Source organism: Flavobacterium sp. UBA2787, assembly GCA_002352205.1.
In the GTDB taxonomy this organism is placed as follows: Bacteria; Bacteroidota; Bacteroidia; order Flavobacteriales; family Flavobacteriaceae; genus Flavobacterium.
On sequence record DEHZ01000015.1, the window covers coordinates 115,344 to 346,029 of the forward strand.

General features: G+C 33.5%; 191 protein-coding genes, 1 tRNA gene and 2 pseudogenes (2 of these 194 only partly in view). 99 read left to right on the forward strand and 95 right to left on the reverse strand.

From position 1 onward, the window contains the following. From B4N66_RS13670 to B4N66_RS13695, 6 genes are all read left to right on the forward strand, one after another. On the forward strand, window positions 1–1,036 hold the 3' portion of the coding sequence (locus tag B4N66_RS13670; RefSeq protein WP_291095417.1) for a glycoside hydrolase family 16 protein. Its footprint begins 20 nt before the window's first position; only the last 1,036 of its 1,056 coding nucleotides appear in the window; the start codon falls outside the window, past its left edge; it ends in the stop codon at window positions 1,034–1,036. A gap of 141 nt (window positions 1,037–1,177) precedes the next feature. Next, the gene (locus tag B4N66_RS13675; RefSeq protein ID WP_291095419.1) at window positions 1,178–2,632 is read left to right on the forward strand and encodes a glycoside hydrolase family 30 protein; all 1,455 of its coding nucleotides are present in this window, start codon (window positions 1,178–1,180) and stop codon (window positions 2,630–2,632) included. 26 nt (window positions 2,633–2,658) lie between these two features. Then, window positions 2,659–4,101 carry a glycoside hydrolase family 30 protein gene (locus tag B4N66_RS13680; protein WP_291095421.1) on the forward strand — a complete coding sequence of 481 codons (1,443 nt, stop codon included), beginning with the start codon at window positions 2,659–2,661 and terminating at the stop codon, window positions 4,099–4,101. Between the two features lie 108 nt (window positions 4,102–4,209). Beyond that, complete coding sequence (bglX, locus tag B4N66_RS13685; RefSeq protein WP_291095423.1) at window positions 4,210–6,438, forward strand: beta-glucosidase BglX; 2,229 nt, start codon at window positions 4,210–4,212, stop codon at window positions 6,436–6,438. Window positions 6,439–6,442: 4 nt separating this feature from the next. After that, window positions 6,443–8,380, forward strand: a complete 1,938-nt coding sequence (locus tag B4N66_RS13690; protein ID WP_291095425.1) for a sialate O-acetylesterase — start codon at window positions 6,443–6,445, stop codon at window positions 8,378–8,380. A 199-nt stretch (window positions 8,381–8,579) separates the two neighbouring features. Next, window positions 8,580–11,393, forward strand: a complete 2,814-nt coding sequence (locus tag B4N66_RS13695; protein ID WP_291095427.1) for a GH92 family glycosyl hydrolase — start codon at window positions 8,580–8,582, stop codon at window positions 11,391–11,393. A gap of 395 nt (window positions 11,394–11,788) precedes the next feature. Here B4N66_RS13695 and B4N66_RS13700 read toward each other — a convergent pair whose 3' ends face one another. Further along, window positions 11,789–12,352 carry a hypothetical protein gene (locus B4N66_RS13700; RefSeq protein ID WP_291095429.1) on the reverse strand — a complete coding sequence of 188 codons (564 nt, stop codon included), beginning with the start codon at window positions 12,350–12,352 and terminating at the stop codon, window positions 11,789–11,791. A gap of 71 nt (window positions 12,353–12,423) precedes the next feature. On the opposite strand from B4N66_RS13700, the gene B4N66_RS13705 reads away from it, so the two are divergent. Next, a complete protein-coding gene (locus B4N66_RS13705; protein ID WP_291095431.1) occupies window positions 12,424–13,191 on the forward strand; it encodes an amidohydrolase in 768 nt (255 codons plus the stop codon). Between the two features lie 74 nt (window positions 13,192–13,265). Here the strand turns inward: B4N66_RS13705 and B4N66_RS13710 are convergent, their stop codons facing one another. Both B4N66_RS13710 and B4N66_RS13715 read right to left on the reverse strand, forming a co-directional pair. Further along, window positions 13,266–14,855, reverse strand: coding sequence for an Ig-like domain-containing protein (locus B4N66_RS13710; RefSeq protein WP_291095433.1), 1,590 nt, complete (start codon window positions 14,853–14,855; stop codon window positions 13,266–13,268). An 85-nt stretch (window positions 14,856–14,940) separates the two neighbouring features. Continuing rightward, the gene (locus tag B4N66_RS13715; protein WP_291095435.1) at window positions 14,941–15,621 is read right to left on the reverse strand and encodes a ComF family protein; all 681 of its coding nucleotides are present in this window, start codon (window positions 15,619–15,621) and stop codon (window positions 14,941–14,943) included. A gap of 115 nt (window positions 15,622–15,736) precedes the next feature. Here B4N66_RS13715 and B4N66_RS13720 point away from each other — a divergent pair, with 115 nt between their 5' ends. The 4 genes from B4N66_RS13720 (at window position 15,737) to B4N66_RS13735 (ending at window position 21,186) form a co-directional block, all read left to right on the forward strand. Beyond that, entirely contained in the window at window positions 15,737–17,278 is a 1,542-nt protein-coding gene (locus B4N66_RS13720) for a glycine--tRNA ligase (protein WP_291095437.1), read from the forward strand. 78 nt (window positions 17,279–17,356) lie between these two features. Further along, on the forward strand, window positions 17,357–18,124 hold the full coding sequence (locus B4N66_RS13725) for a sensor histidine kinase (protein ID WP_248436101.1): 768 nt from the start codon (window positions 17,357–17,359) through the stop codon (window positions 18,122–18,124). Continuing rightward, window positions 18,087–18,803 (forward strand): LytR/AlgR family response regulator transcription factor, encoded by a 717-nt coding sequence (locus tag B4N66_RS13730; RefSeq protein WP_291095441.1) that lies wholly within the window; start codon window positions 18,087–18,089, stop codon window positions 18,801–18,803. Before B4N66_RS13725 ends, B4N66_RS13730 begins: the two co-directional genes overlap by 38 nt. 109 nt (window positions 18,804–18,912) lie before the next feature. Further along, complete coding sequence (locus tag B4N66_RS13735; protein WP_291095443.1) at window positions 18,913–21,186, forward strand: cation:proton antiporter; 2,274 nt, start codon at window positions 18,913–18,915, stop codon at window positions 21,184–21,186. A gap of 54 nt (window positions 21,187–21,240) precedes the next feature. Here the strand turns inward: B4N66_RS13735 and B4N66_RS13740 are convergent, their stop codons facing one another. The 4 genes from B4N66_RS13740 to B4N66_RS13755 are packed head-to-tail and all read right to left on the reverse strand — an operon-like array spanning window position 21,241 to window position 23,542. Continuing rightward, on the reverse strand, window positions 21,241–21,654 hold the full coding sequence (locus B4N66_RS13740; protein WP_291095445.1) for an arsenate reductase ArsC: 414 nt from the start codon (window positions 21,652–21,654) through the stop codon (window positions 21,241–21,243). Window position 21,655: 1 nt separating this feature from the next. Continuing rightward, entirely contained in the window at window positions 21,656–22,684 is a 1,029-nt protein-coding gene (gene arsB / locus B4N66_RS13745) for an ACR3 family arsenite efflux transporter (protein ID WP_291095447.1), read from the reverse strand. Between the two features lie 10 nt (window positions 22,685–22,694). Continuing rightward, complete coding sequence (locus B4N66_RS13750; protein WP_291095448.1) at window positions 22,695–23,198, reverse strand: DUF6428 family protein; 504 nt, start codon at window positions 23,196–23,198, stop codon at window positions 22,695–22,697. A gap of 14 nt (window positions 23,199–23,212) precedes the next feature. Further along, window positions 23,213–23,542 (reverse strand): ArsR/SmtB family transcription factor, encoded by a 330-nt coding sequence (locus B4N66_RS13755; RefSeq protein WP_291095450.1) that lies wholly within the window; start codon window positions 23,540–23,542, stop codon window positions 23,213–23,215. A 283-nt stretch (window positions 23,543–23,825) separates the two neighbouring features. Here B4N66_RS13755 and B4N66_RS13760 point away from each other — a divergent pair, with 283 nt between their 5' ends. From B4N66_RS13760 to B4N66_RS13775, 4 genes are all read left to right on the forward strand, one after another. Then, on the forward strand, window positions 23,826–24,938 hold the full coding sequence (locus tag B4N66_RS13760; RefSeq protein ID WP_291095452.1) for a LytR/AlgR family response regulator transcription factor: 1,113 nt from the start codon (window positions 23,826–23,828) through the stop codon (window positions 24,936–24,938). 216 nt (window positions 24,939–25,154) lie between these two features. Beyond that, window positions 25,155–25,352, forward strand: coding sequence for a hypothetical protein (locus B4N66_RS13765; protein ID WP_291095453.1), 198 nt, complete (start codon window positions 25,155–25,157; stop codon window positions 25,350–25,352). 91 nt (window positions 25,353–25,443) lie between these two features. Continuing rightward, the gene (locus B4N66_RS13770) at window positions 25,444–27,477 is read left to right on the forward strand and encodes a tetratricopeptide repeat-containing sensor histidine kinase (protein WP_291095455.1); all 2,034 of its coding nucleotides are present in this window, start codon (window positions 25,444–25,446) and stop codon (window positions 27,475–27,477) included. Window positions 27,478–27,574: 97 nt separating this feature from the next. Then, window positions 27,575–28,240 carry a response regulator transcription factor gene (locus B4N66_RS13775; RefSeq protein ID WP_291095457.1) on the forward strand — a complete coding sequence of 222 codons (666 nt, stop codon included), beginning with the start codon at window positions 27,575–27,577 and terminating at the stop codon, window positions 28,238–28,240. Window positions 28,241–29,360: 1,120 nt separating this feature from the next. Here the strand turns inward: B4N66_RS13775 and thiL are convergent. Then, the gene (gene thiL / locus B4N66_RS13780) at window positions 29,361–30,407 is read right to left on the reverse strand and encodes a thiamine-phosphate kinase (protein WP_291095459.1); all 1,047 of its coding nucleotides are present in this window, start codon (window positions 30,405–30,407) and stop codon (window positions 29,361–29,363) included. A gap of 219 nt (window positions 30,408–30,626) precedes the next feature. Here thiL and B4N66_RS13785 point away from each other — a divergent pair, with 219 nt between their 5' ends. Further along, window positions 30,627–31,103 carry a DinB family protein gene (locus tag B4N66_RS13785; RefSeq protein WP_291095461.1) on the forward strand — a complete coding sequence of 159 codons (477 nt, stop codon included), beginning with the start codon at window positions 30,627–30,629 and terminating at the stop codon, window positions 31,101–31,103. A gap of 87 nt (window positions 31,104–31,190) precedes the next feature. Here the strand turns inward: B4N66_RS13785 and B4N66_RS13790 are convergent, their stop codons facing one another. Beyond that, window positions 31,191–32,156 carry a helix-turn-helix transcriptional regulator gene (locus B4N66_RS13790; RefSeq protein ID WP_291095463.1) on the reverse strand — a complete coding sequence of 322 codons (966 nt, stop codon included), beginning with the start codon at window positions 32,154–32,156 and terminating at the stop codon, window positions 31,191–31,193. Between the two features lie 174 nt (window positions 32,157–32,330). Then, a complete protein-coding gene (gene lepA, locus B4N66_RS13795; protein ID WP_188361368.1) occupies window positions 32,331–34,127 on the reverse strand; it encodes a translation elongation factor 4 in 1,797 nt (598 codons plus the stop codon). Window positions 34,128–34,386: 259 nt separating this feature from the next. Here lepA and dusB point away from each other — a divergent pair, with 259 nt between their 5' ends. Next, on the forward strand, window positions 34,387–35,379 hold the full coding sequence (dusB, locus tag B4N66_RS13800; protein ID WP_291095465.1) for a tRNA dihydrouridine synthase DusB: 993 nt from the start codon (window positions 34,387–34,389) through the stop codon (window positions 35,377–35,379). A 60-nt stretch (window positions 35,380–35,439) separates the two neighbouring features. On the opposite strand, the gene B4N66_RS13805 is transcribed toward dusB, so the two are convergent. The 3 genes from B4N66_RS13805 to rbfA form a co-directional block, all read right to left on the reverse strand. Further along, entirely contained in the window at window positions 35,440–36,867 is a 1,428-nt protein-coding gene (locus B4N66_RS13805) for an MATE family efflux transporter (RefSeq protein ID WP_291095467.1), read from the reverse strand. A gap of 159 nt (window positions 36,868–37,026) precedes the next feature. Next, window positions 37,027–38,226 (reverse strand): ABC transporter permease, encoded by a 1,200-nt coding sequence (locus B4N66_RS13810; RefSeq protein WP_291095468.1) that lies wholly within the window; start codon window positions 38,224–38,226, stop codon window positions 37,027–37,029. A 1-nt stretch (window position 38,227) separates the two neighbouring features. Further along, window positions 38,228–38,620, reverse strand: a complete 393-nt coding sequence (gene rbfA / locus B4N66_RS13815) for a 30S ribosome-binding factor RbfA (protein WP_248436057.1) — start codon at window positions 38,618–38,620, stop codon at window positions 38,228–38,230. 134 nt (window positions 38,621–38,754) lie between these two features. Between rbfA and B4N66_RS13820 the strand changes: the two genes are divergently transcribed. Beyond that, window positions 38,755–39,900, forward strand: a complete 1,146-nt coding sequence (locus B4N66_RS13820) for a cystathionine gamma-synthase (protein ID WP_291095470.1) — start codon at window positions 38,755–38,757, stop codon at window positions 39,898–39,900. 358 nt (window positions 39,901–40,258) lie between these two features. Here B4N66_RS13820 and B4N66_RS13825 read toward each other — a convergent pair whose 3' ends face one another. Then, window positions 40,259–41,047, reverse strand: coding sequence for a THC0290_0291 family protein (locus B4N66_RS13825; RefSeq protein ID WP_291095472.1), 789 nt, complete (start codon window positions 41,045–41,047; stop codon window positions 40,259–40,261). A gap of 265 nt (window positions 41,048–41,312) precedes the next feature. Here B4N66_RS13825 and gdhA point away from each other — a divergent pair, with 265 nt between their 5' ends. The 3 genes from gdhA to dcm all read left to right on the forward strand — a co-directional run bounded on the left by gdhA (window position 41,313) and on the right by dcm (window position 47,097). Further along, a complete protein-coding gene (gene gdhA, locus B4N66_RS13830; protein ID WP_291095474.1) occupies window positions 41,313–42,656 on the forward strand; it encodes an NADP-specific glutamate dehydrogenase in 1,344 nt (447 codons plus the stop codon). Window positions 42,657–42,777: 121 nt separating this feature from the next. Further along, window positions 42,778–45,069, forward strand: a complete 2,292-nt coding sequence (locus B4N66_RS13835) for a two-component regulator propeller domain-containing protein (RefSeq protein WP_291095476.1) — start codon at window positions 42,778–42,780, stop codon at window positions 45,067–45,069. 789 nt (window positions 45,070–45,858) lie between these two features. After that, the gene (gene dcm / locus B4N66_RS13840; RefSeq protein WP_291095478.1) at window positions 45,859–47,097 is read left to right on the forward strand and encodes a DNA (cytosine-5-)-methyltransferase; all 1,239 of its coding nucleotides are present in this window, start codon (window positions 45,859–45,861) and stop codon (window positions 47,095–47,097) included. On the opposite strand, the gene B4N66_RS13845 is transcribed toward dcm, so the two are convergent. The 3 genes from B4N66_RS13845 to B4N66_RS13855 are packed head-to-tail and all read right to left on the reverse strand — an operon-like array spanning window position 47,094 to window position 48,578. Next, window positions 47,094–47,717 carry a hypothetical protein gene (locus B4N66_RS13845; protein ID WP_291095480.1) on the reverse strand — a complete coding sequence of 208 codons (624 nt, stop codon included), beginning with the start codon at window positions 47,715–47,717 and terminating at the stop codon, window positions 47,094–47,096. The genes dcm and B4N66_RS13845 overlap by 4 nt on opposite strands. Continuing rightward, window positions 47,698–48,366, reverse strand: a complete 669-nt coding sequence (locus B4N66_RS13850) for a BglII/BstYI family type II restriction endonuclease (protein WP_291095482.1) — start codon at window positions 48,364–48,366, stop codon at window positions 47,698–47,700. Before B4N66_RS13850 ends, B4N66_RS13845 begins: the two co-directional genes overlap by 20 nt. Further along, on the reverse strand, window positions 48,366–48,578 hold the full coding sequence (locus tag B4N66_RS13855) for a helix-turn-helix domain-containing protein (protein WP_291095484.1): 213 nt from the start codon (window positions 48,576–48,578) through the stop codon (window positions 48,366–48,368). The genes B4N66_RS13850 and B4N66_RS13855 overlap by 1 nt, the downstream gene beginning before the upstream one ends. Before the next feature lie 175 nt (window positions 48,579–48,753). On the opposite strand from B4N66_RS13855, the gene B4N66_RS13860 reads away from it, so the two are divergent. The 3 genes from B4N66_RS13860 to B4N66_RS13870 are packed head-to-tail and all read left to right on the forward strand — an operon-like array spanning window position 48,754 to window position 51,923. After that, window positions 48,754–49,947 (forward strand): SIR2 family protein, encoded by a 1,194-nt coding sequence (locus tag B4N66_RS13860; protein WP_291095486.1) that lies wholly within the window; start codon window positions 48,754–48,756, stop codon window positions 49,945–49,947. After that, a complete protein-coding gene (locus tag B4N66_RS13865) occupies window positions 49,944–51,704 on the forward strand; it encodes an ATP-binding protein (protein WP_291095488.1) in 1,761 nt (586 codons plus the stop codon). The genes B4N66_RS13860 and B4N66_RS13865 overlap by 4 nt, the downstream gene beginning before the upstream one ends. Before the next feature lie 3 nt (window positions 51,705–51,707). Next, a complete protein-coding gene (locus B4N66_RS13870; protein WP_291095490.1) occupies window positions 51,708–51,923 on the forward strand; it encodes a KTSC domain-containing protein in 216 nt (71 codons plus the stop codon). A gap of 57 nt (window positions 51,924–51,980) precedes the next feature. Here the strand turns inward: B4N66_RS13870 and B4N66_RS13875 are convergent, their stop codons facing one another. Further along, on the reverse strand, window positions 51,981–53,594 hold the full coding sequence (locus B4N66_RS13875; RefSeq protein WP_291095492.1) for a hypothetical protein: 1,614 nt from the start codon (window positions 53,592–53,594) through the stop codon (window positions 51,981–51,983). 337 nt (window positions 53,595–53,931) lie between these two features. Continuing rightward, window positions 53,932–54,180 carry a hypothetical protein gene (locus B4N66_RS13880; RefSeq protein WP_291095493.1) on the reverse strand — a complete coding sequence of 83 codons (249 nt, stop codon included), beginning with the start codon at window positions 54,178–54,180 and terminating at the stop codon, window positions 53,932–53,934. 380 nt (window positions 54,181–54,560) lie between these two features. Here B4N66_RS13880 and B4N66_RS13885 point away from each other — a divergent pair, with 380 nt between their 5' ends. After that, window positions 54,561–54,713 carry a hypothetical protein gene (locus tag B4N66_RS13885; protein WP_291095494.1) on the forward strand — a complete coding sequence of 51 codons (153 nt, stop codon included), beginning with the start codon at window positions 54,561–54,563 and terminating at the stop codon, window positions 54,711–54,713. On the opposite strand, the gene B4N66_RS13890 is transcribed toward B4N66_RS13885, so the two are convergent. Continuing rightward, on the reverse strand, window positions 54,706–54,945 hold the full coding sequence (locus B4N66_RS13890; RefSeq protein WP_291095495.1) for a helix-turn-helix domain-containing protein: 240 nt from the start codon (window positions 54,943–54,945) through the stop codon (window positions 54,706–54,708). The genes B4N66_RS13885 and B4N66_RS13890 overlap by 8 nt on opposite strands. A 102-nt stretch (window positions 54,946–55,047) precedes the next feature. On the opposite strand from B4N66_RS13890, the gene B4N66_RS13895 reads away from it, so the two are divergent. Next, the gene (locus B4N66_RS13895) at window positions 55,048–55,641 is read left to right on the forward strand and encodes a hypothetical protein (RefSeq protein ID WP_291095497.1); all 594 of its coding nucleotides are present in this window, start codon (window positions 55,048–55,050) and stop codon (window positions 55,639–55,641) included. Between the two features lie 3 nt (window positions 55,642–55,644). Next, complete coding sequence (locus B4N66_RS13900; RefSeq protein ID WP_291095498.1) at window positions 55,645–56,145, forward strand: hypothetical protein; 501 nt, start codon at window positions 55,645–55,647, stop codon at window positions 56,143–56,145. 32 nt (window positions 56,146–56,177) lie between these two features. On the opposite strand, the gene B4N66_RS13905 is transcribed toward B4N66_RS13900, so the two are convergent. After that, on the reverse strand, window positions 56,178–57,170 hold the full coding sequence (locus B4N66_RS13905; protein ID WP_291095500.1) for a DNA cytosine methyltransferase: 993 nt from the start codon (window positions 57,168–57,170) through the stop codon (window positions 56,178–56,180). Between the two features lie 185 nt (window positions 57,171–57,355). Here B4N66_RS13905 and B4N66_RS13910 point away from each other — a divergent pair, with 185 nt between their 5' ends. After that, on the forward strand, window positions 57,356–57,667 hold the full coding sequence (locus tag B4N66_RS13910; RefSeq protein WP_291095502.1) for a hypothetical protein: 312 nt from the start codon (window positions 57,356–57,358) through the stop codon (window positions 57,665–57,667). 156 nt (window positions 57,668–57,823) lie between these two features. On the opposite strand, the gene B4N66_RS13915 is transcribed toward B4N66_RS13910, so the two are convergent. Then, the gene (locus B4N66_RS13915) at window positions 57,824–58,777 is read right to left on the reverse strand and encodes a hypothetical protein (protein WP_291095504.1); all 954 of its coding nucleotides are present in this window, start codon (window positions 58,775–58,777) and stop codon (window positions 57,824–57,826) included. A 343-nt stretch (window positions 58,778–59,120) separates the two neighbouring features. Between B4N66_RS13915 and B4N66_RS13920 the strand changes: the two genes are divergently transcribed. From B4N66_RS13920 to B4N66_RS13935, 4 genes are all read left to right on the forward strand, one after another. Beyond that, window positions 59,121–59,798 carry a recombinase family protein gene (locus B4N66_RS13920; RefSeq protein ID WP_291095506.1) on the forward strand — a complete coding sequence of 226 codons (678 nt, stop codon included), beginning with the start codon at window positions 59,121–59,123 and terminating at the stop codon, window positions 59,796–59,798. A gap of 460 nt (window positions 59,799–60,258) precedes the next feature. Continuing rightward, entirely contained in the window at window positions 60,259–60,591 is a 333-nt protein-coding gene (locus B4N66_RS13925; protein WP_291095508.1) for a hypothetical protein, read from the forward strand. Window positions 60,592–60,617: 26 nt separating this feature from the next. Next, window positions 60,618–60,974 (forward strand): hypothetical protein, encoded by a 357-nt coding sequence (locus B4N66_RS13930; RefSeq protein WP_291095510.1) that lies wholly within the window; start codon window positions 60,618–60,620, stop codon window positions 60,972–60,974. 28 nt (window positions 60,975–61,002) lie between these two features. Continuing rightward, window positions 61,003–62,280, forward strand: coding sequence for a tyrosine-type recombinase/integrase (locus tag B4N66_RS13935; protein ID WP_291095512.1), 1,278 nt, complete (start codon window positions 61,003–61,005; stop codon window positions 62,278–62,280). 61 nt (window positions 62,281–62,341) lie between these two features. Here B4N66_RS13935 and B4N66_RS13940 read toward each other — a convergent pair whose 3' ends face one another. The 4 genes from B4N66_RS13940 to B4N66_RS13955 form a co-directional block, all read right to left on the reverse strand. Beyond that, a complete protein-coding gene (locus B4N66_RS13940; protein WP_291095514.1) occupies window positions 62,342–63,196 on the reverse strand; it encodes a DUF3883 domain-containing protein in 855 nt (284 codons plus the stop codon). 33 nt (window positions 63,197–63,229) lie between these two features. After that, complete coding sequence (locus B4N66_RS13945; protein WP_291095516.1) at window positions 63,230–65,092, reverse strand: DUF262 domain-containing protein; 1,863 nt, start codon at window positions 65,090–65,092, stop codon at window positions 63,230–63,232. A 54-nt stretch (window positions 65,093–65,146) separates the two neighbouring features. Then, window positions 65,147–66,166: a hypothetical protein gene (locus B4N66_RS13950; protein ID WP_291095518.1), complete on the reverse strand. Its 1,020-nt coding sequence runs from the start codon at window positions 66,164–66,166 to the stop codon at window positions 65,147–65,149. Between the two features lie 335 nt (window positions 66,167–66,501). After that, window positions 66,502–69,945, reverse strand: coding sequence for a T9SS type B sorting domain-containing protein (locus tag B4N66_RS13955; RefSeq protein ID WP_291095520.1), 3,444 nt, complete (start codon window positions 69,943–69,945; stop codon window positions 66,502–66,504). A gap of 87 nt (window positions 69,946–70,032) precedes the next feature. On the opposite strand from B4N66_RS13955, the gene B4N66_RS13960 reads away from it, so the two are divergent. Beyond that, on the forward strand, window positions 70,033–70,449 hold the full coding sequence (locus B4N66_RS13960; RefSeq protein ID WP_291095522.1) for a DUF2059 domain-containing protein: 417 nt from the start codon (window positions 70,033–70,035) through the stop codon (window positions 70,447–70,449). A 379-nt stretch (window positions 70,450–70,828) separates the two neighbouring features. Here B4N66_RS13960 and B4N66_RS13965 read toward each other — a convergent pair whose 3' ends face one another. From B4N66_RS13965 to B4N66_RS13990, 6 genes are all read right to left on the reverse strand, one after another. Then, a complete protein-coding gene (locus B4N66_RS13965; RefSeq protein WP_291095524.1) occupies window positions 70,829–71,392 on the reverse strand; it encodes a hypothetical protein in 564 nt (187 codons plus the stop codon). Window positions 71,393–71,399: 7 nt separating this feature from the next. Then, window positions 71,400–76,061, reverse strand: a complete 4,662-nt coding sequence (locus B4N66_RS13970; RefSeq protein ID WP_291095526.1) for an RHS repeat-associated core domain-containing protein — start codon at window positions 76,059–76,061, stop codon at window positions 71,400–71,402. A 6-nt stretch (window positions 76,062–76,067) separates the two neighbouring features. Then, entirely contained in the window at window positions 76,068–77,585 is a 1,518-nt protein-coding gene (locus B4N66_RS13975; protein ID WP_291095528.1) for a hypothetical protein, read from the reverse strand. A 155-nt stretch (window positions 77,586–77,740) separates the two neighbouring features. Continuing rightward, window positions 77,741–82,819 (reverse strand): hypothetical protein, encoded by a 5,079-nt coding sequence (locus B4N66_RS13980; protein WP_291095529.1) that lies wholly within the window; start codon window positions 82,817–82,819, stop codon window positions 77,741–77,743. A 37-nt stretch (window positions 82,820–82,856) separates the two neighbouring features. After that, a complete protein-coding gene (locus B4N66_RS13985; protein ID WP_291095531.1) occupies window positions 82,857–83,459 on the reverse strand; it encodes a hypothetical protein in 603 nt (200 codons plus the stop codon). Then, the gene (locus B4N66_RS13990; RefSeq protein WP_291095533.1) at window positions 83,446–83,979 is read right to left on the reverse strand and encodes an OmpH family outer membrane protein; all 534 of its coding nucleotides are present in this window, start codon (window positions 83,977–83,979) and stop codon (window positions 83,446–83,448) included. The genes B4N66_RS13985 and B4N66_RS13990 overlap by 14 nt, the downstream gene beginning before the upstream one ends. A 119-nt stretch (window positions 83,980–84,098) precedes the next feature. On the opposite strand from B4N66_RS13990, the gene B4N66_RS13995 reads away from it, so the two are divergent. The 6 genes from B4N66_RS13995 to B4N66_RS14020 are packed head-to-tail and all read left to right on the forward strand — an operon-like array spanning window position 84,099 to window position 90,283. Beyond that, window positions 84,099–84,500: a prepilin-type N-terminal cleavage/methylation domain-containing protein gene (locus B4N66_RS13995; protein WP_291095534.1), complete on the forward strand. Its 402-nt coding sequence runs from the start codon at window positions 84,099–84,101 to the stop codon at window positions 84,498–84,500. Continuing rightward, complete coding sequence (locus B4N66_RS14000) at window positions 84,493–84,996, forward strand: general secretion pathway protein (protein ID WP_291095536.1); 504 nt, start codon at window positions 84,493–84,495, stop codon at window positions 84,994–84,996. Before B4N66_RS13995 ends, B4N66_RS14000 begins: the two co-directional genes overlap by 8 nt. 2 nt (window positions 84,997–84,998) lie before the next feature. After that, a complete protein-coding gene (locus B4N66_RS14005; RefSeq protein WP_291095538.1) occupies window positions 84,999–86,402 on the forward strand; it encodes a GspE/PulE family protein in 1,404 nt (467 codons plus the stop codon). 38 nt (window positions 86,403–86,440) lie between these two features. Continuing rightward, entirely contained in the window at window positions 86,441–88,582 is a 2,142-nt protein-coding gene (locus B4N66_RS14010; protein ID WP_291095540.1) for a type II secretion system protein GspD, read from the forward strand. Then, window positions 88,582–89,775, forward strand: coding sequence for a general secretion pathway protein (locus B4N66_RS14015; protein WP_291095542.1), 1,194 nt, complete (start codon window positions 88,582–88,584; stop codon window positions 89,773–89,775). Before B4N66_RS14010 ends, B4N66_RS14015 begins: the two co-directional genes overlap by 1 nt. Next, window positions 89,762–90,283, forward strand: coding sequence for a general secretion pathway protein (locus B4N66_RS14020; RefSeq protein WP_291095544.1), 522 nt, complete (start codon window positions 89,762–89,764; stop codon window positions 90,281–90,283). The genes B4N66_RS14015 and B4N66_RS14020 overlap by 14 nt, the downstream gene beginning before the upstream one ends. A gap of 28 nt (window positions 90,284–90,311) precedes the next feature. Here the strand turns inward: B4N66_RS14020 and B4N66_RS14025 are convergent, their stop codons facing one another. Genes B4N66_RS14025 through B4N66_RS14055 form a run of 7 tightly spaced genes read right to left on the reverse strand, consistent with a single transcriptional unit; the run spans window position 90,312 to window position 95,674 of the window. Further along, complete coding sequence (locus B4N66_RS14025; protein ID WP_291095546.1) at window positions 90,312–91,451, reverse strand: type II secretion system F family protein; 1,140 nt, start codon at window positions 91,449–91,451, stop codon at window positions 90,312–90,314. Further along, window positions 91,441–91,911: a prepilin-type N-terminal cleavage/methylation domain-containing protein gene (locus B4N66_RS14030; RefSeq protein WP_291095548.1), complete on the reverse strand. Its 471-nt coding sequence runs from the start codon at window positions 91,909–91,911 to the stop codon at window positions 91,441–91,443. The genes B4N66_RS14025 and B4N66_RS14030 overlap by 11 nt, the downstream gene beginning before the upstream one ends. Continuing rightward, a complete protein-coding gene (locus B4N66_RS14035; protein ID WP_291095550.1) occupies window positions 91,904–92,239 on the reverse strand; it encodes a hypothetical protein in 336 nt (111 codons plus the stop codon). Before B4N66_RS14035 ends, B4N66_RS14030 begins: the two co-directional genes overlap by 8 nt. Further along, the gene (locus B4N66_RS14040) at window positions 92,227–93,522 is read right to left on the reverse strand and encodes a hypothetical protein (protein ID WP_291095552.1); all 1,296 of its coding nucleotides are present in this window, start codon (window positions 93,520–93,522) and stop codon (window positions 92,227–92,229) included. The genes B4N66_RS14035 and B4N66_RS14040 overlap by 13 nt, the downstream gene beginning before the upstream one ends. After that, window positions 93,515–93,991: a hypothetical protein gene (locus B4N66_RS14045; RefSeq protein WP_291095554.1), complete on the reverse strand. Its 477-nt coding sequence runs from the start codon at window positions 93,989–93,991 to the stop codon at window positions 93,515–93,517. The genes B4N66_RS14040 and B4N66_RS14045 overlap by 8 nt, the downstream gene beginning before the upstream one ends. Window positions 93,992–93,993: 2 nt before the next feature. After that, window positions 93,994–94,923, reverse strand: a complete 930-nt coding sequence (locus B4N66_RS14050; protein WP_291095556.1) for an Ig-like domain-containing protein — start codon at window positions 94,921–94,923, stop codon at window positions 93,994–93,996. A gap of 22 nt (window positions 94,924–94,945) precedes the next feature. Beyond that, entirely contained in the window at window positions 94,946–95,674 is a 729-nt protein-coding gene (locus B4N66_RS14055) for a hypothetical protein (RefSeq protein ID WP_291095558.1), read from the reverse strand. A 486-nt stretch (window positions 95,675–96,160) separates the two neighbouring features. Between B4N66_RS14055 and B4N66_RS14060 the strand changes: the two genes are divergently transcribed. Then, entirely contained in the window at window positions 96,161–96,625 is a 465-nt protein-coding gene (locus B4N66_RS14060) for a hypothetical protein (protein ID WP_291095560.1), read from the forward strand. Window positions 96,626–96,734: 109 nt separating this feature from the next. Here B4N66_RS14060 and B4N66_RS14065 read toward each other — a convergent pair whose 3' ends face one another. The 3 genes from B4N66_RS14065 to B4N66_RS14075 form a co-directional block, all read right to left on the reverse strand. Next, window positions 96,735–97,157, reverse strand: coding sequence for a hypothetical protein (locus tag B4N66_RS14065; protein WP_291095562.1), 423 nt, complete (start codon window positions 97,155–97,157; stop codon window positions 96,735–96,737). A gap of 547 nt (window positions 97,158–97,704) precedes the next feature. Then, window positions 97,705–100,428 carry a T9SS type A sorting domain-containing protein gene (locus B4N66_RS14070; protein WP_291095564.1) on the reverse strand — a complete coding sequence of 908 codons (2,724 nt, stop codon included), beginning with the start codon at window positions 100,426–100,428 and terminating at the stop codon, window positions 97,705–97,707. A 125-nt stretch (window positions 100,429–100,553) separates the two neighbouring features. After that, window positions 100,554–101,330 (reverse strand): LytR/AlgR family response regulator transcription factor, encoded by a 777-nt coding sequence (locus B4N66_RS14075; RefSeq protein ID WP_291095565.1) that lies wholly within the window; start codon window positions 101,328–101,330, stop codon window positions 100,554–100,556. 288 nt (window positions 101,331–101,618) lie between these two features. On the opposite strand from B4N66_RS14075, the gene B4N66_RS14080 reads away from it, so the two are divergent. From B4N66_RS14080 to B4N66_RS14125, 10 genes are all read left to right on the forward strand, one after another. Then, a complete protein-coding gene (locus B4N66_RS14080) occupies window positions 101,619–102,236 on the forward strand; it encodes a hypothetical protein (protein WP_291095566.1) in 618 nt (205 codons plus the stop codon). A gap of 4 nt (window positions 102,237–102,240) precedes the next feature. Then, window positions 102,241–103,917, forward strand: coding sequence for a DUF262 domain-containing protein (locus B4N66_RS14085; protein ID WP_291095568.1), 1,677 nt, complete (start codon window positions 102,241–102,243; stop codon window positions 103,915–103,917). Between the two features lie 47 nt (window positions 103,918–103,964). Beyond that, the gene (locus tag B4N66_RS14090) at window positions 103,965–105,074 is read left to right on the forward strand and encodes a hypothetical protein (protein WP_291095570.1); all 1,110 of its coding nucleotides are present in this window, start codon (window positions 103,965–103,967) and stop codon (window positions 105,072–105,074) included. Between the two features lie 53 nt (window positions 105,075–105,127). Beyond that, on the forward strand, window positions 105,128–106,327 hold the full coding sequence (locus B4N66_RS14095) for a hypothetical protein (protein ID WP_291095571.1): 1,200 nt from the start codon (window positions 105,128–105,130) through the stop codon (window positions 106,325–106,327). Window positions 106,328–106,365: 38 nt separating this feature from the next. Then, window positions 106,366–107,010 carry a hypothetical protein gene (locus B4N66_RS14100; RefSeq protein ID WP_291095573.1) on the forward strand — a complete coding sequence of 215 codons (645 nt, stop codon included), beginning with the start codon at window positions 106,366–106,368 and terminating at the stop codon, window positions 107,008–107,010. 133 nt (window positions 107,011–107,143) lie between these two features. Continuing rightward, window positions 107,144–107,662, forward strand: a complete 519-nt coding sequence (locus B4N66_RS14105) for a hypothetical protein (protein ID WP_291095574.1) — start codon at window positions 107,144–107,146, stop codon at window positions 107,660–107,662. A gap of 19 nt (window positions 107,663–107,681) precedes the next feature. Continuing rightward, window positions 107,682–109,013 carry a hypothetical protein gene (locus B4N66_RS14110; protein WP_291095576.1) on the forward strand — a complete coding sequence of 444 codons (1,332 nt, stop codon included), beginning with the start codon at window positions 107,682–107,684 and terminating at the stop codon, window positions 109,011–109,013. A 67-nt stretch (window positions 109,014–109,080) separates the two neighbouring features. Beyond that, window positions 109,081–109,680, forward strand: a complete 600-nt coding sequence (locus B4N66_RS14115) for a hypothetical protein (protein ID WP_291095578.1) — start codon at window positions 109,081–109,083, stop codon at window positions 109,678–109,680. 175 nt (window positions 109,681–109,855) lie between these two features. Beyond that, a complete protein-coding gene (locus tag B4N66_RS14120; RefSeq protein WP_291095580.1) occupies window positions 109,856–110,314 on the forward strand; it encodes a hypothetical protein in 459 nt (152 codons plus the stop codon). 160 nt (window positions 110,315–110,474) lie between these two features. Next, window positions 110,475–110,804, forward strand: coding sequence for a hypothetical protein (locus B4N66_RS14125; RefSeq protein WP_291095581.1), 330 nt, complete (start codon window positions 110,475–110,477; stop codon window positions 110,802–110,804). A gap of 715 nt (window positions 110,805–111,519) precedes the next feature. Here B4N66_RS14125 and B4N66_RS14130 read toward each other — a convergent pair. The 10 genes from B4N66_RS14130 to B4N66_RS14175 all read right to left on the reverse strand — a co-directional run bounded on the left by B4N66_RS14130 (window position 111,520) and on the right by B4N66_RS14175 (window position 116,715). Continuing rightward, window positions 111,520–111,927: a hypothetical protein gene (locus tag B4N66_RS14130; protein WP_291095583.1), complete on the reverse strand. Its 408-nt coding sequence runs from the start codon at window positions 111,925–111,927 to the stop codon at window positions 111,520–111,522. 453 nt (window positions 111,928–112,380) lie between these two features. Then, window positions 112,381–112,713, reverse strand: a complete 333-nt coding sequence (locus B4N66_RS14135) for a hypothetical protein (protein ID WP_291095585.1) — start codon at window positions 112,711–112,713, stop codon at window positions 112,381–112,383. Between the two features lie 631 nt (window positions 112,714–113,344). Continuing rightward, window positions 113,345–113,470: a hypothetical protein gene (locus tag B4N66_RS14140; protein WP_291095587.1), complete on the reverse strand. Its 126-nt coding sequence runs from the start codon at window positions 113,468–113,470 to the stop codon at window positions 113,345–113,347. A gap of 549 nt (window positions 113,471–114,019) precedes the next feature. Continuing rightward, window positions 114,020–114,415 carry a hypothetical protein gene (locus B4N66_RS14145; RefSeq protein ID WP_291095589.1) on the reverse strand — a complete coding sequence of 132 codons (396 nt, stop codon included), beginning with the start codon at window positions 114,413–114,415 and terminating at the stop codon, window positions 114,020–114,022. A gap of 38 nt (window positions 114,416–114,453) precedes the next feature. Beyond that, a complete protein-coding gene (locus B4N66_RS14150) occupies window positions 114,454–114,654 on the reverse strand; it encodes a hypothetical protein (RefSeq protein ID WP_291095592.1) in 201 nt (66 codons plus the stop codon). A gap of 11 nt (window positions 114,655–114,665) precedes the next feature. Continuing rightward, a complete protein-coding gene (locus tag B4N66_RS14155) occupies window positions 114,666–114,920 on the reverse strand; it encodes a hypothetical protein (protein WP_291095594.1) in 255 nt (84 codons plus the stop codon). 1 nt (window position 114,921) lies between these two features. Next, window positions 114,922–115,347: a hypothetical protein gene (locus tag B4N66_RS14160; protein ID WP_291095596.1), complete on the reverse strand. Its 426-nt coding sequence runs from the start codon at window positions 115,345–115,347 to the stop codon at window positions 114,922–114,924. Between the two features lie 34 nt (window positions 115,348–115,381). Then, window positions 115,382–115,987, reverse strand: coding sequence for a hypothetical protein (locus B4N66_RS14165; RefSeq protein WP_291095598.1), 606 nt, complete (start codon window positions 115,985–115,987; stop codon window positions 115,382–115,384). 24 nt (window positions 115,988–116,011) lie between these two features. After that, window positions 116,012–116,464 (reverse strand): hypothetical protein, encoded by a 453-nt coding sequence (locus B4N66_RS14170; protein WP_291095600.1) that lies wholly within the window; start codon window positions 116,462–116,464, stop codon window positions 116,012–116,014. A gap of 26 nt (window positions 116,465–116,490) precedes the next feature. Further along, on the reverse strand, window positions 116,491–116,715 hold the full coding sequence (locus tag B4N66_RS14175; protein WP_291095602.1) for a hypothetical protein: 225 nt from the start codon (window positions 116,713–116,715) through the stop codon (window positions 116,491–116,493). Window positions 116,716–117,249: 534 nt separating this feature from the next. Here B4N66_RS14175 and B4N66_RS16400 point away from each other — a divergent pair. The 5 genes and pseudogenes from B4N66_RS16400 to B4N66_RS14195 all read left to right on the forward strand — a co-directional run. After that, window positions 117,250–117,384 (forward strand): annotated as a pseudogene (locus tag B4N66_RS16400) (hypothetical protein); the annotation flags it as partial. An 18-nt stretch (window positions 117,385–117,402) separates the two neighbouring features. Continuing rightward, entirely contained in the window at window positions 117,403–117,672 is a 270-nt protein-coding gene (locus B4N66_RS14180) for a hypothetical protein (protein ID WP_291095604.1), read from the forward strand. Window positions 117,673–118,788: 1,116 nt separating this feature from the next. Then, on the forward strand, window positions 118,789–119,019 hold the full coding sequence (locus B4N66_RS14185; RefSeq protein ID WP_291095606.1) for a hypothetical protein: 231 nt from the start codon (window positions 118,789–118,791) through the stop codon (window positions 119,017–119,019). Between the two features lie 505 nt (window positions 119,020–119,524). Then, window positions 119,525–125,983, forward strand: a complete 6,459-nt coding sequence (locus tag B4N66_RS14190) for an ATP-binding protein (protein WP_291095608.1) — start codon at window positions 119,525–119,527, stop codon at window positions 125,981–125,983. Next, window positions 125,937–126,626, forward strand: coding sequence for a hypothetical protein (locus tag B4N66_RS14195; RefSeq protein WP_291095610.1), 690 nt, complete (start codon window positions 125,937–125,939; stop codon window positions 126,624–126,626). Before B4N66_RS14190 ends, B4N66_RS14195 begins: the two co-directional genes overlap by 47 nt. A 259-nt stretch (window positions 126,627–126,885) precedes the next feature. Here B4N66_RS14195 and B4N66_RS14200 read toward each other — a convergent pair whose 3' ends face one another. From B4N66_RS14200 to B4N66_RS14215, 4 genes are all read right to left on the reverse strand, one after another. Further along, window positions 126,886–127,065 carry a hypothetical protein gene (locus B4N66_RS14200; protein WP_291095612.1) on the reverse strand — a complete coding sequence of 60 codons (180 nt, stop codon included), beginning with the start codon at window positions 127,063–127,065 and terminating at the stop codon, window positions 126,886–126,888. A gap of 450 nt (window positions 127,066–127,515) precedes the next feature. Continuing rightward, entirely contained in the window at window positions 127,516–130,674 is a 3,159-nt protein-coding gene (locus tag B4N66_RS14205; RefSeq protein WP_291095614.1) for a hypothetical protein, read from the reverse strand. A gap of 224 nt (window positions 130,675–130,898) precedes the next feature. Then, complete coding sequence (locus B4N66_RS14210; RefSeq protein ID WP_291095616.1) at window positions 130,899–131,261, reverse strand: hypothetical protein; 363 nt, start codon at window positions 131,259–131,261, stop codon at window positions 130,899–130,901. Window positions 131,262–131,552: 291 nt separating this feature from the next. Further along, window positions 131,553–131,831: a hypothetical protein gene (locus tag B4N66_RS14215; protein WP_291095618.1), complete on the reverse strand. Its 279-nt coding sequence runs from the start codon at window positions 131,829–131,831 to the stop codon at window positions 131,553–131,555. Window positions 131,832–132,247: 416 nt separating this feature from the next. Between B4N66_RS14215 and B4N66_RS14220 the strand changes: the two genes are divergently transcribed. The 11 genes from B4N66_RS14220 (at window position 132,248) to B4N66_RS14270 (ending at window position 141,885) form a co-directional block, all read left to right on the forward strand. Continuing rightward, a complete protein-coding gene (locus B4N66_RS14220) occupies window positions 132,248–132,802 on the forward strand; it encodes an HD domain-containing protein (RefSeq protein ID WP_291095620.1) in 555 nt (184 codons plus the stop codon). A 239-nt stretch (window positions 132,803–133,041) separates the two neighbouring features. Next, entirely contained in the window at window positions 133,042–133,395 is a 354-nt protein-coding gene (locus B4N66_RS14225; protein ID WP_291095622.1) for a hypothetical protein, read from the forward strand. A 29-nt stretch (window positions 133,396–133,424) separates the two neighbouring features. Continuing rightward, complete coding sequence (locus B4N66_RS14230) at window positions 133,425–134,093, forward strand: hypothetical protein (RefSeq protein ID WP_291095624.1); 669 nt, start codon at window positions 133,425–133,427, stop codon at window positions 134,091–134,093. 2 nt (window positions 134,094–134,095) lie between these two features. Continuing rightward, complete coding sequence (locus B4N66_RS14235) at window positions 134,096–135,004, forward strand: ThiF family adenylyltransferase (protein ID WP_291095625.1); 909 nt, start codon at window positions 134,096–134,098, stop codon at window positions 135,002–135,004. 165 nt (window positions 135,005–135,169) lie between these two features. Continuing rightward, window positions 135,170–136,579: a type IV secretory system conjugative DNA transfer family protein gene (locus B4N66_RS14240; RefSeq protein WP_291095627.1), complete on the forward strand. Its 1,410-nt coding sequence runs from the start codon at window positions 135,170–135,172 to the stop codon at window positions 136,577–136,579. 14 nt (window positions 136,580–136,593) lie between these two features. Then, on the forward strand, window positions 136,594–136,992 hold the full coding sequence (locus B4N66_RS14245; protein WP_291095629.1) for a hypothetical protein: 399 nt from the start codon (window positions 136,594–136,596) through the stop codon (window positions 136,990–136,992). A gap of 18 nt (window positions 136,993–137,010) precedes the next feature. Next, window positions 137,011–137,325 carry a DUF2958 domain-containing protein gene (locus B4N66_RS14250; RefSeq protein WP_291095630.1) on the forward strand — a complete coding sequence of 105 codons (315 nt, stop codon included), beginning with the start codon at window positions 137,011–137,013 and terminating at the stop codon, window positions 137,323–137,325. Further along, a complete protein-coding gene (locus tag B4N66_RS14255) occupies window positions 137,325–137,774 on the forward strand; it encodes a hypothetical protein (protein ID WP_291095632.1) in 450 nt (149 codons plus the stop codon). The genes B4N66_RS14250 and B4N66_RS14255 overlap by 1 nt, the downstream gene beginning before the upstream one ends. A gap of 3 nt (window positions 137,775–137,777) precedes the next feature. Continuing rightward, window positions 137,778–138,635 carry a relaxase/mobilization nuclease domain-containing protein gene (locus B4N66_RS14260; RefSeq protein ID WP_291095633.1) on the forward strand — a complete coding sequence of 286 codons (858 nt, stop codon included), beginning with the start codon at window positions 137,778–137,780 and terminating at the stop codon, window positions 138,633–138,635. Window positions 138,636–138,975: 340 nt separating this feature from the next. Further along, window positions 138,976–140,481 carry a recombinase family protein gene (locus B4N66_RS14265; RefSeq protein WP_291095635.1) on the forward strand — a complete coding sequence of 502 codons (1,506 nt, stop codon included), beginning with the start codon at window positions 138,976–138,978 and terminating at the stop codon, window positions 140,479–140,481. 273 nt (window positions 140,482–140,754) lie between these two features. Continuing rightward, complete coding sequence (locus B4N66_RS14270) at window positions 140,755–141,885, forward strand: hypothetical protein (RefSeq protein WP_291095637.1); 1,131 nt, start codon at window positions 140,755–140,757, stop codon at window positions 141,883–141,885. A gap of 373 nt (window positions 141,886–142,258) precedes the next feature. Here the strand turns inward: B4N66_RS14270 and B4N66_RS14275 are convergent. The 3 genes from B4N66_RS14275 to B4N66_RS14285 all read right to left on the reverse strand — a co-directional run bounded on the left by B4N66_RS14275 (window position 142,259) and on the right by B4N66_RS14285 (window position 145,847). After that, window positions 142,259–142,332, reverse strand: a tRNA-Asn gene (locus tag B4N66_RS14275). An 89-nt stretch (window positions 142,333–142,421) separates the two neighbouring features. Beyond that, window positions 142,422–143,744, reverse strand: a complete 1,323-nt coding sequence (gene rseP, locus B4N66_RS14280; protein WP_291095639.1) for an RIP metalloprotease RseP — start codon at window positions 143,742–143,744, stop codon at window positions 142,422–142,424. Between the two features lie 78 nt (window positions 143,745–143,822). Continuing rightward, a complete protein-coding gene (locus tag B4N66_RS14285) occupies window positions 143,823–145,847 on the reverse strand; it encodes a M1 family aminopeptidase (RefSeq protein ID WP_291095640.1) in 2,025 nt (674 codons plus the stop codon). An 86-nt stretch (window positions 145,848–145,933) separates the two neighbouring features. On the opposite strand from B4N66_RS14285, the gene serS reads away from it, so the two are divergent. The 9 genes and pseudogenes from serS to B4N66_RS14325 all read left to right on the forward strand — a co-directional run bounded on the left by serS (window position 145,934) and on the right by B4N66_RS14325 (window position 154,349). Next, a complete protein-coding gene (gene serS / locus B4N66_RS14290; protein WP_291095642.1) occupies window positions 145,934–147,205 on the forward strand; it encodes a serine--tRNA ligase in 1,272 nt (423 codons plus the stop codon). A gap of 75 nt (window positions 147,206–147,280) precedes the next feature. After that, complete coding sequence (locus B4N66_RS14295) at window positions 147,281–149,059, forward strand: tetratricopeptide repeat protein (RefSeq protein WP_291095644.1); 1,779 nt, start codon at window positions 147,281–147,283, stop codon at window positions 149,057–149,059. Window positions 149,060–149,124: 65 nt separating this feature from the next. After that, window positions 149,125–149,454, forward strand: coding sequence for a DUF4286 family protein (locus tag B4N66_RS14300; protein WP_291095646.1), 330 nt, complete (start codon window positions 149,125–149,127; stop codon window positions 149,452–149,454). Window positions 149,455–149,500: 46 nt separating this feature from the next. Beyond that, complete coding sequence (gene rsmA, locus B4N66_RS14305) at window positions 149,501–150,280, forward strand: 16S rRNA (adenine(1518)-N(6)/adenine(1519)-N(6))-dimethyltransferase RsmA (protein ID WP_291095648.1); 780 nt, start codon at window positions 149,501–149,503, stop codon at window positions 150,278–150,280. After that, entirely contained in the window at window positions 150,270–151,622 is a 1,353-nt protein-coding gene (gene mgtE, locus B4N66_RS14310; protein WP_291095650.1) for a magnesium transporter, read from the forward strand. The genes rsmA and mgtE overlap by 11 nt, the downstream gene beginning before the upstream one ends. A 205-nt stretch (window positions 151,623–151,827) precedes the next feature. Continuing rightward, window positions 151,828–152,604, forward strand: coding sequence for a pyrroline-5-carboxylate reductase (gene proC, locus B4N66_RS14315; protein ID WP_291095652.1), 777 nt, complete (start codon window positions 151,828–151,830; stop codon window positions 152,602–152,604). Window positions 152,605–152,626: 22 nt separating this feature from the next. Further along, window positions 152,627–153,571, forward strand: a pseudogene (locus tag B4N66_RS14320) (2-hydroxyacid dehydrogenase); the annotation flags it as partial. 42 nt (window positions 153,572–153,613) lie between these two features. After that, window positions 153,614–153,979, forward strand: coding sequence for a VOC family protein (locus B4N66_RS16375; protein WP_349676914.1), 366 nt, complete (start codon window positions 153,614–153,616; stop codon window positions 153,977–153,979). Window positions 153,980–154,025: 46 nt separating this feature from the next. Further along, complete coding sequence (locus tag B4N66_RS14325; RefSeq protein ID WP_291095654.1) at window positions 154,026–154,349, forward strand: TM2 domain-containing protein; 324 nt, start codon at window positions 154,026–154,028, stop codon at window positions 154,347–154,349. 37 nt (window positions 154,350–154,386) lie between these two features. On the opposite strand, the gene B4N66_RS14330 is transcribed toward B4N66_RS14325, so the two are convergent. Next, entirely contained in the window at window positions 154,387–156,183 is a 1,797-nt protein-coding gene (locus tag B4N66_RS14330; RefSeq protein WP_291095656.1) for a lysophospholipid acyltransferase family protein, read from the reverse strand. A gap of 178 nt (window positions 156,184–156,361) precedes the next feature. On the opposite strand from B4N66_RS14330, the gene B4N66_RS14335 reads away from it, so the two are divergent. Then, entirely contained in the window at window positions 156,362–157,123 is a 762-nt protein-coding gene (locus B4N66_RS14335; RefSeq protein ID WP_291095658.1) for an exodeoxyribonuclease III, read from the forward strand. A 24-nt stretch (window positions 157,124–157,147) separates the two neighbouring features. Then, entirely contained in the window at window positions 157,148–158,113 is a 966-nt protein-coding gene (locus B4N66_RS14340; protein ID WP_291095659.1) for an OmpA/MotB family protein, read from the forward strand. 141 nt (window positions 158,114–158,254) lie between these two features. Here B4N66_RS14340 and B4N66_RS14345 read toward each other — a convergent pair whose 3' ends face one another. Continuing rightward, the gene (locus B4N66_RS14345) at window positions 158,255–158,815 is read right to left on the reverse strand and encodes a hypothetical protein (protein WP_291095661.1); all 561 of its coding nucleotides are present in this window, start codon (window positions 158,813–158,815) and stop codon (window positions 158,255–158,257) included. Next, on the reverse strand, window positions 158,815–159,396 hold the full coding sequence (locus tag B4N66_RS14350) for a hypothetical protein (protein WP_291095663.1): 582 nt from the start codon (window positions 159,394–159,396) through the stop codon (window positions 158,815–158,817). The genes B4N66_RS14345 and B4N66_RS14350 overlap by 1 nt, the downstream gene beginning before the upstream one ends. A gap of 122 nt (window positions 159,397–159,518) precedes the next feature. On the opposite strand from B4N66_RS14350, the gene B4N66_RS14355 reads away from it, so the two are divergent. Both B4N66_RS14355 and B4N66_RS14360 read left to right on the forward strand, forming a co-directional pair. Continuing rightward, window positions 159,519–159,878: a helix-turn-helix domain-containing protein gene (locus tag B4N66_RS14355; RefSeq protein WP_291095665.1), complete on the forward strand. Its 360-nt coding sequence runs from the start codon at window positions 159,519–159,521 to the stop codon at window positions 159,876–159,878. Between the two features lie 124 nt (window positions 159,879–160,002). Beyond that, on the forward strand, window positions 160,003–161,037 hold the full coding sequence (locus B4N66_RS14360) for an NADP(H)-dependent aldo-keto reductase (protein ID WP_291095667.1): 1,035 nt from the start codon (window positions 160,003–160,005) through the stop codon (window positions 161,035–161,037). Window positions 161,038–161,129: 92 nt separating this feature from the next. Here the strand turns inward: B4N66_RS14360 and B4N66_RS14365 are convergent, their stop codons facing one another. Together B4N66_RS14365 and B4N66_RS14370 are read right to left on the reverse strand one after the other, a co-directional pair. Beyond that, complete coding sequence (locus B4N66_RS14365) at window positions 161,130–166,631, reverse strand: alpha-2-macroglobulin family protein (protein WP_291095669.1); 5,502 nt, start codon at window positions 166,629–166,631, stop codon at window positions 161,130–161,132. A gap of 264 nt (window positions 166,632–166,895) precedes the next feature. Continuing rightward, window positions 166,896–167,339 carry a nucleoside deaminase gene (locus B4N66_RS14370; RefSeq protein WP_291095671.1) on the reverse strand — a complete coding sequence of 148 codons (444 nt, stop codon included), beginning with the start codon at window positions 167,337–167,339 and terminating at the stop codon, window positions 166,896–166,898. Between the two features lie 38 nt (window positions 167,340–167,377). On the opposite strand from B4N66_RS14370, the gene B4N66_RS14375 reads away from it, so the two are divergent. Together B4N66_RS14375 and B4N66_RS14380 are read left to right on the forward strand one after the other, a co-directional pair. Beyond that, window positions 167,378–169,144, forward strand: a complete 1,767-nt coding sequence (locus B4N66_RS14375) for a 1-deoxy-D-xylulose-5-phosphate synthase (RefSeq protein WP_291095672.1) — start codon at window positions 167,378–167,380, stop codon at window positions 169,142–169,144. Between the two features lie 41 nt (window positions 169,145–169,185). Then, a complete protein-coding gene (locus B4N66_RS14380) occupies window positions 169,186–170,133 on the forward strand; it encodes a DUF3078 domain-containing protein (protein WP_291095673.1) in 948 nt (315 codons plus the stop codon). On the opposite strand, the gene B4N66_RS14385 is transcribed toward B4N66_RS14380, so the two are convergent. From B4N66_RS14385 to B4N66_RS14395, 3 genes are read right to left on the reverse strand one after another with little or no spacing between them, the layout of a single operon-like run. Continuing rightward, a complete protein-coding gene (locus tag B4N66_RS14385; protein WP_291095674.1) occupies window positions 170,130–171,473 on the reverse strand; it encodes a deoxyguanosinetriphosphate triphosphohydrolase in 1,344 nt (447 codons plus the stop codon). The genes B4N66_RS14380 and B4N66_RS14385 overlap by 4 nt on opposite strands. A gap of 28 nt (window positions 171,474–171,501) precedes the next feature. Continuing rightward, window positions 171,502–171,951 carry a GNAT family N-acetyltransferase gene (locus B4N66_RS14390; RefSeq protein WP_291095675.1) on the reverse strand — a complete coding sequence of 150 codons (450 nt, stop codon included), beginning with the start codon at window positions 171,949–171,951 and terminating at the stop codon, window positions 171,502–171,504. A 5-nt stretch (window positions 171,952–171,956) separates the two neighbouring features. Next, window positions 171,957–172,181 carry a hypothetical protein gene (locus B4N66_RS14395; RefSeq protein ID WP_291095676.1) on the reverse strand — a complete coding sequence of 75 codons (225 nt, stop codon included), beginning with the start codon at window positions 172,179–172,181 and terminating at the stop codon, window positions 171,957–171,959. Between the two features lie 206 nt (window positions 172,182–172,387). On the opposite strand from B4N66_RS14395, the gene B4N66_RS14400 reads away from it, so the two are divergent. Continuing rightward, entirely contained in the window at window positions 172,388–172,891 is a 504-nt protein-coding gene (locus tag B4N66_RS14400; RefSeq protein ID WP_291095677.1) for a DUF2975 domain-containing protein, read from the forward strand. Window positions 172,892–172,893: 2 nt separating this feature from the next. Next, complete coding sequence (locus tag B4N66_RS14405; RefSeq protein ID WP_112085875.1) at window positions 172,894–173,100, forward strand: helix-turn-helix domain-containing protein; 207 nt, start codon at window positions 172,894–172,896, stop codon at window positions 173,098–173,100. A gap of 220 nt (window positions 173,101–173,320) precedes the next feature. Here the strand turns inward: B4N66_RS14405 and B4N66_RS14410 are convergent, their stop codons facing one another. The 7 genes from B4N66_RS14410 to B4N66_RS14440 all read right to left on the reverse strand — a co-directional run bounded on the left by B4N66_RS14410 (window position 173,321) and on the right by B4N66_RS14440 (window position 184,447). Beyond that, a complete protein-coding gene (locus tag B4N66_RS14410) occupies window positions 173,321–173,602 on the reverse strand; it encodes a F0F1 ATP synthase subunit epsilon (protein WP_291095678.1) in 282 nt (93 codons plus the stop codon). 75 nt (window positions 173,603–173,677) lie between these two features. After that, window positions 173,678–175,189 carry a F0F1 ATP synthase subunit beta gene (gene atpD / locus B4N66_RS14415; RefSeq protein ID WP_248435992.1) on the reverse strand — a complete coding sequence of 504 codons (1,512 nt, stop codon included), beginning with the start codon at window positions 175,187–175,189 and terminating at the stop codon, window positions 173,678–173,680. A gap of 221 nt (window positions 175,190–175,410) precedes the next feature. After that, entirely contained in the window at window positions 175,411–176,940 is a 1,530-nt protein-coding gene (locus tag B4N66_RS14420) for an SGNH/GDSL hydrolase family protein (RefSeq protein WP_291095679.1), read from the reverse strand. Window positions 176,941–176,965: 25 nt separating this feature from the next. Beyond that, a complete protein-coding gene (locus B4N66_RS14425) occupies window positions 176,966–179,845 on the reverse strand; it encodes a TonB-dependent receptor domain-containing protein (protein WP_291095681.1) in 2,880 nt (959 codons plus the stop codon). A gap of 294 nt (window positions 179,846–180,139) precedes the next feature. Beyond that, window positions 180,140–181,987, reverse strand: coding sequence for a glutamine--fructose-6-phosphate transaminase (isomerizing) (gene glmS / locus B4N66_RS14430; RefSeq protein WP_291095683.1), 1,848 nt, complete (start codon window positions 181,985–181,987; stop codon window positions 180,140–180,142). Window positions 181,988–181,998: 11 nt separating this feature from the next. Continuing rightward, window positions 181,999–183,624 (reverse strand): DUF4270 domain-containing protein, encoded by a 1,626-nt coding sequence (locus tag B4N66_RS14435; protein ID WP_291095685.1) that lies wholly within the window; start codon window positions 183,622–183,624, stop codon window positions 181,999–182,001. A gap of 16 nt (window positions 183,625–183,640) precedes the next feature. Next, entirely contained in the window at window positions 183,641–184,447 is an 807-nt protein-coding gene (locus tag B4N66_RS14440; RefSeq protein WP_291095686.1) for a glycogen/starch synthase, read from the reverse strand. Window positions 184,448–184,554: 107 nt separating this feature from the next. On the opposite strand from B4N66_RS14440, the gene panC reads away from it, so the two are divergent. The 5 genes from panC (at window position 184,555) to radA (ending at window position 189,308) form a co-directional block, all read left to right on the forward strand. Beyond that, window positions 184,555–185,403: a pantoate--beta-alanine ligase gene (gene panC / locus B4N66_RS14445; RefSeq protein ID WP_291095688.1), complete on the forward strand. Its 849-nt coding sequence runs from the start codon at window positions 184,555–184,557 to the stop codon at window positions 185,401–185,403. Between the two features lie 13 nt (window positions 185,404–185,416). Next, a complete protein-coding gene (gene panD / locus B4N66_RS14450; protein ID WP_248436006.1) occupies window positions 185,417–185,767 on the forward strand; it encodes an aspartate 1-decarboxylase in 351 nt (116 codons plus the stop codon). Between the two features lie 6 nt (window positions 185,768–185,773). Beyond that, window positions 185,774–186,736 carry a lysylphosphatidylglycerol synthase transmembrane domain-containing protein gene (locus B4N66_RS14455; RefSeq protein ID WP_291095690.1) on the forward strand — a complete coding sequence of 321 codons (963 nt, stop codon included), beginning with the start codon at window positions 185,774–185,776 and terminating at the stop codon, window positions 186,734–186,736. A gap of 61 nt (window positions 186,737–186,797) precedes the next feature. Beyond that, window positions 186,798–187,946, forward strand: coding sequence for an alpha/beta hydrolase (locus tag B4N66_RS14460; RefSeq protein WP_291095692.1), 1,149 nt, complete (start codon window positions 186,798–186,800; stop codon window positions 187,944–187,946). Continuing rightward, window positions 187,947–189,308: a DNA repair protein RadA gene (gene radA, locus B4N66_RS14465; RefSeq protein ID WP_291095693.1), complete on the forward strand. Its 1,362-nt coding sequence runs from the start codon at window positions 187,947–187,949 to the stop codon at window positions 189,306–189,308. A 2-nt stretch (window positions 189,309–189,310) separates the two neighbouring features. On the opposite strand, the gene B4N66_RS14470 is transcribed toward radA, so the two are convergent. The 5 genes from B4N66_RS14470 to B4N66_RS14490 all read right to left on the reverse strand — a co-directional run bounded on the left by B4N66_RS14470 (window position 189,311) and on the right by B4N66_RS14490 (window position 199,352). Next, entirely contained in the window at window positions 189,311–193,180 is a 3,870-nt protein-coding gene (locus B4N66_RS14470; RefSeq protein WP_291095694.1) for a WG repeat-containing protein, read from the reverse strand. Beyond that, window positions 193,170–195,365: an OmpA family protein gene (locus tag B4N66_RS14475; protein ID WP_291095695.1), complete on the reverse strand. Its 2,196-nt coding sequence runs from the start codon at window positions 195,363–195,365 to the stop codon at window positions 193,170–193,172. The genes B4N66_RS14470 and B4N66_RS14475 overlap by 11 nt, the downstream gene beginning before the upstream one ends. Next, a complete protein-coding gene (locus B4N66_RS14480; RefSeq protein ID WP_291095696.1) occupies window positions 195,365–196,732 on the reverse strand; it encodes a hypothetical protein in 1,368 nt (455 codons plus the stop codon). The genes B4N66_RS14475 and B4N66_RS14480 overlap by 1 nt, the downstream gene beginning before the upstream one ends. Window positions 196,733–196,800: 68 nt before the next feature. Beyond that, window positions 196,801–197,556: a LytR/AlgR family response regulator transcription factor gene (locus tag B4N66_RS14485; protein WP_291095697.1), complete on the reverse strand. Its 756-nt coding sequence runs from the start codon at window positions 197,554–197,556 to the stop codon at window positions 196,801–196,803. Continuing rightward, a complete protein-coding gene (locus tag B4N66_RS14490) occupies window positions 197,553–199,352 on the reverse strand; it encodes a tetratricopeptide repeat-containing sensor histidine kinase (protein WP_291095699.1) in 1,800 nt (599 codons plus the stop codon). Before B4N66_RS14490 ends, B4N66_RS14485 begins: the two co-directional genes overlap by 4 nt. A 350-nt stretch (window positions 199,353–199,702) precedes the next feature. Between B4N66_RS14490 and B4N66_RS14495 the strand changes: the two genes are divergently transcribed. Both B4N66_RS14495 and B4N66_RS14500 read left to right on the forward strand, forming a co-directional pair. Next, window positions 199,703–201,025: a hypothetical protein gene (locus B4N66_RS14495; protein ID WP_291095700.1), complete on the forward strand. Its 1,323-nt coding sequence runs from the start codon at window positions 199,703–199,705 to the stop codon at window positions 201,023–201,025. Window positions 201,026–201,053: 28 nt separating this feature from the next. Continuing rightward, window positions 201,054–202,217, forward strand: coding sequence for a vWA domain-containing protein (locus tag B4N66_RS14500; protein ID WP_291095702.1), 1,164 nt, complete (start codon window positions 201,054–201,056; stop codon window positions 202,215–202,217). 75 nt (window positions 202,218–202,292) lie between these two features. Here the strand turns inward: B4N66_RS14500 and B4N66_RS14505 are convergent, their stop codons facing one another. Next, the gene (locus B4N66_RS14505) at window positions 202,293–202,913 is read right to left on the reverse strand and encodes a DUF6705 family protein (protein WP_291095703.1); all 621 of its coding nucleotides are present in this window, start codon (window positions 202,911–202,913) and stop codon (window positions 202,293–202,295) included. A gap of 304 nt (window positions 202,914–203,217) precedes the next feature. Here B4N66_RS14505 and B4N66_RS14510 point away from each other — a divergent pair, with 304 nt between their 5' ends. From B4N66_RS14510 to pbpC, 3 genes are all read left to right on the forward strand, one after another. After that, window positions 203,218–204,594, forward strand: a complete 1,377-nt coding sequence (locus B4N66_RS14510; protein WP_291095705.1) for a PQQ-dependent sugar dehydrogenase — start codon at window positions 203,218–203,220, stop codon at window positions 204,592–204,594. 387 nt (window positions 204,595–204,981) lie between these two features. Further along, entirely contained in the window at window positions 204,982–205,884 is a 903-nt protein-coding gene (locus B4N66_RS14515) for a hypothetical protein (RefSeq protein ID WP_291095707.1), read from the forward strand. Window positions 205,885–205,948: 64 nt separating this feature from the next. Then, complete coding sequence (gene pbpC / locus B4N66_RS14520) at window positions 205,949–208,315, forward strand: penicillin-binding protein 1C (protein ID WP_291095709.1); 2,367 nt, start codon at window positions 205,949–205,951, stop codon at window positions 208,313–208,315. 42 nt (window positions 208,316–208,357) lie between these two features. Here the strand turns inward: pbpC and B4N66_RS14525 are convergent, their stop codons facing one another. From B4N66_RS14525 to B4N66_RS14540, 4 genes are all read right to left on the reverse strand, one after another. Beyond that, on the reverse strand, window positions 208,358–211,459 hold the full coding sequence (locus tag B4N66_RS14525) for a hypothetical protein (protein ID WP_291095710.1): 3,102 nt from the start codon (window positions 211,457–211,459) through the stop codon (window positions 208,358–208,360). A gap of 256 nt (window positions 211,460–211,715) precedes the next feature. Then, window positions 211,716–212,666: a T9SS C-terminal target domain-containing protein gene (locus tag B4N66_RS14530; RefSeq protein ID WP_291095712.1), complete on the reverse strand. Its 951-nt coding sequence runs from the start codon at window positions 212,664–212,666 to the stop codon at window positions 211,716–211,718. Window positions 212,667–212,785: 119 nt separating this feature from the next. Beyond that, on the reverse strand, window positions 212,786–214,330 hold the full coding sequence (locus B4N66_RS14535; RefSeq protein WP_291095714.1) for a ribonuclease E/G: 1,545 nt from the start codon (window positions 214,328–214,330) through the stop codon (window positions 212,786–212,788). Between the two features lie 333 nt (window positions 214,331–214,663). After that, on the reverse strand, window positions 214,664–214,957 hold the full coding sequence (locus B4N66_RS14540) for an HU family DNA-binding protein (protein ID WP_112085891.1): 294 nt from the start codon (window positions 214,955–214,957) through the stop codon (window positions 214,664–214,666). A gap of 132 nt (window positions 214,958–215,089) precedes the next feature. Here B4N66_RS14540 and mutY point away from each other — a divergent pair, with 132 nt between their 5' ends. The 4 genes from mutY to gldD are packed head-to-tail and all read left to right on the forward strand — an operon-like array spanning window position 215,090 to window position 218,494. Beyond that, window positions 215,090–216,127 carry an A/G-specific adenine glycosylase gene (gene mutY / locus B4N66_RS14545; RefSeq protein ID WP_291095716.1) on the forward strand — a complete coding sequence of 346 codons (1,038 nt, stop codon included), beginning with the start codon at window positions 215,090–215,092 and terminating at the stop codon, window positions 216,125–216,127. A gap of 55 nt (window positions 216,128–216,182) precedes the next feature. After that, window positions 216,183–216,620: a single-stranded DNA-binding protein gene (locus B4N66_RS14550; RefSeq protein WP_291095718.1), complete on the forward strand. Its 438-nt coding sequence runs from the start codon at window positions 216,183–216,185 to the stop codon at window positions 216,618–216,620. 22 nt (window positions 216,621–216,642) lie between these two features. Then, a complete protein-coding gene (locus B4N66_RS14555; protein WP_291095720.1) occupies window positions 216,643–217,938 on the forward strand; it encodes a gliding motility-associated protein GldE in 1,296 nt (431 codons plus the stop codon). Next, window positions 217,931–218,494, forward strand: a complete 564-nt coding sequence (gene gldD / locus B4N66_RS14560; RefSeq protein ID WP_291095722.1) for a gliding motility lipoprotein GldD — start codon at window positions 217,931–217,933, stop codon at window positions 218,492–218,494. The genes B4N66_RS14555 and gldD overlap by 8 nt, the downstream gene beginning before the upstream one ends. A gap of 169 nt (window positions 218,495–218,663) precedes the next feature. Here the strand turns inward: gldD and B4N66_RS14565 are convergent, their stop codons facing one another. From B4N66_RS14565 to B4N66_RS14615, 11 genes are all read right to left on the reverse strand, one after another. Beyond that, entirely contained in the window at window positions 218,664–220,064 is a 1,401-nt protein-coding gene (locus B4N66_RS14565; RefSeq protein ID WP_291095723.1) for a T9SS type A sorting domain-containing protein, read from the reverse strand. A gap of 390 nt (window positions 220,065–220,454) precedes the next feature. Next, window positions 220,455–220,787 (reverse strand): hypothetical protein, encoded by a 333-nt coding sequence (locus tag B4N66_RS14570; RefSeq protein ID WP_291095725.1) that lies wholly within the window; start codon window positions 220,785–220,787, stop codon window positions 220,455–220,457. 210 nt (window positions 220,788–220,997) lie between these two features. Beyond that, window positions 220,998–221,483, reverse strand: coding sequence for a hypothetical protein (locus tag B4N66_RS14575; RefSeq protein ID WP_291095727.1), 486 nt, complete (start codon window positions 221,481–221,483; stop codon window positions 220,998–221,000). A gap of 4 nt (window positions 221,484–221,487) precedes the next feature. Then, entirely contained in the window at window positions 221,488–221,631 is a 144-nt protein-coding gene (locus B4N66_RS14580; protein WP_291095729.1) for a hypothetical protein, read from the reverse strand. Beyond that, window positions 221,625–222,542, reverse strand: coding sequence for a hypothetical protein (locus B4N66_RS14585; RefSeq protein WP_291095731.1), 918 nt, complete (start codon window positions 222,540–222,542; stop codon window positions 221,625–221,627). Before B4N66_RS14585 ends, B4N66_RS14580 begins: the two co-directional genes overlap by 7 nt. An 83-nt stretch (window positions 222,543–222,625) precedes the next feature. After that, complete coding sequence (locus tag B4N66_RS14590) at window positions 222,626–223,054, reverse strand: hypothetical protein (protein ID WP_291095733.1); 429 nt, start codon at window positions 223,052–223,054, stop codon at window positions 222,626–222,628. A gap of 610 nt (window positions 223,055–223,664) precedes the next feature. Continuing rightward, a complete protein-coding gene (locus B4N66_RS14595) occupies window positions 223,665–225,026 on the reverse strand; it encodes a tetratricopeptide repeat protein (RefSeq protein WP_291095735.1) in 1,362 nt (453 codons plus the stop codon). 201 nt (window positions 225,027–225,227) lie between these two features. Further along, complete coding sequence (locus B4N66_RS14600) at window positions 225,228–225,710, reverse strand: hypothetical protein (protein ID WP_291095736.1); 483 nt, start codon at window positions 225,708–225,710, stop codon at window positions 225,228–225,230. A 373-nt stretch (window positions 225,711–226,083) separates the two neighbouring features. Beyond that, window positions 226,084–226,725 carry a class I SAM-dependent methyltransferase gene (locus tag B4N66_RS14605; protein ID WP_291095738.1) on the reverse strand — a complete coding sequence of 214 codons (642 nt, stop codon included), beginning with the start codon at window positions 226,723–226,725 and terminating at the stop codon, window positions 226,084–226,086. Continuing rightward, window positions 226,722–226,982, reverse strand: a complete 261-nt coding sequence (locus tag B4N66_RS14610) for a hypothetical protein (RefSeq protein ID WP_291095740.1) — start codon at window positions 226,980–226,982, stop codon at window positions 226,722–226,724. The genes B4N66_RS14605 and B4N66_RS14610 overlap by 4 nt, the downstream gene beginning before the upstream one ends. A gap of 4 nt (window positions 226,983–226,986) precedes the next feature. After that, complete coding sequence (locus B4N66_RS14615) at window positions 226,987–227,895, reverse strand: NAD(P)/FAD-dependent oxidoreductase (protein ID WP_291095927.1); 909 nt, start codon at window positions 227,893–227,895, stop codon at window positions 226,987–226,989. 206 nt (window positions 227,896–228,101) lie between these two features. Here B4N66_RS14615 and B4N66_RS14620 point away from each other — a divergent pair, with 206 nt between their 5' ends. Beyond that, the gene (locus B4N66_RS14620) at window positions 228,102–228,482 is read left to right on the forward strand and encodes a Fur family transcriptional regulator (RefSeq protein WP_324522712.1); all 381 of its coding nucleotides are present in this window, start codon (window positions 228,102–228,104) and stop codon (window positions 228,480–228,482) included. Window positions 228,483–229,174: 692 nt separating this feature from the next. Continuing rightward, window positions 229,175–230,686, forward strand: partial view of a DUF4365 domain-containing protein gene (locus tag B4N66_RS14625; protein ID WP_291095742.1) — the 5' portion only. The gene runs 1,188 nt beyond the window's last position; the window shows 1,512 of its 2,700 coding nt (coding positions 1–1,512); its start codon is at window positions 229,175–229,177; its stop codon lies off the right edge, out of view.

Consider the following 230,686-nt stretch of genomic DNA (forward strand, 5'->3'; position numbering starts at 1 on the left):
TATCCTCATTATAACAAGTGCATTTTTTGCTTGTAGCAGCGACAGTAGTTCGTCTGAGAATAGTAACATGCCTCAAAATTTGCAACTTACCGCCAATGTTGTTGGTGCAGATGTGAGCAATCCCAACGGAAGCGGTTCCGGAATGGTAGAGTTTAGCTTTTCTGCCGATAACGCAACAAATTATAAATTAAATGTGGGTAATGGTCAAGTTGTTGAAACGCAATCAAATACCCATACGCATACGTATACAGGTAGTGGAATTTCTACCTACGAAGTTTTTGTTTCCGCCTATAACGGAACAAATTTTATATCAAAATCAATAACAGTAACCGTTTTTGTAGCTTCTTCTATGATTTGGTCAGAAGAATTTAATGTAAATGGAGCACCAAATAGTGCTTATTGGGGCTATGATTTAGGAACAGGTGGCGATGGTTGGGGAAACAATGAATCGCAATATTACACCAACAGACCGGAAAATGTAATTGTGGAAGACGGTCATCTAAAAATTAAATTAATCAAAGAAAACTATAGCGGAAGCCAATATACTTCTGCCAGAATTAAAACACAGAATAAATTTTCGTTTCGATACGGGAAAGTAGAAATAAGAGCAAAACTTCCAACCGGTGGCGGAACTTGGCCGGCTTTATGGATGCTTGGAGACAACATTTCATCTGCGGGATGGCCTGGTTGTGGTGAAATTGACATCATGGAGCACGTTGGAAACAGTCAAAACCTTATTCACGGAACGCTTCACCATCCTGGTCATTCCGGTGGAAATGGCGATGGCGGAAGTGTAACTGTTCCAAATGTTTCTTCCGAATTTCATCTTTACACAGTAGATTGGAGAGCATCATCTATAAAGTTTTATGTTGATAATCAATTGTTTTATACTTTTTCTAACAATAGTAATTTACCATTTAATCAAAACTTCTTTCTGATTATAAATTGTGCCATGGGCGGAAATTTTGGAGGAGCAATCGATTCAAATTTTACACAATCCGTTTTTGAAGTCGATTATATCAGAATTTATCAATAATACAGTTTGTTTTGAGTTAGTTATTTTTCCTTGAAAAAAATGCTTCTGTAGCAATACGGAAGCATTTTAAGGAGAAATTTTATCCTCAAAAATAAAATCATAACTATCCTTCTTCTAAAAAGAGAAAGAAAAAAATCCAATATGAAAAAAATAATTTTTACCTCAATGAAAGCAATCGCAATTTTGGCATTCGTATTGTCGCTGTCTCAATGTAGTCAGTCTTCAGAAGATTCTCAACCAACGGATGATGATACTCCGGTTGGAACCAACGAAGTTGATTTTTGGCTTACCAAAGGAAACCAATCCGTTAAACTACAAAAGCAAAATGGATTATTAATTTTCGGAACACAACCAAATATAAATCCTGTAATTGAAGTAAAACCCAACATTACTTACCAAGAAATAGAAGGGTTTGGCTATTCATTAACCGGAGGAAGTGCCGAAGTGATCAATCAATTAAACGCAACTAAAAAACAAGAGTTGCTTCAAGAACTTTTTGGATCTGGCGAAAATGATATTGCAGTAAGCTATTTACGAATCAGTATCGGAGCTTCTGATTTAAACAGCACTGTTTTTTCATATAACGATTTGCCAGCCGGACAAACTGATTTGAATCTAGATCAATTTAGTTTGGCACCGGATATGACGCATTTAATTCCGGTTTTAAAAGATATTTTACTTATCAATCCAAACATTAAAATCATGGGAAGTCCATGGTCACCACCGGTTTGGATGAAAGATAACGGCAGTACAATCGGAGGAAGCCTTCAACCGCAATATTATGGTGTTTATGCACAGTATTTTGTAAAATTTATTCAAAAAATGCAAGAAGAAGGTATCAGAATCGATGCCATTACACCACAAAACGAACCATTACATCCCGGAAATAATCCCAGTATGTATATGACGGCAAATCAACAAGCAGATTTCATTAAAAATCACCTCGGACCTGCTTTTGCTGCAGCAAATATTAACACAAAAATTATTATTTATGACCACAATTGTGATCAGCCGGGTTATCCGATTGCTGTTTTAAATGATCCTGCAGCAAAAAGTTATATTACCGGTTCTGCTTTTCATCTTTATGGAGGTGATGTCAATGCAATGTCGCAAGTAAAAACGGCTCATCCTGACAAAGATTTATATTTTACAGAACAATATACTTCCAACACAGGTTCATTTGATGGCGATTTAAAATGGCATATTAAAAATGTAATCATCGGAACCATGAAAAATTGGAGTAAAAATGCATTAGAATGGAATTTGGCAAACAATGCTTCATTCGGTCCACACACCCCCGGAGGATGCACAACTTGCAAAGGAGCAATTACTATCAACAGTTCAAGCAGTTTTACAAGAAATGTTGCTTATTATATTATTGCTCATGCTTCCAAATTTGTTCCGGATGGTTCCGTTAGAATTGACAGTAATTCAATTGGAGATATTCATAGTGTAGCTTTCAGAACTCCACAAGGAAAAAAAGTATTAATTGTTTTAAATGAAGGAAATATAGCCCAGTCATTTAACATTAAATTCAACCAAAAATGGGTAACTTCTTCACTCGATGCGGGTGCAGTTGGAACGTATGTTTGGTAAAATAATAATCAGTAAAAAAACACAAAATGAAATTTTCTATCGCCTTATTATTGGTTTCCGCAGTTGTTCTCGGGCAAACAAAGAATAAACCCAATTCAGATAATCTACTGCCAAAACCGGTTACAATTTATACATCGGCTCCTGATTCCGACTTAAAAATGACCAAAACCGGACAGGAAACTTTTAAGCCCTACAGTCAACCTTTCGAAACACAATTGTGCGTTTTTGTTCATCCAAACAAAAAAAATCAAACTTTCTTAGGAATTGGAGGAGCAATAACTGATGCCAGTGCCGAAGTTTTTGCTAAATTATCCAAAGAAAAACAAGAAGAATTTTTGAATGCTTATTTTGATAAGGAAAAAGGTATCGGCTATACCATCATTAGAACTAACATCCACAGCTGCGATTTTAGTTCCGGAAGCTATACGTATGTAGAAGAAGGTGATAAAGAATTAAAAACTTTTTCTATCGAACACGACCGAGCTTTTAAAATTCCATTAATCAAAAAAGCAATGGCAAAAGCAGGTAAAACCACGTTTTATGCTAGTCCGTGGAGTCCGCCGGCTTTTATGAAAGATTCTAAAAATATGCTTAAAGGCGGCAAGTTATTACCAGAATTCTATCAGTCGTGGGCAAATTACTATGTAAAGTTTGTACAAGCTTATGAAAAAGAAGGCATTCCGGTTTGGGGTTTAACCATTCAAAATGAACCAATGGCAACTCAAATTTGGGAATCCTGCATTTATACTGCCGAAGAAGAACGCGATTTCTTAAAAAAATATTTAGGCCCAACATTGCATAAAAATGGATTAAAAGACCTAAAAATCACCGTGTGGGATCATAACAGAGATTTGCTTACGCAAAGAGCCAGCACCGTGTTAGATGATCCTGAAGCGGCCAAATATGTGTGGGGAATTGGTTTCCATTGGTATGAAAACTGGAGCGGCGGAAATCCGATGTTTGAAAATGTTGGAAAAGTACACCAAATGTATCCGGATAAAAATTTATTGTTCACCGAAGGTTGTGTAGAAAAATTCTCTGCCGAAAAATACCAATTTTGGGCAAACGGTCAACGTTACGGTCGTTCAATGATACACGATTTTAATAACGGAACCGTAGGTTGGACCGATTGGAATATTTTATTAGACCAAAACGGTGGACCAAATCACGTAGGAAACTTTTGTTTTTCACCAATTCATGGCGATACATCAACCGGAGAACTGATTTATACTCCATCGTATTATTTCATTGGACATTTTTCAAAATTTATCAAACCGGGAGCAAAAAACATTAGTAATTCGGTTAGCCGAAGTCAATTAATTGCCACTACTTTTCAAAATCCAAATGGAGAATTAGTAACCGTTGTTATGAATGAATCCGACAAAGAATTAACCTATTTATTAAGCAATAATAGTCAAGTGAGTGAATTGAAAATTCCGGCAAAAGCGATACAGACATTGGTTTATTAAATTTTTATGTTGTAATCATGTAAAATAAATAGTTAAAAGTAAAGACTATATTTCCCTAAACCTGACAGGTTTTAAAATCTGTCAGGTTTAAATTTTAAAAAAACAAATATGAATAAAAAGACAATTTTAGTATTGATTATTTTACTTTCAATTAGTTCTTTTTCACAAGATAAATTGATTGAACAAAAGGTGGAAAATCTTTTGAAACAAATGACGTTGGAAGAAAAAATTGGTCAACTTAATCAATATACAGGTGATGGTGGTGCCACTGGGCCAATTACCATAAACCCAAACAAACAAGCAGAAATCAAACAAGGTTTAATCGGTTCCATGCTCAATGTGATGGGAGTTCAACACACGCGTCAATACCAAGAATTAGCCATGCAATCCCGATTAAAAATTCCTTTACTTTTTGGTTTAGATGTGGTGCACGGTTATAAAACCACTTTTCCACTTCCTTTGGCCGAAGCAGCCAGTTGGGATTTAGAAGCTATCGAAAAATCAGCCAGAATTGCAGCAATTGAAGCTTCTGCAAACGGAATTCACTGGACGTTTGCTCCCATGGTCGATATCGGCCGTGATCCACGTTGGGGAAGAGTCATGGAAGGTGCAGGAGAAGATACCTACTTAGGTTCCAAAATAGCATTTGCTCGTGTAAAAGGCTTTCAAGGAAAAAAATTAGGTGATTTAGATGCCGTAATGGCTTGTTCCAAACATTTTGCAGCTTACGGAGCTGCTTTGGGAGGAAGAGATTATAATTCCGTCGACATGAGCGAACGAATGCTTTGGGAAACTTATTTGCCACCTTTCAAAGCCACTGTTGATGCCGGTGTTGCCACGTTTATGAACTCTTTTAACGACTTAAACGGAATTCCAGCCACCGGAAATGCCTATTTGCAACGTGATATTTTAAAAGGCAAATGGAATTTCAAAGGTTTTGTGGTTTCCGATTGGGGTTCAATCGGCGAAATGATTGCTCATGGCTATGCAAAAAACGGTAAAGAAGCAGCATTGTCTGCCATTACAGCCGGTAGCGATATGGATATGGAAAGTAATGCCTATCGCTATAATTTAGCCGCTTTGGTCAACGAAGGAAAAGTAGATATTGCTCTCGTAGATGATGCCGTTCGACGCATTTTATACAAAAAATTCGAATTAGGTTTATTTGATGATCCGTACCGCTTTTCCAATGCGGAAAGACAAAAAAAAGCATTGAACAATCCTGAACACACAAAATTTGCTCGTGAAATTGCGGCAAAAAGTATTGTTTTACTCAAAAACGAAAACAATTTGCTTCCGCTTTCCAAGCAAATCAAAACCATTGCTTTTATTGGTCCAGCCGTAAAGCCAGCTCGAGGAAACCACGGGTTTTGGTCGATTGATGTGAAAGAAGTCGATTCAACCTACATCATTTCACAATGGAAAGGATTAGAAAATAAAGTCGGCAAAAACACCAAACTACTTTATGCCAGAGGTTGCGGTTTCGAAGATACCAGTAAAGCCGGTTTTGACGAAGCCATTGCCGTTGCCAAACAAGCCGATGTTGTTATTCTAACAATTGGTGAACGTTGGGACATGAGCGGCGAAGCCAAAAGCCGAAGCAGTATTCAATTACTCGGCGTGCAGGAAGATTTAGTAAAAGCCATTCACGCCACCGGAAAACCAATGGTCGTGCTCATTAATGCCGGAAGACCACTTGTTTTTGATTGGACAGCCGATAACGTTCCAGCCATTCTTTATACGTGGTGGTTAGGTAGCGAAGCCGGAAATGCCATTGCCGATGTGCTTTTTGGCGATTATAATCCGTCTGCCAAGTTACCAATGACTTTCCCGAGAAGTGAAGGACAAATTCCCATTTACTACAATTATTTCAACACCGGAAGACCTTCAAAAGAAGAAAATCATACCAATTATGTTTCGGCGTATATCGATTTAAAAAACTCACCTAAATTTCCCTTCGGATATGGGTTGAGTTATACCACATTTGAGTATTCTAATCTTCAACTTTCATCTTCAAAAATAAAAGAATCAGAAAAAATCACACTTTCATTTCAACTAAAAAATACGGGAAAAGTAGCTGGTGAAGAGGTTGTTCAACTATATATTCAAGACAAATTTGCTTCAGTAGTACGTCCTGTTAAAGAGTTGAAAGACTTTCAAAAAATAAAACTTCAACCCAACGAAACAAAAACAATTACGTTTATAATCGACAAAGAAAAACTCTCATTCTACAACCAAAAATTAGATTGGATAGCCGAACCGGGCGAGTTTGAAGTCATGATCGGAACTTCTTCTGCTGATATTCGTTTAAATCAACTGTTTGAATTAATAAATTAAAAAGATGAAAATTTTCATTTTAGTAGTGTTGTTCTTTAGCAATGAAATTTATGCAGAAGTTAAACTAGCTTCAATTTTTGCAGACAATATGGTGTTGCAACGTGACATTAAAATACCAATTTGGGGTTGGGCAGCGGTTAATGAACATATTACAGTTCAATTTCACAACCAATCAAAATCCACCAAGGCAGATCATAACGGAAAATGGATTATTTATTTAGACAAAGAAAATGCCGGCGGACCATTTGTTTTAAATGTCAAAGGCAAAAACACCATCCAAATTAAAAATATCTTAGTTGGCGAAGTTTGGATTTGCTCCGGACAATCAAACATGGAATGGACAGTCGGACAAGCTGAAAATGCAACCGAAGAAATTGCATCAGCCAATTTTTCAATCATTCGACACATAAAAATTCCTAAAGAAGTTAATAGTCAGCCCAATAGCGATTTTAAAACTACGCCATGGGAAGTTTGTTCACCACAAACTGTTGAAAATTTTACCGCTATTGGCTATTTTTTTGCAAAAGAATTGACTCAAGAAGTGGCCATTCCAATTGGTCTAATTAATGCTTCTTGGGGCGGAACCAATATTGAAACGTGGATTAGCAAACAAGGTTTTGAATCGGAGGTAGAGTTTCAGGAAATGATTCAAACCATGCCAAAAATTAACTTAGATTCACTTTTAAAACTAAAAATAGAATCAGCCGAAAGACAAATCGAAAGCATACAAAATGCCAAACTAGATTCAAAAAAAGCAGCATCATTCAACTTAGTTGATGTAAACGATTCAACTTGGCCCGAAATGCAACAACCCGGCATTTGGGAAACACAACAATTAGGAAATTTTGACGGTGTTGTCTGGTTGCGAAAGCAGTTTCATTTAGAAAAGGCAACCAACGCAATTATCCTAGAAATTCCGGCAATTGATGATAACGATATTACCTACGTGAACGGAATTAAAATTGGTCAAACAAACGGCTGGGATAAAAAAAGAACCTATCAAATTCCGGCAGAAATTCTCAAAACCGGACAAAATACAATTGCTATTCGCATAGAAGATAATGGCGGCGGTGGCGGAATTCATGGCAACGAAAACGAATTGAAATTAATCTTCCAAAACAAAGAAATTCCCCTCGCAGGAAAATGGAAATTTCAAGTAGAATCAATTAAAAACAGCATCAACGAAAATGATTTTCCTTCGCTTTGCTACAATGCAATGATTCATCCGCTCATTCCGTTTGCATTCAAAGGAGTACTTTGGTATCAAGGCGAGAGCAATGCAGCCAGAGCCTATCAATATCGAAAAGCTTTTCCGTTATTAATCCACGATTGGCGACAAAAATGGCAAACAGATTTCCCATTCTATTTTGTTCAATTGGCAACCTTTACAACTGTGGGAAACAGCAACCAAGGCTGTGATTGGGCAGAATTGCGAGAAGCTCAAACTCAAACATTAGCCCTAAAAAACACCGGAATGGTTGTAACGACCGACATTGGTGATCCAACCGACATTCATCCCAAAAACAAACAAACAGTTGGTAAGCGACTGTCAACCATTGCCTTACACCATTTACACCAAAAAAATAAAATACATAACGGTCCAACGTTTCAGTCTTTTCAAAAAAATGAAAACCAATTAATCATTACTTTTCAAAACACAGGAAAAGGATTGACAACCACCAACGATTACGGATTTGTATATGGGTTTGAAATCGCCGGACAAGATCAGCATTTTCAAACCGCCAAAGCCTATATCAAAAACAATAAAATAATCGTAAGTAGCGATAAAGTGCCAAACCCTGTTGCCGTTCGTTTCGGTTGGATTGGCGATGCATCGCATTGCAATTTGTTCAATATAGAAGGATTTCCTGCCGTTCCATTTCGTTCAGACAATTGGAAAATAAGCACAGAAACCGTCAAATATACCATTTCAACCCACTAATTTTTTTCAACTTCATATTTGTTTTCTTAAAAGGCATTCAGCATTTGTTGAGTGCTTTTTTTGTGGGCGTTCCCCAAGGGTCGGGCTTTCCGCTCTATCTTTTGTTCCGCAAGCTCCACAAAAGGATGCCGCTGCAATCCCTAACGCAAATCCTGCTCAAAAAGAAAATTTAGTATATTTGAAGAACAAACAAACAACTATGCGATTTCTACTTCTCTCCGTTTTTTTATTCATATCCGGACTAAATTTTAGTCAAAATTACCAACAATACGTCAACCCATTTATCGGAACAGGCGGAACCGGACACGCATTTCCCGGAGCAACCGTACCATTCGGAATGGTTCAACTTTCTCCAGACACCCGCATCGACGGTAGTTGGGAAGGCTGTTCCGGCTATCATTATTCCGACAACCGAATTTATGGTTTCTCGCACACACATCTCAATGGAACCGGCGTTTCAGATTATGGTGATATTTTGCTCATGCCAACCATGGGCGAACCTTCCTTTGACAACAAAATCTATTCCTCTACTTTTTCTCATACCAACGAAAAAGCATCCGCCGGATTTTATTCTGTAAAATTAGATAAACACAATATTGATGTTCGTTTAACCACGTCAACCAGAATAGGTTTTCACGAATATACATTCAATGAAAGTGGTTTAGCAAATATTATCTTGGATTTAAACCATCGAGATAAGTTATTAGAAGGTAAAATCCGAGTTATTAATGACAGAACTATTGAAGTTTTACGAAGAAGTGAAGCTTGGGCAAGTAATCAATATGTTTATGCTAGGATTGAATTTAATCAAAAAATGGCAGTTTCAAGAGTCAATAAGTCAGATTCGGAAAATCTTGAAATAGTCGGAATGAGTTTCTCCAAAAAAGTCAAAAAAGGTGAAAAACTACTCCTAAAAGTAGCCCTTTCACCCACCGGGTACGAAGGAGCACAACTCAACAGCACCGAAATCCCACATTGGGACTTTGAAAAAGTAAAAAAAGCTGCCGAACAAATGTGGAACAAAGAACTCTCCAAAATTGAAGTCACTTCTTCCGATAAAAATAAACTCACTATTTTCTATACGGCTTTGTATCACACGATGATGCAACCCAACATCGCTCAGGATTTAGACGGAAAATACCGAGGTCGCGACAACAAAATTCATCAAGCCGAAGGATTTGATTATTACACCGTTTTTTCCCTTTGGGATACCTTTCGAGCCGCTCATCCGCTTTATACGTTGATTGATAAAAAGCGAACATCCGATTACATCAACACCTTTATCAAACAATTTGAACAAGGCGGCCGCTTACCCGTTTGGGAACTCGCTTCTAACGAAACCGATTGTATGATTGGTTATCATTCCGTTTCTGTGATTGCTGATGCAATGGTCAAAGGCATCAAAGGTTTTGATTATGAAAAAGCCTATGAAGCCGCCAAACATTCCGCTATGCTCGATCATTTAGGGTTGGATGCCTACAAAAAACAAGGTTTTATTTCAATTGATGATGAACATGAAAGTGTTTCCAAAACCTTAGAATATGCGTACGACGATTGGTGCATCGCTCAAATGGCTCAATTATTAGACAAAAAAGAAGATTATCAGTATTTTATGCTTCGTTCTCAAAATTGGAAAAACCTTTTCAATTGGGAAACCGGATTCATTCAACCCAAAAAAAATGGCGGTTGGGATAAACCTTTTGACCCAAAAGAAGTGAACAATAATTACACTGAAGCGAATGGCTGGCAATACACGTTTTTTGTACCGCAAGATATTGATGGAATGATAGAAGCAATGGGTGGAAATGAAAAATTTGAAGCCAAATTAGACGAAATGTTCAACAGTGTCAGCGAAACTTCCGGTCGTCATCAAGTCGACATCACCGGTTTAATCGGGCAATATGCTCACGGAAACGAACCGAGTCATCATGTAGCCTATTTGTACAATTATGTAGGTAAACCTGAAAAAACAAAAGAGAAAGTACATTTTATTTTAGACAATTTCTACAAAAATGACCCCGACGGCTTAATCGGCAACGAAGATTGCGGACAAATGAGTGCGTGGTATGTGTTGAGTTCGATGGGGATTTATAATGTAACTCCTGGTCAACCAAATTGGACGACATCAGAGCCTTATTTTGAAAAAATAAAAGTGAATTTTGAAAATGGTGAAGCTGTAGATGTAATAAAAAATAATAATAAAGAACTAGGTTTTTTTATTAAGAGACCAATTGATACATCCGACTACTATTATTCTAGAATACTTTCAGTTGTTCCAGTTATTCATGCTGAAAGTAAATCTTTTAAAGATAAAATGACGATTGAAATTACTCATTCTACTTTATCTGAAAGAAAATTTAGAGGACAAGCTGTATATTATCGTGTTATTGATGAATTAAATAAAAATTCAGAATTTAAACCCTACTTTGAACCATTTGAAATTTCTAAAACATCAACAATTGAAACTTACTTTAGAGAATCAATTGAGTCAAAAGGACCTTTGAGTGCAACTGTTTCAGCCACTTTCTTCAAAAAACCAAACAATTTCACCATCGATATCAAATCAACATACAATCCGCAATACCACGCCGGTGGTCCGGAAGGCTTGATTGATGGTATTTTTGGAACAGAAAACTGGCGAAAAGGCGATTGGCAAGGTTATCAAATCCACGATTTTGAAGCAATCATCGATATGCAATCCACCCGTGAAATCAATCAAATTACCGCCAATTTTCTACAAGATACCCGTTCGTGGATTTTAATGCCAACCAAAGTGGAGTATTATATCTCAGATGATAATGTGAATTTTACGCTTTTCGACACACAAAACAATACAATTGACCCGAAAGACTACAATTCCATCATCAAAGGATTTAAAAGCATCAAAAAACATGTAAAAGCTCGCTACGTAAAAGTAAAAGCCACCAACTTCGGTAAGTTACCCGAATGGCATCAAGGTTTTCCGTTTGATGGGGAAGCGTTTATTTTTGTGGATGAAATTACGGTGGAATGACCTCCCCCCAACCCCCTCCAAAGGAGGGGGAGACGAGACGTTTATAAAATGCGGAAATATTTTGATTAATAATCCGTTTCAATCCATTTTAAGCGAAGCGGATCAAAAAAATCAGCGGAAATCTATTAAATCATTCTAATCCGTGTTCCATTGAAAGAGTTTTCAGTCAAAGTCGCACTTTATTGCATCAAAAAATCTGTAAAAATCTGCGTTTTGCAAAGCAAATCAGTTCAATCCGCGTTCCAATAAAAGATTTCTATTACAGTCGCAGTTTATTGCATCAATAAATCCGTTTCAATCCATTTCAAGTGAATCAAATCAAAAAATAAGCGGAAATCTATTAAATCCTTACTATCCGTGTTCCATTTAAAGGTTTACTTGTTTTCTGTGAGCAACTAATCCTTCCAACCCCAAGGCGACTCAGGATTTTCAACTGTTTCACTCAAATCAAAAGACACCGAAAAAACCCGATCTGTTCCAATTCTGCGTAAATTATATGTAAAAGCTTTTTCATCAACCGTTATCCACCAAACATTCATTGAAGCATACGGAATCAATTCGCTCGTAAATTCATCAGCCGGGAAAAACTGAATGTTGTGAAGTCCTCCATTGGTTGAGGTTCCGCCATATTGCGTTACTTTATCCGGTTTGCCGTTTTCCTTACGATGGTCGTGTTTGAGTGTGATTTTACCATTTTTATAGGTCAATACCCAAGTTCTGGATTTATCATCACCCACAAAAAACGGAATTCGGATTTTATTTTTTCCACAGCTTTTTACGTGCATGACTAGCTTTTTTCCACGAAATTCATCGTTCGCAGGAGCTTCAATTATTTCGCCTTCAAACGATTTTCCGCAATGTTTTTGAAGTGTTTCCCAGAATTTTTGGGTTTCAGATTTCTGTTGGGCATTCATTGAAAAGGAAATCAATAAAGCCAATAAAAAAGTCCATTTTTTCATACAATTGTTTTTTTGTGAAGATAAGAAAAAATCTCAAATTCGTATTTTGTATCTTTATCAAAAAGAAAAAAATGATTGTTTCACTCATTCAAGCTCCCTTAGTTTGGGAAAATCCATCCGAAAACCGACTTTATTTTGAACAAAAGATAAAGGCAATTTCGCAACATACCAATTTAATTGTACTTCCAGAAATGTTTACCTCCGGATTTACAATGAATCCAAAACACGTTGCGGAAACAATGCAAGGCGAAACGATTGCGTGGTTAATTGAACTTGCAAAAGCAAATAACGCTGCTATAACTGGCAGTTTAGTCATCCAAGAAGGGGAGCTTTTTTTTAACCGTATGGTATTTGTTTTCCCATCCGGAAAAGTGGAGTATTACGACAAAAGACATCTTTTCACCTTAGCCGGCGAAGAAAAAGTCTATCAACCCGGAAAAGAAAAAAAGATAATTGAATATAATAACTGGAAAATCTGTTTGCAAGTGTGTTACGATTTGCGTTTTCCTGTTTTTGCCAGAAATACCGAAGACTATGATTTGCTGATTTATGTAGCAAATTGGCCAAAAGTAAGAACAAATGCGTGGGACATTTTACTGAAAGCCAGAGCGGTAGAAAATTTAACATACGTGATTGGTGTAAACAGAATTGGATTTGATGATAACGAGCACGAATATGTTGGCCACTCACAAGTGATTGATGAATTAGGGAATTATCTCTTGGAACCGCAATTAAATGAACATGTTTTTCATGTTGATTTAGACAAAGAAAAAATGCTTGAAACGCGAAAAAAATTGAATTTTTTGAATGATCGGGATGATTTTTCTATTTCTTCTTGAAAAATGAGACTGAAAACTCCAACTACTCATCCGTTCAAAACCTGAAACTTGAAACTTCAAACCTTAAACTTTCATCAACCACCAGTAAACTTCAACGTTTGATCAACATCCCAATTTGCTCTCACTTCAACGGGTGTCGGAAAATATTTGACTTCTTCGGTTTGGCGTTTTTCTAAATAGTTTCCGGTATCCCAAATTTTGTTTTTGTTTTCGTCATAGATGATTCTAACCGTAAACATGGCAGGTTGCACAAGGTTAAAATCTAGAACTGTTTCTCCTTCCGAATAGGCTGAGGCCAAAACTTTTCCTTTGTCATCTGTCAATTCAACAATGATTGGAAACGATTTTATTCCTTCCAATTGAAGACGGAGATTACCATAATCTGCAACATCTCTGGTTGAAACTCGATAGCCGGTAGAATCGCTTTCTCTTTCTAATAAATCAGTAAAAGCACCTTTTTCAAGGGTGAAACTATACTTTTCAACTGGTTCTCTTTTAAAATCAATTTCAACTTCTTGTTTTAATTCATCATATTTGGTAGTAAATGCAATAGCAACAGAATCCTTATTAATCAATTTAATTTTTGAGTCATCAATTTTTATCAATGGAATTGAACTACTGAGCGTAAATTTATCCCTAAAATGCAAAGTACCACTTTGTTTCGCTTTAATGCTAAGTGTATCTGCTTTTTGATTTTTCATCTTCACGTTAAATTCCTTTTCAAAATCATTCCGAATTATTTTTAACGAAAGTGAATCGGTTTTTATGGGTTTAAACCAAATTTGAACAGAATCCTTTCCTTCAAAAGGCGTAATGACTGTTGGAATAACTTCGTTACCGTTTTTCAATTCTGCTTTGAGGTTGTCGGCTTTTCCTTGATGACCAACAATTATTCGGTTTCCCGAAGCTTGTGATGGTTTCAAAGGCTTAAAAGGAAGCACTTCTTTAAACAACTCCAACTCATACGCAAAATCACTAGGAATGGTTATCGTTTCACTAAAAAATGCAATTTTGTCAGATTTAGGGTCGTATTTGTTGTTGCTACTCTCATCTTTCATGGCTACTAAAAGATAGTTTCCTTCCTTTAAATTTTCAAGTTTGAAAGTTTTACTGCTATCTAATGTGTTGGTAATGTATCGTGGAGCTTCTTTATAAATGATGGAATCGTAGAATTTTTCGTTTTTTTCATATAGCATAACCGAAACGAAATTATCAGTTTTTAAATCAAAAGCATCTTTAATTGTGCCGTTTAATTCAAGCGAATCAATGTAGGTTCCGGTAGAAAAAATATACTTGAATTGTTGATACGGATTTCCTTCGTTGTTATCCTGTATACTATTTCCAAAATTGAAACTATAGGTAGTATTTTCAAGTAATGTGTCTTTTATGGTGATCGTAATTTCTTTTGAAGCAACCGATGGCGTTATCAGCGGTTGAAGTTTCATAGGCGGCGAAATAATCAATTGCTTGTTCGCGTCTTTCAACTTTACATATTCATCAAATTGAAGTTTAATGACGTTTCCTTTAAAATTTGTTGAAAAATTCTTAGGTTCACTTAGCCTCAAAACAGGTGCAAGGGTGTCTTTCATGCCACCGGTAATAAAACCTCGCTTGGCACAGCCCGTAAACAAAACCGAAATAAGAAGCAGAAAAATAATTCGCATAATTTTACCAAACACTTAAAGTTGCCACAAAATAACAATTATATTTAGTGTAAATGAAATGTTTTAGGTTTTTCTTTGCTTATGATTAGTGAGTATAGGCCATGCAAATAATACTCAAACGTGCTCCGGGTATTTTGAGTATGGCTTTTCCGCATTGTTCTAATGTTGAACCGGTTGTAATAACATCGTCAATCAAGAGAAAATGCTTGTTGTGATGATTTTCGGCGAATTCAACTTCAAAAATGGTTTTTTTAGCCTCAGTTCTTTCTAAAAAGGACTTTTTGGTTTGAGTTACAGAATACGTATTTCGGTGTAAAATATCATCATAAAAGGGTATTTGTAATGATTTTGAAAGTGATTGACCAAATGAGGTTAACTGATTGTATCCTCGTTCTTTCATTCTCTTTTTATGTAAAGGAACCGGAATAATTGCATCAAATTTTAAATCGGAGTGAATTTTTTGAAGCTCTTCTCCATACCAATCACCTAAAAAAGTTCCCACTTGCTGACGATTTCTGTATTTTAAATGATGAATAAGTTCTTGCACCATTCCTTTTTTATGAAAATAAAGCAAGGCAGAAGCATGTTCTAACGGTAAACGACCATAAAATGTTCGTAAAACCTCGTTGTCTGGAATTTCAGTGTGTCTTGTGAGTGGTAATTGATGTCTGCACCGTGCACAAACATAAATTTCATTGGTAAACAAAGGATTTTTGCAGGCGAAGCAAACTTCTGGATAGAATAAATGGAGTATACTTTTCAGCATTTTGGCTTGTATTAGGTTCGAAATGGCGTTTAGTTGAGCAACAAAAATATGATTTTTTTTAAAACTTTAACAACTATGCGACATATCTACACACTTTTTATATTTTTGCACCATTATGGCAAAACAAGAAGATAATTTTAAGAATGTAATTTCACATGCAAAAGAGTACGGATTTATTTTTCCGTCCAGTGAAATTTATGACGGTTTAAGTGCCGTTTACGATTATGCTCAAAACGGAGCAGAATTAAAGAAAAACATCAGAGAATATTGGTGGAAATCGATGGTGCAAATGCATGAAAACATCGTGGGAATTGATGCCGCGATTTTTATGCATCCAACCACTTGGAAAGCTTCCGGACACGTGGATGCGTTCAATGACCCGTTGATTGACAACAAAGATTCGAAAAAAAGATACCGTGCTGATGTGTTAATTGAGGATTATGCCGAAAAATTAAACCAAAAAGCACAAAAAGAAATCGATAAAGCCAGAGAACGTTTTGGTGATGCTTTTGATGAGGCTCAATATGTTGCAACCAATCCTCGTGTGATGGAATACAAAGCCAAACAACGCGAAATTTTGGAAAGAATGGCTCGTTCGTTAGGCAATGAAGATTTGGCCGATGTAAAGGCTTTAATTGAAGAATTAGAAATCGCTTGTCCGGAATCTGGTTCCCGAAATTGGACCGAAGTGCGTCAGTTTAACTTGATGTTCGGAACCAAATTAGGAGCTTCTGCCGATTCTGCTATGGATTTATATTTGCGTCCGGAAACTGCTCAAGGAATTTTTGTGAATTTCTTAAACGTACAAAAATCGGGTCGTATGAAAATTCCATTTGGAATTGCTCAAACAGGAAAAGCGTTTAGAAACGAGATTGTTGCTCGTCAATTCATCTTCCGTATGCGTGAATTTGAACAAATGGAGATGCAATTTTTCGTGAAACCGGGCGAAGAAATGAAATGGTATGACTACTGGAAAGAAACCCGTTTAAAATGGCATTTATCGCTTGGTTTAGGTAGAGAAAATTACCGTTTTCACGACCATGAAAAATTAGCTCATTATGCTAATGCTGCGGCGGATATCGAATTTAATTTCCCATTCGGATTTAAGGAATTGGAAGGAATTCATTCCAGAACCGACTTCGATTTAAAAGCACACGAACAATATTCAGGAAAGAAATTACAATATTTTGATACTGAGGAAAATAAAAACTATGTTCCGTATGTAGTAGAAACTTCAGTTGGTTTAGATCGTATGTTTTTGGCTGTTTTCGCTAATTCATTAACAGAAGAAGCCTTAGAAGACGGTTCAACTAGAACAGTTTTGCGTTTACCATCGGTTTTAGCACCAACCAAAGCAGCCATTTTACCTTTGGTAAAAAAGGACGGTTTGCCTGAAATTTCACGTAAAATTGTAGAAGAATTGAAATGGGATTTCAATGTAGCCTATGATGAAAAAGATGCCGTGGGTCGTCGTTACAGAAGACAAGATGCATTAGGAACACCGTTTTGCATCACAGTGGATCATCAAACGATAGAAGACGAAACGGTTACCATTCGTCACCGAGATTCGATGCAACAAGATCGTGTGAAAATTTCTGAATTAAGAGATATCATCTCAAATGAAGTTTCAATGCGAAATTGGTTGATGAAAATGTAATAACCATTCAATAATATGTAATAAGGCTTTCCTATCGGGAAGCCTTATTTGTTTAAATTTGCAAGACATTTTTGGATTATGGAATCGAATGATTTTCAAAATTACTTTTATTTTTTAGTTGCTGCACTTGTTTTGGTTGTGGGAATAGCTCTTATTTTGGGATATAAACTGTTTAAATCCCTGAAAAGAAAAGAAGCTATCGAATCGCAATTTCAGCAATTAGAAGATAAAGTCAGCAATTTACAACTGGAAACGTTGGAGGCAAAACTCAATCCGCATTTGTTTAAAAACATCTTGAATTCTATTCAATCGCATGCTTATCAAACCTATTTTGCATTAGATAAACTAGCGAATGTGTTGGATTATATTTTATACGAAAGTCGAAAAAAATTCGTCACACCAAAAGATGAAATTGAATTTGCTTGTAACTTAATAGAAATCAATAAAATAAAAGTCAGTCCGCTTTTTGAATTAAAGGTAAAAATGAAGGTAAAGGAAGAAGAATTACTTTACAATCAAAAGTTAATTGCTCCGATGATTTCTATCGATTTAATTGAAAATGCATTCAAACACGCCGATTTACAAAGTGCGGATGCTTTTATTTCCATCGTATTTGAATTTAAAGAAAGTGTTTTTAGTTTAACCGTTTCCAACAAAATTTCTCGAAAATCAAAATTAGAGAAAGAAAAAGGAGGTTTTGGAACACAAACTCTTGAACAAAGATTAAAAATCATCTACAAAGATCATTTTAAACTGGATCGATTTGTAGAAAAAGACGTTTATATTGCTCACTTAAAAATTAATTTACTTGAACACAAAGCTGAAATGCTTGCTGCTCGACGATGAGTTGCCCGGATTAACTTATTTGAAAATGCTTTGCGAACAAATTCCTGAATTGGAAGTAGTCAAAGCATTTAACAACCCCGATGTGTTTTTAAGTGAAATCCCCGAATTAGATTTTGATTTATGCATTTTAGACATCGAAATGCCAATGATTTCGGGCATTGAAGTGGCAAATCTATTACAAGGAAAACTTATCATTTTTGCTACAGCTTACAAAGAATTTGCGTTGGATGCTTTTGAATTGGATGCAGTGGATTATCTGCAAAAACCCATCAAAAAAGAGCGATTGCAAATGGCTGTTCAAAAGGCGTTGAAAAGAATTCAGCAGGAAATTCCAACCAAGAAATTTACTCAACTACAAGCAGATAAAGGTAAAATACTATTATATTTCGACAAAATCAACTACGTCAAAACCGCCTCGATTGATAGCAGAGACAAAGAAGTTTTGCTGAATGATGGCTCAACCGTTATTTTAAAAAATATTTCTTTCGAAAAATTACTGGAATTATTGCCAACTTCAGATTTTTGCCGAATTAACAAACACGAAATCATCAAACTTAGTATTGTTCAGTTTTTTTCAGCTGATTTGATTACTACAAATTGTACTTTAAGAGAGAAAAACCTTGTGCTTACGTTAGGAAATTCATTCAAAAAGGATTTTTTGTCAAAACTAACTTTATAAGTTGTTACATTTTTTTGCCCTTTCATTACAAAAATGAAATGTCCTATTTCAGTAGCGGATTTTACTATTTTGAAATGATAGAATTTTGAGAAAATTAATTGATTTTCTCATGAAAAACTTTAAAAACTCTTTCTTTTATATTTTAATCATTGGTGGTTTTTCTGCCTTAATGTATTGGATTGCCGTTCAAGGCGAAAAACTTGAATACAATAGAAATATTGAAGTCGTTTCTACCAATTTATCACAATGGGATTCGTTTTTAGAATCAATTACACACAACATTCATCATCCGTTAGCGATATTATTGGCTCAAATTGTGACTATTATTTTAGTAGCCAGAATGTTTGGATGGATTTGTAAAAAAATCGGTCAACCTTCAGTTATTGGTGAGATTATTGCCGGAATTGTTCTAGGACCTTCGTTATTCGGCATGTATTTTCCTGAATTTTCAGCCAATCTTTTTCCTGCTGAGTCATTGGGAAATTTACAATTTCTTAGCCAAATAGGGCTTATTTTATTCATGTTTGTAATCGGAATGGAGTTAGACCTCAAAGTGCTTCAAAACAAAGCTCATGACGCAGTTGTAGTGAGTCATGCCAGTATCATTATTCCATTTGCTTCAGGGATGGGATTGGCTTATTACATTTATGAATCGTTTGCTCCCGAAGGAGTTCAATTTGCTTCTTTTGGTTTATTTTTGGGAATTGCGATGAGTATTACGGCTTTTCCGGTTTTAGCAAGAATTGTTCAAGAACGCGGCATACACAAAACCCGCTTGGGAACGATGGTCATAACTTGTGCCGCAGCAGATGATATTACTGCATGGTGTTTGTTGGCTGCGGTTATTGCCATTGTTAAAGCAGGTTCATTTGTGAGTTCGCTTTATATCATTGCTTTAGCGGCTATTTATGTGTTGTTGATGCTAAAATTGGTTCGACCCTTCTTAAAAAGAGTTGGCGAACTATATGCCACAAAAGAAAAATTGAGTAAACCAGTCGTAGCCATCTTTTTTGTAACACTAATTGTTTCTTCGTATGCTACGGAAATTATTGGTATTCACGCCTTGTTTGGTGCGTTTATGGCAGGTGCAATTATGCCGGATAATATGCGATTCAGAACTCTTTTTATCGAAAAAGTAGAAGATGTTTCCATCGTGTTGCTTTTACCCTTGTTTTTTGTTTTTACGGGTTTGCGTACCGAAATCGGACTTTTAAATGATCCTTATTTGTGGAAAGTGACGGGTTTAATCATTTTAGTGGCAGTTGTTGGAAAATTTGTTGGAAGTGCTTTAGCTGCCAAATTTGTGGGTCAGAATTGGCGTGACAGTTTAACCATTGGTGCATTAATGAACACCAGAGGTTTAATGGAATTGGTCGTTTTAAACATTGGGTTTGATTTAGGAGTGCTCACGCCCGAAGTTTTTGCGATGATGGTCATCATGGCGTTAGTAACCACATTTATGACCGGTCCGGCATTAAATTTAATTGACCTAATTTTCAAAAAACCAACTGATGAAACCATTCCGGCTGAAGTTATTGATGCCGGAAAATATAAATTATTGTTTTCGTTTGGAGATAGTCAGAGTGGTAAAGCATTGTTGCGTTTGGGACATTTTTTTACTAAAAAACAAGGTGAAAATGCGTTGATTACAGCCATGCACTTGACACCTACCAGCGAAATCAATCAAATTAATATTGAAGAGTATGAAAGGGAAAGTTTTGACCCCGTTTTGAACGAAGCAAAAAATATGAATCAACCACTTTCCACTTTTTTTAAAGCATCGAATGATATTGATTCTGACATTGCCAAAACGGCCAATCAAGGCGATTTTGATTTGCTTTTAATCGGTTTGGGACAATCAATGTTTGAAGGAAGTTTTTTAGGTAAAATTTTAGGATTTACTACCAGAATTATCACACCAGATCGTATTTTAAATACAATAGCCGGGAAGGATAATATTTTTGAAGAATCGATTTTTGATGATAGAACCCGTCAAATTTTAATGAAAAGCGAAGTTCCGGTTGGTATCTTAGTGGATAAAAAATTCACCAAAGCAGACATTATTTTTGTTCCTATTTTTGATAAAAGTGATGCTTATTTGATAAATTATGCTCAAAAACTCATTCACAACAACGAATCTCAGATTACGATTTTAGATTCTAAAGGATTAATCAAAAATAACCCGGAAATTAAAGAAATGATCCGTTCCATTGAACAAAAAGCACCTAATCACATTACGCTGCTAAATGAACAAAAAATCGAAAAAGAATTTTTGCTCAAGCAGGATTTGATGTTGATTAGTCTCAACAGCTGGAAAAAATTGGTTGAAACTAGAGGAATTTGGTTGAGCAACACACCTTCAACACTAATAATTCAGAAATAAAACATTACAAAAATGAAAAAATCCCAAACTCACTCGAATTTGGGATTTTTCTTTTTAAACATTTTCTTTAATAAATTCCTCAGAAAAAGCTTTGATTTGATCGCGAACCCTTCTGAATTCTGCAATTAGTTCCTTTGCGGTTCCTGATGCTTTTGACGGATCTTCAAAACTATGGTGAATTGTTTTTGTTTTGGTTGGGAAAAAAGGACAAGCTTCTTTGGCATTATCACAAACGGTTATCACATAATCAAATTCAATATCGGCATATTCATCCACGTGATTAGAAGTGTGTTTGGAAATATCAATACCATCTTCTGCCATTATACCTATTGCAAACGGATTTAGTCCGTGTACTTCCACACCGGCACTGTAAACCTGTGCTTTATCGTTAGCAAAATGCTTTAAATAACCATGAGCCATTTGGCTTCTGCACGAATTTCCGGTGCATAGAACGAGAATTTTTTTCATTTTATTTGTAGTATTTGTGTTTTAACCAAAAAGATACTCTTACCAGCAAAATCAATGCAGGTACTTCCACAAGAGGGCCAATGACACCCGTAAAGGCTTGTCCGCTATTCAATCCGAAAACGGCAATGGCAACTGCAATCGCTAATTCAAAATTGTTTCCGGCCGCTGTAAATGAAACCGCCGCATTTTGATCATAGGGAGCTCCAACCGACTTCGTTACAAAGAAGCCAATGATGAACATAATGGCAAAATAAATGAGCATCGGAATGGCAATCAATACAATATCAAGCGGAATTGTGACAATTAATTCGCCTTTTAAACTAAACATGACCACAATTGTGGCTAACAAAGCGATTAACGTGATGGGTGATATGGTTGGGATGAATTTCGTGTTATACCATTCTTCTCCTTTAAACTTCACTAATATGATTCGGCTTAAAAACCCTAATAAAAAAGGCAAACCTAAATAAATAGCTACACTTTCAGCAATAGTGGCAATTGAAATATCGACTATCGCTCCTTCAAAACCAAAATAGGGTGGAAGTATCGTAATGAATATCCAAGCATAAAAACTGTAGAAAAACACTTGAAAAACACTGTTTAAAGCCACTAATCCTGCTCCGTATTCTTTGCTTCCTTCGGCTAAATCATTCCAAACCAAAACCATCGCAATGCAACGAGCTAATCCTATAAGAATTAATCCAATCATATATTCCGGATGATCTTTTAGAAAAATGATTGCTAAGAAAAACATCAAAAACGGACCAATTATCCAATTTAGTAGTAAAGAAATCGATAAAATTTTGGTGTTTTTAAATACTTTCGGTAATAATTTGTAATCTACTTTGGCTAATGGCGGATACATCATCAAAATCAACCCAATGGCAATAGGAATGTTGGTTGTTCCTGAACTCATTCCGTTTATATTTTCTGCTACAGATGGAATATAATAACCTAAACTGACACCAATAAACATTGCAATAAAAATCCACAATGTTAAGTATGAATCTAAAAATGATAGTTTCTTCATCGTCTGTAAATTAACAACAGCCTGATTCCGGAGTACAACATCCTGCTGTAATTTCGGATAATTTTACTTTTTGTTTCGGAGTGCCACAGGTTTCGCCACGGTCTATTGCTTTGCATTGTGTTTTGTCAGCAATTAAATTGACAATGATTTCATCTTCAGAAAATTGAAAATCTTGTGGATGCATTTGTCTCGTGTCAAACGTATCATTTCCAAACTCAATTTTAACGGTTACATTTGGATTTAAAGGCAGTGATTTTTCAACCACATCAATAATTTGTAATGCTTTTGATGCTTTCATCGAACGAGGAGTTTCCTTTTGAGAAGGCTCCCAAAGTTGCAGAATAATTTCTGTCCAAGCATTCATTTTTCCACCACAATCAACCGAAGTGATAGCGTTTTGTTTTATTTCTGTAATATGAAAAGAAGGGTGCACAAATTGATTTTCACCAAATTGAAATTGCAAATGCAAATCCGGGTGTTGCACTAATTGATTTTTAAATTCTGACCAGTTCATAATTATTTGGTTTTTTAACAGCAGTCAAACGGACTACCATCGGGTTTACTAATTGTTTTGATAAAAGCTTTTACTTTTTTCCAAGTTTCTTGATTCAAACAGTAACATATGTTGTTTCCGCTAATGTTTCCTTTGATTAAGTTTACTTTTTTAAGTTCCGCTAAGTGTCTTGAAACAGTAGATTGAGCTAAAGGAAGCACTTCTACAATTTCTCCGCACACACAAGAAGGCATGTTGCTCAATAATTTTATGATAGCAATGCGAGCCGGATGCCCTATTGCTTTAAGGATTTCGGCCATTTCGTTGGTCTCTTGAGAGAAGCCTGTTGTTTTTGTTATTCCCATATCGCAATATTACGATAAGATTTTAAATAATACAAGTTTTTTAACGGAAATTTTTGCGTGTTATCGAAAGCCTTGTAATATGCTTTTTTAGCCGTGTTTTTTAACTTAAGTTTGTTGATAGTTATGGGTTTAGGTTGAAATGCTGAAAGCCTGTAATTTAGAAATTTAACCGTGTAAAACGCCCCAATCTTTTTGCACAGAGAACCTACAAATCAAATTATTTAAAAAAAGCAAGACCAGGAGTTGTTTCCTGATTTTTGTATTCAAAAGATTTTGTAGGTTTATGATGCACTCTTACCTCATTCTTGACGATGATAGCAAAAGCATTTTGAAAATCCAGTCCGTAATGGAAGGGTTTTCAAATTTTCAGCTTATGGCTACTGCGACAAATTATGAGGACGGTTTGAATGCCATTTTAGAGTACCAGCCGGATTTTGTTTTTTTAGAGATCAATCCGCTTTCCTCTTCTTCTAATCTTTCTTTGTTGATTATTAATGAATTGCATCGTTTTTTAAAGAAGATTCCCAAAATTATTGCTATTTCGCACGATACAAGCAAAGCGTTTGAAGCGGTTAAATATGATGTGTTAGATTTTTTAGTAAAACCTTTTGCTGAAGCAGATGTACGCAAAGCGTTATTGCGTTTTGAAAAAAATAATGACACTCCGGTTATTCGTTTAAATCCTGAACCACGAAAAATTGCGGAATTCAAAATTGTTGAGCCAAATCCTGAAGTTCAAGAAAAAGATAATTTAGCAAGAGAGTTAATTCCGATTCAGCCTGAACCTGTTCAAGTTAATGCGGTGAATGAAGAATTGATTACGCTTTTAAAAACAGAGCTGTCCGGTTTGAAAGAGGCTATTTTGGAAATGGCAAATCAACATAAGCCGGCATTTGATTCGGAATCGATTACTTCACAAATAATTTCAACAATAGAAGAATCTCTTCCAAAGGAAAATACAACAATAGATTTAGAACCTATTCTTACCGAAATTAAAAACATCACATTTGATTCTCCAAAAACGAGTGTTTCAAATGATGAAGTGCACCGCAATTTAATTTGCATAAAATCGTATGGCGATTATCGATTCTTAGAGTTAGATGAAATTGCTTTTTTGAAAGCCGATAACAATTCTACCGATATTACATTAAACAATGGAGAAGTCATTACTGCATTTAAAACCTTAAAATATTTTGAAGAAAATCTTCCTTCCTACTTCTTCAGAATACACAATAGTTATATTGTGAATAAAAACTATGTTTCTCGAATTCATACCGGAAACACGGTTTGCTACATTAAAAATTCGAAAACACAACTCCCGTTTTCCAAGAGCTACAAAGACAATGTAGAGCAAATTATAGCCCAATTAGCAGGGTTAGAATTCAAAGACATCTAAAAAAAGTTATTCTACCAAGATTTTAGGTTATTCTACAACCAAACGAACACAATCCACCATTAACACCCTGATTTTGTTGGCTGTAGCAGATAAGCACTATACTTTTACACCGTGAATGATTGTGTCCACGTGATACATTTACATGATAACAAAAATAGTATCAAGCGTTCACTCAACTAAAACGAAATTCAACTTATAACTTAATATCACAACATTATGAAAACTTTATTCGCATTATTAGGACTTTTTATGTTTGCTTCTGTATCTTCATCTGATTTATCAGTAAATTCTACATCTGAAAATGGAGATGGGTCAGCTGTAACAGGAGGAAAAAGAGCTTTGGTTATCCAAATGTCTGAGAATGGAGATGGATCTGCTGTAACAGGTGGAAAAAGAGCTTTAGTTATTCAATAATTAGGAAATAGAAAATAATTTCTTTCTTAAAGTAATTATTTTTAACATTATACAAATCTTTTTAATATTTTTGATGTAAATATCAGAAGTATTGAAAAGATTTTTTGTTTTTATTATTTTTCTAATTGTTGCGTTTGCCTGTGATAATATTTCTTCGAATAAAGAAAGTAACAGTGCGATACAAGACAGTATTCAACTTTATATTCAAAATGCACATAATTTTGAATTGCCGGAGAATGAAGTAATCCAATCACTAAATAAAGCTCAGGATTTGATTAAAACACTTCCAAGAGATTCAGTTTATTTTAAAAATAAAATTTATGTTGCTTTTATTTATGATAACATCGGAAAAAAACAAGAATTTAAAAATACAGTTTTAGAACTCATTGATGAAGCTATTCAAGCTAAAGATTCTTTTTATCTTGCAAGAGCTTACACTTATTTAGGAGAATATTATTCCGATAATGTCGTGATGGATAGTGCGGTCATAAATTTTCAACAAGCAGAAAAAATTTATTTTGGAATAAAAGACAATATTGGTATTGGTCGTATGCATGTTAAAATGGCTACTGCTAAACATAAGGTTAGAGATTACTTGGGTAGTGAAAAATCTGCCGTTTTAGCATTAACCTATATTCGCTTAGAGAACAATAAACTTTTAGAATATGAGGCCTATAATATTTTAGGAATTACTTGTTTGGATATAAAAGACTATGAAAAAGCGAAAGAATATTTCCAAAAAGCATATAGAATTGCCAGTGAAGAGCAATTAGTGAATTTTGGGTCATACCAAACAATGGCCGTTTCATTAAACAATTTAGGTTGGATTAATTTAAAAACGAGTAATTACAGAGAAGCATTATCTTATTTTAATCAAGCCATACAAGAACCAGATTTATTACAAGAGTACCCTGGTTTGTATGCGACAATTTTAGACAATAAAGCAAAAGCTAAATTAAGATTGGGTGATTTTTCTGATTTACCCAACGATTTTTATCAATCCTTAAAGATACGTGAAGAATTGCAACTTGTTCCAGAAATTGTAAATAGTAGAATAAATTTATCTGAATATTATGAAAAGAAAGGTGTTTTAGATAGTGCAAAGTATTTCGCTCAGGAAGCCTATAAAATGGCAAAACAGACTAATATAATTAATCTGCAACTTTCGGCTATTGATCAATTAAACAATGTTGAGCCTGAGAATCAAAGTTTATATTCGAAAGAGTATGTTAAATTAACAGACAGTTTATTCCAAGGAGAACGTCAAGTTTCCGAAAAATTTGCCCGTATAGAATATGAAACCGATGAGTTCAAAAGGCAAAAAGAGCAATTGGCCGTCCAAAACCGAAACATTATTCTTTTTGCATTATTGGCTGTTTTTATCGTAGTATTACTTTATATTATTCGTGACCAGCGAAGCAGAAATAAATTCTTTCGATTGCGAGAAGAACAGCAAAAAGCCAATGAGGAAATCTATAGCCTCATGTTAAGTCAGCAGAAAAAGTTAGATGAGGTCGTTATCAAAGAAAAACAACGCATTGGTCAAGAATTACACGATGGTGTTTTAGGGCGTTTATTCGGAGCAAGACTTAATCTGGACAGTTTAAACAAAAAAGGAGATGAATTGGCCATTGCCGGAAGAGATCACTACATCTCGGAACTTAAATTCATTGAACAGGATATTCGTGAAATTTCGCACGAATTGAGTCGTGAAAAATTTGCGTTAATCAATAATTTTGTAGCGATTTTAACCAATCTGTTTGAAGAGCAAAAAAATCTATCAGAAAACACCGATTTTAAATATACCATTGACCAAGCCATAAAATGGGATAAGGTGGATAACGATTTAAAAATTAATATTTATCGAATAATTCAAGAGTCATTACAAAACATTAATAAATATGCTAAGGCTAAGAATGTTTCAGTTAACTTACTAAAAGATGCTGATAATCTTCACGTTTCCATATTAGATGACGGAATTGGTTTTGAAGTTTCTAAAAAGAGCAAAGGAATTGGCTTGCAAAATATTTCTTCGAGAGTGTCAACGTGCAAAGGAACTTTTGAGATAAAATCAAAACCAGGAAATGGAACAACTATTACAATTGATTTGCCATTTAAAAAATAATTTTTTAAAACAAACACTTTTGAATTTATCAAAAGTGTTTTTTCTTTTTTATATTTGAATGTTATTTTTCAACTAAAATACAACCAACAACTAAATCATGTCAAAAAACTACCAAATCGTTATTGTTGATGATCACCCATTTATCATCGAGGCTTATAAAAACGCTCTAAAAAGCTACAGTGCAAATTCATTTGAATACACTACAACGCAAGCGAACAATTGCAAGATGGCGTATGAAACAATTACTACGGCAACACAAGCATTTGATATTGCGTTTTTAGACATCAGTATGCCACCGTATGAAGAAAAAAACATAATGTCTGGCGAAGATTTGGCTAAATTACTTCGTAAACTAATGCCGGACTGCAAAATTATTTTACTCACAATGCATACCGAATTAATCAAAATAAACACCATCATTAAAGAAATAAATCCAAACGGATTAATTATTAAAAACGATTTAACCTTTGATGAATTACTGAATGCGTTTAATAAAATTTTAAATAACGATAATTACTACAGTCAAACCGTTGTGAAGTTTGTGAGCCAATCGCAATATGAAAATTTACAAGTAGATGAGTTTGACAAACAGATTTTATATCATTTGTCTAAAGGAATTAAAACCAAAGATATTCCCAGTTATGTGCCACTCTCATTGAGTGCAATTGAGAAACGAAAGCTTAACCTTAAAGAGATTCTTGGCGTTAAAGGAAGTAGCGATATTGAACTGATTACGGAAGCAAAAAACAAAGGGTTGATTTAGTCAACCCTTTTTTATTACAATAAACCGTACTAAAATTGGTAGGAAACCGCAACAAGATTTGTGGTAAACCGTAACTAATTCTCTGAAAATCAAATTACTTTTACATCGAGTTAGTTAGCATACTGAAGTTTCTGAGCAACCTAGGAATGGAAAAAGAGTAAACCGAAAAAATACCACCCTTTTGTAAGTCCCCAAGACTTAACCTACTAATCGGACACTCAAAAAAAAAAAAATTAAAAGCGATAGGCCCCAAACTATCGCTTTTTTGTTTAAAGTGATTAGAGGCAAAATTTCATTACGGGAAACCACAACAAAAAAGGCAGAAAGCCGTAACACATTCTGAGTGAACCCGTATTTAGAATTTAAACCGACCGATATATCTTTACATCATCAATAACGAAGTAATTTTCATAATTAAAAATATTGACCCAAGAACGTTCTAAGTAGCCATCATCGAAAAAGAAATACCACCCTTTTGCCCCAACGAAAGATCTGATTCAACCAAAAACAGCTACTTAAAAAGTTAAACACTAGAAAAAGCGATGCACCCCAATGCAACGCTTTTTTTGTTTTAAGTAAGTTGCCAATGTAGTAGGAGGTGTAGGGTTAAGAGTGTAAAGCTTTGTCAAAGTTTTAAACTTTGACAAAGCTGACTGTAAAGAAGTAAATCAGCGAAAAAAAAATTACGGGAAACCACACCAAAAAAAGAAGAAACCCGTAACACATTGTGAGTGAACCCGTATTTAGATTTCAAAGTAACCGATATATCTTTACATCATCAATAAAGAGTTAGTTATTCATAATTAAAAATATTGACCCGAGAACGTTCTAAGTAGCCAACATCGAAAAAGAAATACCACCCTTTTGCCCCAACGAAAGATCTGATTCAACCAAAAACAGCTACTTAAAAAAGTTAAAACCGAAAAAAGCGATACACTTACTGTATCGCTTTTTTTGGTTTTATGAGCTTGCCATTGATTAATTTGAATCTCCTACAACTTCATTGATAGCACTAAACTGCGTGAGGGATAGCAGCGGAAAGCCCACAGAGAGGAGGCACGACGAACGAGGACTTGCAGCGAATAGCCCGACCCGGAGCTTGCGGAGGGGCACGCCCAACTTATTCTTCTAACGCATTCCAGCCTCTGGCTTTAAGTTCTATTTTTTGATTGGCTCGGGTGACTAAATGTTTGCCCTCGGTTTCTTTATTCATATGGCCAATCACGGTGAGGTTTGGATTAGCTTTGATCTTATCATAATCTTCGATTGCGATGGTGAATAACAATTCGTAATCTTCACCTCCGTTGATGGCTACTGTTGTGCTGTCGATGTTAAATTCTTCGCACACCGAAATTAGTTGCGGATCTAAGGGTAATTTTTCTTCGTAAATCGTGCAACCAACGTTGGATTGCTTGCAGAGATGCATCACTTCAGAGGATAATCCGTCGGAAATATCAATCATCGAGGTGGGTTTTACTTCGAGTTTTTCGAGTAAGTCTTTGATGTCTTTTCTAGCTTCGGGTTTTAGTTGACGTTCGATTAGGTATGTATAATTGTCTAAATCCGGTTGGTTGTTGGGATTCACTTGGAATACTTGTTTTTCGCGTTCTAAAACTTGCAAACCCATATAGGCCGCACCGATATCGCCGGTAACTACGAGCAAATCGTTCTCTTTGGCACCGTTTCTGTACACAATATCTTCTGCATTTGCTTCGCCCAAAGCAGTGATGGAAATGATTAAGCCTTTTTGAGACGAAGTGGTGTCGCCACCAATAACATCCACATTATATTCTTTGGAAGCGTGAGTGATTCCGGCAAATAGTTCTTCTAACGCTTCGAGCGGAAATCGGTTGGAAACTGCAATGGAGACTGTGATTTGTGTGGGTTTTGCATTCATCGCACAAATGTCGGAAACGTTGGCAACCACGGCTTTGTAGCCCAGATGCTTTAATGGCATATAGGCTAAATCAAAATGCACGCCTTCGACTAATAAATCGGTAGAAACGACTGCTTTTTTATCCTTGAAATCTAAGACTGCAGCATCGTCGCCAATTCCTTTAAGGGTGGAAGGTTGATTTATGTCGAAATGCTTGGTTAAGTGATCGATTAAGCCGAATTCGCCCAATTGAGCGATGGAAGTGCGTTGTGGTGATTTTTCTTCTAACATAGTGTTTTTATGAAGTGCAAAGGTAGGAAGATTTTAGGAAATCTACACAGCCCACGGTTTCAACCGTGGGATTTTGAGAATTAGCTGGGCTTAAGCTAAAGTGAAGTACAAGGTTTAAAATTTATATGTTAAAATAAAAAAATTGCAAATCCTACTGACAAACTGTTGTCACTTTCTGCCAATAACTTTGCTGTATTAATCATTAAATAATAAAAAATTATGACAACAACAGCCCAAGTAATCAGTAAAGAAGATTTGTTAAAACATTGGCAAGGTCACCGTTCATTAACCCGAAGAGTGATTGAAGCCTTCCCTGAAAAAGACTTTTTTGAATTTTCTGTTGGCGGCATGCGAACGTTTGCCGAATTGATTTCCGAATTGTTAGCCATTGGAGCTCCAGCCATGAAAGGCATCGTAAATCGCGAAGTGAAACCGTTTGACGAAAACACCAATAATGGAAAAACCAAAGCCGACTACTTAGCAAAATGGGACAAAGCCACAGAAGAAATTAATCACTATTGGAGTTTGTTACCCGTAGAAGATTTCGATAAGACTTTTAATCTTTTTGGCCAATATGAATTCCCGATTATTCATAATATCCTTTATTTTATTGATAACGAAATTCATCATCGTGGACAAGGATATGTGTATTTGAGAGCTTTAGGAATTGAACCGCCTTTTTTCTGGGAGAGATAGGTTTTCTAACATTCAAATTTTTAAACCATTAAGGTGTTAAGAATCATTAAGTTGTTTTCTTAATGTCTTAATGGTTCAAAAAAAAAGTCATTTCAAAATCTTCATTTTAATAGTTTCCATCAACTCCAATACCCTTACTTTTAATCGTTCCGGCTCAAGAATCGTAGCAAAATCGCCAAACATCATAAAAAATCTAGGGAAACCATCTTCAATGTCTTTGCATAAAAAAGTCATTTCTACCCTATTTCCAACTACTTTTTCGGAGACAAAACCGTGGTATTTCCGTTCGCCGGAAAGGTATTTTGCCATTTTCTTTTCAATTGAAATAATGACTTTGGTGGTGGGATATTCTTCTTTGTCTTTATTCAAATAAAACTCCAACGCTTCGTGTTCTTTCGTGAAAGCGATTTCCGTTTTTTGAATGTTGTGAATGCGGTCGGTTCTAAATTGGCGGTAATCTTTCCGCAAATGGCAATAACCCAGCACATACCAATTGTTGTGATCGTGAAAAACACCTACCGGTTCGATGGTTCTGGCGGTATTTTCATCGGCTTCAAATGCTTGATAATCCAAAATCAATTGTGTTTTGTCCGCAATACTTCTGAAAATAAAAGCCAATGCGTGCGGAGCTTGTTTGGGGAAAGTTTTTTCTAACGGTTGCATTACCACATTCGATTCGATGGTAGAAACCCAATCTTTGTCGGCACTTTTCAACACAGCTTTCAACTTAAACATCGCCGAAGCATATTGATTCCCGATTTCTTTGTCGGAGAATTTTTCCATTAGTTTTTCGGCAGCTATGAAACTTTCGGCTTCTTCTCGAGTAAACATAACTGGAGGCAATCGATAACCTTCTAACAAAGAATAACCCAAACCGGCTTCGCTGTAAATTGGCACTCCTGAAGCTTCCAGCGTTCGAATGTCGCGGTAAATGGTTCGCAAACTCACCTCAAAACGAGTGGCCAATTCGTGTGCTTTCACAATCTTTTTGGATTGCAATTGGATGAGAATGGCAACAATTCGATCAAAGCGTTTGGGAGATTCGTCGTGCATAAAAGGCGTTTGTCAAATATAGAAATTTTAACTTAACCCACGGTTTCATCGGTGGGGAAAAACAATTCTCATCCCACGGTTGAAACCGTGGGCTAATGAAAAACCCAACAACTCTCGTCATTGGGTTCTCAATATTTCTCAGCTACTCAGCATCTCAGCCACTCAGCGTCTCTACTAATCATTCAACTTCAACACCGCCATAAACGCCTCTTGCGGAATCTCAACATTCCCCACTTGACGCATTCTCTTCTTACCTTTTTTCTGTTTTTCCAACAGTTTTCTTTTACGGGAAATATCTCCACCGTAACATTTGGCGGTAACGTCTTTTCGTAACGCTTTTATCGTTTCACGAGCAATGATTTTTGCACCAATGGCCGCTTGAATCGGAATATCAAACTGTTGTCTCGGAATCAATTCACGCAGTTTTTCGCACATTTTCTTACCAATGTTATACGCATTATCTTCGTGAATCAAAGCCGACAAAGCATCGACCGATTGAGCATTTAACAACACATCTAATTTCACTAATTTTGACGTTCTCATCCCAATAGGCGAGTAGTCAAACGAAGCATATCCTTTGGAAACCGTTTTCAAACGATCATAAAAATCAAATACAATTTCGGCCAACGGCATATCAAAATTCAATTCAACTCTTTCCGTAGTTAAATAGGTTTGATTAGTAATCACACCACGTTTTTCAATACACAAACTCATTACATTACCCACAAACTCTGATTTGGTAATGATGGTGGCTTTAATATACGGTTCTTCTACACGATCTAATTTAGACGGTTCAGGTAAGTCAGACGGATTATTTACAATCAAAATTGTATCCGGTTCTTTTTTGGTAAAAGCATGATAGGAAACGTTCGGAACTGTTGTAATCACAGTCATATCATATTCACGTTCCAAGCGTTCCTGAATGATTTCTAAATGCAACATTCCTAAAAACCCACAACGGAAACCAAAACCTAAAGCAGCTGAACTTTCAGGAACAAAAACCAATGACGCATCGTTTAGTTGTAATTTTTCCATCGAAGCTCTCAAATCTTCATAATCTTCTGTGTCAACAGGATAAATTCCGGCAAAAACCATTGGTTTTACATCCTCAAAACCTGTAATCATATTGGTGGTAGGGTTTTTGGCATCGGTCAATGTATCACCTACTTTTACTTCTTTTGCTTCTTTAATACCCGAAATCAAATAGCCTACATCACCGGTTGAAATCACGTTTTTAGGAACTTGATTTAATTTCAACGTCCCAACTTCATCCGCAAAATATTCGTTTCCGGTTGCCATGAATTTAATCTTCTGACCTTTTTTAATTTCCCCGTTTTTCACTCGGAAAATTACTTCAATACCACGAAACGGATTGTAATGCGAGTCAAAAATCAACGCCTGCAACGGTTCATCAACATTTCCTTTTGGAGCGGGAATTTTTTCAATAATCGCAGCCAAAATATTTTCTACACCAAAACCGGTTTTACCCGAAGCGTGAATAATATCCTCTAATTTGCAACCTAATAAATCAATAATATCGTCGCTCACTTCCTCCGGATTGGCACTTGGCAAATCCACTTTATTTAACACCGGAATAATTTCCAAGTCGTTTTCTAAAGCCAAATATAAATTGGAAATCGTTTGAGCCTGAATACTTTGTGCCGCATCTACAATCAACAAAGCCCCTTCACAAGCGGCAATGGATCGCGAAACTTCATACGAAAAATCAACGTGTCCCGGCGTATCAATCAAATTCAAAATATATTTTTCGCCTTTGTACGTATATTCCATTTGAATCGCGTGACTCTTAATCGTAATCCCACGTTCACGCTCCAAATCCATATTATCCAGCAACTGAGCCTTTTCCTCACGAGCCGTCACCGTTTGCGTAGCCCCCAATAATCGGTCGGCCAGCGTACTTTTTCCGTGGTCAATGTGAGCAATAATGCAAAAATTTCGTATGTTCTTCATCTTCGTTTAATTCAAATTTTTTGGGCGTTCCCCAAGGGTCGGGCTGTCCGCTATATCTTTTGTTCCGCAAGCTCCACAAAAGGATGCCGCTCCCATCCCTAACGCAAACCCTGCTCCTTAGCGAATTGTGTGCAAATATAAAGCAAAGTTTTGGATTTTAAAGAGGTTAAACCTGACAGGTTTCGAAAACCTGTCAGGTTTAGACATAGCTTGTTTTGCAAACCCCACCCGTTTCCCTATCTTTGCAAAAAAAAAATCAATGCCAACAATCGGAAACATCATCTTGCCCGACTTTCCCTTACTTCTTGCACCTATGGAAGATGTGAGTGATCCGCCGTTTCGTCGCTTGTGCAAATTGCACGGAGCCGATTTGATGTATTCTGAATTTATTTCGTCCGAAGGATTGATTCGTGATGCGATGAAAAGCAAAATGAAACTCGATATTTTTGATTACGAACGTCCGGTGGGTATTCAAATTTTTGGTGGTGACGAAGAAGCGATGGAAATGTCCGCCAAAATTGTGGATACTGTTCAACCCGATTTAGTTGATATTAATTTCGGTTGTCCGGTTAAAAAAGTCGTGTGTAAAGGTGCCGGTGCGGGCGTTTTAAAAGATGTTGATTTAATGGTTCGATTGACTAAAGCCGTCATCAAAGGAACCAATCTTCCGGTAACAGTAAAAACCCGCTTGGGTTGGGATGAAAATTCCATCAACATTGATGAAGTGGCGGAACGTTTACAAGACATTGGCGTGCAAGCCTTAACTGTTCACGCCCGAACTCGTGCTCAAATGTATAAAGGTCATTCTGATTGGTCGCATATTGCTCGAGTAAAAAATAATCCCAGAATTACAATGCCTATCTTTGGAAACGGTGACATCGATTCACCCGAAAAAGCATTAGAATACAAAAATAAATATGGTCTTGATGGAATGATGATTGGCCGTGCTGCCATTGGTTATCCGTGGATTTTTAACGAAATCAAACATTATTTCAGAACCGGCGAACATTTACCCGAACCAACAATGAAAGACCGCATCGAAGCCGCCCGAAATCACCTAATTTGGTCAATGGATTGGAAAGGCGAACGAGTTGGAATTTTTGAAATGCGTCGCCATTACACCAATTATTTCAAAGGCATTCACGGATTTAAAGAATACAAACAAAAATTAGTCACCACCGATGGAGCAATGGCTTTAATGGATGTTTTTGAAGAGATTGCTGAAGTGTATGCTAATTATCAGACGGTTTAAATTTACCATATAAGTCATATAAGAAAAGCTTACATGACTTATATGGTTATTAAATTTTAGCTACACCACCATTTTCTTCCACTTCCCTTTTTTATACAAAATGTAACCAGCAATGGTAATACAAGTTTCCGCAATAGGAACTGCCATAAAAACGCCTGTTGGACCCATTTTTAAATACTTCGCTAAAAAATAAGCCAACGGAATTTGGAACAACCAAAACCCGAAGAAGTTAATTTTTGTTGGTGTCCACGTATCTCCTGCTCCATTAAATGCATTGATAAGCACCATCCCTATTCCATAGAAAACATAGCCTAAACTCATAATTTGAATCGCTTCCACGGCAATATCCAAAACCGCTTTGTCATTCGTAAACAAAGTAATAATTGGTCGGGCGGCAGTTAACGTGACAATCATAATGATGGCCATAAAAATAACATTGTATTTTGCGGTAACCATCACCGATTTTTCGGCACGTTCAATTTGTTTTGCTCCTAAATTCTGACCCACCAAAGTCGCAGCAGCACTGCTCAATCCCCAAGCGGGAAGAATGAAAAACATCATAATTCTAAGTGCGGTTTGATAACCGGCTGAACCAACATCTCCTCCGGTTGTTGCAACAAGGTTTGCCATAAAAATCCAACTGCACGAAGCAATTACGAATTGTAAAACTCCGGGAGCAGCAATTTTAACTAACGCTTTTATCTGATCAAAATCAGGCGTAATGTAAGCGACCATCATTTTGATAACGCCTTTTCCGTTGAAAAGATGATATAGTTGATAGATTACACCAATACTTCTTCCAATTGTAGTCGCAATAGCAGCTCCGGTTAATCCATAAGCCGGAATAGGTCCCCAACCGTTAATCAAAATTGGATCTAAAATAATATTACAACCATTCGCCAACATCAAACTTTTCATTGCAATGGCGGCATTTCCGGCACCACGAAAAATTCCGTTGATTAGGAAAAGTAACATAATGGAAACGCTTCCTCCCATCATAATTTGAACAAATGAAGTTCCGTAAATCGCTGATTCTTGTGAAGAACCCATCCAAATCAAAATATCGGTAGCATAAATGATTCCGAAAATACTTAGAATGGTGTTTACTGCAACGGCAATTAGTATTGCTTGCATACCCGCTTTTGCCGCAGCAACCGGGTCTTTTTCTCCAATTCTTCGGGCAACAACCGCTGTGGCTGCCATGCTGATTCCGATGGCTAATGAATAAATTATAGTCAGAACCGATTCGGTTAATCCAACGGTTTGAACGGCAAAACTGCTGTTTTCCAAGTGACCCACAAAGTACAAATCGACTAAAGCAAAAACCGATTCCATCATCATTTCTAATACCATCGGAATGGCGAGTAGAATGACGGCGGTTTTTATTTTTCCGGAAGTATAATCAAAATCGGCTTCGCCTTTTAAGGCCATTTTTATAGTAGAAAAGATCCGGGAAAGCATACCTTTTGAGTGTTTATTTTCAGTCATTTTTAGATAAAGATTTAGTGAATAAAATAATCCTTCGACAGAGCTGTCAAGAAGATTTTAAAAACGAAGAGAGGTGTCTTTATACGAAATAAGGACTAAAAAAAACAATCATAGTCTTATAGTTGAAGTACAAATATAAATTATTTTATAAAACGGAGACTATTCTAACAATTTTTTATTGACACGGCTGCTGGCAATCCATGAGGCAAGAAATCCTAAAACGGCAATCGTAGCAATTACAATAAATACATTTGTAAATGAAAATCGAACCGGATAGGCCATGCTTTCATTTATCATTATAAAACCAAATTGTTGCTGAAGAAGCGTAACAATAATTCCCAATACCAAACCAATCAAACATCCCAAAAAGCAAATTAGAAATCCTTGATAAAGGAAAATTTTTCTCAAATCTTCGATATCAGAACCTAAATTGAACAAGGTTTTTAAATTTGATTTTTTTTCGATAATAATCATAATCAAAGCCCCGACTAATGTAAAAAGCGTGACCGTGATTACCAACGAAAAAATAAGATATAAAACTAAATTTTCGGTATTCAACATTTTATAGAGCGATTCATTTAGTTGAGCTCTGTTTTTGATGACGACATTGTTTTCTAGAATTTTCTCCAATGAAGAAATAACATTCGATTCATCGGCATTGGGCTTGAGTTTTAATTCGATTCCTGAAATTTGATTGGGTTTGTAAGCTAACAATTCCTGTACGATGGATAAATCAGCAAAAACATATTTTTGATTCAGATCTTCATTAATAAAATAAAAACCCACCGGAACCAAAACAGAGCGGTTAAAAGCTCCATCTGGCGAATCAATCGTGCCTTTTCCGGGTTTTGGAACAAAGGTTTCAAACACATTAACCAAATCAAATAATCCCATGGAAAGTTTCTGACTTATACCGTGTCCAACGACTACTTGTTCAGAATCTTCTTCAATCCATTGTCCTTGAAAAATGGTTTTTTCAACTTGATTTACTTGATTAAAATTTTTATCAACTCCTTTAATGTTGGCCAATAAGTCTTTTCCGTTAAAGGTAAAAAGTGCTCTTTCTTCAATGATTTTGCTATAGTGAGCAACACCTTCGAGTTTACTAATTTCGGTTTCTTGTTGAGGACTGATCAAAATGGTTTTTCCGGTTTTGGCAACAGCCTTTAAATCGGGATCAAAGTCGTTTGAAAAAGACAAACTAAAATCTTTCAATCCACTAAAAACCGACATAACCACAAACAAAGCCATGGTACCTACAATTATCCCCACCGATGCGATGAGTGTAATAATGTTTATGGCAGTGTTTTTACTACCACTAAATAAGTAACGTTTGGCTATGTAAAGCGGAAATTTCACTTTAAGATTTCTTTCTTTTTTCTAAAAGATCAGGGTTTTCAATCGGATTTACATCGCCTGTTAGAGCTTTGTCTATTTTTTCGATATAATCCAATGAATCATCAATATAGAAAGTTAAGTTAGGTACTTTTCGCAATTGAAGTTTTACTCGTTGTGACAAATCATGCTTAATCAAAGGTGTATTCGATTTAATTGCTGCTAAAATTTCCGGACCCTTTTCAGTTGGAAAAACACTTAAATATACTTTTGCCACCGATAAATCGGTTGTAACAGAAACTTTTGAAACAGAAATAATCAAATTTGAAATTCCGTTTTTACGCACTTCGCCTTGCAAAATATCAACTAAATCATTTTGTAAAACGCTTCCTATTTTTTTTTGTCTATTTGTTTCCATGATGCAAAAGTACAGATTTTTGTGAGTATTTGAATTGTAATTAGTTCCACTTCTGATTAATTTATCGAATCTTTAGCAATAAGTTAGAAAATTTATAAAATCCAACTTCTTATCTTTGCATAAACAAATAAATTATGAAGTTCAACACAAAAGTTATACATGGTGGCCAACACCATGACCCAAGCACAGGAGCAGTAATGCCTCCGGTTTATAACACGTCTACTTTTGCACAAAAAAGTCCGGGTGTTCCCATTAATCATTATGAATATAGTAGAGCGGCCAATCCAACCCGTCAAGCATTGGAAGATGCATTGGCAAGTATTGAAAATGGTGTTCGTGGTTTAGCCTTTGCTTCCGGTTTGGCAGCAACAGATTCAGTTTTAAAATTGTTAAAACCCGGTGACGAAGTTATTGCAATGGATGATTTATACGGCGGAACGTACCGAATGTTCTCTCGTATTTATCAAGATTTTGGTATCAAATTCCATTTTGTTGATATGAATAATTTGGAGAAATTTCAATCTTTAATTAATGCCAATACAAAATTAGTTTGGGTTGAAACGCCGACAAATCCGTTGATGAAATTGGCTGATATTGCAGCTATCGCTAAAATTACAAACGAAAAGAAAATCCTTTTTGCAGTTGATAATACTTTTGCCACACCTTATCTTCAAAAACCATTGGATTTAGGTGCGGATATTGTTATGCATTCTGCAACCAAATATTTAGGAGGCCATTCGGATGTTATTGCTGGTGCCTTGATTGTAAAAGATGCTGCATTAGGTGAGAGATTACACTTTGCACAATTTGCAACAGGAGGAACTTTAGGGCCGCAAGACAGTTATATGGTATTGAGAGGAATCAAAACCCTGCACCTTAGAGTGCAAAGACATTGTGAAAACGGAATAAAAGTAGCCGAATTTTTAAGTAATCATCCAGAAGTAGATAAAGTTTATTATCCAGGTTTACCGGATCACCCTTTTCATGAAATTGCCAAAAAACAAATGATTGGCGGTTTTGGCGGAATGGTTTCTTTTACATTTAAATCAGGTAAAAAAGCAGATTCTATTGCTTTCTTAGAAAAACTAAAAGTATTCACTTTAGCAGAATCATTAGGTGGTGTTGAGTCGTTGGCTAATCACCCGGCTTTGATGACACACGCTTCAATTCCGGAGGAAAAACGCAAAGAAATCGGAATTTCAGACGATTTGGTTCGTTTGAGTGTTGGAGTAGAAGATATTGATGATTTATTGGCCGATATTGAACAGGCTTTCAGATAAAAACAAAAATCCCGTCAGCAAAAAGTTGACGGGATTTTTCATTACAATTTAATTAATCTAAAAATAGTATAGATAAGGAATGATATTGCAATAAAGAGAAATATGATATGAACTATAACTTTTCTATTATTTAATGGCTTTGCTCTCAATAATAAAATTATTTCTTGAAAACTATTAATAATGTAAGCAAATGTAATTAGTATAACAAAAACAAAAGCATAATAAATTGAATCGTCCATAAATCAATTTAATTTGACATACATCAGACACACTTAGTTGCAACAATTGCTATTCTTGAAATAGCATTTAAATTTGAGAAAACTAAATTATTTAAATACAGACTAAAAGTAGGTCTATATTAATCTAAATAATAAATATAACCAACATTTAACCAAACTAACCAGTCGTTAGCTTTGTTTTCTTTATAGACATCCGGATTCGGATTTAAACCATCCACCCAGTTAGAGAAATAATACTGCCAACGTAAATCAATCATTAAATCGGAAAGTACAGTTAGTTTATATCTTGTTCCAACACTTGCAACAACAGACCAAACCGTTCCAGCTTCGTTGGTAACACCGTCGATATATTTTACCGGAGTAACTTCTAATAATTCTCCAAGACCCGGACCTAATTCAGAATAGGCTTCAGGTTTGTAATAACTGAATTGAGCACCCAAACTCACAAAAGGAGCAAGTTTTCCGGGCGTAGCAGAAAATTCTCTGATACTCAATGGGAAATATTCTAACTGCATCCCAATGTTAGTCACAGCAGTACTTCCTTTCATTGCTCTTAATTGCTGAGCAAAAACTGAAGTTCTACTCTCATCAACCCATTTTCCGTAATGTTGAAGATTGGTTTTATTATAAGAAAGTTCACTTCTTACTTTAAAGTGGTCATTAAAATAAGTAGGCGTTGCATAACAATTACAGTCAGCTCGGTAAGAAAAATTCATGTAGTGAATTATTCCGATACCAAAACCTGTATTTCCAAAGTTCGTTTCGCCATCGCCCCTCACACCATAATCGGATTGAAAAGCAACCGGACCCACAATCGCACCAACTTCATGCGAAAAACCAAACTGTGCTTTAACAGTATTGTTAAAACCAAATAATAGTAATAAGGTAATTATAAGATATTTGGGCATTTGCGTATATTTTAAATGACAATTCTCGACAAATATATAAAAACATACTTCACTTGTAAAATAAAATGAAAAAATACTTGTATATATACGAAAAAAACTAAAATTTGTTTTAAATGTTGTGATTTAATGCTGATTTTATCCTGATTTCTTAACAAAAAAATAAATCTACTGAGAATATAAAAAAAATTATACCGATATTTTAATAAAATGTATATTTGTCGCAACAAACGAAAACGTTTTCATAAACGTTATTAAACTAATAATCATGACAGAAAGTATTCACTCTTTTGTTGAAGCTGTAGCTAAAAAAAATCCAAATGAACCTGAATTTTTACAGGCTGTAAAGGAAGTTGCCGAAACGGTTATTCCTTTTATTGAGCAAAATAAAAAATACCAAAACCAAATGCTTTTAGAGCGTATGGTTGAAGCGGAACGTGTAATTATTTTTCGCGTAACGTGGATTGACGATGCCGGAAGAACGCAAGTTAATCGCGGATACAGAATTCAAATGAACTCTGCAATTGGTCCATACAAAGGAGGAATTCGTTTTCATCCTTCTGTAAATTTAAGTATTTTGAAGTTTTTAGCTTTTGAGCAAACATTCAAAAATAGCTTAACTACGTTACCAATGGGTGGCGGAAAAGGTGGTTCCGACTTTGATCCAAAAGGAAAATCAGATATTGAAATCATGCGTTTTTGCCAAAGTTTCATGACTGAATTGTCAAAACACATTGGTGCAGATACCGACGTTCCTGCAGGAGACATTGGTGTTGGTGGTAGAGAAGTAGGTTATATGTTCGGTCAATATAAAAGACTAAGAAATGAATTTACCGGCGTTTTAACCGGAAAAGGAATTTCATTCGGAGGTTCGTTAATTCGTCCGGAAGCAACAGGTTACGGAAACGTTTATTTTGCTCAAAGTATGTTGAAAACTAAAGGAGATAGCTTTTCAGGAAAAATTGTAACTGTTTCAGGTTCTGGAAACGTAGCACAATATGCTACCGAAAAAGCAACTGAATTAGGCGGAAAAGTAGTTACATTATCAGATTCTTCAGGATATATTTATGATGCAGATGGAATTGATGCTGAGAAATTAGCTCACGTAATGCACATTAAAAATGAATTGAGAGCAAGAATTAGCGAGTACGTGAAAAAATATCCTAATGCAAAATTTGTTGAAGGAAAACGTCCTTGGGAAGTTAAATGTGATATCGCATTACCATGTGCCACTCAAAACGAGTTAAACGAAGAAGAGGCAAAAGCATTAATTGCTAACGGATGTATTTGTGTATCTGAAGGTGCAAATATGCCTTCTACACCAGAAGCTGTTGAAGCATTCTTAAAAGCAAAAATATTATTCGCACCAGGAAAAGCATCAAATGCAGGTGGTGTAGCAACGTCTGGTCTAGAAATGTCGCAAAACTCTTTGCGTTTAAGTTGGACATCAGAAGAAGTAGATGAAAAATTAAAATCAATCATGGCTAACATTCACGAATCATGTGTAAAATATGGTTCTGATGGTAAAGGTTATGTGGATTATGTAAAAGGGGCAAACGTTGCCGGATTCGTAAAAGTAGCCGATGCAATGTTAGGTCAAGGAGTGGTATAATTTTCACATCCATAAAATAAAATCAAAAGCTGTCTGAAAATGACAGCTTTTTTTATTCCCAAAATATTAAAAGAGGGATTCTTTCGTTTTACTTATATTTGTGTGTCAATTTGAATTGCTAATGAAGAATTTGTTTTGGATTATAGTATTGTTAATGTTTCCATTTGTAAGCATTTCACAAAATCTTTTATGGGAAGGCTACTTCTCCTACAACGAAGTACGCGATTTGTCGGAATCTGAAAACCGATTATTTGCAGCTTGCGAAACAGCTTTGTTCTCTAAAAATCGTTCAACAAGCGAAATAAAAACATTTAATACTGTTGATGGTCTTACGGGAGAAACCATTTCAACCATTTATCATAGTCAGCAGTTCAATAGAACGTTTGTTGGTCACGATAATGGATTGTTAATTATGATCAACGAAGCCACTGAAGAAATCACTTTATTAGTTGGAATTCGTGATCAAGCGGGAGGAATTCCTCCTAACAAAAAGAAAATCAATCATATCTACGAGCACAATTCAAAATTGTATATTTCCACTGATTTTGCGTTAGTTGAATTCAAACTTACCGATTTTACATTCGGAGACACATTTTATATAAGTCCAACCGGAGCCCAAGCAGAAGTATTGGAAACTACTGTTTTAAATGAAGAAATTTATGCCGTAACGTTAAATCACGGAATTCGTTACGCACCGCTATCAAATCCTAACTTGGTTAATTTTGAAGCTTGGCAAACATTTGATGCCGGGTTTTGGAAAGGAATTGTCACATTTAATGACCAACTCGTCGCTATAAATTCAAACAATATAATCTATAGATTCATCGGAACGAGTCCTTCGGCCGTTTTAAACGTAGGTCAATCCTTTCTTGATTTACGAAGTAGGGGAGATAAACTTATTGCAACCACCGCCACTCGAGTTGTGGTAATGAACGAGTCGTTTAGTCAGATTGCGGTTATTCAAAGCACATCGATACCGGATTTAACCTCAAATTTTACATCGGCAACAATCATCGGAGACTCAATTTATATTGGTACGTTTGAAAATGGTGTAATCGAAACATCAATAACTAATCCATCAACTTTTGAAGTTTTACTTCCGCAAGGGCCAAACAGAAACAATATTTTTTCAATAACCGTTACGCCTTCCGGAACATTGTGGGCAACGTATGGCGATTATTCGCAATTCAATAATCCGTATCCGTTAGATGAATATGGCATTAGCAAATTGGCACAAGAAGAATGGCTTAACATTCCGTATGAAGAATTATTAGGAGCCAAATCGATTGTTCGAATAACCGTTAGTCCAACCAATGAAAACATTGTCTATGCAAGTTCCTATTTTTCCGGTTTATTAAAGTTGGAAGATGACGTGGCTACAACACTCTATAATACAACTAACAGTGGTCTGCAGTCTTTAGTTCTTGCAGGAAACCCAAATTATGTAGATATTCGAATTGAACAAACAGCATTTGACAAAGAAGGTAATCTTTGGGTTTCAAACGGTTTAATTGCTAATATGCTCAAGGTATTAAGAGCAAATGGGCAATGGCAATCCTATGATGTCAGTGATGTTTTAGGCGGATTTACAAGTAACTCCAGAATGTCTATCGATAAAAATAACACCAAATGGCTTTGTACATTGGACGAAGGTTTAATAGCCTTCAATGAAAACTTCAGCAACCGATTAATAAAAATTACCGAAGGTCAAAACGATGGTAATTTACCCTCATCAGCTGTACAATGTGCTGTTATAGACAACAGAAATCAATTATGGATTGGCACCCGAAGAGGATTGAGAGTATTGCCTTCGGTAGATAGATTTTTAAATGAAGAAGAACTCACAACCAATTCCATTATTATTTTAGATGATGGTTTGGCTCAAGAACTTTTGTTCGGACAATTTATTACCGATATCGCCGTAGATGGTGCCAACAACAAATGGATCGGAACAGCAGATGCAGGCGTGTTTCAGTTTTCGCCAAATGGTCAGCAAACTTTACAGCGTTTTACTTCGGCCAATTCACCTTTGCCAAGCAACGTAATCAACGACATCGAAATAAACGGAACCACAGGCGAGGTTTTTATTGCCACTTCCAAAGGAATGGTGTCGTTCAAAGGAACCTCCACCAAACCTAACAATAACCTGCAAGACGTGTATGTATATCCCAATCCGGTTCGTCCCGGTTTTGACGGCACCGTAAAAATATCAGGTCTCACTAGCAAAGCCAACGTAAAAGTCACCGACATCGAAGGAAACCTCGTTTACGAAGAAATCTCCGAGGGCGGCACCATTGAGTGGGACACCACCGCCTTCGGAAAATACAAAGTAGCCTCCGGAGTCTATATGATTTTTATTTCTACCGATGATGCGTTGGATACTACGGTGAAGAAGGTGATGATTGTGAGGTAATCATAGCTTTCAAATTTGTAATTTGGGCGTGTCACGGGCTATTCGCTGCAAGTCCTCACAAAAAACACCATTTTCTTCAACCTAAAAAGAGCTTCCCTTGGTCGCTTTTTTAGTTTGAGAAAATTGGCGTTTTTTTGCTCCGGGCTTTTCGCTGCTATCCCGCACGCGATAATTGCTCACAAAGAGATTCAAATGAAATCACTTTAATTTCAGTATTTGTAAATATCTTATTTTACATATATGCCTAACTGTATGCCTTTTTAAATATAATCTTTGTTAGAAGTTTGTAAGTTTTTCTAATACACTGTAAACATTAAGAAAAGTGTATAAACAAAAAAAGAGCAATACTTTCGTATTACTCTTTCTGCTCCCCCTCTTGGGCTCGAACCAAGGACCCTCTGATTAACAGAGGGCTAAAGGATATATATTAAGTATGAATATCAAACACTTACATTTTTATATAATATACAAAATTGAGCAATATTTATCATTTTACCACTTAGAAAGTACACTTAGAAAAACTAACAGTTTTATTTAAATTAATATGCTATCACATACAAAATGTAAACAAATCCTAAATAAAGGAGGGCTTTTTTACACCGACGAAGAAATATCCATTATAAAAGAGGTTCTATACAAATTAGCAGAAATAGAATTTAACTCCCATACAAAAACTATAAATTTTAATCGTAATAAGGACCTAAAAAAACAGGAATTAATATCATTGGTGAATGGCACAATAATTCCATAATGTTTATATTTGCCAAAAATGACTACTAGAAAGTTTATATGATAAAGACAATTGAATTATTTGCAGGTGTTGGTGGATTTAGAATTGGATTAGAAAGAGCAAATAAAAAAAACAAAAATAATTTTTTTGAAATTGTTTGGAGTAATCAGTGGGAACCGTCCACTAAAACTCAGCATGCCTCACTAATTTATGAAAGGCAGTGGGGAAAAGAGAATCATAGCAACGTTGACATTGAAGACATTAATGTTAAAGATATTCCAGACCATGATTTATTAGTTGGTGGGTTTCCTTGTCAAGACTATTCAGTAGCTACAACTCTCAAAAATTCAAAAGGACTTTTAGGAAAAAAAGGTGTTCTTTGGTGGTCAATACATAGAATTCTAAGTGAAAAAAAGAAAAAGCCAAAGTATCTTATACTAGAAAATGTTGATAGACTTCTTAAGTCTCCTAGTTCACAAAGAGGACGAGACTTTTCAGTAATGTTAAAAAGTTTAGACGAACTTGGTTATGCTGTTGAGTGGAGAGTAATAAACGCCTCAGATTATGGTTTTCCACAAAGGAGAAGAAGAGTATTTTTTATTGGTTATCATAAAACAACTGAAATTTATAAAAAAATTAAAGCCGATAATCTGGATAATTGGATTTTATCAGATGGAATAATGGCAAAATCATTTCCTATTTCCAATAATGTTATTTCAGAAGACAAATTTGACATTAAAGGAGATTTGAAAAGTATAAGTGACAATTTTGGAATTGGTATGAAAACATCTTCATTTCTTAATTCTGGAGTTCTGTTTGATGGGCACATTTATACAGCAAAAACCACCCATAATTTTGATGGTACATCGACAGTTTTGAAAGATATTTTAGTCAACGAAAAGGATGTTCCAGACGAATATTATATTGATGTGAATGAGTTAGATAAATGGAAATATTTAAAAGGAGCGAAAAAAGAAATTCGTAAAAGCACTAGTGGTTTTGAGTATAATTATGCCGAAGGAGGTATGGTTTTTCCAGATTCTATTCACGAACCATCAAGAACAATTATCACTGGTGAAGGTGGTAAATCACCGTCAAGATTTAAGCATGTCATTTCGACTAAGAAAGGACTTAGGAGATTAGTTCCTATTGAATTGGAAAGGTTAAATATGTTTCCAGATAACCACACTGCAATTAATGGGATTTCAGACGCTAAAAGAGCTTTTCTAATGGGAAATGCCTTGGTGGTTGGAATCGTAGAAAGAATTGCAGAAACATTCTCTAATGAAGTTATTTAATAAATTTTCTTGGCAACTTTATTATTTATTAGAAAGTCAATTTTTAAAACTATATTTATTGGTTGCTCTGCTTTTCCCGATTTTGAAAAATTGAAGTTACCTTCTGTGAAATTATTTAATTCATCTATAGGAATTCTTCCATCAACATTTTTAGACCTAATCTCTTGATTAATGTTTATTATTCTATTGTAATCAAGACCTCTTGATTTTAATAGATTAACTAGTTTTTCTCTGTTTACAGATATGATTTTACAACTTTTAAAGCCACTTTCTGGGACATTTTCTAAATTACAACATATAGCGGTTATGCAGAAATACATATTAGTGATTTTACCTTTGTCAAAAACCCAACCTTGTTTTTGTTCACCGTCTTTGATGTATGTTATTTCAAATGCAAAAGTTGGCAATTCTATTTCTAAATAGTCTAACTGAGCCTTTTCATCAATATAATATTCTTTATTATCTTTAGAAATAATCAGGTCAACTCCTTTATGTTGCTGTTCAGAATCAAAAACTCTTTCTATTGTAAAACCATCAAAAATTTGAGGGTAAATACCATCAAGATATTCCCCCAATAAGATTTCTTTAGACAAGTCTTTATCAAAGTTGGACTCCTTCATCGTTTTCTAAAAACGTTTTTAAATCTTTAATAACAACCTTACCAATTTTTTTTCTTGGTGCATGTTGAAATTGCTCTATATGAAAGGTTTCAGGTGGTTCTAACCCAATTATTAAAAGGGGTACAGTTAAGACATTGTTTAATGGTGGTAAATATTCGATGTACTTTTCATAAGTCCCAACTGCTCCATCAAACCCTCCTGCTCTTTTAAGAGCTTCAGTAGCTGTAATAACAACACCAAGTTTTGTTTGTATAGCTTTGTTTACATGATTGAGTTCACTAGCTAGGACAGGCTTCAAAAGATTCCATGCAATAACAGATGAATGGTTAAATGCTACCTCAATTGAAATATCGTCTTTTGCGAAATCAAGTCTCCATGTTTCACCTTGATATTGATTATCTTGAAAAATAGCTGACTCTTCGTTCCATCCAGCCTCAACAAACCTATCTTTTAAGATGTTATTTATCGATTTTGAAAGACTCATTGGTGTATGTTCTATATTTAATGCCCCGAAATTATTATGCCTCTGAATTATATCCTCTTCAGTAATATTTTCTATAATTCCAATCATTTCATAAAACTGTTCTACAAATTCAGGTTCATGAAAAATAACTCCAGCATGTCTAAAAGAATAGTGTCTATATTTCATTAATCAATATTTTCAAGTATTACGGACATTTTAACTCCAAGAGCACGAGCTATTTTTAGAAGTGTGTTAAGTGAGATATTTCTCTTACCACCTTCAATACTTTGTAGGTAACGCCTATCTATTTCAGCTATACCAGCTAACTTTTCTTGAGAAAGATTTTTTTCTAATCTCAGTTGTTTTATTTTTTCTCCAATTATAGCATTTAACTCCATAGTTTGTAAATTTCACATAATGTGTTCGATAATACAACGGACAATAGTACGCCATATGTCTATAACTCTAATAACTAAGGTTTCAAGTAGTTGGAAAAAAAATATTTTTAATTAAATAAAAAACTAAATTTACATTTCAAAATTTTAACAATTTTAAAATTTACAATTGAAGTTTATGAGTAAAATTAATTTAGTTAGAGAAGTTAGAGAGCTTAAAACGCATCTATCATATTCAAAAAACATAGGTTTCTTTTTTGGAGCTGGTACATCTTGTGCGTTAAATATTCCAAATATTGAACAACTAACAGCGGGAATTGAAGCAAAATTGACAGGTGACAATAAGGTTAATTTTGGAAAAATAAAAGTTGATTTAGAATCAATAATAAAAGTTAGAAAAGTTAATATTGAAGATATTCTAAATCATATTCGCAAAATAAGAGAGCTTACAAGTGATTCTGAAAAAGAATATATTTCAGTGAGTGGAGTCAATGCGAAGCTTTTAGACATTGAAATATGTAAAAGTATTTACACTATCATTTCTGAAAAAGAAGATGTTGCTAATATTGAAAACACCAAAAGATTTTTCGCATGGTTAAGTTTACAAAATAGAGATTTTTCAAAAGAAATATTCACAACTAACTATGATTTAATTATTGAAAAGGCTTTAGAATCAAGTCATATCCCATATTTTGATGGTTTCGTTGGCTCATTTGAACCCTTTTTTTGGCAAGAGAGTATTGACCATTTTGTCAACAACCATGATTTAACTAAAAATTGGATTCGACTCTGGAAAGTCCATGGTTCATTGAGCTGGTTTTGGAAAGAAGATGCTGTAACTGGTGCTCAAAAAATTATTCGAATAGGTAAGATTCCTGATATCACAAAAACAGATAAAGAGTTGGTGATTTACCCATCAAAAGACAAGTATGATTCTTCCAAAAAGCAACCTTTTATAGCTTATTTTGACCGTCTAAAAAATTATTTATTAAAAGGTGAATTATTATTTATATTTACTGGTTATTCGTTTTCTGACCAGCATATTAATGAAATTATATTTAACTGTTTAAGACAAAATTATCGGTTAACTATACTAGTTTTTTTCTTTAAAGATGAAGAAGTTGTCGATTTATATAATTTGTCCTCATCTTATATGAATTTGAATGTATTTGGTCCCACCAAAGCTATTATAAATGGAAATCTTGGAGAATGGGAGTTTTCTAAAGCTGATTTTAAATCACCTACTGAGAAATTTGATTACTATTGGGATGATACAAAAAAGCAATTTACTCTTGGAGATTTTAATGCGTTATCAAATTTTCTAATTATTAATTCAGGTAAAGCTGAGGTAATTGATGCTACAGTAAAATGAAAAATGAAATCACTTATTTAGGTAAAATTATAAGGGTTGATTCTAGTACAGTTGAAGTTGAAGTTTCAAATGATATTCCTTCATCAGCACCGATTATTAACGGGCGATTATATAAAATTGGACAAATAGGAACTTTCGTTAAAATGCCTATCGGAAATATTACAATATACGGCATTGTATCATCAGTTAGCAACACTCCTAATAAAGTTGAAGACTATCAAAGCTATGACTTTGGTTCTCGTTTTCTAACGGTTCAATTGGTTGGTGAAAAAATAGGTGAAGATGAATTTGAACGCGGAATTGGAACATATCCCACCATTAATGATGAAGTCCATTTAGTGATTGAAAAAGACCTTTTTGATATTTATGGTAATCGTGATAAAGGTTCGGTTGAGATAGGCAAGCACTCTTCATCAGAAAACTTATCGGTTTACACAGATATTCACAAATTAGTTTTAAGGCATTGTGCAATTTTAGGTTCAACGGGTAGTGGTAAGTCAAATACAACTGTTAGTATACTAAAAGCAATTCTAAATGACTATGAAGGCTCAAGGGTTGTTTTAGTTGACCCTCATGGTGAATATGCCTCTGCATTTCCCAATGCGAAAGTTTTTCGTATTAATGACGTGCAAAGCCCTCTCTACATTCCTTTTTGGCTAATGAGTTTTGATGAATTAGCATATTTTCTGGTTGGTGCAAAACCTACAGATGACAGTAAACCTGATTACAGAGCATTTAGAGAGCTGATTACAAACTATAAAAAGAACAACTGTGAATTAAAAGCTGGTAAAGTAAACCCTAATTTTGTTACAGCTGATTCTCCAATACCTTTCAACGCAAGACAAGTATGGTATGAATTAAACTGGTGGTTAAATGCTACTTTTTCAGAATCAGCATTGTCAAATCAGACAAAACAAACTGCTTTAGAAACAGATGTTGGAAATTTTGAAGAATTAATTCCCGCTTCATTTACTCCTTATGCAATGGGGAACCAAGCACCATATAAATCGCAACATACTATGAATTTTGCCTATGAAAAAAAGATTTTATCTCGATTAAAGGATAGTCGATTTGACTTTTTATTCAACCCTGGCGATTATAAGGGTGTAGCTGGTACTAATGATTTAAGTGATTTGCTTAATAATTGGATAGGTAGTGACGAAAAACTTGCGATATTAGATTTAAGCGGAGTTCCTTATGAAGTTTTAGATATTACAGTTGGGCTAATAACAAGATTTATATATGATAGTATGTATTGGGGGAGAACAGAAACATATACAGGAAAACAACGACCTCTTTTAATGGCGTATGAGGAAGCACACACTTATTTAAATAAGAATGAAAATAATAGTTATTCGAAATTAGCTGTAGAAAAGGTTTTCAAAGAAGGGAGAAAATTTGGTTTAGGAGCATTAGTAATTTCACAACGACCATCTGAAATATCTGAAACCATTCTTGCTCAAGTTGGAACTTTTATAGCATTACGATTAACAAATTCTAGCGACCAGTCAATTGTAAAATCATCAGCCCCTGATAATCTTAACAGTTTAATAGACTTGCTGCCTTCTCTTAGAATTGGAGAAGCAATTATAGTTGGGGAAGCAATTAAAATACCATCCCGTGTAAGAATTAAATTAAATAATCCAAGACCTACAAGTGACGACCCTAAATTAGTGAAAAGTTGGCAGGAGAAACATCCTTATCATTCAGAAAATTACAAGAGTGTAGTTACAAAAATTAGAGAACAAAAATTATAAAATATGGAAAGAGAATATGTTGAATCAACATTAATGGCAAGTTATGGATATGACGAAACCACTTCAATACTAGAAGTAGAGTTTAAAAAAAATGGTGCAGTATGGCAATATTTTGATGTGCCAGAAAGTGTGTATTGGGAAATGAAATCAGCTGGTTCAGTTGGAAAATTTTTTCTCTCATCAATCAAAGGAAATTATACTGAACTACAAGTAGGTTAAATCCAAATCAACCAGAATGAGATCATAATGTATTTCCGGTGGAAATACATTATAATCTCATCCCTTCAAAATCCCTCTTAATTTATTAATTTTTTCATCTGTTATCATAACTCCTCCAAAGTCGTTATATCTCTGTTCTTTTTTCTGATTTTTGAAATAATCCAACAATTCTTTCATCAGTACTTTTGAACGATTAAAATATTGAATAATGAGCATAGATTCATTTACAGAAAATGATAATGTTGGTAAAAGATTATAGAGATTCACTTCATAGTTAGGACTAAACATTACCACTCCATTCTTTTCTGTAGATGTTGAGATTTCATTTGTCTTTACTTTTGTCTTAACACCATGCTGTAAAATGATACGATTCATTGTATCAACCACGGTAGATTTGTCTTTTTCCTCACATAATAACGCGTCATAAACATATAAAACATTTATATTTTTGGTGTTGAGGTATTTAATAACATCAGTCATAATTGCAACCTCAACGGCAAACATTTTTTTTGAAGTTATTTTATAACCGTTAGATTTTTTATCCTTGTAAATATTTTCCAACATCGTGGTTTCATTTTTGGAATAGTAGTCGAAAAGCAACGATTTCCTCATACTATGCCAATTTTTATTAAAGAAACTCAAATGTTCAATTTTAACTTCTTTTAGGTCTATATCAGTTGCTTCCGATACTGCTAAATGAGTAATATAATTTTGATTTCCACCATACAATTTGATAGCAATATTGGGGTGTAAAGCACTGTAATCACATTCAGTTAATTTCTTCCCTTCAATTGTAATTTGTGCTCTTATCCATGATGGCATTAATGTAAATGAATCGATAACACGTCCACCACTTTTTTCATTACCAGCCGATGGAATTATGAAACCTCGGTTGGTGAGGTATTCAAAAAGTTTGATATTATCCTCTACAAAACTCCTATTATTTGAATCATTCCAATAGTCGTTTTTATGTCTATTTCTAAGGGTCAATATTTTTCCTTTTTTAGTTCTGTAACCATTTTTCACCAACTGTTTGCCGATAATCAAAAGTTCTTCAGAAGTTGGTAATTCTAATTTTGGATATACTTTTATAAGGTTACTACAAATAGGATTGCCTAATGCCTCATTAAGCTGCTCATAATAGACTTTATTTCTGTTTTGAATAATTCCAGCATCATTAATAAAATATTCTTTTAAACCAGCTTTATAATAGCTTGGTGTAATTCTGTAGCTTCTGCTTTGAACATTTGTTATGTTGTCTTCAGTAACTTCAATAAAAGGTCCGTTAGCGGTTCCTTTTTTTAAAACCTCTATAATTTGTGGATAGATATAGGTATTATCTTTGTTTTTTGTTTGCTCGTGTAAAATCTTTGAATTTAAACGTTTCCATCTATTTTCTTCATTGTCTTTGTCTTCAACATAATAGGTGCTGGCAAGATTGGAAAGCACCAATAGACATTTTTCTATTGCAACCTCAACATTAGGGTCAATTTGTTTCAAAAGAATTTTAGAAACATTCTTCTTTAGATTGTATTCCGCTTTTTTCGGAATCATAATCGAATTAACATTCGGGAAAAGTAAGGCTAATTCAGATAGGTTAAAATCATCGTGGAGAATTTCTATATCTCCAGTATCACCACTTAGGGTGAAGTAATCTTTTTTAGTAAACATTAAGTTATTCTTCTATTGGCTCACCTCTATGCAGAGGTCTTATGTATTTCTTCTTTTATTTAACTTGGTAGAAGAAGCTGGAGTTAATTACTCCTCCAGCAACCAAGAATTTAAAGAGTTTTTTCTCTTTTTATAATTATACTCAAAAAAAAAATAGGAATCAAGAGCAAACTGAATATTAATAGCGAAATAAATTTAAAAATAGCGAAAACAGAGCATAAAGAATTTACATAATATTTTGTTGTTACCTTATTTTAATACTGTTTGCATTGTATTTATGCATTGTATAATAAGTAACATAGATGATATAGATATTAGATATAATAATAATTAATAATTACATTGGTTTAGTAAATAATTTAATTAAGAATCTATAAATAAGAATTACAATTAAAACGCCGAATTGTATAACAGCTCCAACTATGGTAAAAATTACGCTAATTATTGAAATATTATATTTAGCATTTTTCTTTTGATGGTTTTCAATACCAACCATAAATTTTGATGCTATTATATCATAATGTAAATTAGTTTTTGAGGAATTGTCGGTAGGATAATAATTTTGAAAATTAATTTTATCATTCATGTTTACAGGTGTTTATGATGTGAATATACAAAATAGCAATACCATTTACAACATAAATTAGTGCAAATTTTAGAAAAATAGTCGCTAAAAGTTACAATTAGTAAGTCGTCCTTAGCACGTTTTTCGAACTCTTATTTTTGATAAATGACTGATTATCAATCCCAAGTATAGAAACCCATTAGAGTAGCTACTTTATGACCCCCCTCAGAGGGGCAAAATTTTGAAGATTTCTAATAGTTTAGCTCATGTATCCCGCCTTACATTGGTAAATTTTTTGACTTTTTATTTAGTCAATCGGATTGGTTAAAAAAATTTTAGTAAAAATTTTAGTAAAAATTTTTTACTTTTTTCCCATGGTGACTATTTATAAATAAAAGAAAATGATAATCAAATTAAAATTAAGTCAGCTATTAGAAATTTTAAAAACTGAAAAGGCAAAATTTCCAATTACCGTTTCAATGAAAAACATTAGTAAAGCCGAATTGCGTGAATTAATTGAATTATTAGAACTAGAAAATGAAAGTCCTAATTAGATAATGAAAGTCCTTTTGTGAGTTCAGATAATTCAATATCTAAGGCATTTGCAATCCTCAAAAGTAGATTAAAAGTGATGGATTGTTCATTTTTGAGAATACGACGAATGGTAGATTCTCGACATTGTGCAGCACGTGCAAATTCTGACTTGTTTCCATTGAATTTTTTTAGAAACAAATCAAAAATTCTTTCTGATAATTCTTTTTCTATTTGTTCTAAATCTTTTTGCACAATACAAAGGAACTAATTGAAAAAGTTAGATTTTAATTTTGCATTCGCCTTATATGGCGAATAATTTTTTATATTCGCATTGTAACTTTTAACAATACGTATATGAAACAACTTACCAAAATCGGATTAATTACTTTAATATTTATGTTTTCTTGCTCGTCAGATGACGACACTCCTAATGGGTTACCAAGTGATGAAGATTATGTACTTGGGGGCACAGGACCAGCAGGAGGAATAATCTTTTATTTAGATGCAGAAGGACACGGATATGAAATGGCAGAAACAATTGGAACTGCTAAATGGCAAGATATTACTAATCTAGGTCAGGCGACAAATATCCCTAATTTGGGAACTATAATTGGCACTGGTGAAGCTAATACTGAAACTATTGTAACCACCCTTGGAAATGGTAATTATGCCGCTAAACTATGTGCGGATTTTGAGCAAAATGAGTATGATGATTGGTTTTTACCGAGTAAAGATGAGCTTATAGCAATGTATAATTTTTTTGATACTTGTGGATGTGTTAGTATGAATCCAATAAATAATTATTGGTCTTCCTCACAAGGTAGCAATGCGGGAATGGCTTGGAATACTGATTTTATGGTCAACGTTCATACAACTCAATTAAATAACTGGACATTTCAAATTCAAAAAGACCAAGAGTTATTTGTGAAACCAATTAGAAAATTTTAAAATATGAATAATACAGATAAAATGCCAATTGGTACGAAAATCATGTTTGCTTTTAGTATGCTATGTGTAGCGTTTGGTTTCTACAAATGTGTTGGAACTGTATTTGGTTCATCATCTGAAAAAAAAGAGACAACTAAAGAACTTCTTGCTTGTGAAGAAATTCAATCTTGGAAAAGTGACCAAGATATTATCAACTCTTTGCAAGGAACTTGGGTAATGGAAAATGATGATTATTACGGTAAAAGAAAATTTCTGTTCTCTGGAAATTCTGGTAGATGTTGGAAAATGGAAAGTGGTAGTAGCCAATGGAGAGAGGAAGGAACAATAAGTTTTGAGTCAAGTTCACGATATGACCATAATACAAGAAGAAATCAAGGAACGGAGTATGTTCTTTCCTATAAAGGACCAATAGGTTGGTTTACCTTTGATGTTGATTGCATTTCAGGAATCGCAGTACCAACAGATAGGTCAACATATGGAATATCACTTGTAAAAATAAACTAATAAAAAAAGAACCGTTTCCGGTTCTTTTTTTATCAATTATTATTTAAACCATTAAACAAATGTGCAACTACATCTACAGTAAAAGCAAGTCCAAGTGCTTTTTGTTTGTCGGTTTTTGAAACTCCTAAGACTTCATTAACATAATCATCAGGAATAGTCATCATACGGCTATATTCTTTTATACTAGGGTGGCGATAACAATTGTTAGAAAATCCTAATTCATCAGTAATTACTCTGGATTTTCCAATATAACCTGATTTCTCTAAAATTTGTGGATACCTTAATAATTTTTCTTCAACTGGTAAATCGGCAAAATCTTTATCTTTATATATAATGTTACCTATATTCATTTTGAAATGTCTAAAGATTCCATTAGTCAAGGTTACATTTCCAGAAAGCAAAACATTGGCTTTTTTTCGGTCCACATATCCATTATCCAAAATATCAGAATAGTTAAGACCTTTGGGTTCGGGAATAGTTAGATTTGGAATATTAGTCCAATAAAACCTTCTTCGATGTGCTGGTGCAAGTAAAGCCGAATCAATTTTTAGAACCTTCAAATCTTTGAAAATTACTAAAAGCTCGTTGGTTATTTTCTCTTTATCAATATTTTTCATACTTGCTACATTTTCCATCAAAAAGTAAAGTTTCTTACTTGAAGGTTGAAAAGCATAAATTTCACGTATAATTTTTAAAGCATCATAAAACAATTTAGATTCAGTTCCCTCAAGCCCTCGTCTATCTATCGGATTTATACTTGAAAGGTTAGTGCATGGACTTCCCATAACTACAAGGTCAATTTCATCACATAATTCAAGCCCATCAATATCTTTCACATCTCCTAATTGAATAAAATTTGGGTCATTTCCATAATGATGATTTTGAATCTTAAGAGCAGATTTATCAATCTCACTACTGTAATATTTGTTGATTTTTATTCCTGCTTTCTCTAAAGCTAATTTGGCACAACTAATGCCATCGAATAAGGATAAAACGTTTAATCCTTCTTTTTCATTTTGGTTCATATTTATCTTTTATGATAAATATTTCGCTATGGAGAAAAAGACCAATTTTACAGTGGGAAAACTAAACTATTTTTAAAAAACTCCTATTTTAGGGGCTTCCCGTTGATAACTTTTTTTAAAAAAGCTGGCACGGGTGAGTTTTTCCTTGTACACTCGTGGTGTACAAATGATAAATCAAAAAAAATATGGAAACCTCAACACAAACTATGGAAATCGCAAGAACAATACTTAATCAAATCCAATATGCAGACCGTTCAGCTTTGATGGCCTGGGGTGCGTCAAATTTCGCTGCAATATCTCCGTCAAGAGAATATCAAGGTGGTATTGCTTTTCAAGTACTCGGATTAAAACATAAAGGTTGGATTAAGGTTTTACTTCGTTGGGTGGATGACTATACTATAGAATTTATCAATCAAGACCGTGAATTGGTAAAAACATCAAACGGCTGTTATTGTGATATGTTAGTTCCAATTATAGATTGGATTGAAGGTAAATAATCAAAATAAAAATGATAAAAAAAATCCCTGCTGATCAGCGGGGATTTTTTAATTGTCATAAATCTCAAAAATAAGTAGTAGAGATTCTAGAAAAGAAAATTGGCATAAATTAAAAAAATAGGACACCAATACATTCTTCTGAAATTTAGAAGTAACTTAAAAATTGAATAGAGAAGTATCTACACCAAGTCCAAAGCCCCACCAATAGTGCCCACTATATTTCCAAGATTTTGCGGAATCAGAAAAGGCGGTATCAATTCCAGCTGGTATCAACATAACTGTAAATTTTCCATATTTTAAATGGATGGCAAAAGCTGTCGTTAGGTAAATTTTCTTCACCTCGGTTTCATCGGTTATTTTGGAATTGTTCTTATCCAATGTCACTACCGATGGAGCAAGATAAATCCCCGCACCGAAACTTCTTTCAGTAACAGCTCCCTTTGCATTTAAATTCGACCAGTCCTTAAACCTAATCGTCCCATATAAACCTACGTTATCAATGTCACCGCTAACTTGTGAAGGTGCAAATTTTGTCCTCGGGAAAATTTTAAATGGAACTGTTACAATATTAAAAGAATACTTTCTATATGTAGTCGTGGTAATGCTTGCTAAATTGTTTTTATCGTTTAATAAATAACGGTAACAAACCTTGAATGGATTTGAAGCATTCTTCACATTATATGCTGTTTCAATCCTTTTTTTATAATCTTCCAAAGTTTCCCCATCACTCTTCCCATCTTTTATTATTTTCTTGTAAGTTTCACGATTTACTATAAAGTCGTTTATCTCACAATCTAAGTCGATATATTTTACAACAAAGTAATTACCTTCTGTTTCGATTTTTAATTGGTGGATTTTATCTTTTTTTAATGTTGTAACTGTGTCAAATTCCGTTTTTGCTAAAACATTTGTTTCAACTGAAAAATCTTTAGAATCCTTAATCTCTTTGGTCACGATGTTAATTCGTTCTATCAATTCTTTAAGTTCGGCATCTGACAATCCTTTTGCTTTATCGGTTAAAACTTGTTTAACACCAGTGGTTATTTCATCGGTCGATTGTGCGTTACTAACTATGGAAGTTAGCATAATAAGTAGTAATAGTTTTTTCATTAATTTAAGTTTTTAGTTGTTTAACAAACAAATCTAAACAAATCTTTTAACAATTCACATAAGCCCCTAATAATGAAATAAATATAGTGATTTCAATATTCATTTTTTCTAATTCCCTAACTATAGATGTAAAGAAGATTTATATAGACTATGGAATCTGAACTTATAAACCAAATTTTGGTATTCAAATTAATACTTTCATGATTTAGTTATTATTATTCAGTATTTTGAAAAAAAAAGTAAAAAAGCTGGCATGGTAAAATAATTCGTAGTATCCTCGTGGAGTACAGCGGATTCTAAACGACTGTTTAGAATCCGCTGTATTACTTAAAATTTGTTGATTATGAAAAATTATGTTGGTTATTTTCGTGTTAGTACGGCAGAACAAGGTAAATCAGGATTAGGTCTTGAATCTCAAAAAACGATGGTTGATAATTTCGTTAATTTAAATAAAGGAACTTTAATAAACAACTTTACCGAAATTGAAACTGGTACTTCAAAACGGAAAAGAACGGAAATATATAAAGCCATAGATTTTGCAAAGCAAAACAATGCAGTATTGATTATTGCCAAAATAGACCGTTTAGCAAGAAATGTTTTTTTTGTTAGCTCATTAATGGAGGCTGGAGTAGAATTTGTTGCTTGTGATTTACCTCAAGCAACCAACTTTACTATTCATTTATATGCTGCCCTTGCCGAGATGGAGGCCAAATTAATCTCAGAAAGGACCAAAAGTGCGTTAGCTGAAAAGGTCAAGAAAGGATATAGCTTAGGGACCCCAAAAAACTTAACTGATGAAGGAAAACTGAAAGGTCTTCAAGTAATAAGAAAAAAAGCTATTGATAATAAATCCAATATACAGTCAACAGCTTTAATTGTTGAGTATAGAAAAAAAGGATGCAGTTATGATAAAATTGCAGAAACTCTAAATAAATTAAACTTTACAACTTCTCATGGTAAAAAACACAATTCAACAAGTGTTCTTAGATTATATAAAAGACATTTAAATTTATCTCAATAATTTAAAATAAATTGAATTTTACCACCCTTGTATAAAAACCAAAAATGTTAAATATGTGTTAAAAAATTAAGGTTTTATAATGTTTTTTAGTCTCAAATTTATTCCATTCAAATTGATAAAATATTGACTGACAAACATTCACAGCTTTCTACTAGTAGAAAGACTGTTTTATATTTGATTATCAGTGATTTACGGTTTTTTAGAGCTTGCAGATTGGTTAAATGCTACGTATATTTGCAGTAGATAATCTTAAAAACCTTGCAAGGTATATAACCATTTTTAAAGCTAAAGAATGGTATCAGCTAAAAAAGAATAAGTTGTATAGCTGAACAACTAATTCAAAAAATTTATATCAAAAATCAATTTGGGTTTAATACCCGAACGGCATTACCTATGCCAAAAATAAAATATTAACTGCCACCATATTAATTAATGGTGGAAATAATTAAAAATTTAAAAAATGAAAAATTATAAAGATTTAAACATTAGTAAAAAAGAATTCCATTTAATATGCGACAGCCAAAATGGAAACATATATGATTTTGGATACTTTATGTGGAAAGACAAGGTGATTAGTAGCATATATGAATGCATAGAATATTATACAATTGATAAAAAATGGGGTGTAAATAAAAAGAAATTTATAAGTAAATTGATTCTATTATCCGATGAAGAATTTCTAAAAATAATGATTGAGTTAGATTCATTTTGGAACGTTACGGAAGAAGTTTATTCATTTTTTAGGTTTATTTCACCAAATGTAAAGCTCTTAGAATTTACAAAACAACAATAACAACAAGGAAAAGATTCTTGTTAGTTATGAGCTCAGAATTTCTTCTTCCGTGCTCCAGAATTTACATTTCAAACCTTAAATCTCTACTTAATCGAAAAGATTTAAGGTCAATCCGTAACTGGTGTAAAAAAAATCATTTACACATCTATAAGGATACTTCTGGAGAATTTGTTTACCAAACGGAATTTGAGTTAGCCTATCATTCGCCTCTCATTAAAGCTTTAAGTTTAAAGCATCCAACTGATTGGAAGGAGTATTATAAGCTATATAAAAGCGGAAACGCCTATGAAATTATTCAATTCATAGGCGGAACTTCCGCAACCAAATCATATATGCCAAAAGGAAAAATTACTACCAAATTATTTGAAAAGTCACAAAAATAAATTAACCTCGCATTAAATCATCTCTAAAATGAAAATATTAAAATTTAAAAAATTTACTGGTTTGCATGTAGTATGCAAAAAATGCAATAAGAATGTTGAGGTTTCCTCAAGCCCATATAAAGGTTGTAACCACCCAATCGAGAGACAGAAATACAAAGCAATAGTTAAAATAAACGGGGCTAGAAAAACTAAAGATTTAAAAGCTACTGAATATGATGATGCAGTCAAAGAACTATTAGAGTTCAAACATGAATTGTCAAATCCAATGAATTTTAAAATTACTGAAACAAATGTTGAGGTAAAGTATGAGCTTTTAACCGATTTTATACTAATGTATAGCGATTGGTTAGAAAACGTTAATGTGCCTAAATATGAACAAAGAATTAGAACTCCAAAGTATATTAAAGAGACTATTGGTTATCTCATTAAGCTGAGTGAATTCTTGCATGGTAAAGGACATAATTTAGAAAAATTAACAATTTACCAAGTCGATAAATTTTTGCTAGGAGAGTATTATGAACATCTTAAGAGTACCATAGTTAGTCCTTCAACATTCAATCATAATTTAAGAGCAATTAAAAACTTCTTTAATTTTTTGATTAATGAAAAGGAATTGGTGATTGTTAATATTCCAAAAAAGATAAAACTTATATATGAAAATCCCAATCCAACTAGTGTTGCAGATGATGATTTTAAAACTTTACTTTCAAAAATAAATCCCGAGAATTCAATACAAGTTCTAAAAAGTGGAATTAAGAAAAACCGATACCGACCATACACAAAAGACGGAATTGAACTTTGTGCCTATACTGGTATGAGACTAGAGGAGGTGACTTCTTTAAAATATTCTGACATTGTAGTAGATGAGAATGGAGAATTAGAATGTTTGATAGGCACTGATTTAAAATTTGAACGAGCTCATAATTGGGATAGCACCAAAGCAAAAAAGGTTGTTCATATTCCTATTTCAGCAGAATTAAAGGATTTATTGATTAGACTCAACTATAAGAGCCAAATAGGAACTGATAAGTATTTGATTGCTGATGATGGTAACATCGCCAGAGCCACTCTAGCGAAGCAATTAAGCCATTCTTTTACTTTCTATAGAAGAAAGGCTAATTTGGATGATGATTTCAGTATTAAGCATCTAAGAAAGACTTTTTTAACTAAACTACATTTGCAAACTGGTTTGACTGAATCAATGGGATACCAGAGGACATCAAGTGTGTTATTGAAAAATTATATTGATAAGAGAGCTGTTGTTAAAGAGGTCAATAAAAGCGGGTTTAGTTTTTTTAATGATTGATGTTAGAATTTAAAACGTTAGTCACGATACAATCATGTGAGAAAAAAATTCATACTAAACACTATCTAATTTTTAAGTTGACTTTATATGCAATTGGTTTTAATAATTTGTCCTTTTTTAATTTTAGAATTGGGTTTTGGATTATTTCATACACATCTCCAATTATTTTCTTTAAATCCTTTATTTTGACTAGGTATAAATATGAATCTTTTCCTATTCCTTCTAACGTTTTAACTTCATTTTCAGAAAGATAAAATTCTCCTTTTTGTGAAAGACTACTCTTAACTTCAATATATCTCTCTTCATTGCTCGTAATCGTCAAAATGTCGAAACCAGCTGAAACACTAAAATGAGCTATATGCTTAATATGTTTTTCAGGGTTTTTTATTCCCTGTGACCTCAGTCTTTCAGTTTCATAATGAATCGCAATAAGTTCACCTACGTCTCCAATTCTTTTTTGTAATTCAAGTTGTTTTTGCAATTCATCTGGAGTTACATCTCTCTTTTTATTTTGGTAACTCTTGCTAATTTTAATAGAGATAAATTTGGCATTTTCCAGTCTATATTTGGGAAAGAACTCTCCCATCCACGCATCAAATGCATCTCTAATAGATTTCTTAATTTGATTTCTTGGAATCCATTCCTCATTTAATCTGTTCACAATTATTCTTTGTGAATTGTTCCCTTCGGTTATGTTACGATATTTTTCTATATAACTTTTACCAGTGACATTCTTAATTACACAAAACTTTGACATAGCAAAGTAGTGTTGACCATCCTTAATTGTGTGAACAAAGTAACGAGGAGCAGAACCTAATATTTTTCTCCATAATTCTGGGCTTTCATAAAACTCAACTACTGAATCAAATAGTTCTTGATGATTATTTATGTACAATGGTCTAGTATCTGCCTTCAAACTTTTAGTTTTGTAAATTATTAAAAGAGGTGCTTATTCCCAAATTCGCTTTGTCAATTCATAAAGTAATGTATGTCGCTCTTCTATTTCATTTTTCCCATACGTTAAATATGGTTTGAAATTCAAATTGTTATCTTTTATAAACTTCACAAAAGTTACTTTTTTATGATACATATCAGCTAAGAGTGTTCTCGCATAATATGTTCCAATAACGTTGTATGTTTTAAGTTTTTCTGAAAAAAGCTCATCTCCTGAAGATTGATTATCTTTACCTTTTAAAAGTAGTAGCCCACCAAGCCTATTTCTCTGTAGATTAAATTCTTCTTCATCAGAAAATAATTCTAGATTATCCACATGGTTTGTGATAATGTGTTCAATGTGATAAACATTACCACCTTGCGACTGGGAAACTAACTGATAGTAACTTCCATATTCACTTTCATTTAAAAAATCACTTATATAATGGTCGATTCGAGCAAAATAGTATCTCAAAAATGTTCTACCAAAATCATTATACCCTAAATTTTTGAAGAATTCATATTTGAACGCCTCATCTAATACTTCTCTATCGTATTTCTTTTTTACAGCCGTTAAAAGTTGATTGTCAAAACTGTTTTTAGCCAAATCTATTCTTGCATTTCTAACGGCTATTGATAAAGAAATAACATTGGTATTGAATTCATTAGATTTATAGCTATTTGTTAAATTCAGTAAACTAAAGAACTTATCAAAATATTTAGGAATTAATTTTAATTTTTCATTTCGCATATTGTCGTCTAATTCAATTGACGACAAAGTCAAAACAAATTGTCCATCCATATCGTTTAATTTATTGAAATAAATAAATTCGAAGTCCTTGTAGTAATCATTATAATACTTAAGCATTTCTACATAAACATCTGAAAAGTATGGTAAAGTTTTCTCAACAAAATATCTTGCCTTTTCTTCATTATTTTTTAATCCTATTTTCGATTCATATTCATCTAGAAAAATTGTTTTGTGATATCTAGTTTTATCTAGTTTACTATATTGTTCAGAGGTATCTGAAAATTTACTTCTAAAATAAAAACCAAAAAATTCATCTATTTCACTTTCACCATTTTTTTCAATTTTTTCAATTTGGTTTTCCCAGATTTCGATGTATTTTTCTCTGTCTGCAATATCAATTTGGCTTAAGATTTTCCCTTTTAATATTTCGTATGGTTTTAAAGGAACACCTCTATCATTTATTACTTCGAAAACCATTGCAACATCTTTATCTTTATCAATTTCTATTTCTATAAGATAAATTCGGTGTCTGAAATATGAAATAAATGTTTGTAATTTATGAGATGTAGAAAATTTTGAATCTAGACTATTTAGGATAACCAAATAATTCTTATAAATATTTCTTTCGGAAATTGTATTAAGAGAATTATTTTTAGTAAACTCAGTATTACTGTTCAGAATATCTTCTAATGCACTTTTCCTATCCTTAAAACCCATCCAAAAAGTCTTACCAAACTCAGTAACACCAACAATTGAATTTTTTAAAGCGTCAACTAAATGCTGTTCAAGTTGATGTTTAATAGCTAGATGATATAGTCCAATTGATATTAACGTCAAAGTAGTAAGCCTTTGTTGACCGTCAACAATATACTTTTTACCATTGATGAGGTTTGTCATAAAGGTATTCAAATAATACCATTCGAGTTTTTCAGTACTTTCTAGATTTATTTCTTGATTTGGATTGTATTTCTCTAGGTCAAATCTGTAAAAAATATCTCTAAGTAAAGATGAAACTGGTTTGTATTCCAGTTCATCATTCCATTTATACTCCCTTTGATAAAAGTCAACATCATATTGGATGTTATTAAAGATTTGTGTTATTTTTTTGTCGTAAGGTTTCAGTCCCATTTGTTTATTTTGCTTTTTGTTCTTGATAAATTTTGCTTTCCTCTCTTTTGGTATTTAATGGTTTTTCATTCTAATTTTATTCCAAATGAACTGTTCGGTGTATTGTGCTATCTGTTTCTCTGAGTATTTTAAAACAGAATCATCATCATTATCTATTAAACCTTTAAAATATTCCGCTTTGATTTGGATTGGTGGATAGCCATAAAACATTCTTAACCAAATTAAATCAAATGCTTTTTCCAGAAGACTCAAAGTTTGCTTAACCTTTTCTTTACTAACGATGTTATGCAATAGTTGTTTACGTTGTTCGTTTTTTATGATTTTTATTTTAAATATGTCCTCATCAATATTTATTGAAAGTTTAAAGTTTTCGGTACTATTTAACCCATAGAATTCATCGTATTTAATTGAATCTCTATTTTCATAAAATTGTATTACAAAATCATTCATAAAAATTATATATGGATTTTTATCACTCGTAGACCCCACATAGTTTTGTGTATATGCTAAATCACCACCGAGCGTTTCTAAATATGTAATAATTAAGGGGAAATGACTGATGTTTTCAGTTTGTTTATTTAAAATAATTAGCCTTAATTCTTCTTGAACTTGCTTATTTAAATCAAATATATGCTCGCAAATAGAATTTCTCCATATTTGGATATAGAAAAACATTCTTAATAATGAGGTTTCTTCCAAATCCAAAAATTCTATTTCTTCTAAATTTGCCTCTCTTAATTTTGGAAGTATTTTGGATGAGAAACCACCTTCGAATTCAGTAAATAAATCTTCGCAAACACTACAAAAAACATAATCTACAGAAAATGGTATTTGTCTTGCATTTTCAAGTTCCTCATCCGTAGGAGCTCTGCCAAGAGCCTTTTCTAAATTTTCTGCATCAATACGTTGAAAATTGAATTCAACAAACGGATTTCCATTAGAAATGTCAAAGTAATATCCCCGTTCACGTTCATTTGTACCACCAATATTGAGACACTTTCTAATTATTCCATCAGATAAATAATGAGTGTTTTTTTTATTTGCTTCTCTTTCAAGGCATAATGCACATTTCATATCGGTAGATTTAATATAATAGCTGAATTGGATACCACTGCAATCACATGCATTAAACAATGCCTTTTTTTCAAAGAATTGTTTCAACACAAATATAGATATTAATTGATAAAGTAAAGAGAAATTGTACACTTAGGAAGTACACTTAGCAAAAACAAAAAAGACCTCACATTTCTGTGAAGTCTTTTCTCTAGTAGCTCCCCCTCTTGACCAATTCTCGAACCGCAAGTGTTTTATATTTTGCATATTAGTCTAAAAAACAACCCCTTTTTGACATCGAACAAAATATTATTTGTTAATTTTATTTTTAATAAGACCAAATATTTAAGGTTAAATCACCTTTTCAACGAAAAATGCCCTTTATATTCCTTCCCGTTTTCTCTTTTAACCACAAACCAATAATCAGAAGAAGGTAAGTTTTGCCCATTTAAAGTTCCGTCCCAGCCGATGTCATTTCCTTTGAATCCGGTTATGATTTTACCATACCTATCAAAAATAAAGACTTGGAGATTTGGTTCTGTTTCCGAAAATTTGATTTTCCAGAAATCATTATGACCATCATTATTGGGGGTGAAAAATTTCGGATACATTAATAAAAAAACCTCTTTGGTAGTATAGCCACATTCTTTTTTATCATTCACAAAAACGGTGTAGTCACCACTTGGAAGTCCAAAGAATTGATTACTATCTTGATAGTTAATTCCGTCTAACGAATACTCATAGTCGCCATCGCCTTCTACATAAATGATCATACTATTTTGGCTATCCGTCCAATCTACGGTTTGCACTCCTAGTATCGTAGCTATATTTGAATTTTCAACTTCAATGGTTTTGGTCGTAGAACATACTATATTGCCATAATCCATGGTAACGGTTAAGTAATAAGTTCCTGCCGTATCAATTACTGTTGTTGCAACAGTTGACCCAGTTGACCAATTGTAGGTTGTAAAACCAATTGGTGCATTGATTGTAATTGGAACTCCTTCGCAGATGGTGTATGTTTCTGCTAAATCAATTTGAGGACTAGGTCTTACAATTAGCGAAAAAGCAGTGATGTCAAAACAATCATTTTCGGCATTATTTTCAATTCTGGCATAAATTGTTTGCGGATTCGTTTCGTTGGTATAGTTAGTAGTAATTGAATTGGTTCCGGTTTGAGCATCAGTTAGACTTTTGTAATAACTAATTGAAAAATTTCCTGCCGATTGACTTCCTAGAATCAGATTGTTGTTTACTTGTAAATCAAAAACTTCAAATCCATCATTGGTTTGATCGTCACACAAGATTAAATCATCAGAAGTATTTGCAATAGGGAATTCATAAAGACCAATTGTAAAATCAGTTATATCAAAACACTCAGAATTATCGACGTTTTGAATTCTTGCAAAAATAGTTTGTGGATTACTTATGTTTTGATGGGTTAACGGTAAAGAATTAATAGCATCCTCAGCGTCCGATTGAGATAAATGGTACGAAATTTGAAAATCAGCGGCATTTTGATTTCCTAAAATTTCACTGTTTCTACTTTGTAAATTAAACCATTCAACGGAGTCATTATCATTATCACAAAGAAATAAATCTGTGGCAAGGTTAGCAGTAGGAAGTTCAGAAACACGAATTAAAAAATTACCTGTTGATTTACAAGCAGTATTACTAATTGCAGCGATTGAATAATATATTGTTTGCGGATTAGTTGTGTTATCAATAGGAGTCGTTATTGGGTTTGTGTTCGTATCAGCATCTTGTTGAGTTAAAAAATAAGCCACCTGAAACACCGAAGAAGGTTGACCGTTTAAAATTTCAGTAGTTTTTTGATTTAAATCAAAGTTTGCTATGCTGTTATTTGCTATGTCATCACATTTTAAGAAATCACTAACAGGTTGAATAGTTGGTTGTTGAATCACTTGAATTTGAAATGACGTAGTAGCATAACAATTAAAGTTATTGATGTTTGTTACACGAATATAAAGTGTTTGAGTCGGACTAGTATTTTGATAATTATTTGGTAATTGAAATTGTCCAGACGTTGCGTCAGTTAGATTTAAATGATAGGTAACCGTAAAGACCGAATTAGATTGTCCGTTTAAAACTGTTTGATTAAGAGATACTAAATTAAAAATCTCGGTATTATCATACGGTAAATTTTCACAAATAATATAAGTATTGGGTTGCGTGGCTAAGGGTTGTTGAAACCACTCTATATTAAATGATGTTATGGCATAACATTGACGATTACTTAAATTGAAAACCTTAGCAAAAAAAATGTTGTTCCCTTGGTTGAGAGTAACCGGGTCTGAAACTTTATTACTGTTGTTTTCTGCATCGTTAAATGAGTTATAAAATTCGACTTCGTACACCGTGTTGGATTGTGAGCCCAGTAGAGTTGGTGCGTGCTGTGATAAGTTATAACTATTAGACAACGAACATTGCGATTGATTAGCAACCGGATTAGCAACCGGGGTTTCAACAATTGAAATTATTCTGGTTTTTGTAATGGTTTCTGTACTTCCTGTAATGGTTGCCGTAACGGTGTATGTTCCGGGTAAACTATAGGTGTGTGATGGATTTATTCCTGCTGCGGTTGAACCATCGCCAAAATCCCAGTTTACACTTGTTACGGTCTGATTTCCGGTTAAAGTGAATTGAGTAGTATCCCCAAAACAGGTGTTTTGAAAAGTAAATGAAGCATTAAAATAGGATTGAATGAATTGAGGGAGACCATGTTGACATATACCAGTCTCCAAATCAACAGCATTTAATTCAAAATCACAACCAATACCTAAAACGTCAGGATTGTTAATTCTACTGATATAAGTTCTGTTCCAAATTGGAGCATATATTTTACCATCGGGTGCAATTTGTAAAGCACCAAATTGTACAGGCATATTGTTTGTATGATGCAAAAGTATGGCTGTGCTCGGAATATCAATTTGAGTTAGATCATATTGCACCAATTCAAAAATATAATAATCACCGTTCGTAATATACGCTAATTCTCCATTAGGTGAAAATTCAGCTCCGTAATTCCCCCCTCTATTTGAGACTGTTTTAGCATTTGAAACAATACCGGTGTTAAAATCAAAATCAAAGAGTTCTACGCCATAGGGGCGAATACAACAGAGTAATTTTGTTCCATCGGGTGAAAACTTAAGCGAACCAACAGTCCCGTTAATATCTACAGCAATTGGCATTCCAACATTACTTACAACAGGTGTTGTGTTTACACCTGATGCCGTAACACTATAAGCCAAAAACGAGTCGTCTCCATATCCGTGGATAACAACCCAATAATCAGTATTATTACCATTTTTAACTGCTGTCATTTTTTCGCAGACAGGAGTATGTAAAAGTATATTTTTATTTTCGGTAACATCCCCCAAGCCACCATTAAGACTCATATCTACTTCTGAATATCGAGCACCTTCGGCTACTCCTAGATGTGTTGTGGTAAAAATATAATAAATTGTTGTTGAACCGGGTTTTGGAATTATTAAAGCTCCTTGAGTGCTTGAGGTGTGTCCCAATAAATCCGTTCCATTGGGCATGATTTGATGTAATTTATTCCACACAATATAACCACTGGTATAAAAAAGCAATTGTCCGGATGAATCAGAAATTGTTGCACAAGCTTCTGGCGTAGGCATTTGTCCATCAGTTAGTGCTACAGGAGCTCCATTATTAAAATCCAATCCAGCTTGTTGACCAAAATACCAAATATTAGCTTCGCCTTGAGCTAAGCAAAATGAGGAAAATAAGAGAAAAGATAGTACTCTTAACATGTAATGGATTTTAAATTCAAATATCGTATTTTTTTTAAAAAGTTAGATTAATTTGTTTATTTTTATAACGATTCAATTTTAATTTTTATGAGAACAGTTTTATTATTTGTTGCGGTACTATTTTGTAATTTTTGTTTTTCGCAAGAAAAGGAAGATATTGAGTTTAAAAATGATGTTTTAAAGCTTATTGAAACAACAGGTATTAAGAATCATTTACTTTTGGTTAAAAATCAATTCATAAAAAATGTTCCCCAAGATAAGAAAGCTGTTTTTGAAAAAGAGTTTGAATTATCATTAACAGAAATGCTTAATAACTATGCAAAAATTTATATGAAACTCTACACAAAAGAGGATATAAAAGCTATGATGGCTTTTTATGACAGCCCCATTGGTAAAAAAATACAAGCTAATGCGGATGAAATGACAATGAGAACTAAAGCGAATAGCCAAGAATGGACAATTAAATTACAAGCTTTAGTTTCTAAACTACAATTACCAGAATGATTTATTTAAAGTATGTATATACTATTTCTATTTAGCTTTCAGTTAAATTTAAGAGACATTTTTAGTAAAGATCTATTATTTAGTTTGGAACGCTTATCATAATACCAAATATTAGGCACTCATTTGGCAGTAATTATTATGTTTATCAAAAATATGGATGTGGAGATATGCATTATTTTAGATTTGGATGAATAAATTTATAATATTTAAAAAAACTTTTAATTTTTATAAAATATACTAAAAATGTGATTTACTATCTTTTCTTCAAAGTCAGGGTCATTCGCAGAAAAATATGTTAGTTATTTTATAGGACAAATTTAGAGCATCTGATAATATACAATAATTAATAGTAATTTTAAAATTTACGAGACTAATATATTTATTTATTATTTGTAATTTCATTTAAAAAAATATTTAATCTTTCTGCCAAATTCACTGAATAAAAGTCAAATAGAATAATGTTTTTATTTTTAAAATGCAAAAACAAACGAACACCTTGATTTAGCTTATCTAATTTTATAAGTTTACAGTTAAAATTATCAATTTCATTGAATTTTCCATGTATATCTTCAACTTTTAAAATTATTTTCATATAATTTGACCTTTTTAAATAAAATATTTTTGATTTTAAATCTAAAATTATAACATTATTTGTGAGAAGTTTGTTGTAATTTTTTTTTATAATAAAACCTACCCAGATTATAATAAAAATAATCAACAAGAAAAAACCATCTTTAATGTTAAAATAAAAATATAGAAAAATAAATATTGAGGGTATTAGAAATAAGAAAAAGAAATTTAAAATAAGACTTATAAATTTGTATTCCTTTATTTTACTAATTATAACTTTATTATCCTCAAATTCAATTTTTGGATCCCTAAATAAATTATATGTGTTTTTATATTCCCGAAAAAAGGTATCAAATTTAAAATTGTTATCCATCACTAAATTAAAATTTATAACTGTAATTTTTACTAGGAGAAGTTGGATTATTGACATAAATTGCGTCCTCTCTAAAGTGAACCATTATAGTTGAGTGCCGCACACCACCTTTAACATTAACAGCAGTAAAAGGACTAGCTTCAGCTCCTCCAGATAATCCTCCATAAACACTAACCCAAGTAACTTTTCCATTTGGATTAACTGCAACATCTACGCCAACCTGTCCACCTATTCCGGGTGTTAATCCCGCTTCAACATAACCAGAGTATCCTAAAAAATCCATAGCACTAATCTCACTGACTGTACCATTATATTGCTTTATCGAACCATAAATTGAAGCTGTCACCTCAGCACCATCTCCTATTGAAACTGAAGGGCCAATTGTTAAATAAGGCACAAAGCTTCTATCTTTACCTCTAATTATCCAATTAAACTCTAAATCTATATCACCTCCCAAAAATACATTAAAAGCATAACCTCCTCCGATTGAAAATCCATCTCCAGTTTTATTTCTTATAAATTCACTATTCCATAAGTGTTTACTATCTGTTTTAGTTGAATAGATTGAATTTAAAACAATTTCATCTAAAACACTACCATTTCCATTTTTTATAACATATGAATCCTTGATACCGTATCGATAATTAGTGTTAATTGCTTCAGGGTTTTCAAATCTATCACCTTGAAAACCTCTAAACGCCCACGCTACATCCCTCCAAAATTTTGATGACCATCCTCCATCAGAATCAATACTGCTAATAGGGTTATTATCCATCCCTAAATATGGCGAATGATATTGTCCATAAGGGTCGGGCGTAAGCCATCTTCCTAATCTTCCATCCCAAAGTCTGAGTTGAAAAGCTTCCATTCCAGTTTCACCGTCTTTTTCTTGGCCTTGATAAGCATATCGGTAACTACCGTCTAACGAGTTTCTTTCTGGTAACTGTTCTCCAAAAGGGTAATAATCGGCATAGGAAAGTAATGCAACTAGATTCGGGTTTGAGCTGTCTTTTTGCACTACTGCTCGGACATTGCCTAAGTGATCCGTTATTTGATAACTTCTAGTTTCAGAATTAAACACTGTTTTGTAACATACTCCTAATCGTGTTGCACCATATATTGGCATTTCTATTTGTCTTATTATGTCAATTACAGGTTTATTATAAACAGACATTATATTTCCGGATAGGTCAAGTAGATAATACGTTGTGCTTTGTAATGTGTTAGGTTGTATGGTGCTATAACTTTCTTTTCTTATACGTTGGCCGCGTTCATTATAATAAAATTTAACTATAGGGTAAGCAATGCTTGGGTCTAAATTCCCTCCTTTAATTTCAGTAACTAGTCCACTGGTATTGTAAAAGTAATGGGTTTGTTCTTGTTTGTTTAGCGTTAGCTGACCAATTGCATTATATACATAATTACCTGCTTGTTGTCCTGAGTCAATATCATTATTGAATTGTGGTGATGCAGGTACAGCATCAGTAACTTGTGTTAGTTGGTTTTTGCCTGTAGTGGCATAATTATAGGTTAAGTTGTCTATAGTTGTTCCTGTTTCATTGGTTCTTTGTAATTTGGTTATGTTTCCGTTAGCATCATACTCAAGCCCTTTTTCTTGGTATTTATTAGCAAGAGGCGTTATACTTCCTGAGGTATTCGCATTACCAAAAGTAGCATCGGTTAACCAGTTGTTTCGATCATAATTATACAAGTAGCCTTTTTGGTTAATGTTACCATTTTGGTCTAAATCCATATGTGAGCTTTCTTTGGTAGCCCATCGAGTTGCTTTGATGTTTCCATTGTAATCAGGAGTAATACTTGGTGAGGTTATGATGTTTGTATTTATACGATTGTAATCACCACTATAATAGTCTAACGTAATGCCAAAAACATCATTAGGGTCATTTCCTGGGTCTTTTGCTTGTTCTAAACTTGGGTGGTTTATACTCTTTAACATACCACCAAGCGTATAGACATAGTCTAGTCCTTGTGCACCTTCTGCTATATTAAGCCTTTTTAATTCTCCAGATATATAATAAGTATATTCTGCGTCGGTTGAAAATGAAATGTCATTTATTGATGTTTCTACCTTTTCAAGTGTATTATTAATATCATAAGTGTATTTGTGAACAAAAAGCTCATTTGGAGTATATTTTTGATAATATACCTTACTTACATTGCCTTTATCGTTGTATTCATAATGAATCGTTTTAGTCCCCAAGTCAACATTGTATTGTGCAACCCATTCTAATCTGCCATAAATATCATAACTGTACCACGAAATTGCATCCAATGTACCCACGTTAGTTAGTGATTCTTTATAAGTTATAGCTACATTACCTGCTAAATTGTGTTGTTGATAACCCGGTAATTGATTTTGTAAGGAAAGTATATTTGGAATAAAAATGGAAAGATTTCCATCATTGCCAACATAATCATAAATAGTGAATGTTCTTTCACTTGATGTTGTATTTAGTATTAATATATTACTGTCAACATTATTATTTGCTTCATCCCAAATAGTTGCGTCCCCTGTTAATATACCACCTTCAATCGGCCTGCCGTAAGTATCATAATTGGTATATGAAACTTGGTTTAAAGATAGTTGAAGCTCACTTTGAGAATACCTAATTTGTCCATCTTTTCGGTAAGCATACCTGCTAGTTCCTTCATCTGGGCTGGAGATTACTATTACTTGCCCAAATGTGTTGTGTTCTACTTTTGTGATAAAATCACTTGCATTAGGTTGCATATATGCCGGAACTGCTTGCATGGTTATTGCCGATGGAAAAGCCGCTGCAAAAGCATTTGGTTGAATAGTTTTTATATTTCTTCCTGTTTTATCGTAAACATTGATGGCATAATCGTAATAATTAACTTTATAAGAAATTCCCAAAACGTAATTATCTGTTGTTATTGCACCAGATGAAGTATTAACGTATGTTCTTGGGTTATTTGTAGGTATAGTATTAGCAACTATTCTGTAGGCATTTCCTCCAGATAATGGAGTTGAAATTATACCTCCTGTTTTTAAATCATATATCGAGTAATTTGAAGCTGAACCGAGTAATGAAATATCAGAGGAAGTAATTCCGGCAGGAATATGAACGTCTATATATCCCTGCGTTCCAATTAGGGAAACAACAGGATATTTGTGAGAACCACCAGAACGTGCTGATGCTAAAGCTTTTCCTTCTCCATCTGTAAATACAACATTCTCAACTCCATTGGCATCTACTGATACGGATTTATAAAATTTTGTAATTATTTCTTCTTTGTCTGGAAAATTTGTACTTGTAGGTCCATCAAAATAATCATACCCATAGATATAATGCATCTCTTGTGCGGCAGGAACAGTAAAGCCATATCCCGTTTTCCAACTGCCATTGATTTGATTTCCTCCAACTACGTTAATTACATTACCCGGATTTAATTTATCGTAGTTAATTTCTGTGTAGGGCTGTTCTGCTGTGGCCTGATAAGCTTCTAGTGCATTATTATTACTATAATATTTATCTAAAAAATTAGTTTTAAGAATTGAATTGGATAAAAAATTTACTTTATCAAAATTAAAACAAGATATTGCCGGAAAAGATTCTTTCCATTTTCTTCCAAAATTATCATATACTACTTCTTTTCCCCAAACTAAATCATTTTTGTAATCTTTTGAAAGCGAAGTAACGGGTCTACCTAAATCATCAAAATAGGTTTTTGAACGACCATTTTCAATCCCACTTTTTACATCATACGAATAGGCTTCCGTATAATTAGAATTGCTAGAACTGTGTAGATAGTAAAAATATGGATCTAATGGTCGGGTAGGCACAACCATCCCGTTAGATAATTCCATTGGGGTTGCTAAACCTCTACTATATACAATAGGATTACCAGTATAGTAACTCGACACATCTGACCTGAAAATACTGGCTTTACCAAAAATTGTTTCAGTGGGTTCATCATCGGGAACATATATAATTGTACCATCTTGAAGCTGTACTGGATGATAAAAAAGTATGTTTCCAATTGCACCATTGAAAATACCACCATCGCCATTGTCTATCCTAGGGGAAATGTTTATGGTATATTCTTGAAGCTGCAAAAAATCTAAAGGGTCGGCATTAGTAAATATTCTTTGATTATCATTGTTATAAGAAACTTCGTCTACTATTTTTCCTTGTGGTGTTGTTAATCTAACTTTATCAAGATTGTTATACAAAACCATAGTGTTTTGTAAAATGATATCATTTTCAGGATTACTACTAATAGACTCTGGGATAGGGAATAATTCTAAAAATTTGGAACGTCCTCCTATAAAGGAAGGTGCATAATTTGTATAAGCATAAAAGCCATTATAAGTAATTATTTTAAACCCCCCCGGTTCGATAATCAAATTACTATGATTATTCATTAGCCCATCAGCTTGCAATTTAAACGATGTATGGTTATCCGAAATAACCCATCCTTCTAAATCAATAGCCTCATTTGATGAGTTGTATAATTCAATATATTCTCCAAAAGTATGATATCTTCTAGAAATATCTTCACAATATCGAGAATCAAAGTAAATTTCTGATATAACTAAAGTACCATAATCAGATGTCTCACACTGAGAATAGATTTTTGCTGAAAACAACAAAAAAACAAAAAAAAGTTGAATCAATTGCCTCATAACAAACTAATTTCTGGTTAATACAAAATTATCTTGGGGATTATTTTCATAAAGGCGACTTAGTAATGCCCCTGCTTCTTCATTTTTTCCTAATGCTATGTAAGAAGAGTGTAACAAATAGTATAATACTAAATTATCTTTAAACACATCTTTTTGTTTATTGTTTGCTAAATTTTTAATTAAAGATAGTTTTGGATTTAGGATGATTAATTCATCTAAATCGCCTTCAAGTTCTTTAACTCCAATAAGTAGTATTTGCGTAGCTTCCTGAAATTTTGCTTCTAAAAAACTAATTTTAGCGTAGGAATGTATTAATTTGTTATTCATTCCCACAGAAGTAGATTTAACTTTTACCATAGTTTCCTCTAATAATTGTTTGGCTTCTACAAACCTATTTTGCAACAATAAGATTTTAGCGGTTTTAACTACTACATCTATTTCTTGTTCAAAATTTAAAGTCCAATTGTTTTTTAAATTGTAACCTACTGAAATGGCTTCATCTAATGTGGCGGTTGAAGCTTGATTTTTTTTGTAGGCTAATTCCATAGCATCCATCAGCCCTAAAAATCCATATAAATTATTACTAGCATTAGCATAGTTTCTTCTAACTTCTATAAAGTCAAAATATCTATTGTTAATATAATAGGATTTTTTAACCTTGTTTAATGACAATGGATCTTTGTAGTCGATTTGAAATAATTGTTCAGCATTTTCTATTTTTTCTTGATTTGTTAAACTAGTCCTTTTTAAGAGGATGTTATAAAAAAATTTCTTTTGCTTAAGTATATTTATTCTTCTATGTTCAATTTCAAAAATATCAATTAGTGGTCTTCTATTTTTAGCATCAATTCTAGCAATTAATAATTTTAATTCTTCATTTGTTTTGCTAGTAATGGCTGACTTATATTCATTTTTATGTTGAACTTTAATATTTTTATAAACCCTATTTATTCTAAAATCAGCTTCAAATTCAGCAATCTGAATTTTATGCATTACTTTTTCTAAACCTATATACAGATATTGTTTTGTATCATCTATTAGGATTGCTTGTTGGTATAAAATTACAGCGTCATTTAGAAGAGAGAGCGTATTAAATGAATTTTTATAATCAATAGATGATTTTTTATTACCGTTTTGCAATCTCATTAATGATTTGGCTGCCCTATCATAAAAAGCAATTTTGTTAGTGTTAATTGCTAAAGCATTTTTGAAAAGTAGTGCACTTTCAAGATTTTTGTTTTGTGACCCAAAAACATTATCTAATCCATCATAAAACTGAATATAATTCGGTGCAAGATTTATTGCTTGTAAATATAAACTTTCAGCAAGAATATAATTTTTTAAATAAAATTTTTGTCTAGCCTGTGCAGCTAATTCTTTGGCAGTTAAAAAATCATTAGATAATGATTGATTTTTACTTGTTGGCGAGAGAGTTAATGCCGATATGGCATCTAAAGGCAACATCGCTGCTAATATACTCCAAGAAGAAATACGAATAAAATCTTTCCTACTTATATCACTCATTTTATAAAAGAATTAAGGAAAGAAAAGGAGAAGAGCTGGTTTAAATTAAATAAATTTAGAACATCTTTGAGTACGAGCTTGACGCAAAACTTCTTTTTATAAGATACTTCTCCTTATGCTTTCAAAATTAATATTTTTTTTTATTATTCCAAATTTTATTGTAAACTTTTATATCTTATGTTGTTTTTTGATTTTAATTTAAATCCACCAGGAGTACCGTCAGAAAAATCAATAACTTCTACATGGGTTTCTTTTAATCTACCACCAGCATCGTACTCAAATTTTGTAGCTAGTCCATTATTACCAATAATGAATGTTAGTTCATCAAATTCATTATATACATAGCCTGTTACTGAAGATGCTATTGGTCGAATCATTAAATCATCATAGAAGATTTCATTTGAAGAACTAGTTACGTAAATAAATTTTTCTGTTATTGGGCAATCAAAATAGTGTGTTAATAAAGCCCAATTACCAGCATTGGAAACCTCTCCATTAAATGCGATATTTGTGCCATCCACATTCACTCTTGCATACGGTAAATCAGTTTTATAAACCCAAACAGATAATTTATATTTGCCTGCTCTATGTTGATCTTCTCGCATTACTACACCAAATTTTCCGCTTGAGTTTGTTGAAATGGAGTATTTGCCAGTATGTGATTTTTCCTGACTTCTTGAAGCACCATCTTGAATCCTAACCTCTGGTTCAAGCCAAAATCCATTTGATATGTATTCACCACCAGCGTAGAACATTTCATTATAGCCAGCATTTCCGGAAGCCATTAATTTAGTGTTGTTATCACCCATTTTAGTAGAAGCAAAATTTCCGTTTATATCTTTTACTTCTAAAGGAGTAGAATAATGATTATATAAAGTTATTTCAGATGTTTGTTTCCATTTTAAATTTGTTTGCGATAGACCAACTCCCCATACAAAATCATCATCTGTATTATTATTGTTATAGTTGGTAAATATTCCATTTGAATCTTTTATTCCATTCCATATGTAAGTTTTATGTTTTCTCCATACTCCTACCTCTGAGGCAGGATTACTCGTATTTCCACCAATATCTTTATAACTCCAGATGTTATTCCAAGTAGTAATACCAACTCCTGTCTCTTTCCAGACACCATTATCTAAAATATACGAATACTCTGCAGCAGTTTGAGATAACATGTTTTTGTTGTTTATGTTATCCACTTTATTGCCCATTGCAGAATATTTTGTGTATGCAGGAACTGTTTTTGTTTTATAAGATCTACCGTAGCTAGAAGTTGTAATTGTTTCTAAAGCTTTACCAGTTTGTATATCATAGCCAGAGAATGATGTTGTAGTTTCAAAATTGTTTGCAGTACTTTTTATACTATTTAATTTTAAAGGATATGTAATCTTGGTTGTATTTGCTAAATTGATATCTGAAGTTGTTGGCCATTGATCATGTGGTCTTGAATATATTCTTTCTAAAGAACTGAAGTTTTCTTGAATGATACCATTTTCAAAAACATTACTTTCATAATTGTTAATAACTTTTAATAGTTGATGATTATCATTATTGTATGTTTTCTTATTAATTAGGCTACCTAATAGAGATAGTTTATCAGAAATAATAAATTTAGATTTTTTCAATGGAATATTTGAATAAGCATGATTTACCGTCACTGGTAAATATTCTACTTGAGAGGACTCTTCAGTTATTTGAAAAAAATTGCCTAAAGAATATTTGATGTCTCCATCCAAAATATACTTTGGAAGAACATTGAAGTGATATTCGTTAATAATATTTTCTTTAGCAACCGTTACATACTCATAAATTACTCCAGGCCCAGGAATATAATTTCCATAGGGTATTTCTTTAAAATGTTTTGAAGGAGCAAAACTGGTAACTCCCGAAGATTCATAGTTAGTGTCATTTGGAGACACAGAAGTTCCAGGTTTATTATAATAATGCTTGGTAATATATTTACCGTCAACAATTATATTTTTTACTCTAATGCCACCACCTTTTAAATTACTATTGTTTAGCCTTGAAAATAATTTGATTTTAACTTTATCATTGTCATTTCCTGGCTCACCACAATGAAACTCTCTAAGTTCTTCACGCCAATTAGATGTTCTGCTTACCACTTCATTATACCATCTATAAAACGTCCAAACTTCATTCTGACAATTAGCGTCTCTTCTTACATCATTTCCTATAAATATATTTGGTAATTTGAATTTAACTTGATTTTGTGATACAGAAATAACTAAGCACTCATTTGCTATATCTGCCACACGGTGGGCTCCGTTGTGATCTGGATTCCACCAATACTGAACGTCTATATAATCAAATTCTCCAACTTTAAAAAATTCTCTAAAATCTATATTTTGTCTAGAATCGTTGTTTATATGATTTCTTACTTCTAGATATTTATCACCGTCAGATGTACCTGTAAATTTTAATTGTAAATTAAAATCTAGTACAAGATTTTTTGTTGCTGCTTCATATGCATAGTCGTCACTTTCATATTGAATATCTAAGCTTGCTCCAGTTGGTGTCTTAATTTGTTTTAAACTACCATTTTCAGGGTTAAACTTTTTATATCCCCATTCATCAATTTGACTAGAGCTGTAGCTTAAATTATTGTAGCTAAATGTATAAGGTGGTATAATATTTACACCTTGTTTTCCGTAATTATGTAAACTTTTCAAAGTTAATTTTCCAGAATTAACGGAGTTAGGACTATTTGTGGCTAATGAATAGTCATATTTAAACCCAATTACTTTAACTGCTTTATTTTTTAGTGAAACAAAATCTGAATCATTATTATCAATTACATTAGAGTAATATTCTCCAAAATATTGAGAGTCTACATATGCTATAAATCCTGTACTATATTCATCATCACCAACTAAATTAACTTTTTCATCAAAAATCATATCTGAAGCTAATTTAGGTGTAGATTGTGGATTTAACATATTTAAAGTTGAGGGAATATCAGTGTTTTTTAATAAAATTATTTCTTTTAACCTTAAAGTTTTATGATTAAATGATTCAGCATATTGACGATTAATAATTTCGTAAACGGAGTATCCGGCTGAACTATAAGGTGCAGAAGATGTAGAAATCGTAGAATAGGCTCCTGGGAAATAAATCTTTCCATCGGTACCTCGATATAAAGGTAAATTATTTTGATAACTATAATAAACAGCAGTATTAGAGTTAGGATTTGATCTACTTGTTCCAACTTTCCCATTAATAGAATTATAATCATTTCGTAATTCTTTTATAAAAAAAGCAGTATGTGATCTAGTTTTTATACTATTAAGGTAATATATTTCTTTAACCCCCCAACTATAACTCTTACTGTTTGATCCATATGTATATCCAGAGGCTGGGATTCTCCATGAAAAACCATCTGACCATTTACCATAATCAAACTTGACCCAATAGCCATAATCGTCTTCATCTAATTCGTTATTGCCATTAATATCTATATAGTCGGGACCTGTAATTCCTGTTAATAGCCAATGTGTCGCATAAGGACTTAATGACTGTTGTTCTGTAAACTTTTCATTTATATTATCATTATACTTGGCTGTTCTAGAAAACTTTTCTTTTTGGTAAACAGGAATTGAATAGTGATAAATCTTACCGTCAGCAACCGTTATTTTAAATGCACCTATACCATCTTGATCAAGATTAGTTCTGTTAATATTAGCGTTTAAAATTAAAAGAGGATTAGTAAGTAATTCTCGGTTTGTATAAGACTCTATAAACGAACTTTGTTTCAATCTATTTTTATTAGCAACATATCCTTGTTGCGTGATTGTATTAGGTACTGCAACAGTCTCAGAAAATCCATACATTTCACCACTATAATTATTTGAATATTGCCATAAAGATAAAGCTGATGAGGTCAAATTATAATAGGACGACAATTCGTTATTGATTTGAAAATTAATACGTTTGCTTTCTATAGGATTATCTATAGATTTTGAAAAATCATTTTTGTTATAATAATATAAGCCCTCCAAATCTCTTGTATTCCCATTAATAATAATGCTTCCTTCAAAACCAGAACTAAATGCATTGTGTAATAAACCAGTTTCTAATATATATGGTGTCATTGATGCCGTAATTCCTTGAGCGGATATATCATATTGATCGTAAGAAACAAAAGTAGGGTTGTTACTTGCCAACTCAGTACTAGAATTCATGGCTTTATAAACACTTTCGGCACTGTCAAATTCGTGAAAATGAGGTAGAACTTTTCCAAAATAGCCGTTATTGCCATCTAATATATCATTTAATTCGCCTGCGTATAACAATCCAGTACTCCCGTAGGTTTTTTCATCAAAATGCCAATATTTAATTTTTTGTCTAGAATATCCAATTCTTAACGGCCCAATAGAAGCATTGATTGAAAATTTATCGCCAACCCTCATAGCACTTAATGCAGAAGAACTGTTACTAGATGTTCTGTTATTATCACCAACTATAGAGAAACTAGCACCTCCACTTGCAGATAAGGAAATTCCTAATCCATTTTTTTGAGACAAATTTACTCCACCCGATATACTATTCCCGTCACCATCAGTTAAAAGGTTGCCACCTAAACCTATTCCCATCCCTGATTGTGAATTATATGAAAAATTATTATAGTTAGCAGAAAAATTACCATTACTTGAGTATCCAATTCCATAACTTTGATTATTTATATTTGCAGTTGCATTTATAGAGTAAGAATGAGAAGTCTCTCCTCCAAAAGCTCTGTTAGTTGTAAAATTTGCCGATACTCCAATTGAATTCTTGTCATCATCCCCCCATCCAACACCAACAAAAAAAGAATCGTAAGTAGAAGTGCCTCCTATATTTTTAGTTATCGTAGAATTTAGCCCATCTTTCCAATCATCAGGTTGTCCACTTACATTTCTATTAATAGCTCCAGGATTTAGAGACCAGCCTAAACCCACCCAAGAGGCTTCTTGCTCCATCGCTATACCAGCATGATATGAAATTGCTAAAGGATAACCACCCTCTGGAGAAGGGATGTTTATAAGAGGTAATACATAAGATAAATCACCTGTAGCTAAATTAACCATGTCAGTAGCATCTACAGGTTCAAAACTGGAAGCTTCAGGGGATTTTGGACCTTGTGCAAATAATTTATTATTCGAGATCAAGCCATAAAAAAAGAATAGCCATAAAAAAACATAAGTAACATAGTTATATTTAATAGATTTACTCATAGTGTTTAATTAAAATTTTTTAATATTCTTTATAATCTTAAAAATTTAACGTAGGTTGGTTTTTTATTTTTTTTGGATTTATTTTTATGGTAACCTCGCCGGTATAAAACCCTAAATCTTGAATAGTAAAATTCAAATAGTCTTGGTCAAACATTTTTTTATCGTTGGGATAAACCAACATAATTGTTGTCGAGTTACTCATCCCGTACATTCTAGGGTAGATAAAGTCAGTCATGGCGATGGTGTCTTTTACAGGAGTGATTAAATGAACTTTTTCTTCCATCCCAAAGGCTAAGTCATTCACCATTTGACCAAATTTAGCTTTGTCATTAGCTACATTAGTCAACAATTCCTGATTATTTAGTGACATAGAAAGATTAAAGTAGAGGTATTTGCCATACTTATCTCTTAGACTATCAACTAATTCCTTATTTACTTTTTCTCCCATCTCTTGTTTTACAAGCAAATCCGTAGGACGGTATTGCAAAATGTAATCAACGCCATTCACATTTTTAAAATAGCGATATCCGTTTTCTTCCTCTGCTATATAATCCATCATTTCCTGTTCACTATCAAACGAAGTTGAGCAGGAAAAAGTGAGAAAAGCAAGAGCGATAAAACAAATACTATTTTTTATCATATTGAGCGTTTAATCCTTTTAAAACTTCTTCTGTTAAATCAGCTGCTTCATCGGCATACATAATGTTTCCACCGCCACTGGCACCAAAAATGATTTTGTATCCTTTCTTTTTACCATATTCTTTTACGTAATCATTGATGTCGTTAATAACCGTTTGGGTAGTTTTTTTGTCTTCTTCCTGTATTTGTTTTTGGATGGCTTCCTGATAACTGTTGATTTGTTGTTGCTTGTTGCCTAACAATTCCTGTTTTAGTTCCAATTCTTTAGCAGAAAGGGAAGCTCTTTCTTCTTCGTAGGTTTGTAATTCTTTTTGCCATCTGGTGATTAAAGAATCTACATTGGCTTTTAGAACCGTTGCTTTTTTTTCAAATTCTTCTTTAGCTGTTTTGGTTCTTTTATAGCCTTCAATTAATTTATTTACATCCACATACACTAATTCAGAACTGTTGTATGATTTATAGATGCTAAAGGCACTAAAAATAAAAGCTATAATAGCTAGATAAAGCGGTATTTTCTTCATTGTTTTTTCTTTCCTACAATACTATTAATTAAATTTTAAATTAACAAGTATTTATGTTAAATTATTTTAACTTTTTTTTTGCATTTTTTTTATACTTTTGAAAAATAGAAGTTAATAATATGAAATTAAAAAAAATACCTTCGTTTAATTTGCAGGAAATGCTCGTTGTTTTAGCCATCATTGGAATTCTATTACTACTGGCTTTACCTAACTTAATGCCTTTAATTTCAAAAACAAAAAGCATAGAGGCACAAACCCAATTGAAGTACATTTACAATGCTCAAAAGCAGTATCATTTTATGTACTCTAAGTACAGCTCTGAATTTACCGAGTTAGATTTTGAAGCTCCCAAAACAGTAAAAGAAAATGGTACAGCTAACTATATGTATGAAATTCTAAATGTTTCCAATACTGACTTTAAAGTAAGAGCAACCGCCGTTACCGATTTTGATGGAGATGGTGTTTTTAATGTTTGGGAAATTGATCAGAATGGTAATGCTATTCAAGTCGTAAATGATTGATAAAAGTAGTTTGACAGTAATATTCACTGTTTTACAAATAGTTGTATTACTGTTTATTTTTTTTCAAGACTACAAGGAAAGAATGGTGTACTGGTTTTTATTTCCGGTAGTTGGAATTATTGGAGGATTAATTCAAATCAATCTATTTCCGAAAGAAGTTTTTTTCTTAAACAGTCTCTATAATTTGATTCTGGTTAGTTTACTTTTGGGTATCGGAGGGATTTATATGAAATTGATTAGAAAAAAGAGTTTTGTGAATGAGAGCATGGGAAGTGGTGATATTCTTTTTTTTATATTTCTGTGTTTTTGTTTTCCAACAATTACTTTTGTTGTGCTTTTAGTTTTTTCCTTATTTTTTAGTTTAGTCATTCATATTATATTGATAAAAAAAGAGCAAAATAAGACGGTACCGCTTGCTGGACTTATGGCGTTGTTTTTTGGCTCCGTATATTTTTTATCACTATTTACTCCAAAATCATTAATTTTCAGTTATTAATTATGAGTTTTCAATTATCCTTTGAATTACAGCGTATACTGAGCACGGAATTAGCTTATCATTACAGGATTGTTCCCTATGAAATAATTGGAAATACAATTAAGTTCAAGACGGACACACAGAACTTGGAAGAGTTGGAAAAGGAACTGAAAATTGTGCTGAACAAAGACCTTATTCTTGAAAATGATACGTCAGAAAATATTAATCGGTATTTATCAACCAATTATAGAATAGCTAAACAAGACAAGGTTTCGAGTATTAAATATTCTACTGATTTTCTTGAAAAGATTGTATTGACTGCAAAAGAGATCGGAAGCAGTGATATTCATTTTGAACCTTACGAGACCAAAGCTAGAGTTAGGTTCAGATTAGACGGAAAACTCAAAGAACAATTTCATATTGAAAAGGAGGAATATCCGGTGATTGTAAATAAAATAAAAATTAAATCACAGCTTGATATTTCTGAGAAAAGATTACCTCAAGACGGTCGTATTTCGATTGTGACTGACATAGATGATTTTGATGTCAGGGTTTCGGTTTTACCGACTCTTCACGGAGAGAAAATAGTACTTCGTCTATTGAGTAAGGATACCAATCATTTGCAATTAGCAAATTTAGGATTTACTGAATCGGAATTAAAAGTTTATTTAGAGGGAATTAAGAAACCCAATGGAATTGTTCTGATTTCCGGACCAACCGGTTCCGGTAAAACAACTACCTTGTATGCCACACTCAAACACCTGAATCAAACCAACACTAATATTTTAACCGTTGAAGACCCTATAGAATATACCCTTGAAGGAATCAATCAAGTGCAGTTAAAAGAAAACATTGGATTGGATTTTGCCTCCACCTTACGAACATTTTTAAGACAAGACCCTGACATTATCATGGTGGGTGAAATACGGGATGTAGCAACAGCAAATATGGCTATCAGGGCTGCACTGACAGGACACTTGGTGTTGTCAACGATTCATACTAATTCGGCTTGGGCAACAGTTTCAAGGTTAATTGATATGGGAGTGCCTTCTTTTTTGATAGCCAGTACGCTAAATATAAGTATAGCACAACGTTTGGTGCGAAAATTATGTCCTGATTGTAAAACCAAAAAAGATGTTACTCAAGATTTATTTCCAATAGGTTTTGTTATTCCTCAAGAATTAGAACATCACTATGAACCGGTGGGTTGTCAAGAATGTTATCATACTGGGTATTCAGGTCGTAAAGCGATTTATGAACTCTTACCAATTACTAAACCGGTTTCTGAATTTATCAAAAAAAATCAGTTGTCTATCGATGATTATTTACAAGAAAATAAGATTTGTACCTTGAAAGAAAATGCACTTTCACTCATTAAAGACGGGACAACTTCAATAGAAGAAGTTTTTTCTTTGTTAATGGATTAAAAAAATTATATTTGAAACTGATAATAGCCAAAACTTTGATGAAAAAATTACTCCTCCTTTTTTGTGTATTGCTAACTGTCTCAACCTATGCTCAGGACAATAGAATTTTTCAAATAAAAAATAGTATAGATGCTTTAACTCCTGATGTTCCGGGATTATCTCAAAAAATCAATATTGCTATAAAAGAGGCAGATATGTCCGGTTTTTTGATGGCAATTTCGGAGGTGCATAAGGTTAATATTAGTGTTGCTCCCAACTTGAAACAAATCTCCATTGTCAATAATTTTACCGATGTAACTGTTGGTGATGTACTAGTCTTTTTGTGTAAAGAATATAATCTGACGATTGATTTTACGGGTAATATCTTATCGATTAAATCATTTGAAAAACCAAAAGAGATTCCGGTTCCTAAAGAAATTCAAGCTTCTTATCAGATTGATAGCGATTTGTTATCACTTGATTTGAAGGACGATAAATTATATGAGGTTTTTAAAAGAATTATGGATGTGAGTGGTAAAAATTTAGTTTTTTCACCCGGATTGGAAAATAAATTGCTTACTGCTTATATTAAAAATGTACCTTTTGAAGATGCATTAAACAAATTGGCTTATGGGAATAATTTGTATGTAGAAAAATCAAAAGATAATTTTTACCTTTTTGAATCGGGTGATAATACAGAACCATCAGTTTCCACAGAGAAAGGGATAGCAACACAAAGACAATCAAAACCAAATCGCCAAAGAAAATCAAACTTCTTTTTTAATATTATTGACCGAGATAAAAAATTATTAGAAGTAGATTTTGAAAACACACCTGTAGCGAATATTATTTACGATATCGGTCATGAACTGGAATTGGATATGTTTATTTCCAGTCCGTTAGACCGTGCAGGAAATGCTACGGTAAAGGCAAAAGAAATCACCTTTGATGAATTATTAAGTAAAATATTTGAATCTAATTCATCAGCTACTAATCCTAATCAACAAAACAATCAAAATAATTTAAACATTCAGCCTATTCAAAATAGTGGAGGTGGCGACATGTATTCTTTTCTTATTAAAAACGGGGTTTACTATTTTGGTCTGAAAAATCAGCTAACAATTAGAAAGATAAAATCGATTCCGTTAATGCATCGTTCGATTGAACTTTTAAGTGACCCTAACAAAGAGGGTAGAAGTGTGGGAAGGTTAAATAACCAAACCAATTTTACCAATTTTAATTCAGGAGAGAACAGAGGCTCTTCATTTCAACAGAATCAAGGTGGAGGAAGTGGGGAAAGTTCTTCGACTTCAGAATCCATTTTAAAATTGGTGCCTAACGAAATAATGGAAGGGCTTGATATTAAGGTGGATACGGAACTAAACAGTTTTGTGGTAAGTGGACCAAGTGAAAACATCAATCGTTTTGAATCTTTTGTTCAATATATTGATAAACCCATACCGGTTATTTTAATAGAAGTGATGCTCTTAGAAGTGAGTAGAAGTGCAATTTTAGAAACGGGGATTTCTGCCGGTTTAGGAGATAAACCAGTTCAAACCACTGGTTCTGTTTTTCCTAGTCCGGATATTACTTTAGGTGCACAATCCATCAATAAAATTATCAATCGTTTTGATGGTTTTGGATCGCTCAATATTGGTAGTGTTCTTCCTGATTTTTATTTGAATATAAAAGCGATGGAGTCTAACGGTGATTTAAAAATTAGGTCTTCGCCACGTTTGTCAACCTTAAATGGGCACAGGGCATTTCTATCCATAGGAGAAACAACTTATTATGTTGTTACCAATCAAAATTTTTATGGATCACAGATTCCTCAAGCATCTGAAATTAAAAATTATCAACCCATTGATGCTGAATTATCACTGACGATAAAACCTTTGGTTTCTGGTGACGGTCAAATTACGATGGATATCAAAGTGATTCAATCTACTTTTAACGGTCAGAGAATTGACAATGACGCTCCTCCGGGAATTAACTCTCGGGAATTTACCTCCATTATCAGAGTGCGAGATCAAGACCTTATTGTACTGGGAGGTCTTGAGGAGAAAGTGAAGAATGATTCCGGATCAGGAATACCACTATTGGCAAGAGTGCCAATCATCAAATGGCTATTCAGTTCCAGAAAAAGAGAAGATTCCCGAAAAAAACTAACCGTATTAATCAAGCCAACCGTTATTGAATAATGTCTGGATTAAAATCATTTTTGCTAGGCAATACATTTCTAGGAATTGAACTCTTTACACGAAACGGAAAGGATTGTTTTGATGTAGTGGAAGTACGCAAGAAAAAAAATGATTTAGTCATTGCCAATCAACAACAAGTAGAAAAGTTAGAAGAGATAAACAAAACGGACTTCCCTGTTTATTTGGCGATTAATACGAGCCAAGTGCTTTACAAAGAAGTTGAAAGCACCGATTCCAATGATTTAAAATTGGTACAGAAAGCTTTCCCAAATTTGAGCATGGATGATTTTTGTTTTGAAATCTGGCGATTGGAATCGAAATCGCTTGTTTTTATTTGTAGAAAGGAATACGTAAACAGTATCATCAAAAATTGTAACAAGCAGCATATTAAATTGTTCGGATTTAGCTTGGGCTTAGCTAGTTTGGCTCAGGTTGCTCCTTTTTTAAAAGAAAGTATCGTAAGCACAAATAGTTTTAGAATTGACTTTGCATCTGAGGATAAATTATTGTCGACTCCTTCAGATAGAAATAATGAAAAGTATACTATTAATGGATTAGTAGTAAATAACACTAGTCTTGTTTCTTTTTCATCTGCACTAAGTGTGCTTTTGAATGGAAATAACAACTCAGGAAATGTTTCTTCTGAAAACACAATGGTGGCTGATAACTACTATCAAACTGCTTTTTTTTCAAAAGGGTTTAAGGTTATGATTGGTTTTGTGCTAAGTGTTTTATTGCTTAATTTCTTTGTGTTCAACCATTATTTTAAAAAGGGTCAAGAGGTTTCGGAGTCCTTAGCAATAAATAAATCCTCTATTGAAAGGATAAAAAATCTAAAAGAAGAAATAAAAAATAAAGAAGAACGGGTCAAAAGTTTTTCAGTTTCAAACGCTACAAAGAGTTCCCTGATTTTAAATGAAATTGCCAGGAGTGTTCCCTCTTCAGTATTACTTGACAATTTGGTCTATAATCCCTTGCAAAAAAGGGTAAAACCAAATGAACAAATCCTCACAGATAGCAATACATTACTTATATCGGGTAGCTCCATAGATAAAGCTGAATTTACAAGTTGGATAACCTATTTAGAAACCCTTTCTTGGATTTCCTCTGTAAGCATTGTTCATTATGGTAATGAAGATGGTAAAGGAGCTTCTTTTGAAATTAAACTACTATGGCAAGATGAAATTAAATAGAAAAAATAAGATTCTCTTAGTTGGTTTTTTTATGGTTTTGTTGATTTGTTATTCGCTAGGATTTTCAAAGACCATCGATTATTATCAACGCTATAAAGCCGAAAGTGAATTGTTGAAAGACAGTTCAGGCAATTCTGAATTAGTAAAAAAATTACTAGCCAAACAAAAGCAGTTGAATCAAGTGCTTGAACAAAATGATTTTAAAGGTGAAACTTCTTTCCAAAATGAACTGTTAAAGAATTTGAATGCATCCATTGAAAACACAGAGGTTAAAATAACCGATTTTAAAGAAGAGCACCTTTTTGCTGATAAAGGATCCACAACCGTAAGTTATCTTTTTACATTGGAAGGTTCTTTTAACAATGTTCTAAAAACCATTAACCACATAGAGAACAAACCCTACTTGGGGATTGTTAAACACGTTTCGGTAAATAAAAAAATGAATTATTCTACTAATTCTTTTTATTTGCAGACGCAGGTGTTGTTGCAAAGGAGTTTGGGGGAGTAAAGGAAGTTTTTTAAAATTCAAAACAGATCTACCCAATCGCACTACTCAACTGAAACATCGGTAAATACATGGCAATGAGTAAAATCCCTACTATAAAGCCAACGATGATAATAATCACAGGTTCTAAAAAAGTGGATACCGCTTTTGATTGTTGAATGACTTCCTGATTAAATTGTTCATTAAGCTCTTGAAAGACATATTCGGTTTGGTTGGTTTCTTCGGCAACTTTTACTAAGGATATGATTCGATTATTAAAAAGCGTGGTGTCTTTCATACTTTTGCTCAAACTATTTCCTTTAAGAATTTCAGTTTCCACATGTTGCAAATCATTTTGTAGCGGATAGAATTCAATCATTTTTTTGACCATTTGAACACTATTGAGCAAAGGTACTTTAGAACCTGTTAAAAGGGCTACTGCTTGCGTAAATTGTGCTAAATAAACTTTACTCACAAATACTCCGATAACCGGAATTTTTAAGGTAAAATAATCTAAAGCAGATTTAAGTTTTGGAAATCGTTTTTTGGAAAATAAGAAGGCAAAAACAATTCCACCAACAAGTAAAAATAATACCGTTCCATATTGTTTTACAAAAGTTGAAGCACTTATAATCATCTTGGTTAACACAGGCAGTTCCATATTGTTTTGTTTAAAGATGTCTTGAAACATCGGAACCACATAACTAAGCATAAAAATAATAACTAAGACGGCTGTGGTTAACACAATCAACGGATACGTTAAGGCCGCAATAACAATTCTTTTCTGCTCATTTTTTCGTTCAAAAAACACTCCTAATTGCTGTACTACTTTGGCAATTGTGCCGGTTTCCTCCCCTATTTGTATAGAATAAAATTCATATTCAGAAAAACAGTTGGTAGCTGCCATAGCATCCGAAAGAGATTTACCATTTACCACATCATTCAAAATAGATTGAATGATTTCTTTGTCAGATGGTTTGGAAAGATTTTCACTAATCAGTGTTAAAGACTCCCGAATAGTTATACCGGCTTTAAGCAGTACACTTAACTCTAAATATAGATTCTGTTTTTTTTTCGCATTAAAACGACTGCCAAAAAGAGTAATTTCTTTTTTGAGTAGCGTATCCAAGTCAGATTTGTTAGTAATCTGTTTCTGTTTGTCCTTTTGAATGGTATCTAAATTAAAGCCCATTTTGATTCATGTATTGAGTGGCGTCGTTTTTTTTATAAACAAAGAAAGTGTAATCGGGTATCTCTTTTATAGCAGAAAAATCGATGGCATCAATCAGACCGCTTTCGACAGTATTTCCATCTAAATAGACATTTTCAATTTTCAACTGTACTTTTAACGTGTCTTCATTTCTAATCACATATTCATCTTCAAATTGATATGCAATTGAGTCTATTTCATTTTTAAAAAACATATTTTGATGGCTTTCATCTATATTAATTTGTTGAAAAATATTAAAATCTCTCCAAAATTTTTCTTCAAAAAGAGCTAATTGGGTTGTTTTTTGGTAATTTTTTTCAATGCCTTTGATTTGTTTTTTGACTAATAGTAAAACAGAAAAAGCGATTCCTACCACAATAACGGTAATGATCATCACCACAATGAGTTCAGAGAGTGTGAAGGATTTTACTTTTTTAATCATGAATAATTAGGTTGCTTTTAATCTCCTTTTTAGTTTCGTTGTTTTTAGCCACTATAAATATATCCTTTTTTTTGTTTTCAGAAACAGCAATAATTTCGATCTCCCATTTACCAAATTCTTCTTGGTAAGGTAAGGTGATTTGATTATGGGTAATCGAATACTCCAATTGATGAATTCTATTTTCGATATGATGAGAATTGTTCTTAAATACATTTGCAAACAAATTGTTCAACACTAAACTGGCAATAATAAAGACGACAACAATTAATACAGTTGCCACTAACACTTCAATCAAAGAGGATGATTTTATTTTCTTTAGTATAACCATTTAATAATCGATTTTTTCTTGCTGATTTGAAGGTTGTTTTCAAATAAAATTCCAGCAAATTCCGGTTGAATTTTTTCGCTGGAAATTTTTGCATTAAACAAATGATTCATAAAAACTGAACCTGCTTTATTAGACACAAATTGATGAGCATAGAGTGTTCCGTTTATCCATCCCATTACTTCAATATTCCCTTCACAATAGAGTTCACCTCTAACTTGTGATTGAGGTTGCAAGATGACTTGGGTTCCAAAATTGTTTTCTACAGCTGTACTAAAATAACAAACTGTTCCGGAAACTATTGTCCCGGAATCAATAAAAATTTGATTATTTGGAGAGCTATAATTAGCAACCTCTTTTTCTTGATTCACTAAAATGAGAGCTGAAGGATAATTGAGTGTGCAATTTTTTTGAATACGAATAGATTTGGTACTAAATACTTGTAAATTTCCATTGAACCCCTCTTCAATCTCTACATAAGGAGCCACAACAATAATGTCTCTTAGTAAGGCAGATTTTCTAATAGAAACAAGCGTGTCAGATTTTACAATAATATTTCCAGTTAAAGAACAGTTTTCAAGCCTTACTATTTGACTACTTTTTATATACTTGGTTGGACTAAAAAAAGAGTTTGTGTTCTTTGGATTTCCATTTTCTAAGTAGTTTTCGTTTGTAAGTTGAAAATTGCTTGAAATGAATTGAGAAACAAAATTTTTGACCGATTTTTTTATTTCCGGTAGTTTGACACCTGATTTTTGAGTTGGACCGTAAATAAGTTGAGTGCCATAATAGCTTTCTCCGGCAATATTCCCTGATTTTACGCCTTGCTCCGGCAAAAAAGAAAGCCCTCTAATTTCTGTTTCACCAACCACCACAAGCGGTTTAAATGTCTCTTTTAAATACAAAGCAGGTCTATTTTCCTCTTTAAAAGAAGAGCCAATCAAACCGATTTTTTTAAATTTCCTAGTTCTGTAACTTGTTTCGACCCAACCCTTTTCAAAAATTCCCCAATTGGATTGATGGGTTCTTATTTGATAACTATTCTCCTCATCGTTTTTGGAAAAAAGTAGAGTGTCGTTGCGATTGTCATCTGAATTAAAAAGATGTTGAAAACCATCATTTGAATTTTTAATGATTTTAATCGAGGCTTTGGATTGTTCTATAAAAAAACGATGCACATAGGTTAAAGTAAGAACAGCAGCAAGTAATATAGCAATCACCGCAATGATAAAAACAGTGAGTTGAAGTGCACCGGATTTTAATTTTAGGTTAAACCAATTACTCATTTATTAAAAAGGTATCTGTGAAATTTTTGTATTTCAGCTTCACTTCATTTTTATTCCCTCCTTTTAGCGTAATTTCATTTTGAGTTTGCCCTATTCTCATTAAACAATTTTTACCCCCGATTACAATTAAAAAAACTTTTGTTTTGTCTTTAGTATCAGACACAATTCCTTTGTATTTAATGTCAGGCCAAAGAATTCCCTCAGGTTCTATGCTTTTTATTTGAACGGTAGAATTTGATTTTTTATCTTTTTGTTCTTTATATATTTTACCTAAAAAGGGGTCTCTGTAATTTATATCGATAGTGAAAGTATCAATCTGCTCAATCTTCTCTAATTTGTTAGTCAAATTAGGTTCGAAATCAGGAATAGTTGATTCTGAGGTAGAATAAGAAAAAAACTGATATATCAACATACCCCATATAAAAAGAACAATAGGGAGTAATATATATATCGTTTTCTTATTTTTCATTTTTAATCAATTGTAAAACTGAAAGTTGTACTTTGAGTACCGATGTTTCCTGCCTCATCAGAGGCTAACACTACCCAATAATAAGTTCCATCATCCAAGGTTGTCGTAAAGGGACTAGTTGCCTCACTTTCTTCAATAAGATTAGTTAGACCACTATCCGAATAAATTTTAATGGTATCACTTTCGTTACTTCCACTAATGGCTGTTCTTGACCAAGTGAATGTAATATCATTTTCCACTACAGTAGAATTGTTAGCGGGTAAAGAGAGAGTAGGTGTATTTGGGGCAGTGGTATCAACCAAAATTGATCTGGAACTATATAATGTTTGAAGTGTTCCATTCGATGCTCTAACACGCCATTGAAAATTTCCATCAGCGAAAGTATAATTATAATTTGAACTAGTCAATGTTTGATCCAATACCAAAACATTTGAAGCATTATTTACTTGAAGTTGGTAAGAAACTGCACCAATTACAGGTTGCCAACTTAAGTTTTGAGCACTGATGTTTGTGATTAAATTATTAGATGGTGATAAGAGCACAACTGTATTGTTTTGAAAATCATCATTACTGATAACGTTTATTGTTCGAGTGGTATAGGCGGTTTCGTAAGCACTATTTACAGCTTTCACTCTCCACTGATAAGTTCCAATATTTAATTGCTGGGTTGAGAAAGTTTCCGCAGTTAATTCATCCACAACAATTTCTAAAGGGTTTTCAAAATTCGGTCTTGCGATTTGTACTCTATACTCATCTGCATCCTCAACTGGCTCCCATGAAAATGTAATCCCGGTAGAAGTAAACGTTGCATTGTTGGAAGGAGCAACTAGTGTAACGGTTTGGTCTGAAATATCACTTTCCAGTAAAATCTCTTCACATGAAAAACAAGTAACTAATAATATAAACAGAATAAATCGAAAAGGTTTTATCATCGTATAATTTTTTAAGCTTTTATTACATTCTAAATAAGCTTTTGGTTTTCTTTTTATTAGAAACTTTTTTTACTGTATTTCCTTTGCAAGATTCGCAAATTGCAATTAAGTCTATGACTTCCCATTTTCCGGGCTTAATCTCACTCCAACAGAATCTACCTTCCTCATAACCTAAGACGGGTGCTGTACTTATTTCTAAAACATCCGTTTGTTTTCCTTGTTTAAATAATCCAAGGGAATACTTTTGATCTTTTTTGTTTATAAGATAAAATTCATCAGCATTTTTTATTTTTTGCAAATCATCTTCTTTAAGAACAATTGCAATAGAAGAGATTACTTTAGCCTTTTTAGTTTCTTTGATTAATCTGTTTATTTTAGTATTTTCAGGACTGTTTATTTCACGGCAATAACCATTTATATCTAGTATGGAAATAGTTACTAGTTCAGGTTTAACTGGAATACTATCTACATAGTTAATCTTTGCAAGATTTTGGTTGTTTTTAGTTTTGGATAGATAGACTTTGTTTGACCTTTTTGAAAAAGGAACAACACTAACGTTAACCTTAATTTTTGATGTCAATTCAGGATAGGCTTTTGAATTGAACTTTTTATTAAAGAACATGCCTTTACTATGTCCAATTACTCCTAGTTCTACTTTTGAAGAATTAGTGTTATACGTTGCATTTTCAATTTTTACTGTTTGACAGGAATATAAGACCAATATACAAGCAAGTGAAATCCAGTTTTTCATCAAGATAAATTTTTGTAAAAATAGGAAAAACTTTAGTATTGAAAAGATTAAAATAAGAATTGAGAAAAATACAATATAAATAAGGGATATGTGAGAGAATTTAAAGGTCAAATCAAGAAATATAGATATTAATAATTCACCTTCATTAAATTTTTTTTACCTTTTCAATGAATCAATTTTCAAAAGTTTGACACTTTCAAGATTTAAAATCATTGGAGTTGCAGGATTAATCTTAGATGCGATAAAAGTATTCTCGTCGAAGTAAAGCTTATCAGGAAAAAGACTGGCTGTAATTTTCTTTTTAATTGAGGTAGATGCTTCTAGATAAACTTGATCGATTTGATGCAAAAATGAAATTCCGTTAATTAAATGTTTTTCAAAGTCTTTATCATGATTGTTTATTTTTTTTTAAAACATAAAATATAGTCTTTGTACTGTCATATATTTGTAAAGCAACAAAATTTACACACTAACAAAAACAATAAAATGAGATTAGCAATATTAGTTATCGGCTTACAAGACTCTGGTAAAACTTCCACAATTAAACATTTGATTAGCTTGTATAATGGTCGGTCTTTAAAAGTTATGAGAGCCGGTTGGAAAGATATATTCTTAAATTCAATTTTCAAATCGCTAAGAGTTCATTTTTACTGTATTCCAGCCTCTCCATCAGAAACGGATATGGAGCTTACAACCAGATTTGCTGAATGGACTTGGTTGCCTGAAACATTAGTTATAGCTGAACAAGCAGGTGGAAGACATTACACAAGTACAATTAATTTTCTTACCGCAAATGGATATCATATATTGAGATATGATATACTTGCTACAAGTGGTACATCAGATTGGGAACGATTTAATACTGGCAACATGACCGCTAAATTAGGCGGAAGAGCAAATCAAATAGTTGCAGATATTAAAGGTTTTCTCAGAATAAATGGAATAATTTAAATTATCAAACCACATCGAAACTAGGGATAATACTTCACAATTAGTATAAACCAAAAATTTCAGATTAATCAAAAAAACCGCTATATAAAATAGCGGTTTTCTTTTGGAGTCAGGTAAAAAAGCTTTTCAAAAAATCCAATAAGCTATTAAAAAGTGTTTCTGCTTTATCAGGATATAAAATCCCAAAAACAAGCAAGACAAAAAAAAGTAAAACAACAATTAGTATCAAAAGCTTTGATTTTCCATCATTCTTAGGAAATTCTGGAGACGGTGTTGTTATAGAATTACCTCCTACATTTACATTTATTATAGAATTTTTATTATTACTGATACTATAACATTTAACTTGCTCAATAACTTTAGCAGAAACATGTGAAGTAAAAGCAAAAAACATAATAAAAACCCCTAACACTTTTCCCCGAAAGGATACCTTCATTGAGCCTAGTAATTCAGCTCGATTAAATAATGGTGGAAAAAATACGATTGTATTTTTATCAAGATTACTAACACCTAAAATTACAGCTCGACTCATAATTATTAGGTTTTAAATTCTAACTCAAATCTACTTACTTATTTTTAATTTGAAATGTTAAAACCTTAACGAATCGGTAAAAAACCAAATACACCGACAAAATACATTCTTTACATAAAAAAAGCAACAAATAGAATATTTGTTGCTTAATGAAGAGGAAGTTACTTTTAGTACCCAAATATAAGTGTCGAGCTGTAAATTAGGTTGTAACTTCCAATTATTTATAACTAAAAAACTCTCTAATACAAGAGAATGATTGTTTGAAAAAATTGCCTATAAAATTGATTGGGTTGTAGAGCTAAGTCAGAAGAAAGCGTATGTATTTTGTTGGGAGTTAAACTCAATTTCGTAAGTTCAATATATGTCTGATTATCAGCCACTATTTTCTTTTTAAAATTGTTAATACAGTTACTCTTTTCATATTTTAAATAAATTCTCTTTTAAAAGAGATATACAAATGTACAGTTCTTTTTTTAACAACCAAATGAATTTTACTATTTTAGCATATACCTACTTTCCTAATATTCTTTTAAGTCAATAATCAATTTCAACTTTTCACAACCTTCAAAGCCTTAATCCCTTTATCAGTTTTAACTTTTACCAAATAAATAGCATTCGGTAAATCTTCAATAGAAATCTGAACTTCATTATGATTATCGCCTTTTATGTTCCTGATGGTTCTACCTTGAATATCTAGTAGCTCAACATTTTCTATCAGTTCATTTCCTGATGAGACATTCATCATGTCAATAACAGGGTTTGGATACAGTTTTATTTCCTGACCAACAACATGGTTATCACCGATTGATAAAGCATCATAAGAAACCTTTACAAAAGCCTGTTCATAGTAGGTTCCGTTGATAGTAAATGGAAATCTTGAAATCATTAAAAACGAATCTTCATCGGGGTTATCAATAAATTCTAATTCTTCAAAATAGGCATAGTATGTACTGTTAAGCTCTGTATAAGATTTATGTCTAACAATATTTAATGTTTGAAAAGAAGTGTCTAAAATTCCATCCATACTCATTCTTCTTAAATCATAGGATATCATGTAGCCACCTGAGATGTCTTCTACTTCTGTTGCTACTAAAACATAAATTTTATTGTCTTTGATAAAAGACCTAATTACCAGCGGAGTGGTTGCACCCCATTCTCCTGAACCAGTAAGTGGTAACTGATGATTAAAAGGAACTTCATTATTTGTTGCCAAATCTATTTTTTTGAAAAACCCTAAATTGACATTTATATAACCTCCTACGTAGAGATAACCATCGTGGTAAGTAACATGAGAAACAGTAAGAGCATCAAGATGCGTGTATCTTGTTGTTAATACACCATTTGCATTGATTCTTCCTATGGTAGCTTTACGAACACCTTCTGAACCATTAGCATTGATTTGATCGAATGAGCAATAACTTTCTCTGCCGGGTAGATACGCTAAAGTTTCGTTATTGGGTAAAGGAAGAAGCCTCGTATTGAAAAAGGTATGGTAGTAATTGCTATTACAATTTTGTTGACTATCAGTATTGTAATTCAAGACAACAGATTGGAAGCTTTCCTCAACATCGCCATCGGTTTTTAATAAGTTGAGATGATTAAAGAAACGTATTTCTTTACACGTCCCTGGATACCATTCAAAACCGCTCACATTTTCAACAACTTGTTGAGCCCAAATAATTTTATTATCATCTCTTACATAACCCGTGTTTTCAAGATGGTATGAAAGTAAATTGGGATAACCGAGTTTAAAATAATCTTGAAGCCCAAAAAATGTATTATCCATAGTTCCGTTTGCGGTAAGTTGTAAAAAAGAAGCTGCATATTCTGTACCACCGGTATTAAATTTCTTGTTGGTTAAAAACAAGAAGATATTTCCTGATGGTGTTAAACTAAAATCTCTAATATGAGTATATTTCAGATTACTTGGAAGGTTCAAGTTGGAGTGGTTAAATAAAAAGGTATTGTCTAATGCTCCAGTATTGGTAAACCTTGCGAGAGAATGTCTTTTATTATTAATATAAACTTCTGAAAGTAATATTTTATCATTTTGCCTTTTTATTTTGATTGGGTTACCCGTGAAATTAGTAGCCAAATCAGGACTGATTACCTCAACAAAACTATGCAGTGAAAAATTACTTCCAAACTGAAAACTTGGAATCCTATTTATATCATCATTAGTTTTAAAAATCTGATAGGTAAATTCATTATTGTATTTCACAAATTCTCCCGAAAAAATAAAACCACCATTATTTCTTGAAATAATATGTTTGACAGCTCCACTTTCAAAATCATATCCTGAATTATTTTCCGGTACTCCGTTCGTTGTATTGACAACAATAAAATCTTCTGCATTTTGATTGTTATATTGTGTAAAAGCACCACCTATCAATAACTTGTTACTTTGAGTAATTGCAATCGAAGAAGGAGCAACATTAAATCCTGTATTAGCATTGTGAAACGTAGTATCTAAATTTCCGTTGAGATCAATTTTAGCTATTCTGTTCACTGTAATTCCTTTGTAAGTGATAAAGTTGCCTATAGCATAGAGTTTGTTATCAGTCGACTTTTGAATTTTGTTGGCAGAAGCATTAAACCCTGTCTCAATATTAAAAGACGTATCAAGTGTTCCATCGGATTGGAGAGAAACAATTCTGTTTCTATTACTACCGTTTACGGTTGTAAAATCACCCACGGCAATTACATTATTATTAGCTATGACAAAATCATAAACCTTTCCGTTGGTTGTTACTGGAGCAAAAGATGAATCGGTTGAGCCATCTTCGTTGAGTCTTTGGATTTGGGTATTTCTCCCTACCATGATTTTACCATTTGGCAAAACATACAACGCAGTAACTTCGTTTGCGTCTGCGGAAGCTGAAAATCCAAAGTCCCTTGTTCCGTCAGGATTCACTCTTACCAACCTTGCAGAAACCGTCGTGCTGTTGTAGGAAGTGAAATTTCCACCGACTAAAATTTTATTGTCTGTTACGGGAGTCAACGCATTAATACTAGCTTGTAGTTCAACAGAAAACTCATTTACAGTTCCGTCTTGGTTTAAGAGTTCTAACTTAAGTTTAGATTTATCAGCGGTAAACCACACTTTACCATCGATTCTCTCTGTAATGAGATGAAAACTATTCATCGTTTTGACAAATTTTAGACTTGGGTCTAAAAATGGGGTTATAGTCTGTCCGTAGAAATGGATGCTAAACAAAAGCAAAAAGAAGCTAATAAAATTCTTGTTTTTCAATGTTGTAAAATCACTCATAATAAAATATTTTTAAGCAATTTTAAAACAAAAAGCCTTGATTTAATAGGCAAAAAGGAGTTATTTACTCTACATAGCTTTTTAGAGGTTGAACCTTATAAAACGTACAGTAAACAGGAATTCATTTAAAGGTTTTTTGACGTTAAAAGCGTGTGTTTTACTTTTTCAAGATAGACTTCTCCTATTGGAATTTCGAGAATTGTATCTTTTATAGTAAAGATTTCATCCAACCTCATCTTGCTTTTTTCTGTGATTTCAAAAACACCCGTTTTGGCATGAAGCATTATAATCTTTAGTGTAGTGTTCATTTTTTCAATATAATTGATGTTAACTATATATGATTTATGACACCGAAGAAATGTTTTTGGAAGTAAGTTTTCAATTTCCTTCATCGGTTTGGTTACTGTAATCTTTTTATCATTCAAGCGATGAATATTACAGTAGGAACCATCAGATTGGATATATAAAATGCTTTCATGTTTAACGAGCCAATGGGCAGTTTTATCTTTGATGCTAATGTGGTTTTTCAGTTCCGAAATTCGTTTCTTAAACTTGTTTATTGCAATAGTAAGTTTTACCGAATTAATAGGCTTATCCAAATAAAAAAGCATATCATAATTGATTGCTTTTTTGGCATATTTCTCAAATTCCGAAATAACAATCACAAAGGGAGGTTCGTTAAAATAGGAGTTGGTTTCCCTGAGTATTTCAAAACCTATTCCATCGTTTAGTTCCACATCTAAAAAGATAATATTCGGCTTTTGGGTCAAGGTAAGCACAATCCCATCATTAACCGATGAAGCAATTCCCAAGCAAATAAATTCAGGGTAATTTTTGAGTTCATTCTGCAAATGTTCCAAGCACTCCTTTTGGTCTTCAATAATGATGTAACTGTAGTTCATAACGATGGTCTGTTAAAGACAAACATCATCGAAAATAATCACATAATAAAGAGATACAAAGTGAAACATAAGTTAATTTGACTTTACTTTCTGAACGAGTTAAATTTTGAGATAAAACACAGAAAACAGCTTGTTTAACTATTTTAAATATAAAGAAATATGCAATATCCACCCACTTATCTGATTTGAATTTCTAGGCGTATTGTTAAATAATCTATATATTTGATAAGCAATTAATAATATTGAGTATCAGGCTCAACATAACATTCTAATCTCTGTAAATAATATATGGGAACAAAAAGTATTGCTAGTTTAAAAAGAGAACAAAAGAGGAATAATCCGGAAACTATTAAGTTTAAAAATAAAGTTATTGAATTCTTGAAAAGTGCTAAACCGGAAATAGAATATGCAATAAAAAGAGATTTAGCAATTATGACCAGTATGCCTTTTTACAAAGACCGACCAAAAGTTGTTAGATTTAAAATGAAACCTATAGATTTAATTTGTGAATATGCTGAACTTTTTACCACATGCTCTGATAAAGAATTTATTAGTGATCTTATTAAAAAACTCAGCACTAATCAAAATCAAACGATAAGAAAAGCAGCCCCCAGAATTGGCAAAAAAGCAGATATTTGGGAACACGTAATCCCTGTAAAAGTTATTGCGAATGAACTAACTGAAATGGTACTTAGTAAGGATTTAAGCGATTTACGAAAAATGCTAGAAATTTATGAGCGTGCAGGACAAAGAGGGCTAACAAATGAACAAAATAAATTATTGGACAAGTATCGCTGTTCTATGCCATCGGGTTGGGATTGGCGACTTAGCAATATTAATCCGCTAGCAAGACATACAGAAGTTGGAATCTATCATGAAGACCTAAAAATAAACATAACGAACTAAAGTAATGCAAACTGGAAAATCAACAGTAAAAACAATTTTTGACGGAACACGGATATTCAACATCCCGATCTATCAGAGGTCATATTCGTGGGACAAAGGTAATCTACAAGACTTCCTTACTGACCTTGTTAACCAATATAAAGACAGGAAATACTTTTTAGGCTCTTTCTTATTTCATATTAACGATACAAGGGAAGAATTTACAGTGATTGATATTGTTGACGGACAACAGCGATTGACTACTTTTATAATTTTCATTCAGACACTGATAAAAAAATTAGTTAAAAAAAAATCTTCACTAGTTTCTCAAAGAACCCAAAGAATTTTCATAAAAGATGAAGATGTCTACAAACTTGAATTATCGAATGAGGACACTTCTTTTTTGCACAATTATATTCTATCAGATTATCCTTTTGAAAAAATAAAAACCAAAACACCTTCACAGTCATTATTACTTCAGTCAAAGATATTCTTCACAGAGGAACTGGATAACTTTGATATTGAAATTTTAGAAAAATTATATTATACCTCTACTGAAGCGGATGTTTTACTTTACGTGGTTGACGAAATAAATTCTGCAACCCAAATATTTGAACTCTTAAATGACAGAGGAAAACCGCTTACTGATTTAGAAGCAATAAAAAGTTTCCTAATGTATAACATTGGGTTAGTTTCTAAAAACCCCAATCAGTTAATTAAAAATATTCAAAGTAATTTCGGAGAAATATATCGGTTAATTGAGCAGAATGAACTTAATGAAAAAGATATTCTTCGATATCATACTATCGCTTTTGAAGGTTCCGAAGAAGATGCAAAGAAGTTTATTAAAGCAAAAGTTCTGAATTTAATAAAGACTGGAGTTACAGAAAAGGTCATCACAACCATTTCTAATTATGCGATTAGACTGAGGGAAAGTTTTGAGGTATTTGTTCAAATCCAACAGCTAAAATCATCAAATCCTGAATTGAGTAAACTGTTTATGATTGGGAGAGTCGCTCCCTTTTATCCTGTACTTATGAGAATAAAAAAAGAGGAAGACAATCTGTTTAATATGTTATTGCAAAATATCAATAGTTTTACTTTCAGAGCATCGCTAATTGGATTAAGAAGTAATGCTGAAAGCCAATTAAACAATTCTCTGAGAGATAATGCACACCTTTTAGATATTGTAAACTTAACCCAAATAATTACTGTCAATAATTGGTGGAACATTAATGAAAGGGCAAAAGAAACACTTGTCAGTAAATACATTTATCTTTCTTTGGGGAATAATATTTTAAAATTCATATTGTTTAGTTATGAAAATAGTTTGCGACAAAAAAAGGGGTTTCCGCAATTAGGATTTAATGAGTATTTTGCCGAAAATGAAAGAGAGAAATTAAGTATTGAGCACATAACCGCTCAAAAAACAAGAGGCTTAGATCTTGATGAAGATTTCGAAAATAACTATTTGCATAACATTGGAAATTTAGTTATTGATTGTAAAGCATCTAACTCAAGCAAAGGGAGGAAAAATACAGAAGATAAAATGAATGCTTATCAAACAGCACCGCTTATGTCTCAAAATGAGTTAGATGATATAAAATGTAATTGGCAAGACTTAGCAAGTGTAAAACAATATATTAATGATAGAGAAATAATTTTAAAAGAGTTTATTAAAACACATTTCGGCTTAATTTGATGGAAAACAACAATTGCTCACAGTTAGCGTAATTAAAAAGTATCAAGATGATAGAAATCAGGAATGGTAATATTGAATATACAATTGAACATTTAGTTCGAGATAAAATAGAAACATACCCCGAAATAATAGAAAGACTAGATAAACTAAACACTCAGCTTTTTTATAATATTATAAGTTCTCCCGAATGCAGGTATGAAAAAAAATTTGGAGAGAGGATTAAGAGTGAGTTTAAAACTATGTCACCCGAAGAGCGTTTTCAAAATATATTTAAGGAAAGGATTTTATATGCAAATCCGAAAGGCTATTTTGTAAATAAAGTTCATGACGATTCTGCAAAATCTTTAAACGATATATTATCAGTTAGTTTTTCATTGGCTAGTTTAGAAGAGTTGCCAGAGCATTTTAGAGCAAGAGGATCGGAATTTGGCATTTGTTTTTTTCACGACTTTTTACAAAACCGAGGGCTTCGCCAAGTAGAGTATTTAAACGACAATGATTTATCTACAAATGAGAAAATGATTTTTAATTCTCCTCACTTGGTAGAAGTTTACTTTGAAGGACAGTATGATATGCGATGGGAAAAAGAATGGCGGATTAATGGAAATCTTCCATTTACAGCCAGTGACATAGCATTTGTCATTGTTCCTCACGACAAATATTTCTTTTATTCAAATTGGTTTTTTGAACTATCGAATTCCTCTGATGATGCCTTCGAGTTTCCAATTCTGTCTTCGATTACCTATAAATCATATTTAGGTAATTTACTTTTTTTACCCCAAATGGATAACAGTTGGAATCAGGTTGCTGTTTATCGAAGCGGTGGCAATGATGGTTTTAAAATTACGCCATCAGAGCTTCCTGAACTTCATCAAAATGAAATTCATTCTATGAATTCAAATTACTTGCACGAATTAAAATGCTTGGCAAAAAACACCATCTTAAACTTCTATGAAGATAGGTACACAACAAAGTTTAAAAACTTTCTAGATAAAATAAGTACTATATCATTAGACACAACAATAGTTGAGGACTTAAAAAAAATAAAACTAAATTCTACAGAACCAAGCGAGTCTGAACGAGATCTAGTGTGTAGTTTGTTTACAAATATTCATCAAATACTTGCTCAAAATAATCGCTTAGATTTAGAGCCATAAATAATCCGTAGTGACAGAGCGTTAGTTTCTTTGCACTTTAATGTTAACTATAAATGGAAAAAGCCAAAAAAACCTTTGACTATCTTTTAAAAGATTTCAGCCCCAATTTTGATTATAGAGATTCTTGGATTCCATCGGAGTATGGTGGGAGCAAAACTCTTGAGCGTTATAGCATTGAACTGCCAAAAGAACTTAGGATTTCTCATCCCTTCATAGTCTTTCTAATGTTCAAAGAGATTAAGGAATATCCAAATTTGGGTATGTTTGAAAAAGTTTTATGGGAAATACCAATTTTCTATAAAGATATTCAATTTGTATTAGCCCATAAAAAATTTGGATTTAGTATATGTGCTAATGAAAAAAAAGAAAATTATGTAGAACTAGGATTAGAAGCAATGAGCCTAATCCACAAGGCTATTCCCTTTACAGAAGCTCTTGTCAATTCGATTATCCATGAAAAGGTTAATCAAGGTAATGTAACAATTGAGAGTAAATACAATAAGATGAGAAACCGTTATCTTTTCTTTAGAGAAAAAGCATTGAATGGGGATGTCTGCGATGGTACAAGACTTACTGATTTGAAAAACAAATCCGATATTTCAAATTTTAGTAATGGCGAAGAATATGAAGCACACTATAAATTAATGTCTCGCTATTCATCAGCAAAAACATACTATTTATTAGCAATGATTGATGCTTACTTTAGTTTGTTGGAGCATATCTCAATTCTATTACTGCCTTTTGTGAAAGAGGTAAAAATTAGAGAAATTAAAATTGATAATTTTTTAGGATTGACTTGGAAAGCTAAATTGCGAACAGTATTACAATACAAAACCAATAAGACTGCATCAAAATACTTGGAAATTCTTGATGAGATAAAGGAGCAGATAAGAAACCCTGCTTCTCATGGAGACTACTTTAAAAATGGTAATTCATTTTATGTTCACATTAGTGGTACAGGAGCCATACCATTCACATTGACAAAACCCCAGCAAAATTTTAAATTTAGTGATACAAGTAAAAGTTTTATCACAATACAGAACATAATTAAGCACTTTGATGATTTCGACCAGTATTTGGATACATCTGACATCCGTTTCGGAATGATGTATATAAAAAAAGATTTACCTGTTGCGTTCGATAGTAAATCCGTAACATCTTGTAGAAGAAGAATTAGGATAGAGAAATCAACAAAAAAATATATTGATGATACAATCAGAGAGATTGAAAACAGCATGAATATGGATTGGTAATACAACATTCATTTCTATCAACTCTATCTTATAAAAAAATGACAAAATATAAAATCGGGATTTTAGCATACGGTTCATTAATAGACAATGCTGGTAAAGAAATTGCACCCATAATTATTGATAGAATAAATTGTAAGACACCCTTCAAAGTTGAATTCGCACGCACCAGTAGTTCAAGAGGAGGTGCTCCAACTTTAATTCCTCACGAAACAGGCAATCATGTTAATGCGGTGATTCTAGTTTTAAAAAATTCAACCGATTTGGATTACGCAAAATCAATATTGTGGAGAAGAGAGAGACATAAGTTTGATGGTAAAAAATATGTCAATGTTATAAATCCGACCATTAATCAAGTCGAAGTCTTATCAATTAAAGATTTTGAGGATGTTGAAACCGTAATATATACATCAATCAGAAAAAATATTGAAGAAGCAATCGATGCTGAAAAACTTTCGCATTTAGCTATAAAATCTATTCTTAGTGAAGCAGGAAATGAAAAAAAGGATGGAGTACGCTATTTACTCGATGCTAAAAATAATTCAATTGTTACCCGTCTTAGCGGAGAATATGAACAATTGATTCTCAACAAGACTAAAACAGAAACATTAGAGGAGGCAATTGAAAAATTAGATTTACAAAGAATAAACAACCCCAATAGTAACTTGCCCTCTGATTTTAAGTAAGTTATTCACTCTTTTTTATCTACCTTCGTTTCTTTTAACAAAGAAAAAAAATCATTAAGTTACAATTACGGTTATTAGCAAAATTGCAAGATCAAGTGGAACACATAAAAAGAACAACATTAAATTAATTAATATGCGAGAACTATATAAAATTGGAGATTTTGTGAAATATACTGGGGACTATTCCACTATGGATGCAATAAGACGAAATGAAGATATTGCTAAAATAATCTTGCTAAAAAAAACAGAAGCCTATTGGTTTGTTGGATTGCAATTAAACAAAAATGAAACAAAAATTTCTTGCCTAGTTGACCTAATTCGTCCTATAGCTACAGATGATATACATTTAAGAAAACTTGGTTTTAAAGAGCATCAACTTCAACCAAAAGGTAAATATTTTGAAAGAGATGGGATACTAATTTCAGGAATCGCAATTTCAATCCCTAAAAATAATTATTTATTCTCATCTGGTTTTTGTTTAGGAGATTTGACCAACTTAAGTAAGGACGAAATTCAGCTTCATATTAAAGATGGTGCAATAGATGTAAAATCATTCTACAGTAAATATCCTGGATTAAATAACATTAATGACATATTTGAAATTCTTAAAAATAAGGGGTTAGAAGTTGATGAAAAATCTGTGATATCCTGATAAACCATATTTAATACTTATGAAAACTGCAATTCCAATTAACAAAAAACTCTTTGATATTTATCTTCTTTTTACGAGAGAGCCTTTTGTGCAGTACTTTTCGAAAGAATTGGAATTCTATTCTAATGGGAATGGTGGTCTATTAGGCCTAATTAGTTTAGATATTACAGATAACGACTACTATGGTTGTATTCTATCAAGAGACAAATCAAAACAGTATAGAGCCGAACTGGTTACTGCAAGCGTAGAGACCATCGAAGAAATCAGAGATTGGATTGATGAAATGATGAGCAGTAACTCGATAGTGTTTCACGACAACAAGTATGAATACTTCGACCTTTTTCAAGACCTTAATAATGATAAAAATCAACACCCTAATTACAAGTTATTAAATTCCGGTATTGCTCTTTCTTCTGCTAAGGAAGCAGTAAAAGAAGTTTCCTATCATTACAAAGACATCGATGGAAATTTCATAGACCAATTTCAGTCAATTAACGGATTCGATTCCAGAGTATGGGAACTTTTTTTATTTTGCTTTTTTAGAGAGCAATTTTTTTCATTTAAAAGGAACTTTAATGCTCCTGATTATATGATTGAAAAATTCAATCAGGAAATTGCTATAGAAGCGGTAATTGTAAGTAGGAAAACAGATTTGAAAGGTAAGCCAAAAAGACCTGATGAAATTCAAAAAAAATTGGATAATGAAACCCCTTTACTTTTTGGAAATGCTTTGTTTGATAAAATGAAAAAGAAATATTGGGAAAAGGAACATGTAAAAGGCAAGCCATTTGTAATAGCAATAGCCGATTTTCATGATACTATGTCGATGACATGGACCTTTAATGCTCTATCAGATTACCTTTATGGATATAGGTATGAATATTCACATGATAAACAAGGAAAACTTATTATTAGACCTGTAAAGATTGGTAATTATAAAAAACCAAATGGAACTGAAGTACCAAGTGGTTTTTTCTTTCATCCAGATTCTGAAAATGTCAGTGCGATAATTTTTTCTTCGTGTGGTACTTTATCAAAGTTTAACAGAATGGGTAAACAGGCTAAACTTGGAAGTGATGTTCCAATTTTAATCAGAATGGGTAGTTTTTATAATCACGAGCCAAATGCAGATAAAGCAAATATTATTTCATATAAAGTTGATGAAAACAGCAATGAGACTTGGTCAGAAGGTGTTGTGGTATTTCATAATCCAAATGCTAAAATCCCTTTGAATCCAGCATTTTTTGATGATAGAGTTGCCCAATGTTTCTTTGAAGACAATTTTATCCGTAGCATAATGCCTAAATATTTTCCATATAATTCGTTTACACAAAATTTAATACCAAAATAAGAAAAAGAAAAAACAAAAAAATAGTATTAGGCAAGAGCAATTATAAATCAAAGACAAATTATATATGATGAAACTAGAAAACACCTTACTAGAAACTCTTTTAAAAAAGCAAAAATATAAAAAGTCATTTTCTGAAATAGTGGAGAATTTTGAGGAGAAACTTGCCAATTTTGATCCTATAAATAATTGTATTGAAATTGAAAAGTATTTTAGTGTGGGAAATGTACCGACATCCATCAGAAAGAGACTATTAGCAGATAATGTTTTCAAATCCGAGGACATCTACACTTATGAAACCAAAGGTGGAAAAAACAAAACGGATGTAAAAGGGATTTATATTTTCATCCATGAAAACACTCCAATATACATCGGAATATCAAGGAGGCTTATATATAGGACATTGCAACATTTACGAGGAAATAGTCACAATACATCTTCACTAGCATACAATATAGGATTGATTAAATATGAAATTTCACAAGGAGAAAAGTATATTGGAAAGCGTAAAGAATTTGATTTTAATCACAATGTAACTCCTGCAAAAGATTTCCTATTCAAACAAAAAATAGCTTTCCTACCAATTGAAAACAGCGAAGAATTATATTTGTTTGAAATATTTTGTGCTATGAAACTCGGATGTTGGTTAAATAAATTTGAAACTCATTAAAATAATTTGAATGAAATTTTTATATTTGTAGTAGGTATTTTGGTATGCCTGCTCGTTCGTGCAAAGATTTCATCAACCATTACTAGATAATATAACCTTCAGAGCTTATTATCCGACCAAAGTTTACGAACGCAAAATCTCAGGATAATAATCTTTGAAATAAAAGGATTATATTATGAATACTATTGATTACTTCAAACTTCAAGCAAAAAATCTACACAAAGATTTTAAAACAAAAACTCCTGTTTTAGACAAAACGGCAACTTCTTTTCTATACGAATACACACCCAAGTATTTTGACATAGAAATGGTTATTGCAGACTTTGACATTGACGAAGAAAATTTCAGTCTTATGAATGCTCAACATGTTATTGCAAAAATTGCAAACTTTGATAAGTGGGCATCGCTATTAAAAGCACCAACAGCAGAATTGGAGCTTGCGAAATTATTGTATGACCATCAAAATAGAATTGACCTCATGGGATGGCAATTTTACATTGCTGAAGCACAGACTATGAACGAAGACGAACTTGACGCTGAGATTCAAGTTGAGATATTTAAACAAGTTGTTGTCGAAGATAATATTTTTGATGATGTGGAAATAGAAAGCTATCTGTTGAAGCACTACGATTAAGGATTTTCAAAACTATGTACAACCTATCCGACTTTGAAATTAGGCTTCTAGAATAATAAAATCTCTTGATTTCTTCTTCATTTTGGTTATGCTGACCCAAATTTCAGTATAACTGAGAGCAAGATTATTTTTGATTAACTTTGTATAAATCAACCTTATTATGAGCAAAGAAAAAGCAATTGAAAAATTACAGTCGATGGCAGATGAGCCAAAGGACAGTCTTAAGAAATTTTTAGCCAAGGAAATATTAACCCACGATGAGCCATTAGATTTCTTTTCGCTAGTTAAGAAATTCGGAATGGAAACCGTTTATCATTATGAGGATTTGGACGAGGAACAAATGCAGGAATTTTATAACACCTATTCCAAAGAAATTATTGAATTACAGGAAGAAAACAAAGTTCAACATCAAACCGATACCGAACGTAGTTGGTATGCTTTGGAAAAAATAACCGAAAAAATAAGCAAAGAGTTAGATTTGGAACGATAAAAATTTATTATTGGCTTGAAGAAATTCGAACATTATTTTGGCTCACTTCATCCAATCAATATAAAATTTCTTGTTGTGGTGTAAGACTGTGATGTTGGTCAAATAAATTCTTATTTACGCTATAGGAAAACTGAATAATTGGCTTCAGGACTGCGAAATCCATCTCTTTAACAATACTATTGACATGTTCGAAATTCTCCCGATTATCTCCATTATCTGTGGTAAACACCCTATCTAATGATGACTTAGCCTTGAATACAACTTGCTTTTCGGGTGTTATAATCATGTTCGAAAACAGCAAAGAAGTAATTTTTCTCTTTCGAACATAAGGGGCATTATCATACATCTTGTTCATTTTATCAAGTCATCGAAGAAATCAATCAAGTTCCAATATAGTGTTTCTGTGATTAACAGAGAGTTTACCCAGTTCGTTCTGTAAATAATCAATTTGACTCTCATACTTTTGTATATCATTTTGATATACTTTTTTTTGAAATTCATCAGGATTATTCTGCCTGTTAAAATTTCTTGCATAATTTTCCATTAAAGAACTAACATGATTAATCTGAAGTTGTAATTTTCTCCTTGTTTCATTTATACTTTTCATTGTACGGTCATATTCTTTAATTTGGAATTCCCTGTATTGTTCATAATTGTTTTCGTTGATTTGGAAAGATTTCTTGAGAAAGTTGGAGACTATCCTAATAAGTTCATCTCAACGAAAAGAAAGTTGTTTGTGGTCAATTTTTATACCAGTTAACTTATAATTAATCTGATGAGGTTTAACGACATCTTTCAGGGTTGCATTGGGATTGTTTACTTTTAGTTTTTCTAGTGCTTTACGATGCCTTTTAGGATTAGGCAATTCAAAAACAAACCCATGTGTCCCATTATATTGTATAAACTGATTTGGAAATAACTTTATCTCATCATATTCATCAATAGTTTTGTATGACCTCAAAGAAACGGGGTTTACTAGTAAATGCCTATCCAATAATACTTGATGTTCTTCTTCTGTAATGAGCGGCTGATAATGTGGGTTTGCTCCGTCACGTAAATCAATCTCATTGTTACCACTAATGAGTATTCCATAATAAAAAGGGTCTAGCCAAATTCTGTACAATCATTTTACGTTGAGTTTAGATTCCCTGTTTTTGTTTTTAAATTTTCTTTTATATCCTGTCGAGATAATATATTTCCCAATAGTTTCGTCTGTTTGGTTCTCATGTATTTTTCTTCTGAATGCTTCTTTCCAAACATCAAAGTATTCGGGGTCGGGTTCGTGATATTTTCCTTCATTGATTATATATCCGTATTTATGCTTACCATCTGCCTGACCTCTTTCATTAACCCCCAACTTTCCACGCCCGATATTTTTACTAAGAACATCCGAGTAATTGTAAGAGATTACAAAATTGATTCATAGTATCATCCTTCCGTTTTCATTGTTCTCAAAGGTAAAGTTGGTATATTGTACATCTAAGTAGTTTTGATCTATCAGCTGAACCAACTCTCCACTTTCTACAAGATTTCTAGCGTGCCTATCAGGAGCATAACTAAGTATTCATTTGATTTTTCATCTCTTTACCAAGCTAATGAGTTTGCTTCGTAGTGGTCTGTTGTTTGGCGTTTTAGCCGATTTTTGTTCCACAACATAAAACAAGCCTTTGGCTCTTTCCAATATGGACTGTTCATAAGAACCTTTGCATTCACTATTCCGTCTTTGAAAACTTTCATCACGGAAAAATTCATCAGTTAATTCATTGTGATGTGCTACACTCAACTTTTTTTGTTCGGCATAATCCAAACAAGACCTTAATTGGTCTAAAAGACTTTGCTTTTGTCCATCACTGCTTTCTTCTCTAGATTTTCTGCAATAAATGACATACTTTATATGATCCCTATCCAATATAGGGTTCTTCGTTGAGACTCTTTTATTTTTGAGCATTTCGATATATAAAATGTAAATGTTCGATTTAGATAAATTTATTATACAGATATGGTTTAAAATTGCAAATTATAATCGAACATTTAAGCTACAAAAAAAGCTACCTCGTTTTTGAGGTAGCTTCAGTTTCTTTTTCAATTTGCTCAATTATCCGCAGGAGTTCGGATAAAATCTGTCATTCAGAAATATTCTCTTTATTCTCTTTATCAAACTCCAATCTAAATCAGGTAATAATAAAGTTTTTATTTCCAAAAGGTTTCTGTTTTTCTAGTGATTGAACGGTTCATGAGGATTTTACTTGGCTTTTTATTTTTCTCTTCATTTTTGTTTTTACAGGATAAAAACCAAACTATATTGGATAATTAGCCACAAGTACTTCTTTTTTTCTTCTGACAGTTCAGCCGTTTGTGTTGTGACTGGCCGATAATGGCTTGTCAAAAGTTTTAACATACCAATTATGCTTTTTGATAAACTCATCTAGAATTTCAGAAGGATAATTAGATAACAGGAATTTTCATTTCACGTTTGCCAACACTTCCAAATCACGAATAAAATGTTCTTTTTCATAACCTCCGTAGTGTCATTGGTTTGTTCAGATATAAGGCGGGTCGCAATAGATGAATGCATCAATTCTGTCTCTACTTTGAATAACCTTATAAGCATCATTTTGTTCAATTTGGGTATGGCGAAGTCTTTCCATTAAATCAATTCCAAACATCTCAACTTTGTTTTTAAATACTTGGGATGACCTTTTTTCCTTGTCGTATCATCGGCTACCAATTTTATTCAGAAAGCCTTGATTGGTTACGACATAAAATGCTCGTGCTTGAATGACTTTATCATCTGCAAACAACCAAGGGCAATCATAAATCAGCAATGCTTTTCTGTAGGTTTCTCTACTGTGGAGCGTATCCTTGATTTTCTTTTCAAGTTCACTTCAATTGTTTTTCAATACCTGATAGAAGTTAATCACGTTCATGTTTACATCATTAATAACTTCACACTTGGCAGGTTTCTTTGCTCGATATAGACTTCCTCATCAAAAGAACGGCTCAATGTAAATGTTGTGTTCGGGTATAAGCGGAAGAATATGTTTAAGCATATTCTGTTTTCAACCGTAATAAGATATAGGTGTTTTTAGTAGTACGTTGGGGTTGTTTGAGTTTTTATTCATTTTATTTTTTAAGAATATAAAATATGTTGAATATTTGATTGTCAAATGAAAATGGCTCGTAAAAAACAAGCCATTAGTAATGTGGAAAAGGATTTAAGAATTCTTATCCTTTCCAATTAGTTCTTTCTTCTCGGTAGTGTTTTGTGGTTTTGCTTTCTCATTAGATTGAGATTCCGGATTTTCCTTAACCGTTTCTTTGTTCTCTACCGGTGCGGAGATTACCTCCTTGCTCCACTTGTTGGTAACATAAGAAATGATACTAAAATCATCCCCAATCACTCTAAGTAAATCTGCATTTTCCATATCCACCAACTGATATCCTTCAGGGATATTCCCATCATAAATATGGTTGATGATCTCGATGAGTTCCTTTCTTGAAAAGTACTTCAACAAATCGGGTGAGATTTGTTTGATGTTGTTTTCTTCTTTTGCTCTGTTTTTTAGCATCAATGAGAAAAGTTTCATTAATGCCCATTTTTGTTTTTCCATAATGGTTTGATTTAAATATTTAATTTTTGTTTTACTTTTTACTGTGGTAATCTCCAAAGTCCTCTCACTTTGGAATTTTCTTCAGTTATTGTTTCTTCTTTTTCTATAAGTTCCCTGCGGACTTTTTCGGCTTCTTCTTTTGTTTGGTAATACGGTTTTGGAACTGTATAAACCCAATCAAAATTGCCTTTGCTATCCGATAGAGAAACTATGTAAACAGGAATCATTTCGTTTGCCATATTTTTTCTTTTTATTGAATTAAACCATCCAAACCGAGCCTTTTATAGATTTCCATGTTGTGGTCAAATGCACCTTTACAACGATGGTTTGGCTCACGGTTCTTGCCTTCTGTTACATGACAAATCTGATGTGCTTTAAATAAGGTTCTTTTGATTACTTCATTAGCAAGAGGCATATCCTGATAAAATCCTTGACCATTAGGTTTGAATGGACAGGTCTTGCAATGTGAAGTCATTACAGGAAGTCGCTCAGGGTCTATTTTCATATTATTTTAGCCAAATTTTTGTAGCCTTATCAAAACCAACCCGTTGATTATTTTGATCATAGCCTCTTGTGGCAAGTTCATACCTGATTAGTTTTTCAACAGGAATTTTACCCGCTAGAATAAAACGCAGGATTTCTCCATGAGTAGACGAGAACAGTCCAATCATTTCTTCCCAATGATGCAATGGGTTTACAATGGTACGTATTGCCTCAATCTGCTCGTAGGTCATTTCACAATAGTCATTTGGTATTGGAATAAGACTGGATTTTCTCCTGCCTTTTGTTTCCACCACATTGTACCAATGAGCTTTCTTATCCTGAATGACCCCATAGCTTCTTTCATCAATACGGTACTTGAAGTTCATCCATAGTGCAACGTCGATGGCTCTTTGCAGGGAAGGATGTGATTTATTGATTTCACTTTCCATAGATTTTAATTTTAATTAAAGATTAATTCCTTTTTTACAGCATCATTACTTTTGCTTCTCCTTTTTTGAGTTGCCCTGTTTTAATCATTTCCGATAAAGCTTGTGTTGCTTCTTCTTTGGTTGTAAAGAACTTGGGCGGTGGAGTGGTAACAAAATATTTATCCTCTTCACTGACAGAACTATCATAGATACCAAACACAGGAACAGGATTGCCTGCCTTATGAGATAAAACTCTGTAATTTGAATAATCATATTCGTCCCACTCAGCAATAGGTTTATCTCTCAAATAATGGCTTTCTTGCCCTAACTGTTCTAAGGTTTTAAAAACACTTTGAGGAGTGATTTTTGTGCTTTCATATAATTCCAGCATAGCTTGTTCAATTTCAAAGGATAGAATATGAAAATCATCTCCGATGGCTTCCAAGAGTGCTTCTTTATCCATTTCATCAAATGTTAACCACTCGGGTACTGTAGGAACATATAACCACTTGGCAATGTCCATCAGGTCATCTTTGGTGTAAATTTTAAGCCAAACTTTATCCATCGTTCCGACTTCATCAGTTTCCATTCTCTGCTTGAGTTTTCTGAGGAAGTACTGAACCACCAAGCGTCTTTTTGTTTTTGTTTGTATTTTTTTCATGAGAATTAAAGTTTTGTTTTTAAATTATGAATTATTCAAGTTTTCATTTTGCCAAATCTCTTTGGCTTTATCAAATCCGACCCATTGATTGTTTTGGTCAAACCCACGGTTAGCCAATTCAAAGCGGATAAGTTTTTCTACAGGAATCTGATACAGCAGTATAAAGCGGAGCAGTTCTCCTTCCATCACGGAAAACTTACCGAGTAAATTTTCCCAATGCTCATGAATGTAGGATTCCTTAGCAATAGCTTGTAGCCTTTCATAGGAAAGGTTTTTGTAATCTTTGGTTAGGGGATAAAAGTTAGAGTCCAATTCCATATCCTGTGCGGTCTGCAAATCTGAAACAGCATAGTTGTCTTCGGGTCCATCATAGACCACAAATTGTTTTTTTGTGTTTCTGTATTCAAATTGCAACCAAACCGCCCTGTCAATGGCATTGTCAAGTTCGTTGTAGAATTCCAAAATGTTTTGTTTCATGGTTTTGTTTTTGAGTTAAAATGTTTCTAGTCTCCTTCTTCCTCTGGGTCTTTTGGTTCGCAGTAAATCATGATGGTTGAAAGCAAATGATTGTAGTCTCCACTCATGGCTTCTTCAATCACAGTTTCAATTTCCTGTTCACTCCAACCTTCTCTTCTTGCCTGACGGCGGAACAAGCCCATAATGGCATACGCATTTCCATCCACACCCACGAGTTCGAGGTTGAGGGTTTTTCCGATTTTGTTTTCCATACGTTTTGTTTTAAGGATTGATAAATTGTTTTAGGTATTTACATTTTTGTTTTCCGTGATTTGATAGGTTCACGGACGGTGGTGCTTGTAAGGATTTTTAATCTTTTTACAAGGGAATCAATCGCAGTTCGACTTTACATTTTCTAAATATGTCAATAGTAAAATCAGAAAGAAAAAAAGTGTATTTCAATGGGGTTCTTGCATGAAAAAAAGCAGGTATTTCTTGGTGTAGAGTGACATTTTTCATCTCCTTTGGAGGTTCTCAAAAAGGTAGTTATAAAGGTTGTCAAAACGGTACGCACCAATAGGTGTGGATTTTAAACCTCTTTATGAAAGAACTTGCATTTTGATGTGAAACAGATATGTACCACCTTCCGTTTTAGTTCTTACTCCATCCAAAAAAATGAAATACTTTAAACGCCTTATTGACTTTGTCCAACTAACTGTCAACCTCTATTTTTTAGACCCAAGCCTGTTCCAGTTTACCTTCAATCAATAAAGAGGCATCTCATTATTACGTGAAGAACTGGTTCAGGCAAATCCGTATTTCTTCAATCATTGTTCTACCAACTTCAATACTCATCGCATAAGAAACAACAGTATAGCATCATCTTAGTAGACCCACATGGAGATTTGGCAGAGCGTGTATTTGCATTCCGTTTGAACTGACCTAAACCCGAGCGTATCGTGTATATCGACCCACAATGGGAAAAGGATAAAATTCCCTGCATCAATCCGTTTTGGAAAAAAGTCACCAATCCTATGATGGTTGATTTACTCGCTCAACAGCGAGCCAAAACATTCACAGAACTCATTCCCGATGCAGGTATGTCTCTGCAGATGGAAACGCTTTTAAAGCCCTGCTTGGCAGTATTGTTCTCACAAGGAGAATGTGGGTTGTCGGACTTACAAGACTTTATGAATGACCAAGTCAACCAAAAGCGAATTGAACTGTGAAAAAAGGTTAAGCATCCTGTGTATAGAAATTTCTTTGCCAATGCCTTTCAAAATAAAAGGTATAGCGGAACTAAACTTGCTGTTTATACAAGGCTTCAGCACCTGCAAAACAATTACCGTTTTTACCAAATGATGAATGGCAAATCTGAATTTGATTTGAAAAAGGAAATGCAACAAGGAAAGGTCATTCTTTTTAATCTCTCAAAATGAAAACTGGGCGAGGATACGAGCAAGGCACTTTGAAAATTCATTTCAGCAACACTTTTGAGCATTGCTTTGCAAAGGGCATTCGAGGATGAAAAATTTAGAAAATCCTGTTATTTGTTTATCGATGAATTTCATAATTCTTGAAGCGGAAGTATTGAAACTATTTTCAGTGAAGCAAGAAAATATAAATTGCATCTTATTGTATGAACTCAAAGCATAAACCAACTCTCTGCTACGCTCAGGGATATGGTTATCAATAATACGGCTGTCAAACTTGTTTGAATGAACGGACTTGTGGCATTAAAGGCTCAGGCGTGAGATATAGGAGTATCATTTAACACTTTGAAATTCCTTCCACCTTTTTATTTCTACTTGAAACAAGATCATTATCCCTCAGTAAAAATTAAAAGTCCGGACTTTTTATTAAAGCATCCTAAAAGGTATTTTTTATCCAAGACGGAACAAGCAAAACTGAAAACTAAAATTCTTGCTAATACGCTACTGTATAGAAATAATGAAGAGGATTTGTCAGCTACTTGAACTCAAAACAGCATAGAGTCCAGCGATAATTTTAAACCCAAGTTCAAATTATAATTTTCGTCGATATAAGAAAGAGGGCATTTTGCCTTTTTATTTTTTGAAAATATCGACATGCTAACCAAAAGACTCTTTTTTAAAACACTGTCTCCATCTCAAGAAAAGATCCTACTTTCTTTGGCTCGTTATAAATTCCTAACTACTGGACAAATGCTTCGTTTATGAATTATGACCGATAGAGCCAACCTCAACAAACAAATCTCAGAACTCAGGTATTGGAAGAACCCGCTTGTGGGTTCTGCTACATTTGGAGTCCATCCGAAATTATGAAAATTAGAAAGTGTTCATCATTTGACTTCCCACGGAGCAAAATTGATTGAAGAACGTTTGAGTCCGATGGCTCAGATTAAGTTTCCAAAAGGAAACACAGTGCTTTTTCAGCAGGATTATTTTCATAGAATCCATACGATTGATATTCACATTGTCATACAGGAACGAGCATCCAACAATAACGTTGAATTGCTCTTTTTCTCAACCTATTTCGATAAAATATCCACCGGAAAAACAAAAAGTTTTAGGGCAGAAACCACTATTCAATTTTGAAAAAACGAGTATCTAATTGCCGATGCTATGTGTATGCTTCAAACCCAAAACAGGAAAGAGCTGTATGCCCTTGAAATGTACAATGGAATGGACGTTAACCGTGTGCATCAATCCTTACTACAACATCTTTTAGCCTTAAAAGATGGACAACCTAGCAGACAATTTGAACTCGAATACGGGTCTAGAGTTTTGTGTGTTTTTGAATTGGAGTCCTGTAAAGTTCAGGTAATGAAAAGGCTCTGTGAAGATGAACGCTTTGCTTTTGTAAAAGAGTATTTTTTGTTTAAAACACTCGGTGAAGTAAAGGATAATGTGTATGATGGGTGGTGATTGTTTGATGAGCAAAGAGTAACTATTTTTTAGTATGATTATTGAATACTTAAATTAAGATGTCAATATTTGAATTTATCCTTTTCTGTTTAATATTCAAATAATTACTAAATAAAATCCCAATTATTTTATTATTTTTGGTTTTCATTCAAATTAATAAGATTCCCTTTATAATATGGCGGATTATAGAACAATTCCAGATGCGGATTTATCTAGTGCTGGAGATGATTTTCACATACTTTGGGCTATTAAAAAATCTCTTGAATTATTAAATTTCGATAATTCAAGTTTGAAAGCTATTACTATTGAAGGATTTGAAAAAAATCTAACGAGAAAAATCGATCCCTTCGGAGAAAAGTTTTTAGGAATTGATTTAACAGAATATTTTGGGGGAAAAGATTTTGAAAGTGCTGAATCTATTCTTATTTCTCAATTAAAATATAGCACAAGAAGAGCGAATGAAAATTTCACTTTTTCAAAGCTGTATGAGGGTAAGAAGGTAAATTCCAATGCAGGGTCAATAATTCACAGATTAGCAACTATTTTTAAAACGTTTTTAGATGAATTTGGAAGAGATGAGGTTATAAAGAAAGTCAAAATTAAGTTAGTCAGCAACAGAAATATTAATACTTCTCATTTAGACCAAATTAATCAAATCCAAAATTATTTAATTAAAAACAAAAGAACTTTAAGTTTTAATACTATTCTAAAGGAATTTCCTGAAATCTCAAAAGAGCCTTACTCTAAATTAAGAAAGGCTTCTGGATTAAATTTAAATGACTTCTCAGACTTCATAAGATTATTAGATTTTGAAGATTGTGGGACAAGTTCAAGGCAAGTCCTCAAATTTGATTTAATAAAATCCATATCCAAAGCTAGCATAAAATCCCAAAATCAATTCAACTCATTGTTCAAAATGATTTGGGATAAAATGATGCCTGAAAATCGTGAAGAAAGAACTATAACATTGATAGATATTGTAGCCAACTTTGGATTTAGTAGTATAGAAAATCTATTTCCTGTATCTCAACATTTTGAAAATAATCCCAATACAATTCAAAGAGAACAACTAAATGAAATTATATCAGTTATTGAAGGCAATAAATCCTATTTACCAATCTGTATTCACGGAGGTGCAGGAATAGGAAAATCAACTATTGTTCATCAAATAAAAAATACATTACCCGAATATTCTGAGTGTATTCTATTTGATTGTTATGGAGCAGGAAAATATCAAAATCCAGAAGACAAAAGGCATTTACATAGAAATGCAATTATTCATTTAGCAAATGAGTTGGCAAAAAAAGTAGGAACAGAATTTTTACTTGTGCAAAATGAATCGGATGATGTATATTTAAGAGAGCTTATAAAAAGAATAAGAGATGGTGTTGAGATTTTAAGAAATAGAAACTCACTTGCTTTTTTAGTATTTATAATTGATGCCGCTGATAATAGTATCACAGCAGCAAGAAATAATGGAGAAAAGAGTTTTGTAGAAGAACTTTTGCATATTGAAATTCCAGACGGATGTCACATTATAGTAACTTCAAGAAGTTATAGAAAAGAATCTCTAAATCTTCCCAATAAATATACTGATGTTGAATTAAAACCTTTTAGTTTAGAGGAAACTACATTATTTGCAAGAAAGAGCTTTTCAAGTATAATTAATGAAGAAATTACAGAATTTCATCAATTCACCAAAGGAATTCCCAGAGTTCAATTTTATTCCTTAAGCCTGAAAAAACAAGGAATAAATGAGATTATTAATTATCTAAAACCAAATGGAAAAGATGTAGGAGATTTGATTTTAGATAAAATTGAACACGCTATAGTCAGAATCGGAAAAGATAAAAAACCTCTTGTAGAGCAGTTTTTTAAATTACTAATTTCTTTACCAAGACCTGTACCTATTGGTTATTTATCAGAAATAATGGAAGTTGAATTAGATTTTCTGAAAGACCTGTCTTCTGATATTTGGAATGGACTTATTTTTGACGAGGATTTGTTCAGTTTTAGGGATGAGGATTTTGAGAATTATATTGGAGAAACATATCAAATTAGCTTAGAAGAGCTACAACAAATTACTCGAATATTTTTGAGCAAATCTGAAACAGACGAATATGCTTCAGTTAATTTAGGAAGCCTTTTATTTACCGCTGAATATAAAACGGAGTTAGTGGATATTGTCTTGAACAGAAAACTATTAATCCTTCCAAAAGATCCGATAAGAAACAAGGAAGTTTATATAAACAGAACAAAGTTAGCCTTAAAAGTAAGTAATGATATTCATGATGATTTAACCTATTTCAAGTTATTATTCATAGCTGCGGAAGAATCAAAAACAGATAAGGCACTTAGTAATTTATTAATTAACTACCCGGATTTAGTATCAAGATATGGAGACGAGGTTTCATTATCCCGACTCAAACTAAAATCCGAGGAAAAACCTTGGGCAGGAGCATTTCATTTGAAACTAGCTGGAGTATATTCACGTAAACCAGAAACTAAAGAAATTTCTTTAAAGCATTTAAGAACCGCTAGGGAATGGTTGAATTGGAGAAGTCAAAAAAAGAAAGAAGAATTAAAAGATTATCCTATCAGCAGTCTTGATATTGCCTATGAGGTTGAGGCTGTATTAAGATTATTTGGATTATCTGAGGCTGTCGATGCAATAAACAGATGGAAACCAAGAGAAGTTAGGTTGTCATCGGGAAAATATCTGATAGAAAATATCATCAGCTTTTCTTCGAAAGAAAACATTGAAGAATGGTTAAAACACTCTATTTTTCGTATAGATACAAAGTTGTTTATAATCTGCAAACTCTTTCAATGCAATCAACCCATCAATTTCGATTTAAAGGTAACAGCCAATCATCTTTTAAGTATTTTATCAAAAAAGCAAATTAAATTTGAGGAGGATTTTTGGCAACTCATTCCGCAATTTTGTAGAATATTAGCACAACATAAAATAGAAGCAAAAACTATACTTGATATTCTAAATTTTGTCAATTCAAAGCCAATAGACAAGATTCCTTATTTTCATAATGATTACGCGGATGCAAAAGAGGAAATTGCAATGGACATTACTTTGGCTAAAGAAACCTTAATTCATTCATTAAAAAATGAGGAAGTCAGTTTAGAGTATTTTTATCCTAGCAAGTTCAAAGAAGTAGATAAAATTAAAGATTATGAAAAAAGAAATTCTTTAGAAAGTGATAAAAGAGAATTTACCCTGTTCTATAAATATGTTATTCCTATTTATCAGCTGAAGTCTGATTTACATACTGGACGAATTCCTGAATCGGAATGCTCAGTTAAATTCGAAGATATATGCAAAAGTATAAATAAAGATTATAATTTTAAACATCAATTCGGATATTGGGCAAATGATAGATTCATCTTTTTGTCTGGAAAATTAACAGAGATTGCTCTGCTGTTTGATGATAAAACTACGCCTATCAATCTTATAATTAACTCTTTAGACAGTCAGACAGACAAACTGAAACTTAGGTTTGAAGTTTTAGATAAAATAGTTTTGCTGAAAGATTTAATTAAAACCTCATTTAGATTATTAAATGAGTTAGATAGAATAATTAATGATTCTCAATTATCTTCAAAAGAAATTATTGAAAACTATATTAAGTGCTTATTAATGAGTCATAAAATTAATGATTCCTTAAGTAAAGACTTTTTTGACAAAGCGATAAAAGCAACTTCCGATATAGATTATGAAGCGTTTATGCAAATTCTAAGCATCTATTACCTATCAGAAATAGGAATTACTAAACCCAACCCTAAATTAGCTTATGAATATGCTCGTTTTATTGAATATTGTGATATAAAATTGGGAGCTTATGACAAAAAGCATTTTCCCTACACGGAAGGGTTGTTAGGAATAGGCAATATAGATACACCTTCAATGTTTGCTACAATCTGTAGGTGGCATCATAGAAATATAATTGAAATTGGTAGAAGAATAAATTCGTTAATCAAAAAGGCTTTAGAAAAAGGATACATTGACCATATTGTTGCGGGTTCTCTGCTTAATTTGAAAACAAACTATAGTTATGAAGAATTAGAACAAATATATAAACTACTACTCCTAAAATTTGACGAATTAGGCAATTCTGAATTAAAAAGCAGTTTTATAGAATTAGAATTTCGGAATTTAAGACTTGATAAGGATAAGCATTTTACAAGAAAAATCTATGATGAAATAAAGTCTGGAAAATTTGTTGATAGAAATATTGTTTCTGAAATAAAGAACTATATAGATTTTTTAGATACGCTTGAAGATAAAAAGAGTAAGACAGAAGAAAATAATAATTTCAAAAAAGAAGACTTTACCCATAATATTGATTTAACTAAGATAGATTATACTTCAACCAAAGAAATAGAAAAAGCTATTGACTCCATAATCACAAACAATACTGACAGTTACAATCACCGATGGAGTATAGATAATTTTCTATCAGATATTTTAGACAAATGCTCTCTTAATGAATACACTCCATTTTTGAATGCTTTAGTTGATGTCAGTGATAATTTATTAAGTTTTCATTCTTTTGAAAAAATATTGAAAAAAGCTATTAATGAGTGGGATTTTTACCCAGAAGTAAAAAAGTGGAAACAAGAAAAATTTAGATACATCTTACTAACAAAACTTCAACATTTTGACTATGGGAACACTTTAAGTATTTGGTCATTACGACAGTTTACAGGTTTATTTAATATTAATGATTCTCAATTAGCAGATATTATAGTGGATATTTTGCCTCAAAAAATAGACCTGCTGTCTGATGAATCTATTTATAGTTCCTTTGAGTTGATTAAAAGTAGATTGTCTCCAAGTGAAAATGAAAAATTATTGGTATGGATTCTGGAAAAATGGAATTCAAAAATTAAACCTGAACTTGCAGATGGTTTTTGGGGCGAAGAATTGAAACCTCCGACTAATGCTAATGAAAATGTAGCTTATTTGTTAAGATTCGGTTTGGGGCATCCAGACAAAAAATTACGTTGGAGAGCAATTCATTCTATCAGAAGATTGGTAAATCTTAATAATGTAGAAATACTTAAAGTATTATTAGACAACCAAAATAAAAAAGAATGTTTCCCTTTTCAGAATAAGGAATATATTTATTATTGGATGTCTTCTAAGTTATATCTTTGGATTGCAATAGATAGAATTTCTCTTGAAAATCCTGAAAAACTTATTCCTTTTAAGGATATTTTTTATAATGAGCTAATGAATAATGAGTTGCCTCATGTTCTTATCAGACATTACATTCAAAAATCTTGTTTGAACCTTCACAACTTTAATAATTTTATATATTCAGAAGCTGAATTTCAAATTATCCAAGGAGTTAATAAGACTAAAATAGGATATGTTGAAGAGAAAAAATACAGCAGACAACAAAGGAAATATTCTACAAAGTCTAAAAAAGAATGGCGATTCAGATTTGATTCAATTGATACTTTACCCTACTGGTACAGCAGAGTTGGAGACGCCTTTAATTTATCAGAGTATGATGTGGCTGATGTAGCCGACAAGTTTATTACTGAAAATTGGGGTTATACAGGAAATCCTAATAAAGATGATTTTATCGGAAGCCAATTGTATGATAGAGATTTGTATTTAACGAGAAATGACCACGGAAGTAATCCTGAGATAGAAGATTTATCGATATACTTTGAATACCATGCAATGTATTGTGCTGCTAATTTTTTATTAGAAAACGAACCTCTATTAGAGACAGACTCTTGGGATAGTTGGGATTATTGGTTAGATTCGGAAGCTAATGCCTTTAATGATTTTTGGTTGTCGGATTTAAGAGACCCTCGTCCTTTAATCCCAAAATATTGGAAAAATGATGTTGATAAATTTGACAAATTATGGAGAGATTTTATTGCAGAAGAATACTTTGATGAAGGCGTAGGATTTTTGGATGATAGAGATAACAAGTTTTTAAATATATACGGAGGAATTTCAAAAAATGTTGGAGCCAATCAAGAGACAATAAGTTTTAGTTCTTGCCTTGTACCAAATAAAGGAGCCGATGCTTTATTGCGAGCATTACAAACTACTAAAGATAGCCACGATTATTCAATTCCTTTTGATGAAGAAGACCAAAATGATAGGCCTACCTTTGATGAAGATGGTTTTTATTTAACAGGATGGGTTGTGGATATTAGAAGTGAGTTTGAAGGTCTTGATTCAGATGATGCTTTTTTTAATAATACTTCTAAAGGATATATAAAATTTGGTAAAACAGTACATACTCATTTTAATATCAAATATGATAATCTCTATAAATATGGCTACTTAAAAAATCGTCCTATAAGTGTATTTGAAAATTGGAATGAGATATCAGATGAAGAATACAGGTACAAAAAATACAATACAGATACTGAATCTTCAGGAAGTGTTTTTAAAGTTGATACTAATTTTATATTAAGTTTTCTGAACGCAGAACAAAAATCCTTAATTATAAAATGTGTAATAGATAGGCAACTCGAAGAACGAAAATACAAGGAAAGATATGATGATAACAGAACTCACGTAAAACTATATTTAATTAAACAAGATGGAACAGTCAAAACGCTCAGAGGACGAAATTATAAAATTGGGTGAAAAACTAGTAAAAGAATTAGATTTAGAATATTCCGTAAATACTTTGGCAAGATGGATGTCTCATTATCTTGCTGAATTAATCCATAACATAGATAATGCAAAATCAAAGGAAGAAAAGAAACTACTTCAAAGAGAGTGTTGTGATTTAATTCTTAAAGTTTGGTCGCAAAAAGAAAGTTTACCAATTAGAATACCTTCAGACGATTTAAAACCAGTTATAGAGATATTACAAGTTCTTAAAGAAGAAAAAGATTCAGGCATTTTACCACGTTGGTTTGGCAGAAGTTGGAATTTACCTCATAAAAATCAATGGGCTTCTTTTGTTGATTTAGTTAAAAATAACTCGGAGGAAATTTTTGACAAAGTTGTTCAAATGAATTTACATAAAGATATTTTATGCAAGGATGAAAAATGGATTAAAGAAAATAAAGAATTTCTGAGTAAAGAAGAGATAAATTTCCTTGAACTTCTGGATGTTCTTAGCCAAAATGACAAAAATAAAAGTGGGGTTATTGATTTGAATGATTTTGAGTTATCAGATGATAATGAACAGAGAATAGATTTTATGTTTAACGAATTAGAAAGACTTATTGATGAGCAGAAACAAGAATTATTAAAGATTAAAATGAGCTACAAGAAATAATTCATTTTATAATTATCAAAAAGGATTATGCTTTCACATAATCCGCTAGGTTATTTAAAACATATCCTGTTAGTCTTGAATAGAAAAGGTACTGTCACAGTTGGAGTAAGCCTACCATTCATCTTGATTGGTCAAATCAAAATTCATTTAAGGCATCGTCAATCCACCATTGGAACTTTGGTGCCTTTTCCCATAAAACAGAATTATAAATATCAACTTGCGAATCAGCCCATTCACTTGCTAGGTCACAATAGTGGTTTCAGTCTTTATTTTGGTCATTTCGGTAATCACAACCTTCAGTAATTTCAATTTCATAAGACGATAAGAAATCGTTCGCATACTCCAATAATTGTGAATTAGTTAGCACATCATAAAAGTCGGTGTCGCAAAACTCTAATTGCTTAAGGAAGTTTTCTGTTGATTTTTCGAAGTAAGTCATGTGTATTATAATAAGAAATAAAAGAATAATACACTGTCGAAACTTGTAAAGTAGAATAGCTTAAAATCAATATAAAATTCTTACTCCCTGCCTGTTTGTGTTGATTTTATGCGAGCTTTACATACGACAAAAGTGTAAATTATTCCGTTTTCTATAATGCAACCGGACTTATAAAATCCTGAAAATTCAAGCTGGAGTTTTTGACACTTCCAATGTGCTACCTTCCAATTTGGAATACCGATTTTCGAGGCTTATCATTGTTGAAGGTTGTGAAAAATGACCAAACAGCGTAATGCTCCTGCAAGTGATGCCTCATGTTGATTGTATCTGTTTTGGGAAAATAGGTTGAAGGTGAAGAAAATGAATTGTTGGGAAGATAGGTTTTGAAACAATACTTGTTCTATTCAAAAGAGCAGGATTTTTTTCAATCTTTAAACCATAATCGTTTTTTTAAAACTTCCATTCGGGATAGATATCATTTTCTACTATTTGAATTGCTATTTCTTTAAGATACTCTGGCACTTTAAAATTTTCATCTTGAATGGAACTGATTATATTTATTGCTGTCTTTTTAGCTTGAGGTCTTAATGAAGGATGCCCTAATGCTATTTTGATGTGGTCTCCGTAATGTACTTTTTTAAACAGTATGGGAATTGAGTAATTTATTTCTATTTTCCAACTCATTAAAATATATTTACATGTAGATTCTATAATATTTGGAGTTTCACGATAACTATAAAGTACATTTGTTACAAAATCACGCCTGCTTTTTCTCCAATTTTTAATTATATCAATAGCTTCTCTTTGCCATAATGCGTGGTTTTTAAAATTAATCCTCAATAGATTAGCATATTGAAAAGATTTTCCTTTTAAAGTTATTTTAAAATTGTGATGATTATATATAATTTCTTTTATGACATCATTAACTATAACTGAAAAATGTTTTTCTTTCTCAAAACATAATAATGAGTTGTAAACAATTCTCCAATCATATCTCTTCCAATCCTTTAGAGTTAATAATGCGAATTCTTTATTTCTTGATATTCTTAGACAACTACAAATAGTTCCATAAGGAATTCTAGTCCAATTCCCATCATTCAATACATCATCAGAAAATCTTAGTTTTATCTCTTCATCAGCGTACTTTAAGCAGTTATTAATTATTTGTTCAGAAATAGCTTTCCAATTTTCATCATTCAATACCTCATTAGAAAATCTTATTTTTATCTGCTCATCAGCATAATTTAAACAGATACATATTATTTCAGCAGAGGTGTGTCTCCAATTTTTATCATTTAATACTTCATCTGAGAAACTTTGTTTTATTTCTTCATTGACATAATTTAAACAATTATTGATAATTGCTTGATTATATTTTTCCCAATTTTTATTATTTAATACTTTATTTAAGAAATTTTGTTTTATCTCTTCATCTGCATAATTTAAACAGATACAAATTATTTCAGCAGAAATGTGCCTCAAATTTTTATCATTTAATATTTTATTTGAGAAACTTTGTTTTAGTTTTTCATTCTTAGAAATAATTAAGCAGTCTATTAATATTGCAGAAGGAATATCTTCCCATTGTCTTTCATTCAAAATGTCATCTGAGAATTGTAATTTTAATGATTCATCCGCAAAATTTTTTAAAACTATACTTATAAAAAGGGGATTAAAATTAAGTAATTGCTGAACACTTAAAATATTTGAAATATTTTTACTTATAAGCTTATCTTTTTTATAAGTTTTGGCATAGAAATTCCAAAAAGCAGGCACATAAATTTTTTTATCCCATAATTTCTCTGCGTATTCTTTTATAAGTTCATCTTCTAAGTTCATGCCAATGAGGCTTATTAAGTAATAATAGTAGCTATTATTTTTTGCTAATAATTTATTAATCAGCAGTAATTTTTCTTTCCTATTAGTAAATATTTGTTTTTCTCTTTTTAGCATAGTCCCCAAGAATGTAGAGGCAGAATTATTATCCCCAAAATCAGTAATTACTTCTAATAAATCGACCTTCACTATATCACTAAATCCCCAATCTATTTTACTCAATCCTTCGTCAGCCAAAATATCGTGATTGAACTGAATGAAATTTTTGTCACTATATTTTCCTAAACTATAATTTTTATTGATATATGTTTTTAGCTTATCTAAAACAGGGTCTTCCATATTCCAACGGCTAAAATATTTGCTGATTAATTTGTTTTCATTATAATGATCTGCAATGACTAAAAAAGTATCATACGAAATAAAAATTCTGTGTTTTTCATAAATACAAGCCCAGTAATAAAGAGCTTTGGCTAATCCTTTATATTTTTTATCCTCAGCATTAGTAATAACTTTTAAATCATTTTCAATTATATCAATAAATGCTTTTTGAGGTTTTGAGAAATTAAGTAGAGTGTTTTTATTTTGATTCGCATACGCCATTATAAAAAGCAACAAGAATAGTGAACATTGATAATTATTCTTATCAGCAAATAATTGATCTGCTATTTCTTCCCATTCTTTATTATTCTCAATAATTGTTTCAATAATAGATTCATTTTCATCAGGAGATAATAAAATAGGCTCTCCGTCAAGGAGATCTTTACATTTTTTTTCAACAATTCTGTCACCAACTACAATTCGCATATTTGTAAATGAATCTGCCTTCTTTAGAAATTTATATGCAATCTCTTTGTCATGTTCTGTGATACGATACCAATCTTCTATAATAATCAAAAATGTTATACCGTAGCTTTGTTCAATTTTTGATAAACCTTTGCTGTAAAAATCCTCAAATCCATTATCATTTAACCAAACAATCTTAATTTGCTTCTGCAAAGGTTTTTGTGTTTCTTCTAGGCTTAATTCAATAGCCAATCTTCTTAGTAAGGTACTCTTACCACAGCCTCCACTTCCATAAATTATACTAGATATTCCACTGCTTTGCTCTTTAAAACTTTTTATAACGATGTTTTTAATCTTGATGTAATCTTTTCGGATTACATCAAAACTATATAAGATTCCATACCATTGGCAATTTTCATTTTGCTTTGCTGTATAGAATTCTGCCATTGAGAACTCTTGTTTTTTAATATTATCAATAAACTCTTCATTGATAATTATTGCTCCTGAAATTTGAAGTGTTTCGATTTTTACATCAGTAGAAATTTGATGTTTCTGTCGAGTAATGCTGGTTGATGTTTCTTGTCCATATTCCCGCTCTTGATACTTGCAGAATGCTCTAAAAAAATCAAGTGTCTTGGGATTCTGCTTTGAGTTGTTTTCAGGATTTAGAAAATCTTCTATGGTTTCAATATGTATAAGACAGTCATTCAAAAGTTTATCGTAGTAATCAGCTGTTTCTGATTTGTTTTTCAAAAAATTTTTAAAATACTTTGTTTCAAACTTACCGATTATTTTAGCTCTGAATTTCTTTTTAGCATTTGTATCATCATTGTTAATCTCTCTGAAATCATCATTGATTGCAACCAATATATCTCTTACATCATCAATAATCCATTTGTAAATTGCCGATTTAGAACGCATGTTTTTATTACGCTTTTTTTCATCGTCTATATATTTATTTACAAGATTGCGTAGTGAAAATTGTTCCATAGGGCAATTTAAAAAAAAAACGCATTATTGGAAATATAGTACAAAGAATTTTATTTATTACTTGCAGGATTAACTTCTAAAAAGAAAGATATTATTCCGTCATCATTGTAGGTTTCTTCACGAAAAACATGAGTATCATCTTCAGTATATACAATCATAGCGATTAAGCCGTCTTCTTTATTTTGATATGGAATAAGTAGATTTTTTCTTGTTAGCGTATATAATCATGAAGCAATCAGCATAATAAGATTATCGTTTGCTGGGTCTTCTATAAAATCGGTGTCAATTTTCACATTTAATCCCAATTGGTTTGCGACTATCTGCATCAATTTATACTGAAAGTCTGCACATTCTTCTATGGAAGTAAAGGGTTTCGCTCCAGCATCTTGCAAAAATTCAGTAAGTTTTGAATCTTTTTTGATTCGGGGAAGCGATTCGTTATTCGCGTTATCCTCATTAATGGTATTCAAGTCATGTATGGTAAACTTACTGTATGTTTTTTCAGCAGGCATCATAGACGAAAAGTGGATACCATCAAGATTGCTGATAGTAATTCCTTTATCATTTACTGTTTCACTATAATTCAAATTTTTGAGTTTTAAAAGTTCTACTCACTGTATTGAATTATCCTCCTCATTGGCAAAATTTACTATCTCTTTCCAAATTTTTTCTTTTTTCTGTTCCAATGTTTCAGGTAAATCCCGAGAACGTGTATTTTGAAAATTTTCTAATTTTTTTCAATCATCGACACGAGAATTCACATATTGTTTGATTTTATCTAAGGAAATGTATTTGCCATTTTTATACAATATGTGGTCTTCCTTTTGCATATCCAGACTGCCATTTGTTATTGAATTCTGTACCCAAGCAGGAAATTGTCACTTATATCTTTTTACAATCGAGTCAAAAGTTTCCTGATATTCATCCAGTATATTAAAAAAATCATCTCTTTGTCTTGGTGATAATTCTGATTCTTCATCGTCCAAACATTCTAAAATACCTTCAAAATAGCTTTGTTTGAATCTCGTTCCGTTTGACAGATGCTTAAATATTTTTTTTGCGAAATCACTTTTCAAAGCCTCATAGGGTTTAGAAATAGAACATCTCTTTATCTCTTGTTCTAAGTTGATTTCTTGTAGAAGTTCATTAGATGACATCACAATTGAAATACAAGTTAAAATATATAATAATCTATTGTAATCATTTTTACGGATTTGTCAAATAAAAACGAACTTAAAAATAAATGCTTAATGTAAGTCATCTATTATTTAGATACTGGAATTTATAAAAATAAGCATTACAAAAAACACAAAATAAAAAAAGATTAAAAAATAAAATAAAAATTTCAGGTAATGGGAATGTCTTTATTTATATGACCCTGCGAACTATTTTTTTATTTTTTCCCTTATAAAATCCCTGTTCATTTCTACAGTTATTTCCCGTCACAAAAATTTTGTGATTGAGGAATTTTGCTTCATCAAACAAAATTAAAGTTTAGGAATTCTGGAATTAAAACTTCTGAAAACTAAGCATTTTTTAGAAAGAAAAAAGTAAACAATTAAAACTTTTAGAAATGAAAAAGATTCCTACCACACCAGACCAAGTTATTCTACAAGCCAAAAAATTTGCTTTAGAATCACATTCAAACCACTTTTACCCTGATGGCAGACCTTACTTTTTCCATTTAGAGTCTGTTTCAAATCTGACAAAACAAGCTACATTATATGATTCATCGCTTGATGAAGGAACGCTATTGAGTGTAAGCTATCTCCATGATTCCATAGAAGATACTCAAGTTCGCTACGAAGATATCGTAGCCCTGTTTGGTTACGAAATTGCTAATGCTGTTGCCTCTCTTACCAAAGACAAAACGCTATCTAAAACAGAACAGATTCAGGATAGCCTTAACCGAATTCTTCTGACTTCAAAAGAGGCACAGGTAGTAAAATTGGCTGACCGAATTGCAAACCTCTATCAAACCCTACTACTTACAGACAATAAGTGGACTTCACAATATAAAGAATACTACAGACAAGAGTCATTATTTATCAATAAGGCATTGGGAAATTCTTCTCACTTCCTAAGTAAAAAACTAACTGCCTTGATAAAAATCTATAACAGGATTTAAACCAAATCGGTTTACTCCTTTATCCGCAAAAAAGGAGTCGTAAAAGTTTAATCTAAATCCGTAAAGCGATGAGAAAATCCAACAGAAAAGGAGTGGATGAATTGGAGCCAGGCACATTGCACGCTTAGTTCACACTTGCAGGGAAATGAGTGAAGTACAGTAACTCTCCCACAGATTTTGGAGCAGGTATAAAGCCTGCTCCATTTTAAAAACAATTTCAACTTTATAAATATTAAACGATGAAAAAAATATATTCACTTACCAAAGGCACACTTCACAGCCCACAAGTTTACCGATACAAAACCCGAGACGGTAAAGCCGTGTTTACTTTCTCCTACGAACAGGAAGTCGGGTACTACGACATTATAATCCATGAACTCCCAAATTTTAATGGTAGGGAAAGTTACCCATCAGTTGCCCATTGGCTTCCATCTGATTTATCTCCTATCAATAAAAAAGTGTGTTTTATGAACGGCAAAGAACCTGACACTTTGGACAAAGCCAAAAAGATATCCACTCAATACGCAGAATTATTATGGACTTATATTTTGACAGGTATAACCATTGACGAACAAATTCTCCGCAGAAACTAAACCAAAATTAATTTTTTAATACTACAATCATGAAACTAAAAATAACCACAGAAGCCTACCAAAGTATCGTTATGAAAATCGGCTCAGGCATTCCAGAAAAGGGCGGAATCCTTATGGGTAAGGATGGAATTATTACCAATTTTATTTTTGATAAAAATGCCCACACCACAGGAAGTACTTATTCACTTGATGTTGCCTACCTCAATCCAATTATCAAGGAACTAAAACTGCAAGGTAAACAGCTTATGGGAATCATCCATTCCCATCCTTATGGGGCTTTTGAGCTATCAAATCCTGACAAGGAATATTTCATGAGCCAGTTCAAAAATTTTCCTGACTTGGATTTCCTGTACACTCCGATTGTATTCTCTGCAAAACAGGAAGAGTTTACATTCTTCCCTTATGTATTCCATAAAGATGGAACGGTAGAAACTGGTGAACTTGAAATTCTCCCAAATGATTATGAAAAGTACACCCGAAAAGTTGAAGAACCAAACCATGATACAATCGCTCAAAGACAGGAGGTACTAATTGTTATCAAAAAGGAAGCACCTGCTACTATCCCTGAAAGGGAACGTCAACCAGAGTTAGAACTATTGCTACTTATAATGCTGTTCTCCAACTTGTACTTTTTTATCCTTGGACTGGCAACTGCCATCGTTCCTTTAACTTTTTTCTACATAATTAAAAATCTATAATCATGGACTATTCAAGAATACAGGACAGCGTAGATATTGGAATAATCAAAAATTCTCATGTCATAGTAGTGGGAGCAGGAGGCTCATACACTTTAGTAACTTCCCTTGCAAGATGTGGTGTTGGAACATTAACCGTATTGGATTTCGATTCCGTAGAAGAGTCCAACATCGTTCGTCAGGGATATAAAATTTCAGATATCGGAAATTTTAAAGTCGATGCACTGGGCAAAGAAGTTGCAAGTATCAATCCCGAGGTAAGCTACAATGGGATTACCAAGAATTTTTTGGATATGGACGAAGAGGAATTGGATGCGATATTCAAACAAGCCGATTTGTTATTATTCTTAACCGATTCATTCAAAGCTCAAGCCTTTGGAAATGTCATTGCTTTGAAATACAACAAACCTGCAATTTGGTCAGGTTGGTATGCAAAAAGCCGTACTGCTGAATTATTTTTCCAAGTTCCTGAATATACCACTGCTTGTTTTCGATGTGCAGCCTCCTCACGATACAAAGCCAATGAACAGCAGGAAGTAAAAATATCCTCCAACAGCAATACGATTTTTCACTCCCAATTACTCGATTCGTTCATTGGAATGATGAGCCTTGCAATTTTACATCGAAACACAACTACAACGGATGTAAAAACAATGAATGAATACGAGTTGTTTTGGGATTCACTTATGACAAAAGACAGAACAACACCTTATAATTTCTTTCAATTCAAGGCACATCCAATGGGCGGTAATAATTTATTTGATAAGGCATATTCTCATTTGGAAATGCACAGTCACAACTTTGTAAGCTACTGGCAAAATGCAGAAGGGGAACTCAAAATTAACGGTTACGATTATGATTGCCCGGACTGCAATGGAAAGCTACATCACGCTCTAAATAACTCTAATTCTTAACATTATGAATCCAACAGTCAAACTATTTTTTAGTGCCATAGGTAGTTTATGTATTGCCATTCTTAGATTCCTTTTAGCCTGTTTTTATGGGTTAGCTAAACTGCTGAGTGCCATCTGTCAATTTTTAATAAGTGCCTCTGAAGAAATTCTAAACAAACTAAAACCATGATAAAAAAATTCATCCTAAAACAAATCACAGAAAGTTCTCCCACAGCCAAACAAATTGTTGAGACGATATGGGGCAAAGACCATACGCTAAAAGCGGAGTTCGGAAAAGCATCCAATCTGATCACAACAACGGGTGACGGATTTTGCATTGATGGAACTCGATTTCTTTCTTTGGCTCAAAGTAGGTCTAATTATCTTGTGGTTGCACCATCAGGCAAGGGTAAAAGTCAGGTTTCGGTATTTCCGTTTTTATTGAACGCCAAAGGCAAGCATTCCCTTATTGTTAATGACCCTAGTTCTGAACTCAGTAGTACAATTCCTTATCTTGAATCGGTTGGTTATAAATGTTTTATACTGGATTTCGCAAAGAAAAATGGATTATATTTCAATCCACTTGATGGTTGTGCCAATAATAACCTTACCCAAATGAGAAAAGTTGCCAAGACTTTGCTCAGTGCAACCACCAAAGACACGGAAGACTTCTTCTCCATTTCAGCCGAGGATTGTTTGGTATTATTCATTCAGTTCTTGATGGAGTCAGAACCTGTCCAGTTTAGAAACTTAGCCAACGTGTACAGGCTCATTCTCGAATACCAAGCGAGTCCGCATTTAATTGAAAATCTTGTAACCACCAAAGGTTCTGAAGAAGTGTTTAGAAAATTTAGAGCCTTGGCAGGGGCTTCTGAGAACACAAGAAAGTCAATTGTAGCAAGTGCCTTGACGGCTTTATCGTTTATTGGAGAAGACCCGACACTGTGTGATATTACTTTTCGAACCACTATCCGTTTTGAAGATTTTAGAACACGACCACACGCATTATTTGTTCATGTTCCTGTTGGAGATGTTCGTTATTATGCTCCAATGGTTTCCCTGTTCTTTCAAGATTTTTATAGATATGCGTTCTCTTATCTGCCATCAGAAAGAGAATTAGATATCTGTATGGTAATGGACGAATTTGATACGTTAACTTCAATTCAAGGATATTCTGAAATCATTTCAAATGCAAGAAAATTTAAAATCCCACAGCAATTGATTCTCCAATCTGAAGCCCTACTGAGTAAGTACGGTGATAAGGCAAAAAACATTTTAAACAATTGTAATGTAAAATGCTATTATGGAGGTTTGGGTCAGGAAGCCTACGATTTGGAAAGAATCCTTGGAAATTTTGAGTATAAGGATGACAAATCAGGAGCAATCCGACAGCGACCACTCATGACAGCTTCTGAAATACGTGAGATGAAAGATGAAATATTGGTCATCCCATCAGGAGAAAAACCACTTAAAGTCAGTATCACACCTGCTTACAAACAAAGAGAACTGGTAGCAAAACTCAATACTCGACCAAAAAGTAAACCTCTGCCTGTAGCGTATGGGGTTAGTTATTTAGACCTGTCAATATACCGGTAACATATCGATAGCTCATGAAACAATCTGTACAACCCAACAAGATACTCCTAGAGTATCTAAATACATCTTCTCAAGAAACCTTTAAAAGAAAAATAGAGTTGAACTATCCTCAACTCAATAATTTACAATTTGAAATATTGTCAGAGAAACTGAAACAATATGTCTCTTTCAGTAAAGAGTATGAAGTCCTGCTTTTATTCCCATATATACTGAATAATATTCGCTTTTTAAATCCTGAACTCAAACAGAAAAGGATTGTAAAATTACTCTGGGAGAGAGGTTTTGAAAATAAGCTTGAAAAGATAGAAAGACTTGAGCAGATGTATGAAAGTTGGATGACTTTAGAACAGGAATTAAATAAAATAGAGAAAGAACGATTTGTAAACAAAGAACCCGAACAAGAACGTAACTAACTATTAAAACTAAGCACAATGAAACTGATAACAAAAGCATTAGAGGAACGATTTGAGAAAATCGGAGACCAGTCCGAAATCCAAGACCCAATTATCGTTGCCAAATTCTTTAATCCAGCAGGAAGACAAACTTGGTATGCTTCTGAATACGATAAAGAGAATAACATCTGTTTTGGATATGTTACGGGTTTTGACTTTGATGAATGGGGATATTTCTCCATTGATGAGTTGGAATCCCTAAAACTTCCCTTTGGATTAAAAGTAGAGCGTGACATCTTCTTTAAAGAAATTCGTTTTCAAGAACTCGTTAAACAGAAAGATTTGGAACGCTAATGACTGGCGACTTTCCATACAAAAGCCTTCATGAGTATTTGGACAACGTTTTCAGCGGTACATCTCCGACTGAAATGGAGATTGTTCAGGCTAAGAAGACTTATTGGAAAGCCTATAATACCCACCTGAAACAGACCCAAAGAAGAAAACGTAAGGAAGTAACCATTGCTTTTGACAAAAAAGAGTGGCAGTCATTACAGGAAAGACTAAATCCAAATCAATCTCTTCACGCCTATATAAAAAAACTGCTGACCCATCATATTGATAATACACCTATAACACCAACCACCATCATACAGAATACGACCCAAATTGAACAACAACTTTTTCTTGTGATTGATTACTTAGAAGGTTTGGTATATCAAAGACGGCATATTGATAAAGATAGTATTGCAGGGTTAGAAAACCTGCTCCATGAATTACAAAGTCTATTAGAAGATAAATTTTAAAAAATGATAATCAAAAGTAAATCATATAAGAACACCCGAAGTTTTACAACCGTTTTGGCTTACATCTTTCGTGAGAATGAGAAAGACCAGTCCTTTATGCTAACTAAGTTTATCAAAGGAAAAAGTCTTTCTGTAGAAGAAATGCATAGTCAGTTTCTGAATAACGAACAGTTGAGGTTAAACAGGCGGAAAAATAATGTCGTACTGTATATGGATATATTGTCTTTCCATCCTGATGATGCCCAAAGACTCAACAATGAAAAACTGTATCAGATTACGTTAAAATATTTATCTCTGAGAGCTCCAAAATCATTAGCCGTTGTAACTGTCCATCGTAATGAGAAGCTTCACACTCATCTTCATATATGTTTCTCAGGAGTGGAATATAAAACAGGGAAATCAATCCGGATTTCAAAAGAAGATTTCAAGCAAAAAGTAAAACTTCCAATGGAGAAATTCCAGCAGGATGTTTTTCCTGAACTATTGCTTTCTAAAATTCGCCACGAGAAATCCATTTTCCCAAAAAAAGAACTCAAAAAGGAGTCGGAAAAGATACTGGAAGCAAATGGTGGATTATCTGAAAAACAACAAATATTAAAAACGCTCGAAGAAGTTTTTAAAATAGCAAAATCAGAGAAGGATTTTTATCAAAAACTGGAGTATAAAGGGATCAAATTGTACATCCGAAACGGAAAAATTACAGGGATTGAGGGCAAACGAAAATTCAGATTTAAGGTACTTGGGTACACTTCTGAAATTTTACAATCATTAGAGCAAAATTTAACACTTGCAAAACGAATGGAACTGCTCCAAAAAGTAAAAGAAAATGAACACCAGCGAAACCGAAATTCCAAATTTTAATAGGATAAGCACAAGGAGGCTCAAGGGTTTTTAGGGAAGTATTCCCTAAGCAGGTTGCATTATGTAAGGTAGTTATGACCGTCATAATGCAATCCTGCACAAGACCCCAAACAAGCCATTTTCCAAGCTAATATCCCATTAATATATAGGTAAAGACTTTATTATTCAACACTTAAGTGTTAACTTTCATGAAATATCAACCTCAAAATAGTGCCCAAAATAAAGCGAAAAATCAGCCAGTTTTTTCTGAAAAAACGATGGCTGAAATAAGGCTAAAATTGAGGCAGTTTGTAGAGATTGAATGCCTGAACGATTCAAAGAAAAAAATTTCAAGTAGCAAATGAAAAATGTAATAATTTACACCAGAGTAAGTACTGAAAATCAAAAAGAAAAAGGATTTTCGCTTCGTCATCAAAAGGAACAATTAGAGAATTATTGTCAGCAAAATGGGTACGCTATTTTGTGCCATTTTGAAGAAGACCATTCCGCAAAGAACTTTTCTTCTCGTCCAGAATTTCAAAAACTAGTACGTTACGCCAAATCAAATCAGAAAAAAATTGATGCACTGCTTTTTTTGAAGTGGGATAGATTTTCCAGAAATGTGGAAATGTCGTTCCGAGTAATTCGAGAATTTAAAGAAATGGGGATTCAAGTTAATAGTATCGAGCAACCATTGGATTTGACTCAGCCCGATTCTAAAGTTTTATTGGCGGTTTATTTGGTTATTCCCGAAATTGAGAATGATAAAAATAGTCTTCGTACAATTGATGGTCTTCGTAAAGCCATGAAAGAAGGCTGTTTTACAGGAGTTGCTCCAAAGGGATACTTACATACTCGTACTACTGAAGGCAAATCTACTTTAATGCCCGACCCAATAATCGCTCCACTAATAGAAAGTGCTTTTGTAATGTATAGTCAAGGTATTTATTCGGCAGAAGAAGTGCGACAAAAATATTTGCCACTCGGTTTAAAAATCTCACGAAATGGATTTTTAAGTTTACTTAAGAATCCAACCTATATGGGAAAAATATATATTAAGTCGTATAAGAAAGAGGAGGAAGTACTGGTTGAAGGATTACATTCTGCTTTAGTTGATAGTGAAACCTTTAATAAAGTGCAACTTATTTTAAAAGGTAAATACAAAACTCCTACTAAAACTTTAACCGAGATTGATGCTGAACTACCATTACGTGGCTTTTTGATTTGTCCTATCTGCAACAAAACATTAACTGGTTCAGGAAGCAAAGGCAGGGAAGGAAAGAATACTTATTTCTATTATCATTGTACACGCTATTGTAGTGTTCGCCATAAAGCAATCGAAGTGAATAAATTGTTTGAAGAAATGTTGGAATCATTAAAAATTGATGAGGATTGGGAAACAGTATATAAATCGATGCTAGAAGAACGTTTTGATGAAAATCAAACCAATAAACTAACAATGATAATTTCTTTGCAACGTGAACAAGAAAACTTACATAAGCGTTTGGAAATGGCAGAAGACCATTTATTCGAAAAGCAGATTGATGTAAGCACTTTTAATACTATGAAACAACGTATTGATTTACGCATGATGGAAATTAAAGACGAGTTAAAATCTCTTCAAAAGAAAGACAGTTTTTTTGAAAAGCATCTTCGGGAAGGTATTTCATTCCTTGGCGGTGTTGATAGAGTATATAAAAGCGGAACAACTGATGTCAAACGAAAAATTATTAAAACAATTTTCTGTGATAAACTTACCTACCACAATCATTATTTTGCTACTCCCAAGCTAGAAGAGACCATAGCCATGATTTTGTTTCGAGATAAACGAGTTCGTGAATTGAGGGTGGATGTAGAGATAGTTTAATTAGATAAAAAACTTCCAAATTGAAATGCTAATTTGGAAGTTTTAGTTTACTGTATCGTAGAACGAATAATTATATAAGTTTTATAGATTTTCATTCTCAATCATTTTTGTGCTTGGATGAAAGCAGAAAAGATATCTTGCAATCTTTCGATGGATATTGTTTTTATGAATCTAACAAAACGTACTTAAACCTATAAAAGAAATTGCCTTAATAAATCAAAATCATCGAAAAAATGTTCTAATTTTGTATAAATTTACAACTTAATGGGTTGGATGCCAGAACATATAAAATCTTTTTTCCTTTTTATTAAAAATAAATTTTCCGAATGGAAATGGGGGAGTGTCATATTACCTATCTTATTATTTACAATAATTGGATGTTTTTCATTTTATTATAAGAATGGGGAGTCTTGGTACAATAAGTTAGCTTATTTAGGGTTTTGGCTTTCAGGTTTAGTAATTGGTTCTGGATGTTTTGCAGCTTTTATTAAAACATTTCTATACAAAGGTATTATGAAAGAAGTTTTTATGGGAAAAGACTTTGAAGAAAAATTAGACGAGGTTATTAAAAAAGAATTCCGTTTAACTCTATTAAGCGATGAATATAATACTAACTTGATTCAAACCATAAATAAAATAATTTACGAAAGTAAATACCTTCAAAAAGATAAAAATTTAGAAAATATTTGGCGTGAAGTGACTACGTGCTTTATTCAAGATGAATTTCCCGAAATAAAAGATAAACTTCTTAATAAAATTCAAAATGTATATTTCAGACATACATCATTAAGTTACTATCTAAAGGATAGGACAGACAAGTACAAGGTTAATCTAATTAATGATAAATATATAGATTTGTTAATAAATTCACAATACACAATTAAAAGGAAATCTATAGAAGAATTTTTATTTGAAATTAAGTATTGTGTTGAAAAAGATCGTTACGATGAAATGGAATCATTAATAGATATAAAAGAAGTGAAAATTGATGATAAGTCTCTAGAAATTAATGAATATTTAAGTAGTATTAATAAAATTGTTGGAGAATCAAGTGAAAAAAATATTTTTAAAAACCTTGAAATTCCTTTAAAAGGGTCTCTAAATTATGACTTTGAAATAACAACTTTATTGAGATATCCATATATTGATGAATTTGATTTTTTTGGTGTCACTTACAAAAGAATTATTGATGGGTTGAAGGTTGAAATATTCTGTGAAGAGAAAATAGAACATAATTTTTCTGAATTTGGTCTTGAAAAGTTCATAAGAAATAGTAAAAATGCTTTTAATTCAGGTACAACTTATAAATCCAATGGATTAATATTACCTGAACAAGGTGGTTATCGTATCAATTTTAAATTACTAAATAAAGAAACAATGGGCGGTGGTGAAGTATTAGGTTAAATTTGACTTTAAAGTTTTAAAATTTTACCACATATTTTCAATATGAGGTTGATTTTTATAATTTCATTTCAAATAATTTGTAATTACCCAAAAGGGAAAATCGAAAAAGAATTTTAAAGGTAAATTAAGAATAAAGAATTAAGTCTTTATACAATTGTTTTTTTTATGTACTTTAGGAATAAATCTTTCAGACTACTTGTTTACCAATGTTTATTACCTAAATTACATATTTATATAAGCGGTTCGAGAAATCGCTTAAAAAACCCATAATTTTGTTTTATATTTCTCGAACCGCTTTTTTGGTTCGTAACTGTTTAAAAATCAAATTATTATAAATAGAAAAAGCCGCTAAATAGCGGCTTTGTCATAAGAGCTCCCCCTCTTGGGCTCGAACCAAGGACCCTCTGATTAACAGTCAGATGCTCTAACCAACTGAGCTAAGGAGGAAGGTGTATAACCTTTTTTGCGAGTGCAAATATAAAGCGAAAAATGATTTATCCAAACAAAATCTGCACTTTTTTACACTTTTTATTTTATTATTTTCCGGTGACCAAATGCCAGATATCGTTACCAAATACTAATGCCATCAATGTCAGCAAGATAACCACTCCGATTGTTTGAGCGACTTCTAATGTTTTTTCGGTTGGCTTTTTGCGTGTGATCATTTCAATCAAAATAAATACTGCATGACCACCATCCAATCCCGGAATCGGAAGCACATTCAAGAACGCCAACCAAACCGAAAACATCGCTGTAAACGACCAGAAGAATGTCCAATCCCACGTTGGTTTAAAGATTTTAAACATTCGCAACGGACCACTTACTTGTTTGTACGCTTCCGTTTTAGTATTAAAGATGATTTTAAATTGTTTTATCTGTCCGGTTAACGTTGTAATCGTTTTGTTAAATCCAGCCGGAATAGATTCCAAAAACGAAACCTCTTTGGTTACATAAGCATCCTCTAACGTTTTAAAACGATTTAAGAAACCAAGTTTACCATCTTCTGTTGTTTTGGCTTTAATGACCAATGTTTCGCTTCCTCTAATGATTTTTAGGTTAACCGAGTCGTTTTTATGTTCAGCGATAGCATTATTGTATTCGTCAAAAAAAGCAACGCTTTTTTCATTCACGCCTACAATTTTATCGCCTTTTTTTAATCCTGCGTTATCCGCTTGCATTCCCGGAACTATCGAATCAACTACCGTTTCTTCACGAGCAGCTAAAAAGTTCTTACCTGCTCTTTTAATAACGTCACGTTTGCCTTCATCAGACAAATCAAACGTGAGCTCTTTGCCATCTCTTAAAATGGTAATATTATCACCAAATAAAATTTCCAATGGCAATTGTTCAAATTTTGCTTGTGATTTTCCATCTACTTTCAAAATTTGATCACCGTTTTTTAAACCTAAAATGGTTCCAACAGAATCAACTGCAATTCCGTGTGTAATTTTTGAATTATCAATAAAATTATCTCCGTGATTAATGAACAGACACGCATAAATTATCCAAGCCAAAAAGAAATTCACGATTACACCACCCATGATGATGATTAATCGTTGCCAAGCCGGTTTGCTACGGTATTCCCAAGGTTGTGGCTCTTGTTTCAATTGCTCCTTGTCCATGCTTTCGTCAATCATTCCGGCAATTTTTACATAACCACCCATCGGAAGCCATCCAATTCCGTATTCGGTTTCGCCGATTTTTTTCTTAACCAAAGAAAACCAAGGATTAAAGAAAAGGTAGAATTTTTCAATTTTTGTTTTAAAGTATTTTGCCGGTAAAAAATGTCCTAATTCGTGAAGTATTACCAGAAAAGAAAGGCACAAAATCAACTGTGCTATTTGAATTAATGTTTCCATTGATGTATATTAAATTTCAAAATCGTGCACAAAAGTAAGGTTTTCACTTTACAATTGACTCGATTTTGTTAAATGGCGTTAGTTTTTTATAAATTTTTTATGAAAAGTTCCTTCGGATGTGGTCAGCGTAAGAAAATAAACCCCATTTGATAAGGACGATACATTCAATAACGGATTTTGGGTTTCTAAAACAAGTTGCCCTAAATTAGAATAAATTTGAATGTTTTCTATATTGATATTTTGAGGATATTCCACTTTCAAATCAGATGAAGTTGGATTTGGGATGAGTTGAATTACATTAGCTAAATTAACTTTATTTGTTCCTAAAGTTGCTACATTAAAATTTGAAATAATATGTCTATTAGGGTCAAAATCAAAATCAACAATAGTAAAAGGAACATCCACGATAAATTCTTGTCCATTTGTTGTATGTTCAACAACAAAATCATAAACCTGACCACCAGAACCATAAACTCTTATTTCCACAGGCATTTCAAAAAAGCTCACACTCGGATGCGATTGAGTTTGTTCTAAATAGACTGAAACTTGATTGTTGCCAATATTGCCGACAGAAGATATATACGAAGGAAATCCTTGTCCATACACCCAATCTTCAAAAAATTCTGTTAAATCCATTCCGGAAGTGGCTTCCAAATGCATTTGCAAATCATCCGTCACCGCATAGCCAAAAGCTAAAAGAGGATCGGCTAAAAAATTTCTCAATCCTTGATAGAAATCTTCATCACCAATTCTCCATCGCAACATGTGTGTAACCATGGCTCCTTTATTATAACTCAATCGACTACTAAAAATCCGGTTCACATTAGTTGCTTCTGTATCGGTTAAATATACCGCACCGCTATTAGATGAAGTGATGTTATTTATCAAACTGTTTTTCCAATTTACAAAACTTGTCGGTCCGTCAAAATCTTCTACAACCAATCCGGACAAATAGGTTGCTAAACCTTCATTCAACCAAATATCTTTCCAAGTTCCGCATGTTACTTTATTTCCAAACCATTGATGGGCCAACTCGTGAGCAATCAAATTCCGACCAAAACTTCCCATAAACGAAACGGTGGTGTGTTCCATTCCGCCATTCATTTCCGTTTGAGCGTGACCATATTTTTCATTGGCAAACGGATAAGTTTCAAATAATTCTTCAAACAAATCCATAATCGGAAGTGTGACTGCCAAACTGTTTTGAACCGAATTTAAATTTTCAGGATAAATATAATTCACAATCGGAAATTCGTTTGGAGCGGTTCCTGCTTGTTGTGTAAAAATGCTGTAATTCGTCACGGCAATGGCAATTAAATAGGCGGGAATTTTATAATTGTGCTGAAAATGTGTCGTTTTAGTACCATTTCCATTGTCAACCACGCTTTGTTGCACACCATTGGAAACACTTACATATTGCGATGGAGCGGTAATAAAAACATCAATCGAATCGATTTTATCATTCAAATCTTGCTTGCAAGGCCACCAATCTCTTCCGCCGAATGGTTCAGATAATGTCCACAAAACGGGAACACCATTATGCGTATCAATCGAAAATCCTTGCTCAGTTGTGTTTGGAGCTCCGGCATAACTTATCGATACACTATTTGTAGTTCCGGATAAAATCGTGGTAGGAAATTCAATAATTAATTCTTTTGACGCTGAATTATGTTCAAAATCAAGTGATTCGTTACCCATCATCACCGAACCCACTGTAATTCGATTACTAAAATAAGGATGATTTGGATTGGTAATTCTTCCCAAATCAAACGTAATCGAATTCATATTTTCCAACGCAATAAAATCGGTCGTGACGTTTCCGCTGATGAAATAAACCGCTGGATCAACTTCAAATTCTAATCGATGATAAATTACATCATAATTAAGCGTATTCGGATTTGCTTGTATATCAAATGTGTACGAAGAAGATTTTAGTTCCGCTTCAGCTATTTCATTAATTTCATTCAAATAATCTTGTGCAGTAATCGAAAAACTTACAAAAAGAAAGAAACAGAGTAGGATTTTATTCATTTTATTTAAAAATTGATTGCCAAATGTAGAAAATTGTATCGATTTATCATATTTCTTTGTGTTTTTTAGCATTTGTTTAAACGTTTTTCATTTTCAAAATGAGTTCTTTTCGTTCCAAAACATTTATGTACATTTGCCTTCGCAAAAAAACAATTATTATGTTACAATTGGCTGTTATTCGTGAGAATAAAGAAAAAGTGATTAAAGCATTGGCTAAAAGAAATTTAGACGCCAACAATTTAGTAGAAACGGTTTTAGATTTAGATGAAAAAAGAAGAGCTACTCAGGTAGAATTAGACAATATTCTGGCTGAATCCAATCTTCTTTCGAAAGAAATTGGCGAAATGATGAAATCGGGCGAAAAAGCAAAAGCAGAAATCGTCAAACAAAAAACAGCTCAATTAAAGGAGAAAAGTAAAGAATTGTCTGAAAAATTAGAAGCATTTACCACTTCTCTTTCCGAAGAATTATATAAAATTCCAAACACACCGGCCGACATCGTTCCGGAAGGAAAAACGCCGGATGATAACTTAACGGTTCATCAAGAAGGAGATATTCCCGTTTTACACGAAGGTGCTTTGCCACATTGGGATTTAGTAAAAAAGTATGATATCATTGACTTTGAATTAGGTGTGAAAATCACCGGTGCAGGTTTTCCGGTTTACAAAGGAAAAGGAGCAAGACTTCAACGTGCTTTGATTGCTTATTTTTTAGATAAAAATACCGAAGCAGGTTATCAAGAATACCAAGTTCCGCATTTGGTGAACGAAGCTTCCGGTTTTGGAACAGGTCAATTACCTGATAAAGAAGGACAGATGTATCACGTTGGTGTGGATGATTTATATTTAATTCCAACCGCAGAAGTTCCGGTTACGAATTTGTTTCGTGATGTGATTTTAAACGAAAATGAATTACCTGTTTTATGTACAGCCTACACACCTTGTTTCAGAAGAGAAGCGGGTTCGTATGGTGCTCACGTTCGTGGATTAAACCGTTTGCATCAGTTTGACAAAGTAGAAATCGTTCGCATCGAGCATCCTGATAATTCTTATAAAGCGTTAGATGGAATGGTGGAACACGTAAAAACATTATTACAAGAATTAAAATTACCGTATCGTATTTTGCGTTTATGCGGTGGCGATATGGGCTTTACTTCTTCGTTAACGTATGATTTTGAAGTGTTTTCAACTGCTCAAGATCGTTGGTTGGAAATTAGTTCTGTTTCTAATTTTGAAACTTTTCAAGCCAATCGTTTGAAATTGCGTTTTAAAGATAAAGATGGGAAAAACCAATTGGCACACACGTTAAACGGAAGTTCTTTAGCATTGCCAAGAGTTTTAGCCGGAATCATCGAAAATTATCAAACTCCGGAAGGAATTGTCATCCCAGAAGTATTGCGTCCGTACACCGGATTTGACATTATCAACTAAAAAAGTTAATCTTTATACAATCAATGTACTAATTGGCCAAAAAAAGCTATTTTAGTACATTGTTTTTTAAACGCTATGCACAAATTTATTATTCTACTCTTTCTGATTTGCTCGTCGATTGTTTCATCACAAAATGAACAATTGGCTCAAAACTATTATGAACGAGGCGAATTTGAAAAAGCATTGCTAAGTTATCAAGAACTGCTTAAAACGCAACCATCCAATGGAGTTTACTTTCTTCGCGTAATTGATTGCTATCAACAGCTACTTCAGTTTGATAAAGCAGAAACAGCAATTCAGGAACGATTGACAAAATTTAAAATGGCCAATTTGTATGTGGAATTGGGATACAATTTTCAACTGCAAAAAAATCAAGAAAAAGCCGATTTGAATTATAAAATAGCCATCGAAAAAATAAATGAAAATCCTTCAAATGTATATGGAATTGCTTCTTCATTTGAAAAGAAAGTGCTCTTGGATTATGCGTTGCAGGCTTATCAAACCGCTATTTCATTAGACCCAAAATACAAATTTAATTATCAAATGGCTCAAGTTTACGGACAAATGGGCAAGCAAGATATGATGATTGAAAAGTATTTGGAAGAAATGTATGAAAATCCGCAAAACAGCGTCATGGTTCAAAATCAATTGACCCGATTTATGAACGATGAAGCGGGAGATTCATTCAATGAAACACTGCGAAAAGCTTTGTTAGTTAAAGTTCAAAAAAACCAAGATCTCTTTTGGAATCAAATGTTAAGCTGGTTTTTCGTTCAACAAAAAGAATACGGAAAAGCGTTTATTCAGGAGAAAGCAATTTATAAAAGAGAACCGGATTCTTTTTCCAACATTGTCAATTTAGCCGAGTTAGCTATTGAAGAAAATGAAGATGAAATTGCCGGTGAAATCCTGACTTTCATTTTAGAAAATACCCAAGATTTAGATTTACAGATTTTTGCACAAGAGTATTTGATGCGAATAAAAATCGGAAAAGCCAAAAAAGGAGATTATGCGAAAATTGAATCTGAGATAGAACTTCTATTGAAACAATATGGTGTTAGTCCGTATTCATTGGATTTGCAACGGTTGCAAGCAGAATTTTTAGCGTTTTATCAAAACAATCCCGAAAAAGGAAAGTTAGTTTTGCAAAAAGCAATGGAGCTACCGTTAAACAAATTCCAATTAGCCGAAGCCAAAATGGAATTGGCTGATATTTTATTGTATGAAGAAAAATTCAATCAAGCATTATTGTATTATTCCCAAATTGAAGAAGATTTAAAAAATGACGTTTTGGGTCACGAAGCCAGTTTGAAAGCAGCCAAAACCAGTTATTTTAAAGCCGATTTTGATTGGGCGTTAACGCAGTTAAAAGTATTAAAATCAGCTTCCACACAGCTTATTGCGAATGATGCTTTAGAGTTATTTCTGTTAATAAACGATAACACCGTAGCAGATTCCACCCGAACTGCTTTAAAAAAATTCTCCAAAGGTGATTTTTACCTTTATCAAAATAAAAACCAAGAAGCATTGGCTCAATTTCAGCAAATTTTGAAAGATCACAAAGGTGAAGAAATTGAAGACGAAGCAATTCTCAGAATTGGGCAAACCTACCAAGAATTAACCGATTATAACAACGCTTTGTCGTTCTACCAACAAATTATTGACAATCATCCGGAAAGCATTTACCGTGATGAAGCTTTATTTTTCTCGGCAGAAATCTTCAACAAGCACCTCAGTCAACCTGAAAAAGCAAAACCATTATACGAAGCCGTTCTTTTTAATCACCAAGACAGCATTCATTTTGTCGAGGCCCGAAAGAATTTCAGGCAGCTTCGTGGCGATTCAAATTTATAAAATAAAGTTTTTTCGGCCGTCATCTTTCGTATGAACAATAGCTGAGATTTTCTTAAAAACAATCTATGATTTTATACAACGTAACCATCAACATCGATCAATCCGTTCACGACCAATGGCTGCATTGGATGCAAAGCAAACACATCAGTGACGTTTTGGCCACCGGAAAATTCACTTCTGCCCGAATGGTAAAAGTATTAGTAGAAGAAGAAGGCAGCACAACCTACTCGATTCAATATACAGCAGAAAACAAAGAAAAATTAGAAAGCTATTACCGCGAAGATGCTCCGCGATTACGTCAAGAAGGACTCGCTCTTTTTGCTGATAAAATGCTCGCCTTCCGAACAGAATTGCAAGTCATCAGCGAACATTTCCCGAAATCTGCATTGCAGTAAAACTCAGCATCTCAGTAACTCAGCACCTTAGCACCTCACCAAAAAAATGGATAAAGTAAGAGCAAAAAAACACCTCGGTCAACATTTTCTAAACGATGAAAACATCGCTCAAAAAATAGCCGATTCACTCACGTTGGAAGGATATCAAAACGTCTTGGAAATAGGTCCTGGAATGGGTGTGCTCACCAAGTATCTGCTCGATAAACCCATTACAACATTTGTGATTGAAATTGATACTGATTCGGTAACGTATTTGCAAAACCATTACCCAAAATTAGACGGAAAAATCATTTCAAAAGATTTTCTAAAATATAATTTATCAGAAGTTTTAGGAGCCGAACCCTTTGCTATCATTGGAAATTTTCCCTACAATATTTCTACCCAAATTGTTTTTAAAACATTAGAATTGAGACACCAAATTCCCGAATTTTCAGGGATGTTTCAAAAAGAAGTTGCCGAACGCATTTGCGAAAAAAAGGGAACAAAAGCCTACGGAATTCTATCTGTTTTAACCCAAGCTTTCTATGAAGCGGAATACCTTTTCACCGTTTCTGAACACGTTTTTACGCCACCACCAAAAGTGAAATCAGGGGTTTTACGGTTAAAAAGAAAAGAAAACTTCCAATTGCCTTGTGACGAAAAATTATTTTTTACTGTGGTGAAAACCGCTTTCAACCAACGTAGAAAAACACTTCGTAACAGTTTAAAAACATACCAACTGTCTGATAATTTAAAAGAAGATAGTATCTTTGACCTCAGACCGGAACAACTTTCGGTTGAACAATTTATCGAACTCACGCAAAAAATAGCCGCCGATGGAGTTTAAAATCAGCAGAGAATTTCTCAGTCAAATTGAGCAATTAATTAAGGAAAACAAGGAGCAGGAACTACACGATTTGCTTCGAGAAATCCACTATGCTGATATTGCCGAAATCATGGAAGAACTCGATGATTACGGAGCTATTTACATTTTTAACACGTTAGATTCCGAAAAAACATCCGAAATTCTTCTCGAATTAGATGAAGAAGTTCGTGTAAAAATCCTTCGAAAATTAACGCCAAAAGAAATTGCCGAAGAGTTAGACGAACTTTCCACCGATGATGCGGCCGACATTATTGCCGAACTTCCGCAAGAGCGAAAAGAACAAGTAATCTCTGAGTTAGAAGACGTTGAACATGCCAAAGACATTGTCGATTTGTTGCGTTACGACGAAGATTCTGCCGGAGGTCTAATGGGAAAAGAGCTCGTGAAAGTCAATGAAAACTGGAACGTGCTGACGTGTGTAAAAGAAATGCGAATTCAAGCCGAAAACGTTTCTCGAGTTCATTCGATTTACGTTGTAGATGACGAAAATCGTCTCAAAGGCAGATTATCGCTTAAAGATTTATTAACCACTTCCACCAAAACACCTATCAGCGAAGTCTACATTCCAAAAGTAGATTACGTAAAAGTCGATACCAAAGATGTTGAAGTCGCTCGTATCATGCAAAAATACGACTTGGAAGCCATTCCTGTTGTAGATGAACTAGGACGATTAGTTGGTCGAATCACTATCGACGACATCATCGACGTAATCAAAGAAGAAGCTGATAAAGATTACCAATTAGCAGCCGGTATCTCGCAAGACGTTGAGGCGGATGACAGCATTCTCGAACTCACCAAAGCTCGGCTTCCTTGGTTGGTTTTGGCACTTTTAGGTGGATTTATTGCTGTAAAAGTAACAGGACAGTTCGAGGGTGCAATGGAGAATTACAAAGTGCTCTTTTTTTTTACACCCCTTATTGCTGCAATGGCAGGTAATGTTGGGGTTCAATCCTCAGCAATTATAGTTCAAGGTTTGGCAAACAATACTTTAGGAGGAACTATTTGGCAAAGGTTGTTTAAAGAGATGAAATTAAGTCTTTTTAATGGGTTAATATTGTCGATTATATTATTATTGGGAAGTCATTTTTTATTAGGTCATGAATACATAATCGGAATTACTGTTTCTATCGCACTCATTTCCGTAATCGTCATCGCATCGCTCATCGGAACGTTTGTGCCCATCACATTAAACAAATACGGCATCGATCCTGCACTCGCCACCGGACCGTTTATTACCACCAGCAACGACATTTTCGGAATTTTAATCTATTTTTCCATCGCAAAAGCCATCTTGGGATTCTAAAATTTGTATTTTTAGGGTGCCAAAACCTGCTATCCGCTGCAATCTTTTTCAGTCAGGCTTGTTTTTGTAAGCCCAAAAATGTGCTTCCTCTGGTCGCAATTTTTGAGCAACAAAAACTAAGCCCGCCTTTCAAAAGGATTCCTGCCTGCCGGCAGGCAAGGTCCGCTACTATCAGGGGCACAAACCGTAAATCAATCAATAAGCCATGAACATTCACATCATCGGAGGAGGTAACTTAGGCGTTGCCATAGCAGTAGGATTAGCCAGTTTTTCCAAAGGAAATCACATCACAATTACCCGAAGAAATACAGCTCAAATTAAGCATCTTTCGCAAAACGGAATCAATGTTTCTTCCAACAATATCGAAAATATTGATCAAGCCGATTTAATTATTCTCACCATCAAACCCTATCAAATCGACACGGTTTTAAACGAAATCCTACCGCATATTTCCAACAAAATCATCGCTTCTGCAGTCAGTGGCGTTTCGTTGGAAACCTTGCAACAAAAAACAAAAGGAGCACATCCTATCGTTCGAATTATGCCAAACATAGCTGCACAATTTGCCGAAAGTGCCACTTGTATTTCGTTTTCAGAACAAAACAAAGAAGCGGGCGAACAAGCCGTTTCACTTTTCAACCACCTCGGAACCGCCATCGTCATCGAAGAAAAACTGATGGATGCCGCCACAGTGCTCGGTGCGTGCGGAACTGCTTATGCGTTGCGTTACATCCGTGCTTCCATGCAAGCCGGCATCGAAATCGGTTTTGATGCTCAAACTGCTTTAGCAATCGCATCACAAACCGCAAAAGGTGCCGCCAAAATGGCTTTGGAAGAAAAAATTCATCCCGAACAATTAATCGATAGAGTTACCACACCGCAAGGTTGCACGATTGTTGGATTAAATGAAATGGAACATCGTGGATTTAGTTCTGCTTTAATTCGTGGGATTAAAACGTCGTTGCAAAAAATAAAAGAATAATTGTTTTAAATAGATAAAAATTTTGAACACAAAAAAAACAAAAATCCTCCACCTCGATTCCAATCATCCACTTTTGTGGGAGCAATTGGAAGCAATGGGTTTTGAAAATCATCAGGATTATACTTCATCTAAAGAAGAAATAGAAACTAAAATTCAAGATTATCAAGGAATCGTTATTCGCAGCCGATTTAAAATCGACAAAACATTTTTAGATAAAGCCACCAACTTAGAATTTATCGCTAGAGTAGGAGCAGGGTTAGAAAGTATCGATTGTGATTATGCTATTTCCAAAAAAATTCACCTCATTGCTGCTCCCGAAGGCAACCGAAATGCGGTGGGCGAACACGCCTTAGGCATGTTACTTTCGTTAATGAACAAATTAAACCAAGCCAATCAATCAGTCAAAAACGGAAATTGGCTCCGTGAAGGTCATCGCGGTTATGAATTAGATGGAAAAACAGTTGGCATCATCGGTTATGGAAATATGGGAAAAGCATTTGCCAAAAAACTCCGTGGTTTTGATGTAGACGTTTTATGTTATGATATTTTACCTTTTGTTGGTGATCAAAATGCCAAGCAAGTTTCGTTAGAAGAAGTACAACAAAAAGCCGATGTCCTTTCGCTTCACATTCCGTGGACCCCCGAAACGGATAAAATGGTCAATGAGCAATTTATCAATGCCTTTGCCAAACCGTTTTGGTTCATCAATACCGCTCGCGGAAGAGCTGTTGTTACAGCCGATGTAGTAAAAGCACTAGAATCCGGAAAAATCCTCGGTGCCGGATTAGATGTGTTGGAATACGAAAAACTTTCCTTCGAAAAATTATTCGAAGGTGAAAAACCGGAAGCGTTTACCTATTTATTAGAAGCCGAAAACGTTTTACTTTCACCACACATTGCCGGGTGGACGTTTGAAAGTCATCAAAAATTAGCTCAAGTTATCGTTGATAAAATCAAAAACATATATTTTCCAACTGAAGAAACATCAGAAATAAAAAGAGTAACCGGAATTGGCGGATTCTTTTTTAAATCAAATGATTCCAAAAAATTAGTAGAATGGTATGGTAAATATTTAGGTTTAAAAACAGATCAATACGGCTCTACTTTTTGGTGGAAAGATAAAGAAGGCAACGATTGTTCCACCCAATGGTCGCCCTTTGCAGAAGATACCACCTATTTTTCTCCATCAGAAAAACAGTTTATGCAAAATTTCCGTGTAGAAAATTTAGAAGTTCTTTTAGAAAAATTAAAGCAAGAAGGTGTAACAATTGTAGGTGAAATACAGACATATGATTACGGAAAGTTTGGTTGGATTTTGGATCCCGAAGGAAATAAAATTGAACTTTGGGAACCAAATGACCGTGCATTTCAATAATTTTTATATTTTTATAATCATTTTTCAATTAAATCAATCAAATTTTATGGAGACAACTCGACCATCAGAAGACTGGAATAAACCAAATCATGATTTGCCAAGACAAGAAAATAAAAAGATATTGGCCGGTATTTTAGCCATTTTATTAGGATCTCTTGGCGTTCACAAATTTATTCTTGGCTATAACCAAGAAGGCATAATTTTGTTGGCCATTTCAATTGTGGGCTATGCTACGATTTGTTTATTGGTAGGTGTTTTTATTATCTGGATTCCGGGATTAATTGGTTTAATTGAAGGAATTATTTACCTGACCAAATCAGACGAAGAATTTTACAATACATATCAATTAAATAAAAGACCTTGGTTTTAAATATAAAAAAAGTCCCTTATTTGGGACTTTTTCTTTTTTAACCTTTATCTTTTTTCTCTAGTTCAGCTTGAAATTCTTCCATAACGGGTTTTACAGTGCTTTCCGGTAAGTCAGCAATTCGAATGTACATTAAGCCATCTACTGCATTGTTAAATAATGGGTCAACGTTAAACGCAACCACTCGGGCATTTTGTTTGATGTATTTCTTAATCAAAACCGGCAAACGCAAATTGCCAGGTTCTACTTCGTCAATAATTTTATCAAATTTGTTCAAATCGGCTTCCGTTTCATTGAATACAAAATCCTTGTCGGCATCTTTCAATTTAACTTTGTATTCTTTTTTCGGATGAATGTATTGAGCCACATACGGATCATAATAATGTGATTTCATAAACTCAATCATCAACGATTTAGAGAAATCCGAAAATTGATTACTGATACTTACACCACCAATTAAAAATTTATGTTCAGGGTAACGAAGCGTGGTGTGCACAATACCTTTCCACAACAAAAATAACGGCATAGGTTTTTGCTGATACGCCTCAATGATGAACGCCCGTCCCATTTCGATGGATTTGCTCATCATGTCATACAACTCCGGTTCAAAACGAAATAATTCATGCAAATAAAATCCGTCAATACCATATTTTCCATAAATCTGAGAACCAAATCCCATTCGATAAGCCCCTGCAATCATTTGAGCATCATCATCCCACAAAAACATGTGGTGATAATATTTGTCATACTGATCTAAATCCAGCGATTCATTTGTTCCTTCGCCAATAGCTCTAAACGTAATTTCACGTAAACGACCTATTTCGTGTAAGATATTCGGAATTTTATCGGCGGTAACCAAATATACCTGATAATTTTTACTTTGTAACAAACGGTATTCACTCTTTTCTTTGAGCATTGCCATTTCTTCCAAAATTTTGTCATGATTAGCCGGTTTTGCAATTTCTTTCGGACTTTTAGGAAATTTTAAACTTGGAGCAGCGAGAAGTTTGTTGCCTTTTTCAAAGGCATTGGCAAGCATATACGTCTTTTTTCGGAGAAATTCTGAATACGATTCGATGCTTTCGTATTCATTTTGTTCGGCTACAGAAATTGGTTTTCCGATTCTAACTTTAATCACACGTTTTTTCTGCGTTAATAATTCAGAAGGCAATTTTGCCGTTCTAAACGTATCATTCAAACTCGATAAAAAGTAGAATAATCGGCTGTTTTTCGCGTGAAAATAAATAGGAACAACAGGAACTTGAGCTTTACGAATCACTTTAATAGCTCCTTCTTCCCAAGGTTTATCAACAACCAAAACACCGTCTTTGTAAGTTGAAACTTCTCCCGCTGGAAACATTCCCAACGGTTTTCCATCACTTAAATGGCGAAGCGTTTCTTTAATTCCGACTACACTCGATTTAGCATCTTTATGATTTTCAAATGGATTCACCGGCATGATATACGGTTTCATCGGTTCGATTCTGTGTAATAAAAAATTGGCTATGATTTTAAAATTGGGTTCGCGTTCCAACATTAATTTCAACAGTAAAATACCGTCAATTCCACCAAGCGGATGATTGGAAACGGTGATATACGGACCTTCTTTTGGGAGACGTTTTAAATCTTCTTCGGGAATCTCAAATTTAATCTGAAATTCATCCAAAATGCTGTTGAGAAAAGTTACTTCCGATAAATGTTTATTTCGATTGTAGATTTTGTTTAACGTAGAAATCTTCAATACCTTCATCAGCAACCAACCAATGGATGTACCAATGAAACCGTATTTGTCAACATTTATTGCTTTGGCAACCTCTTTCGCGGTAACTAACCCCATTCGTTATTTATTGTTTGTGTGGTTTTGGTGAAAGTAACAAATATAGTAATTCTGACAGTATCAAATCCAAAAAAATACACAAAAACTGTAAGTTGTTAAACATTTATTATAATATTGAATTGTGGTTTTAATAGTCAAGGTTTTTACCTATTTTTGAAAAACTTTATCAGTAATTTTAATGAGAATTATTTCCTATAATGTAAACGGAATTCGAGCTGCCATAACCAAAGGTTTTTTAGATTGGCTTCAACAGGCAAATCCGGATATTATCTGCTTACAAGAAATCAAAGCCACTGAAGATCAGATTCCAACTGAAGCTATCACAGCGGCCGGCTATCCTTATCAATATTATTTTTCTGCTCAAAAGAAAGGATATAGTGGTGTAGCCATTTTGTCTAAAACTGAACCTAAGAATGTGGTTTTCGGAACCGGAATTCCTGAAATGGATTTTGAAGGAAGAAACCTGAGAGCCGATTTTGACAATTTTTCGGTAATGAGTTTATACCTTCCTTCCGGAACAAATATTGATCGATTAGACCATAAATTCAAATATATGGATGATTTTCAAATGTATATTAATGCAGTGAAAGTTGACATTCCAAACTTAATTATTGCCGGCGATTATAACATTTGTCACGAAGCAATTGATATTCACGACCCGATTAGAAATGCAACCGTTTCCGGATTTTTGCCTTCTGAACGAAAATGGATTGATGGTTTTATGAAAAGCGGATTCATTGATAGTTTCCGTCATTTTAACAAAGAACCTCATCATTATTCATGGTGGAGTTACCGTGCGAATGCCCGAAATAACAACAAAGGTTGGCGGATAGATTATCTTTTGGTCAGCGAACCGATGCGTGACCGATTAAAAAGAGCCGTTATTCTTCCGGAAGCCAAACATTCGGATCATTGCCCGATTTTAGTAGAAATTGATTAAAATAAACCTCAAATAAATAACAAAATGATTAAAAAAGTCTCATTACTTCTGCTTGTGGCAGCTTTGTCTGCTTCCTGTGTTTCCAAAAAAGTGTTCAATGAATTAGAAGGAAAATACGCTACCTTAAAAAAGCAACAACGTGAATTATCGGATGAAAATCACGACTTGGAAAAAACGAAAAATAAATTAGAAAATGATTTAAAGTTAAACCAAGATGAATTAGCAAAAGTAAAAGCCGAACGTGATAAATTACTAAATGATTACACCGCCGCTTCCAATAATTTAAAAACATTACAAACTTCGTATGCTGCATTAGAAAAAAATTCAGATGAAGCGTTGCAAGCGAATATGAAGAAAAACAGAGAATTATTAGCTCAATTGGATGCCAAAGAAAAAGTATTGGCAGCCGAACAAGAACGTTTGAATAAATTGCAAGCCGATTTAAAAGATCGTTCGCAACGCGTGGATGAATTGGAAGGACTGATTTCTGCCAAAGAAGAAAACATGCGAAAACTAAAAGAAACACTTTCCAAAGCCTTAAACAGTTTTGAAGGAAAAGGACTTACCGTAGAACAAAAAAACGGAAAAGTATATGTGTCAATGGAAAATAAGTTACTCTTCCAAACCGGAAGTTGGGCGGTTGGAACCGAAGGAAAAAGAGCTGTTGTTGAGGTTGGAAAAGTATTAGCTCAAAACCCGGACATCACTGTTTTAATTGAAGGTCACACCGACAACGATAAAATTTTAGGTTCTATTGGTGGCGGAATCGAAAACAACTGGGATTTATCAACTAAAAGAGCAACAGCAATTGTTAACATCTTAGCCGAAAATAAAGGTGTTTTAAAAGAAAATTTAACTGCTGCCGGACGTGGTGAATTTGCTCCGTTAATGTCAAATGATTCTCCGGAAGGCAAGGCTAAAAACCGCAGAATTGAAATTATTTTGACTCCGAAATTAGATGAAATTTCTAAAATGTTGAATGATTTATAGAAAGTGGCTGAGTAGCTGAGATGCTGAGTCGCTTAGTTTAACTTTGCTCACTTTGAATATAATAAGCCAACTGAAAATGCTCAGTCAATTGCTAGTTAAAAAAATTAAAACAGGCTCTACAATTTGTAAAGCCTGTTTTTTTTAATCTTTTAATTCTGAAATCAATACAGTTTTGTATATATCACAATTTAAAGCCTCTCTTTTTTCAGGGTCTGTTATGCACTTTGGATCCTTAGAGCAACCCCAGTTTTTTTGGTCGTTAAATATGAAAACTTCGGGATAGCAATCATTATTACCTACACAAATTAGATAGGTTTGTTCAAAAGAATTAACCTGATTGGTTTTGTTGTTAAAATACAATTCGTCTCCAATTAATTTAAGCCATCTTGCAATTCTAACTTTAGAACGACTATCTTTAATCAAAACAAAATAATATTCTTCTTGCAAATCTCCAATTGTTTTTTGTTTTACAATTTCAACACTATCAAAATGGATAGGTTTGTCAAAGGAAATATTTTCTTTTAATTTTTGCTTTAAAAGAGTGGTGTCTTGAATAATTTCAATTCTTTCTCCATAAACTTTAGCAAACGGAAAATCTTTATCTTTTTTTGCTGATCCTTGTGCATCTGTCTGAGAAATAGAGATACAAGAATTAACAAAAAGAAAGAATACAAAAAACAAACTTTTTAAGTTCTTAATCATTATTGTTCAAATGCTTTTATTACTACTGTCATTGATTTAGTGCATGTATTGGTACAACTTGTACACGCCCATACTTTTCCATTGCCACCAGCGATTGTTTGTTGATAAGGAACACAATCAACAGGTCCGCAATTAGTACTCGTACATGATATAGAACCTTTATTTGCATTAACATTAAACAATCTCCCCACTCTATTTAGCTCAAATGCTGATTTATATTTACCATCCACATCAGAAGCAAATAAACCAAAATAATAATCTGTCGGATTACTTCCAACAACAATATTTTTTTTGATTTCTAAACTTGTATAAGTCACTTCACCTAGACCTTGTTCAAGAGCTAATTCAGCAAAAACTTCTAATAATTCGTCTTTATCAGCAGTAATTTCATAAACACCATTCCCTTTATCTACTCCAACAATATAATTTCCCCCAGTCCTAGAGAACAATGAACTGTTTTCGTCAGTCCCTAATTCTTTTTGTTCATCACTACAAGATTGTAAAATACCGAAAAAAGAAACAAATAAAACGGATGTTAAAACGGCAATTAACCCAATTCTTTTTTTGACTAAACTTTCCATAAAAATAATAAATTAAATTAAACAATAATTTTGTGAGATAAAATTCATAAAAAAACTTATTGGATTTAATCATAATATTGCTATTTTTGAACACATATTTGCTAATATTAATCTTACAAGCCATGATAATAGGAACAAAAATTAAACAACTACGCGAAAGAAATAAAATATCTCAACTTGACTTAGCCATAAAACTTGGAATAGGACAAACAACCATTGCCAGCATTGAAAGCGGAAATACTACTAAAATAGATTTTAATTTAATAAATAAACTTTGTAAAGAATTTAATGTTGATTTTCAGTATTTTGTTGAAGATTCTAAATTTAAACAAATTAATAGAGATAAATCTGCTGGAAATATTTCTGAAAATCAAAATAATACTATTTATGACAAGTTGATAGAACAATATGAAGAAAGGATAAAAGAAATGAAAAACACAATTGAAGATTTAAAAAAATCTCAAAAGAAGAAAGAAGATTAATAGTTTTGATTAAATTTCTAAAATGTTGAATGATTTGTAGAATAGGTTCTAACGTACAAAGGTTCTAAGGCACTAAGGTTTTTTACCTAAGTCCCTTAGCACCTAAGCACCTCAAAAGAAAAAAATGAAAACCACCACCATACCCAACACCTCACTTAAAATCAGTAAAATCTGTTTAGGAACAATGACTTTTGGCGAACAAAACTCCGAAAGTGATGCTCACGAACAATTGGATAATGCTGTTTCTCGCGGAATCAATTTTATTGATACAGCCGAAATGTATCCCATCGCTTCCCGAAAAGAAACCTTAGGAAGCACCGAACGATTCATTGGAAGTTGGTTAAAAAAACACGGTAAACGTGAAGATTTAGTAATTGCCACCAAAATAGCTGGACCCAATCGTGGGATGGATTACATTCGACAGCCATTGGATTTTTCAGCAAAAAGCATCAAAGAAGCGGTTGATTTAAGTTTGAAAAACCTGCAAACTGATTATATTGATTTATACCAAATGCATTGGCCGGAACGTGTGATGAATATGTTTGGCAAAAGAGGTTTAACCGAAATTGATAACAATTGGAAAGAAAATTTTGCTGAAGTTTTATCCGTGTATGATGAATTAATCAAAGCCGGAAAGATTCGGCACATTGGTGTTTCAAACGAAGCTCCGTGGGCGGTGATGAAGTTTATCAGCGAAAGCGAAAAACATAACTTGCCAAGAATTGCCACGATTCAAAATCCGTATTCCTTATTAAATCGGTTGTTTGAAGTAGGTTTAACCGAAGTTTGTATGCGTGAAAACATTGGTCTAATGGCTTATTCTCCATTAGGTTTCGGTATTTTATCCGGCAAACATTTAAATGGAACTAAGCCAAATTCACGAATTGATTTGTTCCCACAATTCACTCGCTACACCAATGAAAATGCAACCAAAGCAACCAAATTATACCAAGAATTAGCTCACTCTCACGGCTTAACATTAGCTCAAATGGCGTTGGCTTTTGTGCAACAGCAACAATTCGTAATGAGTACGATTATTGGAGCCACTTCCTTAAAACAACTAAAAGAAAACATCGATTCGCTTGAAATTGTTCTTTCAGAAGAGATTTTAAAAGAGATTGATGCGATACAGGAAATGATTCCGAATCCGGCACCGTGAGTTTTGGTTTTTTGATCGTCGTTCAATCTACCTCAACATTATTGCCTCCATAGCGAGTGTAAAAGATAAAATACTCTAAAGAATCTTTAAAACTACTCCTTCACTACCTCAACCCACTGACCCAATGTTCGTGCCGCATACGTGTTGTCGTACATCGCTTCGGCTTGCATTCCGGGCAGATAATAGTTGCCCAAATAGGATGCGTTTAACAGCACTCGGAACGTTCTGGACTCGTTGGCTTTGAGGCCAAAATAGAAATTGGTGCGGTCGTCGCGGATGTCGATGTGGTCGGCTACGTTGTTGCCAAAACTGCCAAAATCGGTGAAACGCGTGTTCACGATTTCAAATCCGGATGGGATAATTTGGGTTAATGCCAGATTTTCCACGCGTTCATTGGTTTGGTTTCGGATGGTGATTTCGGCAATAAACTCGGTTCCTTGAGCGATTTTTGACACGTTGACTTGTGCTCCGCTTCGGTTTTTAAAGACGAGATTGGTGTATAATTTACTTTGCATCGCTTTTTCTTGACCGATTGGCAAAATTCCGCTCGTGAGCACTCGCACATACAAGGTGTTGGATTTTGTGTTTTTGATGGTGATGGAATTGCTTCCGTTTTTGATATCCAAATTGCGATTAGCTAATGATTTTACGGTCGTGATGGTTTGCGATTTTCCGTTTAACGAATAAGTTACTTCTACGCCTTTTCCGCCGTTTTGTTGAGCAAATTTTGACATCGCATACAAGCAATAGGCTGTGGTTTGGGTGCTCATCCATTGGTCGGAAGCCATATTTTTGGCCAAATCGGTCGCCATTTTGAAGGCTCTTTGTTTGTTTCCTGTTAGCAATAAAGTTTCCAAAGCCATCGCTTTATTGCGTTCGGGTGAACCGTAATAATAGTAATGGTTTTGATTTGTTTCATCAATTTTACTTTGATTGAATAGCGTTTGAGCGGCTTGTTTTTGTCCCGCCAACGCATAAGCAGCAGCTAAACGCAATTTACTTTCGTTGGAAATTCCGGTAGTTTCACGCAAACGGTTCATCGAAGCCATATCGGGCGAACCGGCCAAAGCTAAGGTGTACAAACGATAGGCTTGAGCAAAATCGTTGTGATAGCCTTTGTTCAAACGCCATTCTTTGGACGCTTTTTGTTGATAGGCAATCCATTTTGATTTGAAATTGATGGGTAAAACATAGCCTTTTTTCTCGGCTTCAATGAAGAAATGACCCACGTAGGATGAACTCCAATCGTCGGCATAATTTTGTCCGCTCCAATACGAGAATCCGCTATTTGAAATTTGGAAACCGCCTAATTTTTGGATTCCGATTTTGATGTTTTTCTGAATTTCGTTTTTACGGTTTTGGTCTAAATCGAAAATATCTGCCAAATACAATTGCGGGAAAACACTCGACGTGGTTTGCTCTAAACAACCGTGCGGATATTGGATTAAATACTGTAATCTTCTGCTAAAATCAATGGTTGGAAAGGATGAAACCTCCAATTGAGCTTTGTTGCTTCCGGCAACACCGAAGGTGGAAAAAGAAATTGTTTTTGAACTGTTTGGTTCTAAGACAATATCGGTGAATTCATTCGTAATCGGGTTTGGATTTGTGATATCGAGTTCGACTTCGTACGTTGCTTTTTCGTTTCCGGATGTGGCGATGACTTGCACTTTTGCCAATCCGGTTAATTCGCCTACTTCCAACTCAAAATACGCCATTTTTTCGTCCGGTTGAGCGAAAGATAAACTTTGCGAAGTTTTTCCAATTACTCGAATTCCGTTGTTGGTTTTGATTTGTAGAGAAACATTTTTTACTTGTGGTTCCATCGCAAAAATCGTCACTGGTAACGTTACTTTTTCGGTTGGAGAAATTTTTCTTGGTAACGATGCCAATACCATCAACGGTTTTCTAACAGGCGTTGTTTTTTCAGCTGAACCGTACGCACTTGAATTTACATCTCCGGCTACGACCATTGTTCGAACCGAACCGACATAATTTGGCATCGTGATTTTATGCGTTTGCGATTTTCCTTTTTCTAATTTGTATGGGCCAAAATACATCACCACCGGTTTAAATCGATTGGCTTTTTTGGCTTTGCTTCCTCCTAAATCTTCGTCACCACCGATGCTGAACACTTGGTTGATTCTTCCGCCGTAAGCTCCAATTACTTCATCAAAAATATCCCAGGTTTTTACGCCTAACGCTTCACGAGTGTAGAAACTGTTCCAAGCATTTGGTGTTTTAAATCGGGTTAAATCGAGTAAACCATCATCCACAATGGCCAACGTGTATGTCATTGCTTTTCCTGATTTTTCGCTTACGCGGATACTCGTTTTTCCTTCCGGTTGCAAAACTTCCGGCATAGTGATTTGTGGTTCGAGAATGGTGTTTTTGTCGATGACTTCAATTGGCACAATTCCATATAAACGAATCGGTGAATCGTTTAATGTGGAAGCGTGCGGTTGTAATAATGTAATGTGAACGAACACATTTGGAGCCATTTCACCTGTAATTGGAATTTCAACTTTGGTTTCGCCTTTTTGCGTAGTGGCCCAGAAGGTTTTTACCACACGAGAACCATTTTCTAACGAAATTAACGCTCTTCCGCCGGCACTGGATGGAAAGGAAATTTTGGCTTTTTCGCCCACGGCATAGTTCTTTTTATCGGTGGAAAACATCAACATCGACGCATTAGAAGCATCGGTATTTCTGGTTTTTCCTGACCAATACGGCCAATCAATCATCACGGTTGAACCGGTGGAGTGACCGCCTTGCTCATCGGTGACTCTTATTAAATAACGACCCCATTCATTTTCTTCATTTTTAAATTGAACGTTGGCTTTTCCTGTGGAATTTGTGCTTACGTTGAAATTCTTAAATGCTGTTGTTGAATTGGAGGAAACATAACTGGAAAGATTGTCATAACTCGCATCCCACCACCAACGCCATTCTACTTTATAGACTTGCACTTTCAGGTTTTGCACCGATTTTGGGTTTCCTTTTTCATCGACAGTAACAATGTCATAACGGTTCATTTTTCCGGTTTCTAATAAGCCGTATTTGTTTGGTTCGGGCGTTTTTAATCCGACATATGTTTGATAAGGCGAAAGTGTTGTTGCCATCACATCGGTACTGAAATCGCCACCGTTTTCATAGACTTTGGTCATCAAACTGGCTTTCAACATTCCTGGAGATTGACTGCTTACTTTCGGTTGAAAACTCACGGTTGCTTTTCCTTCTGAATTTACTTTTCCGTTAAAAATCGTCGTTTCTTCGGTTTCAAATTGACGAATTGGATCGTCGAAATTATAATTGGCGAAACCTTTAAAAGTGGTTTTTTGTTGCATAATTTTGGCTTGCATTTCCATTTTTAAATCTTTGGCAACGGCACCGTGCAACCAAGCCACTTCCACTTCGCTGACATTTGTTTTGGATGTGGATAAAATTTCGGAATCGAATTTATTTTTAATTTTTAATCGATTGGGTTTAATGGTTTCGATTTTGATGTTTTTATAAAATCTTGCTCCACCAACGCTAATTACTGCTTCCCAACTTCCGGTAGGATGACTATCTCGTGTTGGAATGATAAATTTATAATGATTTAGTTCATTATACTTTTGAACCGACTGAAAGGTCAATTTTCCGGTTGGATCATTCAATTTGAATTTGATGGGATGCGATTTGTCTAATTTACTAGCGGCATCATTCAACATAAAACTCAAAAACAATGTGTCGCCCGGACGCCAAACGCCTCTTTCGCCGTAGATGTAGCCTTTGAGTCCTTTTTGCAATTTTTCGCCCGAAACATCAAAATTACTGACGGACTGCGAATAGCCTTCGTCTAATTTCACGTAAGTGGTTTGTTTATCTTTTGAAACGAGGGCAAAATAGGCATATTTGTCAACTTTAAACGAAGCCATTCCTTCTGCATCAGAAGTTCCTGAAGCAATTTTTTGTTGTTGAAAATCATACAATTCAACCGTTGCTCCCGAAATGGGTTGCGTATTGACAATGTTGGTTACGGCAATGGTATAAGAACCATTTTCGCCACGTTTGGCAATTACGCCTAAATCAGAAGCTAACACATTCATTCCGATTGGTCTGCGACGGAAATAATCGTTTTGGCAGGCATCTTGGCTGTCGTACCAATCGTAATCATCATACCAATAATAATCATAATAATCATCGTCGTGAGAACGTACTTCTTCATTATCATCCTCTTGATCTTCTTCCGAATCAGTTGTTGTTTCGGAACATTTGAATAACGAATAACTTTTTTTGAACGACATTTCTACCCGATAAATTGCTCCCGGTTCCGGTGTGATTATTTTTGACAAATCGAGGGCAAACGTATTCCACTTGCTATAATTTGGCAATTTTTTATTTAATAAATTGATGGTTTGTTTTGCGATTGGCGAAGCTACTTTTCGTAAATTTCGATTTCCGTTTAGGTTATTATCTTGTAAAAATTGCAGAACATTATTTTGGTAAATTTTATATACTTTTACATCAACCGCTTTTAGATTTGCCGATTCAAAATTGATTTTTAAGTTGTTTGAACTTGGTAAAATTGTTCCGTTTTTGGAAAATCGGATGTTCGGTTTCATTTCGTTGAAAGCAACTTGTTGCGTATGAGTTTCTTTCATTTTATAGCCTTCGTCGCTGGTAATTCCTTGGAAAACTTCTACTAATAAATCGCCTTTTAGTGGTTCGCTGAAAAAGACTTTCAGTAAATTTCCTTCGATTAAAAATTTGGTGGTTTGAGCAGTTTCAACGGAAACTAATCCTTGTAAATCTTGTCCTTTTTTGATGGGATCAGTAAAATTGATAAATAACGATTGGTTGTCTTCATCGCCCACTTCCATTCCAACAATTTTGAAATTATTTTTCCCAGGAATTTCATATTCTACGCTTCCTTTTTGATCTATGTTGAAAGGTTTTCCGTTCCAAGAAATTTCGATTTTATCATCTTCTACTTTTCTCTGAATACTATCGATAATAAATTTGAATTCCGTTTTGGTGCTTAGTGATTTATCAAATTTAATTTTTAATTTTTTTCCGTCTTGCGTGGCTTCCACTAATTTTGAAGCGGTTGTAAAATCCAACAAATCGCTGGTTTGAATTGTTCCGTTCAAGTAATTCAATTCTCTGCTGTAGGATTGCAAATCCATCACATTTACTATAAAATCTTGTTTTAAAGTTTTGATAGAAAATTTGAATTCTTCTAATCCTTTTTCAGTTTTGATGAGTTTGGATAATTTGAAAACAATGCGGTATTCGGTGTCTTGTTTCAATGGCTTTTCGGGTACAAAAGCAATGGTGTTGGAGGCCAACGCGACCATTTTTCCTTTTACGCTTGGTGAAATTTCAAACAAACTTTTGTCGATTTCCTGATTCGGTTGCCATTCTTGCTTATCGAAAGCCAGGGTTACGCGAATATCGGAATTGGCCGAAACCAAACCGGAACTGAAATTCAGTATGTACTCGTGAAACAATGAAAAATCAGAATTAAAATCTTCTGTAGATTCTTTTTTGCCACAAGAGTGTAGCACTACAACCGCAACAAAGAGTTGCATCAAACGTTTGATTGACATTGTTCAAAAAGATTAAAAAGTGGAACGGGAAAAAGAGTGGGTACTTATCTGCAATAACACAAAAAGTATTCCAAATATTGTGTTAAAGATAATTATTTTTAGAAGAATTTTTGGAATAAATTAACTTGATTTCAAGAAATACATTTTGAAGTTTTACCACGAATTCACAAATTTTATTGTTGCTTTAAATTCGTGATTATTCGAATTTCATCAAAGATGAACTAATGAGGAATTATTAGTGAATTCGTGGTAAAAAAAAGAAAATTATTTCCGTTTGGATGCAAAAAAACGCAACATTAAGTCGGCTGATTCCTGAGCTAAAACTCCTGATACGACTTCTGTTTTCGGATGTAATTTTGTTCCCATCGACATAAAACCTCTTTGTTCATCACGAGCTCCAAATACAATTTTGGAAATCTGACTCCAATACAAAGCTCCGGCACACATTTGACAAGGTTCTAAAGTAACATACAATGTGCATCCTTTTAAATATTTTCCACCAATGAAATTAGCTGCCGAAGTTATGGCTTGCATTTCGGCGTGAGCAGTGACATCATTGAGTAATTCGGTTAAATTATGCGTTCTGGCAATGACTTTGTTTTCTACCACAATGATGGCTCCTACGGGAATTTCGCCTTGTCCAAAAGCGACTTCGGCTTCTTGCAAGGCTTTTTTCATAAAATACTCGTCGGTGAAAGGGTTTTCCATAGAAACAAAAATACAATTTCAATTCGTACATTTGCCCTATGGCTGAAAATTTACTTTCACATATCAATTATCCTGATGATTTACGCAAACTCAATGTAAATCAATTGCCACAATTGGCTCAGGAATTACGTGACTTTATCATAGATATTGTTTCTGTAAAAGAAGGTCATTTAGGTGCCAGTTTAGGTGTGGTAGAATTGACAATTGCCTTGCATTATGTCTTCAACACACCGGAAGATTTACTGGTTTGGGATGTTGGCCATCAAGCGTACGGTCATAAAATTTTGACTGGACGAAAATCAGTTTTTCATACCAATCGGCAATTAAATGGCATTTCCGGTTTTCCGAAGCGAAGCGAAAGTGAATTTGATACGTTTGGAGTTGGACATTCATCCACTTCTATTTCTGCAGCTTTAGGAATGGCGATTGCGTCACAATTAAAAGGCGAAACCAAACATCATATTGCAGTGATTGGCGATGCGTCGATTGCGAGTGGAATGGCGTTTGAAGGTTTGAATCATGCCGGAGTAACCGACGCTAATTTATTGGTAATTTTAAATGATAATGCCATTGGAATTGATCCAAGTGTTGGTGCATTGAAAAATTATCTCACTGCCGTTAAAGAAGGCAAAAACCCGAAAGTGAATAATATGATTAAATCTTTGAATTTTGATTATTCGGGACCGATTGATGGTCATGATATTTTTGCAGTTATTCAGGAATTGGAACGGTTGAAGAAAGTGAAAGGGCCAAAATTTTTACACGTTATTACCACCAAAGGAAAAGGACTTAAAAAAGCGGAAGAAGATCAAGTAAAATATCATGCTCCGGGTAAATTTGATAAATTAACCGGAGAAATTCATCTTAAAGAAGAAAGTCATTTACCACCTAAATTTCAAGATGTTTTTGGGTTGACTTTAGTTGAATTGGCTCAACAAAACGAAAAAATTATTGGCATAACACCTGCAATGCCAACCGGAAGTTCCTTAAAATTCATGATGGATGCTTTTCCTGAAAGAGCTTTTGATGTTGGAATTGCCGAGCAACATGCCGTGACTTTATCTGCCGGAATGGCAACACAGGGAATGGTTGTTTTTTGTAATATTTACTCTACTTTTTTACAGAGAGCATACGACCAAGTAATTCATGATGTGGCGTTGCAAAATCTACCTGTGATTTTTTGTTTAGACCGAGCCGGTTTAGTTGGCGAAGACGGAGCAACGCATCACGGTGTTTTTGATTTAGCTTATTTACGATGTATTCCAAATATGATTGTTTTTTCACCAAGGAATGAAATTGAATTGAGAAATATGCTTTACACTGCTCAATTAGGATTGAATCATCCAATCGCGATTCGCTATCCGAGAGGAAGAGGTGAAATAGTCGATTGGCAACAACCGTTTCAAAAAATTGAAATTGGAAAAGCAACTTTATTAAAAAAAGGATCAAAAACGGCGATTTTATCTAATGGTTTTATTGGAAGAAATGTAACGTTAGCATTTGCTGAAATTTCAAATTCAGCATTATTTTCTCACTATGATTTTTCGTTTGTAAAACCGTTGGATGAAAATCTTCTACATACTATTTTTACTGACTATGAAAGTATTATTACAATTGAAGACGGAACGATCATTGGCGGATTTGGTTCAGCGATTGCTGAATTCAAATCAAAATATAATTACAAAAATAACGTTCAGATACTAGGAATTCCTGACGAATTTATTGAACAAGGAACCGTTGAAGAGCTACAACGATATAGTGAAATTAATGTGAAAAGTTTGGTTTCAATTTTGTCAACTTATTGAAAATGGTCATTTTTGCCAATCCTAATCAACTGTTTAGAATAATGAGGTTTTTTCTGCTATTACTGATGCTCTTTGTTTCGCAATTGTTTTTTTCTCAAACACTTGTAACAGAAAGCGATACAATTCCGCGAGATACAACTTACTGGACCAAGAAAAATATTGCCGGTTTAGACTTTAGTCAGATTGCCTTTATGAATTGGAATGCCGGAGGAAACAGCTCTGTTTCAGGCTTGCTGAAAGGTGATTTTTCTCGAAAATACGTTCGAGGAAAAGTAATTTGGAATAATGAAATGTCACTACGATACGGTATAAATAAGCAAGAGGGCAGGGAGCTGAGAAAAACAGATGATGCTTTTTCTATCCTTTCCAATTATGGCTATAAAAAACATCCGGAATCTAATTGGTATTATTCTGCTCGTTTTAATTTTAATACGCAATTTACGGATGGATTTGCTTATCCAAACACAGATGACCCGGTTTCAAGATTATTTGCTCCGGCTTATATTTTTCTGGGTGCAGGTTCTGAATACAATCGGAAAGATTTGAATATGAATTTTTATTTTTCCCCTTTAACTGTAAAAACAACGCTTGTATTAGACCAACGTTTAGCTGATATGGGAACATTTGGTGTAACTAAAGCAATTTATGATGAAGAAGGAAATTTATTGAGAAGAGGTCGCAAATCCAGAACAGAATTTGGTATGCTTTTTAATAGTTATTGGAAGAAAGAGTTTTATAAAAATATGTTTTTTGAACACCGCCTTTCATTATATTCTGATTACATAAACAACTTTGGAAATGTGGATGTAGATTGGCAATTAGGCGTTGATTTGGTTGTTAATCAATATGTTAAAGCAAATGTTGGCATTCACATGATTTATGATGATGATATTAAAGCCAAAGAAGAAATTGCCGGCGAACAAGTTACTGTTGGTCCGAAATTACAACTCAAGCAAGCGTTAGGAATTGGCGTTACGTATGCTTTTTAAGCATTATTGGAAGAAATAATTTTATTCAACAAAAGAGCATTTCCATCGGTTAATAAAGAGATGTAATGAGAAATATGCATTAATCTTTCATATAGATTTGCTTTTTCTACTTGGTATTTTTCCGGCAAAAGTTTCAACAATAATTGGTCGTAATTAGACATTTTTCCTTCGTGCTTATTGTTAAAAGCGGTGATGAATTTATCCAATAAGTTATTGATAATATGATAGCCCGTAATTTCCTTTTGGATAACTTCCTGACTTTGGTAAATCTTTTTTACACTCAGTTTAATGATGTCATCCATTTGAGCCTTGTACTTGCTTTTATCTGTTAACGCATACGGGAACTTTCCTTTTAAAATAGCTTCTTCATTTTCTATAAAAACACGAACGGCATCGTTGATTAAACTTCCAATCGCCAATGCACGCAAATAGCTGATACGGTCTTCTTTGGTTGTTAAGGAATTATATTTGGAAGCATCAATGCTTTCTTTTACTAATTTGATTAAATATTCTAAAGCAAAATCTTCTTCTACTAAACCTAAATTGATTCCGTCTTCAAAGTCGATGATGGTATAGCAAATATCGTCTGCAGCTTCCACTAAATAGGCTAACGGATGACGTTCATAGCCCAAATCGTCGCCTGATTTATTTGGAATCAAGCCTAATTCTTCTGCAACTTCTTTAAAAAAAGCTTTGTCTTGCTGAAAGAATCCGTACTTTTTATCGGCGATGGCATTGGTTGGTTTTTTGGGTAAACTTTCTTTGGGGTATTTCATAAAAGCTCCCAATGTGGCATACGAAATTCGCAATCCGCCTTCGATACCGGCACGGTTTCCGGTGAGTACCGAAAAACCATTTGCATTTCCTTCAAAATCGATTAAATCTTGCCATTCTTTGGCGGTGAGTTGATCTTTGTATTGCTGACCGTTTCCGGTTTTAAAATATTCTCCAATGGCTTTTTCTCCTGAATGTCCGAAAGGTGGATTTCCAATGTCGTGAGCCAAGCAAGCGGCTGCCACAATTGCTCCAAAATCGTTCATGTGAAAACCGTGAGCTTCTTTTAAATAAGGATATTTTTCAATGATTTTTTTTCCAACTAAACGACCGATGGAGCGACCAACAACGGAAACCTCCAAACTGTGTGTCAAACGTGTGTGAACAAAATCGGTTTTGGAAAGTGGAATAACTTGTGTTTTATCTTGCAAACTTCTAAAAGCGGCAGAGAAAATAATCCTGTCATAATCGACTTCAAAGCCTAAACGGGTGTCGTCTTGTTCTATTCTAAGTCGTTTTCCTTTATCGCCTTGACGTTTTAAGGATAAAAGTTGTTCCCACTTCATAGTTTAATTTTATAATAACTAGTATATTCTAAAGGTGTTTTTTCATGCAAATACTATTTTCAACACCTATGTATTGACCGTAGTTTTCAATAACCTGATAGCCCATTTTTTGATATAAAGAAATGGCATTTTTTAACTCGATACCTGTTTCAAGAATGGCGATTGAATAATTTTCTTCTATAGCCCAATTCTCCAATTCAGTTAAAATAGTTTTGGCTATTCCTTTACCTCTTTGTTCGGGAAAGGTAAACATTCTTTTTATTTCTATTGTTTCAGCATCGTATTCTTTGTAAGCTCCAATGCCAACAGGAATTTTATTTTCATAGGCTATTAGTGCATTTTTTAATAAATTCGATTTGTTGAATTGGGAATAAAATGCATGGTCTTCTCCGTCAATAACCCGCAAATAAGCATCGAGTTGCACAACCAATTTTTGAAAGTCTGAATGATCGGATGTTGTTCGAAGTAAAGCAATCATTGTACTTACTTTTTATCGTTTGCTAAAAAGAAATTCTTTGATTTTTTTGGGTATTGATTATAGCTAATATCGCTTGGGTTTTCGATTACCGATTTGATATTGATTAGATCTCCGAGTTTGAAGTTGGCTTCGGTATATTTGAAGTCTAACAAATATTCTCCACAGAAATAATTTCCTTTTTCATCTTTTTCGATGATACCGGTGTAGACTCCTTTTTTATCTTTTGACATGGTTCTTGAATTGATTTTCAAATGTACGAATTGAAAGTTGAATTAGGAAGAAAGAGGTTGAAATGGTTTATTGAAATTAAAACAATTTTTTGACTTTTGTTAAGTTTAAAAAAATCATGAATTTTATATTTTAGTTGTTTTTTGATTATTTATTATTGTTTATCAATAATTTTTATATATTTGTCTCGAATTTAAAACTTATTAAGATGAGAAAACTAAACATTTTAAAAGCTATTGTGGATTTTGTTTGGATTATGTCTTGGATAATTTTGCCGATAATTATTATTGTGTCGATTGCAATGCTTTTTATTGATTTACCCATTAAGACTACTCTAACTATTAATGAATCAGAGTTAATGCCAGATTCTACTTATGATAAAATTGCTTTACCGATTGGAATAGTATATTTGGGGTTATTTATTTATATACTTTTCTTTTTTAGAAAGCTACTAGTAAACTTTAAAAAGCTTATAATTTTTGATGTTGTAAATGAAGAATTGTTGGACAAAATTGGAAATTTAATATTGCTTAATGCCATACTTTATATAATAATTGATTTTATTATTCAAGCGATTAATGGTAAACTATCAATTGAAATTGGCTACGGTCCATTTTTATCTCTTTTAGGTTTAGGATTGTTTTTTAAAGTTTTAGCCGAAGTTTTTAAAATGGGAAGAACCTATAAAGAAGAAAACGATTTAATGATTTAATCATGCCAATTATTGTAAACTTAGATGTTATGCTCGCTAAGCGAAAGATGCGTTCGAATGAGTTGGCCGAAAAAATTGGGATAACAACTGCTAATCTTTCTATATTAAAAACCGGAAAAGCAAAAGCAATCCGGTTTTCGACGTTGGAATTGATTTGTGAAATATTGGAATGTCAGCCGGGTGATATTATGGAATTTGTGAAGGAATAAATGTTGTTTGAAGCACAATCTACTAGCCCCGATAGAAGTGAAAAGCCTTTTGCAGGATTGTTGCATTTTTTCTTGGCAAAAAAGAGCGACCTTGGGAGCTACTTTTTTGCCTTAGAAAAAAGCAACAAGACAAAAAAGCTTGTAACGGATAGCGGGAAATAGCTCATAAAAAAAGTCACACATTGCTGCGTGACTTTTGTATTTATTGTATTGAAAACGTTTAGTCGGCTAAAACGATTACTTTGTTGTCTTTCATTTCGATGGTTCCCGAATTGATTTCCAACGTGTAGGTTTGTTCGTTTAGTTTGGTAAACTTTCCGGCTACGTCTTTACTAATTTTGAAACTTGGAGCTACAATTTTGATAGTTCCTTGGTTTAAAATAGAAACGATGGGTGCGTGATTATTTAAAATTTGAAACGAACCGTCAACGCCTGGTAGGGTGATTGAAGTGATTTCGCCTTTGAATAATGTGGCTTCCGGGGATACTATTTCTAAAATCATAATTTTTGGTTTCGAGTTGCGGGTTACGGGTTTCGGGTTCGACTGAACACTAAAAATTGTAAACTGCTAACTGGTTTATGCTTCTGCTAACATTTTTTGTCCGGCTTCGATAGCATCTTCGATGGTTCCTTTCAAGTTGAAAGCAGCCTCAGGAAGATGATCTAATTCTCCGTCCATAATCATGTTGAATCCTTTGATAGTGTCTTTAATATCTACTAAAACCCCTGGGATACCTGTAAATTGCTCAGCCACGTGGAAAGGTTGAGACAAGAAACGTTGCACACGACGAGCACGTGATACGGATAATTTATCTTCTTCTGATAATTCTTCCATACCAAGAATCGCGATGATATCTTGTAATTGTTTGTATTTTTGAAGAATTTCTTTTACTCTTTGTGCACAATCATAATGCTCATCACCTAAGATTTGAGCAGTTAAAATTCTTGAAGTAGAATCCAATGGATCTACTGCAGGATAAATACCTAACTCGGCAATTTTACGCGACAATACGGTTGTTGCATCTAAGTGAGCAAAGGTTGTTGCCGGAGCCGGGTCAGTTAAGTCATCCGCGGGAACGTAAACCGCTTGTACAGATGTAATAGAACCTTTATTTGTTGAGGTGATACGCTCTTGCATCGCACCCATTTCTGTTGCTAATGTTGGTTGGTAACCTACTGCAGAAGGCATACGACCTAAAAGAGCCGAAACCTCAGAACCTGCTTGGGTGAAACGGAAGATGTTGTCTACGAAGAAAAGTACATCTTTTCCTTGATCTGAACCTGCACCATCACGGAAATATTCTGCGATAGAAAGTCCTGATAACGCCACACGAGCACGAGCTCCAGGTGGTTCGTTCATCTGACCGAATACGAAAGTAGCTTTAGACTCTCTCATACCTAATTTGTCCACTTTGGATAAATCCCATCCTCCATTTTCCATAGAGTGCATGAATTCTTCTCCGTATTTAATAATTCCTGACTCTAACATCTCACGAAGTAAGTCATTTCCTTCACGTGTTCTTTCACCTACTCCTGCGAATACAGAAAGACCACCGTGACCTTTTGCGATATTGTTGATTAACTCCTGAATCAATACAGTTTTACCTACACCGGCACCACCGAACAAACCGATTTTTCCTCCTTTTGCATAAGGTTCGATAAGGTCGATTACTTTGATACCTGTGAATAAAACTTCGGTAGAAGTTGATAATTGGTCAAATTTTGGAGCTGGTCTGTGGATAGAAATTCCGTCTGCACCTGCTTTTGGTAAATCGCCTAATCCGTCGATTGCATCACCAATTACGTTGAAAAGTCTTCCGTAGATATCTGCACCGATTGGCATTTGAATTGGAGCACCTGTTCCTTCTACTTCTGTACCACGGCTTAATCCGTCGGTAGAGTCCATAGAGATTGTTCTAACAGTGTCTTCACCAATGTGTGACTGTACTTCTAAAACTAATTTTGAACCATCTTTTTTAATGATTTCTAACGAATCATAAATTTTTGGTAAATCGGCAACTTTAGAATCGAACACTACGTCTACAACCGGTCCGATGATTTGGGCAACTTTTCCTATTACTTTTGACATTGCTTATGTATTTATTTAATAGCTATTTATGTTTATTTTAAACACGTCTTTTTTCAGAGTGCAAAGATAATTTTTAAAAATATAAAATCAATAGTAAACGGATGTTTTTTTTATGTTTTTTTGAAGTATTCTAAACTCAGAGTACTAAAGGATAAAAATAGTGTAGGAAAATAAAAAACCACCTGGTTAGAGGTGGTTTTTGTATAGATTATTTTTACTTGTTAGAAATTATCCGGATTTTCAGGATATAATATTCTGTAATTCCCAAGGTTTACTCCCTTGAAATTTGAACCATATTTTGCATTAATTGCTTCTAAAAACTTATTTGCGATTAAGGCATAACCTCTTGGACTGGGATGAATTCCATCTAAAGAAAATGCACCACCGGTTACAAAATTAGAAGTTAAAGTAAAATTATTAGCTGTTATACCTGCTGGTGAACTTAATTGAGTCATAATCGCTTTTGCATCAACAAATGCGACATCATAGGTGTTTTTTGCATTTTCAATTGTTGTATTATAACCCTCTGTTGCAGCAACTATTTCTGCTACTTCAGTTGGAATTAGAACATATCTATCCGGCAAAGGAAAAGTTATACCTAATTGACCTAAAGTAGGTGATGGTGAAGAAACCCCATCTTGAGCCACGTTAGGACTTTGACCAATTCTAGAACTTGCACTCAAACAAATTAAATCTGTTGGTAAAGTTTGTCTAGCCTGACCAAAAACTTGACCAAAAGCAGTTGCTGTTGGAACATCAAGACCACCTCCAACAAGAACAGCTGTTAACTGTGCTGACAAATCAGCTAAAGTTTCATCTCTCATTAACATTGGATTATTATCAGTAGTTGAAAGAAGATTAATTCTATCTCCTTGTCCTAAAAAAGTAAGAGCATTTTTCAATGGCCCATATAATTGTGCATTTAAAAGAGGAACTAAACTATTTCCACCAACAGTTAAATTAGCTTGAGTTAACTGATTGTATTTTATTACATAAAAATGAGGTAAAGTAGTCACAGGAGGTAAATTTGCAATAACACCTTTTCTGCCACCAGCAGTTAATTCTGCCATCAATTGATTGTAGGTAGCATCGAATACAGCTTGTGGTGTTAATGGATTAAGACTTGCATCACCTCCTGCAGTTGCATATCCTAATTCATCGTTACCACCTATCCAAAGTGAAAAAAAGGTTGGATCTTGTGCCAATGCATCTTGTAAAACAGTTGTAGATGGACTGGACGCCATTCTAGCGAAATAAGGATTTCCGGCTGAACTTCCATAACCTGGAAAAGTTAAGTGAAAACTTTTTGCACCTGGAATTCCAAAATTGTTGTAAGATCCCGGAATTGTTGCAGAAATATCTGTGCCTGAAACACCTGAAACTGGTAACGGTGTACTTGTTGCTGCATTAAACCATAATCTTGGTCCAAATTGTGGTATTTGAACACCTCCCGAACTAAATCCACCAACATTATCGACCATAAAAGGAATTTTAAACTCTCCTCCGCCAACTAATGAAAACTGGCTTGCTAATATATTTGGATAGGAAAATTTTTGTCCTTCTTCAAACAACGCATTATCTGAAAAACCAGCCGCAAAAGAATCTCCTATAGCTACATAATTAGAAAAATCTGCACTTCCTGAAGTTAAAGGTTGTCCATCAGCTGTGTCATTTACAACAGCTACATCGTCGTCACTACAAGCCATCATGGTTAATGCAACCAATAACAGCCATTTATTATTTTTTATCATTTTCATTTATTTTAAAATTGGTTCATTATTGATTAATAGTTAATCCAACAAAGAATTGTTGTCCGATTGCTCCTGCTCCTAACACTTGAATGTACTCTTGTCCGCCAAGGTTAGTTGCACCAACTTTTACAATTGTTTTTAATTTTGGAATAGCGTAGTTGATTTGAGCATCAATAACGGTTGCTTCTTCAATTGTACCGTCTACAAAAGTGGATTGCCATAAATATTCTGAGTTCCATCTTGCACTAACATTAAATCCAAAATTTTTGAATAATTTGTCATTACTGATTGATCCTTTTACTCTGTGTTTTGGTGTATTGAAACCAGCTTCGAAACTTGGATCTAATGCTTGGTCAAAGCTAAATTCAGCATAATTATAATTTGCTCCTAACTCAAAATCTTTGTAAACTTTAGTTGAAAGACCAAGACCAAAACCTAATGATTTGATTTCAATATCTGTGTTTGTATACAACTGATAAGCTCTGATATTTCCGGTTTGAATAGCATGTAATGTTTGAAAACCAGCATCAGTTGGTCCTGCACCTGGATTTGGAGAATCTTGTGCTGTTCCATACAAAGGTGCAACTACGTTAAGATTTCCAATAAAATCATTGTAAATATTATAATATCCATTAATATCGTAAGAGAAATTTTCAAACTGACCTCTGTATCCTAATTCAAATGCTTTTACAGTTTCAGGTTTAACTAAATCTACATCCGTTCTTCTTAATAAAGCTGAAGCAGCGACCGGATCTGACCCTGCTAAGGCAGCAAATGCTTGTACAGATGTGGCAGTGTATGAGTTGTAGTAAGCATTTTGTCCCGTTAACACTACTGAACTACCTCCTGCGAAAAATTGTCCTTCAGCAGTAGATACAGGTAATGTTTCACTATAACGATCTAAGTTATCCGGTGCAGAACCAATTAAAACAGCATTACCCACATTGAATCCAATATATTGATCTTGCGTAGTTGGGTTACGGAAACCTGTTTGGAAAGATGCTCTAAAGTTGTGGTTTTTTCTTTCATCTGGAGAGAATACTAATGAAACTCTCGGAGAATAATTCCCGTCAAAATTTTGACTTTTATCATAGCGAACAGAACCTGTAAATTTTAATTTATCCTCTAAAAATTTCTTTTGAATTTGAGTATAAACTCCGTATTCTTCATAATCAATTCCGCCAAATTCAGGTGTATCTGTATAGATTCTTCCAAATGAATTCAAATCATAAATTCTGTATGAACCCCCAACTTGAATTTCTGCAAATTTTAAAATATCTCTAAAGTTGTAATTGGCATCTGCATGATAAATTTTAGAGTTATCTACTAATTTAGACCCTGTTAAAACATCAGGATCAGCAATTACTTGATTAAATGCATTTATAAATTCAGGTGTTCCCGGTAAAAATCTTCCGGTATCGGCAATAGTTCTAGCCGAAGCATGTGCTTGACTTGGTGTAGCACCTCCCAAAGTAGATTGTACGTAAGTTGCAGCGTATTGACCAAACCAAGTTGAATCCGGCTTCCATCTTCTGTTAACATTTACTGCTGTAAATTCCATGTCATATGAATTACCACCATCTTCTGAAGTTACATATCCTCTTGCGAAGAAATTTTTACCTACAACTTCAAGTTTATGCTGTTGCATTTCAAATCCGTTTAAGTAATATCTGTTTGCTCCTTGGTAAACCGTATTACCAAATCCAAATTTACTTTGCCAAATAAACTCAATATCTTTTGCCCACTCAGTACTTCCGGTTGCCCATGGTTTCAAGTGCAAAGAAAAATCTATTTTGGCGTTTCTTACTTTATTATCTGTGATATCAACTTCATTGTAACCCGTTCTGGAAACATTTTGATTAGGCAAAACAGCATTAAAAACAGTAAATTGAGCAGGTGTGATTACTCCGGCATTTAACATAGCAGAGGCAACACTTTTTATATTGGTGGAAACAACATCACCATAAACATTAATACCATTATAATTTGGATCTGTTCTATCAACGCCTATATTATTTACTAAATCTTTATCTCTATAGTCTGTGGCATACCAATCTGTTCCACTCATAAAAGTAAAGTTTGCTTTAGCCGCAAAATGAGGAGTAAATGCTTTTGCAGCTCTTACTCCGTAATCATAATATAAATTGTTTCCGGCAGCTTCTTGACTGGTTTGTCCAACTTTTGCATAAGCACTTATTCCTTGGTGTGTAAATGGGCTCTTACTAGTCATGAACAAAATACCGTTAAACGCATTTGCACCATATAATGCAGAAGATGCTCCGGGTAGAAGCTCAACGCTAGCAACATCAATTTCGGAAACACCAATTAAATTTCCTAACACAAAGTTTAATAATGGTGATGAATTATCCATTCCATCAACCAATTGCATGAAACGAGTGTTGGCAACTGTAGCAAAACCTCTGGTGTTGATTGATTTGAAAGACATACTACTTGTATTCATATGTACTTCTTTTAAGTTTTCAAGACCATCATAAAATGAAACTGAAGCCGATTTTTTGATATCCTTTATACTCATTCTTTCAATCGTGACCGGTGATTCTCTAACCCTTTCAGGTGCTCTTGAAGCAGAAATTACAATTTCGTCTAATCTTGTTTCTTCCTCGGCTAAAACAGCATTTACTTTTTGGTTGTTAGACCTGATTTCTTCAGTTTTGGTCGAGAAACCAATCGAAGAAATTTCAATCGAAAAAGGCGGCTTTTTTTGGGTCGTTAAGGTGAAGTTTCCGTCAAAGTCGGATGTTGTACCAATGGCTTCGCCAACAATTTTGATGTTAGCTCCAGGAATTGGTTGATTGGTATTGTCAACCACTTTTCCTGTTATTGTTGTTTGAGCAAAAGAAATGCTACAAAAAAACAATGTGAGAAGAATTAATTTCAATTTCATAAAGTTAGAGTTTTTGTTAGTTTACGTTACCAAAGTACAAATATTTTTGATATTTATAAAAAATAGGAAGAAATTTATCATAATTACTAATTTTATATTCTCATTTTTAAATTATTCTCAGTGCTTTTTATTGAATAATATTTAAGAATTTAATAAAATCGATAAAATTTACTATGCGTTCATATAATTTTTTAAGCTTTAGTTAACAATTTAGCAACTTTATCGAGGAATCTAAAAAAAACAAAAAAAGCGAACATTTAATGTCCGCTTTTGTATAAAATTGTAAAAAAAGATTTATTCTACTGTAACCGATTTGGCTAAATTTCTTGGTTGATCTACATTACAACCTCTCATAACTGCAATGTGGTAAGAAAGTAATTGTAATGGAATGGTTGTTAATAATGGTGAAAGAGCATCTGATGTTTCCGGAATTTCGATTACGTGGTCTGCTAACTCACGAACTTGTGTATCTCCTTTAGTTACAACGGCAATAATTTTTCCGCTTCTGGATTTAATTTCCTGAATATTGCTTACAACTTTATCATAATGACCCATTTTTGGAGCAATTACAACAACCGGCATTGATTCATCAATTAGAGCGATTGGTCCGTGTTTCATCTCTGCTGCAGGATAACCTTCGGCGTGAATGTATGATATCTCTTTTAATTTCAATGCACCTTCTAAAGCTACCGGGAAATTATATCCTCTACCTAAATATAAACAATTTGGAGAATCTTTGTAAATTCCGGCAATTTCTTTAGCCATATCATTGGTTTCAAGTGCTTCAGCCACTTTGTCCGGAATCATTTCTAATTCTAATAAATAACGGTGATAGTCAGAATTTGACATTGTTCCTTTTGCTTTTGCTAAACGTAATGCAATCAACGTTAACACTGTAATTTGTGTTGTAAATGCTTTTGTTGAAGCTACTCCGATTTCCGGACCGGCGTGCGTGTAAGCACCAGCATCGGTTTCTCTTGAAATAGATGAACCAACTACGTTACATACACCAAAAACAAACGCACCGTTTTCTTTGGCTAATTTAATAGCTGCTAAAGTATCGGCTGTTTCACCTGATTGAGAAATAGCGACAACGATATCTTTTTTATTAATGATTGGGTTTCTGTATCTGAATTCAGATGCATACTCTACTTCCACGGGAATTCTTGCAAATTCTTCAAAAATGTATTCTGCTACTAATCCGGCATGCCATGAAGTTCCGCATGCAACTATAATAATACGTTCGGCATTTAGGAATTTTTCTAAATTATCTTCAATTCCGGCCATTTGAATAATTCCTTTGTTTGAAAGTAATCTTCCTCTGTATGTATCTTTTATAACATTTGGTTGCTCATAGATTTCTTTAAGCATGAAATGATCGTAACCACCTTTTTCAATTTGCTCCAAGTTCATTTTTAATTCTTGAACATACGGATCTACTAAGGTATCATCTTTAATTTTACGTACTTTAATTGGTTTATGTAAACGAACGATGGCCATTTCCTCATCCTCCAAATAAATAGCATTAGAAGTATATTCGATAAATGGAGAAGCATCTGAAGCTACAAAAAATTCGCCATCGCCAATTCCAATCGCTAATGGACTTCCTAAACGTGCTACTACAATTTCGTCTGGTTTATTCTTATCAAAAACTGCAATTGCATAAGCTCCAACAACCTGGTTTAAAGCAACTTGAACAGCTTTTCCTAATTTTAGATTTTCTTTTTTCTGAACGTCTTCAATTAAATTAACTAAAACTTCAGTATCTGTATCCGAATGAAATACAAAACCTCTTTTAATTAATTCTTTTTTTAACGGCTCATAATTTTCAATGATTCCGTTATGAATAATGGCAAGATTTCCTGAATTTGATAAATGTGGATGAGAATTCACATCATTTGGCACACCATGAGTGGCCCAACGTGTATGTCCCATTCCGATAGATCCGAAAAAATTATTATCTTTTGCAGAAACTTCTTCTAAATCTGTTACTTTTCCTTTTGTTTTTGAAATTTTAAGGTCTTTGCCATCATGAAGCATGATCCCGGCACTGTCATAGCCTCTGTATTCTAAACGCTTAAGTCCCTTTATAACAATTGAATAAGCGTCTCTTTTTCCAATATATCCAACAATTCCACACATACGTTTTCTATTTAGTCAGGTTTGGTATAATAAATTTCTAATCGTAATCTTTGATCCAAAGGTACAGAAGATTTGCTTCCGTACAACACTGTTCCAAAAGGATTCATTATAGAGGCAATTGGCACTTCTTTAATGCCTGCTAATGATTGATTTTTTAAATTATAATTTCCAATATTGCCTATTGCTTCAGTAACCACCAACCCTAATCTAACATTCGTAGAATCGGCATTTTTTAGTAAATTAGCGATATGGTTAGTAATTCTGATTTTATAGGTTACACCTTTTTCATCTTCCAATTTAATAATACCATCGTGAACTAATTTCCCGTATTTTGGTTTGGAAGAATTCACAGTAAAATCATTGTAATAATCAAACAAGGGCCTTTTATTATCTAAATCATACAAGTATATTCTGTCCGGTTCTTTGTTGTTTCCCATCGCATCACGATCAATTCTAAAAGTCAAGTTGGCTTCGTTAATTAACCATCCATTGGCTCTATATTGTTCTAATTCTGCAGATTCTCCATCTTCATTACGTCCAAATAAATCGATAACAGCCATTGAACCGGCACCACCGTTTATATACAAACGTTCGTCGCCTTGTGCCGCATCAGCAGAAGTTAATGCATTAGAATAATTTGTGGTTCTTTCTTGACTTGTTAAACTTACTGTATTTCCTGTGAGAGTAAGTTCTAACGTTTTATCTTCTGTAGTATCGGTTGTTTCATCATTATCATCTTGCTGTTCATAATTTATAGTAATTTTTCCACCACTAAAATTAATCATAGCAAGAGCATTTCCATTGGGCTCAACATCTGAAGCCTCCACTTTAAAATATAGACCTCGGAAATAATCTTTAAAAACATTATTGTTCACTAACTTATTTTGGTCATAACCACCAATAATTTTCTTTTGAAAAAAATCTTTATTTAATTTCAGATAAATCCCGGGAGCAGATTTTGTTGTTGTTTCTTCCCCTTCATCATCAACTGTGGTAACTGAAATTTCCGCAGGATTAAAAAAGAATTGATCGTTTTGAGCAACATTAGCATCATTATTTAAACGTTCACCATGCGGAATAGATGTTCCATCAGCAGCAGCTCCTCTTTTATTATTTTCAAAATCTGAAAACTGATCTGAATAATATTTTTGTGCCTGTGCAAATTGCGTATTTGGATCGAAATCTCTTAAAAAATAACCATTTTCAAAAACGCTTAATTTTAATTTAGAGGTTCCATATACGGAGTCAAGCTCATACGTTGCAACTCCTTCAGCATTAGTTGTCCCTTTTGTACTAAAATAAGGAATATAAAGAATCACATCCTTAATTACAGGTTCTGGGTTGAACGTTGGAGCAGTTGTTGGCAATGTTACTTGCGTTACAAAATGAGCAGTGGTTTTACCAAAGGTAGTATTATGATAAATCCCTAATGGGTTAATAGTTAAATTATTCGTTTGAACAGCACCTAAATCTTGATTAAAAGCGGTTACAGTAGCCTCATAATCTTTTATGCCAAACTGAAAATGATCGTCGCCGATTACATTGCCACCAATTGTATTAAAATCTTTATCACACGAAAAAAGTGATAAAGCAAGCACAGCAACAGAAGTATATTGTATTAATTTTTTTGAAATCATTTGAAATAAATAAAATTTAAAGAACCGTGTTTTTATAGAAATTTTTATAATGATCAGGATAATCCTCTTTCGGCACGAAAGGTAAAAAAGGTTTTCCCGATGATTCTATAAATTTTGTTAAACTTGCCGAAACATTTTCAGACGCAACTATCACAGCATCAGAGTGTTCTACAGCTACTTTAATTAAATTTTCATAATTTGGTTGTTCCAAAACCGCAATTGAATCCTGTGGAACACCATCAAATTTGATTTTATTGATTAATTCTAAGTCTAAATTCCCATCAAAAGACTGTGCGTAAACCGATGTAACAATTTTTGTATCAGAAAACAACGCCTCATCTTTATAATAATGTTTCATGTAAACAGGCAAAAGTGAAGCCAGCCAACCATGAACATGGATAATATCCGGAACCCAATTTAATTTTTTTACTGTTTCTACCACTCCTTTTGCAAAAAAGATGGCTCTTTCGTCATTGTCAGCATATAGTTTTCCATCTTCATCCGTAAAAGTTGCTTTACGTTTAAAATATTCGTCATTGTCAATAAAATATACTTGAATTCGTTCTTTTGGAATGGACGCTACTTTAATAATCAACGGCATATCTAAATCATTCACCACCAAATTCATTCCCGACAATCTTATTACTTCATGCAATTGATGTCTTCTCTCATTGATATTCCCATATCGCGGCATAAAAATTCTTATTTGTCCGCCCTGATCATTGATCATTTTTGGAACATCATAAGACATAATCGATACTTCATTTTCTGCTAAATAAGGCACTACCTCAGATGATACATACAATATCCTCTTATCCTCCATACGTTTTGAACTTTATTTATTAGTTTTTAAAAACATGCAAAATTACAAAAATTTATGCAGATATTTAAGTAAAATACTAAGTTTGCACTTGAACTAATCAAATTTAAATGCTCATTTTCAATAAACAAACCGATCTTAAAGCCTATTTGTCATCATTTTGGACAGCTAAAACCACTATCGGATTTGTGCCAACTATGGGTGCTTTACACGATGGACACTTGTCTTTGCTCAGAAAAGCACTACAAGAAAATAAAGTTGTTGTGATGAGTATTTTTGTAAACCCAACACAGTTCAATAATCCCGAAGATTTAGAAAAATACCCGCGAACACTTGACAGGGACGTACAGAAAATAGCTACATTAAGTAATAAAGTTGTTATTTATGCTCCTAATGTGGATGATATTTATAACGGAAAAACCGTTTCACAGCCCTTTAATTATGATGGTTTAGAACATCAAATGGAAGGAAAGCATCGTCCTGGACATTTTGACGGAGTGGGAACAATTGTGAAACGATTATTTGAAATCGTTCAACCAACAAATTCCTATTTCGGTGAAAAAGATTTTCAGCAATTGCAGATTATCAAAAAATTGGTTCAAAAGCATAAAATTCCTGTAAACGTAGTTGGTTGCCCAATTCATCGCGAAAAAAACGGATTGGCTATGAGTTCTAGAAATGAACGCCTTTCTGAATCCGAAAAAGAAGAATCTACTTTGATTTTCAAGACGTTAACCTCTGCCAAAAAAATGTTTGGCACGAAATCTGCTAATGAGGTTACGGATTTTGTTAAAAAAACATTTGAAAATCATCCTAAATTTTCGTTAGAATATTTTCAAATTGCCGATGAAGCCACGTTAAAACCTTGTTTACGCAAATTGAAAAACAAGAAATACCGAGCTTTTATCGCTGTTTTTATCAACAACATTCGATTGATTGATACTATTTCATTAAATTAATTACCTTTGCACCATGCAAATTCAAGTTGTAAAATCCAAGATTCACCGCGTAAAGGTGACTGGAGCAGATTTAAATTACATCGGTAGTATTACTATCGACGAAGCTTTAATGGAAGCTTCAAATCTTGTAGAAGGAGAAAAAGTTGCTATCGTAAACATCAACAATGGTGAACGTTTAGAGACCTACGTAATTAAAGGAAATCGCAATAGTGGCGAAATTACTTTGAACGGTCCGGCTGCAAGAAAAGTTCAAAAAGGAGATATAATTATCGTGATTGCTTACGGAATTATAGATTTTGAAGAAGCTAAAACCTTCAAACCTGCATTAGTTTTTCCTAATGAGAACGACAATTCGTTGACCTAAATTCCCTTGAAACAGAAAATCGGCAAATGGCTTTCTATTCTTCTTCCAATTTTGTTGGGATTGGCGTTGGTTATTTACACCTACAATAAATTTACACCCGAACAATTAGAAGAAATTAAACTGCAATTTAAAAATGCTGATTATTTCTATATATTAATTTCGTTGTTAATAAGTGCTGTTGCTTTGTGGTCAAGAGGTTATCGATGGAGATATACATTGGAACATTTAGGCTATAAACCAAAAATTTCCACAAATGTGATGGCGGTTTGTATAGGCTATTTCATCAATATGTCGATTCCGCGTTCAGGCGAAGTTTCTCGTGCTTTAATTCTTAAAAAATACGAAGATGTTCCGTTCGATAAAGCCTTCGGAACCATCATTGCCGAAAGAGTTGTTGATACATTTTTCTTATTATCATTCATTGGTTTAGCCTTTTTTCTGGAATTTGATGTGTTAAAAGCATTTGTTTTGGATAAAATTCCTTTTCAAAAATTAATGTTGATTTTAGGAATTGGTACATTTATGTTGGTTGGCATTATTTTAATGTTTCGCTATTCAAGAGTAAAGCCAATTGTTGTTATCAAACAAAAAATTTCCGGTTTGTTAGATGGTGTCTTCAGTATATGGAAAATGGAGAAAAAATGGGCTTTCCTTTTTCATTCTTTATTGATTTGGGCAAGTTACTTTTTTATGTTTTACGTCACCATTTTTGCCTTGCCGGAAACAAGCGAGTTGAGTTTAAGTACCGTTGTCATTTCGTTTATCGTGGGCGGAATTGCCATTACTTTAACCAACTCAGGTTTTGGAGCCTATCCATTTTTGATGGCAGAAATTCTTTTACTTTATAATGTTCCGGAAACTGCTGGAACCGCTTTCGGTTGGTTAGTATGGACTTCACAGACTTTGATGGTCGTGATTTTAGGAACACTTTCATTTTTATTGCTTCCCATTTTAAACAAAAACAAATAATTTACTATCTTGCTTTCGAAAAAAATTAGGTTATTTACTTAATTTCCAAAACCGAAACCAGATGAAAATAATTCAAACACTTGCCGTTTTGCTGTGTTCAATGAGTATTTATGCTCAAAAAACCGTAGAAACCTTTTCTTCTCAAAAATTGGGAGGAGACCGTGATCTTTACATAACGCTTCCTCCTTCATACGAAAAAGATAAGAATCAAAAATTTCCTTTGTTGTTGGTTTTGGATGGAGAATATTTATTTGATCCATTTCAAGGTGCTTTGAAGTTCGGAAATTATTGGGATGATTTGCCTGAAGTAATTTTAGTCGGAATTTCTCAAAATAAACAAGAAGAACGTTACGCCGACAGTGAATATGATGAAGAAAGTGGCTTGCCAATTGAAACCGGAGCGAACTTTTTCGATTTCATCGGAACAGAATTAATGCCTTATTTGGAAAAAACATACCGAATTGCTCCTTTCAAAATTATTGCCGGACACGACACAACTGCCGGGTTTTTAAACTTTTTCTTGTATAAAGATAACCCTGTTTTTGATGCATATATTTCATTAAGTCCTGAATTGGCTTTAGATATGGAAAACAGAATTCCGGAACGATTAAATGCGATTGCTAAACCAATTTACTACTATCAATCAACGGCTGATGGTGATTTAAAGAAAATTCAAAAACGAATTAAAGAATTAGATGAAAAAGCAAAAGCCATCAAAAAAGAAACATTGAATTATAAATTTGATGAATTTTTAGGGGCTTCCCATTATTCGTTAGTTCTTCATTCTATTCCAAATGCGTTGTATCAGTTTTTTGCAGTTTATCAACCTATCACAACACATGAATTTAATGAGAAAATTGTGAAATTAGAATCCGGTTATGTAGAATATTTAAAGCAAAAATATGATGTTTTAGAAAAATCATTAAACATAAAAATGCCAGTTCGTTTGAATGATTTTAAAGCAATTGAAGCGGCAATTTTGAAAAATAAAGCCTACAACGAATTTGATGAACTTTCCATTTTAGCTGATAAATATTACAAAAAAACTATGCTGCCGGATTACCATATGGCATTGATGTATGAGAAAAAAGAAGATTACAAAAGAGCTCAGAAATTTTATTTAAGTGCTTTTCAAAAAGAACCAATTGGCGATTTAGACAAAGATATGATGTATGACAAATCGGAAGAAATGAAGCAATTAATGAACTAAATGGCAAAAGTAAAAACCTCTTTTTTTTGTCAAAATTGTGGGACGCAATATTCCAAATGGCAAGGACAATGTCATGCGTGCAACGAATGGAATACGATTGTTGAAGAAGTGATTCAGAAAGAAGAAAAATCATCTTGGAAACCTTCATCCACTGAAACAAAAAAAGCTCCAAAACCGCTTCGCATTAGCGATATTGATTCCACACAAGAAATCCGTTTAGACACGACAGACGGTGAATTAAACCGTGTTTTAGGTGGCGGATTAGTTCCCGGCTCATTAACGCTTTTGGGCGGCGAACCAGGCATCGGAAAAAGTACACTTTTATTACAGATTTCATTAAAATTACCTTATAAAACCCTATATGTTTCCGGCGAAGAAAGTCAGAAACAAATAAAAATGCGTGCCGAACGAATTACACCAAACGGTGATAATTGTTTCATTTTAACCGAAACCAAAACGCAAAATATCTTCAAACAAATTCAGGAAATTGAACCTGAAATTGTGATTATTGATTCCATTCAAACGTTACATACTGATTATATTGAATCGACTGCAGGAAGTATTTCGCAAATACGTGAATGCACGGCAGAACTTATCAAATTTGCTAAAGAAACAAATGTTCCGGTGCTTTTGATTGGTCATATTACAAAAGACGGAACAATTGCCGGCCCAAAAATTCTCGAACATATGGTCGATACAGTTCTGCAATTTGAAGGCGATCGCAATCACGTGTACCGAATTCTTCGTTCGCTCAAAAACCGTTTTGGTTCAACAGCAGAAATTGGAATTTATGAAATGCAAGGTTCAGGTTTAAGAGAAGTTGCAAATCCATCGGAAATACTTATTTCACACAAAGACGAAGAACTTTCAGGAACTGCCATTGCTTCTACGCTAGAAGGGATGCGACCGTTGATGATTGAAATACAAGCTTTAGTCAGCACCGCAGTTTACGGAACTCCTCAACGAAGCACAACTGGTTACAACGCCAAACGACTCAATATGATTTTGGCAGTTTTAGAAAAACGTGCCGGATTTCGTTTGGGAGCAAAAGACGTTTTTTTAAATGTAACAGGCGGAATTTCTGTGGATGATCCCGCGATTGATTTGGCAGTTGTTGCCGCCATTTTATCCTCCAACGAAGATATTCCTGTCGGGAAAGATTTCTGCTTTGCGGGAGAAGTTGGTTTGGCCGGAGAAATTCGTCCAGTGAACCGCGTAGAACAACGGATTTTGGAGGCCGAAAAATTAGGGTTTTCTACCATTTTTGTCTCGAAATACAATAAAATTTCATTGAAAGACACGTTGATTCAAGTGAAATTGGTGGCGAAGATTGAAGATGTTGTGGGAGAATTGTTTGGGTAGTTTTAATCTATTTCTTTTTCAATCTGTTTTTTACTTAAAACCTTATTTAAAGGTGACAATTTATAGTTGATATTTTTTATTCTTACTTTAAATAATTGTTGTCCATTATCGAATTCAATTTGGTCATATTTTATCGGAATGATGATTTGGTTTTTAAAGTTTACAACGCCAAATTTTCCTTTTTGTTTTACAATTAAAAAATCAAAATTGTTTGTAATACTGATTTCATCAAAGGCAAACGGAAGAATACTATTTAAGCTTTTATCAAACAAAGCTAATTTTTTTTGTTCGTCTTCAATAAGTAGAAAATCAACAGTTTTTTCATCTTCCATTTCAATATTTTGCTCATTAATAGTGGAAATAGGAATCGAATGAATGATTTGATTATTGTGAGACAAATAGTGCTTATTTTCCTTTTCAACGCAATATTCTAATTTCAATTTTTGTTCATGCGAAACATATTTATTCGGATTTTCAGCTACAATTTCTCCGTCTTTATTCATAAAAACTTCTTTTCCTTTTTTGAAAAATTTAAAACCGGAATACTCTGTTACAATTATACTATCAACATTTGTTTTGAACAATTCATTTCCTTTAAAATCAAAAACAACATGTAGTGAATCTTTATTTGCAACTGGGCTGTAGGAATGAACTTTTATAGCATCAAAAGAAATGGGAATAATCGTTTTGAAATTCATTGCATCGAGTAATCCAACCAAGTGATTTCTTTTAACTTCTATACTATTCAAAAAAGTATTTGTGTTATAACGAGTACTTCGAACAGATGGTTTTTTTGAAATTGTGTCGTATACAAAATCAAGTAAAACGGTGTTTTCATAATCAATTATTCCAAATTTAGTATTTCGTTTTGCAATAAAAGTTTTTGAATTAATTTCTTCGATATAATCATAATTGAAAGGAACAACTATTTCAGATTTTCCGTTATAAATTCCATATTTGTTTTCGTTGATAGCAATATAATTTTCATAATTAATAGTAGAATTACCTTCTTTTCTGTCAAAGGTTTTATCAAACAAAATTTTACCATTAGCATCATAAATAGTTGTTTTTTGAAAATTATTTGGCAAAGAAATACTGTTTAGATAACTTCCATCTTCACGTTCTTGAAAATTGCCAACCGGAATCGTCAATGATTTTCTTTTTTTATTTAAAGGTAAAATTTCTATTTCTTTTGAATTTTGAAGAATAATCGCTTGATTGTATTTAGCAAAACGCCACGTTTGTTGACTCTCTTTTTCGAATTGTGTTACTATTGTATTGTCTTCCATGAAAATTGTTATCTGCGAACTAGAATCGAAATTGGTAACACCATAAAAAAGTTTGTCTTTATAAGGTTTTAAAAATTCATTTGTTTTAAAAACATTTTCACTTTCATATTCTTTAAAAAACAATAAATGAATAGCATCAAAACGTTCTGGTTTTGCAATAATCTTTCCGGAAAAGTCAATTAAACCTAGTTTTTTACTAGCTGCATTAGAAGAAAACAAAAATAATGTGTTGGCTTTGGTTTTAAATTCTTCGGGATAAAAAATAGTTTCATTGTATTTGTAGAAAGGTTTTAGCACCGGATACTTAAAGTTAGCTTCTTTAAATTGATAATTCATTACGCCATAAACATTGCTTTCTTTGAAAAAGAAGCTGTTATTTCCTTTGAAATCAAATGGTTTTAGCAATGGGGTTTCGGTAAATGAATTATCCAACAACGTATCAAACTTATTGCCTTTTTTAACGATTAAAAGACTATCGTTCATTTCCATATAACCTGAATAATTGACAGTTGATTTTTCTCCGGTTAATAAATGATAAAAACCGTAAAACTTATTGTTTTTATTGGTAAAAGCAATCTTGTCTTTGGATAAAAAGTAACAATTAGTTGCGTTTAAATCAACTTTGACAACATTACCTTTTTCCAATTTTAAAACTGAATCGCCATACGATTTGATTACGTTTTGATTAACACTAAATGTTACCGGAGAGGTGTCAATTTCTTCAAAAATGATGCTGTAACTTAATGTTTCATTTACACTTTTAATTGCTTTAATTTCATGAATTGAGAAAGGATGTACCATCTCTCCAAAACCATTAAAAATGGCTTTGACGTTTTCATCATTCACTACAACATACAAATTTTCTCTAGAAAAAGTGTCTCCGTCAATAGTTAAGTAATTAGGCGGAATTAATTCTTTCCCATTTTCATCAATTAATCCGAATAATGTTTCGTTTTTTGTAACTAAGAAATTATTATTAGATGATAAACTTATGGAAGTATAAATTGGTGGAACAATTTCATTTTTATATGAATCAGCCAAACCATAAAGCCCATTTTTTTGAAAACGTAGTCGCTCTGGGTTATTATATTCAACTACATTAAAACGAAGGTCATTTTCAAAGTTAGAATATTGGACATCAAAATCCACAAGCGTATTCGGCATGACTTTTTTTCCTAGTTCAGTGTATTTGATAACTTTTAATTTTTGATACGCATTCAAATTATAATTTTCATCTCTATCAAAATAATCATAGTTTGGTTCTACCAGAATGGCATCTTTTTCAGTGTTAACGAAGCCCCATTTTTTACCTTTTCTTAAATAAAACAACGAATGGCCTATTTTTTTGATGTCGTCGTAAATGGGTTGAGCAAGAATCTTTCCGTGGTAATCGAGTAAGCCCACTTTGTTATTTTCTTTAAATAGTAGTCCTTGACGAGTATTGAAAAAGGGTTTGATTATCTCTTTACCAAAAATCAAATTCATCCATTTTCCTTGATAAAAAGTATTTCCAATAGGCGAAATACTATCATAAATGGGTTGTTTATAAAATGTGTTTCGAAATAAATTGTAAATCCCAAACTTGTTGTTCTTTTTTACAATAATATACTTGTCATAATCTCCGTATTGATTTTCGTTTAACGTGACATTCTTTTTTAAGTTGATTAAACTCGATAATTTATTTTCAAGAAAAGTCAAATCAGTAAAATTATCAATATAGGTATCAAATTCCTTGAGTTGGACAAGTTCATCATTCACAACATGATACACAAAATTTCCGTTTTCTGCTTTCATCAAAACAAATCGTTGTGTTTCTGCTTCAAGGTTTACATCAGCTATTTCATTATTGTGAAATGCATAGGTGTTATCAAGGCAGTACGCTAAATTTTTGTAAATTACTTTCTTTTGTTTGACATCAAAAATAGTTACTTTTCCTTTAGAATCACGAGTTTGAATGAAATGCGGAATGTCAATTCGACCTTGATGCTGATCTAAATTTTGGTTGTCAAGAATCAACTCGCCTTGAAGATTGTAAATGCTAAAAGGAGCTTGAATAAAATGTTTATGTTCTGTTCGTTTGTCTGCTACAAAAAGTTCATTCGAAATTGGATAGATATTGCCATACTTTCCCAAAGGAATAATCACTTTACCATCAACATCCAATAAGGCTTGTTGCTTTTTTTTAAAAACCTTGATGAATTGTTTTTCAAAAAATGGATAAACAATAATGGAATCATAAACTGGAGCAACAACATACTTTTTTTCTAAGCTATTATAAACACCTTGTGCTTTAATGTGCTTCGATTGTACATAAACTTTGAAAAGAGCATCTTGAATTACTTTTTTTGAATGAAATTTATGATTTAAAATATTTTCAACAAAAGATTTGTACAAATTAACGGTTGTGTTTTCTAGCGTTTGCGGGTCTTGAATTTGATTTAAATCACTGAGAGCTTCTTCAAATTTCCCTTCATCAATTTGATCTAAAATAAATTCAGGTGTTTGCGTTAATTTTTGAGCAAAACAAATCGTTCCAAAAAATTGAAATAAAAGAATTAGACAAAAAGATTTTTTAAAACTCACTTTCTAACATTTGTTTGTTTTTAATTTTCTCTAAATTTAAAATCTTGGGTTGATTTGAATTCCCTGAGTTAAGCAGATTAAATTTTTTGGCAGAAAACAAATAGCTTTCACCGTTTTGATCAAATACTAATAAAGTGTTTTTTGAACTGGGATAATAAATAAATCGGGATGGATTATAATCTGTTCTATTTTGATCAAACCTAAAAACACCATTTATATTCTCGTTTATCAGAAAAATAAATGCAGGCTCAATCTTGGTAGAATTAACTCGATATTCTGCAAAAAGAACTTGCGGAAATTGATTGTTGATGATGACATCAAAATTATAAGAACCTAAATTATTAATGCTAATACTCTGCATCAAATTATCCTCTTTTACACCTTCCGTGGCCAGTTGTTTGAGCAATTCTAAATTCCGTAAACGCTCTCTTTCTCGTTCCAATTCGGCTTCAATACATTTTTTATACGCTTCATTTTCAGGTAAATTGGAATAACGTTCGAACATCATTTTTTTGTTTTCGTCAAAATAGTTCAACCAGGTTTCTAAGTCCATGGATTGTTCTTTTTTAGTTTTAATATCTCGACTGTAATAGGAAAAACAGTCAAGCGAATCGATTATTTTTTGATTTTCTTCTCGATCAAAACTGCCTTTTCGATAGCGTCCTAAAATTTGTAAATCTTTTTCAAGTTTGTTTTTTTGAACGATAAGATTCTCTTTAACTGAATCGGATTGGTTTTGATTAAGAGCAGGCTCATTGAAGTTTGAAATCAAATTTTCCAAGTGCTTTCCTTTCTTTTTACGTTTTATTCTGTTGGGAACATCTAGTGAAGCATTTTTCAAAACCACTTGAGTCGAAGTGTCTTTCAAAGTAATAGTATAGTGGTCGTCTTTGTTTTTTTCAACCAAACAATACATCCATTTTGAAGCAAAAATAATTTCTTCGTCGGTGATTTCTTCGTTTGAAATCTCCCAATTGTATTTGGCTAATTTTTTATTTTCAGAAGTTGAAGGATGTTCCACCACAATTTTAAATGAAGTTGTGGATGACATTTTCTCACTTTTTCTCACTATAAATCGCGTTTTGTGCTGACTGAGTTTTTTGTTGTAAACATTTATTCGGTGAGTGTTGGAAACGATTTTTTCTTTGTTACGTTCAATCGCTTGTTGAACTCGTTCAAAATGTGCCGGATCGGTAAGATTAGCCAAATCAGAAAGTAAAACGTCACTGTCGGCGTATTCTATTCCTTTTTTGTGAATGAGTTTTAAAGATTCACAATGCCTTAAATTACATTTTTGCTCTTCTTCTTCATTGTAACCGCAAACTAAAAAATTTTGTAATCGAACGCCATTTCCATCTGTTATTTTACCAAATTCTGTCCATTTGTTTGATAAACTATCTAAACCATAAAAGTTTAAATTTGGTAAATTTTCAGTGAGTTTAAAATCAACTACAACATCTTTGGAAGGTTTTAAATGAATTGGCTTTCCGTTTTGAAACGCTAACATCGTAAACATCCCTCCCGAATTAAAAAAGCTTCTTTGATTATCTTGGTCAACATGCATCGGTATTCCGGATAAAATGAAATCAATCGGTTTTCGGTATTCTTCATATCTAATCTCAATTTCTCCCAAAACATCATTCCCTTTTTCATCCGTAAAAGCATTTTTCGGAATACTAATCTTTGTTCCGGAAGAATAAGTGATGAGTTTTTCAACTTGACTGTCAAAAAAATACGAGGTTGGTTTCTTTTTAAATTTTTTAATCGATAGTAGATTTAATTCATTTTCGTAAACAAATTGCACCTCCACTCGACGATTTTTTGTTTTTCCTTCTTCCGAATCATTATCGGCAACGGGAAAATTATATCCCACACCTTTTTGGCTTATTTTATAATTTGGAATGCCATTTTTTGCAAAAAAATCAGCAACCGCTTTAGCCCTTTTTTCTGAAAGTTTTTTGTTGAAAAACAAATTGCCGACATCATCTGTATGGCCAATGATTTCTATTTTGTAATTGGCTGAAAAACTTGCTTTGAACAAGGTTAATTTTTCATTTAAAACCGTTTCATTTTCGGTGCTGATTTCAGCTAAATTTGTTTCAAAAAGCAATTGAAATTTTTCTTGACTATAGCCGAATGAATAGCTTAGCAACGAACATAAAATTATAAAGTAGCTCTTTTTCATTATTTTCTGGGAATGATGTTATTTTCTTTATCTAAAGTAAGCACAACTTGACCATAGCTTGTCAGATAATTTAATTCAGGTTTTGTTTTCAACCATAAATTTTGATGTTTAAATGGGGAATTATCTTCAAATAATTTATCCCCTTTTTGGTTGTAAAAATTTTCATATTGCTGACTTTCTTTTGTTTTAGTGTAAGCGTAATCTGTCACTTCATATAAACCTTCAAAAACTTCTTTGAGTCGATTGTCAAATTGATTTGGAGGAATAATATGATTTCCCAAATAATCCAACACAAAGTGATTGTTGCTTGCTTTATGACTCGTGGCAATGATTTGTCCGAAGCGGTTAAAAGAATTTCCACTAATATAATTCACTTCCGGTAATTCTTTTACCGTTTCAAAATTTTCATTGACAATTTTTAGCACTCGGGTAATTTTTTGAGGTAAAAGCTCGCCATAATAGTTCTTTTTTTGCTCTTCTTTGATGACTTCAACAACAATGCAATGTCCTTTATAAAAATTGGTAAATGGAATTAAATTGTTGATTGATTTTTCTCCTTTTAAAGTGAGAAATCCACTTTCATTAGTTAAAAAATTGTGATACGTAAACAAACTACTTCCTGTTGGCAAAGCTTTTACAAATCTAAACAACGGATTTACTTTTTGTTTTTTAGACTGAAAAGTTAAATGATACTTACCTGCTTTATTTTTCAACAAATAATTCTGATAATCCCAAAACTGAACAATGCTGTCTTGTGTGACAAAAATTTCTTTTCCGGAATGTTTATCCAATATAACCGAAATCAATTTCCCTTTTTCAAAATAATTATTTCGCCATGAGTTATTATCATAAATAGGATTATTGTATTTGAAATCAGATAAAATTTCTCCTTTAATGTTAACCAATGCATATTTTCCATTTTTGCCTGCAGTACCAATATCTTCAATCATTTCCCTTTTAAGATCATCCCTTTCTAACACAGGAAAAAAGGGAAGAAAAAGATAATTGTCAATTAGTTTCAATTCCACCATTAACTGTAAAACATGAACGGTTTGAGTGATATCATTAGATCTATAATAACTTCCGCATCTATCATATACTCTGTTTAAATTAGCTCGTCGTTGAATTTCCTCCTCAGTCAATGGAACAATAATTCTCGTTTCGACAAAACCATCATTATAAAAATTGACATAATCATATTTTTGCGATTCGTTTCCGTTAATGCCCTTAAAAATATAACCGCCTTCTCTTTTTTTTAACGTTAAATATTGATTAATGGATTTTGTTTCAATACCAATCACATTGCTTTGACCAAGCACAATCAAAGGAAGTAGAAATGAAATAAATAATGTAATAAGCTTGTTCATCAATAGGGTTTTCTAATAAGATGCGTAAAAGGAATAAAAGGTTGGGAGAAATTAATTAATTTGAAACCTTATTTAAACCTCCTCAAAAACTCCTCCTTATAATTCACAGAAATCTCAATCTCTGTGTCATCAAAAAGTGTGACATAACCACCCAACGATTTGTGGTACGATTTCACAAAATTCAAATTGATGATGTGCGATTTGTGCACTCGCATAAACGGAAAATCCAACATTTCATCAAAGTGTTTCAAAAAACGACAAACCATTTTTTTGGTTCCGTCGGACAAATGAATATCGGTGAAGTTGCCATTGCCTCGCAAACGGACGATTTCTTCCATTTTGACGACTTCAAAACCTTCTAAAGTCGGTAAAATGACTTGTTGTTTTTCGATTTTGGGTTCACGGAAGTTTTGAACGATGATTTGATTTCGGTTAAACAATTCCTGTTGCATCAATTGTTGTTGCACTTTGTTGACGGCCAAAATCAATTCTTCAATGCTGATGGGCTTCAACAAATAATACGCTGCACTTTGGTTCAACGCTTTCAACGAATATTCGGAAAAAGCAGTGACAAAAATCGTTTCAAAATGCAAATCTTTGCAGCCTTCCAACACGTCAAATGCATTGCCAAAAGGCATTTCTACATCCAAAAAAACCAATTGCGGTTGCAGTTCGTGCAAAAGCGGAATCGCTTCCCGACTATTTTGTGCTTCGCCAATAATCTCGATTTGCGGACAATATTTTGCCAAATAATTTTTCAACGCCTCGCGAGCAGCCGATTCATCTTCGACAATGACACTTTTTATTTTTTGAAAATCGTTCATGCTACTTTGGTGGTTTTAGAAAAATAAAGTGTGACTAATGTTCCGTTGCCATCTGTTCCCGACGAAATCGTATACGAAATCTGTTGATGATACAAATCGTTCAGCAAATTAATCCGTTCTTCCACATTGTTCAACCCTCTGGATTCGTGCACCTTTTGATTTTGTGTTTTCAACTCCCTGCTTTTTTCAACACCAATGCCGTCATCTTCAATTGAAACTTTGATCAATTGATTTTCTTCTGCAAAAGTGACTTTCAATTTTCCTATGGTTTCTCGGTAACGCAATCCGTGCCAAATGGCGTTTTCCAAATGAGGCTGAATCAACATATTCGGAACCAAAATCGCATCGGTATCCAACTTTTCATCCGCCACAATTTCATAAACAAATTTGTCCTGGAAACGCAAATGTTCCAAATCCAAATACTTCTTAATCTGTTCTAATTCATTGGATAACGAAATAAAATCTTTGTTTGACGTTTCCATCATATTCCGCATTAAATTGGAATACGAAGTCAAATATTTATTGGCTTCCAACTCATTATTTTGAGCAATAAACTGGTTCACACTATTCAAACTATTAAAAATAAAATGCGGATTCATTTCTCTTCTCAACGATTGCAACGCAATTTTTTTGTTTTTTGTTTTGATGGAAAACAACGCTTTCGCAATCAATCCTAATAAAATCAACATCAGAATAACGGAACCAATCAACACATAATTGAACTTGTTTTTCTTCGTAATCAACTCATCTTTCAATGCTCTTTCTTTCTCTAATTGCTTGATTTTTTCTTCTGTAACTTGAAAAATCTTCGAATCAACCAACGAACTATCCGCTTGCACCATTCGATCAAAATCATTCAGAAATTGATCATATAATTCAATCGCTTTCGTTTGATTGCCTTGTGCTCTGTAATAATCCGAAAGAGCCAACATCGCTTTCTTTGCATCAAAAGTGCGTCCGTTTTTTAATGCCAGATTATAGGTTTCTTCCAACAAAACAATCGCATCATCTTGATTTTCATTTTTAAAATATAAATCCGCCAACGTTTGCTGTTGCTCAATTTGTTGCGAAACACTTCCTAGTTTTTCTGCTTCTGTAATGGTATTTTTTGTAATTTCAATCGCTTTATCCAAGTTGTTTTCTGAAGCATAGACTTTCGAAATCTCGCTTTTCAATTTCAATACTTCTTCCGGTTTATCTTTAGAAACGGCGATGGCTTTTTCATAATTTTCAATCGCCATTCCTTTGTTTTCTGTTTTTAAATCTACTTCTGCTTTTTGTTTATAGACTTCGGCGGCATCATCCATTTTACCTTCTTTCTCCAAAATTTTGATGTTGGAATCTAAATAATCGGCTTGAACTCGCGGATTGGTGTTCTGCAAACGACTCGCATCATTCGAATTCACTCTCGAATAACCCACTTCAACTGCTTCTTCACTCGCCGATTGATAACTAACAATAGCTTCTTTCACCTTATTCTGCTTCTCCTGAATTTGAGCAATCGAACGCGTTGTACTCGCTATTTTATCTTTATTTTTTTGCTTTTGATAAATCGGCAAAGCTCTTTTAAGGTAATCTTCCGCTTTGGCGTAATCACCTTTTTTATCCAATTCTGCTGCCAATTCCACATATTTATCTGCTGTGGCTTCCGGATTACTTTTAGATAAAGTTTCCTTCAGTTCAATGGCTTTTTTACTCACGGAAGTTTTGCCCGATTTAGTTTTAGTGCTGTCTTGAGCCACCATCACCAAAGGGAAAAGCAAAGCAAACAGTATTATTTTCAGTTGATTATACATCTCATTTATATTATAGTGTAAAGTACGAAAATAAAATCGGGTTTAAAAAACGATTTCACCAAGTCAAAAATGGGTTTCACCAAGTCGCCCAAAGTTGAATTAGTATGAAAAGTAATTTTATCAAATAATTTAATGCAACACTAAAATATAGCACTAAAAAGCTCAATTAGATTACGCATTTATTAACCACGAATGCACAAATTTTTTAAGAAAATGCGATAAATATCAAATTTCACAAACACCATTGAATGCCTTGCATTCAGCATTTGAGAAATGAAAAATAAAATAGTAAAAAATTCATTCGTGAATTCGTGGCAAAAAAATAATTTTTAAATAATAATCAATACAATATGAAATCAAAAATCATCCTTGGAATATCCGCTTTAGTAAGTTGTGTTCCGTTTATTTATTTGTTGGGAAATGATTCAGCACCAATGAAAGAACTTCTTCCAAAAAAAGAAATCGCTCAACGAGAAATTGTGGAAGACGAAGAAAAACCCTGCGTATTTATGTCCTTAATGGGCGAGCAATCCGTTGAAGGTTCATCAACAGTAAAAACAAAATCCAAATTCATCGAAACCATTTCCAAAGGCGAATTATGGCTAATCGAAGCCCAAAACTCCGATGGTGGTTGGGGAGCCGGTTCTAGAAACAATCAATCCGAAAGAAATCCGCACGCCGTTTCTTCCGATCCTGCTACCACGGCAATGTCGGCGATGGCTTTGTACCGTTGCGGTCATTCGATGGAAAAAGGCGAGCACAAAGAAACCCTTAAAAAATCAGTTTTATTTTTATTAAATGAAATCGAAAAGAACCAAAATTCTCCTTACATCACGCAAATTCGTGGAACGCAAATTCAAGGAAAATTAGGCGAACACATTGATGCCATTCTCACCTTGCAATTCTTCAATCAATTGCTTCCTACTTTAAAAGATAATTCAATCAAAGCAAGAGTAAAAGACGGCATTCAAGTTTGTGTCGATAAAATTGAAAAATCGATGGGCGATTCCGGTAAAGTCGGAAGCTCCGGTTGGGCAGGTGTTTTACAATCATCTTTTGCGAACTCCAGTTTAGAAATGGCTGCCAAAAACGAAGGCATCAAAGTGGATAAAGACAAAATTCAAAAAGCCAGAGAATACCAAAAAAGCAATTACAATCCCGAAAGTCAATCGGCTAAAACCGAAGATGGTGCCGGAATTATGTTGTATGCCGTGAGTAGTTCCGTTCGCAATAGTGCCGAAGAAGCCAAAGAAGTCAACCAATTGTTTAAAAAAGCAAAAGCCGAAGGCAAAATTGAACGCGATGCTATTTTAAACGAACAAAATTTAGAACGTTTAGGCTATTCAAAAGAAAAAGCAAAGTCGTATGATGTGGCAAACAAAGTTTATAATTCTGCCAAAGTAACCGCGATGAAAGAAGATGTATTATCCGGATTTGGCAACAACGGCGGCGAAGAATTCCTAAGCTTCTTGCAAACCGGCGAATCCATGATTGTGAATCAAGACGATGACTGGAAAGACTGGTACGACAACATCGGTGGCAGAATGATGCAAATTCAAAATGCCGACGGGAGCTGGAACGGTCATCACTGCATCACGAGTCCGTCCTTTTGTACTGCAACTTGCTTGATGATTCTTTCGATAGAAAACGACATCAAAAACCTTCAAAAATAATCTCTTATTCCTTTAAAAACACAATCTTATGAAAAAATTAGTTTTAACCTTCGCCCTGTTATCGTCTTGCTTGCTGTTTAGCAATTGCGAGAACAAAAAAGAAACCTTAGCAGTTCATGCTCAACCTAAACCAACTGTGGCAACAACCGCCGACACCAAAATTCAAGTCGCCTTATTGTTAGACACGTCTAGCAGTATGGATGGTTTGATTGAACAAGCCAAATCGCGTTTGTGGAACATCGTGAACACCTTAACCACATTGAAATACGAAGGCAAAAGTCCGGAAATTCAAATTGCGTTATACGAATACGGCAACAGCGGATTGAGTGTGCAATCCAATTATATCCGACAAATTACACCGTTGAGTACCGATTTAGATTTGATTTCGGAACAATTGTTTGCGTTGCGAACCAACGGTGGTTATGAATATTGCGGAGCTGTAATCAAAGAATCCGTTGATAAATTGACCTGGGACGACCATCAAAAAAGTATGAAACTCGTGTACATTGCCGGAAACGAACCCTTTAATCAAGGCAACATCAACTATAAAGAAGCCATTGCCGATGCGTTGAAAAAAGACATTTTTATCAACACGATTTTCTGTGGAAATGCTGCCGAAGGGATTTCGACCTTTTGGAAAGACGGTGCCGATGTGGGCAAAGGAAAATACTTCAACATTGATTACAACGCCAAAGTTCGCTACATCGTAACGCCGTATGACGACCGGATTTCGCAATGCAATGTGCGGTTGAATGCTACGTATATTGGGTATGGTGCAAAAGGAGTGGAGAAAAAAAGAAGCCAAGAAGTGCAAGATGCCAATGCTGAATCGATTTCTACAGCCAATTATGCCGAGCGTTCGGTGAGTAAATCGAAAGCAGTGTATAAAAATGACAGTTGGGATTTGGTGGATAAAGCTAAAACCGATGCCAAAGCCTTAGATAATTTGAAAGAAGAAGAACTTCCGGCAGAACTAAAGAACAAATCGAAAGAAGAAATTAAAACGATTGTAGCTCAGAAAACCAAAGAACGAGAAACCATTCAAAAAGAAATGGCGGAGTTGGCCAAGAAACGTCAAGAATTTATTGACAACGAATCAAAGAACACCAAAACACAAGACGATTTGGGCAATGCGATGGCAACGTCTATACACAGTTATGCCAAAGCAAAAGGCTATGTAGTGGTTAACTAATTTTAGTTGGATTGTGGTTGAAACCGTCTTGAAGAAATTTGGGGCGGTTTTTTAAAACTAAAATTTATAATTGAATTATTCTCTCTCTAATATTAATTCAGTTGGTATTATAAAATTTGAGGAATCAACTAGAGTTCCATCAGGACAAGTTGTTTGAGGAGCTATCTGGTTGAGTCTGTTTTTTCTTTTCCATTTTAACGTGCCACTAGGATTATCAAGAAAACTTAATCCTCCATCAGGCATAAACTCAAGTATTAAATCAGCATCTTTTTGCCTTCTACAACTTGAAGTAGGTTCATTATAATTTAATTCTACCTTATCTGAACTTTTTATAATATTACCATAAATTAGTCCATCAGTAGCAGGTACAGGAGTTGTATTATATATTTCAGTTTTATTTATTTTGTAAATCATCGTGATAGATAAATAATCTTCAAAATTTCGATCATTAAAACCAGGAAAGCCCTTTTGTTGATGCAACTTTTTTGTAATTGAAATTTTTAAATAATTTATACCATCATTATAAATCCAATTACCTAAAAATTTAGTTAGGGTATTATTGACATCCTTATAGTATATTGGACTTGAGGTACTTAATTCATTATAAGTAAATTGGTTTTCAAGAGGCACAATAATTTCTTGTGCCCTAAATGTAATAAAAGTGAAAATTAGAATTATATTGATGTATGTTTTCATTGTATTGATTTTAAAAAGATATAAATTTATTCCCTTGCTAAAATATAATAAATCCCACACAATTAATAATACGCTATCAAAATCCCCATGCATCGAATTCGGAACGTTAAAATTGGATTCCAGACGTCAAAAATGACGTCCCCTACCGTCAAACTTCTAATTACAAAATTGATAAGTTAAAAACCATTCCCTAAAAAGTAACGTAAATCATTTAAATTTTAACGCAATCAATGGCTAACTTGTTTACAATTAGTACAGTTTGCATTTTTTTACTAATTTTACGTAATCCAAAAACAATACTGCTATGAAAAAATTATTACAATTATGTGTTTTACTGTTTGCGTCGAGTGTTTTCTCGCAAACACTAGGTCTGCAAACGTTTGCTTCCGGTTTTTCAAGTCCGGTTGCCATCGTGAACGCTGGTGACGAACGGTTATTTGTGGTGCAACGAGGCGGTTTAATCCGCATTGTCAATGCAAACGGAACCATCAACACCACGCCTTTTTTATCTTTATCGTCAATCATTACAGCAGGTGGCGAACGCGGCTTGTTGGGCTTGGCTTTTCACCCGGATTATGCCACGAATGGGCGGTTTTATGTAAACTATACTCGTTCCGGCGATGGTGCTACCGTGATTGCAAAATATACCGTTAGCGAATCTGATCCAAACGTTGCCAACCCTGCGAGTGCTGAAATTTTGTTAACCATTGCTCAACCTTTTTCTAATCACAATGGCGGTTCGCTTAATTTTGGTCCGGATGGTTATTTATACATCGGAATGGGCGACGGCGGAAGTGGCGGCGATCCGAATAATTATGGACAAAACTTGAACTCATTGTTAGGCAAAATGCTTCGTATTGATGTGGATGGCGAAACCGGTTATGCAATTCCCGCAGACAACCCGTATGTGGGCATTGCCGGTGAAGATGAAATCTGGGCTGTTGGTGTGCGAAACCCCTGGAAATTCTCTTTCGACAGATTAACCGGAGATTTATGGATTGCCGATGTGGGTCAGAATGCCATTGAAGAAATCAATAAGGCAGCTTCTACCGAAGCCGGTCTAAATTATGGCTGGCGTTGCTATGAAGGCAACAGTGCCTATAACACATCCGGTTGTGGTGCTTCGTCTAATTATACATTTCCTATAGCTCAATACACGCATGCTTCTACCGGCGGTTGCTCATTAACCGGTGGTTACGTGTACCGCGGAACAGCTTATCCTGCTCTTCAAAATAAATATGTTTTTGCCGATTACTGCAACAATAAAATTGGTTATATCGATGTGGATGGAGGTCCAATTACGTGGACAGCCACTGCTTTTTCAGGAAATGTAGTTTCGTTTGGCGAAGATGTGAATGGCGAATTATATTGGGTTGGCATTTCGAATGGTGTGATTTCGAGAGTTATTGATACGAGTTTGAGTACGAATGATTTTCAGCAAAATGGATTGAGTTTATATCCTAATCCAGCCAGTAATTCATTCATAATTAGAAATTCTAATTTATTGAATTTAAACGAGTTGACTATTTATGATTCGATGGGAAAAAGAGTTGCCAATCAAAAAATGGATAATTTAGAATTGACTACTGTTGCTATTGATAATCTTACTTCGGGATTGTATTTTGTTTCTGTAGAAGATGTGAATGGGGGTAGTTTTACGAGTAAGTTGGTGGTGAGGTAAATGCCTTTTACTTTTCTAGTCTTGTTATCATTCCGACGCAGGTGGAATCTCATAAAGTTTAAATAGAAAAATCAAAAATATTTTTTGAAGCCAATCCCGCTTTCCATTCCAAGCTTGTTTGCCAAAGCTGTTTTTTCTAAGCCGCCCCAAGAGCTTCCGTTGGTCGCTTTGGGTCAGCAAGAAAAAAGCAGCTTTGGCTGCACAAGGCTTTCCATTGCAATCGGGGCTAGGGGGTTTGTGTAATAAAGAAGAATTCTTATAACATTACTGATTTAATAAATTGTTTTTAATATTACTATATTTGAGAATAACAAGCCTTTTTATTCTACCATATTGGTTGTTCATATGGAAGTTTATTTGTCTAAAGTTAAGTTATTTGTAATATTTATGAAAACACTGCTTAAATTAATTTTTTTCTTTTTTCTTTTTAACTTTTGGAAAGTTGAAGCACATAAGGACTATACTTTATTCAAAACTTTTGGAAATGTGACGGTAGCTTTTTCAACTGGATTTAGTTATGAAGAAATTCAAAAAGCATATGTAATTGGTAGTCTTGCGGAGCAATTATCAATAAAATTAAATTATAAGAAGAAAATATGTTTAAACTTTGACCACTCTTACACAAAAAAAATAGAACCTCAAGCATTTATTTATTATGGTAAATGTTGGCTGTCTAGAAAAAATCAGATCATAGTAAAGCAAGTTGCTTTAAGATTTGAAGTCGAAAAAAGTCTAAAACTCATTGAATATGCCATCTTAAATGTTCATGAAATTAAGAAAAATCAAACTGTTGTTAAATATAATGATGCATATAACGAAAGAAGTACTTTGTCTATCGATACGAAAATAATAGAGAATTTAAATTATTTACCAAATAGCAAAGAAATAAAAGCTGTTTTAGAACATAAAGTATATCGATTAGAAAGTAAAAAAGGTGAAGTGTCTTATTATTGGCATAAAGGTGAGTTCAATATATTTTGCAAGAATGGTAAATCTGATGAAATTGTTGTCCTTAAATTAGATAGTATTTATCAGTTTATAGTGATTGGCCCTGCAGTTTTTGTTTTTGATACAAATAATACCTTCTATTATATTAATGATTATCCGCTTTCTATTTCTAAAAAACATTTGATAGAAAATAATCAAGATTATTGGCGGATTTATAATATCGTCAGGATAGGGGGAAGAAAATTTGCAATAAATCATTTTGCTCGGGGAACCACATTAATTTATATGGATAAAAATGACAGATTGATTCAAGATTTGGATAAAGCTTTAGAAAATCAATAATGCCCATGCTTTCCGTATTCTCCTAACTTTGTAGAAATCTTAATCAAAAATTAGTTTAAACTCCGTGCTCAAACCCCTCCTCCATAAAGCCAAGACCAAAATCATCCAACACAAATTCAAATCCATTTTGATTTTGCTATTGTTGATCGGTTATTATTTTTGCTTACCTCGAACACTTTTTAACGAACCATATTCCACCGTTATCGAAAGCAAAGAAGGTAATTTATTAGGAGCCAAAATCGCTCGTGATGGTCAATGGCGGTTTCCGGCAGCAGATAGTGTGCCTGAGAAGTTTCAACAATGCATTATCGCTTTTGAAGACCAACATTTTAACTATCATCCAGGTTTTAACCCGATTTCGATGTGGAATGCATTTCGACAAAACCGCAAAGCCAATCGCGTTGTTCGTGGCGGAAGTACATTAACCCAACAAGTCATTCGCCTTTCCCGAAAAGGAAAAAACAGAACGTATTTTGAAAAAATCATCGAAGTGGTTTTGGCAACGCGTTTAGAACTTCGTCATTCAAAAAATAACATCTTGAAACTGTATGCTGCCCACGCTCCGTTTGGTAGCAATGTGGTGGGATTAGAAATGGCTTCGTGGCGGTATTTTGGCGTGCAATCGCATCAATTATCGTGGGCAGAAACGGCTACATTAGCAGTTTTACCGAATGCTCCAAGCTTAATTTATCCCGGAAAAAACCAACAACGTTTACTCGAAAAACGCAATCGTTTATTGGCAAAATTATACGAAAATGAAGTATTAGATCAACTTTCATACGAAATGGCGTTGCAAGAACCTTTGCCACAAAAGCCGTTTGACTTACCGCAAATGGCTTCGCATTTATTACAAAAAACCGCCAAAAAACAAGAAGGTCAAAAAGTAAAAACCACGATCGATTTTGCGTTGCAAGAACGATTGAATCAAATTGCTCAAAATTATTATTACCAATACAAACAAAATGAAGTGTACAACCTAGCCATTTTGGTCGTGGAAGTTGAAACCCGAAATATTGTAGGCTACGTTGGCAATGCTCCAACCGACAAAAATCATCAAAAAGATGTTGATATTATTTCGGCTCCACGCAGTTCGGGTAGTATTTTGAAACCGTTGCTTTTTGCAGGAATGTTGGATGAAGGCGAATTGTTGCCCAATACATTAGTCCCTGATATTCCAACACAAATTTCAGGCTATACTCCACAAAATTTTAACTTGACGTATGACGGTGCAGTTCCGGCAAGACGAGCTTTGTCACGATCATTGAACATTCCATCCGTCTTGATGTTACAAGATTTTGGCGTGTATCGTTTCTATGAACAATTGCAACAATATGGTTTTACCACAATGAAAAAACATCCAAATCACTACGGACTATCACTCATTTTGGGTGGAGCAGAAACCAATTTGTGGGATTTGTGTAAAACATATTCAGGTCTAACAGGAACATTAAATCAATACCAAAAAAATAAATTTCAATACCGAAAAAATGAATTTTCAGAGTTGAATTACGTCGCTGAAAACAAAATTGACTTCGGAAAATTATCCTATCAAAAAAATATTGTGGGAGCAGGGTCAATTTATTTAACTTACGAAGCGATGAAGGAAGTAAACCGTCCTGAAGGCGATGAAGCGTGGCGTTTTTATGACTCTTCGCTTCCCATCGCTTGGAAAACCGGAACCAGTTTTGGAAATCGCGATGCGTGGGCTATCGGAACAAGCTCTAAATATGTAGTCGGAATTTGGGTCGGAAATGCTACAGGAGAAGGTCGCCCAACATTAACCGGAGTAAGTCACGCAGCACCAATTTTGTTTGATGTGTTCAATTTATTGCCACGAAGCAATTGGTTTGAAAAACCGCTAAACAATTTGCAACAAGCCGAAATTTGTGCCAAAAGTGGTTTTTTAGCCTCAGATAATTGTCCGAAAAGCAAACAATGGATTCCGGTTTCGGCTAAACAAACAGAACAATGCAACTATCATAAATTAGTTCATTTGGATAAAACGGAGCAATTTCGTGTAAACAGCAATTGTGAGAATGTGGATGAAATGGTTACTAAATCGTGGTTTGTTTTACCTCCTGTGATGGAGTGGTATTACAAAAGTAAAAACATGGATTATTGGGTTTTGCCGCCTTTCCGTCAAGATTGTGAGGACAATCAAACGCCGTTTATGGACTTTATTTATCCGAAAACAAATAGCAAAATCTATCTTACCAAAAATTTTGACAGTGAAGTGCAACCGGTGATTTTAAAAGTGGCTCATTCGCAACCTAACATCAAATTGTATTGGTATGTGAACAATACGTATTTAGGCATTACTCAAAACTTTCACGAAATGCCGTTAAAAGCTACTTCCGGTATTCATTTTATCACTGTTGTGGATGAAAATGGGGGAGAGATTAAACGGAAAGTGGAAGTAGAGCGGGAGTGAAGCTAAAAAAACCGCCTCAGGTGGTGAGACGGTTTTTTAAGTTTAGTTTTCTATTACTTTTTCTTTATCGGTGACTTGTGGTTCTTTTTTTTCTGAACGAGCACTTTTTTCTTTAGTGCTTTCTATAGTTGAAATTTCCGTATTCTCTTTTAATGGCGATTTATTTGCGGTAGATTCAACCTTTTTACTTTTGTTATAAATTCCTTTATCGTTTGTTTGATTAAATAATTCCGGCATTAAATAATTTCCTTTATCATTTGAATCTTTATTGATTTCAACTTCTCTTTTTTCTGGGAATTGTTGTAGGTATAAGTCATTTCGTTCAGCATAAACTTGCCATGATATTTTTTGATTAGGAAGTCCTCCTGCAATTTTAAATTGATTGTTGTTTATTTCATCTTTAATATATACATCAGATTTTGACCCAATTGATGTTAAATTATAAGAAAAATTGGTGTTGATGTCTTCAAAATAGTTAGGAAGAGTCACTATGGCTTCTCCATTAGCATCTAAAACAACATTTCCACGATAAACGTTAAGCACTTCATTTGATTCCAATGCAAAATGACGCAAATATTTGTTTGCTGGATCTGTTGGATGGTCGATATAAAAAGGTTTTATTCCGGATGCTCCCATATCACCATTTGCAAAAACAGCAAATCCGGCAGAACCTGCGGGCGTTTGGCCAACAATTCCATCACCTATTAAACCGGTATTTATACCAACAATTGCTTCGCCAGTGGATGAGTTTTGACCTTGAACACCAACACCAGCACCGGTATTAAAGCCAATAACCCCAATTCCGGTTGTTACACTTTGTCCTTGAACACCTACACCGGTTCCTGTATTAAACCCGATTACACCAATTCCGGTTGTGGCACTTTGTCCTTCTATACCACGACCTGTTCCGGTGTTGTTACCTAATACTGCATTTCCTGCTCCATTGTTAAATCCAAAAACGCCAATTCCGGTTGATACACTTTGACCTCTAACTCCTACACCGGTCCCTGAGTTTTCACCCCAAACACCATTGCCGGTTCCAGTATTTGTTCCTAAAACACCTGTTGCGGTAGTTGAACTTTGTCCTCTTACACCAAACGCATTTGCACCTGTTGTGCTTCCAAAAACACCAATTCCGGTTGCATTATTGTTGAATCCCCAAACACCGTAACGATTTGCCACCGTAGATTCGCCTATAACACCATCACCACCCGTATTATTTGCAAATCCATAAACTCCCGTTCCATTTGTACCACTAGCTTGACCGTAAACACCATTTCCAAGATTTCCAGTTGTATTTCCCCAAACTCCAGTACCACCGGCACCATTACTAGTTCCGTAGGAACCGGCACCATTTGCTACATTGGCCACTCCAAAAACACCAGCACTTACTGCTCCGGCAGTTTGACCATATACACCGGCACCTGTACTTAAATTATTTCCTAATACACCAATTCCGGTTGCGTTATTCGTTAAACCATACACACCTTGACCAGTACCGGTGTTTTGACCATAAATGGCAGCTCCTGTTCCCGAAGCATTTCCATCAACGGCATCGTTGTTACCAGTAGCTAAGCTGTAAAAGGTTGAAGTTGCAAAAGCAGTAGCAGAATTCACGATTACTTGTCCGGTTGCATTAATTCTTAATCGTTCGGTTGAGGTAGTAGAAAATCCTAGGATATTTGCTCCAATTCTATACATTCCCATGGTTGATCCAGTAGCAGGAGACCATGAGTAGGTAGGTTGGGCTGCATCACCGTCATTGTAACTTCTTATTCTGCCGTTATTTGTGAAATTAAAGCGTTCTGCATTGTTTGTTCGTACTCTAAAATCTATGTTATCTGTGGTGCCTATAAAATTTGTTGTTGCTACAGTTCCGGCATTACCGGTTGTGAGCCAAGCAAAGCCATTAAGAGCTGCAGAAGGTGATTGAAAGCTTAATGCACCCAGTGCATTGTATTGTAGAATCTGTCCGGCAACAGTTGCCGGTCTAACTGTTGGAAATGAATATCCTGTTAGTGTTGGATTGCCAATTTGAAATTGACTGTTTGTACGTAATATTTTTGCTCCAGTTGTAAATTCTCCATAAATTAAAGCATTATCAGCATTTGCATTTGAATTTTCAATGTAGAGTTTGTTGCTTCCTGTTTCAGAATAGCCAGCTTGGTTTCCAATAGCAACATTATTGTTTCCTGTTGAATTGCTAAAAAGAGATTGATGACCTATGGCAGTATTGTTTGACCCGGTTGTATTGTTTCTAATTGATTGTACTCCAAAACCACTATTATAATTACCGGCTGTGTTTGCAAACAAACTATTTACTCCAACAGAAACATTTTCAATACCAATAGTATTACTTATTAATGAAGCTCTACCAACCGCTGTATTAAAATCCCCGGTAGTATTATCTCGTAAAGTTATATAACCTAATCCTGTATTTGAACTGCCGGTAGTATTGGTTGTTAAAGAGTTTCTTCCAATAGAGGTGTTTTGATTTCCAGTTGTATTACTATACAAAGAACCGGCACCCATGGCTACATTTTCTCCACCGGTAGTGTTTAAAAACATAGTGTTTTCGCCAATCGCTGTATTTCTTGTACCTGTTGTGTTGACATTTAAAACATTGGCTCCAATCGCTGTATTTCTAGTTCCAGTTGTTGCGGGGTTTAATGAGTTTAAACCAAATGAAGTATTGTCTAAACCTAATCTACCGGCTCTTAAATTGTTTCTTCTGAAGATTAAATCAGTATTGTCGGTTGTGCCCAAAAAATTGGTTGAAGAGGAAGTTCCGCTATTTCCAATTAAGGACCAATCGTTACTAATTCCTGCTGCAATTTTTTCCCAAATTGTTCCATTAAAGAAATAAAAACCTACTGTTGTTACATTTATTGTTGTTCCTGATGCAGATCCTGAAGCTACATCATTAATGTAAACCAAAGTGGAAGTTGGAGTAGATGCCATTAGCTGAGCTCTTTCTCTCGATACTCTTGGTATCAAAATGCCATCAACATTTGTGGCTGTTCCGGTTGGATTAGTTGCTGTAACATCTAAAGTTGCAGCTGGAGAAGTTGTTCCAACGCCAACTTGGGCGTTTACATATAAACTACTAATTAGTAGAAATAAAGGTACTATTTTCTTCATCATCAAAATATAATTTAATGGCGTTATTAATTATTTATTAGCTTGTAGGTTATTTTGATTTGTATAACAAAGTTAGTGCTATTTGTGATATAAAAACATATCTTATAAAAATTATTAATATATCAGATAAAATCTTAAAAAAATGCTAATTTTTAGAGATATTACTGTTTTATTAACTTTTTAGTTTGATTTTGAAGCAAAATATAGTTGTTGATTTTGAAGATTGAAGCAAAAAGCACAAATAAAAATGATGAAACAATTAATTTTCTTTCAAAAGAAAGCTGATAAACTGTTGTTTAACCGTTCCGATAATTTTTCTGGAAAATCGTTCATTCGTAATATAAAAATCAATACCATTCGTTGAGCTGATGGCTTCAATTTGATGAAAAGGTAATTTGAGTTTTATCTTTCTTTGATTGGCTTTTTCAAAGTTAAAATCCTTCAAATCGGTAATCAAATAAAGAAAAGGTTTTAGTTTTTTGTTATGACCGCAAAGAGCGATGAGGTTTTTTTCTTCCACAAAAGTAGCTCCGGTGATTAATCCTTTTACTTTTAGAGATGTAATGTATTCTGCTGAATAATTTCCGGGATTTTTAGGCAAACGATAAACGGCAGAATGTTTATTTTTCCATTGTTTGGTAAACAAAATCAATTCATTTTCAGTGGCAATAAAAGCTTCACAATCAAAGTTGGTTGTGTTGCTTTTTTGTTTGGTAAAATCAGTTTGTTCAGGATAAGAAAAAGTAATGATTTCAATTTTTGGATTATCAAAAAGAGAATCTTTCGCAATTTTGTAGATGGTTAAATCAGTTCGGTTTCCGCTCGCATTATTACCAAAATCACCTAAATAGAAATGGGTTTTGTCTTGTGTAAGTTCTTCCCAATCTTTGTTTTTGACGCCGTTTAATTTTATCTTTTTTGTGATAGAACCCTTTTTATCCAATTGATAAAGATTCAAATCCGTATCATCATTATGCGTGTAAAGTTGATTTTCCCACTCCACTAAACCCGAAGTTTCGTTAAGTGTATCACTTAAAATGACAGAATTAAATTTTTTTATTTTTAATCGTTTATAACAACAACTTCCATCATTTTCAATTGCATTCACATCATAATTTCTAGCCAAAACATCTGTGCAGCCTGATTGGGCTGAAGTTGTATTTTGGAAAGTAATCCAACAAAAAAGAATAATTAGTAATTGAAATTTCATCAAAAGCTGTAAAAGGAGCTTTCAAAATTAGTGTAAATCCGTGAAATCCGTGTCAAAAAAGAAAATTCCGTGAAATTTATCCAAAAAAAAAACGCCCACCAAAAGGTAGACGTTCATTTTTATTCTTTTATTACATTACCTTCTTTATCATAAAATTGGTATTGTAAAAACGTGTAAGCATCACGAGGTATAATTTTCACCCATTTTTTATGTTCAAAAAACCATTTTGAACGTAATGATGGAAAACCTTTGGTTAGGTATGCGGCCACAAAAGGATGGGCGTTAAGCACCAACTTTTTATGATTTTTTAGTCGTTCAACATCGAGATTAATCTTGTCAATCACTTGAATTGGAGCATCTATTTCTCCGTTTCCGTTGTTTGGATCTTCTTCTCTTGTTTTAATGTTAACTTCCGGTCTTACTCGTTGTCGTGTGATTTGGATTAATCCAAACTTACTCGGCGGTAAGATTTTGTGTTTTGCTTTGTCATCGCTCATTTCTTCTCGTAAGAAATCAAAAAGAACTTTTCGGTTTTCGGGATTTTGCATATCGATAAAATCGACAACAATAATTCCGCCCATATCTCGCAAACGCAATTGTCTGGCAACTTCTGCTGCAGCAATCATATTTACTTCTAAGGCTGTGTCTTCCTGATTTTGAGCTTTATTGGAACGATTTCCACTATTCACATCTATAACGTGAAGAGCTTCGGTGTGTTCAATAATCAAATAAGCTCCTTTGCTCATCGATACCGTTCTTCCAAAAGACGTTTTTATTTGTCTTTCAATGTGGTATTTTTCAAAGATGGGCAATTCTCTTGATTGGTATAACTTGACAATAGATACTTTTGTTGGATCAATTTCTTCAATTGATTCCTTTGTTTGCTCAAACAACTCTTCATCGTCTATATAAATTCCGGTAAAGGAATCATTAAATACGTCTCTAAGTATCGATGAAGCTCTGTTCATTTCACTTAATACTTTTGACGGATGATGAGCCGTTGGTAATTTTTTACACATGGCAGTCCATTTACTGAGTAAATTCTGCATGTCTTGGTCTAATTCGGCTATTTTTTTGCCTTCTGCTACTGTGCGAACAATAACACCAAATCCTTTTGGTTTGATAGATTGTACAAGTTTCTTTAAACGGTCTTTTTCTTCTTTCGAATCTATTTTTTGAGAAACAGAAACGCGATCAGAAAAAGGTACGAGAACAATATATCTTCCTGCCAATGAAAGCTCGGAGCTAATTCTTGGACCTTTGGTCGAGATAGGTTCTTTAACGATTTGTACTAAAACCGACTGATTAGCACTCAACACATCAGTGATGATACCATCTTTGTCGATTTCTTTTTCAAACTGAAAGTTTTTAAGGGAGAAATCTTTTTGTTTACCTGTGCTTACAAGTTTTGTGAATTTCAACATCGAAGCTAAGTTGGGTCCCAAATCGTGATAATGTAAAAAGGCATCTTTTTCAAAGCCTAAATTTACAAAAGCCGCATTAAGCCCCGGAACCGGTTTTCTGATTTTGGCAATAAAAATATCACCCACCTGAAAGCCGCTCTTTTGCTCTTCTTCTTTGTGTAATTCTACTAGTTTTCCATCTTTTAATAAGGCAAAATCTACTGCTTCAGAACCTGACCTGATGATCAATTCTTTATTCACGATGTAAATTTTTATCCAAACATAATAGTTGTCGGTTTTTAGTTGTAAGTGACGGATTAACCCGCAACTCGCAACTCACAACCAATCAACCTAAAGTTAGGATGGATTAAACAATATTTTAAACAGGTAGTTTGTACCCGGTGAAACAGTTATTGTTTTTTACTGTTTCATTTCAAAGAACTTTTTGTAAAAGAAAAAAGTAGTTTAGAACTACTTTTTCTTTTTGTGACGGTTAGCTCTCGCTCGTTTCTTACGTTTGTGAGTTGCTACCTTATGTCTTTTTCTCTTTTTTCCACTTGGCATAGTGTGATCTTTTTGGTATTAATAAATGAGTTATACTGCTACTTCAGTGTTGGTTTTCACACCTTCTACAAATACTTTTGCAGGTTTGAATGCCGGAATGTTGTGAGCAGGGATTTTGATTGTTGTGTTTTTAGAAATGTTTCTTCCTGTTTTTTCAGCTCTTGTTTTGATGATAAAACTTCCAAAACCTCTTAAGTAAACATTGTCTCCAGTTTCTAATGAGTTTTTAACTTCTTCCATAAAAGACTCTACTGTTGCTTGAACATCTCCTTTTTCAAGTCCTAATTTTTCTGAAATCTTCGCTACGATATCTGCTTTCGTCATTTTCTTGCGTGTTAAATTTTATGTGTAAATTTTTGAGAGTGCAAATATACAAATTAAAAAAACAAATATTCAAGCATAATTGATTAAAATTTAATTACATAAACTTATACTTTTGTTAACCAATTCAATTTTATGACTTTTTCTAATCGGCTTATTCAATGGTATTTAGAAAACAAACGCGATTTGCCTTGGCGAAATACCACGAATCCTTACAAAATATGGCTCTCAGAAATCATTTTGCAACAAACGCGAGTGGCTCAAGGTTTACCTTATTATGAACGATTTGTAGAAACTTTTCCAACGGTTTTTGATTTAGCAAATGCTTCTGAAGAACAAGTTTTGAAACTTTGGCAAGGGTTAGGCTATTATTCCAGAGGAAGAAATCTGCACAAAACAGCTCAAATTATCGCTTTTGAACTTAACGGAACGTTTCCAAAAACCTACAATGACTTATTAAAATTAAAAGGAATCGGAACCTACACAGCTGCCGCAATTGCTTCTTTCAGTCAAAAAGAAGTCGTTCCTGTTGTGGATGGAAATGTGTTTCGCGTTCTAGCCCGTTATTTTGATGTGGAAACCGATATTTCATCGGCTACAGCCAAAAAAGAATTTTCTGCATTAGCAAACGAAATCATCGATAAAAAACGACCGGATTTGTTCAATCAAGCGTTAATGGAATTTGGAGCCTTGCAATGTGTTCCTAAAAACCCAAATTGTTTGCAATGTATTTTTAATGAAAGTTGTGCTGCATTACAAAAGAAAAAAGTAGATTTGCTTCCAATAAAATTAAAAAAGACAAAAGTAACCGAACGATTTTTTAATTATTTGGTTTTTGAAGATGAAAGTAGTAATTCACTCATTCAACAACGAACATCAAAAGGAATTTGGCATAATTTATATGAGTTTCCGTTAATTGAATCGGAAAAAGAACTGAGTGAAAAAGAAATAATTGAAAAAATTTCCGCGACCTCTTTTCTTACAAATAAATTAATTTCGATAAAACCGTTTGATGAAAAAAGTGTTTTACACATCTTATCGCATCAACGACTGAAAATCAGGTTTTGGGAATTAAAAGTGGATGGTAGTATTGACAGCGGAATGTCTATAGAAGCGTTGAAAAAGTTTCCATTTCCAATCGTAATTTTTAATTTTATTGAAAAGAATTTCTAAACTGTTATTAAATTTGTAACTTTGATATAATCCAAAAAATCAACTTAAATATATTATGAATGGAACTTTAAATAAAGTGATGTTAATAGGTCACTTAGGAGACGACGTAAAAATGCACTATTTCGATGGTGGTAATTGTATTGGTAGATTTCCGTTGGCAACCAATGAGGTCTATATTAACAAAACTACAAACGAAAAACTAACTTCAACGGAATGGCATAATTTAGTGGTTCGAAACAAAGCGGCCGAAATTTGCGAAAAATACCTTTCTAAAGGAGATAAGATTTATGTAGAGGGTAGAATTAAGTCCAGACAATGGCAGGCTGAAGACGGTCAAACCAAATATACAACTGAAATTCAAGTGACTGAGTTTACTTTTTTAACTACAAAAAAGGAAACAGAACTTCATAAACAAAATCAGGATTCAAATAAAAACACTAATTTTGACCACCAAGGCGGAAGAAATTCAGACAATGACGACCAGCCTTTTTAATGTATAACCAATTTTTAAAAATTTGGACGCAGACCCCGCGAGTTTTCTGGAATTAATTAACACGAGTTTGCTCTTTGGAGTGATTGCTATTGTTGTCTTATTATTTTTTTCAGCCATGGTTTCCGGTGCTGAAGTGGCTCTTTTCTCGCTTTCTCAAAAAAATATTGAGGAAGCCATCGAACAAAATGAAACAAAAGGAAACCTAATTTCCAACTTATTAAAACGACCTAAAAAATTGTTGGCTACCTTATTGATAGTCAACAATTTTATTAATATTGGTATCGTAATCATTTTTTCGTTTATTAAAAATGATTTGTTGGGAGATATTTATCCCGATTGGTTTCAGTTTACAATTGAAGTCGGTGTAATAACCTTTTTAATCTTACTCTTCGGCGAAATTTTACCCAAAGTATACGCCAACCGAAACAATATCAAATTCGCAAAAATGGTGGCACGACCGATTCATTTTCTAAATGTGATTTTGTCGCCCATCAACATGCCGATGCGAGCCGTGACGATTTATTTTGAAAATAAATTAGGCAAACAAAAGACAAATATTTCCGTAAATCAATTGTCGCAGGCTTTGGAATTAACGTCTTCGGATGATACAACCGACGAAGAACAAAAAATTTTGGAAGGCATTGTTTCATTTGGAAATACAGATACGAGTCAGGTTATGAGTCCTCGAATTGATGTATTTGCTTTGGAAATTGATGAATCCTTTAAAGAAATTTTACCCAAAATTTTAGACAAAGGTTATTCCAGAATTCCGGTGTATCGAGACAATATAGATCAGGTGGAAGGCGTTCTGTATGTAAAAGATTTGTTGCCACACATTGACAAAACCGATTTTAATTGGATAACCTTGCTCAGAGAACCATTTTTTGTGCCAGAAAACAAAAAGTTAGACAACTTGCTGAAAGATTTTCAAGGTATGAAAAACCACTTGGCGATTGTTGTTGATGAATACGGCGGAACATCCGGAGTGATAACATTGGAAGATATTATCGAAGAAATTGTGGGTGATATAAGCGATGAGTTTGACGACGAAAACATCAACTATTCGCAAATTGACGACAAGAATTTTCTTTTTGAAGGAAAGATAAACCTGAAAGATTTTTATAGAATTGTGGATGTTGACGAAGATTTATTTGAAGATAAAAAAGGCGAAGCCGAAACCTTAGCCGGATTTATTTTGGAAATCATCGGAACATTTCCCAAAAAGGGACAAAAAATCTTTTTTGATAAATGTTTGTTCACCATTGAATCGGTTGACAAAAAACGAGTAAAACAAATTAAAGTTACCTTAGATGCATAAATCGATTGTATATTTCGGATTCCTATTTCTCTTTTGTTTATTGATAGGATGCAAAGAAGACGTTTTGCCAAAGCCCTCTGCTCAATTGCGATTGGATTATGAAATGGCAAATTACATGCAATTTGATAGTCCGTGTGACTTTAACTTTGATCATAACACAGACACTAAAGTAAATGTGAAAGACAATTGCGAGGTTACGATTCAGTATCCTAAAATGAAAGCTACGGTTTATTTAACGTATCGAAAAGTAGAGAACAACATTGATGCTTTATTGAAAGACGCTCAGAAACTTACCTACGAGCACGTAATCAAAGCCGATGATATTGTAGAAACGCCTTTTGTCAACACGAAAGACAAAGTCTACGGAATGTTTTATCAAGTAGGCGGAAATGCCGCGACCAATACACAATTTTATTTAACAGATAGTATTCAACATTTTGTGACCGGATCGGTGTATTTCTATGCTAAACCCAATTTTGACTCGATTATGCCGGCGGCGAGTTACATTAAGGATGATATGCAGACGTTGATGGAGACGATGCGGTGGAAGAAGTAATGTAGCAATTAGGCAATGTGTCAATTGGGGAACGTGGCAATTAGTCAATTATAAAATTCATTTTAATAAAATAGGTAAACCTTTGTAGAGTTAAACTTCTACAAAGGTTTTTTTAATTGTAATTATTGTTAAAAGCGACAAGCTAAAACCTTATTGAGCTTTTTCAAATCTACTTCTTAATTATTTTTTTCTCAAATATACCTGCCGAACTTTTTATACGAAGTAAATAAATTCCGGTCTTTAAATCCGCAACCTCAATAGAAGTAGTAGTTGCTTGTAGCTTTATGCTGTGCAATAATTGCCCCTGCATATCAAATAGTTCAGCGACTGTGTTAGTATCAGTTGTAAATGAGTCGGATAGTGCTAATAACAATTGTTCGCGACAAGGGTTGGGATAAACCGAAACTTTTTCAATAGCATTTTCAACGACTGATAAAACAACGTTACAAACTTCGTTTACCACTACCGGAGTAAGCCGTTGAGTAATTGTTCCATCGCCCAGTTGGCCCGAGTTATTATTGCCAACCGCATAGACAGTGCCATCGTTATCAAGAAAAAGTGAGTGACTTCCGCTTGCATCAATCGCACTAATTCCTGTGAGTCCGGGAATAATAAAGGGAATACTTTTGTTAATGGTGGTGCCATCGCCCAGTTGACCGAAAGTATTCGCTCCACATGCCATAACCGTACCATTAGTATGCAGGAAAAGGGAATACAAGAATCCACCGGATAATTTTGTGATTCCGCTTAGACCTGTTAGCTCAAACGGATTATAAATATAACTTCCTACATCAAAATTACCAAGCTGCCCAAAAGCGTTCGAGCCAACACCCCAAACCTTGTTGTCATCCTTTAGGAAAAGAGAATGCGTGCCACCTGCCGATATAGCAGTTATTCCACTCACTCCTTCAATTTCTATCGGAGTGGTTACGCCATATAAAGGTTGTTCTCCTATTTGTCCGTAATAATTACCACCGGTCGCCCAAACGGTACCATCATTTTTTAAGAAAAGTGAATGGAACTGCCCCACACTGATAGCGGTAATCCCTGTGAGACCTAACATTTGCACAGGCGTAGTTTTACTGTCGTTAGTTCCGTCACCTAGTTGTCCTGTGGAATTATTCCCTACTGCCCAAACCGTTCCATCATTTTTTAGGAAAATAGAAAAGTCCATACTGGCGGCTATGTCTGTAATTCCCGTGAGTCCTACTACTTGCACCGGAGATGTTGTACCGCTAGTCGTTCCATCGCCAAGTTGTCCATTGCCGTTACCGCCAACAGCCCAAACCGTGCCGTCATTTTTAAGGAAAAGGGAATGAAAATACCCTGCATCAACAGCGATTATCTCGGTAAGACCAACAGCCGAAATAGGTGTGCTATGATCACCAAAAGCTCCAATACCAAGTGCTCCACTGGTGTTAGACCCTACACTTTGTGGTGTTCCGCTGATGCAACGATAAACAGAATGATTAAATCCTGCAGCAATTGTTTGAGCACTGATAGTAGTGCTTGTGCTTGCAAAAAAGATAAGTACGGCATTAAGAATAAGGGTAAGTTTTCTTTGTTTCATATCCTTTTAAAATGAGTTATAATATCGATTGGTAAACTTGGGTTTATTTGCCTAATTGATTTTTCAAATATAACAAAAGATAGTTTACATCAGTAAACCGACTTTTAATTTATTGTAAATAGAAGGTTGTATTAGGTTTAGTAAAAGGAATCAATATTTGCTTCGAAGTCGTGAGACTTCGAAGAGCATCATAGCATTAAGGAGATTTCGGGTAGCTGGTGTTGATTGAGAAAAGGTCATTTCCGGGAGTATCGCTACTACTAACCAGAGGAATAAGTTGTAATATAGGTTGGTGTTCATTCTGGTTTAGGATTGAGATTTGGTTTGAATGATTTGTATCGTTGAACATCGTGACAATAAGAAGACTTCGAGTAACTGGCAACTACTTTTTCAGCGTGCTGTAATAAATCGTTCTACAATAACATAAGAATTAAAAAAACTTTCTTTGTAATGAATAGTTACTACAAATTGATTAGTATTCTTCTCAATCTTTTTTAAATCGTCAGACCACCCTGCAATGTAATGATTCGTGTCTTTAAATTTAAAGTAATAACCTCTTGATTTTCTGCTTTGAGAGATTTTTGTTATTTCACAGTTTTCAATTAAAATGGGTTTATCTTTAGAATAGTAGTTTTTGTTATAAAAATTAACAAGATACATAAATACCAAGCTAAGGGCAAATGAACCTAACAACAAAACAGCTATGATTTCTAAAGGCTTCATTTTTAAATGAATTTTTTTGTAGAAAAAAATGAACGTGGTTAGAAACAAAATGATCACAAAGGAAATAGTCTCTACAGTAAGCTTACCGGTATATATAATTGATTCTGATTGTTCTCTCGAGAATAGTAAGAAAACGATAAGGCCTATTAAAATTATATAACTTGATTTTGATTTCATTCATTATTTTATATTACCACTTATAAGTTTTATTTATTCGCTGCCTAATTCATCCTTAGTTAAGTAGATGTACGACAAACTGTTTCCATCACCTCCCATATAGGCATCATTCGCCATAGTTAACTTTAGTTCATTGAAAAAATAGTTTCCCTCATCATTTTCAAAGTATGGATAGTGTAATTTTTCAATTACTCTATTGATATCTTCTCCTATCGCGATTTTTGTATTTCCAATAGTTAATTCAATTCCCGTGTGAAATTCTATTTCGCTAAGTTGGTTTTCTTCGTCATAAGTAAAAAAAAACAAATTTTCCTCATTTTCAAAGTCTTGATAAATATCTCTTTTTTGAATTATATTGAAAGATGTATCTCCATCTAAAAAAGCAGAGTTATCAAACTCTTTATCATCATCCTTATGACTTTGTTTAAGTTTAACTCTTACATTTTCACGAGATTCGTTCCAAAGAATTTTTTCAGAATGGATTTCGACTCCTAAATTTGGCAAATAGGTAACTTTCATTTTTTTAATATTGATAGTATTTATACTGATGACGGCTTGGCGATTTGGCGGAAATGCAGCATAAAAGTGCAATAGCATTACTGCCGTTATACCTTGCACAAATGTTTGATACAACCAAACCAATGTCGCCTGCAGTTAATTTTACCATTCTCTCCATTCTTCGGTAAGGTCAATATTTTGCTCGATTTCAAGTCCTGTCTTTCTTACGACACCGTTAATAAAGTCGCATAATTCTTCTCTTTCCAAAGTTTCAATAAAACTGTTATGTTTCTCATTTATTTTATTGATGGCAAGTACTATTTTTTTAATAGAGTTATAAATAGTTATAGCTCTTTTTTTATTTGTTAGTTCGGTTAATGTCTGTAAATAATCTTTCAACAAACTTTCAACTGCATTTATTCCTTTGTCTGTAAACACATTGTCACCTTCATCTTTTCTTCGCTTCCATTCAGTTGTGGGTAATTTATTTAAATACGCTAAGATTAAAGTATTGTTTTCAGGTTTAATATGCTTGTTTTGTTGGTTTAGATATTTTTTAAGTCTAATTTTTTCTTTTTCTTTTAATGTCAATTTCAAAATACGCACCCAAATAAGTTTATATTCTGGGCTTAATGCTGTCAATATTCTGAAATCATCAAATTGTGTCCACCAACAATAGCCGTAGGAATTAGGGCTTTTTTCATAAGGTTTTTTTCCAAGTTTTTGCAATACAGTTTCTTGGTTGTCGCCTAGTAAAAGTCCAAAAGGTAAATCAACCACAGCTGGCTTTTTGTTTTCTAAAAAGTCATTATCTACTGTAATTTCATCCAAAAAAAGTTCATTGTCTGAGGTTTCATATCGCAAAGCGGGTTCACCATAGTCAAGTACATGTCTATAATAACCATCAAAGTTTAAATAAATACCATGTTTCTCATTATCTGAACTGGTGTCGTATGAATTGCCTTGAGAATCTAATTTTCTTTTGGGTGAGGCCGGTAAATCAAACTTTTTCATAAAAAGGCTAAGGTCTTCTGATAAAATTGATTTTCCGATTAAATCTGTCAATATTATTTTTGTCATTGTGTTGTCATTTTTATTTGCAGATAACGGTTCGGGGCTTTGCGTTCGGGCGGTAAATCGAAACACAAAAGCGGATAGTAGTACTAAAGTTTATTATCTTCAATATCTTTAATAAATTTCTCGTCAGAACTCAATATTGTCAAAAATTCAAAGTCACAAAAGTAAAAATTTTTCAACCCATTTTGTTGCAGTATACGCTCACGATTATGCTGGGGTAAATAGTCAATCGAAAGCGAAGATGGTACAGGTTTGTCAAATTGATATATTCTTAATTGGTTTGTATTTAGGTCCAGTATTTTCTTTAGCCCGTTTAAATCTGTCAAAATATCAAATTCCATATTTCTCACTTCTAACTCTTCAAAAGTTTCATTATTTTTCATTTTAATGTCCGTATTCCACCACGCAATGCTTTCATTTGGCATAAATTTATGAATGAAAATATGATTGCATTCTTTGTTAATTAATGACCATATTTCTTGGTTTGAGTTGATGTTAATAGTAATTTCTTTCATTTTGATATTTTCTTTTCCTAGGTGTTCTGATAAACTTTCGCATAACTTATCGCCAACCCCTACAAACATCCGCACATACACCTCCTTTTAGCTGTATAACCCAAAGTTCACCTCGTGTTAACCAAACCCAAATATATCCTTTTTTCCTTTCATTTAAAAGTGGCTTGTACTGAAATAGGTTTACACAAAAAAAAAGTATAAAATCAGAACAAAAATTATTATCACCCCAATCCAACCCCCAATCTTGTCATGCTGAGGCACGAAGCATCCCACACATCGGCACATCACCCAATTGCCCAATTGACTCATTGACACATCACCCCATCGACACATTACCAACGTCCAGTTCCCATCTCGTCTCCCCCTCCTTCGGAGGGGGCCGGGGGGAGGATAAATCAGATCCTTTTTCCCTTTAATTTAAAACTAGTTAGTTTTGATTTTTCAAAAATCACTTGCTAAAAATGGAATGATAATTTAATTCGAAGTCGTGTCCCGATAACGATCGGGATCAAAGAGCATCATACCATTAAGTAGACTTCGAGTAGTTTGGAGATAACGGGGGTTTTGCAACAGTTAAGGCTGTTAGTGGATGTATTTTATTTAGTTAATTTTATTTTATTTTTAATCCATATGTACTCATTAATAATTTTAAAATTTTTGTCGGGATTATTAATGTTGAATTAATAATCCCTGTATTTTTATCAAAATCAATCGTGAAATCGGACTTATTATTTTCTTCACTTTCCGAAAAAGTAAAATTTAAATTAGTATCTAATGATTTAACTTGAACAGAATTAAAGTAGTTTTTAAATCCTTCATAATCTTCGGATAATAAATAGTAGCTTAATTTAAGAAAACTTACATTAATTAGATTTGAACTTTCTAAATCGGATGCTTTTAGACATAAATCTAAATATTTCATCACATTTTCAAGTTGATTGTTTTTTAATAAAATAGTTGATTTTAAATAATAGGGGTTAAAAGTAGTTGGATTCAGAGCAATTTTTTTGTCTAGGTATAGTTCGCCTTTTATTGGTTCATTTAAAAAAAACAGAGAAGTATAAAGACCGTCTAAAATTGAATGCTCAAAGTCTTTATTACATTCAATTACTTTAAAACTGTTTTCAACAACTTTCTCATACATTTTATTATCAAATTCATATTGCAAAATTTTTGAGTAGTATTCAATATTACATTTATCTATTTCAATAATTCTATTTAAGTCTTCGTATTCTTTATCTTGTTTACCAATTTGAGAAAATAAAACTGCCCTTAATTTAATATTTTCTACGGTATAATTTAATTGTATAATTTGATTTTGCACTTCGATTGCTTTTTCATTATCCTTATTGTAGTTGTAAAATGCGACTAGACAATTTAATAATTCCAAATTGTTGGGATTATTCTGTAAACTATTTTTAATTTCATTTATTCCATTTTCACTTCCTTGATAAGCATAGATAATTCTTGAAAAATCTATAATTGCATAAATATCATCTGGTTTTAATTTTATATACTGTTTATAATAAGATATACCTTCATCATATTTTTTGTTATTACATAATCGAATGGCTAAATAAAGTATCATTTCATTGCTTTGAAACTGCTTGTGAATTATGTATTTTTCTAATAATCTTGTAGCTTCTTCCTGTTTTCCCAAACAATCATTAATGTCGCAAAAATTCGCCATAATATCATCTTGTATAGTCGCGTCTACATGTTCAATTATTAGGTCTAGATTGTTCATTGCATCATTACACTTATTAATAAAAAAAAGAATTTTTATTTTTTGAAGTAAGTAAGATCTATTTAAACTATCAGATAGTAAAGCACTATTAATTGATGTTAATGCTTGTTGATACTCTTTTGAATCAGTTAATTTTATTGACTCATCATAATATTTTTTTGAATCAATTTGTCCTAATAGTGTGGATGAAATAAATAGTAATAAAATGGCAAATATTCTTTCCATTGTTAAATTCGTTTTTTTGCGGTTAATATATACATTAACTTTTTGTGTCTTCAAGAAGTGGCGATGAACCAAGGCCAAGCCTTATCAAATATTACCAAAATTTTAAATTAAAAAACTTTCGAATTTCAAATAAATTCTATGCATCGCCATTTCTTGCAACCGCTCTTACCTCCGGTAATTATCATTACCAATTTCAAGTTTCTATTCCTCTGGTTGAGTCAGTTCAGGTGTCTTTTTTAAAGGATAAGCTTTGTGTGATTCTGCAAATGGTACATCCCTGCTCATTTCTATCAGAGTTTCTTTCTTGCCTTCCTCACATTGGTATTTCATTATCTCTTTCAAAACTCTATTTCTAATTCTTTTTTGTTCACTATTACTCAGAAGAGGGTCTAAACCCGTTAAGGTTTGGTCTGCTATTTTTTCATTATATACCACCCGAATAAAATACCTGTCGCAACCTATTATCTCTTCTGGTTCTTCTTTAAAATAAAGGATGTAAGCAGGTTTAATAAAATGATTTTTTACATCTTCCAAATTGGAAAGTAATTTTGGCTCTTTTATACTATCAATAGAATATTCTTGACAAATTTTCTTCCAAGCTAAACTATCTAAACAAGTTGGAGCCATGCTGCCAATTTCTGAAGTCTCTGAATTAGCAAATTGACAACTAGTAAGAACTAACATTGTCAATGGTAGTAGGAGTGTCGAAATTTTAAACAACCTTTTTTTCATTTAAACTAATATGCGACTTATAAAGTCATTTCCTATTTAGTCTTTGTAATAGTGGCGGTAACTTATTGTCAACCCCTAAAAACCTCCGCATATACACCTCATTTTAGCTGTATAACCGAAAGTTCACCTCGTATTAACCAAACCCAAATATATCCTTTTTTACTTTCATTTAAAAGTGGCTTGTACTAAAATAGGTTTACACAAAAAAATAGGATAAAATCAGAACAAAAATAATTATCACCCCAATCCAACCCCCAATCTTGTCATGCTGAGGCAGGAACCATCCCCACACATCGACTCATCGCCCCATTAACCCATCGTCCCATTAACCCATTACCACATCCCACATCCCCGAACCACAAACCCCTTCTTTTCTACATTTTATCAAGTAAAAAGGATAATTCTCGATCACTTCTGTGGTTTCAAAAAGTCCTACATTTCCAAATTCTTCCGTTATGGCTTCTATGTCATAAAAGAAAAGTTGCACTCCACCAAACATTTCAAATCTGTCTTTGCCTATGCAAGTTCCTTGTCCATAAGTTGTGGCTTGCTTTGTGATTGCTGTAAAGACCATAAAGCCGTTATCGGCAAGTTGGCTGTAACAGTCTTGGATTAGTTTTAATCGTTCATCCTCGTCTAACAAGTAAACTAGTCCGTAACAATAAATCCCGTCATACAAAACCTTGTCAAAAGGCATTTCTGTAACAGAACCATGATAAATTGTGATCTCGTTTCCAAAATGTTGGTGGGCTAAAGCGATTGCAGTTCTTGAAATTTCAATACCTGTTACTTTCATTCCATTTTCAATAAAAAGTTGAGCATTCCGTCCATAGCCAATTCCCGGAATTAGAACGTTTTTCACTCCTTTCGATACAAATAAATCGTTTGTCAATACAGTAGATTTTGCAGGCTCAAATCCCCACATTTCTCCTTTGTCTTTAAAAGCTTCTTCCCAAAATTCTGTCATAGCGTATCGTTTTGTATACAGATGGCATCGTCCAAAATGGCACATCTAAAGCCCAAATTAGTTACAATTTCTAAAATGTTTTCTGATTTAATTTCATCGGCTTCTATTCGCAAAATGGTGTGTCCGCAAGGAAAAGGATAGTCGGTTTCATTCAAGTCAAAACTTATTTTCAAAGCAGCATTTTCGTTTTGAATAAGGCTTAAAATTTTGTCTGCTTGATTTTTGTTTCGAATGTCTGTAATAAATACTTCTACCATAAAATTAAAATTGTTCATTTACTAATTCTCCATTGGCTACTGCACCTGCAATGCTTCCACTTGAAACAGCATTCGCCACTGAACGCATCATATTCGAGTTGTCGCCACAAACATAAATATGCGGCACAGTTGTTTTCTGAAAAGCATCAATGCTGATATAGCCGTGTTCGGTAAGTGCACAACCCAATGAAACTGGAATATCCGAATGTTGTGTAAAGGGAAGTGCTCCATAGGCAACAGCAAAGGATTTTTTCTTCCCGTCACTGAAAATGATATGCTTTAATTGCCCATTTATATGTTCAATTGCTGAAATTTTAGATTCAATAATTTGTATGTGGTGTTTGTGGAGTTTCTCTAATTGTTCCGCATTAAAATCTGCTTTTCCGTTAGTTAAAATCGTAACCCTATCGCTGAGGTTATTCACCATTGAGGCCAAGTGAAACGCTTTTTGTCCATTGGCTATAATGGCTGTATTTTGATAACGATGTTCGTAGCCGTGACAGTAGGGGCAATGAATGATGGAAATTCCCCAACAGGCTGCAAACCCTTTGATATCAGGCATCGTGTCTTTAATGCCAGTGGCAAAAATCAATTTTCTCGCTGTGAATTTGTCTTGTGAACTGGTTGTTATTTCAAAGCCATTTTCTGTTTTCACACCAGTTGTAGCAACACCGTTATAAAAGGTAAGAGTTTCATATTTTTCTAATTGAGTTTTTGCGAGGTTTGAAATTTCGTGTGGTGTTTTTCCGTCTTGCGTTAAAAAGTTGTGTGAATGTGGCGTTTGACTATTACAAGGTTTTCCACTGTCAATAATTAAAACATTTCGCAAAGAACGTCCCAGTGCCATGGCAGCAGAAAGACCTGCGTAACTGCCACCAATTATGATTACGTCAAAATTCTTGTTGTCTGTCATTGTGTTATTTTTTATAAATGATGTCAATGGAAGTGGCAAAGCAAAGGCAGTGATGGCCAAACTACTTTTTTGTATAAATTTTCTTCTTGAAGTCATTTTGATACTTTTTGATTTGACAAAGATAAAAATTTTTATTGTTAATGCGACTTTATCGCAATAAATTATCGCAAACTTGTCGCATTAATTTTTTTGTTTAATTTTGTACTATGATCAAACGTAGAAATACCGCAACACAAGAGGCTGTCTTGTCTGTCTTAACAGGCAAAAGAAGGGCAATGAGTCAAGATGCTATTGTAAAGCAATTGAATATTAATGCTGACAGAGCTACTATTTACAGAATTTTAAATCGTTTTTGTGAAGATGAGATTGTCCACAAAATTGTAGCGGACGACGGAAAACAATATTTTGCTGTCTGTGTAAAATGTGAGGAGATGCCATCAAACGAAAACCATTTTCATTTTCGTTGCACAAAATGCGAAACGATTGAGTGCCTACCAACACGCGTGGAGTTTACTGTTCCTGAAAAATATGTTGTCCAACAAATGAACTGTGTCTTGGTTGGCATTTGCAAAGAGTGTTCGTTGTAGGGCGTCGCTCTAAAATTTGCACCGCTACCCCACGAATCCCTCCGGGTGGTATAAATTAATCGTATACTTTTATTGGCCTCCAAACCATATAAAACCAATTTATTTAACATTCCCATAAACCACAAAATAAATAGGGTAGTGTCTTACCAACCGGAAAACCTAACCCCATTTACAAATTGTTCCATTTCCCCCATTACCACAACCTAACACCCAATCGTGTCATGCTGAGGCACGAAGCATCCCACACATCGACACATCGCCCAATTGACACATCACCCAATTGACACATTGACAAATTGCCCAATTGACACATTCCCCCATCACCACAATCCAACCCCCAATCTTGTCATGCTGAGGCACGAAGCATCCCACACATCACCCAATTGACTCATTGACACATTACCCAATCGACACATTATCAACGTCCAGTTCCCATCTCGTCTCCCCTCTCCTTTGGAGAGGGGTCGGGGGTGAGGTTAAACAAATCCTTTTTCCCTTTAATTTAAAACTAGTTAGTTTTGATTTTTGAAAAATCACTTGTTGAAAAAGTAATGCTAATTTGCTTCGAAGTCATGACTTCGAAGAGCTAGGTTATATCTATATTATCCACAAAAAAGTAATCATAATTTAAATATCTGAAAAACATAATAATAATTTAACTTTACAGCACAATCATTAGATAATATTCAATCATGCCCGTTAAAGTAAAGAATAAACCAAGTAATAAGCATATTGAGAAAGATGCAAATGGCATAATTACGAAAAAATTAAGAAATCTGTTTTTGACAAAGAATCTAGAACTTGGAGAAAATTCTACTTCAGCGAGCCAAGACTGGGGTACTGATTTCTATATTGAGGTTTTGAATCGAGATAAAAAAAATAAACGAGAAATGCTTTTTCTTCTTCAGTGTAAAGGAATGGATAAAAGCCCAAAAATACTGAAGACGGAAAATTATTTCTCGTTCACTATGTCGCTTCGTCATGCAAATTATTTTTATTTCGAACTGTCCGAACCACTGATATTTATTGTTTGTGATATTAAAACTGAAGATGTTTACTGGTATGCTGTGCAATTGGATACAACGTTAAAAAATAGAATCGTTGATCAAGTAAATTCCAAAAGGAAAACATTACAAATAAAAATTCCGGCTGAAAATATTCTAAACGAAGATAATTTTGAAAGGCTTTTAACTGATATAGGAGAATCCCAAAAAGCACAGCTACATAAAAAGAAAGAACAAATTAATTTAAAGGCGAATTACAGCAAAGTTAATGATGAAATATCCAATCTAAATATAATTGATGGTTTAATTAGATTAACTGAAATATTTGCAGGGATAAATGTTTTTCCGCAATCGATAATAAATAAACTGAAAGTATTTACTGGCTCGGAAGGAAGTTTATATGGAGAAACACTGTCTACAGACAATGAGAAATTTTACGATTTTCTTGACAACCTAATTGTTGACGATAATATTTTTCTTCTAAAAAATAAGAATGTCGAATATGCTGGCGTAGATGAATTTCAGAAAAAAGTTCGTCATATTATTAGTTTCCTAAGAGTTAACTGGATTACACATGTAACTTGGAAAGGAAAATCGAACCTCAAAAGTGAAAAAATCTGTGTACACAATTTGTTTGTGTCGAAAGGATGTGACTGTGAAAGATGTTCGTACAGCAAGTTAAATTTTCCAAGAGCAGTAGAACTACTTAAAAGCGACGAAGAATTAATAGAAAATGAATTTAGATTAAGAAAGGCATACACTTTTTATCTAATGGCAGATATGGAGAATTCATATAAAGAACATAAAAAGATAATTGATCAAGTTAGTATAGGAAAAACGCCAGGAATTTACATTGTCGCAAAATATAATTTACTTCAATTAAAAAGAATGGTTGATTGGCAGTATTTTGGAGAATCACGTAATGAAATCTTGAGAGAATTAAAAAATGAAACTTTTGCACTTGATGAAATTCTAATGCCAGAGCATTATATAGATATTTTTAAACAAATAAGCGAAAATAGATTTGTCAATAATACTATTTTAGATATAGACAATAAATTAACTGATATAAGAAAACAATGGTACAGCGATCAATTTGGAGGTAGCTCAACAAATAGTTATGCTCGAAACTTAATTATTGAATTTTTACGCTCTTACAATTTTGTTGAATATAATCATCTTATTTACAATGAGTATCGT

What these genes read in the sequence shown, in the direction of transcription:
- B4N66_RS14250 (WP_291095630.1), top strand. Translation starts at nt 137,011, where the DNA reads ATGAAACTGATAACAAAAGCATTAGAGGAACGATTTGAGAAAATCGGA.
- B4N66_RS14580 (WP_291095729.1), bottom strand. Translation starts at nt 221,631, where the DNA reads ATGGTAAAATTAACTGCAGGCGACATTGGTTTGGTTGTATCAAACATT.
- B4N66_RS14390 (WP_291095675.1), bottom strand. Translation starts at nt 171,951, where the DNA reads ATGATTGCTTTACTTCGAACAACATCCGATCATTCAGACTTTCAAAAA.
- B4N66_RS13905 (WP_291095500.1), bottom strand. Translation starts at nt 57,170, where the DNA reads ATGAACCAAAATGAAAAAGAAGGATTAAACGTTTTATCCTTATTCGAT.
- glmS (WP_291095683.1), bottom strand. Translation starts at nt 181,987, where the DNA reads ATGTGTGGAATTGTTGGATATATTGGAAAAAGAGACGCTTATTCAATT.
- B4N66_RS13900 (WP_291095498.1), top strand. Translation starts at nt 55,645, where the DNA reads ATGAATAATACAGATAAAATGCCAATTGGTACGAAAATCATGTTTGCT.
- B4N66_RS13945 (WP_291095516.1), bottom strand. Translation starts at nt 65,092, where the DNA reads ATGGGACTGAAACCTTACGACAAAAAAATAACACAAATCTTTAATAAC.
- B4N66_RS14165 (WP_291095598.1), bottom strand. Translation starts at nt 115,987, where the DNA reads ATGAAAAAAATACAAACAAAAACAAAAAGACGCTTGGTGGTTCAGTAC.
- B4N66_RS14440 (WP_291095686.1), bottom strand. Translation starts at nt 184,447, where the DNA reads ATGGAGGATAAGAGGATATTGTATGTATCATCTGAGGTAGTGCCTTAT.
- B4N66_RS14170 (WP_291095600.1), bottom strand. Translation starts at nt 116,464, where the DNA reads ATGAAACAAAACATTTTGGAATTCTACAACGAACTTGACAATGCCATT.
- B4N66_RS14240 (WP_291095627.1), top strand. Translation starts at nt 135,170, where the DNA reads ATGATAAAAAAATTCATCCTAAAACAAATCACAGAAAGTTCTCCCACA.
- B4N66_RS14085 (WP_291095568.1), top strand. Translation starts at nt 102,241, where the DNA reads ATGCAAACTGGAAAATCAACAGTAAAAACAATTTTTGACGGAACACGG.
- B4N66_RS13910 (WP_291095502.1), top strand. Translation starts at nt 57,356, where the DNA reads ATGGAAACCTCAACACAAACTATGGAAATCGCAAGAACAATACTTAAT.
- rbfA (WP_248436057.1), bottom strand. Translation starts at nt 38,620, where the DNA reads ATGGAAACAAATAGACAAAAAAAAATAGGAAGCGTTTTACAAAATGAT.
- B4N66_RS13725 (WP_248436101.1), top strand. Translation starts at nt 17,357, where the DNA reads ATGGAATCGAATGATTTTCAAAATTACTTTTATTTTTTAGTTGCTGCA.
- B4N66_RS13950 (WP_291095518.1), bottom strand. Translation starts at nt 66,166, where the DNA reads ATGAAATGTGCATTATGCCTTGAAAGAGAAGCAAATAAAAAAAACACT.
- B4N66_RS14215 (WP_291095618.1), bottom strand. Translation starts at nt 131,831, where the DNA reads ATGTCATCTAATGAACTTCTACAAGAAATCAACTTAGAACAAGAGATA.
- B4N66_RS14475 (WP_291095695.1), bottom strand. Translation starts at nt 195,365, where the DNA reads ATGAAAAAGAGCTACTTTATAATTTTATGTTCGTTGCTAAGCTATTCA.
- B4N66_RS14525 (WP_291095710.1), bottom strand. Translation starts at nt 211,459, where the DNA reads ATGATGAAGAAAATAGTACCTTTATTTCTACTAATTAGTAGTTTATAT.
- B4N66_RS13985 (WP_291095531.1), bottom strand. Translation starts at nt 83,459, where the DNA reads ATGATAAAAAATAGTATTTGTTTTATCGCTCTTGCTTTTCTCACTTTT.
- B4N66_RS13785 (WP_291095461.1), top strand. Translation starts at nt 30,627, where the DNA reads ATGACAACAACAGCCCAAGTAATCAGTAAAGAAGATTTGTTAAAACAT.
- B4N66_RS14595 (WP_291095735.1), bottom strand. Translation starts at nt 225,026, where the DNA reads ATGGAAAGAATATTTGCCATTTTATTACTATTTATTTCATCCACACTA.
- B4N66_RS13970 (WP_291095526.1), bottom strand. Translation starts at nt 76,061, where the DNA reads ATGAGGCAATTGATTCAACTTTTTTTTGTTTTTTTGTTGTTTTCAGCA.
- rseP (WP_291095639.1), bottom strand. Translation starts at nt 143,744, where the DNA reads ATGGAAACATTAATTCAAATAGCACAGTTGATTTTGTGCCTTTCTTTT.
- B4N66_RS13710 (WP_291095433.1), bottom strand. Translation starts at nt 14,855, where the DNA reads ATGCGAATTATTTTTCTGCTTCTTATTTCGGTTTTGTTTACGGGCTGT.
- B4N66_RS13990 (WP_291095533.1), bottom strand. Translation starts at nt 83,979, where the DNA reads ATGAAGAAAATACCGCTTTATCTAGCTATTATAGCTTTTATTTTTAGT.
- B4N66_RS14590 (WP_291095733.1), bottom strand. Translation starts at nt 223,054, where the DNA reads ATGAAAGAAATTACTATTAACATCAACTCAAACCAAGAAATATGGTCA.
- B4N66_RS14190 (WP_291095608.1), top strand. Translation starts at nt 119,525, where the DNA reads ATGGCGGATTATAGAACAATTCCAGATGCGGATTTATCTAGTGCTGGA.
- B4N66_RS14040 (WP_291095552.1), bottom strand. Translation starts at nt 93,522, where the DNA reads ATGAGTAATTGGTTTAACCTAAAATTAAAATCCGGTGCACTTCAACTC.
- B4N66_RS14020 (WP_291095544.1), top strand. Translation starts at nt 89,762, where the DNA reads ATGAAATTAAATAGAAAAAATAAGATTCTCTTAGTTGGTTTTTTTATG.
- B4N66_RS14245 (WP_291095629.1), top strand. Translation starts at nt 136,594, where the DNA reads ATGAAACAATCTGTACAACCCAACAAGATACTCCTAGAGTATCTAAAT.
- B4N66_RS13845 (WP_291095480.1), bottom strand. Translation starts at nt 47,717, where the DNA reads ATGAAGGAGTCCAACTTTGATAAAGACTTGTCTAAAGAAATCTTATTG.
- B4N66_RS13765 (WP_291095453.1), top strand. Translation starts at nt 25,155, where the DNA reads ATGAAAACTTTATTCGCATTATTAGGACTTTTTATGTTTGCTTCTGTA.
- B4N66_RS14380 (WP_291095673.1), top strand. Translation starts at nt 169,186, where the DNA reads ATGAGGTTTTTTCTGCTATTACTGATGCTCTTTGTTTCGCAATTGTTT.
- B4N66_RS14335 (WP_291095658.1), top strand. Translation starts at nt 156,362, where the DNA reads ATGAGAATTATTTCCTATAATGTAAACGGAATTCGAGCTGCCATAACC.
- B4N66_RS14030 (WP_291095548.1), bottom strand. Translation starts at nt 91,911, where the DNA reads ATGATTAAAAAAGTAAAATCCTTCACACTCTCTGAACTCATTGTGGTG.
- bglX (WP_291095423.1), top strand. Translation starts at nt 4,210, where the DNA reads ATGAATAAAAAGACAATTTTAGTATTGATTATTTTACTTTCAATTAGT.
- B4N66_RS13850 (WP_291095482.1), bottom strand. Translation starts at nt 48,366, where the DNA reads ATGAAATATAGACACTATTCTTTTAGACATGCTGGAGTTATTTTTCAT.
- B4N66_RS14260 (WP_291095633.1), top strand. Translation starts at nt 137,778, where the DNA reads ATGATAATCAAAAGTAAATCATATAAGAACACCCGAAGTTTTACAACC.
- B4N66_RS13895 (WP_291095497.1), top strand. Translation starts at nt 55,048, where the DNA reads ATGAAACAACTTACCAAAATCGGATTAATTACTTTAATATTTATGTTT.
- B4N66_RS14050 (WP_291095556.1), bottom strand. Translation starts at nt 94,923, where the DNA reads ATGATAAAACCTTTTCGATTTATTCTGTTTATATTATTAGTTACTTGT.
- B4N66_RS13805 (WP_291095467.1), bottom strand. Translation starts at nt 36,867, where the DNA reads ATGACTGAAAATAAACACTCAAAAGGTATGCTTTCCCGGATCTTTTCT.
- B4N66_RS13965 (WP_291095524.1), bottom strand. Translation starts at nt 71,392, where the DNA reads ATGGATAACAATTTTAAATTTGATACCTTTTTTCGGGAATATAAAAAC.
- B4N66_RS14605 (WP_291095738.1), bottom strand. Translation starts at nt 226,725, where the DNA reads ATGACAGAATTTTGGGAAGAAGCTTTTAAAGACAAAGGAGAAATGTGG.
- B4N66_RS14150 (WP_291095592.1), bottom strand. Translation starts at nt 114,654, where the DNA reads ATGGCAAACGAAATGATTCCTGTTTACATAGTTTCTCTATCGGATAGC.
- B4N66_RS13865 (WP_291095488.1), top strand. Translation starts at nt 49,944, where the DNA reads ATGAAAAATGAAATCACTTATTTAGGTAAAATTATAAGGGTTGATTCT.
- B4N66_RS13935 (WP_291095512.1), top strand. Translation starts at nt 61,003, where the DNA reads ATGAAAATATTAAAATTTAAAAAATTTACTGGTTTGCATGTAGTATGC.
- B4N66_RS14010 (WP_291095540.1), top strand. Translation starts at nt 86,441, where the DNA reads ATGAAAAAATTACTCCTCCTTTTTTGTGTATTGCTAACTGTCTCAACC.
- B4N66_RS14000 (WP_291095536.1), top strand. Translation starts at nt 84,493, where the DNA reads ATGATTGATAAAAGTAGTTTGACAGTAATATTCACTGTTTTACAAATA.
- B4N66_RS14035 (WP_291095550.1), bottom strand. Translation starts at nt 92,239, where the DNA reads ATGGTTATACTAAAGAAAATAAAATCATCCTCTTTGATTGAAGTGTTA.
- panC (WP_291095688.1), top strand. Translation starts at nt 184,555, where the DNA reads ATGCTCATTTTCAATAAACAAACCGATCTTAAAGCCTATTTGTCATCA.
- B4N66_RS14055 (WP_291095558.1), bottom strand. Translation starts at nt 95,674, where the DNA reads ATGAAAAACTGGATTTCACTTGCTTGTATATTGGTCTTATATTCCTGT.
- B4N66_RS14045 (WP_291095554.1), bottom strand. Translation starts at nt 93,991, where the DNA reads ATGAAAAATAAGAAAACGATATATATATTACTCCCTATTGTTCTTTTT.
- dcm (WP_291095478.1), top strand. Translation starts at nt 45,859, where the DNA reads ATGATAAAGACAATTGAATTATTTGCAGGTGTTGGTGGATTTAGAATT.
- B4N66_RS14025 (WP_291095546.1), bottom strand. Translation starts at nt 91,451, where the DNA reads ATGGGCTTTAATTTAGATACCATTCAAAAGGACAAACAGAAACAGATT.
- B4N66_RS14620 (WP_324522712.1), top strand. Translation starts at nt 228,102, where the DNA reads ATGATCAAACGTAGAAATACCGCAACACAAGAGGCTGTCTTGTCTGTC.
- arsB (WP_291095447.1), bottom strand. Translation starts at nt 22,684, where the DNA reads ATGAAGAAACTATCATTTTTAGATTCATACTTAACATTGTGGATTTTT.
- mutY (WP_291095716.1), top strand. Translation starts at nt 215,090, where the DNA reads ATGACTTTTTCTAATCGGCTTATTCAATGGTATTTAGAAAACAAACGC.
- gldD (WP_291095722.1), top strand. Translation starts at nt 217,931, where the DNA reads ATGCATAAATCGATTGTATATTTCGGATTCCTATTTCTCTTTTGTTTA.
- B4N66_RS14385 (WP_291095674.1), bottom strand. Translation starts at nt 171,473, where the DNA reads ATGAAGTGGGAACAACTTTTATCCTTAAAACGTCAAGGCGATAAAGGA.
- B4N66_RS14490 (WP_291095699.1), bottom strand. Translation starts at nt 199,352, where the DNA reads ATGTATAATCAACTGAAAATAATACTGTTTGCTTTGCTTTTCCCTTTG.
- B4N66_RS13975 (WP_291095528.1), bottom strand. Translation starts at nt 77,585, where the DNA reads ATGAGTGATATAAGTAGGAAAGATTTTATTCGTATTTCTTCTTGGAGT.
- B4N66_RS13700 (WP_291095429.1), bottom strand. Translation starts at nt 12,352, where the DNA reads ATGAAAAAATGGACTTTTTTATTGGCTTTATTGATTTCCTTTTCAATG.
- B4N66_RS14370 (WP_291095671.1), bottom strand. Translation starts at nt 167,339, where the DNA reads ATGGAAAACCCTTTCACCGACGAGTATTTTATGAAAAAAGCCTTGCAA.
- dusB (WP_291095465.1), top strand. Translation starts at nt 34,387, where the DNA reads ATGCCAACAATCGGAAACATCATCTTGCCCGACTTTCCCTTACTTCTT.
- atpD (WP_248435992.1), bottom strand. Translation starts at nt 175,189, where the DNA reads ATGTCAAAAGTAATAGGAAAAGTTGCCCAAATCATCGGACCGGTTGTA.
- B4N66_RS13825 (WP_291095472.1), bottom strand. Translation starts at nt 41,047, where the DNA reads ATGCCCAAATATCTTATAATTACCTTATTACTATTATTTGGTTTTAAC.
- B4N66_RS14255 (WP_291095632.1), top strand. Translation starts at nt 137,325, where the DNA reads ATGACTGGCGACTTTCCATACAAAAGCCTTCATGAGTATTTGGACAAC.
- B4N66_RS14200 (WP_291095612.1), bottom strand. Translation starts at nt 127,065, where the DNA reads ATGACTTACTTCGAAAAATCAACAGAAAACTTCCTTAAGCAATTAGAG.
- B4N66_RS14175 (WP_291095602.1), bottom strand. Translation starts at nt 116,715, where the DNA reads ATGGAAAACAAAATCGGAAAAACCCTCAACCTCGAACTCGTGGGTGTG.
- B4N66_RS14505 (WP_291095703.1), bottom strand. Translation starts at nt 202,913, where the DNA reads ATGAAAACATACATCAATATAATTCTAATTTTCACTTTTATTACATTT.
- B4N66_RS14610 (WP_291095740.1), bottom strand. Translation starts at nt 226,982, where the DNA reads ATGGTAGAAGTATTTATTACAGACATTCGAAACAAAAATCAAGCAGAC.
- B4N66_RS13695 (WP_291095427.1), top strand. Translation starts at nt 8,580, where the DNA reads ATGCGATTTCTACTTCTCTCCGTTTTTTTATTCATATCCGGACTAAAT.
- B4N66_RS14360 (WP_291095667.1), top strand. Translation starts at nt 160,003, where the DNA reads ATGAAAACCACCACCATACCCAACACCTCACTTAAAATCAGTAAAATC.
- B4N66_RS14420 (WP_291095679.1), bottom strand. Translation starts at nt 176,940, where the DNA reads ATGATAAAAAATAATAAATGGCTGTTATTGGTTGCATTAACCATGATG.
- B4N66_RS13740 (WP_291095445.1), bottom strand. Translation starts at nt 21,654, where the DNA reads ATGAAAAAAATTCTCGTTCTATGCACCGGAAATTCGTGCAGAAGCCAA.
- B4N66_RS14550 (WP_291095718.1), top strand. Translation starts at nt 216,183, where the DNA reads ATGAATGGAACTTTAAATAAAGTGATGTTAATAGGTCACTTAGGAGAC.
- B4N66_RS13680 (WP_291095421.1), top strand. Translation starts at nt 2,659, where the DNA reads ATGAAATTTTCTATCGCCTTATTATTGGTTTCCGCAGTTGTTCTCGGG.
- B4N66_RS13960 (WP_291095522.1), top strand. Translation starts at nt 70,033, where the DNA reads ATGAGAACAGTTTTATTATTTGTTGCGGTACTATTTTGTAATTTTTGT.
- B4N66_RS14515 (WP_291095707.1), top strand. Translation starts at nt 204,982, where the DNA reads ATGAAAACACTGCTTAAATTAATTTTTTTCTTTTTTCTTTTTAACTTT.
- B4N66_RS14615 (WP_291095927.1), bottom strand. Translation starts at nt 227,895, where the DNA reads ATGACAGACAACAAGAATTTTGACGTAATCATAATTGGTGGCAGTTAC.
- B4N66_RS14065 (WP_291095562.1), bottom strand. Translation starts at nt 97,157, where the DNA reads ATGAGTCGAGCTGTAATTTTAGGTGTTAGTAATCTTGATAAAAATACA.
- B4N66_RS14220 (WP_291095620.1), top strand. Translation starts at nt 132,248, where the DNA reads ATGAAAAAGATTCCTACCACACCAGACCAAGTTATTCTACAAGCCAAA.
- B4N66_RS14340 (WP_291095659.1), top strand. Translation starts at nt 157,148, where the DNA reads ATGATTAAAAAAGTCTCATTACTTCTGCTTGTGGCAGCTTTGTCTGCT.
- B4N66_RS14375 (WP_291095672.1), top strand. Translation starts at nt 167,378, where the DNA reads ATGGCTGAAAATTTACTTTCACATATCAATTATCCTGATGATTTACGC.
- B4N66_RS14005 (WP_291095538.1), top strand. Translation starts at nt 84,999, where the DNA reads ATGAGTTTTCAATTATCCTTTGAATTACAGCGTATACTGAGCACGGAA.
- B4N66_RS14435 (WP_291095685.1), bottom strand. Translation starts at nt 183,624, where the DNA reads ATGATTTCAAAAAAATTAATACAATATACTTCTGTTGCTGTGCTTGCT.
- B4N66_RS13735 (WP_291095443.1), top strand. Translation starts at nt 18,913, where the DNA reads ATGAAAAACTTTAAAAACTCTTTCTTTTATATTTTAATCATTGGTGGT.
- B4N66_RS13875 (WP_291095492.1), bottom strand. Translation starts at nt 53,594, where the DNA reads ATGTTTACTAAAAAAGATTACTTCACCCTAAGTGGTGATACTGGAGAT.
- B4N66_RS14105 (WP_291095574.1), top strand. Translation starts at nt 107,144, where the DNA reads ATGCGAGAACTATATAAAATTGGAGATTTTGTGAAATATACTGGGGAC.
- B4N66_RS13955 (WP_291095520.1), bottom strand. Translation starts at nt 69,945, where the DNA reads ATGTTAAGAGTACTATCTTTTCTCTTATTTTCCTCATTTTGCTTAGCT.
- B4N66_RS14480 (WP_291095696.1), bottom strand. Translation starts at nt 196,732, where the DNA reads ATGAACAAGCTTATTACATTATTTATTTCATTTCTACTTCCTTTGATT.
- B4N66_RS14585 (WP_291095731.1), bottom strand. Translation starts at nt 222,542, where the DNA reads ATGACAAAAATAATATTGACAGATTTAATCGGAAAATCAATTTTATCA.
- B4N66_RS14090 (WP_291095570.1), top strand. Translation starts at nt 103,965, where the DNA reads ATGATAGAAATCAGGAATGGTAATATTGAATATACAATTGAACATTTA.
- proC (WP_291095652.1), top strand. Translation starts at nt 151,828, where the DNA reads ATGAACATTCACATCATCGGAGGAGGTAACTTAGGCGTTGCCATAGCA.
- B4N66_RS14265 (WP_291095635.1), top strand. Translation starts at nt 138,976, where the DNA reads ATGAAAAATGTAATAATTTACACCAGAGTAAGTACTGAAAATCAAAAA.
- B4N66_RS13775 (WP_291095457.1), top strand. Translation starts at nt 27,575, where the DNA reads ATGTCAAAAAACTACCAAATCGTTATTGTTGATGATCACCCATTTATC.
- B4N66_RS13690 (WP_291095425.1), top strand. Translation starts at nt 6,443, where the DNA reads ATGAAAATTTTCATTTTAGTAGTGTTGTTCTTTAGCAATGAAATTTAT.
- B4N66_RS13920 (WP_291095506.1), top strand. Translation starts at nt 59,121, where the DNA reads ATGAAAAATTATGTTGGTTATTTTCGTGTTAGTACGGCAGAACAAGGT.
- B4N66_RS14330 (WP_291095656.1), bottom strand. Translation starts at nt 156,183, where the DNA reads ATGGGGTTAGTTACCGCGAAAGAGGTTGCCAAAGCAATAAATGTTGAC.
- B4N66_RS14195 (WP_291095610.1), top strand. Translation starts at nt 125,937, where the DNA reads ATGGAACAGTCAAAACGCTCAGAGGACGAAATTATAAAATTGGGTGAA.
- B4N66_RS14460 (WP_291095692.1), top strand. Translation starts at nt 186,798, where the DNA reads ATGAAAATAATTCAAACACTTGCCGTTTTGCTGTGTTCAATGAGTATT.
- B4N66_RS13855 (WP_291095484.1), bottom strand. Translation starts at nt 48,578, where the DNA reads ATGGAGTTAAATGCTATAATTGGAGAAAAAATAAAACAACTGAGATTA.
- B4N66_RS13715 (WP_291095435.1), bottom strand. Translation starts at nt 15,621, where the DNA reads ATGCTGAAAAGTATACTCCATTTATTCTATCCAGAAGTTTGCTTCGCC.
- B4N66_RS14485 (WP_291095697.1), bottom strand. Translation starts at nt 197,556, where the DNA reads ATGAACGATTTTCAAAAAATAAAAAGTGTCATTGTCGAAGATGAATCG.
- B4N66_RS14075 (WP_291095565.1), bottom strand. Translation starts at nt 101,330, where the DNA reads ATGAACTACAGTTACATCATTATTGAAGACCAAAAGGAGTGCTTGGAA.
- B4N66_RS14270 (WP_291095637.1), top strand. Translation starts at nt 140,755, where the DNA reads ATGCCAGAACATATAAAATCTTTTTTCCTTTTTATTAAAAATAAATTT.
- B4N66_RS14510 (WP_291095705.1), top strand. Translation starts at nt 203,218, where the DNA reads ATGAAAAAATTATTACAATTATGTGTTTTACTGTTTGCGTCGAGTGTT.
- B4N66_RS14140 (WP_291095587.1), bottom strand. Translation starts at nt 113,470, where the DNA reads ATGTTTGGAATTGATTTAATGGAAAGACTTCGCCATACCCAAATTGAA.
- B4N66_RS14600 (WP_291095736.1), bottom strand. Translation starts at nt 225,710, where the DNA reads ATGTTAGTTCTTACTAGTTGTCAATTTGCTAATTCAGAGACTTCAGAA.
- B4N66_RS13860 (WP_291095486.1), top strand. Translation starts at nt 48,754, where the DNA reads ATGAGTAAAATTAATTTAGTTAGAGAAGTTAGAGAGCTTAAAACGCAT.
- B4N66_RS14355 (WP_291095665.1), top strand. Translation starts at nt 159,519, where the DNA reads ATGATAATAGGAACAAAAATTAAACAACTACGCGAAAGAAATAAAATA.
- B4N66_RS14060 (WP_291095560.1), top strand. Translation starts at nt 96,161, where the DNA reads ATGAGATTAGCAATATTAGTTATCGGCTTACAAGACTCTGGTAAAACT.
- B4N66_RS14500 (WP_291095702.1), top strand. Translation starts at nt 201,054, where the DNA reads ATGAAAAAATTAGTTTTAACCTTCGCCCTGTTATCGTCTTGCTTGCTG.
- B4N66_RS14070 (WP_291095564.1), bottom strand. Translation starts at nt 100,428, where the DNA reads ATGAGTGATTTTACAACATTGAAAAACAAGAATTTTATTAGCTTCTTT.
- B4N66_RS14230 (WP_291095624.1), top strand. Translation starts at nt 133,425, where the DNA reads ATGAAACTAAAAATAACCACAGAAGCCTACCAAAGTATCGTTATGAAA.
- B4N66_RS14115 (WP_291095578.1), top strand. Translation starts at nt 109,081, where the DNA reads ATGAAACTAGAAAACACCTTACTAGAAACTCTTTTAAAAAAGCAAAAA.
- B4N66_RS14300 (WP_291095646.1), top strand. Translation starts at nt 149,125, where the DNA reads ATGATTTTATACAACGTAACCATCAACATCGATCAATCCGTTCACGAC.
- B4N66_RS14295 (WP_291095644.1), top strand. Translation starts at nt 147,281, where the DNA reads ATGCACAAATTTATTATTCTACTCTTTCTGATTTGCTCGTCGATTGTT.
- B4N66_RS14225 (WP_291095622.1), top strand. Translation starts at nt 133,042, where the DNA reads ATGAAAAAAATATATTCACTTACCAAAGGCACACTTCACAGCCCACAA.
- gdhA (WP_291095474.1), top strand. Translation starts at nt 41,313, where the DNA reads ATGACAGAAAGTATTCACTCTTTTGTTGAAGCTGTAGCTAAAAAAAAT.
- B4N66_RS13980 (WP_291095529.1), bottom strand. Translation starts at nt 82,819, where the DNA reads ATGAGTAAATCTATTAAATATAACTATGTTACTTATGTTTTTTTATGG.
- B4N66_RS14405 (WP_112085875.1), top strand. Translation starts at nt 172,894, where the DNA reads ATGCCAATTATTGTAAACTTAGATGTTATGCTCGCTAAGCGAAAGATG.
- B4N66_RS13790 (WP_291095463.1), bottom strand. Translation starts at nt 32,156, where the DNA reads ATGCACGACGAATCTCCCAAACGCTTTGATCGAATTGTTGCCATTCTC.
- serS (WP_291095642.1), top strand. Translation starts at nt 145,934, where the DNA reads ATGTTACAATTGGCTGTTATTCGTGAGAATAAAGAAAAAGTGATTAAA.
- panD (WP_248436006.1), top strand. Translation starts at nt 185,417, where the DNA reads ATGCAAATTCAAGTTGTAAAATCCAAGATTCACCGCGTAAAGGTGACT.
- B4N66_RS14095 (WP_291095571.1), top strand. Translation starts at nt 105,128, where the DNA reads ATGGAAAAAGCCAAAAAAACCTTTGACTATCTTTTAAAAGATTTCAGC.
- B4N66_RS14365 (WP_291095669.1), bottom strand. Translation starts at nt 166,631, where the DNA reads ATGTCAATCAAACGTTTGATGCAACTCTTTGTTGCGGTTGTAGTGCTA.
- B4N66_RS13750 (WP_291095448.1), bottom strand. Translation starts at nt 23,198, where the DNA reads ATGAACTGGTCAGAATTTAAAAATCAATTAGTGCAACACCCGGATTTG.
- B4N66_RS14080 (WP_291095566.1), top strand. Translation starts at nt 101,619, where the DNA reads ATGGGAACAAAAAGTATTGCTAGTTTAAAAAGAGAACAAAAGAGGAAT.
- B4N66_RS14205 (WP_291095614.1), bottom strand. Translation starts at nt 130,674, where the DNA reads ATGGAACAATTTTCACTACGCAATCTTGTAAATAAATATATAGACGAT.
- B4N66_RS13930 (WP_291095510.1), top strand. Translation starts at nt 60,618, where the DNA reads ATGAGCTCAGAATTTCTTCTTCCGTGCTCCAGAATTTACATTTCAAAC.
- B4N66_RS14400 (WP_291095677.1), top strand. Translation starts at nt 172,388, where the DNA reads ATGAGAAAACTAAACATTTTAAAAGCTATTGTGGATTTTGTTTGGATT.
- B4N66_RS14145 (WP_291095589.1), bottom strand. Translation starts at nt 114,415, where the DNA reads ATGGAAAAACAAAAATGGGCATTAATGAAACTTTTCTCATTGATGCTA.
- B4N66_RS13755 (WP_291095450.1), bottom strand. Translation starts at nt 23,542, where the DNA reads ATGGGAATAACAAAAACAACAGGCTTCTCTCAAGAGACCAACGAAATG.
- B4N66_RS13835 (WP_291095476.1), top strand. Translation starts at nt 42,778, where the DNA reads ATGAAGAATTTGTTTTGGATTATAGTATTGTTAATGTTTCCATTTGTA.
- B4N66_RS13870 (WP_291095490.1), top strand. Translation starts at nt 51,708, where the DNA reads ATGGAAAGAGAATATGTTGAATCAACATTAATGGCAAGTTATGGATAT.
- B4N66_RS13885 (WP_291095494.1), top strand. Translation starts at nt 54,561, where the DNA reads ATGATAATCAAATTAAAATTAAGTCAGCTATTAGAAATTTTAAAAACT.
- B4N66_RS13760 (WP_291095452.1), top strand. Translation starts at nt 23,826, where the DNA reads ATGATGCACTCTTACCTCATTCTTGACGATGATAGCAAAAGCATTTTG.
- B4N66_RS13705 (WP_291095431.1), top strand. Translation starts at nt 12,424, where the DNA reads ATGATTGTTTCACTCATTCAAGCTCCCTTAGTTTGGGAAAATCCATCC.
- B4N66_RS14495 (WP_291095700.1), top strand. Translation starts at nt 199,703, where the DNA reads ATGAAATCAAAAATCATCCTTGGAATATCCGCTTTAGTAAGTTGTGTT.
- B4N66_RS14015 (WP_291095542.1), top strand. Translation starts at nt 88,582, where the DNA reads ATGTCTGGATTAAAATCATTTTTGCTAGGCAATACATTTCTAGGAATT.
- B4N66_RS14425 (WP_291095681.1), bottom strand. Translation starts at nt 179,845, where the DNA reads ATGAAATTGAAATTAATTCTTCTCACATTGTTTTTTTGTAGCATTTCT.
- lepA (WP_188361368.1), bottom strand. Translation starts at nt 34,127, where the DNA reads ATGAAGAACATACGAAATTTTTGCATTATTGCTCACATTGACCACGGA.
- B4N66_RS14120 (WP_291095580.1), top strand. Translation starts at nt 109,856, where the DNA reads ATGAATACTATTGATTACTTCAAACTTCAAGCAAAAAATCTACACAAA.
- B4N66_RS14285 (WP_291095640.1), bottom strand. Translation starts at nt 145,847, where the DNA reads ATGCTAAAAAACACAAAGAAATATGATAAATCGATACAATTTTCTACA.
- B4N66_RS14100 (WP_291095573.1), top strand. Translation starts at nt 106,366, where the DNA reads ATGACAAAATATAAAATCGGGATTTTAGCATACGGTTCATTAATAGAC.
- B4N66_RS13820 (WP_291095470.1), top strand. Translation starts at nt 38,755, where the DNA reads ATGAAGTTCAACACAAAAGTTATACATGGTGGCCAACACCATGACCCA.
- B4N66_RS14565 (WP_291095723.1), bottom strand. Translation starts at nt 220,064, where the DNA reads ATGAAACAAAGAAAACTTACCCTTATTCTTAATGCCGTACTTATCTTT.
- B4N66_RS14540 (WP_112085891.1), bottom strand. Translation starts at nt 214,957, where the DNA reads ATGACGAAAGCAGATATCGTAGCGAAGATTTCAGAAAAATTAGGACTT.
- B4N66_RS14155 (WP_291095594.1), bottom strand. Translation starts at nt 114,920, where the DNA reads ATGAAAATAGACCCTGAGCGACTTCCTGTAATGACTTCACATTGCAAG.
- B4N66_RS14345 (WP_291095661.1), bottom strand. Translation starts at nt 158,815, where the DNA reads ATGATTAAGAACTTAAAAAGTTTGTTTTTTGTATTCTTTCTTTTTGTT.
- B4N66_RS13675 (WP_291095419.1), top strand. Translation starts at nt 1,178, where the DNA reads ATGAAAAAAATAATTTTTACCTCAATGAAAGCAATCGCAATTTTGGCA.
- B4N66_RS14350 (WP_291095663.1), bottom strand. Translation starts at nt 159,396, where the DNA reads ATGGAAAGTTTAGTCAAAAAAAGAATTGGGTTAATTGCCGTTTTAACA.
- B4N66_RS13995 (WP_291095534.1), top strand. Translation starts at nt 84,099, where the DNA reads ATGAAATTAAAAAAAATACCTTCGTTTAATTTGCAGGAAATGCTCGTT.
- rsmA (WP_291095648.1), top strand. Translation starts at nt 149,501, where the DNA reads ATGGATAAAGTAAGAGCAAAAAAACACCTCGGTCAACATTTTCTAAAC.
- B4N66_RS14570 (WP_291095725.1), bottom strand. Translation starts at nt 220,787, where the DNA reads ATGAAGCCTTTAGAAATCATAGCTGTTTTGTTGTTAGGTTCATTTGCC.
- B4N66_RS13925 (WP_291095508.1), top strand. Translation starts at nt 60,259, where the DNA reads ATGAAAAATTATAAAGATTTAAACATTAGTAAAAAAGAATTCCATTTA.
- B4N66_RS14530 (WP_291095712.1), bottom strand. Translation starts at nt 212,666, where the DNA reads ATGAAATTTCAATTACTAATTATTCTTTTTTGTTGGATTACTTTCCAA.
- mgtE (WP_291095650.1), top strand. Translation starts at nt 150,270, where the DNA reads ATGGAGTTTAAAATCAGCAGAGAATTTCTCAGTCAAATTGAGCAATTA.
- B4N66_RS14160 (WP_291095596.1), bottom strand. Translation starts at nt 115,347, where the DNA reads ATGGAAAGTGAAATCAATAAATCACATCCTTCCCTGCAAAGAGCCATC.
- radA (WP_291095693.1), top strand. Translation starts at nt 187,947, where the DNA reads ATGGCAAAAGTAAAAACCTCTTTTTTTTGTCAAAATTGTGGGACGCAA.
- B4N66_RS14410 (WP_291095678.1), bottom strand. Translation starts at nt 173,602, where the DNA reads ATGATTTTAGAAATAGTATCCCCGGAAGCCACATTATTCAAAGGCGAA.
- B4N66_RS14125 (WP_291095581.1), top strand. Translation starts at nt 110,475, where the DNA reads ATGAGCAAAGAAAAAGCAATTGAAAAATTACAGTCGATGGCAGATGAG.
- B4N66_RS13720 (WP_291095437.1), top strand. Translation starts at nt 15,737, where the DNA reads ATGGCAAAACAAGAAGATAATTTTAAGAATGTAATTTCACATGCAAAA.
- B4N66_RS14575 (WP_291095727.1), bottom strand. Translation starts at nt 221,483, where the DNA reads ATGAAAGTTACCTATTTGCCAAATTTAGGAGTCGAAATCCATTCTGAA.
- thiL (WP_291095459.1), bottom strand. Translation starts at nt 30,407, where the DNA reads ATGTTAGAAGAAAAATCACCACAACGCACTTCCATCGCTCAATTGGGC.
- B4N66_RS14395 (WP_291095676.1), bottom strand. Translation starts at nt 172,181, where the DNA reads ATGTCAAAAGATAAAAAAGGAGTCTACACCGGTATCATCGAAAAAGAT.
- B4N66_RS13915 (WP_291095504.1), bottom strand. Translation starts at nt 58,777, where the DNA reads ATGAAAAAACTATTACTACTTATTATGCTAACTTCCATAGTTAGTAAC.
- B4N66_RS14235 (WP_291095625.1), top strand. Translation starts at nt 134,096, where the DNA reads ATGGACTATTCAAGAATACAGGACAGCGTAGATATTGGAATAATCAAA.
- B4N66_RS13880 (WP_291095493.1), bottom strand. Translation starts at nt 54,180, where the DNA reads ATGAATGATAAAATTAATTTTCAAAATTATTATCCTACCGACAATTCC.
- B4N66_RS14325 (WP_291095654.1), top strand. Translation starts at nt 154,026, where the DNA reads ATGGAGACAACTCGACCATCAGAAGACTGGAATAAACCAAATCATGAT.
- B4N66_RS14110 (WP_291095576.1), top strand. Translation starts at nt 107,682, where the DNA reads ATGAAAACTGCAATTCCAATTAACAAAAAACTCTTTGATATTTATCTT.